Raw genomic sequence first — 230,686 nt, forward strand, 5'->3', positions numbered from 1 at the left:
TTGTAGTTGGATCCGGTAAAGATAGCATGAGGGAGACACCTGTACCCATACCGAACACAGAAGTTAAGCCTCAGAGCGCCGATGGTACTCGGTTGGAGACGACCCGGGAGAGTAGGTAAGGCCGGATAAAGGTTTATGAGAGTATAGAAATATCACTTGTGAACTTTTAGGAATAATATTATAAAGGAGGACCTGATGGTCCTCTTTTTTTTATTATTTCATATTAGTGCTACAAAAAATTTCTAAGAGTGTAAAAAATTATCATAATTTATCAGCTAAGGCAGATTTAAATTTATTTTCCTTTTAATGTACCTTTACTTATATTTATAATTTCTGATATAAATTTGTTTAAAGGTAAAAGTCTATTGGTAAGGTTAATAAAGCCACAAGAACTAGATGAAAAAGTAAACATTCTGACAATAAAAAATACAAAAGAGAAAAGCAGGTTAAATTTACTTAACCTGCTTTTTTGGTGTGTATGAGATTTTAAATTAAAAAACTTACCTGCACAAAGCTTCGGCAAGATTTTTGCACAAGGATAATACATTTTCGTCCGGATAATCATAGGCAATAACGGGCTCATAAATAAGTAGCGCTTGATCTTTATTTACTCTTTCTTCCCAGTCACGCATCCACTGACCATCATTCCAGGAGTAAGAACCGAATAAGGCAATTTCCTTACCCTTTAATTTTTCTTCGCAACTTTCAAACATAGGCTCAAAACTTATTTCTTCAAGCTGCTCATCTCCCATTGCCGGGCATCCGAAAGCAATTCTGTCAAAATCATCAATCATTTCTTTTTTAAAATTATCTGAGAATATAAGTTGAGGATCAGATTTATCTTTACAGGCTTCAAATATTTCCTTAGCCATAGCTTCAGTGTTGCCTGTTCCCGACCAATAGACAATTGCAATTTTTTTCATAACAATCTCCTTTTATAAGTAAAACTATTCTTTCAAGACTTATGCCCCCATCAACTAAAGATTTAAGAGTAGATCTACACGATTCGTATTGATTAAATTTTTCCTGAGCATCCTTTAGGTTACCATAAACCTTCCAGTTGCCACAGGCCATGTAGTTTTTACCTTTTTGAGAAATAAATTCCTTCACATCTTCTATAGGATATCCTAATAAAACGCCTATTTCATGTGGGAAATCAGAATTTTTAAGTTTATATGTAAGGGTATTAAATACGCAATTTAAATTTTTACAGCTGTAGCCGTTTTCAAGTAAAAAACACTTACTTTCTTCTGATTCAATGACCTTGTGAAGGAACTCCACCCTATAAACAAAAATTAAAATTAGGTCCTCGGTTTTTTTGATAACTCTTAAATCCATTTGGGGGTTAAGTATTTTTTTCCAATAATTTACTAAGGGTGTTAGCTTAGAGTCTTTAATATTTCTCAAGGTAAAAATATTACCGGGTTTAGCACCTAATAGAGTAGGGGAGCAGTTAAATATTAAATTTTTAGCAATTATATCTTGATAATAAATATTTCTCCCCTCCTTTAATGATAATCACTATCAAATAGATAATACTAATTATTATCCTTAAAGTCAATAAAAAGTTTATAAAATTTATAAAAAATTAAAAATGATTATAAAAATAAATGATTTAGGGGTTAAATAGTTTTAATTTAAAATTTAAAAGCTTAGCCTAGGTAAAATAAAAAAAGTATAATTAATGATTTTAATAAAGATTTAATTAGGAATTTTAAAAATTAATTAAATGGCTGAGTATAAAAATGATTTAGTTTAAAATAAATTGATGCTAGGCGTGGTTAAGTAAGAAAATTTAAAATAAATAATAAGATTATAATAAAATTTTAAATTTGAAGGTTTATTTATTTAATAAAAGTAAGTAAAAATAAAACCGGCGCTTTTAGGCACCGATTAATAAGGGTTTTTTATGGGCTTTGTTAAATAATAACTTAGGCTAAGGGTTACAATTTATAGTAGCCTAGTTTATAGGATAGTTTTTCTGCAGCTTCCATAACTGAATTAATAAGTTCTTTTTCTTTGCCCTTTAATCTGTATAAAGGGACTACGATTCCTAAGGAAGCGACAAATTCATTTTTGTAGTTGAATACAGCAGATCCAATACCTGATGTGTTTAATATATATTCTGAATAAGATATTGCATATTTTTGTTCTTTAATTTCTTCAAGCTCTCTTCTTAACTGATCCTTATCTAAAGAATTTTTATTTAGGTAAGGCTCCAAGTCAAGCTTCATATACTCTTCTATAAAGGAATCACTTTGGTTGGCAAGAATTACTTTTCTTATTGCTCCCATGTGTAGGGGGATTTCCCTACCGAAATTTTCCACAACCTTAATTGAATGTTCTCCCAATGCCTTTCCTACTACCAAACCGTTATTGCCGGATCTAATAATTATAAAGGAGTCTTCTTTAGTAATTTTTGATAAATCGTTAAGTATAGGTAAAGAATCTGATTGTAAGCTTATATTTGCACTTGCCGCGACTCCTAATGAGATAAGTCCGGGACCAAGTTTATATAAGTGAGACTTATTATCCTTAGATACAAAATCACAGTTTATAAGGGTGTTTAATATTCTATGTGTAGTACTACTTGGTATGTCAAGAGCATCTGAGATTTCCGAGATGCTGTATTCTCTATTTTCAATTTTCATAAATTCTAGTATGGAAGAGGCTTTTTTTAAACTTTGTATCATGTAATCCTCCTTAACTAAAAGCATTATACCATAAAGTGGAATGAAATCCAAATAGTGAACTTAAAATTTTGCCAAAAAATTAAAAATTTTAAATAAGGGTCTAGTATAGCAGTGTAAATTGATTTGAGGCTTTCCAATAAATGGCAATTACTATAAAAATATAAGGTCTTGTGGTAAAATAACAGTATTGAGGTGAGAATTATTAATAAATCCAATAATATTTTTATATTAATAATAAAATCGGTATTAATATCTATAGGAGGAGTTGTTTTTCCTGTTTTATATTTATTTTTGCCATCTTTATTTATAGTTGAATCCTTAGGCTCGGGAATGCCTATGATTATAGGACTTTTCGGTTTGTGCTGCGGAATACTTGCCCTTGTAGTTGGACCTATGGTGGGAGCATTGATCTTTGGAATATTTGGACCTATGATATTGATTTTCCACTATATGATTTCAAAAAAGCAGGCAGTTAATACTACAATTGTAGTTTGCGCAGGTGTATTTTTCGCATCTTTATTAATAGGCCTTTATTCAGCCGGAATCACTCCTGGAGTTTTACAAAAGCCTGACCTTATAAATACATTTATAGATACACAAATGGATATTTTAAAAGCAGGAGGATTTAAAATAGATAGAGCAAGCTTAATTGTTTTATATAAGAGGATGCTCCAGATTATGCCTGCAGCTTTGATAATAGTATCTTTATTTATATCTTATGTAACCTATGTACTTACAGGAAGGGCTCTTTTAAAAAGAGGAAATTATATTTTGCAACCTTCCTCATTTATATTTTTTAGAATCCCTGGAGGCTTAGGTCAAGCTGCACTTTTAAGTGGAGTGCTTATATTTGCCCTTGATAGCGCTGAAATTTTGAATTTAGGCATAGTTATGGATAATCTATATCTTGTGTTTTCTGCTCTTTTCTTTTTTGTAGGATTGGCAGTTTCTCTGTTTTATATAGGTCGCTTTATAAAGAACCCTATACTAGGTACATTAATGATATTTTTACTGTTTGTTATACCGGGCTTAGGTAATATACTTGTGCTTATAGGTATTTTGGATTCTTTATTTAATTTTAGGAGACTACCCTAGAGGTGTTTTATGAAGGAAAAATATACATTAAAATCATTTAGACCCTACCTTATAATTTCTTTAATACTTATATTAATTCTTATGTACTTGAAGCTGTTTGTCGGAATTGGAGCTCTTTTTGCTTATATTTATATAGCCTACTATACAGTTAAAAGCATAGATAAGAAAAATAAGGAAGTAAGGGATTACTTTGAAGACTTAAGTGATACCTTTGACACAGTAACTAAGCAGGCTATATTCAGTATGCCTTTTCCTATACTTCTTTTAAATAAAGATAAGGGTATAATTTGGTACAATCCAAATTTTATAGATATGGTTGGGGAAGATGTAAGTACTGATATGCACCTTAGCGATATTTTTGAAGATCTTAATGTAGATGAGTTTTACGAAAATAAGGTGGATATTTTAGAGTATAGTTATAAGGAAAAGACTTATAAGATTTTCAAAAAGCTTGTGAGTGCTAATAAATCCTCAGAGGATGTACTTATGCTCTATTTTATAGATTCTACGGATTTTAAAAATCTTGAAGAAAACTATATAGATGAAAAGACAATTATAGCGAAGATAGAGGTTGATAATTACGATGAGGCTATGGATTCAACGCCTACAGCCAACAGACCTCTTTTAATAGCTGATATAGATTCTACTATAAGCAATTACTTTAAATATTTTGATGCCCTGGTTAGAAAGTACGATACAGATACTTATCTTGTTGTTATGAGCAACAGGTCTTTAAATATGATTAAGGAAAAAAAGTTTGATATTTTAGATGATCTTAGGGAACTTGATAAGGGAAATACAATACCTATAACCTTGTCTATCGGAGTTTCTTCCTGTGGACCCGGACTCATTGAAAGTTATCAGGAGGCTGATACCTGCCTTGATTTAGCTCTTGGACGTGGCGGAGATCAGGTTGCCGTAAGAATTGAGGATAATTATGAATTTTTTGGTGGAAAATCCAAGGCTATAGAGAAAAGAAACAAGGTTAAGGCAAGAGTTTTAGGTGTGGCTTTAAAACAGCTTATAGATGCTTCAGATAATGTCTTCATTATGGGTCATAAAAATGCTGACATGGATGCTATAGGTTCGGCTATAGGAATTTTAAGAGCGGTTCTTAATAGATCCAAGGAAGGTTATATAGTTCTTAACAGCTCCAACCCATCTATAGATAATCTACTTAACAGGATGAAAAATGAAGAGGAAACTTATGCAAGAATAGTTAAAGAGGAATTTGCCAAAAATACAATGAAGCAAAGCTCTCTCTTAATACTTGTAGATAATCACAAGCCCTCATTTACAGAGGCGCCGGATATTATAGATCTTACTCCACAGATAGTTATAATAGATCACCACAGAAGAGGAAAGGAATTTGTAAAAAATCCGGTTTTAACCTATATAGAACCATATGCTTCGTCAACCTGTGAATTAGTTACAGAAATGCTGACTTACATGAACGAAGATCTTAATCTGACGCATTTTGAAGCAGATGCTCTAATGAGTGGGATTGTAGTTGACACAAAGAACTTCAGTTATCAAACGGGAGTTAGAACCTTTGAAGCGGCATCAACCCTAAGGCGTGCAGGAGCTGATATGGGGCTTGTTAAAGAGCTTTTCCAAGATGATCTTGATACCTTACAAAATAAGGCTATTGTGATTCACAATGCTAATATAATTCACGACGAATTTGCCATATCAAAATTTGAAAAACAAACGGACAATGCAATTCTTATAGCCGCTCAGTCAGCTGATGAACTACTTGGTATAAACAATATAAATGCTTCTTTCGTAATGGCTCTTACAAATGACGGTATTCATATATCAGGCAGGAGTAGGGGAAATATATCTGTTCAACTTATATTGGAAAAGTTAGGTGGCGGAGGACATTTAAACATGGCAGGCGCAAGACTTGACATTAAAGATTTTAATGAAGCGGAAGAAATGCTTGTAAAAGCTATTGACGAATATGTTGAAGAGGAGAAGGTGAATAAATAATGAAGATAATACTTTTAAAGGATGCAAAAAACATAGGGAAAAAGGGAGAGCTTGTTGATGCAAAGGACGGTTATGCAAGAAATTTTTTAATCCCTAGGAAAATAGCCATAGAAGCAACGGAAGAAAACTTGAAAAAATGGGAAAAAGATCAAGAGAAAATGGCTGAAGAAGAAAGAGAAAATATAAAGAAATTTACTGAGCTTAAAAAAGAAATTGAAAAAAAGACCTTCGTTATAACTGCCAAAAATGGAAACAGAGGTAGGCTTTTCGGAGCAATAACTTCAAATGATATAAAGAATATTATTGAAAAAGAGCTTGGAGTTGAAATAGACAAGAAAAAAATCGAACTTCCTGAAAATATAAAAACTACAGGATCTAGAAAAGTGTCTATTAAGCTTTATAAAGAGATAAGCGCTGATGCAAAATTGGAAGTAAAGACTGAAGACTAATGGAAGAATTAAATTATAAAATTCCTCCTCATAATATGGAGGCTGAGCAATCTGTACTAGGAAGTATGATGTTATCTAAGGATGCTATTACAACAGCAGTTGAAATTTTGCATCAGGATGATTTTTATTCTGAAATAAATGGACAAATTTACCAGGCAATTGTTTCTATTTACAATAGAAATGAAGAAGCTGATATTTTAACAACAGGTGAAGAACTTAAAAAATATAATATCTTTGAAGAAATAGGAGGAACCAGTTATTTAGCCAATCTTACTGGTTCTGTAGTTGCCATTTCAAATGTTAAGTATTACTGCAAAATAATAAAGGAAAAATCTTCTCTTAGAAAGCTTATTTCAGCATCTGATAAGATAATTTCCAATTGCTACTCTCAAGAGGGAGAAGTTGCGGCTATTATAGAAAGTGCCGAAAAGTCAATATTTGACATTACACAGGATTCTCATAGAACTGGACTTACTCCTGTAAAAGATGTTTTGCTTGAATCCTTTGCCCAAATAGAAGCAAGGGCACAAAACCCAAACAGGTTAACCGGACTTACTACAGGCTTTATAGATTTAGATAAAAAACTTTCGGGTTTACAAAAGTCAGATTTAATATTGTTGGCGGCAAGGCCCTCTATGGGTAAAACCGCCCTTATGGTTAATATAGCTACAAATGCCGCTATAAAAGGTAAGGCTTCAGTTGCGGTATTTTCTTTGGAAATGAGCAAAAATCAATTGGTTCAAAGAATTATATCTTCAATGTCCCATGTAGATTTGCAAAAGGTAATAAGCGGAAATCTTAACGAAGAGGAATGGCTTAGAATTATAAACACTATGCCTATTTTGTCGGAAATGGATATAGAAATCGATGATACTGCAGGTATATCCCCCTTAGAGCTAAAGGCAAAGTGCAGAAGCCTTATTAATAGAAAAAAGAAGCTGGATCTTGTAGTAATAGATTATTTACAACTTATGCAAATGGGGGCTAGAATCGAGTCCAGACAACAAGAAATTTCCGCCATATCAAGAAATCTAAAGGCAATTGCCAAGGAATTGGAAGTGCCGGTTATAGCTTTATCACAGCTTTCGCGTTCACCTGAAGCAAGATCTGATCACAGGCCTATACTTTCAGACCTTAGAGAATCAGGAGCCATAGAGCAGGATGCGGATATAGTAATGTTTCTTTATAGAGATGAATATTACAACAAAGAAGAAAGTGAAAATCCCAATGTGGGAGAACTTATTATAGCCAAGCACAGAAATGGACCTACAGGAACAGTTGAGCTTGTGTTTAAAAAGGAATTTACTAAGTTTTTAAGTATGGAAAAAAGACCTTAAGTCCAGGGAGGTAAAATGGATTTTATTAAAGTAATAATAATAGGGATAGTTGAAGGAATTACGGAATTTTTACCTATATCTTCAACAGGACATTTGATTTTATTGGGAGAGTTTTTGCCCCTAAGACCACAATCCTTTGAGAATGCTTTTTTGGTAATTATTCAGTTAGGAGCTATACTTTCGGTTTTAGTCCTTTATTTTAAGGAATTAAACCCACTTTCAAAGAATAAGCCTAGGCTTAAAGAGTTTAGTAAAGATAAAGATTTAACCTTGAAAGATAAGTGGAGATATAGAGATTTAAAAACTATGCGACTAATAGCAAAAATTCTTGTAGGATTTTTGCCGGCTGCTGTTTTAGGTTTTCTTTTTGACGATTTCATAGATAAACACCTTTTTAATAAGATTACAGTTGCCCTTGCCCTTATATTCTACGGCTTTGTAATAATTATAATTGAAAGAAAAAAAATAAGAGAGGTAAAATTTACAAGTATAGATGAAATAGATATGGGAACTATTTTAAAAATAGGACTGTTTCAATGTCTTGCAATGGTTCCGGGAACATCCAGATCAGCAGCTACAATTATAGGAGCTATGCTTTTAGGCTGCGAGAGGAAAACAGCTGCGGAATTTTCATTTTTCTTAGCTATACCTACTATGCTTGGAGCAACGGGACTTAAAATAATAAAGCTTGGTTTTGGATTTACTGCAGTTCAATGGATGCAGATTTTACTTGGACTTATTGTATCTTTTCTTGTAGCTTACGGGGTAATAGTAAAATTCTTGGATTACATTAAAAAACACGACTTTCAAGTTTTCGGAATTTATAGAATAGTTCTTGGAGCCTTTGTCTTAGTTACCGCACTAATAAGAAAATAAACTTATAAAGCTTGCAAGAGGATAATTATTTAAAAGCTAGAAATTTATAAAGTTTAATTCTAAGATTTCAGAATAAGCAGTTTATATTGTAAGCATGTCAACTGTATTGGGAAAGTTCCGAGAAATCGGAACTATATTTTTAGAGAGGTGAAAAATGAAACTTAATAAAACTTTAACAATTGAAGAAGCTATGGCAGTAGTAAGGTTTAATGAAGAACTTGAATTTTCATCTGAAGCAATAGAGAGAGTAAAAAGGTGTACAGGCCTAATAGAGGATTCCATTAAAAAAAATATACCTATGTATGGAGTTACTACAGGCCTTGGTGCCAACAGCACAAAAAATATTTCACAGGAAGATACAAAAATTTATCAGGAGAAGATTCTCCAAAGCCATGCGGTATCTGTGGGAGAGCCCATTAAGAAGAAAGAGTTAAGAGCAATTCTTCTTATGATTATATTAAACGGTATTAAGGGTTATAGTGGAGTAAGAATTGAAACTCTTGAATTAATAAGAAATATTTTAAATAAGGATCTTTACATATTTGTTCCGGGCTCAGGCTCTGTAGGCTATCTTTCTTTAGAGGCTCACATAGGACTTGCACTTATAGGACAGGGTAAAATCTACAAGGACGGAAAATTTGAAAGCTCTAAAGAAGTTTTAGAAGAAAACGGTTTAAAACCTTTAGACTTATCTTATAAGGAAGCCTTGTTTTTAATATCAGGAACTACATGTGTAACGGGATATGGACTTATAGCTGTTTATGATGCAAAGAATTTGCTTAAAAACTTTGAAATTTTGTCAGCTATGGAGATTGAGGTTCAGGAAGCTACAACAAGACTTTTAGATAAAAGGCTTATGGAGGTAAGAAGTCAAGTTGAGCAAAGAGAAGTAGCTGATAGTATTTCAGATATGCTCAAGGATTCAGAAATTTGCAAAAAATATTATTATGAAAAACTACAGGATGCTCTTTCCATAAGATGTATACCTCAACTTATAGGCCCTGTTAAAAAGAAAATAAATGAAGCTGAGTTAACAGTGCTTAGAGAAATGGATTCCTGTACCGATAACCCTATTATCTATGAAGAAAATGGAGAGGTGGATGTTATTTCAGGCTGCAATCCCGACTCTTCTTATATAGGTCTTGAAATGGATTGCCTTTCAATTGCCTTAACCATGCTTGGAAAAATGAGTGACAGAAGAACCTTTAGGCTTCTTGATGAAAAGCTTTCAAATAAGCCTGCCTTTCTTGTAGAAAATTCAGGTGCCAACTCAGGTCTTATGATTACTCAATACACTCAAGCGGGACTTTTAAATGAAATGAAGATAAATGCAACTTCTGGAGTTATAGATTCCATACCCACTTGTGCAAATCAAGAGGACTATGTATCTATGGGATTTAATTCTTCAAAGAAGGTCTTAAAGCAAATTGAGAATTTAAATTATATATTGGCTATAGAGCTTTTATGTATCTATGAAGCTAATTTCTTCGTTGATCCGACTTTAAAAAGAGCGAGTCTAAGTCAAAGAGTTTATGATAAATTAAATTTTGTTCCAAGACTTAGGGAAGACTTCAAGCTGCACCCATACATTGAAAAAATAAGTGAAATTCTAAAGGATGGAGAGTTAATAAATTTAATATAGGCTGAAGGTCATTAGGGTAAAACCTTTTGACCTTTCTTTTATTTAAAATTGAGGCATAAGTTCAGATTAAAAATTTTATCGGGGGTATTATAAATAAAAAGAAACATTGCAAGGAGGAAATATGAGAAAGTTTAAACTTGGAATAGTACAAATTTGTGCAAAGGATAATAAAGACAGAAACATTAAAAGGTGCGAAGAGTTGGTAAGACTTGCCGTAGATCAAGGAAGCGACGTCGTTCTTTTACCTGAAATGTGGAACTGCCCCTACCAAAATGAATACTTTCCTAAGTTTGCCGAAGAAAAGCATGGAAAAACTTATAAGTTTATGAAAGACCTTGCAGCGGAATTAAAAATAATTCTTGTTGGAGGATCTATACCTATAATAGAAGACGGAAAAATTTATAATGAAAGTTTTGTATTTAATAAAAAGGGAGAGGAGATTTCAAGCTATAAGAAGATTTACATGTTTGATATTTTATTTGAAGATGGAAAGGAATTTAGAGAGTCGGATACTATAGAGCCGGGAAAGACTGTAACTTGTTTTGACACGGAGTATGGTAGATTCGGAATAGCTATTTGCTATGATTTAAGATTTCCGGAACTTTTTAATCTTATGCACAAAATGGGAGCTGAAGGTTTCTTTCTTCCTGCAACCTTTACTAAAAGAACGGGAGAAAAACATTGGGAGCTTTTGCTTAGAGCAAGGGCTGTTGATTTTCAAAGCTATGTTTTTGGAGCCAGCATGGCAAGAGATAATGAACTCTCATCTAATGTATTCGGTCATTCAAGGATAATAGGACCCGGCGGAGAAATACTTGCTTCAATTGATGAGAAGGAAGGAGTCATTACAGGAGACATAGATATGGATAAGGTTAAAGAGAATAAAAAACTATTTCCCATAGAAAGATCAAGGATAAGTAAATATTACAGGGATTAATCAGTTTAGAAAAACAAATAACATATAAGGTGGACATTTAAAAGTATTTTTGTTGCTTTGAAATTTTTATAGTCGGCTATTTTTCATTGATTTTAAAAAAAGCTTATGTTAAAATCGATATGTTATAGATATGGATTTAGGGAGGTTAGTTTATTTGAAAACTATATTATCAGTAATAATTGCTTTATCTGCTATAGTGATGATTGTAACAGTTGCTTTAACGGAAAGTAAACAAGCGGGACTTGGTACGCTTAGCGGTGAAGAGTCATCATTATGGGGAGAACATAGAGGCACAAGTAAAAAAGAAATGCAAGATAGAATAGTTATGGTTTCATCAATAGTTTTTGTAGTAGCTGTACTTATGCTTGCGATTTTTTAGTTAGGAGGAGAAATGGATAGTATTTTATTAATAGCAGCAGCAGTAGGGGTCGTAGCTCTTCTTTTCGCAGGATACAAGGCGAGTTTCGTAACAAAGCAAGACCCCGGTAATGAAAGAATGAAGGAAATAGCATCACATATTGAAGTAGGTGCTATGGCATTTTTATCAAGGGAATATAAGGCCCTTGTAGTATTTGTAATTGTACTTGCAATTATACTTGCAGTTGGTCTAGGAAGTGTGGCAACTGCTATTTGTTTTATAGCCGGAGCGATTTGTTCAGTACTTGCAGGATATATAGGCATGAAGGTTGCTACAAAAGCCAATGTAAGAACAGCTAACGCAGCTTTAGAATCAGGACTTGGCAAAGCTCTTGACATAGCTTTTTCAGGTGGGGTTGTAATGGGAATGTGCGTAGTTGGACTTGGAATAGCAGGTATTGCACTTTCTTATGGAATAACAGGAGATCCTACAATAGTTACAGGATTTTCTCTTGGAGCTTCATCAATTGCTTTGTTTGCAAGAGTTGGTGGCGGTATCTATACTAAAGCCGCAGACGTAGGAGCTGACCTTGTAGGTAAAGTTGAAGCGGGAATACCTGAAGATGACCCGAGAAACCCTGCAGTTATAGCAGATAACGTTGGAGATAACGTAGGTGACGTTGCAGGTATGGGAGCTGACCTTTTTGAATCCTATGTAGGAGCACTTCTTTCAGTAATAACTCTTGGAGTTGTTGCTTATGGACAAGACGGAATTAATTATGGACTTTTAATTGCGGCAACAGGCATTATAGCTTCAATAGTTGCAGCCTTTTTCGTAAAGGGAGACAAGAACCCTCAAAAGGCTTTAAATAATGGAGAATATGTATCAGCAGCAGTTACAGTTGCAGTTGCAGCAGTTCTTTCAAATAATATATTTCAAAGTTTCACACCTTTTATACCGGTAATTACAGGTATAGTTGTAGGACTTATTGTTTCTAAATTTACAGAATTTTATACTTCAGACGAACATAATCCGGTGCAAAGAATAGCATCAGAATCTGAAACCGGAGCTTCAACAAATATTATTGCGGGACTTTCAGTTGGTATGATGTCAACTGTAGGACCTATTATAGTAATAGCTATTGGAATTATGGTTGCTTTTGTAGGAGCAGGTGGACTTACAGAGTCAATTCAAGGACTTTTCGGTATATCTCTTGCAGCAGTAGGTATGCTTTCAACTGCAGGGATGACTATTGCCGTTGATGCTTACGGTCCTATTGCAGATAATGCCGGTGGTATTGCTGAAATGTGTGAGCTTCCTGAAGAAGTTAGAGATATTACAGACTCTCTTGACTCAGTAGGTAACACTACAGCAGCTATAGGTAAAGGATTTGCTATTGGATCAGCAGCTCTAACAGCTCTTGCACTTTTTGTATCCTACATTAATGCTACAGGACTTGAAGGAATTGATATTTCAAAACCTGAAGTAATAGCAGGGGCATTTATTGGAGGTATGCTACCCTTCGCTTTCTCAGCTTTAACTATGTCTGCAGTTGGTAATGCAGCTTCAGCAATGATTGATGAGGTGCGTCGTCAATTTAGAGAAATTCCAGGAATTATGGAAGGAAAAGCTACACCTGAGTATGCAAAGTGTGTCGATATATCTACAGGAGCAGCTCTTAAACAAATGGTTGTTCCCGGTATGATAGCTGTTATAGTTCCTATACTTGTAGGATTTTTACTTGGATCAGAGGCCCTTGGAGGACTTCAAGCAGGAGCTTTAATTACAGGTGTATTAATGGCGATTTTCATGTCAAACGCAGGTGGAGCATGGGATAATGCTAAAAAATATATAGAAGGCGGCAAGCACGGAGGAAAAGGCTCAGAAGCTCATAAGGCTGCTGTGACAGGAGACACTGTAGGAGATCCTTTTAAAGATACATCAGGACCTTCACTTAACATTTTAATTAAGCTTATAACAGTTGTATCCCTAGTATTTGCACCTTTGTTTGTAGCTTTCGGTGGATTCTTGTTATAATAGAAAAATAAAGCTTATAAAAGCTGGCAGTTAAGATTCTTAACTGTCAGTTTTTTATTTATAATTGTGAAAATAAAATATAAACTAAGTCAGATATCGCTTATTAAAAAAATCTAGCCTTTAATTTCAAAATCCTTATTAAAAATATTAATTTTGCTTAATTAGTCTTTAAAATTAGAGATTAAACCTACACAAAGTTATTATAATTTTGTGTAGATTTTTTGTTTATTTGATTTATTTAAAGTTATTTTATATAAGATAGGGGACTTTGTTACATGAAAAGAAAAAATATAAATTAGGGTGTTGTTAATAGCTAAATATTCATGATATATTCATATAGTAGATATTTTATTTAGGGGGCGATAATTTTGAACAATAAGATCATATCAACAGTACTTTTAATTCTATGTGCAATTATTTGGGGCTTTGCTTTTGTCGCCCAGACATCAGGTATGGATCACATGGGGCCCTTCGGTTTTTCGGCTATAAGGTCAATAATAGGAGGTTTAAGTATGCTTGCTATACATCCTCTGCTAAATAAAATAAATAAAGATTCAGATTTTTCAATTGACAAGGCACAAACAAGAAGAGCATCTTTAATATGCGGACCGATTTTGTTTTTTGCCATGAACCTGCAACAATACAGTTTGCTTTATACAAGTACAGGTAAGGCCGGATTTATAACAACTCTATACATAATTATCATACCTGTTATGAGGGGTTTTATGGGAGTAAAAATATCCAAAAAAATGATTTTTTGTATTATAGGCTCCACCATAGGCCTTTACTTAATAACAGTAAAAGAAAATTTAAGTATAAATATAGGCGATGTAATGGTTTTTGTATCTGCAGTTTTTTATTCTGTTCACACCCTGCTTTTGGCAGACTTTTCACCTAGGGTTGATGCTATTATATTAAACGCCTATCAGTTTTTAATTTGCGGTTTTATGTCTGCCATACCTATGGTAATTTTTGAAGGGATAAATTCAAATGCTGTTGCCCAATCTATAGGATCAATTCTCTATGTAGGGATTCTTTCATCAGCCTTTGCCTATCTTTTCCAGATAATAGGGCTTAGAAATGTTGACCCTACAATCGCTTCTTTGATTTTGTCATTAGAGTCGATTTTTGCCATAATAGGAGGCTTCTTTATACTTAATCAAACTTTGACTTTAAGAGAAACTTTAGGTTGTTTAATAATGCTTATATCAACTATAGCAGTGCAGATTCCTTTGGACTTTTTTAAGAAAAAAGTATTAAAAAAATCTTAAATTTTAAATTTACACCGAATTTTTATATAATTTACACCTTTGTATCCTATAATAGAAACGAGGAAGTGAAAAGATGGGAAAAAATATATTATCTATACTTTTTGAAAAGAAAAGCGATATTAATATAATATTTACAATAGACGGAGAGCATGGAAGCGGAGCAAGTAAAATAGCTGAAATAATCGGAAAAAAACTTGGTATAAAAGTCTATGATGAAGATATTATAGAACTTAAAACCCTTGAGGCTAAAATTGATCCCGACAAGGTGACTAAGGATGATTCTTTTTTAAAGGGAACGGTTTACGATCTTTATAGGGAAAACTACTCCTATTCTCAAGAGGATATTTTGGAAAATGATGCCAGCTTTTTGGCACATTCTAAAACTATAAGGAAATTAGCTTCAGATGGACCTTGTGTCATAGTAGGCAAATGCGGAAATTATGTTTTAAAGGACCAGTTTAAAACTCTCGATGCTTTTATTACTGCTAAGGCGGACTACAGAATAAAGGAAATTATGAAAAGAGATGAAGTAGACGAAGAAAAGGCTTTGTCTCAGATACAAAAAATAGATACAAGAAGATCCAACCATTACAAAAGATATGCAAATGGTCATTGGGCCGAGTCTTCAGAGTATGACATTACTATTAACTCGGCTAAGTTCACCTATGAGGAAATAGCTGACCTTTTAATAGATGCGGCAAGGTTGATAAGATAAGGGAGGAGTTAAATGAGCTTTTTAGCGGGAGGAATAATATCCCTTTTAATAATAACTTTAATATTTAAATCTATAGGAGCAGTTATAGGTTTAATATTTAATATAATAGGAGGAGGAGTTTTACTCTATCTCTTTAATTTAATAGGGTCAAAATTCGGGCTTGTTATTTCAATTACGCCTGTTACAGCTTTTTTAGCAGGATTTTTCGGAGTTCCTGCAGTGGCAGTAATGATACTGATTAAGCTGTTTTTGTAGGAGTGATAAGTTATGAAATATATACTAAGGATACTGGCAGTTCTTGCTATAGTTATACTTGCAATCTTTGTTGCCTTTGCTTATAGAATAAGACCCCGCTATGACAATAAGGGAATTAACAAACTGGATAAGGGAAGCTCAAAGGATAAAATTGAAGAGGTTGATGCCTATAAGGTCTTTGATGGGGATAAACCTTTAAGGATTTTACTTTTAGGAATTGATAAAAGTGAAACAAGAGATAGAGGAGACTCTAAAAGCAACACCAGAACCGACACAATTATGCTTTTTAGTATTTTTCCAAAGGAGAAAAAAGTTCAAATAGTATCAGTTCCAAGGGACAGTTATGTTACAATTCATGGTTGGGGCAAGCATAAAGTCAACTCAGCCTTTAATCCAAAGGTATATCCTGACGGAGGCTTAGACCTGACTGTAAAAACTGTTGAAGACTACCTTGAAGTTCCAATAGACCACTATGCTCTTGTGGATTATGATGCAGTTACAAAAATAGTTGATGCTGTTGGAGGAGTGGATGTAGTTTGGGATCATGATGACTACACTTATATAGATGATTGGGTAGTACCCCCTCTTGAAATTTCTCTTAAAAGGGGAATAAATCACTTAGATGGAGAAGGAGCGGTAAGATATTTAAGAACCAGAAAGGCTTACCAAAATCAAGATTTAGGTAGAATTGAAAGTCAACAGAACTTTTTACTTTTGCTTTTTGACAAAATGAAATCTCCGGCAATAATTTTAAAGGTTCCAGAAATTATAGACATAGTTGACCAATATGTTGAAACCGATTTTAATTATGCTCAGCTTGCATCCTTGGCAAAGTTCGGTTTAGGACTTGAAAGAGATGACATACATACTGCCACCCTTGAAGGCAGAAATAAAAGCGGAGTGAATTTAGGCGGTTATGTAGTTGATGTATATGAACTTAATCATGAAAAAGCACTGGATCTTGTAAAAAACTTCCCCGCTAATATAGAGGAGAAGAGTCCGGCAGAAGGTCAGCTTGATAATTCTAAAGTTCAAGAAGAAAACAAATAATTAAAGGCATGAGATTATGCAAAGGTATTTTCTCATGCTTTTTAAATGCAAACCTACAAAACATATCTGTTTAAAACTTATTTTGATTTACAGGTAAATAAAAGTGGTATAAAGACTAAAACAGGTTTTTAAAAATAAGATAATTATTAACTTGTCTATTTTTTATAATCTGTGAATTTATCATACTAGAGGAGTATAATTATAAATATAAAAAGCGATATATATTGTACTTATTAGTTTGATATTTAGGAGGTGGTGTTTTGAAAGATACAATTGAAAAGATAAAAATCCAAGAAAATTTGGCGAAAGAGAATACAAACAAGGCCAAGGAAGAAGCTGAGGCTATATCTGAAAATGCTAAAAAAGAAGCCTTGGATCTTAAGAACCGTATTGTTAATGAGGCTAGGCAAAAAGCTAAAGACATTTTAAAGGATGCAGAGGAAAAAGCCCAGTCCAAAACTGAACCTATATTAAAAGAAGCGGAAGAAAAATCAAAGTTTATCTTAAACGTTAAAGATGAAGAATTAAAAAAATATTCAGATACTGTTTTTGAGAGGATTGTGATGAGATGGCAATAGTTAAAATGAGTAAGTTTAACTTATTTTCATTTAACAAGGACAGGGAGGAGCTCCTTGACGAATTACAATTATTTAAGCATATTCACTTTAATGATTTAAAAGTTGAAGGAGATGACTTGGAAGAAGTAAGGTTGCCTAAGCCTATTGCCGATTTGGACGAAACTATTTCAAAAGCCAGATGGTCAATTGATCTTCTTGAGGGCTATGAAGGAAAAAAATCATCTCTTGATGAACTAAAGGAAGGAAAAGAATCTTTAAAGCTTTCAGAGCTTATAGCCCGAGCCGAAGGATTCGACTTTAAGGGTAACTATGAGAGGCTTAAGGACTTGTCCGATAAAAAGGATAAGCTAAAACAAGATTATGAAAACAATCTTTCTCTTATAGATGAGCTTAAGCCCTGGGTTAATTTAAGTGTTAATGAATCGGATATTCAAAGCTTAACCTCAACTAAGGTAGTTACAGGAAGCATTTCTGTTAAAAATTACGATTCTTTTTTAGAGGCTATTGGAAAGGTGGATCTTGCCTATGTGGAAGAGGCTTCAAGGTCTGCGGATCTTGTTTATCTTGCTGTGGCCTATGACAAAAAGGTTGAAGAAAAGGTTTTGGAAGTACTAAGGAACCATATTTTTATAAATATCAGCCTAAAAACAGAAGGGCCCGTAAAAGAAAAAATAAGCTCCCTGGAAGAGGAAAATAGGATAATAGAGAAATCTATTGATGACTTAGAAGATCTAATAAAATCCGAGGTTCACCTTTTAGAAGATTTAAGGGTTTACTATTCCTACTTAACCAATAAAAAGCTTAAGCTTCTGGCAGAGGAGAATTTTATAAAGACTAATCAGGTAAATATTATGGAGGGCTATTTTCCTTCAGACTTAAAAGAAAAATTTATATCTCTTTTAGATAAAAAGCTTGGAACCGACTACTATATTGATATAGAAGAAGCCGACTTAAATGACCCTAATGTTCCTATTAAGCTTTCAAATAATAAGTTTGTAGAGCCCTTTGAGTCCTTAACTGAGATGTACTCTATGCCTAAGTATAATGAGATAGACCCCACACCTCTTTTTGCACCTTTTTATTTTATATTTGCAGGAATTATGGTAGGGGACTTGGGATATGGAATACTTATAACTGTTTTGTCCTTTTTAGCACCTAAGATTTTTAATCTGGATGAAAGCAAGAAAAAATTTATAAAATTTTTTATGTATCTTGGAATTTCAACTTGCTTCTGGGGATTTATTTTCGGATCCGTTTTCGGAGATGCAATTCCAATGAAGGCTTATATAGATCCGTCAAAGGACTATATAGCTATGATAATGCTTTCAATGATTTTAGGAGGCATACATATATTCTTCGCCCTTGCCATAAAGGCCTATATGGATATTAGGGATCACAAACCCCTTGATGCCCTTTATGATGTAGGGTCATGGTATATGATTATAGTTGGTGCTGTTATAGCTATAGCTTCAAAGGCCCTTACAGGAATACCCGAAATTATTTTTAAGGTGTCTTTATTTCTTATGGCTATAGGGGCTGTAATAGTTCTTTTAACCGGAGGAAGGCAGGAAGAAAGCCTAGCAGGTAAAATAGGTTGGGGAGTTTACTCTCTTTACGGAGTCACCTCTTATTTCGGAGACTTTGTTTCCTATATCAGGCTTATGGCCCTTGCTCTGTCAGGATCTTTTATAGCAATAGCTGTAAATATTATAGTGAGGATGCTTCTTAGCTCAGGAGTTTTAGGAATAATCGCGGGAGTTATAATATTTATAGTATTTCAACTGTTTAATGTGTTTTTATCATTTTTATCAGCTTATGTGCACTCTGCAAGGCTTACCTATGTGGAGATGTTTAATAAATTTTATGAAGGTGGAGGAATACCTTTTAGAGAAATGGTAGAGGAATCCAATTACTTCAATATTAAGGAGGAATAATTTAATGTATCAAGGATTTTTTGGAGAAAACGGAGGAATTATGCTGGGAGCACTTGGAGTAGCTATAGCTGCCTTGGCTTCAGGATCAGGATCCGCTAAGGGAGTAGGAATTGCAGGGGAAGCTGCGGCAGGTGTTATTATAGAAGAACCTGAAAAATTCGGAAAGGCATTGATACTGCAATTATTGCCCGGTACACAAGGGCTTTACGGATTTGTAATAGGAATGCTTATTTTACTTAGACTTAAGGTTGGAATGGACCTATATCAAGGATTTATGCTTTTGTGTGCAGGCCTTCCTGTAGGTTTAACAGGATATTTTTCAGCTATAGCACAAGGTAAGGTATCTGTTGCAGGTATTAACATTTTGGCTAAAAATGAACCTCAACAAGCTAAAGGTATTATTTTAGCTGTAATGGTTGAAATGTACGCAATACTTGGTTTTGCTATTTCATTCTTAATTATGAATAGTGTTAAATAGGGTGATAAATGTGTCAAATATAGACAATATTATAGATAAAATAAAATCGGACTCTGATATTGCTGCACAAGATATTATAGAAAATGCAAGGGAAGAGGCGAAAAAATTACTGGAAGATACGGAAAAAAATGCCAAACTTGAAGCGGAAAATATAATAAAAAACGCAGAAGAGGAAGCTAAAAACCTGGAGAGTAAAATTATAGAAAATGCAAAGCTAAAAGCAAGAGATAATGTTTTATTTAACAGAAACAAAATGGTAGATAGAATTTTTGACCTTGCCAGAGAAAAATTTCATAATTTAACTGAGGATGAGTATATAAAGTACTTAGAAATCGCCTTTAAGAAGGTGGGAGATGAAAATGCTTTAGTCACTGTAGCTGACAGGTATAAGGATGCTGTTTCAAAAAAAACGGACCTTAACTTATCAGATAAAAGTTTAGATGAAGGGTTTTTAATAGAAACAGGTGATATTACTTATAACGGCAACTTTAATGAATTGGTGGATATGGAATATTATCGTTTTGACAAACATTATTTTAAGGAGCTGTTTAATGATTAGAGGAGGTAGAAATGGATAGGGAAAAATTTATCCAAGCATCTGCTCTTATAAGAGTTAAGGAGAAAAAGTTTCTACCCGGGGCAAGCCTTGAAAGACTTGTAGAGGCAAAGGATCTTTCTGAAGCTTTGAAGTTTTTAAACGATTCTATTTACCAGGAGCATATAAGCAAACTTGACAAGGCCCAAGACTATGAAAAGGCTTTGGAAGCTCAGCAAAAAGTAACCTTTAAAGAGGTTTATGATCTTTGCCCTGACAGGCGAGTTGTGGATCTTATAGCTAACAACTATTATTACCATAATGTTAAGATTTTAGTAAAGGACAGGGCGCTGGAAAGTGACCTAAGTCATCTTTATATTGATATAGGGGATTTTGACCGAATCGGAGTTAACAAGGCTATAGATGAGGACCAAAAAAGCGACAATGAGTTTTTACAAGGGGCAAAGCTTGCTATAAGTGAGTATGATGAAAGTAAGAGTCCTCAAAATATAGACCTGGTAATAGACAACTTGTACTTTAAGAGTTTAAAAAAATTGGCAGATGAAATGAATGTAGACTTGTTTAAGGAATATGTAAGAGATTTAATAGATTTTACAAATATAAGTATTTTACTTAGAATGCAAAATCAAAACAGGGACATAAGTTTTTTGGATAAGGTATTAATACCTGGTGGCAGGATTAGAATAGAAGACCTGGACAAGTATTTTTACAATAAGCTTGAAGCTGAGAGCCCCTTGTTTAAAAGCTTGGAAATAGGAAAATATTTGAAAGAGGGCATTGAAGATTTTAATAAAACAGGATCTCTAAGTATGCTTGAAGAGTATAGAGATAACTATTTTATGGAAAAAATAAAAAAGGCAAAAAGCATTACCTATGGACCGGAAGTCATCTTTGCTTATTTATATGCTAAGGAGATGGAAGTTAAAAATTTGAAAATAATACTTATATGTAAACTTAACGGGATTGAGCCTTCCATAATTAGAGAAAGGTTGCGTGATAGTTATGTATAGGATAGCGGTTGTAGGAGATAAGGATTCCATACTTGCCTTTAAAGCTTTAGGGATAGATGTTTATATAGCTTATGAAGGACATGAGGCGAGGAAAATAGTAGATGAACTTGCTGGGAAAAATTACGGAGTAATATTTATTACAGAAGAGCTTGCAAGTAAAATACCTGAAACAGTTGAAAGATACGATAGTAGAGTTTTACCTGCAATTATACTGATACCTTCTAATAAGGGCAGCATGAACATAGGAATGGAAAATATCTCCTCCTATGTGGAGAAGGCAATCGGATCCGATATATTATAAAGGAGGAAATTTTTTGAAATCAGGAAGAATAATAAAAGTTTCCGGACCACTTGTAGTTGCAGAAGGCATGGAAGATGCCAATGTATATGACGTGGTTGAAGTTTCTGACAAAAAGCTTATTGGGGAAATTATAGAAATGAGAGGCGATGAGGCCTCTATACAAGTATATGAGGAAACTACAGGTATAGGCCCCGGAGATGTTGTAACCTCTACAGGATTCCCCCTGTCAGTTGAACTTGGTCCCGGACTTATTGAGCAGATGTTTGACGGGATTCAAAGACCCCTTGAAATTTTAAGACAAGAGGGTGGCGACTTTCTCCAAAGAGGAGCTGAAGTTAAACACCTTAACAGACAGAAGAAATGGGATTTTAAGCCTGTAGCCAAAGTTGGGGACGAGGTCTCTGAAGGAGATGTTCTTGGAACAGTTCAGGAAACTCCCGTTGTAGTTCATAAAATAATGGTTCCAATAGGACTAAAGGGTAAACTTATAGATATAAAAGAAGGACAATTTACTGTAGAGGATACAGTTGCAATTATTGAAAATGAAAAAGGCAAAAGAGAATTAAATATGATTCAAAGATGGCCTGTAAGACAAGGGAGAAGATATAAAAAGAAAATCGATCCTAAAACACCTCTTGTAACAGGTCAAAGGGTAATTGACACCTTCTTCCCAATTACCAAGGGAGGAACAGCTGCAATCCCCGGACCCTTCGGCAGCGGTAAAACAGTTGTACAACACCAGCTTGCAAAATGGGCCGATGCACAAATAGTAGTTTATGTAGGTTGCGGAGAAAGAGGCAACGAAATGACAGACGTACTTATGGAATTTCCTGAACTTATAGATGCACATACAGGAGAATCCATAATGAAAAGAACGGTTTTAATAGCAAACACGTCCAATATGCCTGTAGCAGCCCGTGAAGCTTCAATTTATACGGGAATAACAATTTCCGAATACTACAGAGATATGGGCTATTCAGTAGCTATGATGGCGGACTCCACATCCCGTTGGGCTGAAGCTCTTAGAGAAATGAGCGGAAGACTTGAGGAAATGCCCGGAGATGAAGGTTATCCGGCTTACTTGGCTTCAAGAGTTGCGGATTTTTATGAAAGAGCGGGTCGTGTAATTTGCCTTGGTAGTGATGAAAGAGAAGGAGCACTTTCAGTAATAGGTGCCGTATCACCTCCAGGAGGAGATATTTCAGAGCCTGTTACTCAGTCTACACTAAGAATAGTAAAAATCTTTTGGAAGTTGGATTATGACCTGTCTTACAGAAGACACTTCCCTGCTATTAACTGGATGGACTCCTATTCTCTATACCAGGATAAAATGGACAAATACTTTGATGAAAATGTAAACGAGGACTTCTCAAAAAACAGAAAAAGAGCCATGGGACTTCTTCAAGAAGAAACATCTCTTCAAGAAATAGTAAGGCTTGTAGGTAGAGATTCCCTGTCAGATCAGGACCAATTAAAGCTTGAAGTAACCAAGTCCATAAGAGAAGACTTTTTACAACAAAATGCTTTTCACGATATAGATACTTATTGTTCAACACAAAAGCAGTTTAAAATGCTTGAAACAATTCTTGAATTTTATGATGAAGCCTTAGCGGCTCTTGATAAAGGAGCTTATATATCAGAAATTGAAGATTTGCCTGTAAGGGAAAAAATTTCAAGAATGAAGGTTATAACTGAAGATAATCTTGATGAATTTGAAAATCTTAAAGAAGAAGTAAGAAATGATTTAAGAAAACTTGTAGAAGGAGGAGGTACTATAAATGCTTAAGGAATACAGATCAGTAACCGAAGTTGTAGGACCTCTAATGGTTGTAGAAGGCGTTGAAGGAGCAACCTATGATGAGCTTGTATATATAAAGCTTCAGGACGGGACTCTTAGAAGAGGAAGAGTTATTGAAATAGACAGGGATAAGGCCATGGTACAAATATTTGAAGGCTCAAGTGGAATAAATCTTAAGGGAACTAGTGTAAGATTTATAGGTAGACCCCTTAGCCTTGGAGTAAGTCCGGACCTTATAGGCAGAGTTTTTGACGGACTTGGTGAGCCAATAGATGACGGCCCGAGAGTTATGCACGAAAAGAAAATCGACATTAATGGAAGCGCTATAAACCCGGTAAGTAGAGATTATCCTTCAGAATTTATCCAAACAGGTATATCAACTATTGACGGACTTAACACTTTGGTAAGAGGACAAAAGCTTCCGATTTTCTCAGGAGCGGGTCTTCCTCATAACAACGTAGCTGCACAAATAGCAAGACAGGCAAAGGTTAGAGGAATAGATGAAAAGTTTGCAGTAGTTTTTGCCGCCATGGGAATCACCTTTGAAGAGGCTCAGTACTTTATAGATGACTTTAAGAAAACAGGAGCCATTGACAGATCAGTTTTATTCATGAACCTAGCTGATGACCCGGCAATTGAAAGACTTGCCACTCCTAAAATGGCACTAACCTGTGCTGAATATCTGGCATTTGAACTGGATATGCACGTTTTGGTAATTCTTACAGATATGACTAACTATGCCGAGGCTCTTCGTGAAATATCAGCAGCTCGTAAGGAAGTCCCGGGCAGACGTGGTTACCCCGGTTACTTATATACCGACCTTGCAGGTATTTATGAAAGGGCTGGCCGTATAAAAAACAGGAAGGGCTCTATAACTCAAATACCTATTTTAACCATGCCTGAAGATGATATTACCCATCCTATTCCGGACCTTACAGGCTACATTACAGAAGGACAGATTATACTTTCAAGGGAGCTTTACAAGCAGGGAATTGAGCCTCCTATTGATGCAATACCGTCCCTTTCAAGACTTAAGGATAAGGGTATAGGAGAGGGCAAAACCCGTGAGGACCATGCAGATACTATGAACCAAATTTATGCAGGTTATACATCAGGTAAAGAAGCGAAGGAGCTTTCAGTAATTCTTGGAGAAAACGCCCTTTCAAAATCAGACAAGGCCTTTGCAAAATTTGCCGGAGAATTTGAAAAGAGATATGTAAACCAAGGTTACTATAATAACAGAAACATAGAGGAAACCTTGGATCTTGGTTGGGATTTGCTGTCTATAATACCTAAGGCGGAGCTTAAGAGAATAGATGATAGGTTAATAGAAAAGTATCTCGGCACAAGTGAAGACCAAGAAGAATCAGAGAATTTAAATGGGGAAGATCAAATAGACGATCAAGAGAAAGAGTGATTTAAATGGCAAGATTAAATATTAATCCCACCAGAATGAATCTTAATACTCTTAAAAAAAGACTGGTAAAGTCTACAAGAGGCCATAAACTTTTAAAGGACAAGCAAGATGAACTTATGAGGAGATTTATCGAAAATGTCAGATTAAATAAAAGCCTAAGACTTGAAGTGGAAGAAGAGTTGTCGGAGTTTTATAAGGATTTTCTTTTGGCGTCTGCATTTACAAATTCACAAATGCTTGAAGGAGCGGTATCTTTTCCTACTCAAACAACGGAAATAGACATAGAAAAGGACAACGTAATGTCTGTAATAATCCCCAGAATGAAGTTTCACATTACTCCTCTTACAGAAGATGCTTCAATTTATCCTTATGGTTATGCTCAAACAAGCTCCGATCTTGATGAGTCAATAGATAAACTTAACAAGCTGACAGATAAACTTTTAAAGCTGGCGGAGGTGGAAAAGTGCAGTCAGCTTATGGCACAGGAAATAGAAAGCACTAGAAGAAGAGTAAATGCACTGGAGTATAAAACAATACCGGATTTAAAGGATACTATTAAGTTTATAATGAGTAAGTTAGATGAAAATGAAAGAGCAAATATAACAAGGCTTATGAAGGTAAAGGATATTATATCTAAGGACGAAGCTATTTTAAAAGAGGAAGAGTTTTTAGACGCATATAAGTCTTAGAAAAGGTCAAGTGAATTTTTGTATAATACTTTCAAGAAGGCAAGCTAAAGAGTTTGTCTTTTTGAAAGTATTTTTATTTTAAAAGAAAGAATAAAGGTCCGGATAGGATAAATGTTTAAAGCTTTATTAAAGCCAAATGAAAATATTTTGGAAAAATAAAAAAGCCCATCTTTAAGATGGGCAAGCTATTGTAATTAATTTTAATTAGACTCCTCTTCCTTGTTAAGAGCATCTACAAGTAAATTTACATCAAGACCGTGAACCATACTTGCTTCTTCAAGAGATTCAGCTTGAGATGCAGGGCACATTACACAGCCCATTCCAAAACTCATTAGGGTGCCTATACTTTCAGGTTTATTTGAAAGGATTTCGCCTATAATAGTGTCTTTTGTAACTTTCATATTTATACCTCCTAGCTATTGATATTATAACATAGTTAATAACTAATTTCAATTATACTTAAGCCTCTAAAGTTTTTCGCCACACTTTCTCCTTCATAAAAGCCTAAGATAAGAGAAAAATCTTTAGATGCATCTACATATTTACCCAATTCTTGCAAAGTTATTCTGTCGGCTTCAGGATTTATTATAGTTTCCTTATCACCTTGTTTAACTTTAACTAAGGGGTCAAGAACCATTTCAGCATCGAATTTGAATTCAGGCAGCAAATATATTTTGTGCTCCTTATCATCATAGTAGGATGACACAACTGAAAGCTGCTTTTGATTATTTGTTAGAAATACCGCTGAATCAATAATGTCGGTAAAATCCTCAATTTTTATTTCTTTAAGGGAGCCGTCATTTTTAATTTCCTTTTTATTTCTCTTGGTGTCGGAAGCAAGGCTTATAAGATTTACCTTTTCTCTGTTGATCAAATCTATAGGTTCAAGCTTTTGTGTTTTTATTATTACTGAATTTGTATCCTCATTGTAATCAACATAAAATCCTATAGTTTTTCCCAGGTCCCTTAACTTAAAAAAGTTGTTGTCATTAATTAGGTAGCCTGAATATAAAACTCTTCTTTTATCAATAGTAACCTTTTGAGAAGAAGGTTCTATAGTTTTAATTTCCTTATTATCCAGATTAAGATCTCCAGGCAATTTGGTGTAAGGGGTTTCCCTTTGAATCTCTATAGTGCCTGTAGATTCGTTAAAGCCTACATTAAAATTAATATCTGTTCCTGTAAGAATGGCAGCCAAATCTCTAAGTCTGTAATAGTTATTTGAGTCAATGTTGTATCCTTGAATATTTACTTCTTTTCCATTTAATAGTACCTTTTGTTCAGAGGGAAGGGCTTTTGTTTCTGCAAAGACGGCCCCAGAGAAGACAAAGGTAAATACTAAAGATAGGGTTAATAATTTTTTCATGTTTCCTCCTAGTTATTTTATTAAAAACTCTTTTCATATAATTATATAACAAAGAAATGCAAATTAGACAATAAAATAAGCGAATACAAAATAATCAACAAGGAAGTAATATTTAGACAGATTATTTTAAGGTATTTTTAAAAAATTTTGAAATAAAAATTTGCTACTTTTGGGAAAACATTTTTAACTTTAATCTATACCTTACTTCTCAAAAAGCTTTAGTCGATATATTGACTTAGATATGTTATTTACTTAAATAGTCCATATAAATAGATAAGTTGTATTGAAATAAAAAGATGGATTTGTTATAATAATTGCGATAATGAAATAGATTTCATAGTATGGAATTAAAGGGGAGGTGTTATTTTATGTGGCAAGGCGAAACGATGACTGTGTTTGAAGCTTTTCAAATTTCCATGGTAGGTTTTTCAATCGTATTTTTAACGCTGATAGCATTATCAATATTCGTTAAAATTATTTCTTCTGCCGTTGCATCTGTAGCCGGTAAGCAAAAAGAATCTAAACCTGCAAAGGCTCAACCTGCACCACAAGTAGCAAAGAAGGTTGAAGGCAAAGCAGATGGAGCAATTATAGCTGCAATTATAGCTGCAGTAAGCACTGAAATGAAGCAAGGAGTAGACAAGTTTAAAATAACTTCAATTAATGAAAAAAAATAATAAGGAAGGATGTAGAAAATGAAATATCAAGTAAAAGTAGATGGAAAAGTTTATGAAGTGGAAGTTGAAAAAGTAGGTGGAGCACCAAAATCATTAAGTATGGCTGACTTCGCAGCGCCTGCCGCACCAACAGCACCTGCACCTCAAGCAGCACCAGCAGCACCTAAGGCTGAACCTGCACCTCAAGCAGCACCTGCACCGGCAGCATCAACAGGTGGAGAACAAGTTATAGCACCTATGCCCGGAAATATTCTTAAGGTTCTAGTAAACGACGGAGATCAAGTAGCTGCAGGAGATATTGTAGTAATTCTTGAAGCTATGAAGATGGAAAACGAAATAGTAGCACCTACTGCAGGAACTGTAACTATGAAAGTTAAAGCAGGAGAAACTGTAGATACTGATCAATTAATAGCAGAAATTAATTAATATACTTAGGAGGAATAATAGTGATATTTTTTGAAACATTATCAGGAATTTTGGGCGAGTCCGGATTTGCCGGCTTGACTTGGCAAAATTGTGTAATGTTCTTAGTTTCCTTTGTATTGTTGTATTTGGCGATTAAAAAAGAATTTGAGCCTCTATTACTGTTACCTATAGCTTTCGGTATGATGCTTTCAAATTTACCTGCAGCAAATCTTATGCTTGAAACTGAACCCTGGTATAGTCAAGGGGTACTAAGAATAATATATGGTGGAGTTAAGTCAAACCTCTTCCCATGTCTAATATTTATGGGAGTAGGTTCAATGACTGACTTTGGACCTCTTATAGCTAATCCTATATCATTACTTTTAGGATCAGCCGCACAATTTGGTATATATATAGCTTTTATGGTTGCCATTGCACTTGGATTTACGCCTCAAGAAGCGGCAGCTATAGGAATTATAGGTGGAGCTGACGGTCCTACAGCGATTTATGTAACAAACTCTTTAGCACCTCAACTACTTGCACCTATAGCGGTAGCTGCATATTCATATATGGCACTTATTCCGCTAATTCAACCGCCTATTATGAAGGCTCTTACTACAGAAAAAGAACGTGAAACTAAAATGGTTGCATTAAGACCTGTATCTAAAGCTGAAAAAGTAGTATTTCCTGTAGTTGTAGTTTTATTTACAGCTTTACTTCTACCTTCAGTTGCACCTCTTTTAGGTCTTTTGATGCTTGGAAACTTATTTAAAGAATCAGGAGTAACAGCAAGACTTTCAGATACTGCGCAAAACGCTTTAATGAATATAGTAACTATTATGCTTGGTACAACTGTAGGAGCAACTGCAAATGGAGAAATTTTCTTATCTTTATCAACTATTAAGATAATCCTTTTAGGACTTATGGCTTTCTCATTTGCAACAGTTGGAGGAGTTGTATTCGGTAAGATTTTATACTATGTAACCGGAGGAAAAATCAACCCTCTTATCGGTTCCGCAGGAGTATCTGCAGTACCTATGGCAGCAAGAGTGTCACAAGTTGAAGGTAGAAAATATAATCCTACCAACTTCTTACTAATGCATGCCATGGGACCAAACGTAGCAGGAGTTATCGGTTCTGCAGTTGCAGCCGGTGTATTTCTGATTATGTTCGGAGGCTGATTAAGATTATGACAATTGGAAATCCTTTGGGTTTCCAATTGTTTATGTATATAATATAAATACAAGGTAAATAAATTTATGAGATATAAGGAGGCATTATCTTGAGTAAAATTTATAGTTTAAAAGATGCTATAAGTAAATTCGTTGAGGACGGAGATGTAATGTCATTTGGCGGCTTTACAACTAACAGAAAACCATATGCTGCAGTATATGAAATTCTACGTCAAGGCAAAAAAGACTTTATAGCTGAAGCAGGTCCTGCAGGTGGAGATTGGGACATGTTAATAGGTGAAGACAGAGTTCTTGCCTACATAAACTGCTACACTGCAAACTCAGGCTATACAAACGTATCAAGAAGATTTAGAAAACACATTGAAGAAGGAAAGATACTTTTTGAAGACTATTCACAAGACGTTGAAATGCTTAGACTTCATGCAGCATCTTTAGGACTTCCTTATCTTCCGGTAAAACTTATGATGGGAACAGGTCTTACTGAAGAATGGGGTATTTCAAGAGAAGAAAGAGAAAAAATCGACAAACTTCCTAACGAAAAATTTGTAGAAGTTGAAAACCCCTTTAAAAAGGGAGACAAGGTTATAGCTTGTCCGGTTCCTGTAATTGATACAGCAATAATTCACGTTCAAGTTGCTTCACCGGATGGAACTTGCAGAATTATCGGCGATGAATTCCACGATGTTGATATAGCTGTTGCAGCAAGAAAGACAATTGTTACTTGCGAAGAGCTTGTAAGCAACGAAGAAATAAGACGTGAGCCTACTAAGAACTCAATTCCTGCATTTTGCGTAGATGCAGTTGTTCATGCTCCATACGGTGCTCACCCTTCACAATGCTATGACTACTACGATTATGATGCTGACTTCTTTAAAATGTACAACGTTGTAAGTAAAGGCGACGAAGACTTTAAAAAATTTGTTAAAGAGTGGGTTTATGATGTAGAAGACCACGAAGCATACCTAAACAAACTTGGAGCAACAAGACTTATTGACCTTAAGCCCGTACCGGGATTCGGATATGCTACAAATGTCCTAAAGGAGGGTAAATAATAATGGCTAATTACAAAAACTATACCAACAAGGAAATGCAAGCTGTTACTATTGCTAGACAAATTGAAAACGATCAAGTTGTAATAGTAGGAACGGGACTTCCTTTAATCGGAGCATCAGTTGCAAAAAGAGCTTATGCACCTGATTGCTTTATAATAGTGGAAAGCGGTCTTATGGACTGTAATCCTATAGAAGTACCAAGATCAGTTGGAGACAACAGATTTATGGCTCATTGTGCAGTTCAATGGCCAAACATCAGATTTATAGGCTTTGAAGCTTGTGAATATCAACATGACAAAAAGAGAATGATCGCTTTTATCGGCGGAGCACAAATTGACCCCTATGGAAATGTAAACTCAACAATTATAGGAGATTATCACCATCCTACTACAAGATTTACAGGTTCAGGCGGAGCAAACGGTATTGCAACTTATGTAAATACTATAATTATGATGCAACACGAAAAAAGAAGATTTATAGAAAAAGTTGACTACATTACTTCTCCAGGTTGGATGGACGGCCCCGGAGGAAGAGAAAGAGCAGGACTTCCAGGAAATGTTGGACCTCAAATGGTAGTAACTGACAAGGGAATTTTAAAGTTTGATGAAGAAACTAAGAAAATGTATCTTGCAGGATATTATCCAACTTCAAGCCCTGAAGACGTACTTGAAAATACAGGATTTGATCTAGATGTTTCAAAAGCTGTATTACTTGAAGAACCGGAAGAAGAAGTAATTAAACTTATAAGAGAAGAAATCGACCCGGGACAAGCTTTTATTAAAATCCCTAAGGAATAATAAAGGAGATAATATGAGCAACTATTCAATGAATTCATATTTTAAAAATATGCCGGTTATTGGTCAACCGTTAAAACAATCAGACCAACTAAATTCATTTTATGCTGAAAACATTGAGCAAATAACAAAAATAGAAAGAGAAATTCAAGAGCTTATAGCACAGGCACAAGCAGCAGGAAAGCCTGATGAAAAGGTTAATGAAAGAGGAGAATGGACAGCACTTCAACGTCTATATGAACTTGTTGATGAAGGAACATGGTGCCCTTTAAACTCCCTATTTAACCCAAGAGAAAACGAGAATGGTTCAACAGGTATTGTTAAGGGACTTGGAAGAATTAACGGCAAGTGGGCAATGATTATTGCATCAGATAACAAAAAACTTGCAGGAGCATGGGTTCCGGGACAAGCTGAAAGCTTACTTCGTGCATCAGATGTGGCAAAAAGACTTAGAATACCTCTAGTATATGTTTTAAACTGCTCAGGTGTTAAGCTTGACGTTCAAGAAGAGGTTTATCCAAATAGAAGAGGAGGAGGAACTCCTTTCTATAGGAACTCTGAGCTTAACCAATTGGGAATTCCTGTAATAGTAGGAATTTACGGTACAAACCCTGCAGGTGGCGGATACCACTCAATTTCACCTACTATCCTTATAGCACATAAGGATGCCAATATGGCAGTAGGAGGAGCAGGAATACTTGGCGGTATGAATCCTAAGGGATATATAGATGAAGAAGGAGCTAACCAAATAGCAGATCAAACAATGAATGCTAAAAAGGTAGCACCTCCGGGATCAGTTGGTGTTCACTTTGCACAAACAGGATTCTTTAGAGAAGTTTATGTAGATGAAGATGGAATGATTGAAGGTATTAAAAAATATGTTGATATGCTTCCTTCATATAACCCTGAATTTTTCAGAGTAGATGATCCTAAGGCACCTATTTATGATGCAAATGACATGTATTCAATTATCCCTGCAAATCCTAAAAAAACCTATGATATATATGATGTAATATCAAGACTTTTTGACGGTTCTGAATTTATGGAATACAAAAAAGGATATGGACCTGAAATGGTAACAGGACTTGCAAAGGTAAATGGACTACTTGTAGGTGTAGTTGCAAACGTTCAAGGATTCTTAATGAAATATCCTGAATATAAGGAAAATGCAATAGGTATTGGCGGAAAGCTTTACAGACAAGGCTTGTTAAAAATGAACGAGTTTGTAACCTACTGTAGCAGAGACAGATTACCTATAGTTTGGTTACAGGATACTACAGGAATTGATGTAGGAGATGACGCTGAAAGAGCTGAACTTTTAGGACTTGGACAATCTCTAATTTATTCAATTCAAAATTCTGACATACCTCAACTTGAAATTACCATGAGAAAAGGTACTGCAGCAGCTCACTATGTACTTGGAGGACCTCAAGGCAATGACACCAACGTCTTCAGTTTAGGACTTGCTACAACTGAAATTAACGTAATGAATGCTGAAACTGCAGCGGTTGCAATGTATTCAAGAAGACTTGCAAAAGATAAAAAGGCAGGAAAAGATCTACAACCTACTATAGATAAAATGAATGAGCTTATTCAAAAATACATTGAAAAATCAAGTCCGAAATACTGTGCACAAGCAGGTATGGTAGACGAAATTGTAAACATGAATATGATGAGAAATTATATAATGGCATTTACAGAAAGCTGCTACCAAAATCCTGAGTCAATTTGTCCGGTACATCAAATGATTTTACCTAGAGTAATTCGTGACTTTGACAATGTTTTTAAGAAATAAAAAACAATTAAAGACAACAGTAAGGCAGGGTAACCCTGCCTTCTTGTTTATATAAAGAATATTTAGCTTAAATCCCATTATTTTGACTTTTAAAGCAATTAATAGTACAATTAATGTGTAGGTTTATTTATAAAAATATTAATATAAAGAGGTTTTTTAATGGCAGAAACTATATACACTATGGGGGTGGACGTAGGATCCACTGCGTCTAAAGGCGTAATACTAAAGGACGGTAGAGAAATTGTAGCCAATTCCGTAATTGATGTCGGTGCAGGTACATCCGGCCCGTCAAGAGCCATAAGCGAAGTACTGGAAAAAGCAGGATTAAAAATTGAGGATATCGATTTTATAACTGCAACAGGTTACGGAAGAAATTCCCTTGAAGAAGCGGACTTTCAAATGTCTGAGCTTTCATGTCATGCAAAGGGTGCGTATTTCTTGTTTCCAAGAGTGCATACTATAATAGATATAGGCGGACAAGATGCCAAAGCTTTAAAAATCGGGGAAGGCGGAGTTCTTGAAAACTTTGTTATGAATGACAAGTGTGCGGCGGGAACCGGAAGGTTCTTAGATGTAATAGCAAGAGTACTTGAAGTAGATGTATCAGATCTTGAAAAGCTTGACAGTAAATCTGATAAAGATGTTACCATATCATCAACTTGTACAGTATTTGCAGAGTCTGAAGTAATATCACAACTTGCACAGGGTACTAAAATTGAAGATATAGTAAGAGGAATACACTCAGCTATAGCAAGTAGAGTAGGTTCCCTTGCAAAAAGAGTGGGAATAAAAGATGATGTAATTATGACAGGAGGAGTTGCTCTTAACGGAGGTATGGTTAGAGCACTTGAAAAAAACATAGGACATAAGATTTACACATCACCCTACTGTCAGTTAAATGGTGCTTTGGGGGCTGCGATATTTGCTTATCAGAAGATTCAAAACAATATGAGAAGAGCGGCAGCTAAATAGTAAGTAATTGTTTGTTATATAAATATTTAGGAGGAAAAAATGGCTGAAAAAATATTACAGAAGATACCTGGGAAAAAACCCAGACCAATAGAAGGACATAAGCCTGCGGCACAAGTTCTTCGTAGTGTAGTAGATGCAGTATATGGAGATGCTTGGGATGCTAAGCAAAGAGGAGAATTAGTAGGATGGTCATCATCAAAATTCCCTATTGAACTTGCAAAAGCATTTGATCTTCAAGTAGTATATCCTGAAAATCATGCTGCAACAACAGCGGCTAAAAAAGACGGTTTAAGACTATGTCAAGCTGCAGAAGATATGGGTTATGACAATGATATTTGTGGCTATGCAAGAATATCACTTGCCTTTGCAATGGGAGAACCGACAGACTCAAGAAAAATGCCTCAACCTGACTTTGTACTTTGCTGTAACAACATTTGCAACATGATGACTAAATGGTATGAAAACATAGCAAGAATGCACAACATTCCTATGATTATGATTGATATACCTTTCCAAAACACAATTCATGTACCTGAAGAAAAAGTTGACTATTTGGTAGGCCAATTTGAATATGCAATTAAGCAATTGGAAGAACTTACAGGCAAAAAATTTGATGAAAAGAAATTCCAAGATGCTTGTGATATAGCAAACAGAACAGCAGCAGCATGGCTTAAAGCTTGCTCATATATGAAGTATAAACCATCTCCTCTATCAGGATTTGACCTATTTAACCACATGGCTGATATAGTAGCTGCAAGATGTGATGTTAGAGCTGCAGAAGGATTCGAACTTCTATCAGAAGAATTTGAACAATCAGTAAGAGAGGGAACATCAACTTGGGAATATCCGGAAGAACACAGAATATTGTTTGAAGGAATACCTTGCTGGCCTGCACTTAGACCATTATTTGAACCATTAAAGAACAATGGAGTTAACGTAACCGCAGTTGTTTATGCTCCTGCTTTCGGATTTAGATATAACGGAGTAAGAGAAATGGCTGCAGCTTACTGTAAAGCACCATGTTCAGTATGTATAGAAGACGGTGTAGAATGGAGAGAAACCATGGCTAAGGAAAACGGAATAAGCGGTGCCTTAGTTAACTACAATAGATCATGTAAACCTTGGTCAGGAGCAATGCCTGAAATAGAAAGAAGATGGAAAGAAGACTTAGATATTCCGGTAGTTCACTTTGACGGGGACCAAGCGGACGAAAGAAACTTCTCCGCAGAACAATACAACACGAGAGTTCAAGGTTTAGTAGAAATTATGAATGAAAGAAAAGCTGAAAGAGAAGCAAAAAGCGAAGAAATCTATACTAACTTTGAAAACACAAAAGAAACAGATTGGTCAAAGCAAACAATATAAGTGAGGGATAAAATGAGCGAAATTAGAGAATTGGTAGATCAGCTAAATCATATTGCTGAAAATCAAAGAGAACAAATAGATAAATATCTTGCAGCAGGCAAGAAATGTGTTGGAGTATTTCCTTATTATGCACCTGAAGAAATTATATATGCAGGTGGAATGGTACCAATCGGAGTATGGGGCGGACAAGGACCTATAGACCTTGCAAAGAACTATTTCCCTACATTCTATTACTCACTGGCATTAAGATGTTTGGAAATGGCACTGGACGGATCCTTAGACGGACTATCAGCATCAATGCTTACAACTCTTGATGATACATTAAGACCTCTTTCACAAAACTATAAGGTATCAGCAGGAAGAAAAATCCCTATGGTATTCCTTAACCATGCACAACACAGAAAAGAAGAATTTGGTAGAGTTTACAATGCTAAAATATTTAATGAAGCAAAAGAAAGACTTGAAGAAGTTTGCGATGTAAAAATTACAGATGAAGATTTAAAAGAAGCTTTTGAAGTTTATAATGAAAACAGAGCTTTAAAAAGAGAGTTCATTAAGCTTGCAGCAAGTCATCCACAAACAATAAAGGCATCAGACAGATGTAGAGTTTTAAAAGCAGGCTATCATATGCTTAAAGACGAGCATTCAGAATACCTTAAGAAAATCAACGCTATCCTAAAAGAAATGCCTGAAGAAGATTGGGACGGAGTAAAAGTAATAACATCAGGTATTATTACAGATAACCCGGGACTACTTGAAATCTTTGACCAATACAAGGTAGCTATAGTAGGAGATGACGTTTCATCAGAATCAAGAGGATTGAAGATAGATGTAGATACATCAATTGAAGATCCTATGATGGCACTTGCAGATCAATTTGCAAGAATGGACGAAGACCCGATGCTATATGACCCTGATATTTGGAAGAGACCTGCTTATGTAGTTAATCTTGCAAAAGAAAGCGGAGCAGACGGATGTCTATTATTCATGATGAACTTTAATGATACAGAAGAAATGGAATATCCTTCACTAAAGAGAGCCTTTGAAGAAGCCGGAATCCCACTAATAAAAATGGGATATGACCAACAGATGGTTGACTTCGGACAAGTTAAGACTCAACTTGAAACATTTAACGAAATCGTTCAATTAAATAGAATGTAAAAAGCATAAAAAAGGTAGGTACAGTTTGTATCTACCTTTTTTATGTCTAATCACTGAAATTATTCTTAAAAATATTTATTAAAGCTATAAACTAAATATAAGTTTGAATAAAAAAAGGACTATAGCTGCTATAGTCCTTTTTAATATTTACTTCTTTATAACTTTTGTATTTTCCTCAAAGGCATAATTATGAAGTATTTCAATTGAAGATGGAACCTCAACTTCATGAATGTTGTTTTTGCGGAAAGCAAACATATTTATCTTCTTAATAGAACTTGGAATCTTAACTTCTTCAAGGTTGTTTTTATAGAATGATGATGTGTCAAGAACTTCAACTGTATCAGGAATATCAACTTCTTCAAGGTTGTTTAGTGCAAAGGCTGAAGGTCCGATAAATTTAAGATTTTTAGGGAAATGAACTTTTTCTAATTTGTTTCTATAAAAAGCAAATCCGTAAATTTCTTTTACAGCATCGGGAATATGTACTTCAACAAGTGAACAAACTCCGAAAGCATCATAACCTATTGACTCAACGGTTTCTGGAATTACAACTGAAGTAAGTTTTCTTCTATAAAAAGCATTTTCACCGATTTTTCTTATAGGAGTTCCATCAGGTGCAGTTTCAGGAATAATCATATCTGTTAAACCTTCGTTTTTAACTCTGTCTTTTCCCTTTCTTGTCATGCCTTTTAAAACATCGCCATCAAAAATAAAATCATCATTCTCCCACACGCTACTCATTTTATTCCTCCTCTTTGTAAACAATAATCTTGAATTGATTATACCATATAAAATGGCTTTTATAAAGGATTTAGACCATATGGATAAAGTTATTAATTTCTTGTAGCCTTTATTAATCACTGATATAATAGTAGAGTATGAAAGGTCTGATAATATGAGGACAAAAATTATAGATGTAAAAGATAATAAACTTGATACAGGGCAGCTTGATCTTATAGCAGATGCCTTTAAAGAGGGAAAGCTTGTAGTATTTCCCACAGAAACCGTTTATGGACTTGGCGCTGATGGTTTTAATTCAGATGCTTGCAAAAAAATTTTTGAAGCTAAAGGAAGACCCGGTGATAATCCTTTAATACTTCATATAGCTTACATATCACAAATGGATGATCTCGTTTTGGATTTTCCTGACTTGGCAAAGACCTTGGCCGATGAATTTTGGCCGGGACCTCTGACTATGATTTTAAAAAGGTCAAAAAGGGTTCCTGATGCAGTTACTGCAGGTCTTGATACTGTCGCCATAAGAATGCCCTCTCATCCTATAGCTAGGGAAATTTTAAAGTATAGCGGACTTCCTATAGCGGCACCTTCGGCAAATCTTTCAGGTAAACCATCACCAACAGCTTTTAAAAGAGTATTTGAAGATTTAAATGGTAAAGTTGATATAATAGTTGATGGAGGTCAGGCGGATTATGGTATAGAATCAACTGTAGTTGACTTGACTGTAAAGCCTCCTATGATTCTTAGACCGGGGGGAGTAACTCCTGAAGAGCTTAGAAAAATAATTCCGCAAATTGAAATTGACAATGCTGTAATAGATGCTTCCGATAAAAGGGTGCCTAAGTCTCCGGGGCAAAAATATAAACACTATGCTCCTGAGGCGGAATGTTATACTTTTGCCGGGAGGCTTCCAAGTGTTGTGGCGGAAATTAACAGGAAAATTCAACAGGAGAAGGGCAAAAAAATTGCAGTTCTTGCTACTGATGAAACAGTAGAAGATTATAAGGGAGCCTACATAGTTATTAATTTAGGCAGCAGAGAAAATTTAATAGAGGTAGCACATAATTTATTTGAAGCACTTAGGAAGTGCGATGATGAAAAGGTAGATTTAATATATGCCGAAGGTTTTGAGCTTAGAGGTTTGGGCGTAGGTATTATGAACAGACTTTTAAAGGCATCCGGCGGTAGGGTTAAATTCGGTTTATAGGAGGAAATATGGGAAAAGTAGTAGTTATTGATCATCCTTTAATACAGCACAAACTTACAATTTTAAGAAGTATTCACACAAGCTCAATGGATTTTAGAAATTTGGTAACTGAAATTTCAACTCTTATGTGTTATGAAGTAACAAGGGATTTGGAGCTTAGAGACATAGAGGTTGAAACTCCATTAGGCAAGTGTATGGGTAAGGAAATTTCAGGAAAGAAAATAGGATTTGTACCTATATTAAGAGCAGGTCTTGGTATGGTTGATGGAGTTCTTAATGTGGTGCCCGGAGCAAGAGTGGGACATATTGGAATGTATAGAGATCCGGAAACTTTTAAACCTGTAACTTATTATTGCAAGTTGCCTAAGGATGTAAATGAAAGGACTATGATTTTACTCGATCCAATGTTGGCAACAGGCGGTTCTTTAATTGCTGCAATTGACGAACTTAAAAAGAGAAATGTTTCAACTATTAAAGCTCTAAATATAATTGGAGCTCCTGAGGGAATAGAAGCGGTTAAGAAGGCTCATCCTGATGTAGATGTATTTCTTGCCGGCATAGATGAAAGATTAAATGAACATAAGTATATAATACCCGGACTTGGAGATGCAGGAGATAGATTGTTCGGAACTAAATAGGAGGGGAACTTATGAAGTTTTTCCATTATTCTATTTTTGTAGCGGCGATTTTGTCTTTGGTTTTTACTCCTCTTGCGAGGATTTTGGCAATTAAAACCGGTTTTGTGGATATACCTAAAGATAAGAGAAGAATGCACAAAAAGCCCATTCCTCTTTTGGGAGGCTTGGCTATTTATTTAGGAATTCTTATTCCTATATTTATCTTTATGGATTTATCCAAAGAGTTATGGGGTCTTATAATAGGATCTACATTAATATTTATCTCAGGTCTTATAGATGATAAAAGAGATTTAAGTCCCAAGGCTAAAATGGCATTTCAATTTGCAGGGGCAATTATATTGGTAGCCTCCGGATCAAGGGTTGAATTTTTCACCAACCCCTTTAAATTTGGAGAGTCTGTAATATTTTTAAAGATATTTTCAATACCGGCCACTATTTTTTGGGTGGTGGGAATTACAAATACTGTAAACTTAATTGACGGTCTTGACGGTTTGGCAGCAGGAGTCTCTGCAATTAGTGCACTTTCCTTAATGATTATTGCAAAAGAATTGGGTTATAATGACATATCCCTTTTAGCAGGACTTGTTGCAGGAGCTTGCTTAGGATTTTTACCCTATAACTTTAATCCTGCAAAAATATTTATGGGAGATGCGGGAGCCTTGTTTTTAGGATTTGTACTTTCATATATATCCATAGAAGGAGTTATGAAATCAGCTGCAGCTCTTACTATTTTTGTTCCGGTTTTAATACTGGGAGTACCTGTATTTGACACTACCTTTGCCATGATTAGAAGAAAAATTAACGGCAAAAGCATGGTATCTGCTGATAAGGGTCATTTACACCATAGACTATTAAGACTTGGACTTAGTCAAAGACAAACTGTGATGATACTATATCTAATATCGATAATTTTTGGTATTTTAGCCAATCTAGTGTCAACTGTAAATGCAAAAATAGGACTTTTTATATCAGTTTTAGTAGTAATTGCCACAATAGTTTTGGCATTTATTTTCGGCATGTTTAAATCTAAGGAGGAATAAGATTGAAGGTAATGTGCGTCTTCGGTACAAGACCCGAGGCTATAAAAATGGCTCCTGTGGTATTGGAACTAAAGAGCCGTAAAAATATAGATACAATTGTAACTGTTACAGCACAACACAGAGAAATGCTGGATCAGGTTCTAAGAATTTTTGATATAGCACCTGATTATGATTTGAATATATTTAAAAAAGGACAAAGCCTAAGCGAAATAACTATAAATTCTCTAAAAGGTCTTGAGGATGTTATTGAAAAGGAAAAGCCGGATGTTCTTTTAGTACAGGGGGATACAACAACTGTATTTTCAGGAGCCTTGGCAGCTTTTTACAAAAAAGTAAAAATAGGTCATATAGAAGCCGGCCTAAGATCAGATAATCTTTACTCACCGTATCCGGAAGAGGCAAATAGAAGACTTACAAGTGTACTTTCAAACTTTCACTTTGCTCCTACAAAATCAAATAAAGAAAATCTTTTAAAAGAAGGCTATGACGAGAAAAATATTTACATAACCGGAAACACTGTAATAGATGCTTTAAAGTACGCAACGTCTAAGGATTATGAATTTGACGAAAAAATTCTAAATGATTTGGACTATGAAAAAAACAGGGTAATACTTTTAACCTCTCATAGAAGAGAAAATTTAGGAGAACCCATGGAAAATATTTTTAGAGCTGTAAATGATGTAGTTAATGAATATGAAGATGTAGAAGTGGTATTTCCCGTTCACCTTAATCCTAAGGTAAGGGAAGTTGCAAAAAAAGTATTTGATAAAAATGAAAAGGTTCATTTAATAGAACCTCTAGACTATCTTCCCTTTTCAAATCTTATGAAAAAGGTTTATCTGGTAGTTACCGATTCAGGTGGAATCCAAGAGGAGGCACCTGCCCTAGGAAAGCCTGTAATAGTTGTAAGGGAAGAAACTGAAAGGATGGAAGGCGTAGAGGCAAATACTGCTGTTCTTGTAGGATCTGATTATAATAAGATTTACAAAAATTTAAAGGATCTTTTAGACAATAAGGACAAGTATCATGAAATGGCTCATGCAGTTAACCCTTATGGGGATGGAAAAGCAGCTAAAAAAATTATTGATATTCTTGAAAAAGAATTAGGATAAATTTTATTAAAAAATATATGTTGTAAAAATTCTCGGATATACCGAGAATTTTTTTTGAACAAATTTTCGTCTATTTAATATCTAATTTAAAATAAAAATTAAAAATTTACTAAAGGTCAAATAAAAAATAAAAAAATCATGTAATAAGGGTAAAGCTTAGTTAAAAATAGCAGGTTTTTTAGAATTTTAAATTAAAATAATATATTTTTATGATATAGTTAGGTAAGAAAACCTAATAATAGTTGATTATATATTGATTTCTTTATATAATATTCATAGGTGGAAAAGGTTTCATAGAATGGAATTAAAGCTAAAATCTTTAATCTGCCAAATATTTTTAGTATGAATTAAAAATTTAGCATCAAAATAGAGTCTTATTTGCGACTTTATAGCTGCTTAATTTTAAATTAAAAAAGTTTTAAACAATTCAAGGAGGTTTATATGGAAAACATAGTTATAGCTAGTGCTGCAAGAACTGCGGTAGGATCTTTCGGTGGTGTCTTTAAAAGCGTAAGTGCTTTGGAACTTGGCGTTGTCGCAGCTAAAGAAGCAATTAATAGAGCGGGAATCGATTCTTCAGAAATCGACGAGGTAATTATAGGCAACGTATTACAAGCTGGTCTTGGACAAAATATTGCAAGACAGGTTTCAATTCATTCAGGAATACCACAAGAAGTACCGGCAATGACTATTAACAAGGTTTGCGGATCAGGACTTAGAGCTGTATCTCTTGGAGCTCAAATTATTAAAGCTGGAGATGCGGAAGTTGTACTTTGCGGTGGAACAGAATCAATGTCTCAAGCACCTTTCTTACTTGATAAATCAAGATGGGGCTATAGAATGGGAGACGGCAAGATTATAGACGAAATGATTAAAGACGGTCTATGGGACGCTTTCTATAATTATCATATGGGTATTACGGCTGAAAATATATCTGAAAAATTCGGCATAACAAGAGAAGAACAAGATCATCTTGCTACAACATCACAAAACAGAGCATCAAAGGCAAGAGCTGAAGGTGTATTTGATGAAGAAATTGTACCGGTTGAAGTTAAAGACAGAAAGGGCAATGTTACAGTAGTAGATAAGGATGAATTTATCAGAGATGGAGTAACTGAAGAAAACCTTGCAAAACTTAGACCGGCCTTTAAGAGAGACGGCGGTACAGTAACAGCAGGAAACGCATCAGGTATTAATGATGGAGCTGCTATGCTTGTTATTATGACTGAATCAAAGGCAAAAGAACTTGGAATTAAGCCTCTTGCTACAATAGTTTCCTACGCATCAGCAGGTGTTGACCCACAAATCATGGGAACAGGACCTATACCTTCATCAAGGAAGGCTGCAAAAAAAGCCGGAATTGAAATTAAAGATATAGATTTAATTGAAGCTAACGAAGCTTTTGCAGCACAAGCTTGTGAAGTTGCGAAAGAACTTGAACTTGATATGAATAAGGTAAATGTTAACGGTGGAGCAATTGCAATAGGTCACCCTATAGGAGCAAGTGGAGCTAGAATTCTTACAACACTACTATATGAAATGAAGAGAAGGGACTCTAAAACAGGTCTTGCAACTTTATGTATAGGTGGAGGACAAGGAACAGCTTTAATAGTAAAAAGGGACTAAGAGATAGATATGGATTATAGATATTTACAAGTTGAGGCAAAAGACCATATAGCTATAGTCACAATAAATAAAGAAAAAAGCTTAAACGCTTTAAACACCGAGCTTATTAAAGAGCTTAGAGATTGTTTTTTAAGCCTTGAAAAAGATGAAGATACCTTTTCTATAATAATTACGGGAAAAAGCAAGGCTTTTGTAGCCGGAGCCGACATATCTGAAATGGTTAATTTAACTTCGGAGGAAGCCTTTGAGTTTTCAAAATTCGGAAATGAAACTTTTCTTATAATAGAATCTATAAATAAACCTGTAATAGCTGCAGTAAACGGTTTCGCTTTAGGTGGAGGCTGTGAGCTTGCTCTTGCGTGTGATATAAGGATTGCATCTTACAAGGCTAAATTCGGTCAACCGGAAGTAGGTCTTGGAATAACTCCGGGTTTTGGAGGAACTCAAAGACTTGCCAGAGAAATAGGACAGGCCCGCGCCAAGGAGCTTATTTATACAGGTAAGGTTATATCAGCAGAAGAAGCGTATAAAATAGGTCTTGTTAATAAACTTGTTGACCCTGACGAATTAATGAATGAAGCCATAGAAATGGCAGAAGCTATAAATAAAAATTCCAAGGTAGCTGTTGCATATTCCAAAAGAGCAATAAGAGAGGGACTACAGACAAGTATAGAAGAAGGCGTAAAAATAGAAGAGGAAAGCTTCAAGGAATGTTTTAATGCACAGGACCAAAAAATAGGCATGGAAGCGTTTTTAGAAAGAAGAAAACCAAACTTTAAATAGTAGAGGAGGATATATAATGAAAATAGGAGTAATAGGATCCGGAACCATGGGTTCAGGAGTTGTACAGGTTGTGGCTCAATACCACGATGTAATACTAAAAAGTAGAAATCTTACAGATGAAAAAATAGCATCTATAAAGGGAAAGATTTCAAAAGGATATGCAAGAAACGTATCTAAGGGTAGAATGGAACAAGCGGCTATGGACGAAGCCATGGCACGTATCAGCATAACTGAAGAATTTAAAGATATGGCTGATTGCGACATTATTATTGAAGCTGCAACAGAAGATCCTAAGGTAAAAAAAGAATATCTTGCAGAACTTGATGAACTTTGCAAAAAAGAAACCATTCTTGCAACAAACACATCATCATTAAGTATTACAGATATAGCTACAGCAACTAAACGTCCTGATAAGGTTATAGGAATGCACTTCTTCAATCCGGTTCCGGCTATGAAACTTATAGAAATTATAGATGGAATTAATACCAGTGAAGAGACAGTAAAGGCTATCCTTGATCTTACAGAAGAAATCGGAAAAACTCCTGTAAAAGTTGCAGAAGCTCCGGGATTTGTAGTAAACCGTATTCTTATTCCTATGGTAAACGAAGCAATAGGAATATACTCAGAAGGCCTTGCATCAGCTGAAGATATAGACACAGCTATGAAACTAGGCGCAAATCACCCTATAGGACCTTTGGCTTTAGGAGATTTAATAGGACTTGATGTATGTCTTGCAATTATGGATGTACTATATAGTGAATTTGGAGACAGTAAGTATCGCGCACATCCACTTCTACGTAAAATGGTTCGTGGGGGACTTCTTGGAAGAAAAACAGGTAAGGGCTTCTACGATTACTCCAAATAATTTAAAGGACGAAAATTTTTTGTAAAATCCTTTTCACAAAGATTTTGTCTAATAGAAGAGGAAATATAGAAGCACAATACTAGTCTAAAAATCGTCAAATATATTAAAGGAAAATGTACCTTGAAAAATAAAACTTGACTGACAGGTGATAGTTTTATCAAGGTGCATTTTTTATTTATTGTAGAAATTTGTAATTTACAGGGTATATAAGTAATGAGGTCATTAATTTAATTTTTAAAATTGAGGAATATCTTTTATTATAGGCAAAAAAAGCAAGGAAATGTTTTTGTTAAAAAACTTTAACTTGCTAACTTATTAGATGTTTTTAAGACTAGAAATCGATATCATCAAGACACCGATGAAAAAGATTTCATTAAAAATTTTTAAAAATGTAAGGGGGAAACAAATGGATTTCGGATTTAACGAAGAATATAAAATGATACAAAAGATCTACAGAGACTTTGCAGAAAAAGAAATAAAACCACTAGCAGAAGAAATAGACGAAGAAGAAAGATTTCCAAGAGAAAGCGTAGAAAAGATGGCAGAACAAGGAATGCTTGGAATACCATGGCCAGAAGAATACGAAGGAGAAGAAGGAGACTACCTAACCTACGTAATAGCAGTAGNGAAACAAATGGATTTCGGATTTAACGAAGAATATAAAATGATACAAAAGATCTACAGAGACTTTGCAGAAAAAGAAATAAAACCACTAGCAGAAGAAATAGACGAAGAAGAAAGATTTCCAAGAGAAAGCGTAGAAAAGATGGCAGAACAAGGAATGCTTGGAATACCATGGCCAGAAGAATACGAAGGAGAAGAAGGAGACTACCTAACCTACGTAATAGCAGTAGAAGAACTATCAAAAGTATGCGCATCAACAGGAGTAACCCTATCAGCCCACACATCACTAGGCTCAGCACCAATCTATGACTGGGGAACAGAAGAACAAAAACAAAAATACCTAACAAAACTAGCAAGCGGAGAATGCCTAGGAGCCTTTGGCCTAACAGAACCAAACGCAGGAACAGACGCATCAAGACAAAGAACAACAGCAGTAAAAGACGGAGACCATTACATTCTAAACGGCACAAAGAACTTCATAACCAACGCAGGCGAAGCAGGAATCTACGTAGTAATGGCAATGACAGACAAAGAAAAAGGCAACCACGGCATATCATCCTTCATAGTAGAAAAAGACTTCGAAGGCTTTAAGATAGGAAAACACGAAAAGAAGATGGGCATAAGAGGCTCAGCAACAGCAGAACTAATCTTCGACAACTGTAAAGTACCAGCAGAAAACCTACTAGGCAAAGAAGGCGAAGGCTTTAAGATAGCGCTACACACCCTAGACGGAGGAAGAATAGGAATAGCAGCCCAAGCAATAGGCATAGCCCAAGGAGCCCTAGCAGTAGCAGTAGACTACGTAAAACAAAGAGAACAATTCGGCAAGACCCTATCAAGCTTCCAAAACACCCAATTCGTAATAGCAGACCTAGCAAACAAAATAGAAGCAGCAAGACTATTAGTATACAAAGCAGCATGGTTAAAAGACAACAAACAACCCTACTCAGTAGCATCAGCCCATGCAAAACTAAACGCAGCAGAAACAGCAATGTATGTAACAACAAAATGCGTACAACTACTAGGAGGATACGGCTACACAAGAGAATATCCACTAGAAAGAATGATGAGAGACGCAAAGATAACAGAAATATACGAAGGAACATCAGAAGTACAAAGAATGGTTATCTCAAGATCAATTCTTAGATAAAATATTTTAATCTAAAGAAGGTGAAGCGTTATCACCATAAATTTGAATTTATTTTAATAAATAAATTATATAAATTAAAAAAGGAGGATTAAAATGAACGAAGAAATTAATGCTAAGGTAAAGGAAGAAGAGCTTACTGAAGCCGAAAGAGTTGAGAGAGATCTTAGTGAAAAAGTAGGTATTCAAGTTGACTACAGTACACTAACAACAGCTAACTTTTTAAAGGCACTTATATTTTCAGGCATAGGGGTTTTCATGTTCTTTATACCATGTCTTACAGGCTCCAAGGGGGAATCTATAGTACCTATGGTTTACCTTGTAAATGGCGCTAAGACAGCTGCTGCAGGAATACTTAACCACTTGGTAATGATTGTATGTATAGGACTTTCTATTACTTATACTTATGGTAAAATTAACAAAAACTCTTATTTTGGAAAATTCCACGAAAAAGACGGAGTTTTTACTGGTATTTTATACTATTTGGCAGCAATATTCTCTACAATGCTTGTATTCCAAGTAGGACCCGAACAAATTGTAAATCCTGATGTAGGAGGACTTGCAATCAGTCTTGCAGGATCAACACTATTTACAGTAACAATAGCAGGCTGGTTAGTAACATTTTTAATTGAATTCGGTATTCTTGAATTTATAGGAACACTTATTGAGCCTATTATGCGTAGAGTATTCTTACTGCCCGGACAATCAGCAGTAGATGCGCTTTCATCATTCGTAGCTGCTCCAGCTGTAGGTGTATTTATTACAAACAAACTTTACAATGAATGCGTTTATACTGAAAAAGAAGCTTGCTGTATAATGACAAACTTCAGTGTTGTATCCCTTGGATTCTTTGCACTTTTAGTATCAATTACAGATACTCAAGAAATGTATGGAGCTGCAGTACTTACATCACTTCTTACAGTATTTATTCTGGCGATTATAGTTATTAGAATTCCACCCCTATCAAAGAAAAAAGAACAATATAAAAATGGGGTTATGCAAACAGCAGCAATGAAAAAGCCAGGCAAATATGATTCAAAAATATTTAAGAGAGCTGTAGCAGCCGCAACAACAAAAGCTTCAGGAACTCAATATAGTGTATTCCTAACAGCTTTTGAAGATGTATTTTCATTTGCTCTTAAAGTAGTTGCTTTCGTACAAGCACTTACAGTTCTTTCAATGTTAATCAGTACTTACACTCCTGTATTTGAATGGATAGGTAAGCCAATGGTTCCATATCTAAACTTAATGGGACTTGAAAATGTTAATGATATAGCACCTGCAACTCTAGTAGGTATATCTGAAATTGCCCTACCGGTAATGACTATAGCAGGAAAGGCAATAGCACCTGCAAGTATATTCTTTGTAATAGTTCTTTCAACTGTACAAATTATATTCTTCACAGAAAGTGCCAACGCTATGTTACAATCTGATGCGGGACTAAAAGTCGGCGAATTAGTTTTAATATTTTTAATTAGAACAATTATCGCGGTTCCAATCGTAGCATTCTTTGCAAAGATGTTATATTGACGCTAGATTAGTAAAATAAAAATGTAAAAAAAGTCATAGAATAACATGGTAATCGCCATGTTATTTTATGACTCATAAAACAATAGTAAGATAAGGAGGAAAAAGATATGAACAAAGCTTTGGAAGGCGTTAAGGTTTTAGACTTTACCAATGTTTTGGCAGGACCTTTTTGCACAATGAATCTTGCCGATTTCGGAGCCGAAGTTATAAAAATAGAAAGACCCGGAACCGGAGACGGCAGCAGAATTTTCGGACCTTTTGTAGAAAAACAAAGCGGTTATTACATATTTGCCAACAGAGGTAAAAGAGGTATAACCCTTGACCTTAAGAATCAAAAGGCTAAAGAAATAATATATGAACTTGTTAAAAAAGTTGATGTTGTAGTTGAAAACTTTAAACCAGGTGTTATGGAAAAATTAGGTTTTTCCTATGAAGACTTTAAAAAGTTAAATCCGGGACTTGTTTACTGTTCAATATCAGGATTTGGACAAGTCAGCCCTCACAGAGATTTACCTTCATATGATATAGTAGCACAAGGTAGAGCCGGAATGATGAGCATTACAGGTTACCCCGATAATCCGCCTGCAAGAGTTGGAAGTTCTTTAGGTGATGTAAGTGCAGGACTATATGGTGCTTTCGGTATTATGCTTGCCCTATATCATAAGGAAAAAACAGGAGAAGGACAACTTGTAGACGTGGCTCTAATGGATTCAGTATTTGCTTTTATTGAAACCAACATAGTAAGACACACAATAGGAAAGATTTTGCCTAAGAGAGTTGGAGCAAGACACCCTCTAAGTGCACCTTTCGATATTTATAAATGTAAAGACGGTCAATATGTAATAATAGCAGTTGCAAGTAATCCTCATTTTAATGCTCTTTGCGATTTAATTGGAAGACCTGATCTACCTAAGAATCCTAAATTTGATGAAGATTGGCACCGTTCAGACAATGATGTTGAACTTAAGGCTATTATTGAAGACTTCTTAAAGGATTATACTTTAGATGAAGCTGTAAAACTTTTTGAAGAACATTCAATTCCATGCGGACCTATATTTACTGTAGAACAAGCTTGTAAAGATGAAAGTATTTTAGCAAGAAAGATGCTAGTTGATATAGATCAACCTGAAGCAGGAAAACTTACAATTACAGGTAACCCTGTAAAGCTATCACAAACACCACCGGATCCTGAACATCCGGCACCTTTACTAGGTCAAGACACAAGAGAAGTTTTAAAGGAATACCTAGGTTACTCAGACGAGGAGCTTGACAAATTAAAGGAAGAAAAAGTTTACTAAAATTTATGAAAATTTGATTTTCCAGGAACATGTTATTATAATGGAAAAGTCTAATATAAATATTTAGCATATAGAATTGAAAAATAAAAGGAGGATATAATGAATTTTAAGTACACTGATGACCAAATTGAAATAAGACGTATGGTTAGAGATTGGGCACAAGGATATTTAGCACCTAAGGCTGCTGAAATTGACGAAACTAATGAATTCCCAATGGACAACGTAAAGGCACTAATGGAACAAGACCTTATGGGTATTGCATATCCTGAAGAGCTAGGCGGCGGCGGAGCTGACGCTATATCTGAAGCAATTGCTATGGAAGAAGTAACAGCAGCTTGTGCAGCAACAGGTTCAATTATGACTGGACACTATCTAGGATTTGACTCTCTTTACCTACAAGGTACTGACGAACAAAAGGAAAGATGGTTAAGACCTGCTCTTGAAGGAGAAAAACTAGCAGCTTTCTGTTTAACTGAACCTGCAGGAGGATCAGACCCCACAGCTACAAGAACTACAGCTACAGAAGATGGAGATTGCTACGTACTAAACGGTGTTAAGCACTTTATTACAAGTGGTGCATATGCAGACTTCCTATCAGTATTTGCTATGACTGACCGTTCAAAGGGCAGAGACGGATTAACTTGCTTTATAGTAGAAAAAGGAACTCCAGGTATGAAGATAGGTGCTGGAGACGACAAGATGGGTATTAGAGGAGCAAGAACTCACGAAATTATTTTTGAAGACTGTAGAGTTCCAAAGGAAAACATTGTTGGTGAAATCGGAAAAGGATATCGTCTAGCACTTGACGTAATAGACAGAGGTCGTATCGGTATAGCTGCAATGTGTGTAGGTTTATCACAAGCAGCATTTGATGCAGCAGTAAAATATTCTAAGGAAAGAGAAGTATTCGGACGTCCTATTTCTAAATTCCAAGGTATTAGCTGGATGATCGCAGACATGGGAACTCAACTTGAAGCTATGAGAATGCTTACTTACTATGCAGCAGACCTTAAGGAACAAGGAGTTAACTTCTCTAAGGTTGCTTCAATGGCTAAGCTTTTCGGCGCAGAAGCATCTCACAAGATTGTAACTACTGCACTTCAAATTCATGGCGGATATGGATACATGAAAGAATATCCAATTGAAAGAATGTACAGAGACCAAAGAATCCTTGAACTATTCGAAGGTACTTCACAAATTCAAAGAATAGTAATTGCCGGACAAATTTTAAGAGAAGCTAAGTAAGAAAATAAAATAATATAATATAAGATTTTTGTTTTAAAGCAAGACAAAGTGAAAAAACCAAGTCTTGCTTTAAAATTGCAAAATCAAATAAAATATAAAATAAGGAGAGATCAAGTATGAATATAATGGTTTGTATAAAACAAGTACTTGATAATGCAATTGTACCTACAGTAGATCAAGAAAAGAAATGCGTTATCAAAGACGGAGTAGAAACCATGGTAAGCCCATTTGATCAACATGCTATAGAAGCTGCTCTTCAACTAGTTGAAAAGCATGGCGGCGAAGTTAGCGTAATCACAGTGGGAGATGAATCATGTAAGTCAGCACTAAAAATCGGTTTAGCAATGGGTGCTGAACACGCTTATTTAATTCATGATGAAAAAATAGGCGAACCTGATGCTCATGCAACAGCATATATATTAGCTAAGGCTATTAAGCACATTGGAGAATTTGACCTAGTTCTTTGCGGAAAACAAGCAATAGATGCAGATGATGCTCAAGTAGGAGCTCAACTTGCAGAACAACTTGACATTCCACAAATTACATTTATAGAAGAAATAGTAGAAGTTGGAGAAGATAAAATCACTTGTAAGAGAGTAAGCTCAGTAGCAGAAGAAGTTGTAGAATCAACAATGCCTGCTGTATTAACTTGCGAAAAATCTCTTAACGAACCAAGATACCCGACCTTGAAGCGTACAAGAAAAGCTAACAAAATGGAAATTCCTGTATATGACTTAGCTACAATTGGTGCAGAAGATGTAGTACAGCCTACTTCAATAATTAAAATGTATCCACCTGCACCAAGAGAAGGCGGAGAAATTATAACAGGGGACGCTGAAGAAATTGCTGTAATAGCAGTTAAAAAGCTTGTTGAAGCTAAGATTATTTAATAAAGGAGGAAAACCCATGGCAGAAACAAAAGTATTAGTTTGTCTTGAACAAAATAGCGGTGCTATAAGCGGAGTCTCCTTTGAAATACTAAGCGAAGGCAGAAGACTTGCAGACAAACTTTCATTAGATTTAGGCGCTATCCTTATTGGTAGCGGAGTAGAAGAAGTTGCAAAAGAAGCTTTCAAATACGGAGCAGACAAGGTATTTGTATGTGACGATGAAAAATTAAAGGATTACAGAAGCGAAAGCTATGTTAAAGCATTAGATAAAGTTGTATCAGAGCAACAACCTGAAATTCTTCTTTTCCCTGCAACAAACAACGGAAAAGATTTAGCAGCAAGATTTGCAGCTAAAACAGGTACAGGATTAGCATCAGATTGCGTTGAAATTAAAATTGACGAATCCAACAACAATATGCTATGTACAAGACCTATGTATGGTGGAAACGTAATGGTTGAAATTGAATGTCCTGAAAAAAGACCTCAAATGGCAACTATTAGACCTAACTCTATGGAAAGAACAGAATGCCAAAAAGAAGGCGAAGTAGTTAAGGTTGAAGTTGACTTTGCAGAAGAAGACATTCGTACAAAGGTTAAAGAAGTAATTGAAAAAGCAACAGGAGAAATTAGTCTTGCAGATGCAACTATTATAGTTTCAGGCGGTAGAGGACTTGGAGATGCAAGCGGATTCGATTTAATAAGAGAATTTGCCGACACTTTAGGAGCAGCAGTAGGAGCATCAAGAGCAGCTGTAGATAACGGATGGATAGAGTATGAACACCAAGTAGGACAAACAGGTAAAACTGTAAGCCCTAAGGTATACTTTGCTTGCGGTATCTCAGGAGCTTTACAACACCTTGCAGGTATGAAAACTTCAGATGTTATTGTTGCAATAAACAAGGACGAAGAAGCTCCTATGATTTCAGTAGCAAACTACGGAATCGTTGGAGACCTTTATAAGGTTATTCCTGTAATGATTGAAGAATTTAAGAAGGTATTTGAAGAAAGAAAATAAGCTTTTAAATTTAAGACAAGAAGTAGGCGAGAAATCGCCTGCTTTTTTATTTATATAAGACTTAAAAATTTTTTTAAATTTCTTTTAGCTTTTCTTATAATCCCTATAAAGGCGTAATTAACAAGGGGAAGGTTAATACAAAAAAGCATATAAAATCTATAAAAGAGCTTAAAAGATTAGGTCATATAGTAACAAATAAACTTTTCCGTCAAAAGTTGAAGGAATTATTAAAGGAATAGAGGCTTTTATCAAATTCAAGACTTTAAAGATAATTGTCGATTTTTAGATGGACAATAAATATAATCTCACTTAACAAAATACCAAAATTTGAAAGGGGAAAACAAATGGATTTCGGATTTAACGAAGAATATAAAATGATACAAAAGATCTACAGAGACTTTGCAGAAAAAGAAATAAAACCACTAGCAGAAGAAATAGACGAAGAAGAAAGATTTCCAAGAGAAAGCGTAGAAAAGATGGCAGAACAAGGAATGCTTGGAATACCATGGCCAGAAGAATACGAAGGAGAAGAAGGAGACTACCTAACCTACGTAATAGCAGTAGAAGAACTATCAAAAGTATGCGCATCAACAGGAGTAACCCTATCAGCCCACACATCACTAGGTTCAGCACCAATCTATGACTGGGGAACAGAAGAACAAAAACAAAAATACCTAACAAAACTAGCAAGCGGAGAATGCCTAGGAGCCTTTGGCCTAACAGAACCAAACGCAGGAACAGACGCATCAAGACAAAGAACAACAGCAGTAAAAGACGGAGACCATTACATTCTAAACGGCACAAAGAACTTCATAACCAACGCAGGCGAAGCAGGAATCTACGTAGTAATGGCAATGACAGACAAAGAAAAAGGCAACCACGGCATATCATCCTTCATAGTAGAAAAAGACTTCGAAGGCTTTAAGATAGGAAAACACGAAAAGAAGATGGGCATAAGAGGCTCAGCAACAGCAGAACTAATCTTCGACAACTGTAAAGTACCAGCAGAAAACCTACTAGGCAAAGAAGGCGAAGGCTTTAAGATAGCGCTACACACCCTAGACGGAGGAAGAATAGGAATAGCAGCCCAAGCAATAGGCATAGCCCAAGGAGCCCTAGCAGTAGCAGTAGACTACGTAAAACAAAGAGAACAATTCGGCAAGACCCTATCAAGCTTCCAAAACACCCAATTCGTAATAGCAGACCTAGCAAACAAAATAGAAGCAGCAAGACTATTAGTATACAAAGCAGCATGGTTAAAAGACAACAAACAACCCTACTCAGTAGCATCAGCCCATGCAAAACTAAACGCAGCAGAAACAGCAATGTATGTAACAACAAAATGCGTACAACTACTAGGAGGATACGGCTACACAAGAGAATATCCACTAGAAAGAATGATGAGAGACGCAAAGATAACAGAAATATACGAAGGAACATCAGAAGTACAAAGAATGGTTATTTCAAGATCAATTCTTAGATAAAAAGCAAATTTAATAAACGGTTTGCAGACTTATTTGCAAACCGTTTATTATTGTTAAATAAAAAAACTAACTATAATAATTATTTGTTTTAGAAATTTAAAAGAGGAAAATTTATTAAAAATATAATTAGACAAGATAAGGTCTAAGAATTTTTTATTTAATATACTTTATCCAATTAACAGACTCCATGAAAACTAAAAGATAATTTTAATTATATGGCTGGAAAAGGGGGAAGATAATGTCAGATAATGATTATTCTGTTGAGAGTAAATATTTAAAAAAAGAAGTGGAAGATAATAACTTAATAGAGGAAGAATTAAGTGAAGAGGAGCGAATTGAAAAAGCCCTTTCAGAAAAAGTAGGAATTAAAGCTGATTATGACAGTATTAATAGCAAAAATATTCTGAAGTTTTTATTTTTTTCAGGAATAGGAGTATTTTTATTCTTTATACCTTGTCTTAAGTATGGTGATGAAACCGTTGTACCTATGGTATTTCTGGTAAACTTTGCCACAGATGCTGTAGCCGGAATAAAAAACTATTTAACTATGATAGTGTGCATAACCCTTTCTATAACCTATAATATTTCAAAATTTTATAAAAAGGGTGAAATTTATAAGTTTCACCAAAAAGACGGTCCTATTACTGCAAGTCTATACTATTTGGCTGCCATATTTTCTTTTATGATTGTTTTTCAAGTGGGACCTAAACAAATACTTGATCCTGAAGTAGGAACAACTGCAATAAGCCTTGCAGGTAACACCATGTTTACAGTAACTATAGCAGGCTGGTTGGTAACATTTTTAACTGAGTTCGGCATTCTTGAATTTATAGGAACACTTATAGAACCTGTAATGCGTAGAGTCTTTAAACTGCCAGGGCAATCAGCTGTAAATGCTCTTTCCGCCTTTGTAGCAGCACCGGCAGTTGGAGTTTTTATGACAAACAAGCTTTACCATGAAAATGTTTATACTGAAAAGGAAGCTGCAAGTATTATGACAAGTTTTTCTTTAGTATCTCTAGGATTTTTCGCCCTACTTGTATCAATTACAAATACGCCCTATATGTATGGTAATGTAGCTCTTACATCTTTAGCTACAGCTTTTATTATTGCCGTTATTATGATAAGGATACCACCACTTTCAAGGAAGAAGGACGTTTATATGGACGGATTTGTTCAAACAGCCGCTATGAGAAAGGGTGGAAAATACACTAAAGATATTTTTAAAAAAGCTCTTGCAACAGCTACAACTAAGGCAAGAGATGCAGAGTATTCAGTACTTTTAACATCAATTAAAGAAGCCCTATCCTTTGCCTTAAAGATAGTGGCATTTGTACAAGTATTAACGGTTCTTTCAATGGTACTTAGTATATACACTCCGGTATTTGACATAATTGGCAAGCCGATGGTACCTTATTTAAAGCTTGTAGGCATAGCAGATGCTGAGATCGTTGCACCTGCAACCTTAGTTGGTATAGCTGAAATTGCCTTGCCGGTAATGACTATAGCAGGAAAGGCAATAGCACCTGCAAGTATATTCTTTGTAGTTGTCCTTTCAACTGTACAAATTATATTTTTCTCAGAAAGTGCCAATGCTATGTTGCAATCAGATGTAGGCCTTAGTTTTGGAGAGCTTGTAGTAATATTTTTAATTAGAACATTTATAGCTATTCCTATAGTTGCTTTAGTTGCAAACTTTTTATATTAAATAATCAGCTTATTAAGGAGCCTTAACAGTAAGGCTCTTTTTATTTTGCCTTTAATTCTATGAACGATTAAAAAAACAGGGCTTATAAATCCCTGTTAGTTTAAGTTAAATCTATATAATTTTCTGTAAAGAGTTGAAAGGTTAATTCCTAACTTTTCAGATATAATTTTTTTGGACTTTGTAGTCTCTCCATAGGTAGTTAAAAGATTTGAAATAATATTTTTTTCAAACTCATCAGTCATATCCTGCAAGGTCATACCCTGTTTAAAATTTAAAGAAGAAGCTTTAGTGTAGGAAGGGTCCCTGTAGCTGTTAAAGGATGGCGGCAGATCCTTAGGACTTATGACTTTGTCTGTAGAAACATTAACCAAATATTCAATTACATTTTCAAGCTCCCTTACATTTCCCTTCCAGTAGGCGTTTTTAAAAATTTCCATTAGCTCATTTGAGAAAACCTTCTTATCCTTGCCAAGCATAATACAATAATCTGAAAGCTTTGATTCTGCAATAAGTTTGATGTCTTCCTTTCTGTCCCTTAAAGGAGGAAGTTCAAGAGGAATTACATTAAGTCTGTAGTAAAGGTCCTCTCTAAATTCACCCGCAGCTACCATTTCTTCCAAATTTCTGTTTGTTGCACTAATAAGTCTGAAATCTACATTAATTACCCTTTTGCCTCCAAGTCTTACAAAGTTTCCGTCTTGAAGAACTCTTAAAAGTTTAGGCTGAAGGCTTAGGGGCAAATCTCCTATTTCGTCTAGAAAGAGAGTACCTCCATTAGCAAGCTCAAGCCTACCGACCTTACCTGAAACCCTTGCTCCTGTAAAGGCACCTTCTTCATAGCCGAAAAGTTCACTTTCAAGAAGATTATCAGGGATAGAGGCGCAATTTATTGAAATGTAGGAGTTGTACTTACGAGGAGAGTTTTTGTGAATGGATTTGGCGAAAAGCTCCTTACCCGTTCCACTTTCCCCTCTTATCATTACTGAAGAATCACCTTCTGCAACTTGTTTAGCAAGGTTAATTGTATTTCTAATTGCAGCCGAGTTTCCTAAAATATATTCAAAATTAACATTGTTTTGATCTTCTATAATGTTATAGGCATTGATAAGCTCCTTAGAGTAACTGGAAACTTGAAAAATATAGGTTTGAACTTTTCCGTTGACGGAATTTTCTATAGTTCTTACTATAAATTCATTTTTTTGGCTTATAGGTCTTCCTTTAATGTAGTAGATACTTTTTTTGTTTTTAGGGTTAAAGTTCTTAAAGATGTCAAAAATTGTAACCTCTTTAAGAACTCCGTCGCCTATGCCTAAAAGCTTTTGAATTTTGTTGTTGTAATTTATTATTTTAAAATCCGAATCAGCCAAAATTATTCCATAGTCCAAAGCATTTACTATATTTGAAAACTCTTCATTTCTAAGAGACAGATTATTAATAGTTGCCTCATAATTCAAGTTGCCTGCAAGGAGAAGACTAAGCTTTTTTAAAAACAAATCTATTTCCTTTTGATGAGAGTAAATATATTCTTTTTGCTCCTGATTAAAGGCTATTAAGCCTATAACACCTAAAGTTTCATTGTTCTTGGATAAAATAGGATATCCTATAGTAGCCACCTCTTGGCATTGGTTGGAAGATTGACAGTTGTGACATCTTTGACTTATGCCCTTTTCAATTATAAGCTCCGGTTTTTTGTTTGTGAGTATATAACTGTAAGAACAATCCTTAGGCAGTTGCTCGCCGATTCGGTCCTTATAAAGACCTGTAGCAGCTATTCTGATTAAGTCAGTATTAATTATAGTTACATCAACAGATAGTATAGAGCTTATAGCATCTGCCACTTCTCTAACAGAATTTTTTATATTAATAAGTTCTTTCATAGAATCACCTAGATAAATTTTACATAAAAGTTTGCATAAATGCAAATTTAATTATCATATTTGCAAATTTAATAAAAACAAAAATTTGCAAATCCGAAAACTCTCTTTAAATAATTGGCACAATAATTGCTTATATATAAAGTGTAAGTAAATTTAGGTAAAAATAATTTTAATATTTATAGAAGGAGTGGAGTATGGATTACAAAGAATTCTTAAGAGCGGAGTTAATACCTGCCTTCGGATGTACTGAGCCTATAGCTCTTGCTTATGCGGCAGCTAAGGCGAAGGAAGTTCTTGGAGAAGAACCGGATGGAATTGTTGCAAATTTGTCAGGTAATATGATAAAAAATGCCAACTCAGTTAAGGTTCCGGGAACTGAAGGAAGAAAAGGAATAGAAATTTCGCTTGTAGCAGGTGCTTTTCTGGGAGATGCTGATAAAAAACTTGAAGTTTTAGCTAATATTGACAAGTCAAGACTTGAAGAATGTGACAAATTAATTGAGAAGGGGATCTGCAAGGTAAACCATGTGCCGGGTATTGAATCTCTATATATAGATGTAAATCTTACTAAAGGAGATCAAAGCTCAAGAGTTGTTATAGAACATGATCATACAAATATAATTCTTATTGAAAAGAATAAGGAAGTTATTTTTGAAAAGGATTCAAGTAAAGTTGAGGAATCTGAAGTTGAACTAAGCTTTGACAAAATTTACGATTTTGCCAAAGAGGTTGACTACTCCGACATTAAAGAAATATTTGACCTTCAAATGGAATATAACTACGCTATTGCCAAGGAAGGTATAAAAAATGATTGGGGAGCAAATATAGGCAGCATAATTTTGGAAAATGCAAAAGATAATGAAAGAGAAGAAATTGCAGCCTATGCCAGTGCAGGTTCAGATGCCAGAATGAGCGGTTGTGAAATGCCTGTAGTAATTAATTCAGGTTCAGGCAACCAAGGTATTACAGTTGCAGTACCTATAATAGTTTACGCAAAGAATCACAAAATAGAAGGGGACATCCTTTACAGATCCTTAATATTTGCAAATCTTATAGGCCTATATATCAAGCAAGGAATAGGAAAGCTTTCAGCTTACTGCGGAGTTGTAGCTGCAGCATCTGCATCAATGTGTGGAATAGCTATGCTTCAGGGAGAGGACAGACAAATTATTAAGGAAACACTTTCCAATGCTCTTGCAACTAATTCAGGTATGATTTGTGACGGAGCTAAACCTTCTTGTGCCATGAAAATAGCATCAAGCATAAGAAGTGCCTTTTTAGCATTGGATCAAGCTAAAAGTGGCAACTCTTTTAAAGCCGGAGACGGAATAGTAAAAGATGACATTGATAAAACAGTTAAAACTGTAGGAAATATTGCAAGATTTGGAATGCAGAAAACAGATGAGGTTATTTTAGAGGAGATGCTTAATAACTAAGTCTATAAGCCTGTCTTATAGGCAGGTCTACATAAAAAATAAGACAATATGAAAAAGTAACAAGGCCTTTTATTTAATAAAGTATAAAAGATTTATCAAAAAAGCATACAAAATTTTTAATTTATCCATAGTTATAATTCTAATTTATGATATAATTTTACTTGTATTTGTAAAATGGTCTTTATATAACTTTTTAGGTTTAGTAATTAAAGACTAAAATAATGAATAAATTTTAAGGGGGACAATTATGTTTAAGAAGAACGGAATCATAGTTTCAATCCTTGCGCTTATTTTGGTTATGAGTGTTGCCGCTTGCGGTAAAAAGGAAAACGCTACTAACAATTCAAAAGAGGCAAATACTGAAACTACAGAAACAACTACAAATGAAACTACCGAAACTACCGGTACAAGTAGTTTAAGACCTGAAGGTCTACCTGAAGATTATCCTAATAAAGATATTACTTATCTATATGGATTCTCAGCAGGATCAATTCAAGATGCTTATATCAGAATTCTATTTGACAAGATTAAAGAAATGGAAGGCTGGAAACATGGTATGGTAGTTAACTACCAAGAAGGTGCCAGCGGAAGAATTGAATGGAACCAACTTGCAACAGCAAAACCTGACGGATATACTATAGGATTTACACCAAGTGCAATAGCAATTCCTTCAGTATCTGAAAAGGGCAAAAACAGTTTTGATTTTGACTCATTTGATTATACTTTCAATATGATGAGTGACCCGGGTGCAATCGGTGTTGCTGCGAACTCACCTTACAATTCTCTAAAAGAATTGGTAGCTGCAGCTAAGGAAAAACCGGGAACAATTTCCATCGGTGTTACTTCAGCAATAGGATCAGAAGGTCTAACGGTTAAACAAATTCAAAAGCTTGAAGGAGCTAAATTTAATATTACAGCCTTTGATGGTGGTGCGGACGTTGTAGCTAACGTAATAGGCGGACACATTGATGCATTCTGTCTAAACGTAGGAGATACTACCAGCTTCCTTGAAAATGGACAAATTAAAGTTCTTGCAACAGGTGCAAGTGAAAGATCTCCGTATTTACCTGACGTACCTACTTACCAAGAAGAAGGTTATGATGTAACTCAAGCAAGTATGAGAACAATATCTTTCCCTAAGGGAGTAGATCCTGCAATTAGAAAATACATTGAAAATTGTCTAATGGCTGCGGCTAATGATCCTGAAGTAAAGGCAAAGGCTGAAGAAATGAAGATTCCGGTAGACAGCAAGGGATCAGAAGAAATTACAGCTGAATTTACTAAACAATATGAAGCATTATTAAAGCTTTGGGAATCTGATCCATGGCAATAGTTTAAAGACTGATATTAAAGGGGAGGAAATTTTCCTCCCTTTTTAAAAAGGTAAGGAGTGTATAAATGGAATCAAAGGAAATAAAAAATGAAAACCGCGAAGTAAAATCAGAAGAAAAAAGAACCGGTTTCAATTACAACTTCATATCTGTAGCCATTCTTTATATATGGGCCCTGGCCTTTATATTTGAAACGGGAAAAATTGAAGAGCCTGACTCAAGGATTTTCCCCTATGCAGTTTCAGCTTTTGCAATATTTCTTGCAACGATACTTCTTCTAAGTTCAATTTTTGGGAAAAGAAGATACGAGGAATTTGATTTTAGCGGAACAGGAAAGGCTGTTAAATATGGAATTATTTTAGTAGGTTATGTAATTTTAGTTGCATTATTCGGATTTTATATAGCTACACCTATTTATATGATGGTAGGTATGTATTCTTTAGGACAGAGAAAAATTCCTCTTATGGTTGCAGTTTCAGTAATAACTCCTGTAATTGTATATGTTTTTTTCCAAGTGCTATTGAAGCTTCAAATTCCTAAAGGAATGTTTTTCTAAGGAGGCACAGATGGATTTTTTAAGCTACGCTTTAACTTTATTTACATTTGACAATATGTTATGGCTTACCATAGGTTCAGTAGTGGGATCTATTCTTGGAGCTCTTCCCGGAATGTCAGCTACAACCGGTATAGCTATATTTTTGCCTGTTACTTTCGGTTTGCCACCGGTTACAGGACTTATAACTTTAGCGGCAATTTATGTTAATGCATCTTACGGAGGTAATATTACAGCAGTTTTAATAAATACTCCGGGAACTGATGACTCATTATTTATGACAATTGACGGATATCCCATGACAGTTAGAGGAGAAGGTCTTAAGGCCATAGGAGTTACCACCTTTAGTGCTTTTGTTGGAGGCATGGTAGGTAGTATTGCTCTTTTATTTATAGCACCACCTCTAGCACAAATTGCAGTAAAATTTGGACCTGTTGAGTTGTTTTTAACTACTATGATGGGTATTGTAATAATAGTAGGTTTATCTAAGGAAAACATGCTAAAAGGCCTTGCCAGTGCGTCATTGGGGCTACTTTGTTCAGTAGTTGGAGTAGATGGCGTAACAGGTATGAGCAGGTTGAACTTCGGGATTCATCCGATTTTTGACTCTCTACCTTTACTTCCTGTAGTTCTTGGACTTTTTGCAGTATCACAAGTGCTTATAATGGTTGCTGAAGATCAGGATACTATAGCTATTGACGGTTCAAGTATGAAAGGCAGTCCGTTTTTGTCAATGAAGGATCACCTACATATATTAGGAACAAATATAAGATCTGCAATTATAGGAACTATAGTAGGTATTATACCTGCAGCAGGTACAACAGTTGCAGCAGGTATCAGCTACAATATAGCGAAAAAAACAGATAAAAGGCCTGAAACCTTCGGAAAGGGAAATGAAAGAGGACTTGCAGCGGTATCTGCAGCAAACAATGCTGTAGTAGGCGGATCAATGGTACCTTTACTTACTTTAGGTATTCCAGGAAACGGTACATCAGCACTATTTCTTGGAGGACTTTTAATCCATGGTCTTGCTCCAGGGGTTCAACTTTTTGAAAGAAGTGCAGATGTTGCCTACGGTTTAATTTTCGGTTTTATGTTTGCCAATTTGTTTATCCTTTTAATAGGACTTTTCGGAGCACCTTTATATGCAAGAGTTACAATTATACCTAAGAGCATACTTATTCCTGTAGTAGGATGTTTCTGCGTACTTGGAGCATTTACTTTCAGATCATTGGTATTTGATATATTTCTAATATTATTCTTCGGATTTATAGGATACTATATGATAAGAGCAAATTTCTCTATGGCACCTTTTGTACTTGCCTTTGTACTTGGCAAGACTACTGAAATAAGTCTTAGAAGGGCCATGTCTCTTTATGGAGGAGCAGGAATGGTGCAAGCTTTCACAAAGCCGATTCCGCTACTTTTAATTGCTGTAAACTTAATATTTTTACTGTCACCTTTTATAGATGACTTTAAAAAGTTAATTTTTAAAAAGAAGGCTTAGAACTGGTTATTTATAAGGAGAACTGAACTATATGAAGAAAATGACTAAAAAAGAAAGAATATTGGCTGCAATTGAAAAAAAGGAAGTAGACAGAATACCTTTTAGTATTTGGTACCACCTTCCTGAAATTGATCAAGATGCGGTACACCTTGCAGAAGTTCAAATTGAGCTTGCTCACTTATATGACATGGATTTTATTAAACTTATGCCCTATGGAAACTATGGAGCTCATGATTTCGGACTAAGCTGTAATTTTTATTGCACACCGACTCAACCTGTTTTTGAAAGAAAATTTGCAATTGACAGTGTAGAAGAATGGAAGGATGTAAAAGCCCTTCCCGGATGTTTTGGAGAACATGGTAAGCAAGTACAACTTGCAAGAGAAGTAAAAAAACAACTTAAAGGTGAAGAGATACCTTTTGTACAAACAGTATTCAGTCCTTTAACAACAGCTAAAAAGCTTGCAGGGAAAAGAATATTTGAAGATATGAGATCTCACCCTGACTACATTCACCATGCACTTGAAGAAATTACAAAAACTACAATAGAATTTGTAAAACTTAATATTGAAGCAGGTGTAGCAGGATTTTTCTTTGCATCTCAATGTTCAACAACAGACTATATGACAGAAGAAGAATACAAGAAATTTGGAGTTAAGTATGACCTTGAAGTTCTAAAGGCTTGCAATGAAGGAACCTACTTCAATATACTTCATATTCACGGAGACCACACTATGTTTGAGCTTCTTGATGATTACCCTGTTCAATGTATTAACTGGCATGATAGATGGACTAAGCCAAGTATGAAGGAAGCAAGAAAACTTTCAGACAAGTGTTTCCTTGGAGGAATTAACGAAAAATGGCTTGTTGAAGCAAAGCCAGGTGAAATAAAAGATCATATAAGGGAAGTTGTAATGGAAGCAGGGCCTAAGGGTATGATGATTACACCTGGATGTGTAGCAAAACTTGATACACCTGAGGTTAACTACTATGCAGCAAGGACAGCTGTTGAGGGTCTTTACGAAGAAGCGATGAATAAATAAGTATAGAAAAATAAAAGGACTCCCTTAAATTCCTATATAGAATAAGGGAGTTCTTAATATTCAAGGAGTGGTGATTATATGGACGGTGACGGGTGGTTACAAATATTAACATTATTTTTACTTTTGCTTGGAGCATCATATTGTGCTTCAGCAGAGATAGCCTATGCGTCAATAAATAAAATTAAATTAACAAAACGTGTGGAAGAAAAGGATCCTAGAGCAATAAGAGCAGAATATATTACAGAGAACTTCGACAAGGCTCTTACAACCCTTTTAATAGGCAACAATATAACTCATATAGGATTTGCGTCTCTTGTAACGGCAATGACTACGTCTCAATTCGGAATAAAATATGTCAAATATGCGACGATTATTTCAACCTTGGTAGTTTTTTTATTTAGTGAAATGATACCGAAAAGCTTCGGTAAGTCAAATCTTAAATATGCCCTTTCAATTTCAGGATCTTTAGAATTTATGATGAAGGTTTTTAAACCTCTTAACTATTTTTTTATGTTAATATCTAATTTTTTATCAAAGCTTTTTCCTGAAAGTGATGAACCTGAAATAAACAAGGAAGAGTTTTATGAAATAATGAAAACTGTAGGAGAGGAAGGGATTTTAAGCAGCGACAAACACGATCTTGTTTTGTCAGCCTTAAATTTTGACGAAAAATCTGTTAAAAAGGCCTATCAGCCTATAGAGAAAGTAATTGCACTGGATATTAACTCAAATAAGGAAGAGATAATCTCAACAGTTAAGCATTCTCGCTATTCAAGATTTCCCGTATATAACAAGGACATTGATAATATAGTGGGTATTTTGCAGAAAAAAGAATTTTACAGAGAATATGTTAAATCTGGAGATTTTGAAATTACAGACCTTTTAATAGATCCATATTTTGTTGATTTAAATACAAAAATAGATGATCTTCTTGAAAATTTAAGTAAAAAGAAAAATCATCTCGCCATAGTAAGAGATAAGGGAAAAGTTATCGGGATAGTTACAGCTGAGGACATTCTTGAAGAACTTGTCGGCGAGATATGGGACGAAGAAGACATAGTAAATGACGAGGTAGGTGTTAAAGCATGAAAGCACTACCTTATATAGGAATAATAATATGTATCCTTCTGTCAGCCTTTTTTTCAGGCTCAGAAATCGCGTTTGCTTCTGCAAATAAGCTAAGACTTAAGACAAAAGCTGATGCAGGCCATATGAATTCAAAAATTGCCCTTAATATTATGGAAAATTTTAACGACACTCTTTCTACAATATTAATAGGCAACAACCTTGTAAATATAGTTGCAACATCTATTTCTACTATAATTATTATGGATCTTGTTGGAAATGGAGGAACTTTAATTGCAACAATTGTAATGACTGTAATAATTTTAATATTCGGTGAAATAACTCCTAAGGTTATAGCTAAAAGAGAAGCTGATAAATACGTACTTGTAGCAGCACTGCCTTTAAAAATATTAAAGATTCTACTTTTACCAGTTGTAAAATTGGTGGGTCTTATAGTAGGCGGTCTTTCTAAACTTTGGGAAGAGGACAGCGAAAAGATAACTGAGGAAGACTTAGTTACAATAATAGAAAATGTTGAAGATGAAGGAGTAATAGACAAGGAAAAGTCCGATCTTTTGCAATCCGCTCTGGAGTTTTCAGATACTATAGTATCAACTATAATAACCCCGAGAACTGACCTTCTTGCCATAGACCTGGAGGACAGCGAAGGGGAAATTATGGACACTATTTTAAACTCCTCCTATTCAAGGATACCTGTTTATGAAGAAAACATAGACAATATAATAGGCATACTTCATATAAACAGATTTCTTGAGGCTATAACAGATATAGAAGATAAGAAAAATCCTAACTTACACAAGCTTTTAAGGTCAACCTTAATTGACACCTGTTTTATTCATGAAACTATGAAATTGCATAAGGTATTTAAGCTCTTAAATAGGGGAGAAGTCCAAATGGCAATTGTAACAGATGAATACGGAGGTACCATGGGTTGTGTAACTATGGAAGACCTTATAGAAGAGCTGGTGGGAGAAATTTATGACGAATACGATGAAAACGAGCTTCTTATACGTAAAATAAAGGATAATACCTATGAAGTAAGCGGAGAAATTTATACAAAAGACTTGTGTCAGGAATTAGACCTTGACGAGGATATTTTTGAGAGCAATTTTAATACCCTCGGAGGATTTGTAATAGATAAGTGTCAGGAATTGCCAAAAGAAGGAAGGGAGATTAAGGTTGAAAATATAGACCTTAAGGTTTTAAAAGTTTGCGTAAATAGAGTTGAGAAGGTACTTATGACGATTAATCCGACAGAAGAGGATTGACTGTAAAGGGAGGATAAATATGGAAAACAAGACGACGAAGAATGCTAATATAGGAGTGCTTTATGTTTTACTTTCGGCACTTTTTTTCGCTGCAAGCTCCTCCTTCGGGAAAATAATTACAAGAAACTCAGAGCTTTCAGGTGCAATGAGTTCCTTCAGTAGGTTTACTGTGGGAACTATGATAATGTTTGTCTATATGGTGGCGACTAAAAAATCTTTTAAAGCTAATAAGATGAAACATATAGTTTTTAGAGCTGTCAGTAACAGTATAAGTATTCTTCTGTTTTCAATAGGATTTCAATTTACTACAATTACTAATGTAAACATGCTTCAAATGACCTATCCCGTATTTGTAATGATACTCGCACCTTTGCTTTATAAGGAAAAAATTGCAAAAAAGAGTTATTTTTACCTTGTTTTGGTAATGCTTGGTTGCTACCTTGTTGCCTATCCGAAATTTGATAACTTAAATATAGGCGATGTCCTGGGATTTTTGTCAGCAATTGCAGGAGCCTTCAGTGTTCTTTCACTAAAGAATGCTCGTAAATATGATGATACATACATAATAATATTCTATGTATTTTTAATTGCCATGGCAATTAACTTTCCCTTTGCTTTAAGGGACTTTCCTAAACTGACGGCAGATCCTTTTATTATATTTAATATATTAATGTCAGGATTAGCAGGATTTTTAGGACAAATCTTTATTACTGAAGGTTACAAATATGTAGACAATGCTACAGGAGCTATGGTATCAACAAGTAGAATAGTTATAGCTGCTGTAATGGGCTACTTTATCTTTAATGACCCTATAAACTTAAGGATAGTTATAGGTGGAATTATAGTTATATTTGCCCTTATAGGTGCTAGCGGATACTTTGGTAGAAAAAGAGCCGCTAAAAATAAATAAAATATAAATTTGCCAAGTTTTATTTCTTGACTAGTCTTAAGAGTAAAGGCGAAAACTTTTATAAAAATCATATTTTATAAGGTTTTCGCCTTTATATTTTTGTAATCAAACTTGAATAAAAACAAGAAAAATCTATTAGATTAAAGGTTTGTTAAAAATGCTTTACTATTTTTACTTTTATCATTTAAAAAATTTACCTTTTCGGTTATTATATTTATGTATCAAGGAGGTAGATATGTCTATTAATTATTTGTTGGGTTTATTGGGAGGCTTAGTTCTTTTTCTTTACGGCATGGAACTTATGAGCTCTTCTCTTGAGCTTGTTGCCGGTAGAAAAATGCACAATATTATTGAAAAAATAACATCAAACCCCCTTAAGGGAGTGCTGGTAGGCGCCATAGTTACTGCAATTATACAATCATCATCTGCAACTACCGTAATGACAGTAGGTTTTGTTAATGCAAGGCTTATGACCATACCCCAAGCAGTAGGTATAATAATGGGTGCCAACATAGGTACCACAATTACAGGACAACTTGTTGCTTTAAATATTACAAAAGTAGCACCGGCTATGGCTTTTTTAGGCTTTGTAGTTTATAAGGCATCAAAAAAAGAAAGAATTAAATACTTAGGTAGAGTAGTTTTAGGTTTGGGAATGCTTTTTATAGGAATGCAGATGATGTCAGATTCAATGTCTCCTTTAAAAGATGAACCGGTTTTTGTAGATCTTATGACAAGATTTGAAAATCCTTTTTTGGGGGTAGCTGTAGGAGCGATCTTTACTGCTATTATACAATCTTCCTCTTCATCACTTGGTATTCTGCAAGCCATATCCAATCAAGGGCTTATAGGTTTAAGTTCCAGTATGTATATAATTTTTGGATTTAACATAGGCACCTGTATTACATCTGTACTTTCAGCTGTAGGTGCCAGTAAAAATGCACAAAGAACATCTGCAGTTCACGTGCTTTTTAACCTTATAGGAACCATTATATTTATAATAATTGCTAAAGTAGTACCTGTGTCGGATTTTGTAGTAGGTTTTTCCAAAAACACCGGAGCTGCACAAGTTGCAAATATGCATACCTTATTTAATATAGTTACAACTATTTTGCTCTTCCCCTTCTCTAAAAAGCTTGCCCTTCTTGCAAGTAAAATAATACCTGGAGAAGACGAAGAAGCTGATTCACTATCACTTCAATATATAACCGACAGAAATATGATTGATCCTAATATTGCCATTACCAATGTTAGAGCTGAAACCAACAGGATGCTTAAGCTTGCAAGGGAGAATTATGAATTATCCATGAATATATTCAGAAACTTTGAAGAGGATCAATATGAAAAGGTCTTTAGAAATGAAGAAACTATTAACTTTTTAAATTCCAACATTACCAGATATATTATAGATGTTTTAGGGGACAGGATGAATGACGCCTTGGCACAGACCTTTACTGACTATATGAGAATAGTAAGGGATATAGAAAGAATAGGGGACCATATTAAATCCATAGCTGAATTTGCCAAGTCCAATGTTGAAAGAGAGCTTGCCTATACCCAAATGTCGGCTGCTGAACTTAAAAATATAGAAATTCAAATAGAAACTATGTTTGAGCTGGTTGAAGCTAAGAAGGAAGGAAAATCTAAGAAGGAAGAATTAAGAGAACTTAACAAAAAAATAGAAATTGAAACTATACAGTACAGACAATTTCATGTAGAGCGTATGAAAACTGGAGTTTGTGACCCTGAAAGCGGACTTATCTACGAGAAAATTTTAACCGCTCTTGAAAGAGTTAGCTCTTATCTGTCAAATGCAGGCAAGCTAATGTTATAAAAGAAAAATCAAAAAAGACATAAGAAGCTTAAAGCTTCCTATGTCTTTTCTTTATTCACTAACAGTTTTTAGAAAGCTCTTACTTGTTAAAATAAGGCTTAGGGTAAGTAAAATGTGTCCCAGTCCACTTATAGAAATAAGACCAACCTTAGTAAAGGTGGCATAAGTGTAAGGGTCGGTTAAACCATGTAGGAAAAGACCGGACAAAGAAAAGTAAATGCCGAAATTATAAAGCCTCATTAATTTTTCAGGTTTATCTTTTGATAAATTTGAATCCTTAGCAAGAAGGTAGAATATAGAGGGTAAAACAAAGCCTAAAATTATTAAGTGAGTATGAACCAAGGCCATGGGTTTAGCCAAGGGATAAATTTTTCCAAGCTCTCTATAAACCGCACCTGCAAGTATACCTGTAAAAAGATAAGCTATGGCAAATTCAAGTATGCTTCTTTTTTCAAAGTCACCCTTTATATTTGAATAAAGCTTTACTACTATCATTACATACATTACAGTTTTAGGCACCATTAACATTCCAACAGTGGGGTAAGCTTCCTTTAATAAAACTACAGAAAGATAGAAGAAGAAACTGAAGAAAACATAGATGTAAAGATTTTTAAAATCTTTTCTGTCTCTGTATTTGTAAAGAAGGATAATATCTAAAAGACCCATTAGTACAAAGGGAGTGTTGGCAATAATATTAACACTATTTGACTTGTTAAAAGATACAAAGACACCTACAAGCCTTGCTATAAAAAGTCCTCCCATTAAAAGGTCCAGGGATTTATTCTTATTATCAATTTCTTTTGATATATAAATGTAAAAAAGCAGATAAAAAACTGACATAGTTATTGCGGATATTCTAGTTCCGAAAAATAAAGCATTTGCATTTAGAATAAATCCATTTTCCATGGAGTGTGAAATCATTCTGGGGATCAAGTGAAATGCATCACCAAGGCCCAAAAGCAGGGTCATGGATCCTAAAATCAAATTGTTTTTATTTCTGAGAAGAAGCATCCTTATACCTATAAATATTACAAAAGCCAAATATAAACCGTCAAAATAAATTTCAAAAGCTTTCATTTTTAATTCCTCCCATTAACCAATTTATATATTTATCTGAAAATTTTAAAAACTCATCTTTTCCATATTCTTCTAAAATACTTTCCTTCATTAATTGATGAAATACAGCCATAATATATAAAATATAGTCCATTTCATCCTTAGATAAGTGCTTGTTTAAAAAATCTTTTCCATGAGAAAGGTAAGAATTTTCAAAAATAAAAAAATTAGGCCTATATAAATTTTTCAAATTTTTATTGTAAAATTCATCAGTTAGAAATTCTTTGTAAGAATAAAGAGTCTTTTCGATATCGTGATTATTCTTTTCCCATAAATCAAAAAATTTATGGTGAATTAGTCCTGTTTCCTTTTTTAAAATAGTAAAGTAACAGTCATCAAGGTTTTCAAAGTATTGATAAAATGACCCTCTTGCAATGTCAAGTTTTTTAACTATATTGGAGACATTTATATTATAAGGATCCTCTTCTTCAAAAAACTCCTTAAGTTTTTGATAAATTATACTTCTTTTTTCTTCATCCAGATTATAAAAAGTAGCTTTTGCCATAAGTCCTCCCTAAGTGACACGGTGTCACTTTATTAGAGTTTAATTCCTATTTTTACTTTTGTCAAAGGATTTTTAATAAAAAAAGCAAGATTTTTATCTTGCTTACTTATAAATAGTCTAAATAACTTAATAATTTTTAAATTTTATCAATAAATTTTCAAAGTTTTTCTTAAGCTTTAAAAATTTCAGAGTGTACCTTTAAGCAAAGCTCATTCCAGATACAGTCCCAACAAATTTCTTCTCTCCTACCGAGGATAATAATATTTTCCAGGGCAATTTTTTTTAATTCTAGCCAAGGTTTTATTTCTCCGGGCTCTAATCCGGTAAGCTCTAAAACTTTCTTATCATAGGAGGAAACTTTTTCAAGGCTTTGACAAATACCGTTTTTGTTTTCGGGGCAGGCCCTACAAATATTATCCAGGCTATTTATTATTTCAACTTGAGGATTCTCCTCCAGCTTTTTTAAAATTGATGCCATATTTTTTGAGAATTCATTGTTATAGCCTTCTCCTACAAAATAGCTTGTACATAAAAGATGGTGAGCTCTAATTTTTATCATAAGTACCTCCTTAGATTTCCACCTAATCATATATTTTTATAACTTTCCTGTCAATTAAGATGAAGGTTAAAAAACCTTAAGTATTTTTTTGATTACTAGGAAGAAAAATTTCCTTAACTTATGGTATAATCTTAACTCGAGGAGATGGGAAAATGCCAAAGAGAGAAGATATTAGGAACATAGCTATTATCGCCCACGTTGATCACGGCAAGACAACCTTAGTTGATTCCTTGCTTAAACAATCGGGAATATTCAGACAAAATCAACAGGTAAACGATAGAGTTATGGATTCTGGAGATATAGAAAGGGAAAGAGGTATTACTATTCTTTCTAAGAATACCTCAGTAAGATATAAAGATACAAAGATAAATATAATAGATACACCGGGACACGCGGACTTCGGGGGTGAAGTGGAACGTGTACTTAAAATGGTAAACGGCGTAGTTCTTTTAGTAGATGCTTTTGAAGGACCTATGCCTCAAACTAAGTTTGTTTTAAAAAAGTCCTTTGAACTGGATCTTGATGTTGTAGTGTGTATTAATAAAATAGACAGACCTGAAGCAAGACCTAATGAAGTTGTAGATGAGATATTGGAACTTTTTATAGAACTTGGAGCCAATGAAAGAATCTTAGAAAGTCCCTTTGTCTTTACATCAGCTAAGGCGGGGATTGCAAAGCTTAATCTTGATGATAAGGCTCAAGATATGTCAGCACTTTTTGATACTATTTTAAAATATATACCAGCACCGGAAGCTGACGAAAATGCTCCCTTTGCTCTTTTAGTGTCAACTATAGACTATAATGACTATGTTGGTAGAATAGGAGTAGGCAGAGTTGAAAGCGGAGTCTACAGAGAGGGAGACAACGTAGTTTTAGGCAACTATCAAAGGGGAGAGGACTTTAGAAAAATTAAAATTTCAAATATTTATGAATTTGAAGGTTTAAAAAGGGTGCCTGTAAGTGAAGCAAGAGCAGGTTCAATAGTAGCTGTTTCAGGTATAGAGGGTATTAATATAGGGGATACTCTTTCCTCTGCTGAAAATCCCAGGAACCTTGAATTTGTAAAAATTTCCGAACCTACAATTGCCATGAACTTTTCAGTTAATGACTCTCCCTTTGCCGGTAGAGATGGAAAATTCTTAACTTCAAGGCAAATCAGGTCCAGACTTTTTAGAGAATTGCAAACTGATGTAAGCTTAAGAGTTGAAGATACAGACACTACGGATAGCTTTAAGGTGTCAGGTAGAGGGGAACTTCATCTTTCAGTTTTAATAGAAAACATGAGAAGAGAGGGCTATGAGTTTCAAATTTCAAAGCCTCAAGTTCTTTTTAAGGAAGAAAACGGAAAAATACTTGAACCTATGGAAATTGTAACTATAGATGTTTCTAACGACTATGTAGGCAGTGTAATAGAAAAACTCGGCAGGAGAAAGGGGGAACTTGTGTCCCTTCAAGAACCCAACGGAGGCTACTCAAGACTTATATTTAAAATGCCTGCAAGAGGGCTTATAGGCTATAGGGCCGAATTTTTAACCGACACTAAGGGGGAAGGTATACTTAATACGATTTTTGACTCCTATGAGGCCTACAAGGGAGATATACCTAAAAGAGTTGACGCATCAATTATATCCTTTGATACCGGAACGGCATCAGCCTATGGACTTAACAACGCTCAGGATAGAGGGGAACTTTTTATTGAACCCGGAGAAGAAGTATATGAAGGTCAAGTTGTAGGATCATCTCCTAAGGGAGTAGAAATTGAAGTTTCAGTTACAAAAACCAAGAAGCAATCCAATGTCAGAGCATCAGGTTCAGATGAAGCTCTAAGACTTTCACCGATAAAACAAATGAGCTTGGAAGATGCTCTTGAGTTTATTGAAGATGATGAACTTATAGAGGTTACTCCTAAACTTTTCAGAATAAGAAAGAAGATTTTAAGTAGTCAAACCAGATATAAATCAAAAAAATATGATAGGTGAGTGAGTTTATGCTAGGTATTTATTTGGCAATAAGTAAATTTATAGAAACCTATTTAATTATCTTTATAATTAATATTGTTTTCAGTATGATTATAATTTTTGCCGAAAGACGAAATCCAGTATCCACCCTTATGTGGGTTATGGCAATTAACTTTTTGCCTATTATAGGATTTATAACCTATCTTTTAATAGGTCAGGATCTTTCCAAGAAAAAAATGTTTAAGGAGTCTAAAGATCTTAATCAGGAAATCAGAAATATAGCAGATAGGCAACTGGAAGATATAAAAAGCGGCAAGCTTGTTCTAAGTAAAAGAACAGAAGAATACAAGGAGATAGTAGAACTTTTTAACAGAGGTGAAGGTGAGGTCCTTTATACAAAAAACTCCATTAAAAAGTTCAATAATGGAGAAGATCTTTTTGGGCAAATGCTAAAGGATATGAAAGAGGCAAAAAATTGCATATACCTTGAGTCCTATATTTTTAAGTCCGATAAATTAGGCAAAAAGTTTATGGAGCTTCTTAAGAAAAAGGCCGGTGAAGGTCTAAAAGTAATACTTCTTGTAGACGGAATGGGAGGCAGAAATTTTAAAAACTCGGACAGAAAAGATCTTGAGAAAAACGGAGTGGAAGTTGTTATATTTTTCCCTGGACTTTTTAGAACTATAAATACCCGTATAAACTTCAGAAATCACAGAAAAATAGCTGTAATAGACCATGAAATAGGATATGTAGGAGGCTTTAATATAGGGGATGAATATCTATCTGAAAGTAAAAAATTTGGATTTTGGAATGACACTCACCTTAGAATAATTGGAGACGCTGTATCAGGGCTTGAGTATAGGTTCTTTTTAGACTACAGCTTCGCCTCAAATAAAAAATCGGGGGAGTTTATATCCCTTGTACCGGAGCTTCTTCCCTATAAGGAAGACATGGATAAGGAAGTATGTATAGTATCAAGTGGACCGGACACAAAGGTAAACTCCATAAGAAGCGGTTATGGAAAGCTTATTACCAGATCCAGAAAGTCGGTTTATATAAGAACTCCTTACTTTATTCCCGACAGTGGTCTTATGAATGCTTTAAAAACGGCAGCACTGTCAGGCTCAGATGTAAATATTATAATACCTAAAAAAAAGGATCATCCCTTTGTTCACTGGGCATCTCTTTCCTATATAGGAGACCTTCTTTCCTGGGGTGTTAAGGCCTATATGTATGACGGAGGCTTTTTGCACTCAAAGGTTCTTATTTGTGATGACTATATTTCCAGTGTAGGAACGGCAAATTTTGACATAAGATCATTTGAACTTAACTTTGAAGTTAATGCCTTTGTCTTTGATGAAGTTCTTAATGCTTCACTTAAGGAAGATTTTATTAAGGATACCAAAGAGTCAATAGAGATTACGGAAGAATATTACAAAAACAGATCTGTAGTAGTGAAATTTCTTGAAGGAATCAGCAGATTGCTTTCTCCTTTACTATAGGTGGTAGTATGAAATTTTTAAAGAAAAGTCTTATAAAGGTTGTTTTGCTTTTATTTCTTGCGCTGATTCTTATAAGGTTTTTAGACTTAAGGGATTACGTTGCCTATGAAAAAATGGACGGCAAGGTTAAAATTGAAGAAATAAAGGAAAAAAATAAAAATATTATTGAAGTCCTTTTAAATAAGCTGCCTATATGAAATTTGAAAAATAAAATCTAAAGTTAAAAAATCTCTTCTGAAAGGGAGATTTTTTTATTATGTCATTAAGCTTTAGTACAAGTTTTTTAAAATTTATTATATAATTAGTAATTAAGAAATTTTATAAATTAAAGGAGAAGAAATGTTAAAAGATTTTAAAATAGATGAATTTAAAAATATATATGAAAATGAAAAAAGAAGCGATTTAGGTAAGGAGCTCGCCTACTATCAAAGAATATGTATGGAGGAAAATATTCCTGTTATTATTATGATAGAAGGTTGGGAGTCTTCAGGTAAGGGCTATGTTTTAAATGATCTTGTAAGAGAGCTTGATACAAAAAACTATAAGGTAAGTATTTTTAAGGACCTAAAAGATAATGACGATTACTTTTATACCCATCAGTTTTGGGAGCATATGCCTGCCAAGGGACATTTCGCTATATTTGATTGCAGTATGTACTATCATATGTTTAATGACCTTAATAGTAATGAAGATATTGAAAAAATTCGTATAAAACAAATTATGAACCTTGAAAAAATCCTTTATGATGATCACACCATACTTATAAAGTTTTTCCTTCATCAAAGTAAAAAGAGACAAAAAAAAGCTATAGAAGAATATATCAAAAGCGACAGCCGTAAGTTTTTAGTAAGTGAAGAGGATATAGATCAAAATCAAAGGTATGAAGATTACCTTAATCACTTTGACTTGCTTCTTAGTCAAACGGATTTTGATATAGCTCCCTGGAACATAGTTTCATCAGAAAATAGGAAATCGGCATCAAAGTATATTTTGGGAAAAACTCTTGAAATCGTAAAAAGTCAAATTGATTACATAAGACAAAGAAGAAAGGCAGAGGAAAGCTGGAAGCATTCAGATAAAAATATCCCGGATATTATAGGAAGCCTGGACCTTGATAAAGGTTTAGATGAAAAAGAATATAAGAATCAAATAAAGGATCTTCAAAAAAAGGCGGGAGACCTGGCCTATAGCCTACATACCAAGGGAATACCAGCGGTTCTTGTATTTGAAGGACAGGATGCATCAGGTAAGGGAGGAGCCATTCAAAGACTTTTAAGAAGAATAGATGCAAGGTCTTATTCCATTAACCCTACATCAGCACCATCTGACCTGGAGAAAGACCACCACTACTTATGGAGATTTTACAACAACCTTCCTAAGGATGGATACATTGCAGTTTTTGATAGGAGCTGGTACGGCAGAGTTATGGTGGAAAGAGTAGAGGGATTTGCCAACGAATTTGAATGGTCAAGGGCCTATAGGGAAATTAACGATATGGAAAAAGAGCTGACAGATTACGGAGCCTTGGTGATTAAATATCTTATAGTTATTTCAAAGGAAGAACAGGAAGAAAGATTTAAAAAAAGACAGAAAGAAAAGCCCTATAAAATAACTGAAGAAGATTGGAGAAACAGAGAAAAGTGGGATGACTATGTCCTTGCTATAAATGAAATGCTTTACAATACAAATACAAGTCATGCTCCCTGGAAGGTAATAGAGGGAAATGATAAAAAATATGCCAGAGTGGAAGTTTTAAAAGAGTTTATAAAAAGAGCTGAAGAAATCTTAAAAGAAAATTAAATATTATATTTAATAAAAACCTTTTTGTTGAGTAAAAATCTTGGCAAAAAGGTTCTTTTGTAGGTAAAAGCTTTTATAAAAGTATTAAAATTTCTTAAACTTTACACAATATAAGAGAATTTCCGCTGATTTTATGTATAATTATAAAGAGGTGTTATATGAATATAAAAATAGTTGTCAACATGAATTTCGGTCTTGAGTCCGTTGTTAAAAGAGAGCTTGTTGACTTGGGTTATAATAATCTTGAAGTAAATGACGGTTCTATAAAGCTTGACGGGACCTTAAGGGACATAGCAATTCTTAATTTAAGGCTAAGAAGTGCTGAAAGAGTTTTTATAGAACTGGCAAGCTTTAAAGCTGAAAGCTTTGAAGAATTATTTGACAATGTATATGAGCTTCCCTGGGCTGATATTATCTCTAAAAATGGAAATTTTATTGTCCAAGGCAGAAGTGCAAAATCTAAACTCTTTTCAGTTTCGGACTGTCAAAGAATTACTGAAAAGGCAATAATAAAAAAGCTTCAAAAAACCTATGACATAGATTTTTTCGAGAAAAGTGCAGAGAGATACAAGATAGAGGTTATCCTTTTTAAGGATGTAGCAAGAATAGTCCTAGATACATCAGGAGAAGGGCTTCATAAAAGAGGATACAGAGAAGCATCCTATAAGGCTCCTTTAAGTGAAACTATAGCTGCAGGATTGGTTCAGCTATCCTATTGGAGAAAAAATAGAATTTTTTGGGACCCCTTTTGCGGATCAGGCACTATAGCAATAGAGGCGGCTATGATAGGAAAAAATATAGCACCTGGACTTATGAGAAAGTTTGACTTTGAAAAGTTTTTCTTTATAGATGAAAACTATTTTAAGGAAGAAAAGGCTAAGGCCTATGGCGATATAGACTATGAAAGCAAGCTTGAAATTTACGGGACTGACATTTCCTATAAGGCTATAGACATAGCTAAACACAACTTGGAAATTTTAGGTTTGGAAGACGATGTGAAGTTTTTTGTAAAGGATATAGCAGATCTTGATATAGCAGGGGAATACGGAGTAATAATTACAAATCCTCCCTATGGTATAAGAATAGGACAAGCTGAAAAAGATCAGCTTGAGAAAGAGCTTGGAGATCTTTACAAGAGCCTAAGCACCTGGTCCCTTTATGCCATATCTGCAGATGAGGACTTTCAAAAGAACTTCGGGAAAAGGGCAAATAGAAACAGAAAGCTTTACAACGGCAGGATAAAAACCTACTACTATCAGTACCATGGTCCTGCACCTAAGTAAGTATAAAATTTAAAAACTATGTGGTATAATCTTCCGGAGGTGCGAAATGAAATCTGTTTATAAAGATATTATATTTAATAAATCTAAACTTAATTACCAAATGCTTGATGCCATAGCGGATCTTGTTAGAGTAATAGATGCAAATGACAGGGTTATCTTTGTAAACAGCGCCATGGAAAAGCAACTGGGTTATGACAAAATGACTCTTGTATGCAGAATTGACGAATTTGAAATTCCAACAACTATAGCTAAGAGAACTATTGATACGGGAGAAATTATTCAAAGGGAAGAAATCATAAATGGCATATATTATTCAGTTAAATGCTCACCTATTAGAAATACCGGGGGACAAATACTTGGAGCTATTGAAGTTTTTAGAAATATTTCAACAGAAAGAAAACTTATAACTGAAATTATAGATAAAAACAAAAACCTTTCTGTAGAAATGGCACAGGCTGAAAAAATTCAAACCCTGCTTTTACCTGAAGAAGGCTTTAACGAAAACATCAAGCTTAATTACATATATAAGCCATCAAGTATTTTAAGCGGCGATATGTTTGATTTATTTAAAATTGACGAAGACAACTTCGGCATTTATATCGCCGACACTGTAGGTCATGGTTTTGCGGCTTCAATGCTGACTATGTTTATAAGATTTATTATAAGAAGTATTAGGCCCTACACTTTACTTTCTCCGGCGAAAGCTTTAAAAGCTTTACAGACCAGGTTTTCAGAATTAAATTTAGGCATAGAAAATTATTTTACATTTTTTTATGGAGTCTATAACAAAAAAACATCTGCCTTTCTATATTCCAATGCCGGTCATTATCCCTCTCCAATACTTATATCTAAAGGTGAGGCTCAGGTTCTTGAAAGCAGGGGCTATCCTATAACCAAGTTTTTAAAAGATGCCGACTATACAGAAAAAAAGACGGATCTTAATACAGGAGATAAGCTTTTTCTAATGACTGACGGTATAATGGACAGCAAAAACTCTAAAAATGAAATTTACGGCACAAACAGAGTGGTAAAAATCCTTGAAGATCATGAAAATGGAGAACTTGATCTTTTAGCAAATGATCTTTACAAATTTACTCTAGGAGAACAAAAAGATGATATTACTGCCGTTTTATTAAAGGTATGGTAATGATTAAATACATAAACAAAGAATTATCGGAAAAGGTCTTTTCAGAAAATAAAGAAAGCTTAACTAAAGCTGAGACCTTTTTAAAAGAAGAATACAAAGATAAATTAATTTGGACAGATATAGAAAAAAACATAAAAATTGCAGAATCCATAAAAAACCTCGCCGATAAAATAAAATCCGCCTACGACTTAGTAATAGTTTGTGGAGTTGGAGGATCCTATCTTGGATCAAGAGCAGTTATAGAGGCGATAAATGGATTTCAGGGGACAGGTCTTAACAAGCCATCAGTTATTTATATGGGCAACAACTTGTCTGTTTCCTATATATCAAATGTAATGGATATAGTAAAGGCATCTAACCCCTGCCTTATTGTGATATCAAAGTCCGGCAACACCATGGAAACCCTAATAGGCTTTAAAATAATTAAGGACTATATGGAGGAAACCTATAAGGACTATAAAAATAGGATTTACATAATTACTGCAGACAATGAAGGCAGCCTTAACAGATACAGAAGGGAAAATGACATTGAATTTATTTCCCTTGATGATGACTTAGTGGGCAGGTACAGTCTTTTAAGTCCTGTTGGACTTTTGCCTATGGCAATTTGCGGCATAGATATAGATGCTCTTTTACAAGGAGCTCTGGACTACAAAAATCATCTTGAAAGAGGATCTATAGATGAGAAGGAGGCTTTAAAGTATGCTCTTTCAAGAAAATTATTTTTCCAAAAAGGCAAAAACATAGAAATACTTACAGTTTCAAATCCTAACTTTGAATTTTTGCTTAAATGGTATGTGCAACTTTTTTCAGAATCAGAAGGCAAAAGCAAGGAAGTTATTTTACCCATTTATCTTATTTATTCTCAGGATCTTCATTCTATGGGCCAATTTCTTCAAGAAGGACCAAACAATATATTTGAAAGTCACATAGACTTTCAACAACCTAAGAAAGACTACAATATAAATTTAGAAGCAATAGATTCAAAAAGATTTCCGGGCTTAAATAAATTTTCTCTTGAAAGTTTAAATAAAAAGATAATGAAGGCGGCAAGAAAGGCTCATAAGCAAAACGGCATAGACAGTTCAGAAATAATTTTAAAAACTCCTGACGAATATCATCTTGGTCAGCTCCTTTATTTCTTTATGTACTCCGCTTCAATATCTTCAGTACTTTTCGGAGTCAATCCCTACAATCAACCGGGAGTGGAAAAATACAAATCAATATTTAGAGAAATTATAAAATAATCCGGGAGACCGGATTTTTTATTTTAATTATAAGCTAAAGAAAATTAGTGCATATTTTTAAAGGGTTCAAGGGAAAAAAGGATTTCATGGGAAAAAAGAGCTTTAATTTCAAGGACTAGCTAAAAAGAATAAAGTACTTTAAATAAGCTATATTCCATAAAATAAAAACTTTTAAAATAGTTAAAAAATTTCATAAAAACGATTGCAAAATTCATTTCCTTATGCTACTATGTACTTGTGAATATTTCCACTATGTTGTTAATATTATTCAATTATCTTTTTTCTTCCCAGCTATACAAAAAGGACACCTGAAGGTGTCTTTTTTGCTTGGTAAATTTTATAAGTAACTTGTTTTTTCGACTGATGTCGAATTTTTTTATGAATAAAAATCTCCCTTAACTGAAATTTCTCCGCTGGAAAGATTTTTTTCAGAACCGTCTTTAAATTTAACTATAAGGTTTCCCTTTTCGTCAAAGTCTTTGGCTAGGGCGGTGTATTTTTGTCCGTTTAATTCAAATTCAACTTCCTTTCCCAGAACTAAAGAATAGGACCTGTAAAGGTCTAAAATTTCTTCGTCGGTTTTTTCATAATAGGCACTATAAAATTCATTTAGGACCTGAGCGAGAAATTGATTTCTAAGAAGGGACTTTTCATTAATGGACCCTGCAGTGGTGCTTAGTTCTTTGCCAAAGGTTGACTCCTTAGTAGTAAAGTTAACACCTATGCCTACAATTATGGAGTTAATATGTTTAGTTTCAAAGTCGGCATCAGCTTCTGATAAAATTCCGCAAACCTTTCGACCATTAATAAATATATCATTAACCCATTTTATTTTAGGGTTTTTGCCTGTGCTTTTATCTATGGCAAGAGCCACTGCAACAGCTGCTTTAACTGTAATTAAATCAAAGGAATCCATTTTAAAGTCCTCCTTCGGGAAAAGACAAAGGGAAAAATATATACCGGTTTCCTTAGGAGATAAAAAATCCTTGCCTCTTCTTCCTCTTCCGGCAGTTTGTTCGTTTGAAACTATCAGGCTGAAATTTTTAAGAGTGCCTGAATATAAAAGCCTTTTCATCTGTGTGTTAGTTGAGTCAATAGAGTCATAGACCATAATATCCATGTCCCTTAGCTCTTTTCTAAGGTCCTTTAAAATTCCGTACTTGTTTAATTTGTCACAGGACTCGTCTAAGCGGTAGCCCTTGTTGGGAGAACTGTTTATTAAAAATCCCTCTTCTCTTAAACTGTTGACCCCTTTCCAAATGGCACTACGAGATATGTTAAGGGACCTTCCCAAATCCTCGCCGGATATAAAAGTATCCCTGCTTTCTTCCAGAAGCTTTAAAATTTTTTCTTTAGTATTCACCTTGTCACATCCTTGCTTAGATTCTACTACATATAAAAGTAAAAGCACAGTTTAATTAAAAAGTAAAAAAACAAAAAAATTAAATATTTAAGGATTAGGAATTTGCGGACTTTTAAAGCGTTGAGGAAAGTGATAAGATAAATCTTAGCTGATACCCAGTTAAATTAAAATAGGAGGATTTTATGAAAGTAAAAAATTTAAAGCTTGCCTTTGTATTTTTTCTTATACTTGCAGCAGGTCTTGTGCTTCCAAAAGAAATAGAAGCTACAACCTATACACCTGCAAGTATGGATGAAGTAAAAAGCCAAATTGAAAGCGCAGCTGACGGAGATGTTATAGACCTTGTAAAATTTTATAACAAAAATGAATTTAAGTCGGGAGGCAATGACTTTTCTTCCCTTGGACTAATTAATGTAAATGGTAATATTACCATTATGTCATCGGACCCTAAAAAAGCTGCCTATGGATGGGCTACAACAGAAGGAGCAAGAGCCGTTTATATTTCTAATATAAGCTTTGATATAGCTTACGGAAAAACCCTTACTATGAAGGGACACCTTTATTTAAAGGGACCTGAAAATAGGGCATTAATTTCAGGTGAAGGTAATCTTTATTTAACTGAGAGAATGAATCTTTCGGGACAAAATGGCAACCCTGCCATTTATCTACCTAAAAGTTCAGTAAAAATAGAAAACCTTATGTCCTATACCGGAGATGAAAAAACAGGAAAAACTAATGAATATGGAAATCCTATAAGAGTTTCCTTAAAATATTACAGCAGAATTATAGGTGGAGATTCTTCAACAGTCAGGGGAGCAGATGCTATTGTTGCTAAAGATATTGAAGTTGATCAAACTAATTTAGACTTTAAACCTTACCCTTATACCGTTGATCAAGGCCTTTTTATAAGGGGAGGTAATGGTCTGGGAGATAATATCCAAGGCGGCTATGGTATAAGAGGAGAAAATATAAGTGTAGATCTGTCAGGAGAAAAAAATGAAACTTATTCTAACTCAATTATTATTTCAGGAGGAGCAGGTGGTTACGGTCAAGGAGCAATAATAGGAAAAAATATTAATATCAAGTGCGCCGGATACAATAAAATAGTTTCAGGTAATGGAGTTGATCTATCCGTAGATGAAGGCAAAAGAGAAGAATTTTACTATGGTACTATTGAAGTGGAAGACGGAGGCCATTTAGACTTTGCAACAAAAGAATTCTCGGACCAAAAAATGAATAGCATAACTGGTGGCAATGGTAGATACATAGACTCCAACGGAAATCCTGCTTCAGAAAAATTTTTTAATGGAAAAAGATTTACCAACTTCTATGGACCTATTATCCTTGCCAATGGTAATGCAAGTGTAAATGTCTATAGAGGAGACTTTATAGATAAGGGTGGCAATGACATGATGCCTTCCGGTTCACCTGATCCAGACTTTATGGATAAGCTTCCCCATTCGCCTGTTATAGAAATGGACATGGGAACCTTGAATTTAGGGAGGCCGGGTCAAACCGATCCTTTATCAATAGGTTGCGGTTCTCACTTCTTTAACACATCAGAAGCCATTATAGACTCAAAGGCTGATGTAAATGTTTATGGAGTAAACACCTTTATTCAAGGTCCGACACCTGGAACAAGAACACCTAATACAGGTTACAGTGACAACCCCATAGCTCCTAAGGTTGGGGCTGCAGGTATTAGAACTATCGGTAGGGTTTTAGTTGACGGGGCTAATATTTGCGGTGGAGGAATATATAACATATTAAGTGATAATGGTTCAAAAAAAGACCAATACAGATTCGGTTCAGGTATAAAAGATGCAAGTGAGGTTAAACTTGTAAATGGAGCAGTGGTTCAAGGCTATGGTCCTATAAAATATTTGAAAGATAAAAGTATATACAAATACAGCAATAGAATTGTTGTACCAAATGTATCTGCAGGTTACGGACTTGAAAATGTAGGCAGTGTATATATTGAAAACTCAGAGGTCCATGGTGGAGACATTTCAACAACAGGATCAAACTGCCCAGGCTCAACTCCTGGAAACTGTGAAGGCAAGGGTAGTGCCGGAGCCGGGATAAAGGGCGCAAAAGACATTCAAATTATAGGTGACTCTTTAATAACAGGAGGTTCATCTATTAATCAAATCGGAAATCTTTTTGCAGACAGACTTAGTGCAGGAAGTGCCATTGACGGAGCAGAAAATCTATCTGTAAGGGGTGGAGCACAAATTTACGGCGGTGGAAGCTCTACAAAGTCAGGTCACGGCATTGCAAATGTAGATAATGTAGTTGTTGAAGGTGATGAAGCAAGAGGAACGGAACCTATAATTTTTGGCGGGGGCTGCAGACCTGTAGGTACTGGAACTGACAAGCAAGCAGGCTCAGGTCTTTATATGGTAGGAAATGCAACTATAAAGGCAGGTAAAATTGAAGCTGGTAATAAGCTTTATCAAACCTATGTAGAAGCCTATAAGACTAAGATGCACGAAAGCACTACAGGGGATGGATTTTCAGGTTTATCAGCTGAAGCCTATGCCATATCAGCAAGTGGCAAGGTTATAATTGATGGTGAAGGTCAATTTACACCGCAAGTTATGTCTTATACACCTTTTGACGGTTCAGTTAAAGGAGATCCTATAAGTTCAATCTTCCTAAAGGATAATGGAGCCTTATACGTAGGAAAGGCCAAGGTGTTTTCCGGCGGAGATGAAGCCTACAGAGATAAAAATATTTTAGTTACCGGCGGTAAATACCATGTGGACATATTTAAAGAAAACACCATAAACTCCTATGAAGAAGTTAAAGATGAAAATGGAAATCCTCAAGGTATAAAGTATAGATCCAATAATTCCCTTGCCCTTTATAGAATACTTAATAAGGGTAAAGGCGGAGCTTACTCAGATTTTATAAAGGAAGAATTAATATCAAGTCCTGCCTATGATGGCGTATTTTTAAATGATTTAGGATTAAATCTTTATAAGGAAAATGAAAATCTGTCAACTAAAGTTTTGCAAAAGGAAATATTGAGAAAGAATTTACCTCAGGGACTTGAAACCACTAACTTTAAAGAAGAAAAAAGCCTTACAGATATGGCAAAAGACAATATAATTTTAGGAGAGGAAGTAGTTGAAGATCATTATTCTGTAAAGTATGATTCCAACAAGGACTCCTATCCGGGAATTCTAATAGAGGGAAATGCACCTGTAGACAGTAAAATCTATAAATCAGGTGAAAGTGCCACAGTTTTAGGGTTAGGCACAATGACTGCTCATGGATACAGGTTTGCAGGTTGGAACACAAGTAAAGACGGAAGCGGACAAATCTATTTAGAGGGAGATAAAATTCAATTAGATAAAGAATTAGTTCTTTTTGCCAAGTGGGAAAAAATAGAAGATAAACCGGGAAAAAACGAAGTAGAGCATGATCATGAAATCACTGTTGGAACCTATATTCTTCCAGCTAGTAAAACAGAAATCCACGACAGATATATTTACGGTTATCCTGACGGAAATCTTCTACCTGAAGGCAAAATAACAAGGGCTGAAGCTGCAACAATTGCTATAAGGCTAAAAGGAATTTCAGCAAATAATACCACAAAACCCGACTATGCTGATTTGGAAGAGGGAGCATGGTATCTACCTTATATAAATGAAGCTTTAAAGCTAAATCTTTTAGAGGCTGATAACAATAAGCTTAGACCTAACGATCCTATAACAAGGGGAGAAATGGCAAGACTTCTTTCTCCTATTGACAAGACCAACACCGACAAGGCGGATTTTAAGGATATAGTGGGACACAAGTACGAAAGCCAAATTAATCAAGCCTATGGCAACGGAAGGACTATAGGTTATCCTGACGGAAGCTTTAAGCCGGACAATGAAATAACAAGGGCTGAAGCAGTTAAAATGTTTAACAGTATCTTTAATAGGGTTCCTGATTTTGATTTTGTTAACAAGGAAGAAGCCTTTTTAATAAAATTCAAGGACCTTAATAAAAATCACTGGGCTTACTATGAGCTTGTAGAAGCTGCAAACAGTCACGAATTTAAAAGAAAGGCAAATGGAATAGACGAAACCTGGATTGAGCTTATAAAATCCGGCAGTCTAACTAAATAAAATAAAAAACTAAGAAGCCTCGGAAGCTATAAACCATAGCAAGCCGAGGCTTCTTATATGTTAGCTTATGTAGAAAGGCCTCTAGATAAATTTATAATTTAGTCTATAGGTTAGATTCAAAAATTTACATAAAATTCACCAACCTTGACAAAAAACCTTAAAGAGGTTAAAATGTTCTCCTAAGACTGTTAAGGTCTTATAATCAGAAATTTGGAGAGATGTCCGAGTTGGCTGAAGGGGCCCGCCTGGAAAGCGAGTATACGGATTACCGTATCGAGGGTTCGAATCCCTCTCTCTCCGCCATAGCCATGATAGACGGGGAATTAGCGATGCCTTGTAGCCTGCGATTCGCTATAGCAGGGTCGAATTCCCATAGGAGGGCGTAAACTGTGTAGCCTGCCCCAAGTGTGTGGCGTTGATGATAGGGTCCTGCGCAAAGTGGCCCTGCGAACCGTGTCAGGTCTTGACGGAAGCAGCACTAAGTAGGTGTCCGCTTGTGCCGCAGGAGTGCCTTATCTGAGTTAACTGCTTGGGTACCGTATGTTGTTTAAGTTCGAATATGGGTTCATGGTACATATTTAAGCACCGAAAGGTGCTTTTTTCATTTACTTACACCGGGATTAATTTATCCCGGCTTTTTTATTGAGTGCATTTCAAATTTTAATAAAATCACTTTTAAAATTAAAAGAATTGATTATTTTAAAAATAAAATATTTTAAAGATAGAAATAAAAAAACGGTTTTGTTTATCAAATAAAAAAATATTTAATAGGAAATTATAAAATTAAGCTACAAATTAAAAAAAGATTGATAAATTTTATCAATTACTCTTTAAATTTTAAAAAGATGTGGTATAATCATTATTAAATGAAAAGGGTTATCAATAAATGACAACTAAACCTTATACATAAAGACAAATAAAAATAGACTATGGAAGCCGGACAGGAAATTATTCTAAAAAGTAAGCAGAAAATAGGAATAGGCAGATAAAACAATAATATTATAAGTAGATATTTAAAAATATTTACTTAAAAGCTAAGTGCATATAAAAAACATTTAAAAGAAGCCTTATTCCAAAATCCAAGCTAAGCTATTTCAGAAAACAGAAGCTTGGAAACCCCCTAATAAAAAGTATGATTAACATATAAAAAACATTTTTTGATAACCCGCTCTTTTAGAATATAAGTTGATATGTGAGGATCTTTAAAATTATAGGAAGCTTATCTATAAATTAAGAGAGAAATACCTCACTTATAAAAATTCAACTTAAAAATATAATTATGAGTCCATAAATAACTCATATAGGTAGCTGATGATCCGGGTCTTATACCTGTAATTCAATCAAACTTCACTACAGCATCAATTTTGTCCTTTATGTTCTTTAATCAACTTACCATACCTTGCTTTGCAGCAACGGGTGCAATAAAAGAAGAAATGAATGACAAGAAGTGGTTTACCTTTGCCATAGTTTATCAAATAGTTTTCTCCTATACTATAGCCTTTATGATTTACCAGTTTGGCAGAGTTCTATTTGAAGGCGGAGCAGTAAACGGATGCACCTTTGGTGCTGTTGCAGTTCTTTTAGCTTACATTTATCTATTATTTAGACCAGAAATCAAGGGAAATGTAGAACAGCTAAGATCTGTAGAGGTGAGACAATGAACATTCAAACATTTATAGTATTGGCAGTAGTTGCTACAGTAGTTTTTTTCGCTGCAAGATACAGCCTAAAGAAAAAAACCTGCGGTTGTAATTGCAGAGGATGCAGTCAATCAAAATCCTGCCAAGTTAAAAAAGCTTAATAGATAATTTAAACATAAATTGGCACTTTTCGGTGCAAAACCCCATAAAAAAACCTTTTAAAAGAAGTCTAATCATAGGATTAGGCTTCTTTTAATTTATAAAGATTTAAGAAACCTTCAGTAGATATAATATTTATAAAAAAATTTATTATAGTAAAGATTTGTAGCCTTCTATTTTGTCTTATTTAACTTATATGAGTCTTATGAGGCTTGAAAGAAGGGGCTATAAAGTATAAAATTATTTTAGTAGATAAAGAGGTGTAGTATGATTATAGTTATAAGGATTTTGTTTGCCCTTGGTCTTGTAATTTTTTTAATTGATCTATTGGGACTTATAATGTATATTTTCGGATTTAAAAACACCTTAACAAGGCTTGCTTTTAGAGGACTGTCTCAAGATAAAATAAGAGCCTATAAGCCTTTACTTATTATAAAAATTATGGTTATGGCAATATTTCTTTCAGTAAGCCTTTACGCTTATATAAAGAAGATAAATATGCTTTGCCTTATTTTGCTGATAATGGATAATGTTTTTATAAGTTTTTATGAAAGAATAGTGAAGGAATTATAAGGAGGAAGTATGGAAGAAGTTAGAGTTAGATTTGCGCCTAGTCCTACGGGATTTTTGCATATAGGAGGACTTAGAACAGCACTTTATAATTATTTGTTTGCCAAGAAAAACGGTGGCAAGTTTATTTTAAGAATAGAGGACACTGACAGAACAAGATACGTTGAGGGGGCTATAGAAAATCTTATAAGATCCCTTGAATGGGCGGGGATTGATCATGATGAAGGCGTTTTTATAGAAAATGGTAAAATTGTTGAAAAAGGAGATGCAGGTCCCTACATTCAATCTAAAAGACTGGATATTTATAAAAAGTATGTAGACTATTTAATTGAAAACGGTAAGGCCTATTATTGCTTTTGCTCCAAGGAAAGACTTGACAGTTTAAGAGAGGAGCAAAGAATTAAGGGACAGGTACCTAAATACGACGGTTTTTGCCGAGGACTTTCTTTGGAAGAAGCAAAAAAGAGAATCGCCGATGGTGAAGACTATGTAGTAAGACTAAAGTTGCCTAGAAATGAAGATATAGAGTTTAACGATGCCGTAAGGGGAAGAGTTGTAATAAACAGTGACGAAATGGATGATCAGGTTTTAATGAAGTCTGACGGATTTCCTACATACCATTTGGCTGTAGTTGTTGATGATCACCTTATGGGAATCACCTATGTAGTAAGGGGAGAGGAATGGTTGCCTTCAACTCCAAAGCATGTTTACCTCTATCAAGCCTTCGGTTGGCAAGCTCCCACCTTTGTTCATCTGCCTACAGTTTTAAATAAAGACAGAAAAAAGCTTTCCAAGAGAAATGATGACGTGGCAGTTGAGGACTTTAGAGATAAGGGATATTTACCAGAGGGTTTAGTTAATTATCTTGCTCTTGTAGGCTGGTCACCAGAAGACGGGAAGGAAATTTTAAGCCTTGATGAAATGGTTGACAAGTTCTCCTTTGACAGAGTTGGAAAAAGCGGAGGAATTTTTGACAAAGAAAAGCTTGACTGGGTTAATTCTCATTATATTAAAAATTATCCCCTTGAAAAGATTGCCGAGCTCTCTATAAAGCCTATGGTTGAATCAGGCCTTATGACTGAAGAGGAAATAAGAGGAGATTGGGAAGGTTACCTTTATCTTGTAGGAACTGTAGTGGATAGCCTTAACAATGTTGGCGAAATAGCCGACAAGGTTTCCTTCTTATTTGGAGATTTAAAAATAGAGGAAGAAGATGCTCTTGCTGAAGTGAGATCTGAAAACATGCCTATATTAATAGATGCCTTTGAAAATGAACTAAATCAAATAGATGAAGTTGACGAAGACTTTGCTAAAAAAGTTATGAAAAAAATTCAAAAGGCTACGGGAATAAAGGGCAAGGGTCTTTATATGCCTGTAAGAGCTGCTATAAGCGGAAATGTTCATGGACCGGAGCTTAGCAACATTATTATGATTCTTGGCAAGGACAGACTTTTAGAAAGACTTAATGCCGCAAGGAGCTACAGATAAAATTTTTAAAGGAGAAGATTATGGACATAGATAAAAGGTTGGACGACTTTACTGAAGATCACTATTATAAACTTAAAGATCTTATGTATAGTGAAAAAATGGAGGTTAATCCTAAAAACACAGTTTTAGTTATTATAGATGCACAGAAGATCCACTATAGAGAGTTTATAGAAAAGTCCTATAGGGATATGGGCTATAACCTTGAGGAAATAAAAGATATAGTTGACAGACAGGTGGAACACGAAGGTGAAACCCTAAAGAAGATAGAAAAGATTTTAAATAAGTGCAGACAGGTGGGAATAAAACCAATTCACGTAAAAATAGAGTCTCTTTTACCGGGAGCTGAAGATACAGGCAGGCTACATGCATCAGCCGGAATGTACTATCCGCCGGGAAGTCTTGCAACTGAATTCTGTAAAGAGGCTGAGCCACTTAAGGGAGAAATAGTTTTAACTAAAACCTGTTCCGGTATTATGGTAGGCACCCCTATAGACAGAATTCTTAGGAATTTGTCTATAGAAAATGTTATAGTAACGGGATTTTATACAGATCAATGTGTTTCAACATCTGTAAGGGACTTAGCTGATGCTGGATATAATGTAACAGTGGTAGAGGATGGAGTAAATGCCATGTCCAAGAGAAGACATATTCATGCAATGGAACCTTTAAGGTACTTGTATGCCAATTGTGAAGATACAAAAAGTCTTTTAGAAAGACTTGATGCTATAAATAAATAAGTTCTGCAAAAAATAAGCGGTTTGCCTAGTGAAAGAATCAGAAGCAAATCGCTGTTTTTTATTGATGCTTATAAAGCTTTATTAAAGGCAACTAGGACCTAAAGATTATTTTACCTTCATCTATAGTGTCTACAATGGCAAGGGACAAAAGATCATAGCCTTTTTCTCTTAAACTGTCGCCGCCTTTTTGAAAGCCCTTTTCTACTGCTACTGATAAACCCTTAATTTCGGCACAGGCTTGATTAGATATATCAATAAGCCCTTCCATAGCAAGTCCTGTTGCTAAAAAGTCATCTATAATAAGGAGCCTATCCCCTTGTGAAAGATATTTTTTTGAAACAGTTACTGAATAGGTTTTATCATATGTATAGGATTTGACCTGTGATGAGAAAACATCCCCTTCAATATTTTTGGACTTGGATTTTTTGGCGAAGACCACAGGGATATTGTCCATATGATAAGCTGTTAAAATAGCCAGGGCTATACCTGAAGCTTCAATAGTCAAGATTTTATTAATCCCTCTGCCTGAAAAATACCTTGAAATTTCTTCGGCGAGTTTGTTTAAAAAGTCCGTTTCTAAACGATGATTTAAAAAGGAATCTACCTTAATTATATTATCTTCTAAAATTTTTCCGTCATTTAAAATTTTTTCTTCTAAGAGTTTCATTGCACACCTCATGACAATTATATCAAATAGGGTAGTATAATATATAGTAATAAGAAAATTATAAAGTAATAAGGAGGAAAAAATGTTTTACGAATTAGCTAAAAGGAGAAGATCCTACAGGAAGTTTTCCAATGAAGAGATAGATGAAGACAAGCTTAAGAAAATTTTGGCCTCAGGGCTTTTAGCACCTACAGGCGCCAACTCAAAGAAAATTGAATTTGTGGTTTTAAAAAATCAAAAGGATATAGAAGTAGCATCTGAACTAAAACCTATGGGATCCGCTTTTTTAAAGGAAGCCAAGGTTGCTATTATAGTTTGTTGCGACAAGTCCGCTCCTACTTACAGACAAGATGCTTCCATAGCGGCAGCTTATCTTCAACTTGCAGTAGAGGATGAAGGCTTGGGATCCTGCTGGGCAAATGTTATAGGGGCAAGATACAATGACACAAAGACTTCTGAGGACTACCTAAAGGATAAATTTTTCATACCTGAAAGCTTTCATATAGAGTGTGTTATAGGACTGGGAGGAAAGATTAAAGAGGCTGATGAAAAAGCTCCGGACTTTTCAAAAATTCACTATAACAGGTTCTAAAATTTCGCCTTTAAGCCCTGTGCTTAAGGGTGATTTTTATTGACAAAGGCAGGGACTATGGTATATTTATTATAGTATTTTGAAGAATTATTTTTTTCTAATTGGTGGGACAAAAGTTATATGAATGGGATGGATAGAAAATGAGGGATAGATATGAATGCTGAACTTATTAGCACTTTTGTACCTGAATTTAGGGACATTTTCATTAGAAGATATGAAATATTGGAGTTTTTAAATAGAGAGGGGATTGTTGGCAGAAGAACTCTTTCAAGTAAACTTAATATTCCTGAAAGAATTATTAGAGAAGAGATTGCAAAGCTGACAGAAATGGATTGTGTGTCAGTGGATTCATCAGGGATAACTATAAAAAAAGAAGGTAGGATAAATTTAAAAAGATTCTATGAAGTATATAGGGACCTAAACAATCTTACTGAACTGGGAAATAGAATAGCATCTATTTTGGGAATAGCTGAAACTATAGTTGTAAAGGGGGATTCATCAAGTGATGATTATGCCTTTATAAATTTAGGATCAGCCACAGCAAGACTTATTAATTTAAGCATTTGCGATGGAGATTATATGGGAATTACCGGAGGCAAAACTCTAAGAGCTATAGCCGATAGGTTAAGTGAAAATAAAAGGGATCTTGATCTTACTATTATTCCTGCCAGGGGATCTTTAGGTAAAGTTGCAGATTATCAATCCAACTCCATAGCTGCCACTATGGCAACAAAGCTTCATTGCAACTATAAGGTCTTGCCTGTTCCTGATGCTGTTTCTAAAGAAGCTTTAAATATGCTTCTTGAAAATGAAGAGGTTAGCGAAACCTACAATATGCTTAAGAATCTTGACCTTTTTATTTTCGGCATAGGTAGGGCTGATGAAATGCTTCAACGTAAGGGAATAGATGAAGCTACAAAAAAAGAAATTTTAGATAAGGGTGCCGTATCTGAAGTAATAGGCCACTATTTCGACATTAAGGGCAAAGAGATTTACGAGGCTAAAAGCATAGGTATATCCCTGAAGGATTTTTTGAAAATTCCCAGAGTTTTCGCTGTAGCCGGAGGGGCTGAAAAGGCTGAGGCTATAATATCCATTTCTAATTTGAGAAGTGACATGGTTTTAGTAATAGATGAAAGTGCGGCAAAGGAAATTATTAAATTAGGAGGTAAAAGATGACAGTTAAGGTAGCAATTAACGGTTTTGGAAGAATAGGAAGAGATGTTTTAAGAATATGGGCTCTAAGTGAGAACCCGGGTTTTGAAATAACTCATGTAACGGCAAGAAGATTAAGTGACACTATGAAGGATAGAATAAATCTTTTTAAGTATGACACTATATACAGAAAATTCCCGGGAGAAATTGAAGTTCTTGATGACGGTTTTAAAGTAAATGGTAAAAAGGTTACCTTTTTAGAAAGTAAAAAACCTGAGGAAATGAACTGGAAAGAATTAGGAGTAGATGTAGTAATAGAATCTTCAGGTGCTTTCAGATCCAAGGAACAATGTCAAGGACACCTTGATGCAGGGGCTAAGAAGGTTATTATTACAGCGCCCGGCAAAGGGGTCGACCACACTTTTGTAATTGGTGTTAATGATAAGGAATATGATCCTAAGAACCACAACATTATATCTTCAGCTTCCTGTACAACAAACTGTCTTGCGCCTTTAACTAAGGTAATTTTAGACAACTTCGGCATTAAAAGAGGGCTAATGACTACTATCCATGCCTATACCAACGACCAAAACATCCACGACTCAGTTCACAAGGATCCCAGACGTGCCAGAGCAGCAGCTGAAAATATAGTTCCTACAACTACCGGAGCAGCTAAGGCTGTATCTTTGGTAATCCCTGAAGTTGAAGGAATATTAACAGGTATGGCTGTAAGAGTTCCCGTAGCTACAGGATCTCTTGTAGATGTTACCTATGAAGTTGAAAAGGAAGTTACAGTTGAAGAAATTAATGCAGCTTTAAAGAAAGCCGCTGACAATGAATTAAAGGGAGTTCTTGAATATACTGAAGATCCTATTGTGTCTTCGGATATTATTCAAAACGAACATTCTTGTATTTTTGATGCTTCTTTAACTCTTATAAAAGATAAAATGGTTAAGTGTATAGCTTGGTATGATAATGAATGGGGTTATTCAGAAAGGGTTATAGACCTTACAAGCCTTGTAGCACAAAAACTTTAAAAATTGGCGAGAACCTTAGGGTTTTCGCTTATTTATTGCAAATTTAAAATAGTTTAGGATTATGGAGGAAGTATGAAAAAAACTTTAAAGGATTTTGATTTTAAAGATAAAAAAGTTTTGCTAAGATCAGACTTAAATGTTCCTATAAAGGACGGAAAGATAACTGATGACACCCGTATAGTAAAGAGCCTGCCTACTATGAATTATATTTTAGATCAAGGGGGATCTCTTATTGTTATAAGTCACTTAGGAAGACCAAAGGGCAGCTACAAAAAAGATCTTAGCCTTAAGCCTGTTGCCCATAGAATGTCAGAGCTTTTAAATAGAGAGGTTAAGTTCATAGAAGATAAGGATGTAATTAATGAAAGGGTAAAGGGTGAGCTTAAAAATTTAAGGCCCGGAGAAATAGCCCTACTTGAAAATACCAGATTTAGACCTGAAGAAACTGAAAATGAAAAATCCTTTGCTAAGGACCTAAGTGAAGAGGCGGATATTTATATAAATGATGCCTTCGGCACCAGCCACAGAGCCCATGCTTCAAATGTGGGAGTATCGGAATTTTTACCTTCAGCCATGGGGCTTTTAGTTGAAAAGGAAGTAAAGTATCTTTCAGACAGTATTGAAAATCCAAAAAGACCCTTTGTAGTAATCCTTGGAGGAGCAAAGGTTTCAGACAAAATAGGAGTAATTGAAAATCTTATTAACAAGGTAGATAAAATACTTATAGTAGGAGCCATGGCTTTTACCTTTATTAAGGCAGAGGGTTATGAAGTGGGAAAATCTCTTGTTGAGGAAGATAAACTTGATGTAGCCCTTAATCTTTTAAAAAAGGCTAAAGAAAAGGGAGTAAAATTGGTACTGCCTGTAGACGTTCTTGCTGTTTCTGAAATTAAAGAGGGACAAAAGGGACAGATGGAAGACATAAAACATATAGGTTCAGACTTAATAGGAGTGGATATAGGAGAAAAATCCATTGAAAATATTAAAAAAGAACTTGAGGGAGCAAAAATGGTAATTTGGAACGGACCTGCAGGAGTTTTTGAAATAGATGAGTTTGCAAGGGGAACCTTTGAAATAGCAAAGACCTTGGCAAGCTTAGACGGAGCTTTAACTATAATAGGTGGAGGAGATTCCGCTTCTGCAGCTGAAAAATCCGGATATGGAGACAAGATTTCCCATATATCAACAGGTGGAGGAGCCAGCCTTGAAATGATAGAGGGCAAGGAGCTTCCGGGAATAAAATGCATTGAGGAGAGAAAATGAGAAAAAAGATTATAGCGGGAAATTGGAAAATGAATATAAATCATCTTGAGGCTGAAAAGCTTTTAGAGGATTTAGTTAAATGTGATATTAAAGATAATCATGAGGTTATTGTATTTCCACCATTTACTTCTATTCCTGCAGCTCTTAAAGTCGCATTAAATAGTGAAATAAGAGTAGGGGCACAAAATATATCCCAATATGAAAATGGAGCCTATACAGGAGAAATATCCTCAGATATGCTTTTGACTTTAGGTGTAAAGGATGTAATAGTAGGCCACTCTGAAAGAAGAGAAATCTTTAAGGAAGATAATGAAATTGTAAGAGATAAGGCGAAGAAGGCTTTAGAGGATGGATTCCATGTAATTTTATGTCTTGGGGAAAATCAAGAAATAAGAGATAGAAGTAAAGAAGAGGATTTTGTTAAGAATCAGCTTATAAATTCCTTAAAAAATATAGACATTAGGGGCAAAAATATTATCCTTGCCTATGAACCTATTTGGGCTATAGGAACAGGCAAAACCTGTAGTGGGGAAGATGCTGAAAAAATGTGCTTCTTTATTAGAAAAACTATTAAAGAGCTTTACGGTGAAGATGAAGCATCCTTAATTAGAATTCTTTATGGAGGATCCGTTAAAGCTGAAAATATTTCAGACCTTATGGCAAGAGATAACATAGATGGAGTTTTAGTAGGAGGAGCTTCTCTTAAAAGCGAAAGCTTCAAAAAACTTATAAATTACGAGGTATAATATGAAACCGGTAATGTTAATAATATTAGACGGATTCGGCTTAGGCAAAGACTATGAAGGCAATGCCGTTAAGCTGGCAAAAAAAGAAACTATAGATAGACTTTACAAAACCTGTCCCTATTCACAACTTTTAACATCTGGAGAGGCTGTGGGGCTTCCTGAGGGACAAATGGGAAATTCCGAGGTAGGTCACTTAAATATAGGTTCAGGTAGAGTTGTTTACCAAGATTTAAGTAGAATATCAAACTCTATAAAAAATGGAAGTTTTTTTGAAAATAAAGTTTTAAAGGACACTATGAAAAACGCCCTGGATAAAAAGTCAGCTCTACATCTAATGGGCCTTCTATCAAAGGGCGGAGTTCACTCTCACATGGATCATCTTGTAGCCTTAGTTAAAATGGCAAAAAAGGAAGGACTTAAGGATGTATATATCCATGGAATTCTTGACGGAAGGGACGTGGCCCCTGACAGCGGTCTTAATGATATAAAGGAGTTTGAAGAAAAATTAGCTGACATAGGCATTGGAAAAATTGTTACTCTTTCAGGAAGATATTATGCCATGGACAGGGACAAACGCTGGGATAGGACAAAACTCTATTATGACGATGTTACTGAATCAAAAGGAGAGTCCTATGAAAGTGCCGAGGATCTTATTATAGCAAACTATGAAAGAAAAATTTTTGATGAGTTTGTAGTTCCCGGATATATAAAAGAAGATGGTAAGGAACCTGTAAGAATTAAGGAAGATGACAGTCTTATTTTCTTTAACTTCAGACCCGACAGAGCAAGACAAATAGTAAGGGCCTTTCAGGATGAAAACTTTGAAGGCTTTAAAAGAGATAGGATTAGGGTCTATATGACTACCCTAACAGAATATGATACTACCATTCCCCATACTCACATAGCATTTGAAGAGATAAGACCTGAGAAAACTCTTGGAGAAATTCTTGCAAGGGAGGGCAAAAGACAACTTAGAATAGCGGAAACAGAGAAATATGCCCATGTAACCTTTTTCTTTAACGGAGGCAGGGAAACTCCTTATAAGGGAGAGGATAGAGTTCTTGTTCCATCACCTAAGGTTGCAACTTATGATCTTAAACCTGAAATGAGCGCCTATGAGGTAACTGATGAGCTTATAAAAAAACTTGATGAAAGGGTTTACGATTGTATAATCCTAAACTTTGCCAATACTGATATGGTGGGACACACAGGTTCTCTTGAGGCGGCTGTAAAGGCAGTCGAAGCTGTAGATAAATGCCTTAATAGAATTTTAAATAAGCTTGATCAAGTAGGTGGGGGAGCTATAATTACGGCAGACCATGGTAATTGCGAAGAGATGATAGCAGAAGACGGAAGTCCTGTAACAAGTCATACCACCAACCCTGTTCCGGTATTTTTATACGGAGGGAAAGGTTATAAAATTTCCCAAGGTGCCCTATGTGATATAGCACCTACTATTTTAGAATTGTTGGCTATAGAAAAGCCTGTAGAAATGACGGGCAAATCATTGTTAATAAAGGAGTAGAAAATGAGTTATATAGTTGATGTTTATGGTAGAGAAGTTTTAGACTCAAGGGGCAACCCTACAGTTGAAGTTGAGGTTACAACTGAGCTTGGAGGCTTCGGCAGAGCAATTGTACCAAGTGGAGCATCTACAGGAGCCTATGAAGCTGTTGAATTAAGAGACGGTGAAGACAGATACCTTGGTAAGGGAGTTAAAAAGGCAGTAGATAATGTAAATGAAGTTGCAGAGGAGCTTGAGTATTCTTTTGATGCTTTAGATCAAGTAGGTATAGACAAGTTTTTAATTAATCTTGACGGAAGTGAAAACAAATCAAAGCTTGGAGCAAATGCAATTTTGGGAATATCTCTTGCAGTTGCAAAGGCTGCCGCTGATGAACTTGGTCTTCCTCTTTACCAATATATAGGTGGAGTTAATGCCAAGACCCTGCCAGTACCTATGATGAATATTTTAAATGGTGGAGAGCATGCCGATAATAATGTGGATATTCAGGAATTTATGATTCTACCCCTTGGAGCAAAAACCTTTGCTCAAGCTATGGAAATGGGGGCAAGGGTCTACCATAACCTAAAAAAGGTTCTAAATGAAATGGGCCTTGCTACAGGAGTGGGAGATGAGGGAGGCTTTGCTCCAAATCTTAAAAGTAACAGTCAAGCCCTTGATGTAATAGTAAAAGCTATAGAAAAATCAGACCTTGTTCCTGGTAAAGATATAGGTCTTGCTTTAGATGTGGCAGCTTCAGAATTCTATGAAGACGGTATTTACTTTATGAAGGGTGAAAACAGAAAATTCAACTCCAAGGAGCTTACAGAATACTATAAAGAGCTTTGCGAAAAGTATCCAATTTGCTCTATAGAAGACGGACTTAATGAAGACGATTGGGAAGGTTGGAAACATTTAAATGAAGAGCTTGGAGATAAGGTACAACTTGTAGGAGATGACCTTTTTGTAACTAATACTAAAAGATTAGAAAGAGGTATAGAGGAAAAAAGCGCCAACTCCATTCTTATTAAACTTAATCAAATAGGAACTCTTACAGAAACCTTAGATGCTATAAATATGGCAAGGTCCAACAACATGACCGCTCTTATTTCTCACAGGTCAGGGGAAACGGAAGATGCAACTATTGCAGATCTTGCAGTGGCAACTAACGCAGGCTTTATAAAAACAGGAGCACCGGCAAGATCTGAACGTGTAGCAAAGTATAACCAACTTTTGAGAATAGAAGATGAGCTTGGAGCTGCTTCAAACTATCTAGGCTGGAAAAGCTTTTATAATTTGAAAAAATGATTTATTTAATTAGACATGGCAAGGCTCAGTCCTATGCCGATTCTGATTTTAACAGAAGACTTACTCCTGAAGGCAAGGCTGAGCTGGAGGAAAATTTTAAAAACTTTAAAGAAAGCTTTAAGTCTGAAAATTTTAAAGTATACTCTTCACCTTATTTAAGGGCTGTGGAAACTGCAGAAATATTTGCAAGGATATTTAACTGCGACTTTGACATTTTAAATGACCTTGCTATGAATAAGGACTATGATAAGGTAGTTAATGCTTTAGATGATAAAGAGGACTATATTCTTATAGGACATGAGCCTTATATTTCAGATGCAATTTATAAGCTTACAGGCAGTATGCTTAAGGTTAAAAAGGGATCCATTCACAGAGTAAGATAGAAAATTTAAGGAATAAAGGATTTAGATAATGTTAAGGTCATGGTATTTAATCTTTTCTTAAAGTCTTATAAAAATATAATTGAGGTAAACAATGGATAAGTACGATAAATATATAAAAGCAAGAAATGAACAAAACCTTTATGCAATTCATTTAGGTATAATAACCACTAAAATGGAAGAAGGCTATGCTAAGGGAGAGATAAGTCTTAAAAAAGAATACTTTAATCCTATGGGTAGCGTTCACGGTGGTTTAATATTTTCTTTAGCCGATACAATAGCAGGCTCAGCCTCAGTATCCTATGGAAGTAAAACCGCCACCTTATCAAGTAACATGAATTTTGTTTCAGCAGCCTTTAACACTGAAAAAATAGTTGCCGATGCAAAAGTGGTAAAAAGAGGCAAAAAGGTAATAGTAGTAGAAGTAACTGTAAGTGACGATAAAAACAAAGCTGTAGCCCTAGGTACCTTTACCTTTTTTAATCTTGAAAAACCTTTCCTTGAAGAATAAGAAATAAAGTATTGAGGTAGACAATGGGTAAGTATGATAAATATATAAGGGCACAAAATGAAGACAGTCGCTATGCAATTCACCTTGGAATAAAGACTACGGAAATAAGAGAAGGCTATGGGAAGGTAGAAGTGGATTTAGTTGAAGATCACTTTAATCCTGTAGGCAGCGTTCACGGAGGTTTAATATTTTCTCTGGCGGATATTGCTGCAGGTTCAGCTTCAGTATCCTATGGTACAGGTACTGCAACTGTGGCAAGTAACTTGAATTTTGTTTCAGCAGCGGTTAATAGTCATAGGATTATTGCAGAGGCAAAGGTTATAAAAAGAGGAAAGAAAATATTAGTAATAGATGTGAAGGTTTATGATGATAAGGAAAAGCTTTTAGCAACGGGAACCTTTACCTACTATAACTTAGGTGAACCCTTCGGCAAGGAATAAATTTTAAAATTAGTTACAAGAGAAAAGAGTTTAATAAATCGGAAGGCCCGGTCTATTAAACTCTTTTTTTTTATTTCAGCTCATGTATAAACAAACCTGATCTGGGCTTAGGCTCAAACCAAGTTGACTTGGGAGGCATTACAAAATTAAGATCTGCAATTCCCATTACTTCTTCAAGAGAGGTGGGGTAAAGTGAAAAGGCAACCTTCATGTCTGATTTAACTCTCTTTTCCAATTCCTCCATTCCTCTTATTCCACCGATAAAGTCTATTCTGTTGTCGGTTCTGGGATCTCTTATACCAAGATAAGGAGAAAGAATCTTATTCTGTAAAATTGAAACATCAAGCTTTGCAATTGGGTCCTTTATTTCCTCACCCCTGTAGGTAAGCTTGTACCAATCTCCATTAAGATACATCCCGAACTGTCCCTTTGACTGAGGTTTATAAGCTTTATTGACCTTTAAGATGTCAAAATCCTTTGATAGCTTCTTAAGAAGCTCTTTAGGACTGTTATTGTTTAAATCTTTAACTACTCTGTTATAGTCGTAGATTTTAACGCTGTCTGAGTCAAAAAGAATTGACATAAAGTAGTTAAATTCTTCATTGCCCCCGTAATTTGGAAACTCTTTTCTTCTAGCTTGTGCAACCTTTACGGCAGAGGCACTTCTATGATGGCCATCTGCAATATAAAGATTTTCCACTTTTTTAAAAGCTTCTATGAGCTTCTCTATTGTGCTTTTATCCTTTATTAGCCAAAGGCTGTGTCTTACTCCGTCAGGACTTATAAAATCCACATAGGGGTCACTTTTCTTTACATTTTCAATAATGTTTTTTATATCGGCTTTTGTTCTATAGGTTAGGAAAATCAGACCGGTATTGGCGTCAAGCTTATCTATATGGTCCGTTCTGTCCTCTTCCTTATCGGATCTTGTATACTCGTGTTTTTTAATAGTATCATTTAAGTACTCATCTACTGAGGTCGTACAAACAAGTCCTGTCTGACTATGGTCTGAGCTTTCAAGTCTGTATAGATAGAAGCAGTCCTCTTTATCTTTTACAAAGTAACCTTGATTAACCATTTCTTTAAAATTATTAAGAGCTTTAAGGTTAATATCTTTTTTATTAATTTGACTGTTTTCTTCAAGGCTTGCCAAAGGAAGATCAACCTTAAGAAAGCTTAAATTTTCTCTTTTTATTTCTTCTTTTGCTTCTTCAACTGAATATACATCATAGGGTAGGGCTGCAATGCGGCTTGCTGAACTATTAACGGGCCTTATAGCCTTAAAGGGTTTTATTGTTGCCATAACTCCTCCTATTTAATTAATCTTACTCTTACTACTCCTTCTATATTCCACAACTGATCTCTTAGGGCTTCATCCACCTCTGAATCAATGTCTATCATAGTATAGGCCCACTTATCCCTGTGCCTGTTTAGAAGATTGGCTATATTAATATTTCGGTTTGCTAAAACTGCAGTAATTTGACCGATCATGTTAGGTATATTTCTATGGTTTACTGTAATTCTATGGACGCTTGAGCAAACTCCCATATCACAATCGGGAAAGTTCACTGAGTTTTTAATATTGCCGTTGTTCATATAGTCGACCATTTGATTTACTATCATTTTTGCGGAGTTTTCTTCACTTTCAGGTGTTGATGCTCCTAGGTGGGGGATATTAATCGTATTTTTAAGCTTTAAAGTTTCAGCATTGGGAAAGTCCACTACATACTTTGATACAAGACCTGTATCCAGAGCTTTCTTTAGGGCTTCAATATCCACTAATCCGCCTCTTGCTATATTAATAAGTCTTAGTCCTTTTTTAGCATTTTCAAGAAGCTCTGCACTTACATATCCCCTTGTAGCATCTGAAAGAGGTATATGAATGGAGATGTAATCGCATATTTTAAAAAGCTCTTTGGGATCCTCCAGGTATTTTACCTTTGAGTCCAGAGTCAGTGCATTTTGAATTGATATAAAGGGATCAACTCCGTAAACCTTCATTCCCATGGCAAGTCCCATGGAAGCGACGAGTTTTCCTGTGGCACCTAGGCCTATTACTCCAAGGTTCTTTCCGTAGATTTCAGGACCTGCAAAGTTTTTCTTATAGGCTTCAACTTCTTTCTCGGCGTCAGAATCGTCTTTTAAGGTCTTAGCCCACTCAATGCCTCCGATAATATCCCTTGAAGACATAAGCAGGGCTGAAGCCACCAGCTCCTTAACTGCATTTGCATTGGCTCCCGGAGCCTTTGCAACTACTATGCCCAGTTCTGAGCAGCGCTCCACAGGTATATTATTTACTCCGGCACCTGCTCTACCTATATAACGAATGTTTTTTGAAAAATTGTAGTGGTGCATATCGGCACTTCTTACTAAAATTGCATCTTCCTCATCTATATCGGGACCGAATGTGAAGTTATCCGGGATAAGGGCCAAGCCTTTAGCTGATATATTGTTAATAGTTTTTATTTTATAATTTTTAATGGCTTTATTCATATTTTCTCCTTAAATGTTATTTATTTCAAAATCCTTCATGTAATCTATAAGGGCATTTACTCCTTCTAAAGGCATGGCATTATAAACACTTGCCCTCATACCTCCTACAGATCGATGACCTTTAAGGTTAATAAGACCCTTTTCTTTTGCTCCCTTAACAAAGGATTCGTCTAAATTTTTATCCCCTGTTACAAATACTACATTCATAAGGGATCTGTCCTCTTCTTTAATTTCATTTTTAAAGAGCCTGCTGTTATCTATAAAGTCATAGAGAAGCTTGGATTTTTCTCTGTTAATTTTTTCGATTTCCTTAACTCCTCCAAGGTTTTTAAGCCACTTGGCAACAAGACCGCAGATATAAATGCTGTAGCAGGGAGGAGTGTTATAAAGAGAATCCTTTTCTATGTGAGTTCTGTAGTCAAACATAGTCGGCAGACTTCCCTTTTCCTTATTAAATATATCTTTTCTAACAACAACAAGGGTAAGACCGCTGGGGCCGAGATTTTTTTGTGCCCCTGCAAAGGCAAGGTCAAACCTATTCATGTCATAGTCCTCTGACAGGATATTTGATGACATATCTCCTACAAGTAGAGCTGGTATTTTAATGGAATTAATAAGGCTAGGAGAAATTCTTGTTCCATAAATAGTGTTGTTGGTACATAGGTAAAGATACTTTGTCTTGGGATCTATTTCATCCACTTTAATGTCGGGAATATAGTTAAAGCTTTTATCCTCTGAGCTAGCAAGGATGCTTATATCTCCAAAAAGTAAAGCCTCTTTATAAGCTTTTTTTGCCCAGGAACCTGTTATTACATAGGCCGCTTTATCCTTAGGGTCAAGTAGGTTCATAGGAACCATGGAGAATTGCGATGAAGCGCCACCTTGTAAAAATAATATTTCGTGATTTTCATCCACTTTTAAAAGTTCTTTTAATAAAGTTTTTGTTTCCTGATGGATTTCACTATACTCAGGGCTTCTATGGCTCATTTCCATAACCGACATACCGCAGCCCTTGTAGCTTAACATATCTTTTTTAGCTTCCTCTAAGACTTCTATGGGTAACATTGCCGGACCTGCTGAGAAATTATAAATTCGTTTCATCGTTTCCTCCTTATTTTTATTATTATCATTAGGCACTGTGATGAAGTGATAAATGATAATTGGACTTATTATACTCTCAATGATTTTTTATTGCAAGAATTTTATTTAAAAGGATTTGTAAATCTTCCAAGAAAAAAATCCTATAGAGTCGGACTTAAAATTTGTCTTTAAAAATTAAAAAACCAAGACTTCGTAAGAAATTTTTAATATTTGAAAAGACTTAAAATTATATTTTTATAAGGGGAATATGATACAATTAGTTGGAAAAGAGGTAATTATGAAAACATCATATATATTAATGCTTGTAACAATAATTTCAAAAATTTTCGGTTTGGCAAGGGAAAAGGCTCTTGCACATTTTTTCGGTGCCGGTATGGTAGCAGATGTATTTTTAGTAGCTTTTCAAATTCCTATGACCTTTACCAATGTTATAACAGGTGCAACGGCAAATGGATATATTCCCATTTACAATGAAATTGCAGAGAAGGAATCCTACAAAAAAGCCGACGACTTTACTGCAAATCTATCAAATATAGTATTCATATTTACTTTTATTATTTCAATAGTAGGTATAATTTTCGCCAAGGATTTAGTTAACCTTATGGCTATAGGATTTAAGGGAGAAAAGCTTGAGCTTGCCACCTTTATGACTAAGGTATCCCTTTTAAGCCTGTGTGCGACCTCTGTTTTTTCTATATTTAAGGCCTATCTTCAAATAAAAAAGAACTTTATAGTTTCCGTCTGTCATGCAATAATTATGAACCTTATAATAATTGCTTCCATGGCCTTTGCCTATAAGGTCGGGGCTGAGTATCTTGCCTGGGGAATTTTGGCAGGCTTTGTTTGTCAGTATCTTATATTTTTACCTTATATTAAGAAAAACGGATACAGACACAGCTTTAAAATCAACTTAAGGGAAGACAACTTTTTAAATCTTATGAAGATAATTCTGCCTGTTTTAATATCGACTTCTGTTATTGAGCTTAATTTTATAATATCCAAGTCTTTGGCATCAGATCTTTTTTCAGGAGCCATATCTTCTTTAAACTATGCCTATAAGCTTCAAAGCTTTGTTACAGGGATTGTTGTTACCTCTATAGTAACTGCGGTTTATCCACAAATGGCAAAATACGGAGTTAAAAAAGATTTTAAGGGACTTAAAGAAGAAACGGGAGACGCCCTTTTAACCATGGCAATTTTAGTTATACCGGCATCCTTGGGCCTTTTTATATTCTCAGGTCCCATAGTGAGGCTCTTATTTTTAGGAGGAGCTTTCTTGGAAAAAGACGTTACATTAACAGCAACAGTTTTGTCCTTTTATGCCTTTGGAATTATAGCCATAGGCTTTAGGGAAATAATATCGAGGGTGTTTTACACCTTTATGGATGCAAAAACTCCTGTTATAAACTCTGTTATTATGGTGGCAATAAATATAGCTTTAAGTCTTGTTTTAGTAAAGCTTATGGGAATAGAGGGCCTTGCCTTGGCAACTACTATATCCTTTATAATAGGGGCGCTTTTAATCACCCTAAGTGCCGGATTAAAAATAGGAAATCTTTTTACTAAAAGGACCTCCAAGGAGCTTTTAAAAATAATTATCGCTTCAGGTCTTATGGGTCTTTTGTCAAAAATAGCCTTCGAATTTTTAGGAGGATTTTTAGGACAAGCAATATCCCTTTTATTATCCATAGCTTTGGCAGGCTTTGTTTATCTTTTGGCACTTATAGTATTAAAGTCAGAAGAGGTCTACTCAATTATTAATAAGCTTAAAAATAGAAGGTAAAAATATTTTTAAACACTTATAAAAATATAAGATTAAGATTTAACTGAAGACAAATAAAAAAGGCGGGTCCATAAAAGCTACCTGCCTTTTCATGTATTATTTAATTTTATAGAAGCTGAGTTATAAAAATTACAACTATAGCTATTGGAGAAATATACTTAATACTTAAAACCATCCACTTTCTAATAAGTGGATTTTTTATATTGGCAGCATTCATAGTGTTTTCAATTCCCCAAACGTAGCCGCAAAAAATTGCAATTAACAAGCATCCTATAACAAGGACGAAGTTGCTTTCAATTTTGTCCAAAAGTTTAAAGAGAGCATTATTTCTTATGGAGAAAAATGCTATAAAAAGTATAAAGGCTACAGCTATTAAAACTGCCTTAATTCTTGATATTTTATACTCTTCACTCAGTAGACCCACTATAGCTTCAAGGACTCCTACTGAAGATGTAAAGGCTGCAATATAAAAGCCCAGATAAAATAAAGGAGATAAAATCCTGCCTGCCGGTATAATGTTAAAGGCATTGGGCAAGGTTAAAAAGCTTAGGGCAACTCCCTCTGCAGCTTCAAGCTTAGTGGCAAATACTATAGGCATAATCATAAGCCCTGCAGCTATACCTGCAAATATAAGGGCTATACACACTACACTTGCACTTTTAAAAATGTCTTCATCCTTATTCTTTATGTAAGATCCGAAAACCATAGAGCCTAACATTGCAAGGCCTAAGGCGAAAAAGGCCTGACCTAAACAGGTAAGCAGTGAATCCATAGTAAACTTTGAAGGATCAGGTAAGAATAAAAACCTTACTCCTTCCATAGCTCCTTGAAGTTTTAAAGATGAAACTATAATTATAGCCATAATAGCAAAAAGCACAGGTAGAAGTATTTTTGAAATTCTTTCTATACCCTTTTGCACACCGAAAACTATAACAACTACATTAAGGAGAATATTAATTACAAAATAAATAAAGACTGCATTTTTGTCAGCATTAAAGCTTTCAAAGAAGTTTACAATTTCATCTGTTGAAAGATTCATTAAGCTGCCCCCAAAACTTGCTACTACATACTTAAATATCCAAGCATAAATAGGTGCTGTATATCCTAAAATAAGTATTGCGGCAAGTAGATGCAGATAACCTGCATAGTACCATTTCTTTCCGGGAGCTAAAGACTCATAGGCCTTAATGGCGGTTTTTTGTGATGCAAACCCTATAGTTATCTCACAAGTCATTAGAGGTATGCCTATTATTAAAATAATTGCAACGTACATAATTATAAAAATTGCTCCGCCGTTTTCTCCAACTACATAGGGGAACCTCCAAAGACTTCCTATACCTAAAGCAAGACCTATTGCCACAAGTATAAAGCCCATTATGGAGCTAAATCCTTCTTTCTTTTCCATTGACATCATCCTTCCTCATCAAATAGTATAATATATAAAGTTCTTAATTAGTATCATTCATTTTTAAATATTAGAATAAATTTATCTATAAGGGGAAATTATAAAATATCTTCTTATTTTTAAATAATATTTAAGCAAATGCTTATAGAAACACAATTAAGGGTATAATATAATACCACAATAAAGCAATAATTTTATAAGGAGGAAGAAAAATGAAAATATTGGTGCCTATTGACGGATCAAAAATATCACAAAATGCAGTTAAGGCTGCAAAGGAAATAGGAGAAAAGTTCAAGGCTAAATTAATTGTACTTACAGTTATTCCCGAAACTACAATTTTTGAACAATTTCCTACCAATTTTCCCTATGCCCTTGAGGTAAGCAAGGCAAATACCGAACATGCTGAATATGTATTATCAGATATAGAAAAGGAAGTTTCAGACTATCCTTATGAAGTTGAAACCTTTTATAAAAGCGGAAATCCTGCAAGTAAAATCGTAAAGTTTGCAGAGGAAGAAGGTGTAGATCTTATAGTAATGGGAAACAGAGGTCTGGGAGCTTTTTCAAGAACTTTATTGGGATCAGTATCATCAAAGGTAATTAATCAGTCTAAAATATCTGTATTAGTTGTTAAAAGCGATATTGAAAAGAAGGGCGAATGATTTGTCATAAATCCATTTATTTGCTGGACGAAGAGGTTTCTTTATTGTGAAAAGACTGTCTTAAATTTTTCTACTTAGCACTAAGTTCTATTACTTATAGACAGGTCTTGTAAATTAAAGGTTGGAGTTGTTTTTCATTAGGATGATAATTTAGGGAGGAAGAGAAAATGAAAATTTTAGTACCTATTGACGGATCAAAAATGATGAAGAAAACAATCGATGCTGCAAAAGAAATCGGAGAAAAGTTTCAAGCTGAGCTTACTTTACTGATGATTATACCTAGCGGTTCAACTTTTGACCAAATATCCTTTGAAGGAACAAATTATCCTTATACCAAGGAGCTGAAAAATGCAAATGAGGAGAACGCCAAACGTGTACTTTCTGAAGCTGAAAAGCAAATGTCAGGCTACTCTCATGAATTTAAAACAGTATATTTAATGGGCAAAGCTTGGGAAAAAATAATCAACTATGCCGAAGAAGAAGGCATGGATATGATAGTAATGGGTAATAGAGGTTTGGGAGCCTTTTCAAGAACTCTTTTAGGATCAGTATCATCTAAAGTAATTAACCATTCTCCTATAACTGTAGTTGTAGTAAAGGGAGAGCTTGAAAAATAAGAGTTAGACAATAAAGAGAAAATAAAGCAGGAGACCGGGAGGTCTCTTGTTTTTGTTTATAAAGCACTTGCACTTATTCTATTTTAAAACAATCTGAGAATTTAAAAGTTTACAATAAATTATATAAGAAAACCTATAAGAGAATTTTTAATTATCCACCCTTGAATTTACAGAATTATATAAGTGCCTGTTGGGGCCTAATATTGAATATATAGAGGATTTAGAATATAATACATAGTTAATGACGTTAATTTTAGATATTTGGAGGGAATGAAATAATGAAAAAATATTATTTGACTACTCCTATTTATTATCCCAGTGATAATTTACACATAGGACATACTTACTGCACCGTTGCTGCGGACAGTATTAAAAAATACAAGGAACTTCAAGGATATGATGTATTTTTTACTACAGGTGCTGATGAGCATGGTCAAAAGATAGAGGAAAAAGCAAAAGAAGCGGGAGTAAGTCCTAAGGAATATGTAGACCATATAGTTAAAGGCATAGAAGAACTTTGGAAAAAAATGGACATAAGATATGATGCCTTTGAAAGATCCACCGACCCCAAACATGAAAAGGCCGTTCAAGAGATTTTTCAAAAACTTTATAATAAGGGCGAAATCTATAAATCTCAATATGAAGGCTACTATTGTACACCTTGCGAGTCCTTTTGGACAGAAGCACAATTAAAAGAGGGCCACAAGTGCCCGGACTGCGGCAGAGAAACTCATCTTAGCAAGGAAGAAAGTTATTTTTTCAGACTTTCCAAGTATAGGGACAAGCTACTTGACCTTTATGAAAAAAACCCCGGCTTTTTGGAACCCCTTTCAAGAAAAAATGAAATGATTAACAACTTCCTCAAGGAAGGGCTTGAAGATCTTTCCGTTACAAGATCCACCTTTGATTGGGGAGTTAAGGTACCCTTTGATCCTAAGCATGTAATTTATGTTTGGGTAGATGCTCTAAGCTGCTACCTTACAGCTATAGGCTACGGAAGTGATGAGGAAAAATTTAACAGCTACTGGCCGGCAAATGTTCACCTGGTAGGCAAGGAAATAGTAAGATTTCATGCTATTATCTGGCCGGCTCTTTTAATGGCTCTTGATATAAAGCTTCCTGAAAAGATTTTCGGTCATGGTTGGATTCTTTTTGACAACGATAAAATGAGTAAGTCCAAGGGAAATGTAGTTTATCCAGAACCTATTATTAAACTTTATGGTGTAGATGCTTTAAAATACTATCTTTTAAGAGAATTTAGCTTCGGCTCCGACGGATCCTTCACTAAGGAAAACCTAATGCAAAGACTTAACTCCGACCTTGCCAACGATTTGGGAAATCTGCTTTCAAGAACAGTATCCATGATAGAAAAGTACAGGGACGGACAACTTCCTCAAGCGGGAGAAAAGGAAGATGTAGATACAAATCTGATAGATCTTGCAACAACTACATCACAAAAAGTGGATGAAGCAATGGATAACTTCGAGTTTTCAGTAGCCCTTGAAGAAATATGGAAGCTTATTAGGAAATGTAACAAGTATATAGATGAAACAAGTCCATGGATTTTGGCAAAGGATGAAAGTAAAAAGGAAAGACTTGATACGGTTCTTTATAATTTAAGCGAGTCTTTAAGAATAGTATCTATACTTTGTTATCCATTTATAACTGAAACTTCTAAAAAAATCAGAGAGTCCTTAAGCATAGAAGAAGAACCATTATGGGAAAATGCAAGTTCCTGGGGTCTTATTAAAGCGGGAGAAAAGGTTAAAAATTTAGGACCTATCTTCCCAAGACTTGATATAAAGGCTGAAATAGAAAATCTTAACAATGAAAATCAGGCATTTGCAGATTATAGAGCAGCGGAAAAAGCAAAATGGCAAAAAAATGACAAAAGTGAAGAAAAAGAAGACGAGTCAAATCTTTGCACCATAGAAGATTTTAAAAAGCTTGAAATAAAAACAGCCTTAATAGAGTCAGCGGAAGATCATCCCAATGCAGATAAGCTTTATGTCCTTAAAGTAAAGGTTGGAGATGAAGAAAGGACAGTTTGTGCAGGTATTAAGAAGGAGTATAAAAAGGAAGATTTAATAGGCAAAAAGGTGCTTATCCTTGCCAATTTAAAACCTGCAAAGCTTAGAGGGATTGAGTCCCAAGGCATGATTCTTGCCGCAGAAGATAAGGAAGGAAAAATCTCTATAACCACAACTCTTGAAGATATAGCTGACGGAGCGACAATAAGGTAGGTGATTTTTTGATAGATTCACACGTACACTTAGATGATCCTAAATTCGATTACGATAGGGAAGACATTATTAATTCCTTAAAGGATAGGGGAATAGACAGAGTTTATAATATAGGTGCCGACCTTGAAAGCTCAATAGCAAGTGTAAGCCTTGCAAAAAAATACGATAATATAAAAGCTGTAATAGGAATCCATCCCCATGATGCAATAAATTACAATGACAAGGTTGAAGAAAAGCTTATTGACCTTGCCAAGGATGAAAATGTAAGGGCAATAGGAGAAATAGGACTGGACTACTATTATGACAACTCCCCGAGAGATATACAGGTTGAAGTATTTAAAAGGCAAATTGAGTTGGCGGACAAGTTAAATCTTCCCATAGTCGTTCACTCAAGAGATGCTTCAGAGGAAACCTTTAATATAATTAAAGAATCGAAGGAAAAATATCCTAACTTAACCTTTTTGATTCATTGTTTTTCTCAGTCTGTGGAAATGATGAAAAGGTATATAGACCAAGGCTGCTATATTGCCCTTGGAGGAGTTGTTACCTTTAAAAATGCCAAAGTACCTAAAGAGGTTGCAAAAGAAGTACCTTTAAATAGACTTTTACTTGAAACCGACTGCCCCTATCTTGCTCCTACACCTATGAGAGGCAAGAGAAACGAGCCCTATTATGTAAAATATGTGGCAGAAGAAATAGCTTCCATAAGAAATATGGAGGTTAAGGATCTTGTAGAAATAACAGATGCCAATACAAGGAGATTCTACAATGATTAAAGAAGTAATAGTAGTAGAAGGAAAAGATGATATTGCTGCCGTAAAAGCAGCAGTAGATGCTGAAGTTATTGCTACATCGGGCTTCGGTTACGGTAGAAAGCTTATAAAGCTTTTAAGAAACCTTAACGATAGATGCGGCATAATAATCTTTACCGATCCGGACTATATGGGCAACAAAATAAGAAGAGATTTAGATAAAAATATAAGGGGAGCAAAACATGCTTTTTTGCCTCAGGACAAGGCGAAAAGAAAAGATAATATAGGAGTTGAAAATGCCTCTAAAGAGGATATTTTAAAGGCCCTTCAAGGAGCAAGACCTATATATAAAGAAGAAAGCTTTGAATTTACCAATATAGACCTTTTAAAAACAGGCCTTAGCGGTAAAGCCGACTCTAAAGAAAAGAGAAAGAAGGTAGGAGATTTTTTAAAAATAGGTTATGGAAACTCCAAACAATTTTTAAACAAGTTAAACTCCTTTAATATAAGCAGGGAAGAATTTCAAAAAGCGGTGAAAGCGGTGGAAAATGGAAAGACTTTATAAACCGGCTAGAGTAGTGGAATTACAAAATAAATACGGATTCAGATTTACCAAATCCTTGGGTCAGAATTTTTTAATAGACGGCAATATTGTAAGAAATATTGCAGACCTTGCACAAATAAATAAGGAGGACTATGTTCTTGAAATAGGACCCGGTATAGGCACCCTAAGTGAAGAAATTGCCCTTAGGTGTAAAAAACTTGTTTCCATAGAAATAGATGAATCCTTAAAAGAACTTTTAAAAGAATCCCTACCCTATGACAATGTAAAAGTTATTTTTAAAGATATAATGAAGCTTGACTTAAAACAACTTGTAGAAGAGGAATTTCAAAACAAGGCCATTAAGATTGTGGCAAATCTTCCCTACTATATAACCACACCTATAGTGTCAAAGCTTATAGAATCAGGTATAGAAATAGAATCTATGACCTTTATGATTCAAAAAGAAGTGGCAAAAAGATTTTCCGCCAAGCCATCAACTAAAGATTATGGTTCCCTTAGTGTCTTTATACAATTTTACTCAAATGTCAGCTATGAGTTTAGCGTTTCAAAAAACTCTTTCATTCCCAAGCCAAATGTTGACTCAGCTGTGGTAAAATTAGAAATGAAGGAAGAAATTCCCGAAATTGACACTGAAAAGTTTTTTAAAATTGTAAAAGCCGCCTTTTCAAAAAGGAGAAAGACTATATTAAATGCCTTGTCAACTTACGGTTTTAACCTTGAAAAAACAAGTATTTTGAAAGCCTTAAACCTTTCAAATATAGATCCAAGAAGAAGAGGAGAAACCTTAACTATTGATGAGTTTGCAGTACTTACTATAAACTTTCCGAGCTTAGGGGGAGATAAAGATTAAAGAAAATGAAAAAAAGGAAGAAATACTTAGCGATATATCAGATTTTCTGTCCCGGGGGAAAAGCTTGGACTATATGTCCTTAATATTTAAGCTTCTAAGCGATCCCACAAGACTTAAAATTATATATATCCTATCTAAGACACCTATGTGCGTAAGTGATATAGTGGAAGCCCTTGATATGAGTCAATCTTTAATATCTCACCAGCTTGCCCTACTTAGAGAGGCTAAGCTTATAAAAGTAAAAAGAATTTCAAGAAATGCTATTTATTCACTTGATGATGCTCACGTCCTGTCAATATTCAATCAGGCCCTGGAGCATGCAGAGCACGAAAAATGATTATATGCCCTATAATAGGGTATATAAATTACCACGAAGGAGGAATTTTATGAGTAAAGTTGTAGTATACACTTCAAGTACCTGTCCTTATTGCACTATGGCAAAGGATTATTTAACAGAAAAAAACGTTGAATTTGAAGAAAAAAACGTTCAAACAGATAAAGCGGCAAGAGATGAGCTTCTTGCTAAAGGATATACCGGAGTTCCGGTAATCTATGTAGATAATGAAGAGATAGTTGGCTTCGATAAGGCAAAGCTTGACAGTCTACTTGACAAATAATAGAATTTTAAGCCCCTAAGGGGGCTTATTTTTGTTTAAATCAGCTATGAAATCAGGTAATAGGTAACTGATTTATCAATATAAATCAACAAGATTATATGCTATATAAAAAAAGAATTAGCATATAAAAATGAATATTTAAAAAAATATTTGACAAATAAATATTAAAGGAGTAGACTATTAAACAATAAATAGTCTACTATTTAAGTATAGCATAATTATTTATTAAATTAAATTATTGACGTGTTTTAACTAAACTTTGACAGCTTTGGCATTATTTATAATTTTTAGGAGCTTAAAATGGAAAGGACATATTTAGAGGAGTTAACAAAGAGCAATTTAATAAATGGCTTATATATATATATATATGACATTTACGCCCTTAAACACGTTTAAAAGAGATTTAAAAGTAGCATTTTGATTAGATTTAATCAATGTGCTACTTTTTGTGTTTTATATGGAGAAAATATCATGATTAACAGGGGTGAAGTTATGGGGAAATTAAAAAAAATAGGCTCCTTTATTATGGCAATAATTTTTATCCTACAAGTTTTTCTGGAACCTGTGGAAGCTTTTGCCATAGATAGGGAAGAAAAAAAGGAAAGCTACATAGAAAGGGACTTTCAAAATCTTTTGTCCATAGAGAGTAAAAGAGTTCTTGATTCAAGAATAGGAGTATATAAACTGGATCTTAAAAAGGTAGACTTTGAAGCAGGGTATAACTATGCCCTTTTAATGTCATGGAGACTGGATAAAAACACCTTGCCCGGAACAGTTTCTTCAATAACCCTTCCTGAAGGAGTTAAGTTAAATACTTCAGGATTAATCCAAGATGAGAGTGGTGTTTTTTTAGGACAAATAGTTCAAAACCAACTTGCACTTATTAATCTTTATTACAAGGACGGAAAGATTAATTTCATATTAACAGAAGAAGGTTCTGCCCTTACTGCTACAAAAGAACTTTTCGCTACAAATATTCTTCTTAATATTAATTCAACAAGTCAAATAGATAAAAATGAACTTAGATACTTAGTTCAAAACAATCAAGGTGAAAGTTATGAGCTAAGAGATCTTGTTGACGAGATAAACTATGAAAAACTTTTCCAAACAGAGAATCAAGTGATTATAGAAGAGCCTCAGGGAACAGAAATACCTGAAGATCAAAATCCTACAGTAGAGTTTCAAATAAAAGAAAAGGATGAGAAGGAGGAGGAAGAAAAATCCAAGTTTAATCTTTTTGGAATAAACAAGGAGGAAAACAAGGAAAAACAAAATAAAGAAAAGTCCGACAATACTTCCAAATCTTTAAACAAAACATCAGAAAGCGTAAAGACCGGATCTTTATTTGAAAACAAAAATGAAAAGAAAACAGGATCGCTAATAGAAAAACAGGAAGAAAAAACTTCCTCCCTTATAGATAATAGAAAAGATAAAGAGGCAGGTTCTTTAATAACAGTAGAAGAAAGTCAAAAGACCGGTTCACTTTTAGATAGTGAAAAAGAAGAGAAGACTGGATCACTAGTTGAAACACCTGTAGAAAAAAGAACAGACTCCCTTTTAAATGCTGAAGACCCTATATATAGAGAACCTGAAGATGACAACAAGGTAAAAAATATTGAATACGCTAACTCTTCCAATGAAATTGAAATAGAATCCAAATCTGAGGCTACAAATGAAAAGGCCAATTCAAAAACCGACAACGAAGAAAATTATGAAATCTTTGACCTTGAAGAGAAATCTATAAAATCTGAAGAAAATAGGAGAGACCTTAATATAAGGGAATTACCCGAAATAGGAGCAGCAAAGACTTATGGTCCTGGTAGTCAACTATCAGGAGAAAACACTCAAACTGATTTAAAGGAAGAAATACAAAATCCTTTAGGAGAAACTTCAGATCCTATGGAAGAAGCTCCTATAGAAGAAAGACCTCAAGTGGAAAATTCTCCTGAACTCGTAGATTCACCCAGAAAAGACATACTTCTTTTAACCAGATCTCAAGGTGAAAATCTTCTTAAAAATTCTGAAATTATAAAGACTACAGATACCTATACTCTTAAAAAGACAGTAGAAATCCTTGATGTTAATGGCATGACCCATGAAGAGGAAAGAATAGTAGGAAACTATGCTACAGATTCTCAAGGGAGATTAGTTTTCCCCGACCTTTCAGACGGTAGATATACCTTTATAAAAGAAGGAGAAGGACCGTTTGGCAGAAGCTTTACTATAAACCAAGGTATGATAGTTTATGATACAAATGTTCTTTCTGAAAATATAATTGATATTTCGGAAAAACCTCAAGAAATTCAAAAAGCAGAAGAAACAAAGAAAGACTTCACAAAAGAAAAAGGACTTATAAAAATTGAAATAACCCTTACAGATAAAGAAGGCAAGCCTATTGATCCACAAGGAGCAGTTTATTCAGTTTATAGAATAAATGGAGGCATTGAAGAAAAAATTGATACCCTTACCTGGACCAAAGGAATTGAAAACATTGATCCTAAGGATCTTTTAAAAGAGGTAAAAAGTCCCCTTCAAATAATGGAAGAAGTAGGAAATAAAGAGGATTCTTTAACTAATAAGGAACTTGAAAGCACTGACAAGTTAAATTCAGAAGAAGATAAGGAAAAATCTTTAGTCCCACAAAAACTTGAAAATATAAAATTAGAAGAAGCAAAAAAAGATGAAGTAAAAGAATCCACCATAACAATAGAAGAAAATAAAAAAGCCGGAGAAGCTTACAAGGTTATGGAGGATGTTGAAAACAAAACCTATCCAAAAGCAAGTCTGGAACTTCCTCAAGGTAGATACATTCTAAAGGAAGAAAATCCACCGCTAGGCTTTGAAAAAACAAGAGGAGAAATCGAACTTACAGTAAATAACGAAGTCCTTGTAAACCAAGGTTTGGAATTATCCGAAAATATAAATCCTAACAGTCTTAAAAATGCTGATTCTCATATAGGAAAGGCCTTAGACAAGGCTGAAGAAAATCAGGGAATTTCTCTTGAAGGAGAATCTTTTAATACAAAAGATACAGAAAAAAGACTTGACCTGGAAAAAGCCGGCAAAGATGTAGGGAAAAATTCGACTGCAATAGAAAATTTATCTGAAGAGAAAATAAACTTAGAAGAAAAGTCTTTAGCTCTAGGTTCAGATAAAAATTTGAATGATTCCCTTTCAGAAGAAAAACCGCTTGAAGAAAAATCATCTTCATTAAATACAAACTTGGCTATAAAAGAAAATGATAAGTTAAAAGACAAGGTTAAAGAAGAAAAAGCGGGAGAAGCTGAAAAACTTGGAGACCCTAAAGCGGGATTCTTACCTGAAAAACCTGGGGAAGAGACAAATACTCAAACAGAAAACAAACAAGCCGAGGAAGAAAAACTTACCTTAACTGCAAAATCTCTTGACAGTATGGGAAAACTGGAAAGTCAACTTGTAAAAGAAGAAGATGCAAATACACCGGCACAAGTAACCATATCCTATATGGCAATGAGAGCCGAAGGACAAAAGGCTACACTTAAAATTGACACAATAAACAAGGCAGGTTCAAAACTTTTCTACGGAGGAACATCAAGTGCCGAAATAGGAAACCTTCGTGACGCAGCGCTAAACCACGATGCAACCTATGGAGTTTATAAGAAAAACGACCAAACAGGAAACTATGAACCATTAAATATTTACAATAAAATGGTTTATGACCCTAACCTTAAAAAAGAAGTACCTGCAATGGAAAACGGTCAACCTGTAATGGTTAACTATAAAAATGGTAAATTCGGTACAGTAACCCTTGACAACCTTCCGCCGGGAGACTATGTAGTAAAGGAAATTAAATCAGTTTTCCAATATGCCTTTAAAAACTTAGCCATGAAGTTTACAGTTGGGGCAGATGGCAAAATTATAAACTTTAAGGATGTAAGGGTTGATCTTGCTGACTATGAAAAAGATCAAACTATTCCAAGTACAAATGAAGTTAGCAGAGTTAAATTAACTTACAACCAAAAAATGGACTTGGATAGCAAAAGAATTATTCTTGCCGGGGAAGTACATGAAGCGGAAAACAACAATATAAATGAAGTAAGTGAAAATCAAACTACAAAAACTGTAGCTGCCACTTATCACAAGGGCAATCTTAGAGTTAAAAAAGTTGATAAAAACGGCAACCCAATTGAAGGAGTAACCCTTGAACTTCACGGACACGATGCCAACAGAATTTTGAGAATCTACCGTGTTACAACAGATGCTAACGGTATAGCTGAATTTAGAGACCTTAACGTGCCGTCCTACCACTTACTTAAAGAAGTTGAGGCACCGGATGGATATGCACTACCTAACCATCAATGGATGATTTACTTCGGCGAAGGCACTTGGGTAGAATTTGACGATAATCATAAGCCTAAGACAGAGCATATACCTCTTCAAATTTCCGATAACCAAGTCTACGCGACAAAGGTTCAGTTAAAACCTATTATAAAACTTAATCCTCAAGAAACGCGACAAGTTGTGGAAAATGATAAGTACAGGCCTTTAATTGATGGAGTAACAGGAGCTTCAATTGCACCTAAAAACTGGTTCCAATTCTTAGGTATCAACAATCCTACAGGAGCACCGACAGAGGACACACCTGCTGCAGAGACTTATTGGTCTGCAAATTGGAATAATCCTAATTACTTTACCGACGGCAACTATGAAAAGAGTTTTAATGCTTCCAAGGACCAATTATTCTATAACACGAGAGAAGCTTTGACAAAATCAACAGACGATGTAAATGTTTATAACTTTACAATTACCAATAATCCGAGAGCCAAAGTTACAGTTAATAAAAAAGATGAAAAGGGAGACATTTTACCGGGTGCAACCTTTGCAATTTATAAGGTAAATGAAGACGGAAGTCAAACACCTATGAAGAAGGGACTTAACGACTGGACTGAAGTATCAGGACTTGACGGCAAGGCGATTTTTGACAACATTCCTGAGGGCAACTATGTAATAAAAGAAACGAAATCCCCGGGAGGTTATAGCGGAGACGGCAGAGAATACAAAATCACTGTAGATGAAAACGCAAATATTAAATTTGAGGACAATACGGAAAAAGTAGAGACACTGTACGAAAAAGTAGTAGGAACCTATACTTATAGAAACACAAACTGGATTGGTCAAATAGAAGCTGAAGATATATTTTCTATTAAGTCTAAAATTACATCGATAGACACAAAAAACAAGACTTTTGAAGGAATCTTTTATTTAACTTGCTATGATAATATTGATAGAAAATATATTAACCTTTATTTGGATGATCCGGGATATGGGGCAGAATTTCAAGTTTTACCCTACGTGGAATATTTCGGAAATCAATTCCCGACTGAGTATAGAGGTAGAAGCAATTCGGCTACAACAAGCATTAATACTTTCGAGACTTTCTTGATAAAAACCGGATCGACGAATTATATGCCTGATGACATGAACCCCGATTTATCTAGCACAAACATATATACTTCTCTTGGAGAGCAAGCATATAATCCAAACGATAAACTCGGATTTCAAGGTATTGACAGTCCAAGTGGTGTGATCATAAAAATAAAAGGATCATACGATGGAGATAAGCCTATATTTACTCAAGGGGTTTTAACTCATACTGATAGGCCTAATGACAATCCGGGATATTCTACATCAGGAGTTAAGGTGACGGGAGAAGACATAACTACAGAAAATCAATCACAACTTGATTTTAATGTAACAAACACAAGGGATAAGGTTACACCATTAGATAATAAGGGTGTAATTAAACTTAGTAAAATTGAAGCCGGAACAAGCAACCTTGTTGGAGGAGCAGAATTCGGTTTATATGTAGGCAAGTGGGATCAAATTGGAGAAAGAGATAAGCCTTTTGCAAAAGCCACAACAACAGCTAATCAAATAGGTACTGAAACACTCCATGACGGAAAACTTGTTAACTTGAAGTTTCAAGATGTACCGCCGGGAACCTATACCTTAAAGGAATTAAGTGCACCTTACGGTTATGAAAAGACCCTGCATACATGGACTGTGAGAGTATTCTCTTCAGGTCTTACATTAATAAGCTTAAATCCGACCTTTGAGGAAGACCCGACTCTTGAAGAACCGGTTAATGTAAATGACAAGATTACAGTATCAGACTTTAACATTAAGGTTGACAGTACAAGACCACGTACAACTATTTATCCAAATATTAACGAGTTCTTTGAAATGACCTTTAAAACAAAAATGGCTAATGGAATTAGAAGAGGAAACTATTTTACCATTGACTTAGATGAAAAGCTTTCTCTTGAAGGAACCTTGGCACAAGTTGATCTTCCTGATATGACCCTAAACGGATATGTACTTGCAACAGGAGAAAAGCTTCCTGGAACCAACACAGTTAAATATACCTTTACCGAGGCTGTAGAAAATATAGGAGATTTAAAATCAGACTTTACCATTGCTTTATCGCCTAACAGAAAGGTGGTTCTAAACGATACCAGGACAAAATTTACTGTAAATGTTGCAGGAAAGCCATTTACAACTTCCGACACCTTCGGTATCGACTATTCGGGAGGTTATCCTCAATCCTTTGGAAGTTATTTTTGGTTACCTGACACCTATAGTAAGACATCACTAAACTCAGCTTTCATTAATAAGATTGATAACGAAAATGCAGAAATTCAAAATATTTTCTATGCCAGACCTAAACCGGGAGGATCTCTTGTTGATTCGAGATATTTATACTTTGCTATAGGAGATGGGATTTTAGGACCTAACAGTAAAACTAAATATGAGCTTTATGAAGTGAAAAACCCCAATTTTGTAAGCAATCCTGAAATTACAAATGGTGGTACAGACAATAGCGATATGTCAAATCTTATGCCAAGATCTTTTGCAGTAAACTTAGAGGATACAGTTAACTATACTTTAATTGATTCAGGTACTATGCCTAATAATGGTTACATACCTGTTCCTAATCAATATAAAAACTCTTACTTAATTTTAAAAACCGTATCTCCTTACGACATTAAGAAAGAAAAAGCTTTTATATATGTTACAAATATAGGATGGATCGGTAGAAATCAGTATACTCAACAAATTACCACCAATATAGTAACAAAACCAAGTAAGATTTTTACTCAAACAGACTTAACTGAAGGTGAGGTACTGGCATTTAACAAGAAAAAGGATCCAATGTACTTTAACCTGTGGAAAAAGGATGCCCAAAAGGAAATTATTAATAAGGGAGAAGTAAAATTCAAAATGGAGGTAGCCGATGACTATCCGGACTCAACTCCTGTACCTGATGATTTAAAGGAAATCACCTTTGATTTATCTAAACAAACCTTAGACCCTCTAAATCCTTTAAAGATTAAAATTCCTGCAGGTATGACAGGAGAATACAGTCTTACAGAAACGACTGCTCCTAAAGGCTATATAATTAACGGACTAACCTACAGAATAAAAGTTGATTCAAACAAAAGAACTGTAGAGCTTATAAGCGTAAAAGATTCTCAGGGAAAACCCGTGGAATATAAATTTAAGCTGCCGGGAGCTGCAACAGAATCATCACTTACAGCTACAAACCCCGCACCACTATATAGAGAGCAGGTAGATGCAAGTGGAAAGATTACAGTAGATACTCAAATCGTTTCAATAGACGTCTTTGACCCTCAAGGTGAATTTCCAAGATCCGGAGGATTGGGAACCACGCTCTTCCATGCCGGGGGTATAGGACTTATGACTCTTGCCATGATATTTATAGATAAAAGAAAGAAGTTAAATGAATACATGGGAAAGGGGGGATACTGATGGTTTACAAATCCCTCCTTTACAAGGGAGTAATGTATGTGAAGATTGAATAGCTACATATAGGTCAAGAAAAATTGACAAGAAAGTTAAAATCTTCGCAAAAGTTAAGTTAAATAGCCTGGCGGAAGAGAGCCAAGCATTTATAAAATTTTGAATTTTAGAATGGAGGAAAATAATGAAAAATACTAAGAAATTATTATCACTAGTTTTAGCCTTAGTAATGTTACTTGGAGTAGTAGCACCTCTAAGCGTATTTGCTGAAGCCCCTGTAGGGGATATTAAAGAAACTGACATTCAAGATACTAAACCGAATCCCACACCAGTAATAGTACACAAATTGCAAGCAGACAGTTATACAGGTGTTCCTGACAAGGGATATCCTCACAATGGTGGAAAACTTGATCAAACACAACTTGATAAATTAGGTACTAATGTAAAAGAACTTGACGGAGTTACCTTTACTTACTATAAGTTAACAGATTACACACAATTTAAAAAATTCCTTGATGCACCTGGTTCTTATAACACCACTAAGTTAGTTGAAGCACAAGGTCTTACAAAAGCAGGTACAATAACTACTGCAGGTGGACAAGGTGCTACGGCATCACTTACTGAAGATGGATATTACTGGTTTGTAGAATCAAAAAAGCCTGATACAGTATCATCATCTATAGCAGTACCTTTTGGAATTTCTATTCCTGTAATGAACCAAATTAAAGTCGGAGACCATGAACCCGGCACAGTTTATTTAAAGACAGTACACGTTTATCCTAAGAACGTAACAGGTACTGAACCTACACCTAAGAAGACTGTAGGAAATGAAGTTAACATGAATGAATCTCACAATGTAGGAGACCCTCAAAAATGGTATCTACAAGCAACAATTCCCGCAAATATAGCAGACTATGAGAAATTTATATTAAACGATGTTTTCTTTAAGGGTTTAACCTACAAGGGAAATGTTAAAGTTTATTTAGGTTATGACGGAATTACATCAGGAGAAGTTAGTTTAACAGGAGGAACAGACTATACCATTGTTCAACCGGCAGTAGATAAACATTTTACTAAAGAAATAGACTCAACAACTGAAGTTCCTGCAGATGAAAAATTCAGTATTACTTTAACTGAAGCAGGAATTAAAAAACTTGCAGCTAATTATCAAACAGTTAAAGATGCAGCAAAAGGCAAGGAAGTTAAATTATATGCAACAGTTGATACAGTTATTAACGAAGATGCAAAAATGGGTACAAATATCCCCAACACCTTTGATTTAACATTTAAGACCAAGAGTGGAGAAGATAAGAATAAGAAACCTGATACTCCTCCAACAGTAAACACCGGCGGTAAGAAGTTTGTTAAGGTTTCTGAGTCAGAAGTTACTAAGACTTTAGCCGGAGCAGTATTTGAACTTTACGACGGAAAAACTCAAATTAAATGGACTCAAGCTTTAATAGATGCTAACCAAGCAGCAATAACTGCAGGTAAATTTGCTTCTGATGCCAACGGAACAACTTTAACTGCCGCTACAGTGGGACAACCTATCTATCTAATGTCTGATGCTAACGGTTTATTTGAAATCAAAGGTCTTGAATATTCAAGTTGGAAAAAAACAAAACTTGATGGTTCAGAAGAAACAATAACTCACGACTACAAGATTAAGGAAGTAAAATTCCCTAAAGGCTATGCAGGAAATAAAGGTGAAACTATTTATAATTTCACTGTAGATGCAAATTCTTATAATGGTGGTCCTAAAGAAACTCATGATGCACAAGGCAATATGCTTGTTAAGAATAAGGACTTAACTATACCTCCTACAGGCGGTATCGGTACAGCTATTTTCGGAGTAGCAGGTATTGCTTTAATGGGCGGTGCTTTTGCAGCTATTAAGAAAAGATCAGCTGAAGAAGAATAAGAAAGAGGGTGGACCATGCTAAAGTTCAAAAATAAAATATTTAAAATGCTATTTGTCTTTGTATTTTTTAGCATGGTTATTTTCTCAAACACTATTTATGCAAAGATTATGACCCTGGACTTTAATGGTATAGGCACAGACAAAGTCGACAGGGCAAATAGAGATTTAAGTATTTGGAAGGTAAGCGACAGAATTTATAGTGAAGAGGAAAGGCAAAAGCTGGTTAAGGACCTTGAGGGCAAAAGCCTCGAGGACCTTAAGGGCTATCCTCTAAATAGATATAAAACCGACAGTGAAGGAAAACTTGTTTTAGATTTGGGATCCGGAACTTATTATGTAAGAGTGGATTCTAAAAAGGGATCGGGAGATATTTATCCCTTTGCCTTTGTAGTTGATGACAAAAGGGATGAAGATGTAATTTATCCTAAGGGTCATGGAGATACTCCTCCGGGAAGTGTTGAACTTTTAAAACTGTCTAAGGATAGACTTCCTCTTCCAGGGGCAGTATTTAAACTTTATAAGTTAATTGACGGCAAGGAAGTACCTATAAGGTCATCTTCAGACTCCTATAATTTTGTAACTGATGCCAAGGGAAAGATTTATGTATCAAATCTTGAGCCGGGGGACTATGTATTTGAGGAAGTACAGGCTCCATCAGGCTATAAGATTAGAGATCCTAAAACTTATTTTTCTATATCTTCTTCAGGAACTACTTACCTTGAGATATATAACTACAAGGAGGAAGAGGGTGGAAAGAAATTTAAAAAGATTTCCTCCAAAACTGAAGAGGGTCTTGCCGGTGCGGAATTTATTGTAACTAAAAAAGTCGATAAATCTTATGAAAGAGTTAAGGTCAACGGCAAGGATTTAGTTGTAGTTTCAGATAAGGACGGATTTTTTAGAGTTGATAATTTGGAATATGGGGAGTATTATCTTTGGGAGACTAAACCTCCTGTAGGATATGAAGGTTTGTCTACGGGGATAAGGTTTGTTGTTGATGACGATTCTTTCAGCAAGGATCTGTATATTAAAAACAAGCCGACTTATGAGGAGCCTAAGCCTAATCCGAATCCCGACAATCCTAAACACGAAGATACGCCGGGACCCAAGCCTCCTATAAAGATTCCTAAAACCGGAGACATTAATCTTATAGTGATGATTTGTGCAGGGTTTATTAGTTTTATTCTGGGAATTAAGATGGTTAAGGAAAATAAATAGTTTGAGATTTTAATCAAGAACCTTTTTGATCTCCTATGATTACTTTGTAATGGTAGGAGATTTTTACATAAGAGGAGAGTAGTTTTGAAAAAGAAGAAAAGAACATGGCCTTTTAAAATAATTTTTGTTTTGGGATTTTTAATTTTAATTTACCCACAAGTATCAAGAATTTATTATAGAGTTGAGTCTACGCAAGAGGTCTCCACCTTCGATACTGCAAAGGAAAAGCTGACTGATGAAGAAGTAAAGGAAAGAATGGAACTTGCCAAGGACTTTAATGATTCTTTGGTAAATAAGGTTACTGAGGATCCTTATGCCAAAAACAGACACGACAAGGGTAGAGCGGAGTATGCTCGTATGTTGGAGCTTCACGAAAAGATAGGTCATATTCAAATTCCTTCTATTGATGTGGATATTCCAATTAGGGCAGGGACATCTGAAGAAGTGCTTCAAACTTCTGCAGGTCACCTTGAAGGCACCAGCCTTCCTATAGGAGGCAACTCAACTCATACTGTTATAACTGCTCATTCAGGTCTGCCTACCGCCAAGCTTTTTTCTGATCTTAAAAAAGTTAAACTTGGGGATAGGTTCTATATTCACAATTTATCTGAGACTATAGCCTATGAAGTGGATCAGATTTTAACAGTTGTGCCTGAAGATTTTTCGAATCTTTTAATTGTGCCGGGTCACGATTATGCGACCCTTTTAACCTGTACACCTATTATGGTAAACTCCCACAGGCTTTTGGTTCGTGGTCATAGAGTGCCTTATAGCGAGTCTATTGACGACAACTTTATTTTATCCAGCCAAAGGGAATTTATGTATAAGTATATTTTTATTGGAACTGTAGCTTTTATAATTCTTATGCTTATTTTAATCAGGTATTACAGAAAGAAGTCCGAGCTTTTGCTTGTGGATTTAAGGGAAATTAACAAGAAGCAAGATGAGGTGGATCATGGAGAAGAATAGTATGAGGAAAAAAAGAATCTGGCCCTTTGTTCTCTTGTTTATCTTGGGATTTTTAATTATGATGTATCCCTTAGTCAGTCAATATTACTATAGAATTGAAGCAAATAATCAGGTTATGGACTTTCAAAGTCAGGCAAAGGAGCTTGATGAAAATGAAATTTTAAGAAGGATGAACCTTGCAGAGGGTTACAACTCATCCCTTGACCCTTCTAAACTTGCCGACCCCTACAGCGAAAAGGAGAAGGCGGGAATAGCTGAGTATGCCAGAATGATTGAAGTGGCTGAGAAAATCGGTTTTGTCGAAATTCCAAAAATCGACGAAGTCCTGCCTATATATGCAGGTACCGGTGAAAGGGTTTTGCAAAAGGGAGTCGGTCACCTTGAAGGTACCAGTCTTCCTATTGGAGGACCAAGCACTCATACGGTTTTAACTGCCCACAGAGGTCTACCTACAGCTAAACTTTTTAGAGATCTTGACAAGCTGAAGGTGGGAGACATCTTTTATATTCACAATATAGACACAGTTTTAGCCTATGAGGTTGATCAAATTTTAACTGTGGAGCCTTGGGATTTTGAATCTATTTTAGTTGAAGAGGGCAAGGACTATGCAACGCTTTTAACCTGCACGCCCTATATGATTAACTCCCACAGACTTTTGGTTCGTGGACACAGAATTGATTACGTGCCTCCTATAAAAGAGGAGTCAAGACCTCTTAACTTTGTAAACTTAAATTACAAGGATGCACTTACCTTTGCACTTCCTTTAGCTGTTTTGGTATTTGTCTTTATGATTTATTTTAGACACGACTACAAAAAGAAAAAGAAAGAATTAAAAAGACTAAATGAAATAAGGTATTTTAAGGATAGGAATCATGAGGAATAGAAAAGTTATTTTCGGCTACATTTTAATTTTAGTAGGCATACTTCTGCCTCTATATGCCTTTTTGGGATTGAGTCGAGGGATAGTTTTAGATAAAAGTAAATACGATAGGTTTATGAAAAGTGACGTAAATCAAAACTTGGAAGAGGAAGTAGCGGCCTACAATGAATCTTTAGGAGATAAAAGTGTAATTGTTGATCCCTTTGTAACTGAAGATTATGTTTCAGACTATTCATTTATGGAAGACCCTGATGCAGTTTTTTGCTATTTGAAGATTCCCAAGCTTGACCTAACTCAACCGGTTTATTTAGATGCTTCTAACAAACACATGGCAATGGGAGTAGGACACATTGAAGGGACAGATTTACCCAGTAGAAAAAAGGGAATAAGAACTGCCATTGCAGGACATAGAGGCTACTATGATGCCATAATGTTTCTTCACTTAGACGAACTGGTTGAAGGAGATAGGGTGTTTTTAGAGTGGCAGGACAAAAGTTTGGAGTATAAGGTGTACGGTAAAGAGATAATAGATCCTTGGGACTGGCAAAAGTTAAATCCTGTTGAGGACAAAAATATTTTGACCTTATTAACCTGTGATCCTCTTCTTCCACCAAGACCAAAAAGGCTTTTAGTAAATGCTGAGCTTGTAGAAGAAGATAAGGAAGCATTAGTTGTAGACAGTGAACCGGAGGAAAAAGTATCAGTTAAGGTAAAGCGTGTCAACAATATTATACTTGCGACAACAGGAGTCCTTGCACTTGCCTTTTGTATAAGTTTATTTAAGTTTATAATTTATTTGAAAAAGGGAAAGTCTCTAAAATGATTTTAATTTTATCGACATGAAAGGTGAAAACTTTTTGTGTCGATATTTTTTGTTTTATGGTGAAGATATGTAATTTGTATTGGGAGTTGTTAGTCATTTCGACTGAACTTCATTTTTAGTCATTTCGACCGAGCGAATGCGAACCCCTTCCCCAGTCATTTCGACTGGAGTGAATGCAATGAGCGAAACGGAGAAATCTCTCTTCTGTATTGAGATCTCTCCATGCGTTCACTTCGTTCACTTAGTCGAGATGACAGGTTTTGTAATAGTCCCTTAGTCTAGATGACTACAACTCTAGACAGCAATATTTATACAGCTACAATTTTTTATCTTTGTTGAAAATAAGTGATTAAGATTAATAAGATATACATTTTACAAAGGAAAAGACTTTTTTATGGTATCATATTAGATAAAGTGATTTATAATTTTTAATTTATAAGAAGGTGTGAGAAAGTGAAGAAAAACTTTGAAAGATTAACTTCAATAGTTTTAGCATTTCTTATGGTAATTTCTATGACGGATTTTGTTTTTGCCACAGGTAGGAATCCCATAAAAGATGTTGATTACTATGTAGATGATTTTGGTAAGGGTCCTGAAGCTCCCGATATGATAAGAGTAGATTCTGAAATCTATGAGGAAGCTATGCAATCTGAAGATTCAAAGAATCCTTGGATAAGACCGGAAGTAGGATATAGCTTACAGCAGCCTATGAGAGGTCCTGCTGTTAGAGAGAGAATAGAAATAAATTCCAAGGAAGATTTTTTAAAGCTTTGGAATACGACGGAATATTATAGCGGTTTTGGCGGTTCAGCCTATCAACCGGGTCCTGGTTATGATAAGGGAGATGCTTGGCATCACGGAGTTAAGAACAAGGATATTGTTTTAAATACAAACATTACTGTATCTTCCGATGAAATCAATGGACCGATTCCGGAGAATGAACACGACCCCATTAACAATATAGGCTTAGGTATGGACTCTTGTAATTTTTACGGAAACAATCATACTATTACCGTAACCAAGGGTATGAGAGATATCTATCCCCTATTTGGAGATATCAACAACAGAGAAGATCATGAAAATTCCAGAGAAATAAAGGACTTAAATATTGTCTATGAAGGTGATGTTGTCGGCTCCGCTTTTGCAAGAAATTTATACAGCTATATTTACAAATTTGGCGATGATGATATTACTGATTACAAAATTTCAAATATTAATGTCGATGTAAAGGGAAGCATTCTTCCATATGTTACCTTGGATTATGCCAGTGACTATTCTTCCAGAGAAGATATTGACAAAAGCATCTATACAAGCTGGGACTCCCGTGTGGATACGGAAAACTTTGCAGTAGGTATGGCCTATTACCTTAGCAATGTGGAAATTGACGGATACAATTTGAATGTTAAAGGAAATATAGGCTCCAAAGAATTACAAAAACATCCACTTGCCAAAACGGAGCTTGTCCATTCGATAGCGGCGGGATTATTTTATAATAAAAGTATGTCTACTTATTATATCTTCCCGGAAAGTAGAAATATCAATATCAATGTAGGTGGAGGAATTTATTCTCACTCCAACAACTATAGAGCGGAATCATATGGCATCGCTATGGATGCACAAAACAAACGCTTTTACAACGTAAGCTTAAGAGTTGGACAAGATATTGAGGCAGTGGCTGAAGGTGTAATGAGGTCAACAGCGAAATACGGCGGCTACTATGATCCGTCCGCTGCTATAGGGTTTGCAAAGACCTTTCACCATTTAGAGAATGCAAACATAAATATCGGTGGTTCGATTAAATCCTTAAACGATACAGATGTAGATATGAAGACATGTGCGGCAGGGCTTGGTATATGGGATTATATAAATGCTTATAAGAAGCCGGGAGAGAAGGGAATAACCGACAAAAACAGTCTGGAAAAACATCCCCTCACTGTTAAAAATGTAGAGTTAAATGTAGGCGGAGATGTCTATGCGGAATCGACCAAAAACCCAAGGCATAAAGAAAATGTCATAGGCACTGAAGCTGTAGGCGGAATGCTTAATACTGTAAACTCCGGCTTTATCAGTTTCGAAGATTTTTCAGATAATAAAATAAAAATAAATGGAGATATTATCGCTAAGTCAAACTATGGTAAAGGTATAAAAAATGCTTTTTCTCGTGCGGCTCTTTGGGGCTACTTTGTAGGAAATAACAATGAGTTTTCCGCAAAGTCAATCCAATCAGTCGCAAAAGATAATTTTGCCTATGCTGCACCTTATATCCACTATTTGAAGGGAGAAGGAAACAAGGTAAATGTACCCGGGGGCATCACCATTGATTCCCTAGAAGACTATGCCGGCGGTGTAGCCTTTAATGTGACGGAATACGATGGAAATAAGAACATGACAAATGTAGGTCCAATTAAGACGACACACCCTGCAGAAGTGGGAGGCTTTGCAGCTGAGATCTGCGCCCATAAAAACCATAAAGATCCGAAGAATACCGGCGGGATATACGCTTATGTTGCCCCGGTGGTTAAGAATGTTCACATTGTACCTGACATTATTGTAAACTCCGACGGAGAAAATTATAAAGGCAAGGTTTGGTTTGGCGGGTTTGTCGGATATAATACCGGCACTATTGAAAACTGCAGTGTCAAACTTAAAGATCCCATCGTTTTTAAGGTATCGCAAGATGCTAAGGTGGGTGGCTTTGCCGGACAAAGTAATGGAGAGATTTTAAATTCTTCCGCTTGTATCAAGTCCATCGAAGTCGACGGCGGAGGAAACAACCTAAATGTTGCAGGATTTACAGCCTATGCCAATGGTGATATCATTAAAAACTCATCTACTTTCGTCAACGATTCCATTAAAGTGACCAACGGAAATTACGTCAACGTCGGTGGCTTTAGAGGAATTGCCTTTGATTGTATCGATGATAACAATTCAGCACAAGTGGGGGAAGACATAACTGCAGGTCAAAATACAGGTCCTGTAACTGTTGCAGGATATGCCGGAAAGATTCAAGCACATTCCGGAAAATTAAATTCTGAGGTGAAAAACTCAACAGCCTTAGTTTTTGGAGATGTAAAAGGACAAACAACAGCACCTTCTTTTAATGCTCAAGGAGCTCCTTTATTAAGAAACACAAGTGCAGGTTTTATCGGAGTCGTTCAAGGAAAAGTGTTCCAAGACCCAAGTGGACAAATAGGCGTACGTCCGGTGGATATTTTCGACTCTGTGGCTTATGTGGGCGGAAAGATGTTTTCCGACTATCCCGATAAAAACAGAATAAACGGATCCGTGGGAATACTTTTCGGAGGAAGATTGAGAGGCTTTACAGTTATTGCAAATTACACTGACGACAGTATTCAAAATGTTATTACCGCCAACAATTACCTGGAGAGTATAGGTTTTTCAGAATTTGATGACAATGCCAATTACTATGTAGAAGTAAAAGACGGCAAACGTACAGCTTGGCCAATTTATGTGTCCGATCAACCTGACGGATCACAAAGCTTCGACAAGACTAACCCTGATAAACCTGTCGGAGAAATCACTATTGCACCGAGAATTTTCCAAAAAGATTATTGGGAACAAAATGCAAGTGAAGACAAAGTAAAACTTCCTTACGAAAAATTTGATTACGTTACGAATGACGGTGGATTGACCTTGGAAGGATTCTCGAAAGATAAAGATTCCATCGCAAAAGGCGGCGATTTTTCAAAGGCGACTCTAGAAAAATACTGTGTGCGCCATATGGCAATTAGAAATAACAAAATTACCTATGATATATTTGGAATAAGGGGACCTATAAATAGTGCTACAGTTATATTCGATCTTAACTACCTAAAGGATGATGGAAGCCCTGCAGGAACTTTAGATTCTATAGATACTCCAAAAGGTTTAGCTTTAGGAGCTAGCTTCCCTTCAATGCCTATGCGTCAAGGATATAGATTCCTAGGCTGGAATACAGAAGCTGACGGAAAGGGAACTATGTTTACCGATGCAACAGTCGTAGATAAAGATTTAACAGTTTATGCACAATGGAAAAAGGATGAAGCAGAAACTGTAATTGTTGAGTTTGATAAAAACGATCCATCTCCTAATATAATTAACAGGATAAAAGTAGAACCGGGACAAAGCTTAGGCGAAAAATTCCCAATGGCACCTGAAAGAGACGGATACAGATTTATAGAATGGAACACAAGCCATGACGGACGCGGCAAAACCTTTACTTGGGATACTATAGTAAATGAAAACATCAAAGTTTATGCAATTTGGAATCAAAAATCCTCAGGCGGTTTTAGAGATCACTATGTACCTTTAGAAAAGACAGAGGAAAAAACTGAAAGCCACAAGGCATATATAGAGGGCTATCCTGACACTACTATAAGACCCGAAGGCAACATGACAAGAGCAGAAGCAATTACAATTGTGGTAAGATTACAGGGATATATTTTGACAGACGGTACAAACACAGTCTTTTCAGATACAGAAAAAGATTCATGGTACAATAAATATATTAATGCAGCTTACAGCGCAGGTATCCTGGAAGAAAAAGCAGGAGACAAAATAAGACCTGATGACAATATTACAAGAGCCGAGCTGGCAAAGCTTATCTCCTATATAGACAAGAAAAATGACAAAAACATAGAAGCACCTTTTGGAGATATTAAGGGCCATAAATATGAAAGTGAAATTAATCAGGCCTATAATAACGGTAGAATAAAGGGATATCCTGATGGAAGTTTCCGCCCTGATGGAGATATAACGAGGTCTGAAGTAGCTGCAATAATAAATCGTCTTTACTACAGAAGCCCTGACAAGAAGTATATAGACGACAATCAAGCTTTTATAAAACAATTTAAGGACTTAGAAAAAAGTCACTGGGCATATTATGAACTTGTTGAAGCATATGAGGGTCATGAATATGTAAGAGTTTATAATATTATGGAAAATTGGAAGAGTTTAATTAAGAATCAGGTAAAGTAGAAAAGCAATTAGGTTTATATTAGAAATTTAGCTTATATCGACATGAAAGGTTAAAACTTTTTGTGTCGATATTTTTGTGTTATGGTAGAAAGGATAATTAAATTTTATATATTAAGGAATTTCGACTAAACGTTCTTTTTACCCAGTTATCTTGAGGGGCCCTCCACTCCCAGTCATTTCGACCGAGCAAAGCGAGTGGAGAAATCTCACTTTTAAACCCGAGATCTCTCCATGCAGTCGCTGCGCTCCTTTAGTCGAGATGACTGACTTCTAAAAAATCAATTAGTCGGTCCGGTTATTTACACGTTTATTTTTATTTTGTGTTATACTTTCTCCGGGAGGAGTCTTTATGAGTAAAAAGGTTCAAATGTCTGAAACAATTTCAATAGGTACTCTACTTGCTCTATCAGGTGGGCTTATGGATGCCTACTCTTATATTTTTAGAGATCATGTTTTTGCCAATGCTCAAACGGGAAATATAATTTTATTTGGTGTCAATTTGTCTCAAGGTGATTTTCAAAGCGCTTTTAAGTATTTTTGCCCCATAGTTGCTTTTGCTTTTGGAATTATTTTGTCTGAGGTTTTAAGAAGTTTCGGCAACAAATACGGACTTCATTGGAGGCAGATCGGGGTGCTTTTTGAAATTTTAATTTTATCTGCTGTGGCTTTTATCTCAACTGACTATAATTTGTTGGCAAATAGTTTAACTTCCCTTGCCTGTGGTATTCAGGTTCAGGCTTTTAAAAAGATCTATTCAAATTCTATAGCTACTACTATGTGTATAGGCAATTTAAGAAGTGGAACGGAAAATTTTTACAGATTTGTAGTTAATGGCAATAGGGTCCATTTAAAGAAGGCTTTTCTATATTATGGTATAATCCTTTGCTTTGTAACAGGGGCTATTATGGGAAATGTTTTTATTAAACTTTTTGAAGCTAAGGCTATTCTTTCAAGCTCTTTTATTCTGTTTATTGCTTTTCTTTTAATGTTTTTAGAGGATGTGGATCCCATTGTTCCTTATAAATAGAAAAGGCTTAACCAACAATAGGTTAAAGCCTTTATTTTATTTGTCTTTTAACATGTTTTTTATTCTATTAATCTGATAATCTCTGTCTTCTAAATCTTTAATAAGGTTAGGGAAGGCTTTAAGTATTCTCTTTTCTCCAAATTTATCAAATCTTTTTTTAAACTCCTTGCTTCTTTCGTCAAATTCTTTTACCCTTTGCATATTTTTAATTTCGTCTTTTTTATTCTCCAAGCTTATGGTTCTGTCATAGACTCTTTCACCTATATCGTCTGAAACTTTTCTAATGTCGCTGCCTATTTTGGCTGAAAGCTTAAGTTTTTTGTTAAGGCCTATTAAGGTGTTTATGGTACTGATAAAGTCCGCTATAAATAAAATGATAAGAAAGCCTTCAAGGTAGGTTAAAAGTTTAAGGGGTATAAGGGCTACCATATCTTTTATAACAGGGTGAACGGCTTCGTGAATAAGAAAGCAAAACATACCCCAGATAATGGAAAACTCCAAACATATATAACCGCCAAGGTTAAGTCTTCTGTCAGAGTAGTCCCACCATCTTTTGTGAAAAATCTTTTCCAGGATAAAGCCTGCGATAAATTCAATTGTCGATGCTATAAGTATGGAGCCAAGAAAAAGAATCAACTTATTTTTCTCTGCTATGTCGCTTAAAAGATAAATAACGGAGCAGGCACCAAAGCCGTAAATGGGGCAGTAGGGTCCGTTTAAAAATCCTCTGTTTATAAATCTGCCTCGATGAATTGCCTGAAAGCTTACTTCTACTACCCAACCCATAAAGGCATAGATAAAAAAGTAACTGAGATAATATTTTTCCATAATGACCTACTTTCTATTTAAGTTTAAATTTGATTTAAAAGGCCAGATCTTTATAGTCCTGTCTTTTAACTGCAAGGTAATGGTTTGAATTTTCCGTAAAGACTACTGCCGGTCGTCTTAGGGAATTGTAGTTTGAAGACATGGAAAATCCATAGGCTCCTGTGGACTTTATAAGTATAAGATCTTCTGATTCAATTTGCGGAAGCTTAATATCTTTTATAAGTATATCTCCGGACTCGCAGCACTTACCGCAAAGTGTAACTGTTTCTATAGAATCTTCATCAGTCTTATTGGCTACCAGGGCGGTGTACTTGGCGCCATAAAGAGCGGGCCTTATGTTATCCGTCATGCCACCGTCAAGGGCAACGTATTTTCTTATGCCCTTAATATCTTTAATATTACCTACTGTGTAAAGGGTTGATCCGGCTTCACCAACTATACTTCTTCCCGGCTCTATTGTAACTGATGGAGTATTGTCGGCGAAATGGCCTTTAAGCTTCTCCATAACAGGGTCAAGGAAGTAGGAGTAGGGCTTTCTCTTCTCATCAGTATAGTTAATGCCAAAGCCGCCTCCTATATTTAGTTCTTTTATATAGCTTCCTGTAAGGTCTTTTGTCTTTTCAATAAGGTCTATAGCAATATCAGTGGCTTTTAAATAAACAGTGTTGTCGAAAAGCTGAGAGCCTAGGTGGTAGTGGTAGCCGATAAAGTTAATAAAGGGATCATTTTTTAGCTTTTTAACCTCTTCTAAAACATCTATAAGGTTAAAGCCGAATTTTGAATCAACCATAGCAGTTTGAATGTACTTGTGAGTTTTTGTATCCACTCCCGGTGTTATTCTAAAAAGTACATTTGTCTTAGTAGAATATTTTTTGCAGGCTCTTTCTATCATTTCAACTTCACCTGAGCCGTCGACTATAATTTTCCCCACGCCATTTTTTACAGCCATATCTATTTCTTCATAGAGTTTATTATTTCCGTTAAATTCTATTTTTTTGGGATCAAAGCCAGATGCCAAGGCTATGTAAAGCTCTCCCGAGCTTACTACATCAAGATTTAGACCTTCCTTTGCAATAATATCAAGAAGGCTTTTGCAGATAAAGGCCTTAGCAGCATAGGATACTGTGGTATTTTCGTATTTATTTAAAAAATCTTTTTTTAATTCGCTTATTCTATCCTTTATATCATTTACTGAATAGATATAAAGGGGAGTGCCATATTCTTTTTTTAATTCTGTAACACTTACTCCGTCAATATGTAAAATATTATCCTTTTTAGTAAACATAATCATCCTCCTTACATTTTTTCATTATACCAAATAAAAATTTGTAATATAAAAAAACTCCGTAAAAAACGGAGTTAATTTTGTCTTTATTTAAGTATGCAGAATTTATAATCCTTATCTTTAAAATAGTCAATTATAGATTGAAGAGCATCAACTGTATGATCTTTGTTTTTGGCGTCGTGCATAAGGACAACGGCAACTTCGTTATGGACATTTTTGTTAAGGGTCCTATCTACATAGGTAACAAATTCTTCAGGGCTTGAAGGTCTTCTGCTCTCAGGTTCGGCATCACCTGTCATGCAATTCCAGTCAATCCACTCAATTCCATTTTGCTTTAAAATTTCATCAGATTTAACGGTGTTGTCCCAAGACATATGACCTCCCGGGTATCTCCATACATTAGATGAAAAATCCTCTCCAAAAATATTCTTAAGTCTGCCTTGTGAAAGCTTCGCTTCTTCAATAATCTTGTCGGGGTCAGCCTTTTTTTCAGGATAAAGATCTTCATATACATGTGAAAAAGAATGAAGGGCAATAGAGTTTCCCTTAAGAACTGTCTTCTTCAAAATATCCTCGTGGTGTTCATTAACATCCTTTCCTACTACAAAGAAGGTTGCATGAACATTGTTTTTCTCTAAAATACTAAGAATTTTCGGAGTTACATAATTGTTGGGACCGTCATCAAAGGTTAGAAAAACAAGTTTATCCTTGCCTTCGTATTCAGCCTCGCCTCTTATATAAGATCTTATAGTTTTAGTATCGTAGGCATAATCATCAGCCATGGTTATATGATTTGATCCGGGGACCAAGGTTTTAACAATTGTAGTGGCCTTGTCATAGACCTCAAGACTTTGATCCTTTGGATTTAAATACTCTTTAGGTGGCTTGTAATTTATACCATTAAGATTATCGTAAGCAAGGCCGAAGTACCAAGCAGGTAGAGAGCCTTCAATAGATATGGTTTTAGGTTTATTTATAAAACCCTTTATGGCTTTTGATATGCCAAATACTATTAAAAGCAAAAGTAGACCTGCAAGGATTCTTCTCCTTCTCATGCGTCTTCTTCTTTTTTGCATTCTCTTCTTTCTTTGAAGCCTGGTTGATTCAGGAGCTTTTTTAGTTTGTTTATTAAAATTATTATCAGAGTTCATTATCTTCCTCCGGGGATATCTATATAAAAACATTAAATTCATATTGTAAGTAATAGTGTACCATGAAAATTAAATTATTAAAATATAGTAGATAAAAATTGCTTTCTATAAATGATTAAATTTATCAGCTTTATAGTAGGATTTAAAAATAAAGATGACTTTTATGATAAAATTATCTTTAAGAGGGGAGAAATCTATCTTATTAAATCCGAGATCTCTGCTTGCGGTCGCTGCGCACCTTTAGTCGAGATGACTTGACTTTGTAATATTCACTTAAGCGAGATGATTATAATTTATTTAAGTCTTGTATCAAAATAGTCTAAAAGCGTTTTAAGGGGTAAGAAGGGGGAGCGCGAGGGGGACGATAGGGAGAATCGCAACTCCCTTAGTCCCCCTCGTATGAAGAAGTATAGAATATAAAAAGAGATCTCTGCTTGCAGTCGCTGCGCACCTTTAGTCGAGATGACAAACTTAGAAATAACCACCTAGTCGAGATGACTAATATCACCAGTCATTTCGACTGATAGAAAGCACCAGCACCCCAGTCATTTCGACCGAACATAGCATTCGACCCTCAGTCATTTCGACTGGAGCGAATGAAATGAGCGAAACGGAGAAATCTCTCTTTTCACCCGAAATTTCGCCATGCCTTCACTTTGTTCACTTAGTTGAGATGACAGACTTAGAAATTTCTTATTAATTATATTAGAGGAGGCTTTATGGAAAAGCTTTTAGTAAGTGCCTGTCTTTTAGGCTGCAAATGCAGATATGACGGCAGAGATAACAAAATAGATTTAAAGTATCTTAAAGAAAAATATGAGTTTGTTTCCTGCTGTCCTGAAGTTTTATCAGGTATGACTATTCCAAGAGAGCCTGCTGAAATTTTAAAAGACAGGGTTATTAATAAACAGGGAGAAGATGTAACGAAATATTTTTTAAAGGGAGCGGATAAGGCTCTTATAATTTGTGAGAAAAATAATATAAAAAAGGCCTTAATGAAGGAAAAATCTCCAAGTTGCGGCAGCTCCTTTGTTTATGACGGAAGCCATAGTAGGGTTTTAATAGAGGGTCAAGGCTTTACTGTAAGGGCTTTAAGGGAAAAGGGCATAGAAGTTTACTCTGAAAGGGAAATAGACAAGCTCCTTTAATAGAATCGATAGTATATAGGGTCATAGGCTAATGTGTTATAATTAGCGTGGAGGTAGTTATGTTTAGCGATTTAATAAAAAAGAGAAGAAGTATAAGAAAATTTAAAGATCAACCTCTTAAAAAAGAAGAAATAAAAACTATACTTGAGGCGGGTTTAAGATCTCCCACTGCTAAGAATTTAAAGTCGGTACACTTTGTTGTAGTTGAGGATAAGGACACCTTGGAAAAGCTTTCACATTTTAAGACAAAAAATGCAGGTTTTTTAAAGGATGCCGCTCTTGCTATAGCAGTTTTGTCTGACAAAAGACTGGCAGTTACAACCTACAGTCAGGATGCTACTATTGCCGCTACAATTTTGCAGCTTCAAGCTGAAGATTTAGATATAGGTTCTTGTTGGGCTAATATTAATATTGCGGTAAATGACAAGGGGATACCTGCAGGGGATGCTGTTAGAGAAATACTTGACATACCTGAATACATGAATGTGGAATGTGTTTTGGCTTTTGGATATAAGAACGAAAAAAAGAGTGAGAAAGCTTTAAGAAGCTTTGAGGATTTTGTTCATTATGGAAAATTCTAAAACTTTTTATTTAAAGAACCTGGAGGAAACAGAAGCTTTCGGTTTAAAATTAGGCAAGCTTTTAAAGGCGAAGGATGTAGTTTGCTTAAATGGAGATTTAGGTGACGGAAAGACAACCTTAACCAAAAGCATAGGTAGGGGAATGGGAATAAAAGATTATATAACCTCCCCCACCTTTAATATTATTAATGAATACTATAGTGACCTTAACCTTTATCACTTTGACACCTATAGACTCGAGAATGTGGAAGAAGTGGAATATCTTGGCTTTGATGAATATTTTTACGGTGATGGAGTTTGTGTTGTTGAGTGGGCGGATAGAATAAAAGATTTTTTGCCTGAACAATATTTGGAGATAAACTTGGAAAAGGTTGATGACAATAAAAGAAAAGTTGAAGTAAGGGCAATAGGGGAAAGGCCCTGCTTTATATTGGAGGAATTATGATAACACTTGGTCTTGATACGTCAACTATGAGGACATCTGTGGGACTTGCTTATGACAATGAAGAAATAGCTTCTTTTGAAATAACCTCATCTGTAAATAACTCTGAAGACTTAGTTGATATGGTGGATGACATTTTTAATAAACTTAAAATTACTATATCTGATGTAGATCTTATAGGGGTAGGTATAGGACCGGGCTCCTATACGGGGACAAGAATAGCCGTTACTGTGGCAAGAACCTTGGCACAGGCTTTAAATAAAGAGATAAAAGCTGTATCCTCTTTAAAGTCCTTGGCTTTAAATTATCAGGGAGACAGGAGGGTTTTATCCCTTGTTGATGCTAGAAGAAATAGAGCCTACTATGGGCTATATAAAAATTCAGAAGGGATACCTGTTGATCTTTCTTGTGACGGAGTTGAGGAAGTTGAATCTTTAAGAAATCGACTAAAGGGGGAAAGACTTCTTTTATTGGGAACGGGAGCAGACAAGTTTAAGGACTTTTTTGCGGAAGAAGCTGATGTTGCAACTATTCCCGACAGATATATTAAAGGGTCCAATATAGCAAGACTTGCCTACTTGGAATACAAGAGAACAGGTGGAGATAACCTTTTGGAGGTTTTACCCAACTATGTAACTAAATCTCAAGCTGAAAGGGAGCTTGAAAAGAAAGAAGCGGGACTTAATGAAGTTGATTAGGGCATGCCAAGAGGACATAAAGGAAATTGCCCTTATGGAAGAAAAAATATTTTCTAATCCTTGGAGCGAAAAGATTTTAAAGGACTATATTTTATCTTCAAATTCTATAATTTATATATTAAGAGATAAAGATCCTATAGGATATTTATGCGGATCTGAAATTTTAGGAGAGGTGTCTCTTGATAGAATAGGAATTGATAAAGAAAAAAGAGGCAAGGGCTATTCAAAAATTTTAATGGACAGGTTTATAGAAGACAAAAAGGAAAAAAATTTTACCTTAGAGGTAAGATCTGATAATGAAGCTGCCCTTTCTTTATATAAAAATTACGGTTTTAAAGAAGAAGGCTTAAGAAAAGACTATTACGGTTTAGGAAAAGATGCAATAATAATGTGGAGGCGAAAATGAAGGTACTGGCTATAGAAACATCGTGTGATGAAACTGCCGCTGCGGTAGTGGAGGATGGCAGAGAGGTGCTGTCTAATATAATATCCTCCCAAATAGCCACTCACAAAAAATTTGGAGGAGTGGTGCCTGAGATAGCATCAAGGCAGCATGTTGAGGCTATCAATACAGTTCTTGATCAGGCTATAAAAGAATCGGGAATTAAGCTTTGTGATATAGATTTAGTTGCAGCTACAAGAGGCCCGGGACTGGTAGGGGCACTTTTAGTAGGCCTTAGCAGTGCCAAGGCTCTTGCTTATGCAATAGGCAAGCCCTTTATAGGAGTAAATCATATTTACGGACATGTTTGTGCCAACTACATAAGCCACAAGGACCTGGAACCGCCCTTTATAGGTCTTATAGTTTCAGGAGGACACACCTACCTTGTAAAAGTAAGGGACTATGTGGATTTTGAACTTATAGGAAGGACAAGAGACGATGCTTGCGGAGAAGCTTATGATAAGGTCGCTAGGGCCATGGGTATAGGTTATCCTGGAGGACCTGTAATAGATAGACTTGCTAAAAAAGGAAAAGCCGACATTGATTTTCCAAGAGTAATGCTTGAAGAGGACTCCTATGATTTTTCCTTCAGCGGATTAAAAACTGCGGTGATAAATTATCTTCATCACATGGAGCAAAAAAAAGAAAAATATAGAGTGGAGGATGTGGCGGCATCCTTTCAAAATGCTGTGATTGATGTTCTGGTAGATAAATCTATAAGACTTGCCAAGAGGGAGAGGTTAAATAAGATAGTTATTGCCGGAGGGGTTTCGGCAAATTCAGCCTTAAGGGAAAGATTAAAAGAATCAGCAGCTAAGGAAGGCATAGGTGTCTATTATCCGGATCTTGGCTTGTGTACAGATAATGCAGCTATGATAGGATCTTTAGGTTATTATGTATACAAGTCCGGGAAAATAGATGGAGATTTTTATGCCAGACCTAATTTATCTTTGTAAGATAGGAGGATAAAAATGAAAGATTTTATATTTGATGTAGGAACTAAGATTTTATTCGGTAAGGATCAATTAAAAAATTTACCTAAGGAAATTAAAAAATATGGAGACAGAGTTCTTCTTGTTTATGGAGGAGGCTCTATAAAAAAAATAGGTCTTTATAATAAGGTAGTGGAGCTTTTAAATGAAAATGATATTTTCTTTAAGGAGCTTGCCGGAGTTGAACCTAATCCGAGAGTGGAATCTGCAGCAGAAGGAGTAAAAATAGCTCGTGAAAACAATTTGAACTTCGTCCTTGCAGTAGGAGGAGGCTCAACTATAGATTGCTCCAAGCTAATATCAGCAGCCTTTTATGAAGACTGTTATCCTTGGGACATTGTAACGAGAAAGGTAAAACCTAAAAAGGGACTACCTATAGGAACTATACTTACTTTGGCGGCAACAGGTTCTGAAATGGACAGAGGGTCTGTCATTACCAATCAAAAGACTAAACAAAAACTCGGTTGGGCAGCAAACTTTACCCTACCTAAGTTCTCTATATTAAATCCGGAATTTACCTATTCAGTACCTAAAAAACATACTGCTGCAGGTACTGCAGACATTATGAGCCATACTATGGAAAACTATTTTACCTTAAATGACGGAGCTTATTTAGTAGACAGATTTTCCGAAGGACTTCTTAAAACCTGTATTAAGTACGGCAAAATCGCTTACGAAAAGCCTGATGATTATGAAGCAAGGGCCAACTTAATGTGGGCAAACACTTGGGCTATTAACGGTTTACTTGATTCAGGCAAGGACACTGAATGGTCAGTTCATGCTATGGAACATGAGCTTTCAGCCCACAATGATTTAACTCACGGTTGGGGGCTTGCTATACTTACACCTTCATGGTTAAGATACTGCCTAAGCAATGATACTGTAGATAAAATTTGCGAATTTGGACAAAATGTCTTTGGTCTTGAAATTGGAGAGGACAAGTTTAAAACAGCTGAAGAGGCAATTAAACTACTTTCAGAATTTTTCAAGTCCTTGGATATACCTCAAAGTCTAAAGGAAGTAGGCTTTAAGGAGGAGGATCTTCCTGTAATGGCAGAGGCCTGCATTAAAAATCACAAAGGAAATATAAAGGGCTTTGTAGAACTTGATGAAGCTGCAGTTTTAGAAATTTATAAAATGAGTTATAAATAATGAAAGCACAAAAAGTATTTAGACTGTGGGTAGCTGCAATTATTCTTTTGTTGCTACCTACAAGAGTCTATGCGGACATGGGGCCCAAACCCAGTCTAAATATAAAAATTAAAAACTTTGAAGAAGGTTATAAGCTTTACCCTTCAAGTAAGGAGTATAAGGATTATACCTTAATTAATAGAAATGAAGATTTAAGTCAGGAATTTGTAGACCGGTACAAGATTTTAAATGGTATTGATAAAGGCATACCTATTCAAAGCTACTATAAAGAAGAGGGAGGATATCTTCTTCATACATACAGTTACAGAGTCCCTCCTACTATAAGATATATTTGTCTTGAAGCTGACGGATCTGTAAGGGAGTCAAACTATTTTCAAATAAAGGTCTTTAATGAAAATCTTGCCTTGGATTTGGAGACTATGACTCTTAAAAGGTCAGTGCCCTTGGCTGTTGACTACTTACTTCAATTTTTAAAAACTTTTTTACCCACACTAGCCTTGGAATTTGCCCTGCTTTATTTTTTCGGCTATAGAGGTAGACACAACTTTAAAGTTTTTTTACTGATAAACCTTATAACTCAAGGGATTCTTCATATAACTTGCAGCTATGTTTGCTTTAAATATGGATTTTTGTCGGCAGGTCTTACTATGGTGCCTATAGAAATATTTATAATTATAGTTGAGGGAGTTTATTTAGGTAAAAATCTTCAAGGGAAAACAACCCTTAGAAATGTTGTCTATGCCATATCTGCCAATATTTTAAGCTTTCTTTTAGGTATTAGTTTATACACAATTTAATTTTCGGAGATGATAACTTGTTTAATGTAGTTTTATATGAACCTGAAATACCTCACAATACCGGTGCTATTGCAAGAACCTGTGTCCTTACAAGAAGCAGACTTCATCTTATAAAACCCCTGGGATTTTCCATAAGCGATAAGGCTTTAAAAAGAGCAGGTCTTGATTACTGGAAGTATTTGGATCTTACAGTCTATGATGACTATGAAGATTTTTTAAGAAAAAACACCGATATTTGTATTTACTACTCCACTACTAAGACCAGGAACAACTATTCCCAAGTTAAATATAAGGATGGGGACTTTATAATGTTTGGCCCTGAAACTAGGGGGATACCTGAGGATATACTTAAAAGATATCCCGGTAGGTGCATAAGGATACCTATGATAGGGGAGTTGAAAAGGTCGCTTAATCTTGCCAACTCCGCAAATATAGTTTTATATGAAGCCTTAAGACAAAATGATTTTCCAAATTTGGTGTAGGAAAGTCTAAAGAATAATTTAATAGACTAAGGATGAATATTTATCTTTTCACATTTTGACAGTAAATAAGTAATGCTTTCTTATTTATAAGAAGATTTATTTATATTTTTAAGCCTTGTCAATTTGCTGAAGCTCATTTGTTCATCCTTTTTTATTTGGACTTATAGTCAATTTATAATTTTTTATAAAATACAGAGGGTGTAAATAAAAAATTTTGAAAAGTATAAAGAAATTTGCAAAATTTCCTTTACAAATGTCAAAGTCTTTTATATAATATTAAAGCGTTTGAAATAGATTAGTTGCGATGATTCCATAAGTTGCTTGAATTTTGCGGAAAAAAGGAATTCAAGGTAATTATGGATGAGAAGTTCGGGCAAGACTCGGGCGTAGGTTATTTTTTCTTTTTTAATGCACACCATGAAACACCGGGGTGCGTTTATCAATAACCTTACTCGCAAATGTTTTTAGCGAATAGGAGGGAAAGTATGTCAAATAATGGCAAACAAAAAATAAGAATCAAACTTAAAGCTTATGATTATGAACTGTTGGATAATTCAGCTACAAGGATAGTTGAAGCGGCAAAACAAACCGGTGCTGTTGTATCAGGGCCTATACCGCTACCTACTGAAAAGGAAATTATCACTATACTAAGAGCTGTTCATAAGTATAAGGATTCAAGAGAACAATTCGAACAAAGAACACATAAACGTCTTATTGATATTGTAAATCCGAATCAAAAGACTGTAGACTCACTTATGAAACTCAACTTGCCGGCAGGCGTTGATATAGAAATTAAGCTATAATAATTGTTCTTTATAAGATTGTATGACAATCCGCTGTAAATTTTAGGAGGTAAATATTGAAACTATTAATTGGTAAAAAGATTGGTATGACCCAAATCTTTGATGAACAAGGCGTTGTTACTCCTGTAACAGTTATTGAAGCTGAGCCTAATGTAGTAATTCAAAAGAAAACAACTGATGTTGATGGATATAATTCAATCCAAGTAGCTACCGGTTATGTTAAAGAAAGAAGAGTTAACAAACCGCTTAAGGGACACTTTGATAAAGCAGGCGTAGAGTACAAAAAACATATTAAAGAATTCAGAACTGAAAATCCTGATGACTTTAATATAGGAGATGAAATCAAGGTTGACTTGTTTAACCAGGGAGAATTTGTAGATGTTACAGGTACTTCCAAGGGTAAAGGAACTCAAGGTGTTGTAAAAAGACACGGTTTCGGTCGTGGTAGAGAATCTCACGGCTCAAAGTTCCACAGAATGCCCGGCGGTATGGGAGCTGCAACTTATCCGGGAAAGGTTTTTAAGAACCACAGAATGGCAGGTAAGATGGGCAACGAAAAAGTTACCGTACAAAACCTTGAAATCATAAAAATAGATTTAGATAAAAACCTTATTCTTGTTAAGGGAGCAATTCCCGGACCTAAGAAGGGTACAGTAATAGTAAAAGAAACTGTTAAGACCAGTAAGTAGTGAAAGGAGGGTGTTATAAATGCCTAAGATTTCTGTTTTAAATATGGATGGACAAGCCATAGAAGAAATTGAATTAAATGAAGAATTATTTGATGTTGAAATAAATGAGCATGCTGTATATCTTGTAGTAAAAAATATTTTAGCAAACAGAAGACAAGGTACACATAGTGCAAAGACACGTGCAGAAGTACGTGGAGGCGGAAGGAAACCTTGGAGACAAAAGGGTACAGGCCGTGCAAGACAAGGAAGTATCAGATCACCTCAATGGAGAGGCGGCGGAATTGTTTTTGCAAAGAAGCCTAGAGATTACTCTTACACCACTCCAAAGAAGGTTAGAAGACTTGCTCTTAAAAGCGTTCTTACTTCAAAGGTTAAGGAAAACGAGCTTATTATAGTTGATGATTTTAAACTTGATGAAGCAAAAACAAAGAACTTTGTAAAGGTTCTTGACAATATTAAGGCAAAGAAAAAGGCTTTAGTAGTTTTACCGGGAAATGATGAGTCTTTAAGAAGAGCATCAAACAATATAGCAAATGTAAAAACAACTATGGCTGAAAACATAAATGTATACGATATATTAAAATATGACTCTTTAGTAATTACTAAAGACGCTTTAAGAGTTATTGAGGAGGTGTTCAATTAATGAGTAATTTTGATCTTATAAGAAAGCCCATTATTACAGAAAAAAGTATGGAGCTTATAGAAGAAAGAAAATACACTTTCCAAGTTGAAAAGACAGCTACAAAACCTGAAATCAAAAAAGCCATTGAAGAAATTTTCGGTGTAGAGGTTGAATCAGTGAACACCATGAATATGTATGGAAAACTGAAAAGACAAGGAGCACATCAAGGAAGACGTGCTTCATGGAAAAAAGCTATTGTTAAATTAAAAGAAAGTTCAAAACCTATTGAATTTTTCGAAGGAATGGAATAATAAGGAGGTAAAAGGATGGCAATTAGAGGATTTAAACCAACTTCTCCTGCATTAAGACAGATGACTGTCTCAACATTTGAAGAGATAACAAAAAAGACTCCTGAAAAGAGTCTTACAATAAATCTTAATAGAAGCTCCGGAAGAAACTCTTACGGTAGAATAACCTCAAGACACAGAGGTGGCGGAGCTAAGAGAAGATACAGAATTATAGATTTTAAAAGAGATAAGGACAATATACCTGCAAGAGTTGCATCAATTGAATATGATCCTTATAGAACAAGCTATATTGCACTTCTAAACTATGTAGATGGAGAAAAAAGATACATTATAGCACCTAACGGATTAAAAGTTGGGGATGTAGTTGAATCAGGTCAAGAAGCGGATATTAAGACAGGTAACGCTTTAAGACTTAGAGACATACCTATAGGTACAGTAGTACACAACATAGAAATGCTTCCCGGAAAGGGCGGTCAAATAGCAAGATCCGCAGGAGCATCAGCACAGCTTATGGCTAAAGAAAACAAGTATGCTCAACTTCGTTTACCTTCAGGAGAATTTAGACTTGTACTACTTGATTGTAAAGCTACAATCGGACAAGTAGGAAACCTTACACATGAGCTTATAGTTTTAGGTAAAGCCGGCAAATCAAGATATAAGGGAAAAAGACCTCATGTAAGAGGATCAGCAATGAACCCTGTAGACCACCCACACGGCGGTGGAGAAGGAAGAGCACCTATTGGTAGACCTTCACCAGTAACTCCTTGGGGTAAACCGGCTCTTGGACTTAAGACAAGAAAGAAAAACAAAAAGAGCAACATGTATATAGTTAGAAGAAGAACAAAGTAAGGGGAGGTAAAAAATGAGTAGATCAGTTAAAAAAGGTCCTTTCGCAGACGAACATCTGCTAAAGAAAATAGACGCTTTAAACGAAAAAAACGAAAAGAAAGTTATTAAAACATGGTCTCGCCGCTCCACTATATTTCCGGAAATGATATCACATACAATAGCGGTACATGACGGTAGAAAGCATGTTCCCGTATATATAACAGAAGATATGGTAGGACATAAGCTTGGAGAGTTTGTACCGACAAGAACCTTCAGAAGCCACACCGGCAAAAGTGAAAAGACCACAGACGTGAAGTAGAAAGAAAGGGGAAAAATATGCAAGCAAGAGCAATTGCAAAATATGTTAGAATTTCACCTCTAAAAGTGAATTATATATGCGCTGAAATTCGCGGAAAGCAAGTAGATGAAGCCCTTTCTATCCTAAAGTTCACTCCTAAAAGAGGAGCAAAAGAACTTTACAAGGTGCTTAATTCTGCAGTAGCGAACGCTGAAAACAACTTAAATTTAAATAGAGACAATCTTTATGTAGTAAAAGCATACGCAAACGACGGTCCTACAATGAAAAGATTTCGTCCAAAGGCAAAAGGTATGGCATATCCAATTCTAAAAAGATCAAGTCATATCGGTGTAGTAGTTGCAGAAGCAGAATAAGGAGGGTGAATAATGGGCCAAAAAGTTAATCCTCACGGACTACGTGTTGGAATAATAAAAGACTGGGATTCAAAATGGTATGCAAATAAAAAAGAATTCGCAGATTTGTTATTAGAAGATAATAAAATTCGTAAATATGTAAAAGAAAAATTATATACAGCGGGAATTTCAAGAATAAATATTGAAAGAGCATCAAAGAAAATTAAACTTTCAATTTCAACTGCAAAACCAGGAATGGTAATTGGAAGAGGCGGTACAGGAGTTGAAGAACTTAGAAAAGATCTTGAAAAACTTACAGGCAAAAGCATTGTAATAAATGTTGAAGAAATCAAAGTTCAAGACCTTGATGCTCAATTAGTTGCAGAATCCATAGCAGAATCACTTGAAAGAAGAGTATCTTTCAGACGTGCTATGAAGCAAGCAATTCAAAGAACAATGAGAGCCGGAGCAAAGGGAATTAAAACTTCAGTTTCAGGTCGTGTAGGCGGAGCAGACATGGCAAGAACAGAAGGATATTCAGAAGGAACAATTCCTCTTCAAACACTAAGAGCTGATATTGACTACGGATTTGCCGAAGCTGATACAACTTATGGAAAGCTTGGAATAAAAGTATGGCTATACAAGGGAGAAGTTCTTCCCCAAGTAAAACAAAAAGATAAGAGAAGAGATTTTAAGAGAAGAAAACCTCAAAATAGAGATAATAGAAACAACAGAAACAGAGATAATAGAAACAGAGGTCCAAGAAACAACCAAAGGACCAAAAGCGAAAATTAATCCTGTAGATGAGAGGAGGAAACAAATATGTTAATGCCTAAAAGAGTAAAGTATCGTAGAGTTCACAGAGGCAGAATGAAGGGTAAAGCACTTCGTGGAAACAGTCTTACTTATGGAGAATACGGTCTACAAGCTCTTGAGCCGGCTTGGATTACTTCGAATCAAATAGAAGCAGCTCGTCGTGCTATGACTAGATATATAAAAAGAGGTGGAAATATCTGGATAAAGATATTCCCGGACAAACCTGTTACTGAAAAGCCTGCGGAAACTCGTATGGGTTCAGGTAAGGGAGCTCCTGAATACTGGGTATCAGTAGTAAAGCCCGGACGTATAATGTTTGAAATGAGCGGAGTTTCCGATGAAATCGCAAAAGAAGCTATTAGACTTGCAGCGATGAAGCTTCCTATAAAGACAAAAATTGTTATGAGAGAAAAGGATGGTGAATCAAATGAAGACTAAAGAAATTCGTCAAATGTCAAGTGAAGAACTTACAAAGAAAGTTAACGAACTTAAAAACGAATTATTTAACTTGAGATTCAGACACGCAACTGGTCAACTTGATAATCCATCAAGCATAAAGCTGGTAAAAAAAGATATAGCAAGAGTAAAAACTATAATAAAAGAACGTGAATTAGAAGTGGGAAAGGAGGCTTAATATAATGGAAGAAAGCAAAAGAAAAACTATTATAGGAACAGTAGTAAGCGATAAAATGGATAAAACAATAGTTGTAGCTACTGAAACTTTCGTAACTCATCCCATTTATAAAAAAAGATTTAAGAAAACTACTAAATTTAAGGCTCATGATGAAAATAATGAATGTAGAATAAATGATAAAGTAAAAATCATGGAAACCAGACCACTAAGCAAGGACAAGAGATGGAGATTAGTAGATATTATTGAAAAAGCGAAATAATTTCTAGAAGGAGGAAAGCTCATGATTCAACAAGAAAGTAGACTAAATGTTGCTGATAATTCCGGAGCTAGAGAACTACTTGTTATAAAAGTACTTGGTGGTACTAACAGAAGAAATGCAAATATAGGAGATATTGTTGTTTGTTCTGTTAAAAATGCAATTCCGGGAGGAGTTGTAAAAAAAGGTTCTGTAGTTAAAGCGGTAATTGTTAGAACAAGTAAGGGAATCAGACGTAAAGACGGTTCATATATAAAGTTTGACGACAATGCAGCAGTAATAGTAAAGGATGACAGAAGTCCGGTAGGAACTCGTATCTTTGGGCCCGTTACCAGAGAATTAAGAAGCGGAAATTTCATGAGGATAATTTCCCTTGCACCGGAAGTACTTTAATGGGAGGTAATTATGCGTATTAAAACAGGCGATACTGTAAAAGTAATTGCCGGAAAAGACAAGGGAGCTACCGGTAAAATACTAAAAACCTTTCCTAAACAAAATAAAGTAATAGTAGAAAAGGTAAATATGGTAACAAAACATATGAAACCGAGAGGTCCCCAAGAACCCGGCGGAATAAACAAAAAGGAAGCACCGATTCATGTGTCTAATGTAATGTACTACGATACAAAGACAGGAAAGGCTACAAGACTCGGTTACAGAATAGAAGACGGAAAAAAGATCAGATTTAAAAAATCCGATAATGAAGCAATAAAGTAAGGAGGTAGACTATGACTTCAAGATTAAAAGAAAAATATAACAATGAAGTAGTAAACTATCTACTTGAAAAATTTGAATATAAAAACATAATGGAAGTTCCTAAACTTGAAAAAGTTGTAATTAATATCGGATTAGGTGAAGCAAAAGACAATCCTAAAGCTCTTGAATCAGCTATAAATGATCTTACTATAATTGCTGGACAAAAACCGGTAGTAACGAAGGCTAAAAAGTCAATAGCAAACTTTAAGCTACGTGAAGGTAACAAGGTTGGAGTTAAGGTAACTCTTCGTGGAGACAGAATGTATGACTTTTTGGACAAGCTAATGAATGTTGCATTACCAAGAGTTAGAGACTTTAGAGGAGTTAAATCAACGGCATTTGACGGAAGAGGAAACTATGCGCTTGGATTAAAGGAACAACTTATATTCCCTGAAATAGAATATGACAAAGTTGATTCTATAAGAGGTATGGATATAATAATTGTCACTACAGCACAAACCGATGAAGAAGCGAAAGCTTTCCTTGACAAAATGGGAATGCCATTTGCTAAGTAAATAGGAGGAAACATTTGTGGCAAAAAAATCAATGATAGCTAAGCAAAAGAGAAAAGCTAAGTATAGTTCAAGAGAATATACAAGATGTAATATATGTGGTAGACCACATTCCGTTTTACAAAAATATGGAATTTGCAGAATTTGCTTTAGAGAATTGGCATATAAGGGACAAATTCCTGGAGTTAAAAAAGCAAGTTGGTAAAGAAACCATTAGCAGGAAGGGAGGCAAATTAATATGATGACAGACCCAATTGCAGATATGCTTACTAGGATTAGAAATGCAAATAATGCAAAACATAAATCTGTTGATATTCCGGCTTCAAATATTAAAAAAGAAATATCCGAGATACTGTTAAGAGAAGGATATATTAAAAATTATGAAGTTATAGATGACGATAAACAAGGTGTAATTAGAATAGATTTTAAATACGGAGAAAATGACGAAAAAGTCATAAGCGGAATAAAGAGAATTTCAAAGCCTGGCCTTAGAGTTTATGCTCAATGCAGCGACATTCCTAAAGTTCTTGGAGGATTAGGTATTGCAATAATATCAACTTCAAAGGGAATACTTACTGATAAAGAAGCTAGAAACTCTAATGTAGGTGGAGAAGTTATCTGCTACGTTTGGTAATTTAGGAGGAAATATGTCTAGAATAGGTAAAAAACCAATTGAAATCCCAAACGGTGTAGATATTAAAATAGAAGATAACACAGTAACCGTAAAGGGACCTAAGGGAGAATTAAAACAAACTTTTGATCCTAACATGAAAATAGTAATGGAAGGTCAAGAAATTATTGTAACAAGACCTGATGAGAGCAAGAAAAGCAAATCAATGCACGGTCTTGTAAGAACACTTATTGCAAATATGGTAATAGGTGTAACAGAAGGCTACAAGAAAGAGCTTGAAATAGTGGGTACTGGATACAGAGCAGCTAAAAACGGCAAGAAACTCGCTTTAACACTTGGCTTCTCACATCCTTTAGAACTTGAAGATCCTGAGGGAATAGAAGTAGAAGTTCCTGCACCTACAAGTATTATAATTTCAGGCATAGACAAGCAAAAAGTAGGAGCTTATGCCGCTAAAATCAGAAGTTACAGAGAACCTGAACCTTACAAGGGCAAGGGTATTAAGTATGTTGGTGAATATATAAGACGTAAAGTAGGTAAGACAGGTAAGTAAGGAAAGGAGTAAAAAAAGTGTTAAAGAAAATTGATAAAAACGCAACGAGAATAAAAAGACACAAGAGAATCAGAAATAAAATCTCCGGAACAAAAGCTTGCCCAAGACTTTCAGTATTTAGATCAAGTGCACACATCTATGCACAAATTATAGACGATGAAAATGGAAATACATTAGTACAAGCTTCAACTCTTGACAAATCATTAAATCTTGAAAGCACAAAAAATATTGAAGCTGCTAAAGAAATTGGAAAGTTAGTTGCACAAAGAGCTCTTGATGCAGGAATAGAAAATGTAGTTTTTGACAGATCAGGATATATATATCACGGTCGTATAAAAGCATTAGCTGACGCAGCAAGAGAAGCCGGATTAAAATTCTAAAAAGGAGGGGAAAATGGAACGTTCATTAATCAATGCACAAGAATTAGACCTTGAAGAAAAAGTAGTTGCTATAAATAGAGTAGCTAAGGTTGTTAAGGGCGGTAGAAATTTTAGATTTTCAGCGCTTGTAGTAGTTGGAGATCATAACGGACATGTTGGAGTAGGAACTGGAAAAGCACTTGAAGTGCCCGAGTCAATTAGAAAAGCAACCCAAGATGCAAAAAAACACCTGGTAAAAGTCAACCTATTGGATACTTCTATCCCTCATGAGGTAACCGGAGTAGTTGGTGCAGGGAAAGTATTTCTAAAACCAGCACCGGCAGGTACTGGAGTTATTGCCGGTGGAGCAGTGCGTGCAGTTTGCGAACTTGCAGGAATTTCAGATATTCGCACTAAAAACATAGGATCAAATAATCCTAGAAACATTGTCAATGCTACAATTAAAGCCTTAACAGAACTAAAAACAGTAGAATCTGTAGCAAGACTTAGGAATAAGTCAGCTGACGAAATTTTAGGATAAGGGGGTAAGCACTATGAAAATCAAATTAGTAAAAAGCCCTATAGGAAAGATAAAAACACATAAGAAGACAATAAAAGCACTTGGATTTACAAAACTAGGACAAGTAATTGAACATGAAGACAATCCTCAAATTAGGGGAATGATTAAGCAAGTTGCTTATATGCTTGAAATAGAAGAATAAGGAGGTGTGAAAGGTGAAATTACACGATTTAAAACCTGCTGAAGGCGGCGGAGTAAAGTCCAAAAAAAGACTTGGTAGAGGTATAGGTTCAGGACTTGGAAAGACTTCAGGAAGAGGACATAAAGGACAAAACGCAAGAAGCGGCGGCGGAGTAAGACCTGGATTTGAAGGGGGCCAAATGCCTTTATTCAGAAGACTACCTAAGAGAGGTTTTACAAACATATTTAAAAAAGAGTATGATGTAATAAATGTTTCGTCTTTAAATGTATTTGAAGATGGGGCAGAAGTAACACCTGAAATATTAAAAGAAATGGGTATTGTAAAAAACAATAAAGACGGTATAAAAATTCTTGGAAATGGAAATCTTGAATCCAAGATTACAGTTAAAGCCCACAGTTTTTCTAAATCAGCTGTAGAAAAAATTGAATCAGCCGGCGGAAGGGCAGAGGTGATTTAATGATTTCCACATTTAAGAATGCTTGGAAAATACCATCACTTCGCAAAAAAATGCTATTTACACTTTTTATGTTGTTGATCTACAGACTTGGATCACACATAACTGTACCCTATATGAATGCGCAAATAGTACAGAAATTATATAGCAGTACAGGTCAAACAGTATTCTCTTTACTTGATTTGATGGCAGGAGGAAACTTCAGTAAATTTACGATATTTGCTGCAAACATATATCCATATATTACTTCATCAATTGTAATTCAGCTTTTGACAATAGCCATTCCTTCATTGGAAGCATTGTCAAAGGAAGGAGAAACCGGAAGAAAGAAAATAGCAATGTATACAAGATACCTTGCAATAGTTATAGCTTTTGTACAAGCAATAGGATTTTCTTTTGGATTTTTCGCTGAAGCTGTAGTAGCAACTACATTACTTGAAAAATCAGTAGTAGTTTTATCAATAGTAGCAGGTTCAGCATTTCTAATATGGATTGGAGAGCAAATAACTGAACATGGAATAGGAAACGGAATATCACTTCTTATATTTGCAGGTATAATCGCAAGATTTCCTACAGATATAATGAGATCAGTAACTCTTGTTAAGGCAGGAAAGGCAAGTCCTATATTTTTAGTAATATTTCTATTAATAGCTATCTTGATAGTAGTATTTGTAGTTGCCTTAAATGAAGGGGAAAGAAGAATTCCCGTTCAATACGCTAAAAGAGTTGTAGGAAGAAAAATGTATGGCGGACAATCAACTCATATACCTGTAAAGGTTCTTATGAGTGGAGTTATGCCTATGATCTTTGCAAGTTCCATTGTTTCTATACCGACAACTATTGCTTGGTTTACTAAAAATGAATCAACAAGAAGAACAATTGCCAAGTTTTTTACAGTAGAGGGAGTGCCGGGAACAATATTTTATGTAGTATTTACTGTATTACTAATAATATTCTTTACTTATTTTTATACTGCTATTCAATTTAATACAGTTGAGTACTCAAAGAACTTACAACAAAACGGAGGATTTGTCCCGGGAATACGTGCCGGAAAGTCCACTTCAGATTATTTACAAAGAACAGTAAACAGATTATGTTTACCTGGAGCAATAGCACTTTCAATACTTGCTATATTGCCGATATTTTTAACAAGAATATCACATCTTCCATTTAATTATGGTGGTACGTCTATAATAATAGTAGTCGGAGTAGTTCTTGAAACTACAAGGGTATTGGAACAACAAATGCTTATGAGACACTACAAAGGATTTCTTAATAAATAGGAGGAAAGATAATGAAGTTAGTTATTTTAGGACCTCCAGGGGCAGGTAAGGGAACTCAAGCAGAATTTATTATAAACAAATATAATATACCTCATATTTCAACTGGAGATATTTTTAGAGAAAACATCAAAAACCAAACTGAACTTGGCAAAAAAGCTAAGTCCTATATGGATAAGGGATTACTTGTTCCGGACGAGTTGGTAATAAAAATAGTTCAGGAAAGAATTTCAAGAGATGACTGTAAAGACGGTTTTCTACTTGATGGCTTTCCAAGGACAGTAGCACAGGCTGTAAGCCTTGATGCTCAGCTGGATAAGCTTGAAACTAAACTTGATAAAGTAATAAACATTGATGTAGACAGCGAAATTTTAGTGGATAGAGCAGTTGGAAGAAGAATATGTAAGACATGTGGTGCTACTTACCACATTAAATATAATCCACCTAAGGTTGAAGGGGTTTGCGATAAAGATAATACAGCTTTGATTCAAAGAGACGATGACGTTAAGGAAACTGTTGAAAAAAGAATAAGTGTATATTTGAATCAAACAGTTCCTCTTTTAGATTACTATACAGCGCAAGGACTTTTGATAAATATCGACGGTTCAAGAGATATTAAAAAAGTATCTGAAGACATAGTAAAAGGCTTAGAAAAATAATTTATGGACAAAACTTTTTTTATAAAGGTTGGTCAAGTTGTTAAATCAAAAGCCGGTAGAGATGCAGGTACAGTATTTTTAGTAAAAGAAATCCTTGACAAAAGCTATGTAGCTATAGTCGATGGTAAGGTTAGAAAACTATCTAAACCTAAAAAGAAGAAACTGAAACATCTGATAATATATAAAGATTTAATAGATATAGACAAAAGTGATTTAAATGATTCATATATTAGAAAAAGTTTAAAGGACTATAGTTAAAGAGGAGGAACATTAATGCCTAAAGAAGACGTAATTGAAGTAGAAGGCGTAGTAGTGGATGCACTTCCAAATACGAATTTTAAAGTTAAACTTGAAAATGGACATATAATACTTGCCCATATTTCCGGAAAGTTAAGAATGAATTATATAAGAATACTGCCTGGGGATAAGGTAACTGTAGAACTATCTCCTTATGATTTAACCAGAGGCAGAATAACCTGGAGAAAGAAATAAACCCTAAATTAGGAGGGATAAAATGAAAGTTAGACCATCTGTTAAAAAGATGTGCGAAAAATGTAAGATAATAAAAAGAAATGGTCATGTAATGGTCATTTGCGAAAATCCGAAGCATAAACAAAGACAAGGATAAGGAGGCTATTAATGGCAAGAATTGCTGGTATTGACTTACCCAGAGAAAAACGCGTTGAAATTGGTCTTACTTATATCTATGGAATAGGCAGAAGCAGATCTCAAGAGATTCTTAAGAATGCCGATGTTGATTTTGATACAAGGGTAAAAGACTTAACAGAATCTGAGCTTGCAAGAATAAGAGAAGAAATTGACAAGTATCACGTAGAAGGAGATCTTCGTCGTGATGTGGCAATGAATATAAAGAGGCTTAGAGAAATAAACTGTTATAGGGGCCTTAGACATAGAAAAGGACTTCCTGTAAGAGGACAAAGAACAAAGACCAATGCAAGAACCAGAAAAGGTCCAAAGAAATTAGCTGCTAAGAAAAAATAAGGAGGGAGGTAGATTATGGCTAAGAAACAAAAAACTACACGTACTAGAAGAAGAGAACGTAAAAACATAGAAAAAGGACAAGCTCACATAGCATCAACATTTAACAATACTATGGTTACACTAACTGACATGAGCGGTAATGTAATATCTTGGGCAAGTGCCGGTCAACTTGGATTTAGAGGTTCAAGAAAATCTACACCCTTTGCTGCTCAAGAAGCTGCAGAAGAAGCTGCAAATAAAGCAAAAGAACATGGATTAAAAACTGTGGAAGTATATGTAAAAGGACCGGGTTCAGGAAGAGAAGCTGCAATAAGATCACTTCAAGCTTCAGGACTTGAGGTAACTATGATTAAGGATATTACACCGATTCCACACAATGGTTGCAGACCGCCTAAACGCAGGAGAGTTTAATTATTTACGCTCCTAATAACCCATAAAGGAGGGTAAGTCAATGATAGAAATTGAAAAACCTAGTATAGAAGTAATTGAATTAGATGAGTCCGGAGTCTATGGAAAGTTTGTAGTAGAACCATTAGAAAGCGGATTTGGAATTACCATAGGAAATTCTCTTAGAAGAGTGCTTTTATCATCACTTCCTGGTGCTGCAGTGTCTATGCTTAAAATAAGGGGAGTGGAACATGAATTTTCCACAATTCCCGGAGTGCTTGAAGACGTACCTCAAATAATACTAAACATCAAGGGCATAGTTGTTAAATATAATGGAGATGAGCCGGTAAAGGTTACAATTGAAAAATCAGGTGAAGGAGATATCCTTGCATCAGATATAATAGCAGGACCTGAAATTGAAATTGTAAATCCAGATCATCATATAGCTACACTTAATAAAGATGCCGATGTTTATATGGAGCTTACCATTGAAAGAGGTAGAGGTTATGAGCCGTCTGAAGAAAAGAAAGATGAAATTTCTGAAATTAGTATAATACCAATAGATTCAAACTATACTCCAATTAAGAAAGTTAATTGGAAGGTTGAAGGTACAAGAGTTGGACAAAGAACTGACTATGATAAGTTGATTCTTGAAGTAACAACAGACGGATCTATGGCTGCAGACGAGGCAGTATCACTTGCCGCAAAAATTTTAACTGAACATCTTGATCTCTTTATTAAACTTACAGAGCATGTAAACGATGTAAGCATAATGGTGGAAAAGGAAGAAGACAAGAAGGAAAAGGTTCTTGAAATGACAGTAGAAGAACTTGATCTTTCAGTAAGATCCTTTAACTGCTTAAAGAGAGCTAATATAAACACAGTTGACGAATTAATGCAAAAGACTCAAGAGGAAATGATGAAAGTCAGAAATCTAGGTAAAAAATCCTTAGAAGAAGTAGAAAATAAACTCGCTGAATTAGGCTTAAGTCTAAGAAAAGAAGACGAATAAAGGAGGGGCTATTAATGGCAAAACTAAGAAAGCTTGGTCGCCCGACTGCTCATAGAAAAGCCATGATTAGAAATCTTGTAACATCTCTTCTGGACAAGGGAAGGATTACAACAACAGTAACAAGAGCAAAAGAAACAAAAAGAATGGCTGAAAAAATGATAACACTAGGCAAACGTGGAGATCTTCACGCAAGAAGACAGGCCCTAGCTTACCTATATAGTGAAGATGTAGTTACAAAATTATTTACTGAAATTGCACCTAAATATGAATCAAGAAATGGTGGCTACACAAGAATATTAAAGCTTGGCAATCGTCGTGGAGACGGAGCTGAAAAAGCTATAATAGAATTAGTATAAGAGAAGTCCTAAAAGGATTTCTCTTTTTTTATATTAAGGTCTGGTTTATAAGTATAATTTTATGTAATAGAATTATAATCTTCTTTTTAGTACATATAAAGTTTTAAGTAATCACTAATAGAAGAATAATATTTGATTTTATCAGTAAGCCATATATAGGAGAAAGATTATATACATAAGTATTAAAAAAGGACTCATTTATTCCATAGATAAGTGAGTCCTTTCTTATTTGATTTAAAAGTTATTTTAATTTCATATCTCCGTCTTTAATTAGTCCCTTGCTTCTCATATAGACATAGATAAAATAGGATATTAACCCCGGTAGAACAAAGTGCAAAATCAAAATAAGAAGAAAAATTCTGGACTTAGGCAAGCCTTGGCCCATAGCATTAATGGTACCTATTTGTCCTACTAGACCGCTGGTACCCATACCTGAGCCTAAGGGAGTGTTTTCCATTTTAAATACGCTTGTTGCCAAGGGACCTAGAATTGCCGATGTCAGTGTGGGAGGTATCCATATTTTGTGATTTTTAATTATGTTAGGCATTTGAAGCATACTTGTACCGAGGCCTTGTGCTACAAGTCCGTCAAGTCCATTATCCTTAAAGGATATAACGGCAAAGCCTACCATTTGTGAACAGCATCCAACAGTTGCGGCTCCTCCTGCAAGTCCGCTTAGGGAAAGCATAATGCAAAGGGCTGCTGAAGATATGGGAAGGGTAAGGGCAAGACCAACTAAAACCGATACAAGTATACCCATAATAAAAGGCTGCTGGTCCGTAGCAATCATTATGAGGTTTCCAAATCTCATCATTAGAGATTCTATATAGGGGCCTATAAAGTTAGCTACAAGGATACCGCAAAGGACTGTAACAGTAGGTGTTATAACTATGTCGATTTTAGTTTCTCCGGAAACAATTTTTCCAAACTCAACTCCAAAGATAGTTGCAACAAATACTCCTATAGGACCTCCAAGTTCATAACCTGCTACACCTATAAGGGTACTTGAAAATAAAACCATATCAGGTGCTTTAAGGGCATAGGCTATTGAAACTGCTATAGCCGGACCTGTTGCAGCCTGTGCTATAGGCCAAAGGGTCTTGGTTAGAAAGTCAATATTAAATTCTTCTCCTATGGTATTAAGTATAGTGCCTACAAGGAGTGAGGCAAATAGTCCATAGGCCATGGCTCCCAAGGCTGTAATAAAATATGTCCTCCAGGATACAATTATATTTTTTCTTTTTAAAAATTCTCGCATAATTCCTCCAATATTTTTCAATATTATAGCATAGTAAAAATTAAAGATACAGTGTTCACCAAACTTTCATAAATTGTAAATTATTTTACACTTAATTTACAATTCCAGGGTTTCGACTTTACAATTCATACATATAATAAGCATGAAAAATTTAGTAAGAATAAAAATAATTGAAAGGGTGGAAAAATGAAATTAATTAATTTAGGTAAAAAAATCGCTGTAGGTGCTTTGGTAGGAACTATGTTATTTTCTCTAACTGCTTGTGGAGGTAACAAGACTACTGAAACTACTAATGAAGGAAAAACAAATACCGCAACAACTGAAGAAACAAAAAATACTGCTGAAGAACCGGCTAAGGAAGCTACAACAGGTGCAATTGATGTAATTTCCAGAGAACAAGGCTCAGGCACAAGAGGAGCTTTTACTGAAATTGTAGGACTTGTTGAAAAGAATGCATCAGGAGAAGAAGAAGATAAGACTTCACCGGAAGCAACTGTTCAAAACTCAACTAACGCTGTTATGACTGCAGTAGCTAACGATACAGCATCAGTAGGTTACATTTCTTTAGGTTCACTAAATGATACTGTTAAGGCTGTAAAGGTTGAAGGTGTAGAAGCAAGTGCCGACAATATTAAATCAGGAGAATACAAAATCGCAAGACCTTTTAACATTGTTTATAAATCAGATCTTCCTAAGGAAGCACAAGACTTTTTAGACTTTATTATGTCTGATGAAGGTCAAGAAATTGCAACTGCTGAAGGCTATGTAGGAGATCCTCAAGGTAAAACTTATGAACCATCAGGTAATTCAGCTCACATTACAATTTCAGGTTCAACTTCAGTTACTCCATTAATGGAAAAGCTTGTAGCTGCTTATCAAGTACACAATCCTGACTTTCAAGCTGACATTCAAGCAACAGGTTCATCAGCAGGTATTAAGGATGCTCAATCAGGAGCAGCAGTATTAGGTATGGCTTCAAGAGAATTAAAGGATACTGAAACAGGTATTGAAAAGACAGTTATAGCAATGGACGGCATAGCAGTTATAGTTAGCAAGGACTCTACAGTTGAAGATCTTACAATAGAACAAATTAAAAATATTTTCAACGGAACAACTACTGATTGGTCAGAAGTTCAATAAGAGAGATAATAATGGAAAACAAAAACTATCCTAACAAAGAGGATAGGGGAAAGATTGCAGAATTTAAGGAAAAGGTATATAAGTACTTTTTCCTTATCTGTGCTTTACTGTCAATCCTCTTTATTATATTAATTTCGGTGTTTATATTTAAAGGCGGATTTAATGTTTTTAAAACTGTAGGGATAAAGGATTTTATTTTTAACACTAAATGGGCACCTATGGATACCCCTGCATCCTATGGTATTTTGTCAATGATATGGGGCTCAATAGCTGTTACTATTTTAGCATCTTTAATGGCGGTACCTGTTGCCATATTTACCTCCTTGTATTTGGCCCTTGACTGTCCGCCTAACTTATACAAGGTTTTAAAACCTGCACTTAATTTAATGGCAGGTATTCCATCTATTGTTTACGGTTTCTTTGCCTTAACGGCAATTGTACCTATTATGAAAAAACTTTTCGGTGGAAATGGTATGAGTATTTTAACTGCGGGCCTTCTTCTTTTTGTAATGATACTTCCCACTATAGTAAGTATATCGGAAACTGCCATAAGGGCAGTTCCGAAATCTTACTATCAAGGCTCAGTTGCCTTAGGGGCAACTCACGAAAGGACAGCTCTTAAAGTTATTCTTCCTGCTGCCAGATCTGGTATATTTGCAGGGATTATATTAGGCATAGGACGTGCTATAGGCGAAACAATGGCTGTAATACTTGTTGCGGGAAATCAAACCAGAATGACCTTTAATATATTTAAGGGAATAAGAACAATGACTACAAATATAGTTCTTGAAATGGCCTATGCTACAGGACTTCATGAAGAGTCTCTAATTGCAACGGCCTGTGTGCTTTTTATCTTTATACTTATAATAAATCTTTCCTTCTTTATTTTTAAGAAAAGGAGTGAATACCTATAATGTCAATATTAATAGCACTGATTAAGGTCATACTTGTATTTGGACTTTTAGTTTTAGCTTGCGCTATATATTTAAAGACTAAGGGCATGTTAAACGGCTATAGACTTGCGTCAATGATTTCTCTTGTTTTAACCTTTGGTACTCTTATTTGGATTATAGTTTACATTCTCTCCATGGGAGTGCCTCACATGAAAGCAAGTCTATTTGAATGGACCTACACAACGGAAAATGTATCTATGATGCCTTCTATAATAACTACTTTAATTGTGGTTTTTCTAGGAATAGTAATAGCAACTCCCATAGGTGTATTTACTGCGATTTATCTTGTTGAATATGCTAAACCGGGATCAAAGGTTGTTGAAGTAATAAGACTTGCCGCTGAAACCTTGCAAGGTATACCTTCAATAGTCTACGGACTTTTTGGTATGCTATTTTTCGGTCAAGCTTTAGGTTTAGGCTATTCTATAACATCAGGGGTTTTAACAGTATCAATTATGATTCTTCCCCTTATAATAAGATCAACTGAAGAAGCCTTAAAATCAGTAAATGATTCTTTAAGACATGCAAGCTTTGCCCTAGGTGCAGGAAAGTTCAGAACTATATTTAAGGTGGTGCTTCCCATTGCTATGCCGGGAGTCCTTGCAGGTGTAGTACTTGCTACAGGACGTATAGTAGGAGAAACGGCCTGCTTGATTTATACTCTTGGAACTGCAACGGCAATGCCTACAGGGATAAGTTCATCATCAAGAACCTTGGCTCTTCACATGTATATGCTTTCATCTGAAGGACTGTATGTAGGTCAAGCCTATGCAACTGCCATGATACTTCTTGTAGTTGTACTTATAATAAACTTCATTTCAACAAAGATAGGAAATAAATTAGCGGAGGTTACAAGTTGAATCCAAAAATAAAAATAGAGGATGTAAAGTTATACTATGGTGACTTTCTAGCTCTGAAATCCATAAGCATGGATATACCTGAAAATAAAATAACAGCCTTTATAGGACCTTCAGGTTGCGGTAAGTCCACCATGTTAAAATGTATAAACAGAATGAACGATTTAGTTGAAGGTTGTAGAATTGAGGGTCTTATAACACTTGACTCTGAAGATATCTACAGTAAAGAATACAATGTAAACAGACTTAGAAAGAGGGTGGGAATGGTATTTCAATCCCCTAATCCCTTTCCAAAATCAATTTACGATAATATAACCTACGGCCCAAGAACTCATGGGATCAATGATAAGGCAACTCTTGATGAAATAGTGGAAAGATCTCTTAAACAAGCAGCTATATGGGAGGAAGTAAAGGGAGATCTTAACAAAAACGCTATGGCTCTTTCAGGAGGTCAACAACAGAGACTTTGTATAGCAAGAGCTCTTTCAGTAGAACCTGAGGTAATACTTATGGACGAACCAACTTCCGCCCTTGATCCTATATCAACAGGCAAAATTGAAGACCTGGTAACAGAATTAAAAAAAGAGTATACTATAGTCATGGTAACCCACAACATGCAACAAGCTTCCAGAGTGTCAGATAAAACAGCCTTTTTCTTAACAGGAGAGGTAGTGGAATTTGCGGATACCTATGATGTATTCTCTAAGCCTCAAGATAAGAGGACAGAGGATTATATTAGCGGAAGGTTTGGGTGATAATATGAGAGATAAATTTAATGAAGAACTTAAAACACTTAATGAAGAGCTTTTAAAAATGGCATCTCTAGGTGAAATTGCCATAGAGAAAGCGGTAGGATTAATGTCTGACTTTAACGAAAATACTGTAAAAGAAGTGGCAAACCTTGAAGAGGACATGGATAGAATGGAGGATAAGATTCAATCTCTCTGTCTAAGACTAATAATTGAACAACAGCCTGTAGCAACGGATCTAAGAACAGTTTCATCAGCTCTTAAAATGATAACGGACTTAGAAAGAATAGGAGATCAGGCTAAAGATATAGCTGAAATTTGTAAAAATCTAAGAGGAAATCAAGAAAGCTTTGAAAGTATAGACTTAATTAGAGAAATGGCAAAGGAAACTAATAAAATAATTAGAAAAACAATAGATGCCTTTGTTAATAAGGACCTAGAGGCCGCCTATAAAATAGAAAAAGACGATGATATAATTGACGAATACTTTGTAAAGGTAAGAGATGCTTTAATAAAAAGAGTCGAAGAAAAGCATCCAAACCCTGCAAACATTATAGATTTTATGATGATTGCCAAGTACCTGGAAAGAATTGCAGATCATTCAGTCAATATATCAAAATGGGTAATATTTTCAATTGAGGGGTAAGAATGTTAATTTATATTGTAGAAGATGACAGCTCAATTCAAAAATTAATTGAATATGCATTAAAATCAAAAAATTATAAGTGCAAGGGTTTTGAAAGAGGAAAAGATTTTTTTAAAGAACTAAATAAACAAATTCCCGATCTTATTCTTTTAGACATTATGCTACCGGATATGGACGGTACTGAGATTCTTAAAAATCTGAAGCAAAACCCCCACACATCTTCAATACCTATTATGATGATTACAGCAAAAAGCTCAGAATATGATATAGTAAGCTCCCTTGATATAGGAGCCGATGACTACATGACAAAGCCTTTTTCAGTTTTAGAGCTTTTATCAAGAGTCAACGCACTTCTAAGAAGAAATAATAAACAAGTTGAAGAAAATATGGAATTTCAGGGAATAGAAATAGACTTGTTAAGACGTAAGGTAACTGTAGATGATGAACCTGTAATTTTAACCTATAAGGAATTTGAACTTTTAAAATATATGATGAGTAATATTGATATAGTTTTGTCCAGGGAAGTTCTCCTTAACTCCGTTTGGGGATATGATTATGAAGGAGAAACAAGAACTGTAGATATGCATATTAAGTTACTTAGAGAAAAGCTCGGTTCAAAGAGAAACCTTATACATACAGTAAGGGGAGTAGGTTATAAAATTTCTCAGGGAGAAAATTATGAATAAGAGAATATTTAGAAGCCTGGCTTTAATTTCATTGATAACACTTGTGTTAAGCACGGTGTTATCAATATTTTTAAATTATAGATTCTATGAAAACAATACACAGGAAGATATGAAAAATCTTCTTAAGGTAGTTGAGTATAACCTTAGCCAGTCTCAGGATAGAGTAGCCTACCTGAAAGATTTATCTAAAATAAACGACAACATTAGGATAACTTACTTCGATAAAGATGCAAACCCTATTTTTGATTCCTTCGTTGATGCAAAGGAACTGAAGAATCATGGGGATAGAAAAGAGATAAAAGGAGCTAAGGAGCAGGGCAACTACAAATCTATCAGATATTCAACCACCCTTTCTACCAATACACTTTACATGGCATCAAGGCTTGACGATGGAAGCTACATAAGGCTTTCAAGTAGAATGAGTACAATTACCGGAGTATTTTTAAAAATATTACCATATAATATTTTTATTGCTGCAATAATATTTGTACTTTCACTTTTTATGTCAAAATATTCAACGAAAAGAATTCTTGAACCACTTAACGATTACTCCTTAAATCCGGAAACTGTAAATCTTGACAAAATACCGGAAATTACACCCTTTATAAAAGAAATAACTGCACAGAAAAACACAATAGCTGACCACTTGGTGGAAATAAAAAGGGAAAGAGATACCATTAGAGTAATACTTGAGAACATGAAGGAAGGTCTTTTAATTTTAGACTCTGACAGAACAGTTCTTGTAATAAACAAAAAGGCTATGAAGCTCTTTGAGTGTAGAGATCCTCTTAATAAAAATATACTTTATGTAACTAGGACTCAGCAGCTTTTAGAGGCGCTGGAGTCCTGTTATAAAGGGGAATCTTCAAGTGGATTTTTTGAAGTGGAAGACAATATTATAAAATATTATGCCAACCCCGTTTACTTTGACGGAGAGATAACAGGATCTCTAATACTTTTAATAGATGAAACAAAAGCAATTCGAGCTGAAAGAATTAGAGAAGAATTTTCCGCAAATGTATCCCACGAACTAAAAACACCACTTACATCTATTTGCGGCTTTGCAGAGCTTCTTAAAAACAATATGGTAAATACAAAAAAGGATAAGAAGGAGATAATAGAGAGAATTTACGAAGAGTCCAACAGACTTTTAGAGCTAATAGATGAAATAATTAAAATTTCAAGACTAGAAGCGGGAGTTGCCTTTGCAAAAGAAGAAGTAGATTTGCAGGAAATTTCTGAAAAAGTTATGGAACACTTTACCCCTAAGGCAAAGGAAAAGAAAATTAAACTCTCATCTCAAGGAGAAGCAAAGATAGAAGCAAATCCTACAATGATTTGGGAGTTGGTATCCAACCTTACAGACAATGCAATAAAATACAATAGGGAAAACGGATCCGTTGATATAGAAATTAACCAAGTCAAGGGCGGAGTTACAATAAGTGTAAAAGATACAGGAATCGGAATAGCAGAAGAGGACATAGACAGAATTTTTGAAAGATTTTACAGAGTAGATAAGTCCAGATTTAAAAAACTTGGAGGTACCGGGCTTGGACTAAGTATAGTTAAACATATAGTTAAAAGCCATGGTGGAAAACTGGATATAGAATCAAAGATAAATGAAGGAACAAAAATCACAGTTTTTTTGCCAGAAAAATAAAATTTATAAAAAATAGACCCATGTCGGATAGAGATTTTTATCTGACATGGGTCTTCTTTTTTCCAAATTATATTTAAAATCAAAAAGTGAAAACTACTTCAAAAGCATTGGAAGGATATATATTAAAATGGCAGCTATAGATAATATTGCAACTATATTTTTCCAAATTTTATATTCCTTATCCATTTTAATAACTTCTTCAGGGCTTGGTTCTTCAACAGATACATTTATATAGTCAGGGTGATGAATTTCACTTTTATATTTTTTCTTACAATAATAATAAATAAGAAGTCCTAATAAAGACCACACAATTCCTGTAATAACAGCACTACTGTCAAGATAGAAAATCATCAAACAATATATAGCCATGCTTACAGGTACACCAATCTTAACTCCTGGAGCCTTATAGTGTCTTTTTAACTCAGGATAATTTTTTCTAAGACCAAAAGCTGCAGCTATACCTATTACATAATAGAAAAGATCGGCAAATAAACTCAATGAAGCAATATAAATTAATGAGTTGCTGGCAACTAAAAATATTGAAAGAAATCCTAAAGAAATAATTGAAATATATGGAGTTTGATATTTAGGATGAATCTTTGAAAATACTTTAGGCATGGATCCATCTCTTGCCATGGTGAATAAATATCTTGGAGGTACAGCGATACTAGCATTAAGGGTCGAAAAATCTCCGCCAAAGGCTATACCCATAGCTAAAAGAATTAAAGGTAAACCGAGAATGCCGGCTGAAGTCATAGCTTCTGCATATGGAGCACTTGCTTCAGCTATAGCAGACATTTTTTCAAGAGGAACTATAGCAACTAAGAACCATTGGAAAAATGCGTTTACAATAAAGACAATAAAGGGTGCCAGAAATAGAGCTCTCGGTATATTTATATGAGGATACTTTATCTCCTCGCCCAGAGCACAACAGGTTTCAAATCCTGCAAAGCACCACCATATCATAGCAACTGAAGATATAAAGCTGGACAGGTTTACATCTTTTAAAAACTCAGGCATAATTAAAAAGTTAGGCATATTAGCATTTGGAATCATAAGAAGAAACCAAATCAAGGCAACTCCCCAGAAGAAAAACATAAATCCATTTTGTAATCTTCCTGTCATTTCTACACCCATGGTATTAGTTATTATAAATATAAATATTACTAAACAGGCCAAAGCCACATCGCTTATGGGAAGCTCATAACCTAAGGCTCTAAAAATAGTTTTAAAATAAAAGCTGAAAGCCAGAGATTCACCACTTGTAACAGCAATAAGTGAAATTATAAAATTCCAACCTGCTAGAACTCCGAAAGGCTTTCCAAGTCCAAGAGAGGCGTATTGATAAGTACCTCCGGCATAGGGTAAGGCTGAACCCATTTCGGCATATAGCAGTGCTGGATATATACTTATAAGCATTGCTATAAAGGTAGCTAAAATTACTGATGAGCCTAAAATTCCTACTACATTACCTCCTGTTGTAAATAGCCCTACACCTATAACGGTGCCTACAGTTATGGTAATTGCTTCTCTCATACCAAAGGTTCTTTTTAAGTTTAAACTTTTGTTATCCATGACTACCTCCTTATTTTGTAAACTATAATCTTTTCTTAGCTGCCAAAGAATGTGCTGATAGCCCCTCATCTTCTGCTAGTCGGCTAACAAGAGGAGAGATTTTTTTAGATGCAGCCTTTGTCATTTTTTGATGAGTGCAAATTTTCAAGAACTTTCCTACCCAAAGACCTCCTGTATATCTTGCGGCCTTAAGAGTCGGGAGGGTGTGATTAGTTCCTGAAGCATAATCTCCAAAAACTTCGGCTGTATTTTCGCCTATGAATAAGGACCCGTAGTTAACAAGATCTTTGATTATAGTGTCAGGATCTTCTATGTTAACTTCAAGGTGTTCAGGCGCATAGTCGTTTGCATAATCAACAGCCTCCTTTAGATCCTCAACTAAAATAATTTCTCCGTTGTTTTCCCATGATACACTTGCAATATCTTTAGTCTTAAGATTTTTAAGTTCTTCTTTAAGACAGTCTAAGGTTCTTTCAGCAAGTTGGGAAGAGTTTGTAATTAAAATTGATTTTGCATTAACATCATGTTCAGCCTGGGCAAGAAGATCTGCCGCTATAATATCAGGGTTGGCATACTTGTCAGCTATAATTAAAACTTCGCTTGGACCTGCCAAAAAGTCAATTCCAATTTGTCCGTAACATTGTCTTTTGGCTTCCGTTACATATTTGTTTCCAGGACCTACAATTAAGTTTACGGGCTTAATAGTTTCTGTTCCATAAGTAAGAGCGGCTATGGCTTGTACTCCACCAAATGCATAGATCTCATCGGCTCCTGCAATATCCATGGCAACAAGAGTTTTATAGTCTATTTTGTCGCTTCCTTTTCTTACAGGAGAACAGGCTACCACTCTTTCAACACCTGCAATTTTTGCCGGGGTAATTAGCATTAAAGCTGTGGAGAAAAGAGGATAATTGCCTCCCGGGACATAGCAAGCACAGGATTTAATAGGTATAATTCTGTGTCCCAAAAAAATTCCTTCTTGAGGAGAAAAATTTTCTACTTCTTTAATGCTTTTTCTTTGCTCCTTTGCAAAAGCTTCAATGTTCTTATAAGCGGCCTTTAAGTCTTTAATTTCATTGTCACTTAGTTTAGAATAAGCTTCCTCAATTTCATCTTTAGATACTCTAAAGCAAGTTCTTTTACTGTCATCAAACTTTATTGAGTAGTCCATTAAAGCCTTATCTTTGTTTTCTCTAATGTCTTTGATAATACCCTTAACAATTTGACTGATATCTTCATTGTCTGTAAAATTTACGGTTTTTCCTTGTTTTATATATTTCATAAGAACCTCCTTTAATATATTCTTAAGTTGATTATACAATTTAGTGTATGGTGGAGGTCAACATGATTTATCGTGATTAATTGATAAATTGTAGAGTGGGCTCTACATTAAAGAAAATAAGATATAATAGATTAAAAAGGAGAGAATAAAATGAGAATAGGTGATGTGTGTAAGAAATACAAGATTTCAAAATATACTCTTTATTATTATATAGACTATGGACTTATAGTGCCCCCTAAAGATGGAACAAGATATTATTTTGACAAAAGAACCTTAGAAGATTTAGATATAATTGTGGAATTAAAGAACCTTAGATTCAGTTTGGAAGAAATTCATAAAATAATATCTTTAAGAAGGATATCTGGCCTACTGTCTATAGATGATCTTGAAGATATAATTAACATATATACAAGTAAAAAATCACAATGTTTAGAAGAAATAGAAGACTTGAAACAAACTGTAGAAAATTTGGATCAAGAAATAAAAAAATATTCAAGTAAAAAGTCAGGTATAAACAGGACAGGAGTACCTCTAAGTATGCTTGATCTTTTATCTTGCCCTGAATGCGGCCAAAGAATGCAAATAAAAGAAGCTGAAATGGATTTTAAATATATTTATGAAGCTAAAATAAATTGTATTTGTGGAGCTAAATTTATTGTAAAAGATGGAATATTACTAACAGGTAATAGAAATAAAAGTAAATATGATAAGCCGGATTTAAAAAGGGAACTATATAAGGATCTGCCCTTTAAAATAATAAGCCATTTTCAGCATTATTATAATTTTATGCTGGACAGAATAAAGGAAATAGATTTTAATAATAAGGTGGTTTTGGAAACATATATTAATGCCTGGTTTTTTATTCATAATCACATTTCAGAGCTTGATGAATCGGCAAAGTATATAGTAGTTGATAAGTACCCCGAAACAATCCTTATGTATAAAGAAATAATTGAAAAGCAAGGTAAAAATTTGGATATATTATATATAGCGGACAGCACAACTAATTTACCTTTAGTTAAAAATTGTATAGATGTAAATATAGACTTTTTTGCTATTAACGAACATAATTTTTATAAGGATTCATTTTTAATTAAAGATTTGCTTCCTTACCTAAAGGAAAAATCTGATTTAATAGGAATTTACTATTACTACAAGGATAGAAAGAGCAAATCTGTTTCAAATTTATTAAAATATTATCCTGAAAGCAGTAAAAAAACCTTCAGCCTTGATTTTTTTCTTAAATCAATGAAAGATTGTGGTTATAGTAGAAAACTTTTTGAAGCTCTTGATACAATTGAGGATACCGGGAAAAATTTAGGATTCGGCTTTCATGAAAAAGGAGATAAGCTTGATTCTGTTTGCTACTTTTATAGAAATTATTAATATTTTAAAGAGGTGATATATGAAAAGATTATATGGAGATGAAAATTTAACTTACTACTTGTTGGATAAGAGTCATATTGATGACATAATAAGTCTTACTGATGAGATCCACAGCCTTATGGATGATAAAAGTATGTTCGTAAGAGATGACAGGGAGGAGCTTGAAGCTATTTTTGACAGTGGCGGAGAGATTATAGGTGTATATGATAAGGATAGACTTATTGCCTTTAGGTGCACTAATATTCAGAGTAAGGACAAGTCTTTTATTAATGATATGGATTATGTTAAGGGGAATGATAAAACTGTAGTTTATCATGGAAGCTGTATGGTTCATATGGACTACAGGGGCAGAAATCTTCAAAATATTACCAGGTCTTTAATAGAAGAATACTTGGAGGAACATGATTTTGAACATTTTTATTCAACAGTATCTCCGTCTAATCCCTATTCCTTTAAAAATGTTTTTAAAAACGGTTATAAGATTGTGGCTTTAAAAAATGTTTACCAGGACGAGGATAAACCTGAAGGCTATTTAAGGTTTATCTTTTACAAAAACAGAAAGGCACCCTTTGATTTAATTAATGATGAGGAAATTCTTATTGAACATGGAAAAACTGAAGAAATGAAAAGGCTCCTTGTAGATAATTACCTTGGAGTATCTTATAATGATAAAGGCATTGTATTTAAAAAGCTTGCCGGTAAATAGATTCAAATAAAATTTTGTAAATATTCAGTATAAGATTAATGTTGAGATAATTTATTTTCAAGGATATAATATATTGAGAAAAATAAAGAGGAGCGGAGTAAATGAGAGTTTCGGTAATACTTGCAGCTGGTGAGGGTAGCAGAATGAAATCCAATAAACCCAAGGTTCTTCACGAAATTCTCGGTATGCCTATGATTGATTATGTAATTGAGGCTACTAAGAATTCTAATGTTGAAAAGACAGATGTGGTCGTGGGTCATGGAGAGGATAAAATAAGGGAGTATTTTGGAGATAGGGACATTACTTTTAAGAGTCAGCCTATAGGAGAAGGTTGCCCTTATGGCACAGGTTTTGCCGTTATGCAAACTCTGGACAGTTTCCATGATAATGACACTGTTCTTATATTAAATGGTGATACGCCTCTTATTAGGTCCGACACTATAGATGAACTTATTAAGTTTCATGAGGTTAATAATTTTTCCGCTACGATTCTTACGGCGGTTCTTGACTGTCCTTATGGTTACGGCAGAATAATAAGAGATGATAAGGCAAGAATAAAAAAAATAGTTGAGGAAAAGGACGCCTGCCAAAAGGAAAAATTAGTAAGGGAAATTAATTCAGGAATTTTTGTTTTCAAGGGCAAGGATTTAAAGGAGTCTTTAAAAACTTTAAATACTGATAATACTCAAGGAGAGTTGTATTTAACCGATGCTATAGAATCTCTTTCTAGGGAAGGAAAGGAAATCGGCGGCTTTAAGCTAAAGGATAACAGAGAAATTGTAGGAGTTAATTCAAGGGATAATCTTGCTCTATGTACTCAAATAATGAGGGAAAGAATTAATAATGATTACCTGATTAATGGAGTTACTATGATAGACTCTAAATCAGTTATTATAGAGCCTAGGGTTAAAATAGGCAGAGACACTGTAATTTATCCCGGAGCTGTAATTCAGGGAACAAGTGTAATTGGAGAAGGATGCACTCTTTATGGAACAACAAGAATAGTGGATTCTATTATTGGAGATAATGTATCAATAGATAACTCTTTAATTGAAAATTCACAAGTGGGATCAGGTTCAAAGCTTGGACCTTATGCTCATATAAGACCTAATTCAAAAATAGGCAAGAATACTAAAATCGGAAACTTTGTAGAAATTAAAAATTCAAATTTCGGAGATGGCTCTAAGGCTGCTCATCTGGCTTACGTTGGAGATGCCGATATAGGTAAGAATGTAAACATAGGTTGTGGAGTGGTTTTTGTAAATTATGATGGAAAATCAAAACACAGAAGTACAGTAGGAGACCATGCCTTTGTAGGGTCCAATGCAAATATTGTAGCACCTGTTAAAATTGAAGACTATGGATATATAGCCGCAGGCTCCACTATTACCAAAGATGTAGGAGAGGGTCAATTATCCCTGGAAAGGGCAAAGCAAGTAAATATAGACGGATGGGTTGAAAGAAAAGGGTTAAAAAAGTAGGAGGCTTTAGTTATGAGTCAAAGTGTCGGAGAAATAATGATCTTTACCGGAAATTCAAATCATAGTTTGGTGGATAAAATCTGCAAAGATTTAAAGGTTAAGCAGCCTAATTGCAAGGTAAGTACCTTTTCAGACGGAGAAATAGCAATTGATATTTCCGAAACTGTAAGGGGTAAGGATGTTTATGTAGTACAGTCAACATCAAATCCTGTTAACAAAAACTTAATGGAATGTCTAATACTTTTAGATGCCTTAAAAAGAGCATCAGCTTGTAGAATAAATGTTGTAATACCCTATTACGGTTATGCCAGACAGGACAGAAAGACCAAGGCTAGGGAACCTATTACTGCAAAGCTTGTAGCGGATCTTTTAACTGTTGCAGGGGCACAAAGAGTTATAGCTATGGATTTACACGCAGGCCAAATTCAAGGATACTTTAATATTCCCGTGGATCACCTTACAGCAGTAAGATATTTGGCAAACTATTTTAAGGATATAGTAAATCCTGATGAATTTATAATAGTATCTCCGGATCTTGGCGGAGTAACCAGGGCAAGAAAATTTGCCAACGAACTCAACCTTCCTATTGCCATAATAGAAAAGAGAAGACCTAAACCTAACGTATCCGAGGTAATGAATATAATAGGAGACATTAAGGGGAAAAATGCTATTTTAGTAGATGACATCATAGATACTGCCGGCACCTTGTGTAATGCAGCTGAAGCTTTAAAGAAGAACGGAGCAAAGAAAATCTATGGATGTGCCACTCACGGAGTTCTTTCAGGACCGGCAATTGAAAGAATAGAAAATTCTCTTATGGAAAAATTTATAATAACCGACACTATAGAATTTAATCAAAAAGATAAAAGCACGAAGATAGATGTAGTGACTGTAGCTCCTTTATTTGCCGATGCAATTAGAAGAATTAACTCCAATACATCTGTAAGTGCAATGTTTGATTAAGGTGATAACTTGTATATTATAGCAGGTCTTGGAAATCCAGGAGATGATTACAAGTACACAAGACATAATATGGGCTTTTTGACAATAGATAAAATCGCCGAAAGGTTAAATATTAGGGTAAATAAAATTAAGTTTAAGGGTCTTGTAGGAGATGGAAGCTATGCAGGAGAAAAAATTCTCTTAATTAAACCTCAAACCTATATGAATAAAAGCGGAGAATCTATAAGAGATGTAGTTAACTTTTATAAAATCGACCCTCAAAACCTTATTGTCTTGGTAGATGATATAGACATAGACTTTGCTCAGGTTAAGATAAAGCGAAAGGGGTCCGCCGGGACTCACAATGGACTTAAATCAGTTATTTATCAACTGATAAGTGATGATTTTCCGAGAGTTAAAATAGGAGTAGGAAAAAAACATCAGGGTCAGGACTTGGCAAACTTTGTTTTAAGCGGATTTTCCAAAAGTGAAAAAGTAGAAATTGAAGAAGCTATAGAAAAGGCGGCAGACGCAACTCTTGAAATTATTGAAAGAGGAGTCGAATCCGCCATGAATAAATATAACGGAAAATAAAGAATCGGGGGAGAGGACTTTCCCGATTTCTTGTCGTGTAAGAAGGTGACAGTTTGAATTTTATAAGTGATCCCATTAAGGACCTTAAGGCTTATAAAGAGATAGTTAGCTTAATAAATATCGGTAAAAGCCCTTTAGGAGTTTACGGAGGGGTATCAGGACAAAAAAGTCATATGATTTATAGCCTTTTGTCAGATAAAATAAAACCGATTATTTTTATTGCCGGAGATAATTTAAAGGCAAGACGAACCTACGAGGACCTAAGAGCCTTGGGAGTTAAGAATACAGGTTTATATCTTAACAGAGATCTGTTTTTGTACGACAGATATTCTAAGGGACTGGATAATATAAAAAAAAGGGTTTCAACTCTTGAAGGTATAGTAAATAAATCCTTTTCTGTAATAATAACCACTCCGGAAGCTCTAGGGGACAAAATTATCTCTAAAGAAATTTTTAAGGATAATGTCTTAAAAATAAAAGTTGGAGATGAAATAGACCTTAAAAATTTATCGCAGAAATTGGTAGATATGGGTTATGAAAGGCTTGATCAGGTTGAAGGATTCGGTCAATTTTCTCAAAGGGGCTCTATAATTGATATATATACTTCATCAGGGCCTGTAAGAATTGAACTTTTTGATGTGGAAGTAGACTCTCTAAGATCCTTTGATATAGCTGGGCAAAGATCAATAGAAAATTTAAAGGATATAAAGGTATCCCCGGCGACAGATATTTTAATTCCAAGAAGTCAAACAGAGGCTATAGCCGACAAATTAGAAAAAGCATTAAAAAAATCAGAAATTAAAAATAATAAAGACAGGCTCAGGGAAAAGTTTAGAAGGTACATTGATGATTTAAAATCTCAGGGATCAGTTAAAAACACTGATTTAATAATTCCTTTTATAGAAGATAAGTATCTTGAATCTATACTGGACTATTTTAACAAAGACGCTCTTATAATATTTGATGAGCCCAATGGAGCCATGGATAAATTAAAAAGCTTGGATGAGGAATATAAATCAGGGCTTGCAGACTTAATGGATGCAGGAGAAGCACTTAAAGAGCATGAAAAAGTAAGGCTTTCTCCTGAAGTTGTAGCGGAAAAAATAAAGAAACACAGGACTATTTTACTTAGTGCCTTAACGGCTTCTTTTAAAAATTTTAGTCCCCAGGGACTTGTATCCTTAAAAATGAGATCATCAACTAACTATAAGGGTAAAATGAAGCTTTTTATAGAAGATCTTAACAGATATATCTATAGGGGCTATAAAATCGTAATTATGGCAGGAGACGATCAAAGGGCAAAAAGGCTAAAGGATACCTTGTTTGATGAAGGAATTACAGCAAGGTTTGAAAAAAACTATAAAGGCCAAATTAAAAGCGGAGAAATTATAGTAACAGTGGGAGCTTTAAATGAAGGCTTTGAAATAGTGGACCTTAAATATCTTCTAGTTAACTATAGGGAAATCTATGGTGGAGATACAAGGGTTAAAAAGAAAAAAAATAAAAAATCTCTTAATTTTGATGATCTTAATATTGGAGATTATGTAGTACATGAGGCTCACGGAGTTGGTAAATATGTAGGGACTCAAAGACTTACCCTAAAAGGTGTTACCAAGGACTATGCCCTTATTCAATATAAGGGTACCGACAAACTCTTTTTGCCTATAGAAAATTTAGACTCTATCTATAAGTACACATCATCAGAGGGGAAGGCTCCTAAAATCAGTAAACTCAATTCTTTAGAGTGGAATAGGGCCAAGTCAAAGGCTAAAAAAAGTGTTGAGGATATGGCGGAAGACTTAATAAAGCTTTATGCTACAAGAATGGAGTCCCAAGGTTTCGCTTTTAGCAAGGACAGTTTATGGCAAAGGGAATTTGAAGACTCTTTTGAATTTGAAGATACACCAGGACAAGTCAGATCATCTGAGGAAATAAAAGAGGACATGGAGTCTAACAGGCCTATGGACAGGCTTTTATGTGCAGATGTAGGCTATGGTAAAACCGAGGTTGCAATAAGAGCAGCCTTTAAGGCTATAATGGACGGCAAACAGGTCGCTTTTCTTGTGCCTACAACTATTCTTGCCAGACAGCATTACAATACTATTGTAGACAGATTTAAAGGCTATCCCATAAGCACCGTTCTACTTTCAAGATTCAGAAGTAAAAAAGAACAGGAAAAAGACCTTAAAGATTTAAAAGCCGGTATTGCCGATATGGTTGTGGGAACCCACAGAATACTTTCAAAGGATGTAGAATTTAAAGATTTAGGGCTTCTAATAGTTGATGAAGAGCAAAGATTCGGAGTAAGGGATAAGGAAAGACTTAAAATGATGAGGGAAAATGTGGACACACTAACTCTAACTGCCACACCTATTCCTAGAACCTTGCAAATGTCAATGATAGGCATAAGAGACATGTCAGTTATAGAGGAGCCTCCGGAAGAAAGATTTCCCGTGCAAACCTATGTTGTTGAATACAACAATATGATGATAAGAGATGCAATAATAAGAGAAATGGAAAGAGGGGGACAAATTTACTTTGTCTATAACAGGGTAGCAAATATGGAAAATAAACTTTCCGAATTAAAAGCTCTGGTCCCTGAAGCAAGATTTGCTATGGCACATGGGCAAATGCCGTCAAAAATTCTTGAAGACACAATGCTTTCCTTTATTGACGGAGATTTTGATGTTCTTTTATGTTCAACCATTATTGAAACAGGTATGGACATGAAAAATGTAAACACCATGATAGTAGCCGATTCAAACAGACTAGGCCTTTCTCAACTCTATCAACTTAGAGGAAGAATAGGAAGATCAGACAAAATTGCCTATGCCTACTTTACCTATGAGCCTAATCTATCTTTAACGGAGATTGCACAAAAAAGGCTAAAGTCCATAAAAGAGTTTACAGAATTCGGATCAGGCTATAAAATCGCTTTAAAAGATTTGGAAATAAGAGGCTCAGGCAGCATTTTAGGTTCAAGGCAAAGTGGACATATTAACTCGGTGGGTTACGATCTCTATATAAAATATTTAAAAGAAGCTTTAATGAAGCTTAAGGGTCAAGAGGTAAAAGAAAGACCAGACACATCAATAGATCTCAACATAGACTCCTATATTCCAAGAGAATATATAAAAAATGACAGCTCAAGAATAGAAATATATAAAAAAATCGCATCAATAAGTTCAAAGGGGGACTATAGTGACTTGGTAGATGAGCTTATTGACAGATTCGGCGAACCGCCTAAAGAAGTTATAAACCTTATGGACATAGCTCTTTTAAGATATCAGTCCAAGGAAGCCGGCATCTTGTCTATAAATCAAAAAGATTTTACTTACGAAATTAAACTTTTAGAATTTATAGACCTTGAAACTGTTAAGGCTCTTGGGAAGGGCTTTAAACAAATGGAGTTAAATCCGGGCAGTGAACCCTCCTTTAAGCTGAGAAATTTAAAAAATCCCATAGAAGATCTTAATAAAGTAGCTGAAATTTTAAAAGTTACACAAAAAAATCACAAGAAAAGATAATAAATAGTGTATAATTAATAAATATGAAATATGAAGTAGAAAGGATGATATCTTGAATATCAATATTAATAAAAGATTAAAATCTTTTACAAAAAAATTAACTTTAACCCTGGGACTTGGAGCCCTAGTTTTAACATCAGCTTGCGGTAAAGGTCCTGCAGGAGTAGTTGCTACAGTAAATGGTGTAGACCTTACAGAAGAGGATTTTTTAGTAGAGTATACGGCACAAAGAAACAATGCCATTATAAGCTCAAACTATAATGAAAGTGTTTTAAGTCAACCATCCTATGGAGATCCAAGCCTTACAGTAGATCAGGAGCTTAGAAGACAAACCTTAGAAAACATGATTCAAATGGAAGTAATAAAGCAAGACGCTGAAGCAAAGGGAGTCAAAATTGACCAAAAGGCAATAGATGAAAAAATAGCTAAGGCTAAAGAACAATCCGGCGGAGATGAAGGATATACTGCAGCTCTAAAAGAAATCGGTGTTACTCCTAAGTTTTATGAAAACTTTATATACACAGGAGAGCTTGCTACAAAGTATAGTGAACTTCTTGAAAAAGAAGTAAAGATAGAAGACAAGGATTTAGAAAACTATTACGAAAAGAATAAGGATAACTACTTTACAGCAAAGGCTTCACATATTCTTGTAGACAATGTGGAACTTGCCAACAAATTAAAAAAAGAACTTGATAAGGGAGCAGATTTTGCAGAGCTTGCCAAGGAAAATTCAATTGACCCGTCAAATGCAAAAAACGGCGGAGAGCTTGGAGAGTTTAAAAACGGAACTATGGTTTCAGAATTTGAAGAAGCTATAAAGCTGCTTAAAAACGGAGAAATTTCAGACCCGGTAAAAACACAATTCGGCTATCACCTAATTAAGCTTGAGGATAAAAAGATAACTCCTTATGAAGAAGTTAAGGATGAGATAAGAAAAGTTTATACTAGACAAAAGAATCAGGAATATTTAGACAACTTAGTTAAAAAGGCTAAGATAAAGAAGTATCTTGATCCTAAAAATGAAATTGAAATTCCTGAAGAGTACAGTGTAGTAATGCCTGCAGCTGCAGAACAAAATCCACCGGCACAAGGAAATGAACAAAAAGCTCAAGAAACAAATCAAGCAGAGCAAAAAGCAAATAACGCAAAAACAAATAACGCAAAAACAAATAACAAAGCAAATAATACTAAAAATGATAAGAAAAACTAAATAAAAAAGGGGCAGGTCTTAAAGGACTTGCCCTTTTATATTTCTTATTTATTCTTGTAGGATCCAAAATTAATATCTTCCATGTCCTTGGCAAACCTTACAGCACTTGCAACATCCCTTGCAAGCTTGTGATGCTTAAGAGTATGGACTCTTACAGCCTCAACGCCCTTTAAGGTTGCTATAGAGGTTAAAACTGATGAAGCTTCATCTCTATTTTCAAAACCTTCAGTACTTTCGGGGTTAGTTTCAAATCCTGAAGTCTCAATAATATTTTGAACGAATCTTTTTCTTGATACTCCTAAAAAAGTAAAAAATCCCATTTCTCTAATTACATCAATTTCATTTATCAGTATAAGATTTTCCTTTTTAGTAAGACCAAAACCTATACCCGGATCCAACATAATTCTTTCCTTAGGAATGTTGTATTTTTTTGCCAGGTCAAGAGATTTTTTAAAATATTCTTTCATGAGCTTAACAATTTCCATGTTCCTAAAGTCCTTTAACTCATCTTGACTAAAGACACCTTGGGCGCCAAAAGAAGGAAATATTTTTGAACTTGGATGATTAGGTCTTGCAATAACAGGATTAAACATTACAATGGCAGCTGTTGAACTTAACCCTATAGTTTCAGCCATATTCTTATCGCCAAGAAAACCTGTAATATCATTTATTATATCGGCGCCTTCTTCAATAGCCGCCTTGGCAACAGCTGCCTTCCAAGTATCTACTGAAAGAGGCAAATCAGTTATATTTCTAAGCTCTCTTACAACAGGAGCAACTCTATCAATTTCTTCATCAATATTAACATAGGTGCTTCCGGGCCTTGTGGACTCCCCACCTATATCCAACATATCAGCACCGTCTTTAATTAATTCCTCAGCTCTTTTTAAAGCCTTATCTCTCCCAAAGTATTTTCCCCCGTCTGAAAAAGAATCCGGAGTAACATTAATAATGCCGCAAATCATAGTTTTAACAGGTCCAGTTAAGGTCTTGTCCCTGTAGCTGAACTTCAAATTTTCCATAACAATCTCCTACTTTCCATAACAATCCCTAAAATAAAAAAGGCACACAAGAGTGCACCGCAAATAACAGCGGAAGCGACAAAAAACCGTGTGTAATCACTTCGTCTTGTAACTACATCCCATTTACAAGCACTTTACGAATTTTGCCTACTCTGTTTTAAAGGTCTATATAATTTCCAACGATTTAAATACTATAGTAAGGTTTTACTTTTGTCAATTTATTTTCCTCAAAGACTACCCGGTTTTAAAGCTCTTTACAAGTAAAAAGTTAAATATTAGAATTAACAGGAGGTGTTTTACATGATAAATATAGTAGGGCTTGGATCTTCAGATAAAGACGGACTTACACTTGAAGCCTATAGGATAATGAAAAATAAAAATAAAAATTTTATAAGAACAAAAAGACATGAAGCTGTTAAAATCCTGGAAGAAGAAGGAATAGATTATGAAAGCTTTGACTATCTATATGAAAGCGAAGACTCTTTTGATAAGGTTTATGAAAAGATAGTAGATAGACTTATAGAAGAAAATAAGAAAGGGGATATTAACTACTTTGTGCCGGGAAGCCCCTTTATAGCTGAGAGTACAGTAGTAAGACTTATAAAAGCAACAGATGACTATAGCTTAACTGCAGGAGTAAGCTTTATAGATCATTTACTTAATGCTGTTAAGACGGACCCTTCAAAGCATATGATTCTACTTGATGGGGATGATTTTAATATTCACAATGTTAATCCTCGTGGAGATATAATAATAACTCAAATCTATAATAAAAGAATAGCCGTAGATTTAAAGCTAAGTCTTAGTGAAGTATATGGAGATGAGTATGAAATCTATCTTGTAACAGATGCAGGCCTTAAATCTGAAAAAGTTTATAAGTTGCCTATTTACAAACTGGACCGTATGGAAAACATAAACCACCAAAGCGCTCTTTTTATACCTAAGTGTAATAGACCTGTTTTAGGAGATATTCTTGACTCTTTAGAGGATGAGCCTATTCAAAATAATATAGATATAGATGAACTTATTGACTCCACCTTGGAAAACTTAAAGGCCATAGCTTCTTTAAATAGAGAAGGTCTATATAATTATAGGGAAATTTTCGACTTAATATATAAAAAATCCTCTAAAAATAGGCTTTTTAAGTAAAATACTATGGAAAAAGTAAAATTCTTAATGTATAATTACTTATAGCCTTAATCATGAATGACAGATTAGTAAGTTAATTAAAGATTTAGTTGTTTTTAGTGTTAAATATAAAATTAATACTAATAATTGGCGAAATTGCTTTTATTTAAGCTGTATTTTTTGTATAATATCCATGAACTTATTAATCAAACAACGAGAGTGAAAATAAAAGGACTTATTATAAGGAGGATTTTAATGAACAAATCAGAATTAGTAGCAAGTATTGCAGAAAAAAGCAATCTAACAAAAAAAGATGCTGAAATGGCACTTAACGGTTTTTTATCTTCAGTTGAAGAAGCACTTGCAAAGGGAGAAAAAGTTCAACTTGTAGGATTCGGAACTTTTGAAGTTAGAGAAAGAAAAGCTAGAGAAGGAAGAAATCCTAGAAACCCAGAAGAAGTGATTCAAATTCCGGCTTCACTTGCACCTGTATTCAGATCAGGAAAAGCTCTTAAAGAAGCAGTTAATAAAAAATAATTAGAAAAAATTTAAGGGGGAGCGTAAGGCTTCCCTTTTTTTATAAGGAGATTTAATGAGAATAGATAAATTTTTAAAGGTTTCAAGAATTATAGTAAGAAGAACTGTAGCAAAAAATGCTTGTGAAGCTGGCAGAGTGAAGATTAATTCTAAACCTGCCAAGCCAGGAGATGAAGTAAAAATTGGAGATATTATAGAGATTGCTTTTGGAAACGCAAATGTATCTTATGAGGTAATGGGTATTAAAGATCACGTTTTAAAAGATGAGGCTGACAGTCTTTACAAAATAGTAAATTAATTCGGGTTAAGGATAATTTAAGCTTGAAAAATGCTGCCTTTAATGTGATAATTACCTTGGAGGTTGTTATTATGAGAAGAACTAAAACCTTTCCCTTATTCTTTGCAATTATTATTTTAATTTCAGTTACCTATGGAGCTTTTACTATAAGCTCAGCTATATCTGAAAGAAACAGAAAACTTTTGGAAGTTTCAGCCAAGGAACAAAAAGTGATTGAACTTAAAAAAAGTATAGCAGAGTTGGAAAATGAAATATCGGAATCAGACTCTATGAAATATGTAGAAAAGGTTGCAAGAGAAGATTTGGGCATGGTTAAACCCAGGGAAGTGGTTTATGTGGACAAGGATAAAGAGGACAACAACCTTTAAGAATATTTTACGGGAGGATTATTAATGGCATTATCTGTTGGCCAAATAGTTGATGGTGTAGTTTCCAATGTTTTGAAATTCGGGGCTTTTGTAGACTTAGGGGATAACAAAAGCGGGTTGGTACATATTTCAGAAATTTCACAGGACTATATTGAAAATGTATCTGATATTTTAAAAAAGGGACAAAAAGTTAAAGTTAAGATTATATCCCTTGACGATCATGGCAAGATAGCTTTATCTATGAAACAGGCCGAGGAAAAAAAGAAAAAACCTGTAGAAGTTGATTTTTCAAATAAGGATAAGGATATGTCCTTTGAAGATAAGCTTTCAAAGTTTTTAAAAGACTCTAATGAAAAACTAGAGAAAGCTAGATCAAGAGAGAATTTCAAGATGTCAAACAGGTCAAGAAATAGATAATATGGTCATCTAAGATGACCTTATTTTTAGTTATAAACAATGAATGAAAAGTTTTTAGAAAATATAAAAAAATTTAATATGATAGAAGAAGAAGATAGGATAATTGCAGCGGTTTCAGGTGGAGCCGATTCAATTTTTATGCTGTATAATCTGTATCTTTATTCAAAAGAAAAAAATTTTGAACTTATAGTGGCTCATGTAAACCACGGAGTAAGAAAAACTGCAAAAAGAGATGAGGTCTTTGTAAAAAATCTTGCGGAAAAATTCAACCTAACCTATAAGTCAGTACATGTAAATATGGAAGTCTATGGAAGAGAGCACAAAATGACTGATGAAGAGGCTGGAAGATTTTTAAGGTATCAATTTTTTAGAAAGCTTAAGGGAGATTCGGGAAAAATATTTCTCGCTCACAATGCCGATGATCAAGTTGAAACGGTTATTCAAAGAATTATAAGAGGCAGCGGTATAGAAGGGCTTTTGGCCATGTCCTATGTGTCAGGGGATTTATATAGACCCATGCTTAATATAAAAAGAAAAGAGATAGAGGAATATCTCAGGGAAAATGACATTTCCTATGTAGAGGATGAAACTAATTATCTTGACATATATGGAAGAAACAAGGTAAGACTTAATTTAATTCCCTATATTGAAGAAAACTTTAATCCGGCTTTTAAGGATGCGATTTTAAGACTTTCAGATCTTGCAGAAAAAAACATGAATTTTATAAACTCTTTAGTAAATGAGTATCTAAAGGAAAACAGAAGCGGAGATGCCCTTAATATTAAAAAGCTTAAAACCATGGATAATTATTTTATAAGTGAAGTAGTAAGAAAGTTTTTAAAAGAGGAGCTTTCCACTATAGATGGAATGTCCATGGTAAATATAGATCAAATAGTTAAGGCTATTAAAGGCTCAGAATCTACAAGAATAAGTCTTCCTAAAAACCTAAGTCTCGGTATCTCTTACAATAGTCTTTATATTGAGAAAAAAGAAACCTTCGACTTTGAAGAGATTATCCTTACTGAAGGTATAAATTATACGCCCTTAGGCAAGTTTACCTTAGACTTTAATGGAACCTATAGGGTTGAGAAAAATCTTATTTCCATAGACAAGGATAAGGTTAAAGGTAGATTACGTCTTAGGAGAAGAAAAGAAGCAGACAGGTTTATCCCTTTGGGTATGAAGGGATATAAAAAGGTTAAGGATTTTTTTATAGATGAAAAAATTGAGAGAAGATTCAGGGACATAACACCTATAATATGCGATGATGAAGAAATAATCTGGATTGCCCCTTATAGGATGAGTGGACTCTATTCTATAGATAAAAAAACTGAAAATATAATAAATATTAGCATGGAGGATCTAAATGAGTAAATTAAACATGGAAGACCATATTAAAGAAGTACTTTTTACAGAAGAGGAAATTCAAAAAAAGTGTGAGGAAATAGGAGCGAAAATTACCGAGGACTATAATGGAGAGCTTGTAGTAGTAGGTATTTTAAAAGGCGCTATACCCTTTATGATGGATCTTGTTAAGAGAATTGACAGACCTGTAGTAATGGATTTTATGGATGTGAAAAGCTATGAAGGTACTACCACTACAGGAGAAGTTAGAATTTTAAAAGATTTGAGCATTAAAGTTGAGGGCAAGGATGTTTTAATAGTGGAAGACATAATAGATACCGGCCTTACCCTTTCCTATCTTCTTGAGGTACTTAGAAGCAGAGGAGCAAAGAGTTTAAATGTTTGTACTCTTTTAACCAAACCTGCAAGACGTAAAAAGGATATAAAAACTAAGTATATAGGCTTTGAAATTGAAGATAATTTTGTAGTAGGATATGGCATGGACTACAATGAAGGCTACAGAAATCTGCCTTATATAGGAATTTTAGATGAATCCGTTTACATATAGTTATATATATAAGTTTACACTTCTATGCTATAATTTAAAGGAAGGAGTGATAAAAAGGTGAACAGAAAAATAAGCGGAGTATCACTCTACCTTATGCTTATAGTGCTGGTGCTTATAGGAATAAGATTTCTAAGCCCTCCGGCTGAAACTATACCTGAGGTAGACATAACAAAATTTATAGAATACGTTAAAGAAAAAAAGGTTACAGAAATAACTTATGACGACAGGGAAGTTATTTTTGAAACCGATAAAAAAGAAACCTTTCATACAATAATTCCCCAGGAAGCGAGAGTTTATATATATGATAACTATATTTCCAAGGCTATAGATGAATCAGGAGTTAAAGTTACATCTCTAAGAGATAAGCAAACTCCGGTTTATATGGAATGGATCCCTACTATACTTATGATAGTGGTCTTTATAGGATTTTGGTATTACATTATGAACCAGTCTCAAGGTGGAGGATCTAAAATGAGTTCCTTCGGCAAAAGCAAGGCTAGGGTGGTAAAACATGATGACAAAAATCATATTACCTTTAACGATGTAGCCGGGCTTGTTGAAGAAAAGGAAGAGCTTTCTGAAATAGTTGACTTTTTAAAAGATCCTAAGAAATTTGTCGAAATGGGAGCTAGAATACCTAAAGGAGTTCTTTTGGTAGGACCTCCGGGAACAGGTAAAACTTACCTTTCAAAGGCCGTAGCGGGAGAAGCTAAGGTACCTTTCTTTATAATGTCAGGTTCAGACTTTGTAGAAATGTTTGTAGGAGTCGGAGCATCTAGAGTAAGAGATCTTTTTGAAACTGCCAAGAAAAATTCTCCTTGTATAATTTTTATAGACGAAATTGACGCAGTAGGTAGAAGGCGTGGAGCCGGACTTGGCGGAGGACACGATGAAAGAGAACAAACTCTTAACCAACTTTTAGTTGAGATGGACGGCTTCGGGAAAAATGAAGGAGTAATAGTAATGGCTGCTACCAACAGAGCCGACATACTGGATCCTGCACTTTTAAGACCGGGACGTTTTGACAGAACCGTTTTTGTAGGAAAGCCTGATGTAAAGGGCAGAGAAGAAATTTTAAAAATTCATTCTAAAAATAAAAAAATCGGTGATGATATAGATTTTAAAACAATAGCAAAAAGGACTCCTGGATTTACTCCGGCAGATCTTGAAAACCTAATGAATGAATCTGCACTCCTTGCTGCAAGAAGAAACAGCAATAAAATAGAAATGGAAGATATAGAAGAGGCTTCAATTAAGGTACAGGCGGGACCTGCTAAAAAATCCAAGGTAGTTACGGAAAAAGAAAGAAAACTTACTGCGGTACATGAAGCAGGACATGCTGTAGTATCAAAGAGCTTGCCAGGAACGGATCCGGTTCACTTAATAACTATTATTCCAAGAGGTATGGCAGGAGGTTTCACCGCCTATATTCCTGAAGACGATGTTAACTTTATGACTAAGGGCCAAATGAAAAACGAACTGGTATCTCTTCTTGGAGGTAGGGTTGCGGAAGCTTTAGTTTTAGACGATATATCAACAGGTGCCCACAATGATATAGAAAGAGCTACATCAATTGCAAGAGCCATGGTTACCGAGTATGGTATGAGTGAAAAACTTGGAACAATTAATTACGGTGAAAGCGGGAACGAGATATTTATAGGCAGGGACCTGGGCAGAAGTAAAAACTATTCAGAAGAAACTGCAGCAGAAATAGATAAAGAGATTTCAAAACTTCTTAATGATGCCTACCTTAAAGCAAAAGAAATCTTAAGTGAAAACATGGAAAAACTTATTAGAGTGTCTGATGTTTTACTTGAAAAAGAAACTATAAGAAGAGAAGAATTTGAGAGAATCTATGACGGAGAAGAGGAACCTGAGCTTAACAAGGAAGAAGCAAAAATTGAAGAGGAAGATCTTTCCGATGAAGCTAAAAAATTAATTCATTCTCAAGATAATAAGGAGAAAGAAGATAAATAAAATCAAAGGTCCCTATAAAAAGGGATCTTTTTTATTAGCAAAAATAAATTTTTCTATTATATTTAAACTATCAGGTTTAAAACATGGGGGTATCATTTTAACGTAGACCGGTTTTAAATCAGACATTTTATTAAAGCAGAATCTTAATTAAGCTAGTATTTAATAGTTGTAAGGAGGTGCAATATGGCTTTAGCTTTTAATTTTACTTGGCTTTTTATGCTTATACCCCTTGCTATAAAAATTGCCATAGCAATTTGGATTTATAAAGATGCTAAGTCAAGAGGTAAGGATAGTATCCTTTGGATTCTTTTAGTAATGTTTACATCCAGCATACTGGTACTTTTACTCTACTTAATAATTGAGGGAGAAGACACAATAACGTGTCCCTACTGTGGTCACGTTCAAAGTAGGAACCTGTCTTACTGTGGCTCCTGCGGTAAGAAAATAGATATTGAAGATAGTGATGTCAAAAGTCGAAGCTCGGATAGGAAATCCGTCTATCTTGTAATTTTTCTTATTTGTCTGGCAGGCTTGCTTTCATTTCTAATAATGAACATTGTGATTTTAAAAGGATAATAAAAAATTTTAATTTCAAAAAAAGGCGAGGACTCAATCTTCGTTTTTTTGTGTTTATTAATTAGTATTAAAAAATAAAAAACGATTGCAAAAAAATATCTACCTATAGTAAAATTACACTGTCTCAAATAATTAATTAACTAAAGGAGGAAGAGTATGAAAGGTTTTGCAATGTTAGGAATTGGAAAGATAGGTTGGATTGAAAAAGAGGAGCCTGAACTTGGACCACTTGACGCTTTGGTAAAGCCTATTGCCCTGGCACCATGTACATCAGATATTCACACTGTTTGGGAAGGCGCTATAGGAGATAGACACAACATGATCCTGGGTCATGAGGCTGCAGGAGAAGTATATAAGGTTGGAGAGTTGGTAAAAGATTTTAAGGTTGGAGATAGAGTTTTAGTTCCTGCTATAACTCCCGACTGGTCATCTTTAGCATCTCAAGCCGGATTTCCAATGCACTCAGGTGAAATGCTTGGCGGCTGGAAGTTCTCAAACTTTAAAGACGGGGTGTTTTCAGAATATTTCCACGTAAATGATGCAGACGGCAATCTTGCCCTTATACCTGAAGGTGTTGACCCTGTACTTGCACCTATGTTGTCAGACATGGTTACAACAGGTTTCCACGGAGTTGAACTTGCAGATGTTCAATTTGGTGATGAAGTTCTAGTTATAGGTATAGGACCTGTTGGTTTAATGGCTGTAGCAGGATGTAATCTTAGAGGAGCATCAAAAATTTATGCTGTAGGTACAAGACCTAAATGCATTGAAGCTGCAAAATTTTATGGTGCAACAGATATAATCAACTATAAAAACGGTTCTATATCTGAACAAGTTCTTGAACTTACAAATGGTAAGGGTGTAGATAGAGTAGTTATAGCCGGAGGCACTGTAGATACCTTTGAAGAAGCTGTTAAAGCTCTTAGACCCGGCGGAAAAATAGGAAATGTAAACTATCTTGGCGGCGGAGATTACATTAAGATTCCTCGTGTTGAATGGGGTGTAGGTATGGGCCACAAAATTATTGCAGGAGGTTTGACTCCAGGCGGCAGACTTAGAATGGAAAAATTAGCTAAGCTTGTATCTTGTGGTAAGCTTGACATTTCAAAGCTTGTTACTCATAAATTTAACGGTTTTGACAAGGTTGAAGATGCCCTACTGTTAATGAAGGAAAAACCAAAGGATTTAATTAAACCGGTAGTAATAGTTGCTGAAGATTTAATGGAAAAATAATGAAGGTAATAGTAGTATCAGGTTTTTTAGGAAGCGGAAAGACAAGTTTTATACAAAGCTTTGCCAAAAATTTAGATGATATAGCCATATTGGAAAACGACTATGCCGGAGCAAATGTAGATGAGGATCTTTTAAGAGAAACCGGAAGGGAAATTTTATCCCTGGAAGAAGGCTGTATTTGTTGCAGCAAGAAAGGTGATTTTGCTACAAGTGTTTTAACTGTTGCAAATACTATAAATCCTTCTTACTTAATAATAGAGCCTACAGGCTTGGGATTTTTGTCAAAGATTATAGAGAATATAAAAACTATAGAATATGAAAATATAGAACTTCTTTCTCCTATAACTATTGTTGATTACTATCAAATAGATGATTATTTAAAGAACTACAGGGAAATATTTATAGACCAAATAGAAAATTCATCTTATATATTACTTTCAAAGACTGAAAATATTAGTGAAGAAAGTATAAATAAGGCCATAGAAATTTTAAAGCCCTATACAGGGGCAAAGATTTACAAGAAACATTATAAAGATTTTTCAAAGGATGAATACAAGGAGCTTATAGATAAGTATGACTATTCTAAAATAGACCTGTCAAACTTTGAGCATTTTCATATGGAGTCCTTGTGCTACGAAAATGTTTCTTATAAGGATTTTCAACAAATGGGCACTATTTTTAATGCAATTTGCCAAGTTAGGTTTGGCAAAGTTTTAAGAGCCAAGGGCTTCGTAAAGGTTGATGATAAAACTGTTAAGATAGATATAGTTAACTCTAAATTCAGCTTGGAAAAATATTCTGGCGAAGCGGGTAAAAATTTGATTTTTATTGGAGAAAACCTTGATAAAAGAGCCTTTGATATAATGTTTAAAAACAAATAGGCTTTGCGGGAAAATTAAAAATTTATTCTGATAAGACATAAACCGCATTAGACCCTTATAGAATTTAAGGGCCTTTTGTGGTTTATTTTTGTTTAGATAGAGAAATTATAAGAAAAGATATAAAAAGCAAAAATTTTTAGCTCTTGGATGGTTTAAAAACTTTTTAAAACCTCAATAAACCTATCCACTTCACTAAAGGTGTTAAAGGTGGATAGGGAGGCTCTTACCATACCTCTTTTTTCCGTTCCCATAGCTCGGTGAAAAAGCGGGGCACAGTGGAGCTTTGCCCTTGTGGCAATTTTTCCCTTTTCCCAAAGAAGATCTGAAACCTTTTCTGAGGAGTAGTCCTTGTAGTTAAAGGAAACAATAGGACCATGGGGATAAACGTGGTCAGTGTAAAGCTTTACTCCATCAAGCTTTTCCAGAGACTTGTAAAGATAGGAGGATAGGTCGTAAAGATTCTTGGAGATTTTTTTAATTCCAAGGCCTTTTATGTATTTAATACCTTCTAAGAGTCCAAGGTTAGATGGAAGATTTAAAGTCCCATATTCGAAAATATCCGGCATAAAGTTGTTTTGGTGGGGGTTCACAGAGTTACCTCCTCCACCGGAAAACACTTCTTTAAATTTTATATCGCCCTTTACAGCAATGCCCCCTGTACCTTGAGGGCCATAGAGTCCCTTGTGTCCTGTAAAGCAAAGTACAGCTCTGTCAAAGCCTTTAAGGCTTAGGTCCATGGTGCCACCGCCTTGAGCTGCATCTATTAAGAGAATAAGTCCGTGTCTTTTGCAAAAGTCTCGAGCCAAAGATAAGTCGGTAATTTCTCCCGAAACATTGGACATGGCAGTTAGGCAAAGAAGCTTTGTATTTTTTTGTAGAAGGTCTTCAAGGGGATTTAGGTTTATTTTGCCCTTTTCAGTTAAGGGAAGATAGGACACCTCAATAGCTAAGATATCCTTTAAATGATTTAGAGGTCTAAGGACTGAGTTATGCTCTGCAAGTGATGTAATAACATGATCACCCTTTTCTAGAATGGAGTTTAACACAAGATTTAAACCTGTAGTTACATTTGCACATAAGGCAACATTTAAAGGGTCTAGGGAAAAAAGCTCTCCAATTTCCTGCCTAAGAGAAAAAAGGCTACTAAGGGAATTTAAAGACATATCATAGGATCCTCTACTTGCATTTCCAAAGTTTTTTGAGTTTACGGCCTCCATTAAAGCCACACCTACTTGAGGCGGTTTTACAAGAGTTGTTGAAGCATTGTCAAAATAAATCATTTAAGGGGATAAACTCCTTCCACATTTTCCCTACCTAGGACATCTAAAACCTTATTTAAGTTTTCTCCGACCTTTAAGCCGAAGCCGCAATCGGAGCTTATCCAAGAGGGTAAGGTAATCAGTCTTGTACCTAAGTCTTGAGTCTTTTTTTCAGCAGCCATGGCGTAATTGGAAGACTTAAAGGTAATCAGGTGATAGGTCAGCATGGTTTTACGACCTTGTATTTTATTTGCAGGTCTACAATATTATCCATGTTTGTTATTTGTCCAACCTTTAGGGAATCCTTTAAACCGTAATTGTTTAAGCACAGTCCACAGGATAAAACTGTAGTGCCTTTTTCTTCCAGTTTCTTTAAATCTGAAACGGTATTTTCATTTAGAGTGGAAAGTCTTACTCCATAGTTATAAAGGACTACATAGGTGGGAAGGCTTTCTTTTTCTGGTAGGGAGTAAAGAAATCCCTCCAACAGTTTTTTAGAAAAGTCTTCATCTCCAAGACCCAGTCTGTCAGATGAAAAGACAACAATAAATTCATCTTCTTGAGGCTTATCTTCTGCCTCTATATCTTTAACCTTTTCAAAGGCAACCCTATAGGTTTTATCTTCCTTGCTTGTTTTGGTTTTATAACCAAGGTGATCAGCCATTTTAGCTAAATTTTCAGTTGCAATTTCATTATCTACAAGTACACAAAAGTCCTTGGGGCTTTCTTCTTTTATAAGTTTTTTTGCCAGTATTACCGGTCTTGGACAAAGAAGCCCCATAGCATTAATTTCTTTCATAATCTACCTCACTATAATTTTTTTATCTTTTTTTTCAATGACCTCAGCGATAATTGAAGCTGGGATATTATTTTTTCTAAGTTTTTCTACAAGCTCATTAGATCTGTCGGATATGGAGACAAGAAGCCCACCTGATGTTTGAGGGTCAAATAGCACTTCCTCAAGAGCAAAGTCGTTTATTTGAAAATCAACAAGATTACTATAGGATTTTCTATTTCTTTGACCTCCGGCAGTAAATAAAAATTCTTCGGCGGATTCTTTAGCACCGGAAAGGATAGGTAAGTTTTCCGTGTTTATTAAAGCTGTATCATTTATCATTTCACTAAGATGTCCTATAAGTCCGAAGCCCGTTACATCAGTCATGGAGGTTACAGGAAAGTCCTTTAATATATCATAGGCATATTTGTTAAGAGTTTTCATGGATTTTACCGCATTTTCAAAGTCATCGTCCTTACACTGACCCACAGTTTTTGCAGAAGTTAAAAGTCCAACTCCTAAAGGCTTTGTAAGGATAATCTTATCGCCAACTTTTGCAGAGTTGTTTTTGTAAATTTTTTCAGGATTTAAGACTCCTAAAACACAAAGACCGTATTTAATTCTCGGGTCGTGAATAGAATGACCTCCTGCAAGGGAACATTGGGCTTCCTCAAGCTTTTTGGCACCGCCTTTTAAAATCTCTTCTAAAAGACTTCTGTCCTCCTCTTCAGGAAAGCAAACTAAGTTAAGGGCACAAATTGGCTCTCCTCCCATTGCATATATATCTGAAAGAGCATTAGCTGCGGCAATCTCTCCAAAAACAAAGGGATCTTCTACCATAGGAGGGAAAAAATCACAGGTAAGGGCAAGAGCTGTCGAATCATTAATTTTTATAACAGCTGCATCGTCATTGTTGGAAAAGCCTTCAAGGATTTCCTTTCTCTTAAATACAGTTAAAAGGTCTAAGGTTGCCTTTAAATCGGAAGCCGAAATTTTAGCATTGCAACCTCCGCAAACTTCAAGTTTCATCGTCTCACCTCACTACAATTACTATAGCACTTTAAAAAATTTTTTAAAACATTTATAATTAGACTATGTTTAAAGCAAATGATTATGAAGAAATTTTAAAATTTAATAAACCTCTTTTTATAGATTTAAGAAGTGAAGGTGAATTTAAGGCAGGGACAATTCCCGGAGCTATATCTATGCCGGTTTTGTCCAACGAAGAAAGAAAAGTTGTAGGCACCCTGTATGATAGCGGTAAAATAACTGAGGCTAAGCTTAAAGGAGTAGAATTTTTTACTCCAAAGCTTGTGGACTACTATAAATTTATAGCAGAGGCCTGTAGGGACTATGAGCCTATTTTATTTTGCTCAAGAGGTGGTTTCAGATCTACAGTATTATTTGATCTTTTAAAAAGCTTAGGTCAAAAAGTTTACAAGCTTAATTTAGGCTACAAGGGTTATAGGGCCTATGTACTGAAATGTTTGGAAAACCTTGGGGATTATGAATATATAGTTTTAAAGGGGTTTACAGGTTGTGGCAAAACGGAAATTTTAAAGGAGCTTTCAAAAAGAGGTAAAAATGTATTAGATCTTGAAGGCTTAGCAAATCATAGAGGATCTCTTTTTGGAGGAGTAGGTCTAGGCAATCAACCATCACAAAAGACTTTTGAATCGGAGATTCTTGAGTCCTACAGGAGGTTTAAAAAAGGACCTGTATTTGTGGAAGCCGAGTCATCAAGAATAGGAGATTTGATTTTACCTCTTAAGCTTAAAACTGCTATTGCCACTTCTCCAAAGAAGGTTCTTATAAATGACACAGTGGAGGGTAGACTTGCAAGGATTAAGGGAGATTATCTAAGGGACTATAGTGAAGATACAAAAAAAGAGCTTATGGAAGCTCTTGAAAACCTTAAAAAATACATAAGCCATAAAAGGTATGTGGATTATTTAAATTTAATTAAAGAGGAAAAATTTGATTTTATTATTAAAGATCTTATGGAAAAATATTATGATGCCAACTATGCTATAAAGAAAGATGATTTTATTTTGTCTATTAACAATGAAGATCCGGAAAAATCCTGTGACTATTTGTTGGAAAAGCTGGGTTTATAAAATTAATGTAAGGATTTTCATTTGAAGAGATAATATAAAAAGGACTATGTTTAATTTACACAGTCCTTTTTTAATTTATAAAAGTATTTAATTGTTTTCGTTGGAAGATTTTTTCTTCTTTTTAGTCTTAGGAGCATTATTGTTATTGTCAGTTGATTTAGACTTTTTCTTTGAAGATGATTTTTTGCTATTGTTATTGTTTTTGTTATTGTTATCTTCGTCATCGTCTTTACTTTCAACAAATGAGTATTTGTTCAGGTAGTGAGGTTTAGTTCCTTCAACAAAATATTCGTATCTTCCGCCTACATACTTTCTGTAAAGTCCAGTTTCAGGTTGAGGAAACTCTTTATCCTCCAAATCTTTATGAATAGGCTTCATAAATTCTTTCCATAAACTTGCCGCTACACTTGACATAAAAGGCATAGGCTCGTGAAGGTCATTACCTATAAAAACAGAGCATAAATAATAGGGAGTGTATCCTACAAACCAAGCTTCCTTCTTTTGATTTGTTGTACCGGTTTTGCCGGCTATACTCATTTTAGGGAAGTTGGCATTGGTACCCGTACCTTTTTTAACTACATCTTCCAATATATTGGTAAGGATAAAAGCGTTTTGAGGTGAAAGAATCTTTTTTCCCTTTCCGGATCTTTCATAAATCACTTCTCCTGAAGAGTTTGTAATTTTATCTATAAAGCTGGGCTTTTGGTAGACTCCTTCATTGGCAAGGGGAGTATAAGCTCCCGCCATTTCAAGAGGTGATATTCCTTTAGTCATGCCTCCAAGTGCCATAGATGAAGGGATTTGATCATTAGTAACAGGATTATCCTCTGGCCACACCAGGGAAGTAACACCTATATCCTCCAGGTTTTCCATAATCATTTTCATAGCCTTAGGCTCATCAACTGCCTTGGAATATGGGTAGTTTTTGTTTGAAGCCATATTATAGTCCACGCCTATATCCCTTGCTACCAAATAAGCGCCGACATTTGACGATCTTACAATAAGGTTTCTAATATTGGTCCAGCCTACATAAGAGCCAACATTGGTAGGTGTATATTTAAAAATACTCTTAGGTAGAGGCGCATCAAGATAAACATCCGCCGCAGTGGCACCATTTCTAAAAGCCGTCATATATACGGATATCGGCTTTATACTTGAACCGGGCGATCTTGGTGATGTAGCCCTGTTAAAGTTGGAATTCCCTGCAATGCCTCTTCCCCCAATAAGAGCCTTTACCTGCCCTGTATGAGGATCCATTAAAACTGCTCCTACTTGAGGTTGCTTGATTCCGTTTTCATCAGTTCTACTTCTTGGGAAAAGCTTGTCATTGTTTACGACTTCTTCCATGTGTTTTTGCAAGTCCAGGCTCATAGATGAATAGATTTGGAATCCGCCGGTGTAGAGCTTAGTATTTGCCTCTTCATTTGAGTAACCTAAGGATTCTAAAATACTTATGGCTTCTTCTTTAACCTCATCAACAAAAAAGGATGATAATCCCTTTTCCTCCCTAGGACTTAAAACAATATTTATAGGTTCAATTAAAGCAGCCTCGTATTCTTCGTTGCTGATGTAATTTTGTTCCTTCATTTTTTTTAAAATAAGCTTTTGTCTTTCCTTGGATTTTTCATTAAAAACCGCCTTCATAGGCACCAAGGTTCCGGATTCTACAAGTTTAAGATCAAAACTGTCGATTCTACCAAGCTCTTTTAGCTTGGAAGATATAGCTAAAGTTTCTTCTGATGGACTTTCTCCACTGGTGGGTACAAGTTCAAACTGTATACTTTCAATATTATCTTCACCTGTTATAGCTTCTCTAATATAGGGAGAATATTTTTCGGGCCTATTGGTTATTCCGGCTACTAGGGCACATTCTGCCAAGCTTAGGTCAGAAACATTCTTGTTAAAAAAGGTCTTTGCTGCCGCCTGAACTCCTACAGTACCCTTTGAAAAGCCTGCGGAATTCATATAAGCTTCTAGAATTTGATCCTTTGAAAGCTTTGATTCCATTTCATAGGCATAGTAAATATCAGTAAGCTTTCTTTCTATACTTTGATTTGAAGAAGTATAAAGGTTTTTGGCAAGCTGCATTGATATAGTTGAGCCGCCTTGAACAATTCTGCCTGCCTTAAGGTTGCTGACAAGTGCGCCTAAAATTCTCTTAAAATCCACTGCATCATGTTGATAGAATCTTTCGTCCTCAATGGCAATTACTGCATTTTTTAAATTTTTAGGGATCTTGTCTAAAGTAACATATTGTGAAAACTCATTTAAAACCAGAGTTTGAATTAAATTTTCCTTATCATCATAGACACTTGATGTTTCGTGAATTAAAGCTCTGTAGTTTTCAGCGTCTATTCTCGGTGCTTTTTTAAGTATTGAAAGCATAGATGTACTTACAAAAGTTCCTAAAGTTATTAAGGCTGATAGGGCAAGTATTAATAATATTTTAAAGAAGCTTGATAGTCGCAGAAACTTGCGACGGCCTCTTTTTTTATTCCTATTCATCTGATGACCTCCTCAATAGTGTCATTATACTATATTTTGACGCCTTTTAAAACAAAATCAATTTAAAATGGGTATAATATACTAACAATAGAGATTAGTGATAAAATTTAAATACAGTTTTATTTGAAATTTATATATTTTAATTATAGGAATAATGAGAACTGAACTGTATACTTACCTCATAGGTAATAAATAAACAATGAGAGGTTAAAATGAAAGCTATAGATTATTTAGTAAATGAACATGAGGAAATAATATTATTTACCGATAGACTTGAAGAAGAGTGTCTTAAAATTATGGAAGATAAGCTTATAGATGAAAAATTTTTCAGGGCAGCTATAAGGTATATAAGGGAATTTGCAGATGGAGTCCATCATAAAAAGGAAGAAGATATACTTTTTAAATACATGGTGGAAAGCTTGGGACCTGCTGCCGAAAAACTCGTTAAAAACGGAATGCTTGTTGAACACCAAATGGCTAGGGCTTATTGTATGGAGTTGGAAAAAAGTCTGGAATCCTATTTAAAATCAAAGGATAATAGAGACCTTCTTCAAGTAATAACCAATACCATGAGCTATGTAAATCTTTTAAGGCAACACGCCGATAAGGAGAATAAGGTTGTCTATCCCTTTGCACAAAAGCATTTATCCAATGAGATAAAAGATAAGATTGAAATTGAATCCTTTGATCTTGTGGAGATAGAGAAGCGCCTTATGCCAATGAAGGAAGAACTGAAAAAAATAATTTTTTCATAACTAGTAAAAAAGAACCTCTTTAAATTCTATGATTAAGAAATAAAGAGGTTCTTCTTTTAAGTAAAAGTATTTGAAACAAGTTATTATAAGTCCTTAATCCATTAGGGCTTTTTTTATTTTCGGAGCGGCAATAGATGCAACTATCATTTTTAAAAGGTCACCAGGAATGAAAGGAATCATACCTATGGAAAGAACACCATAGAGTGAGTCCGGTGCCTTACCTAAAGATTTTAAAATAAAGTACATGTAAGTAAGACCTATAAGGTAAATAAAAGCATTACCTATAAAAATTGCAAGAAAATTTTTGTAGATACTTTCTTCTTTAAATTTTCTTACAAGTAAAGCTATAGAGTAGGCACCAAGAGAAAATCCTAAAATAAAGCCGAAGCTCGGTGAAAACACTGATTGTACTCCACCGGTAAAGCCTGCAAAAACGGGAATACCTACAAGGCCTATAATGGTGTAAACTGCAACTGATAAAAATGCTTCAGCAGGTGTAAGTAAAAGGCCTGCCATAAAAACAAAAAAAGTTTGTAGAGTTACAGGTACCGGATACATAGGAACCGGAACGAAAGACCCTACTGCTATAAGTGCAGAAAATAATGCCGTTTTAGTTAATGATTTAGTTTTAATATTCATATCTTTATCCTCCTATTGTTCACTGAAATCATAATACAAGTTGACAATTCTGTCAATATTAATTTCATTGCAATTTATGTTATTTTAAAATTCGTATCTACTGTAAAATTATTTGCCCTTACTTGATTTTTATAGGTTCAAAGGATATACTTAAAAAAAATTATCTATGGGGGAAACTATGTTATTAGTAATAGATGTTGGCAATACTACTATAGTTTTCGGTGTCTATCATAATGATGAACTTATTAGCGATTTCAGAATAGCCACTGTTAAAACAAGAACATCAGATGAGTATGGAATGCTTTTTTATAATAGTCTGTCTCACGCAAATATAGATGTAAATGAGATAGATGATGTTATTATATCTTCAGTAGTTCCTAATCTTATGCACACCTTGCCGAGTATGGTAATTAAATATTTTAATAAAAGGCCTATAGTTGTTAATAGAAATTTGAATTTGGGTTTAAAAATCAAGTATGTAAATCCGGATGAAGTGGGAGCTGACAGGTTAGTTAATGCGGTTGCAGCTATAAAAAATTACGGAGGCCCCTGTATTATAATAGATATAGGTACAGCCATGACTTTTTGCGTAATAGATAAGGACAACAATTACTTGGGTGGACTTATTATGCCCGGTATAGGAATATCCGCCGAAGCACTTTTTATGATGACTTCAAAACTTCCTAAAATAGAAATAGTGAAGTCTGAGAAGGTAATTGAAACAAGCACAGTTGCGGCTATGCAGGCGGGACTTTATTATGGTTTCACCTCCATGATAGACGGAATTCTTGAGAAAATAGCAAGGGAGCTTAATATGGATCTTAAGGATTTAAATATAATTTCAACTGGGGGCTTCTCTTCTCTTTTAACATCAGATTCAAAATACAATATTGTTATAGATAGGTTTTTAACTTTAAAAGGTTTAAAGCTTATTTATGATTTAAATAGGAAGGATAAGTTTGAAGGATAAAATACAAGGAGCCATACTTTCGCCTTTAGCAGGATACACAGACAAGGCTTTTAGAGAAATATGTTCTGATATGGGTGCCTACATGACGGTTACTGAAATGGTAAGTGCAAAGGCTCTTTATTATGATGATAAAAAATCCAGAGATCTTTTAGCTATATCTCCCAAAGAAAAAAATGTAGCTGTGCAAATATTTGGAGATGATCCGGATATTATGGGATATGTAGTTAGAGAAAAACTTAAAGGTTTAGGATTTAATTCAATAGATATAAATATGGGCTGCCCGGCGCCAAAAATTGTAAAAAACAATTGCGGGTCAGCTCTTTTAAAAGACCCTGATCTTGCCTATAGTATTATGAAATCTGTAGTTGAAAATTCAACAGTTCCGGTATCCATAAAAATTAGAAAGGGAATAGATGGAGTAGATTCCCTTGCTGTAGTAAAGGCTGCTGAAAAAGCAGGTATTTCCTATATAACCCTTCACGGAAGAACTAGGGAAGAATATTACAAGGGTAAGGCTGATTGGGATTATATAAAGAAAATTGCTCAAGAAGTTAAAATACCCCTCATAGGGAACGGGGACGTTACCTCCTATGAAGATGCTATTGAGAAAATCAACTACTCAAAGGTTGCAGGAGTAAGTATAGGTAGAGGAGCAATAGGAAATCCTTTTATATTTAAGGAGATTTATAATAGATTTAGAGGCTTGGAATATAAGAAGCCTGATTATAAAGACAGGATAGAAATGGCACTTTATCACCTTGACTTAAATGTTAAATACAAGGGATATAGACAGGGAATTCTTGAAATGAGAAAACAGTTTATGGGATATTTTAAGTCAATGCCCGCCTCAAAAGACCTAAGGGATAAAATAAACAGGACTATGGATTATGAGGAAGTTAAAAAACTAATAGCAGATTATGAACTAAACATAGATAAAGCTTGACATTATGGGATATATAAACTATAATGATGTGGATTTTAAGGGGAGATTAGGCGTAGGACGCCTAATTTTTGTTTGAATTATATTATTTGAAATAAGATATTTCTCAAAAGCCTATATTAAGGCGTGGAAATATTTACTTTAAGGAGCGATATTGTGGTAGAAAGAGATATTTTCTTTACAGCTGAAGGTTTAGAAAAAATAGAATCAGAAATTGAATATTTAAAGACTGTAAGAAGAAAAGAAGTAGCTGAGAGAATAAAAGTTGCTTTAGGATACGGAGACCTTTCAGAAAACTCCGAATATGATGAAGCTAAAAACGAACAGGCACAAGTTGAAGAAAGAATTGCCAAGCTTGAAATGATGCTTAGAAATGCAAAGCTTATAGATGAAAATAAACTTAACAAGGAAATTGTGAATATAGGTTCAATTGTTAAAATAAAGGATTTAACAGACGGAGACGAAGAGGAATATTCAATTGTAGGTTCTGCAGAAGCCGATCCACTTAATGGTAAAATTTCAAATGAAAGTCCTGTAGGCGCAAAGCTTATAGGTTTAAAAATAGGAGACGTCGTTGAAATAGAAATACCTGACGGTTTAGTTAAGTATGAAGTAACTGATATTTCTTTTTAGGAGGTAATAATGCAAAATTCTGAAGAAAAAAATCTTAATGAAATGCTTCTTTTAAGGAGGCAAAGGCTAAAGGAATTAAGAGAAGAAGGAAAAGACCCTTTTAAAATATCAAAGTATAATGTCAGCGACTATTCACAGGACATTAAAGACAAATTTGAAGAATATAATGGCAAAAAAGTTTCAGTTGCTGGTCGTATAATGAGCAAGAGAAGACATGGTAAAATTGCTTTTTTAGACCTGCAGGATAAGCTTGGAAGAATTCAAATTTTTGCCAGAAAAGACGTTCTTCTTGAAGGCTATGAAGACGTAAAAAGTTACGATATAGGCGATATAATAGGAGTAGAAGGTGAGGTTTTTAAAACCGAGGCCGGAGAAATAACAGTAAGAGCAGAATCAACTCTTTTGCTTTCAAAATCTTTGCAAATTCTCCCGGAAAAATTCCATGGCTTAAAGGATCCTGACCTTAGATACAGACAGAGATATGTTGACCTTATAGTAAATCCTGAAATTAAAGAAATCTTTTTAAAAAGAAGCAGAATAGTTAAATCAATTAGAGAATACCTTGACGGTAGAGGATTTTTAGAGGTTGAGACACCTATTTTAAGCACCATAGCAGGGGGAGCTAATGCAAGACCCTTTATAACTCATCACAATACCCTTAACATGGACATGCAACTTAGAATAGCCAATGAGCTTTTCCTGAAAAGATTAGTTGTAGGCGGCTTCGACAAGGTATATGAAATGGGTAAAATGTTTAGAAATGAAGGAATGGATACAAGACATAACCCTGAATTTACCAATATGGAAGTTTATGAAGCCTATGCAGACTATGAAGACATGATGAGAATTACTGAAGAAATTTTTGAAAAAGCTGCCATGGACCTATATGGAACTACAAAAATCACCTATCAAGGAACAGAAATAGACCTTAAAGCCCCATGGAAAAGGCTGACTATGATAGATGCCATAAAAGAAATTACCGGAGTGGACTTTAATGAAATAGATGAAGATGATAAGGCGAGAGAAATTGCAAAAGCAAAGGGACTTGATGTTGATCCTAATTGGACAAGAGGTCATGTAATATCTGAAATGTTTGAAGAATTTTGCGAAAGCTCACTTGTCCAACCTGTATTTATTCTAAAACATCCTGTGGAAGTATCCCCACTATCTAAAAGATCAGTGGAGGATCCAAGACTTACAGACAGATTTGAAGCCTTTATAAACACTTGGGAATTTGCTAATGCTTTCTCTGAATTAAATGACCCTATTGACCAAAAGGAAAGATTCGAGCAACAAGTTAGAGAAAAGGAAATGGGAGATGAAGAGGCTCATCCCATGGACTATGATTATATAAACGCTTTAGAGGTAGGTCTACCTCCAACAGGAGGGTTAGGTATAGGAGTAGACAGAATGATTATGCTTCTTACAGACCAACCCAGTATAAGAGATATACTTTTATTCCCAACAATGAAGCCAATAGGCTTAGAAAAGGCAGAAAATGGGGGCTTGTCAAAAGAAACTTACGAAACTTACGACAAACTTACGACAGAAGAAATTGACCTTTCAAAAGTGAAAGTTGAACCATTATTTGAAGATATGGTAGACTTTGAAACTTTCTCAAAATCTGATTTTAGAGTTGTAAAGGTTAAATACTGCGAAGAAGTTCCTAAGTCAAAAAAACTTTTGAAATTTACATTAGATGATGGTTCTGAAAAAGAAAGAGTTATTTTATCTGGTATTAAGGAATATTACAGCGCAGAGAGCTTAATTGGAAAGACACTACTTGCAATTTGTAATCTTCCTCCTCGTAAGATGATGGGAATCGACTCAGAAGGTATGATTATATCTGCAATTTGTGAGTATGACGGTGAAGAAAAACTTAACTTAATAATGCTGGATGATAATATTCCAGCAGGATCAAAATTATATTAAAGGACACGCTAATTATGAAACTGGGGTTTGTTATGAATCCCAGTTTAATTTTTAGGAGTATGTATGAGATGGATAATTAGAATAATTTTATTACCGATAAGATTAGTGTTTAGTTTGCTCATAGCTTTTTTAACCTTCATATTAAGTTTGAGTACTGCGTTGTTAAGCGTAGTTTCTACTTTGATTTTTATAATTGGAATAGCTAGCATTTTTCAAGGAGACAAGCAAATTGTAATTGAAGCACTAATATTAGCATTTTTATTTAGTCCATTTGGATTACCTAAATTAGGTATATATGTTATTGGATTATTAGAATTATTAAACTATACAATAAAATCAATTTGAAGAAAAATAAATATAAGACAACCGTAGACGATAGAAAGCAATAATTCTGTCGTCTTTTTTATTTTAAAGAGAGGAGGTAGGAATGAATTTTGATTATTTTTATAATAGGCAATCTGAAATGTATAACTTCATTAGGTTACCTATGGTATTAATGGAAGATGAGATTTTTGGGAGCATTTCTATTGAAGCTAAAGTTTTGTATTCATATATGCTTAATCGAATGGGTCTTTCATATAAAAATGGCTGGATAGATGAAGATGGAAAAGTCTTTATTTATTACACAATTGAAAGCATAAAAGATCAATTTAATTGTGCGAGTGAAAAAGCAAATAAATTAATAGCTGAACTTGATATTAAATCAGGAATAGGACTGATTGAAAAGAAAAGACAAGGACTGGGAAAGCCTAACAGAATTTATGTTAAAGACTTTATGAGCATATTTAATAATATGGAATTAAAAAATCAAGAAGTTCGAAAAACAAAATTCCAGAAGTTCGATAATCGAAATTCAAGAGATTTGAATATCGAAAGTCAAGATTTTCGAAAATCGGAAGGTAACTATAACAATATTAATAATAATGAGTTAAGAAAGAATGATTTTAGTAAAGGTCAAAAGCCTTATGGAATATATAAAAATATATTTTTGACTGATGAAGAATACAAGGACTTAACAAATGAGTTAGGAAGTAGAATTAATGAATACATTGATAGGCTCTCGTCATATATGAAAGCAAATAACAGAGAGTATCAAGACCACAAGGCAACGATAATCAATTGGTATCTTAATGATCAGTCGAAAAACATTAATGATAATACAACAAGGAAAATGAATTACGATATAGGAGAGAGTTTATGACAAGTTTAAAAGATTTTGTATTAAGAGAAAATGATATTGAAAGAAATGGGCATATCTATTGCAAGGTATGCGGTAAAAGAGTCGATGGAGAATTACTTGACCTTGGATTTACAAAGTTTATTCCCAGAATTAAATGCGAATGTGAAATAAAAAGAGATAAGGAAAATGAAGAAAGAGAAAGACTGATGAAAATATCATCATTGAAAAGAGATTGCTTCTCATCGCCGCTCCAACACCAATATACTTTTGAGAAATACTTAAATGAAAAAGGTCAAGCTTACAAGGTTGCTTACAATTATGCTAAAAGTTTTGAACAAATGAAGGAAGACAATGTTGGACTTTTATTTTATGGAGATGTTGGCAGTGGAAAAACTTACCTTGCTTGTGCAATAGCAAATGAATTAATTGAAAGAGAACAAGTTAAAGTTAAGATTATGAATTTATCTCAGGTTATAAATCAAATACAAAAATCAGCATTTAAGCTAGATTCAAATGAAATTATAGATAACCTATCAAATATTCCGTTGTTAATATTAGATGATCTTGGAATTGAAAGGGATACATCTTATGCAAGAGAGCAAGTATATAACATTATAAACTCAAGATACTTAAAGAGTAGGCCGACGATTTTCACTACAAACTTATCATTGGAAATTATTCAAAATCCAAACATTGACCTTGAGTATCAGAGAATATATTCAAGAATACTTGAAATGACAATACCAGTTAAAGTTACAGGAGAAGATTTTAGAAGAAAAATTCAACAAGAGAAGTTAAGAAAATACAAAGAGTTACTTTTATATGGAGGTGGAATAGATGATTAATGAAGAAGTATCAAGGTCAAGTCTTAATCTTGAAGTAAGACTTGCAAAAGCAACAAGTAAAGCAATTCTTGATGCCTTAAAGAAAGTACACAAGCAAATAGAGGAACAAGGAGGCTTGAAAAATGTAATAAAAAATAACGGAGAAGAAGTAAAGCTAAAAGATATGGTTAAAAAGGGACAGTTAGAAGAAATTAATCTAAAAGATCCTGAGTTAAAAGAACTAAAGAAAATTTTAAATAAACACGGAGTGAAGTTTTCTGTTATGAAAGATAAGGAAACTGGTAACCACTCTGTGTTTTTTCAATCTAAGGATATAAAGGTAATGGAACACGCCTTTAAAAAAGCAGTTAAGGCTTCTGAAAGAAAGGCCGATAGAAAAGATTCAATAACGAAGACTATAAATAAGTTTAAAGATATGGCTAAGGACACCATTAGTAAAGATAAAGTTAAAAATAAACATAAGGAGCAAAGCTTATGATAAGTAATTTAAAAACATTTGAAAATAAGAATTTTGGGAAACTCACTGTTATAGAAAAAGACGGTGAGTTTTTCTTTATAGCAAATGAAGTAGCAACCATGTTAGGATATGTCAATCCAAGAAAAGCTATTTATGACCATGTAGATGAGGAAGATAAGGGTGTAACGAAATGGAACACCCCTGGAGGAATACAGAATATTTCAATAATTAACGAATCAGGATTGTATTCACTTATCCTCTCATCAAAACTACCACAAGCAAAAATATTCAAAACTTGGGTAACTAGAGAAGTCTTACCAAGTATTAGAAAAAACGGAGGATATATAGCAGGGCAAGAAAAGAAAACTAACGAAGAGTTACTTGCAGATGCAATTCTTTTAGCCAATAGAATTATCGCTGAAAGAGAAGAAGAAATTGAAGAATTAAGACCAAAGGCAGATTATTATGACAAATTAGTAGATTATAACCTACTAACAAACTTTAGAAATACTGCCAAGGAGTTAGGAATACCACAAAATCAATTTATAAGTTTTCTAATGGATAAGGGATTAATTTACAGAGATAAGAAAAAGAAACTCTTACCTTATGCAGATAAGAACAAGGGATATTTTGAAGTCAAGGAATGGGTTGATCCACTAGGTACACTTGTAGGAATACAAACATTTATAACACCAAAGGGAAGACACTACCTACTAATTTTATTAGATAGTGAAGGTTTCTACGATGAATAAGGTATTAGAATCTATTCTTTCTGATATTAAAAACTTAATTAAAATAGACAACTCAAAGAAATTTATATTATCAAACATTCCTTATTTATCCTTTTTCTATATTGGAAATATCTTTTCTAAGCACATAAACTCTTATGTAGGAGGAGATATTATTGATAGAATAATGGTGGGAATTTCTGATATAGGAACTTTATCTTATATACCAAGTCTTAATCCAAGGGACTTATTAGTAGGTTTTTCAGTTGCTGGTCTTGTTAAGCTAGTTGTTTATAGCAAAGGAAAAAATAAAAAGAAATATAGGCAAGGCAAAGAGTATGGATCTGCAAGATGGGTTGCATAATATTAACTGAACAGGAGTGATATATAGACACGAGAAAAGGAGGATAATGCCATGATAGAATATCACAATAAAATTACAGCACTATACTCCCGCCTTTCAGTTGGTGATGAAGATAGAGACGGTGGCGAGAGTAATAGTATTGTAAATCAAAAAGCCTTTTTAGAAAGGTATGCAAGAGAAAAAAAGCTGATAAACATTCGCCACTATATCGACGATGACGAAAGCGGTAGGTTCTTTGACCGTTCAGCCTATACACAGATGATAAGCGATGTAGAGCAAGGCAAAATAGGAATTGTCATCATGAAAGATATGACAAGATGGGGAAGAGATTATCTCCAAGTAGGAAATGCGATGGAGATATTTAGAAGAAACAATGTACGCTTTATCGCTATCAATAACGGAATAGACAGCATTGACCAAAACACATTGGAATTTGCCCCATTTATCAACATCATGTCAGAGTGGTATGCAAGAGACATCAGCAAGAAAGTAAAGACAGGAATTAAAACCAAAGGAGCAGACGGAAAGCCTGTCGCAACAGAAGCCCCATACGGCTATATAAAAGACCCTGAGAACAAAGATTATTGGATCGTTGATAAAGAAGCTGCCGAAGTTGTAAAACTCATTTTCAGGCTATTTATGGAGGGGAAAAACAGAAATCAGATAGCTGTTTACCTGAAAGAAAAAGAAATACTAACCCCAACCTTTTATATGAAACAACAAGGCAGAGGAACAGCAAAAAACAAACCACTAAATGAAGAAAACAGATATAACTGGAACAAAGCAACTCTAACACGCATACTGAAAAGACAAGAGTATTGTGGTGATGTAGTCAACTTCAAGACCGAAAAGCATTACAGAGATAAGAGAAACCATTATGTAGATAAAAGCAAATGGCAAATAACAGAAAATGTGCATGAGCCGATAATAGATAGAACTACCTTTGAAAATGTAGAGCGTATGTTAAAAAATGCACCTGTAAAAAGACCAAACGGAGATGGAGAAATTCACGCACTTTCAGGCTTGATGTACTGTAAAGATTGCGGAACAAAAATGCACATTCGCACCATACACAAAAATGGAAGAGTACAGCATGTAACCTATTGCAGTGAATATGCCAAAGGGAAAGCAAAGCACCCCAAATGCAACTCCCCACACCGAATTGATGTTGATGAGGTTATGGAAAATATCGCAGAAGTCTTGCGAAAGATAGCACAGTATTCTTTGGAAAACAAAGCAGAATTTGAGAAACTTGTAAAAGAGAGTCTGTATAAAGAACAGACCGAAGAAGTCAAGAAAAATCAAAAGCGTATGCCACAAATCACAGATCGAATGGAACAGATAGAAAGAGTGATGAATAAACTCTATGAAGATAATGCACTTGGAAATCTGGATACAGAACGCTATGAGCAGTTATCAAGAAAGTATGCAGAAGAATACTACACCTTAAAAGCAGAAAAAGAAGAAATCAAAGAACGCTTATCCGAATGTGAAAATGCAAACCAAAGAGCAAAGAAATTTATCAGACTTGCAGAAAGCTATTCCAACTTTGAAGAACTTACCCCTACCATTATCAATGAGTTTATCAGTAAAATCGCAGTGCATGAAAGAGATGTAAAAAGAGCAAAATATGTAGTTCAACGAATAGAGGTTTATTTTAACTATATCGGAAAATTTGAAAATGAACTTACAAAACAGATAGAGCCGACAGAACAAGAAATGATACAGATGAGGGAAGAAATAGAAGAAGCAAGGAGAGAAAAATCACGAGCTTATCATAGGGCATATTCTAAAGCATACAGAGCCAAAAATCTTGAAAAGTGCCGAGAGTATGAAAAATTAAAAGCAAGAGAATACAGAGCAAAAAAGAAACTACAAGCAACAACCTAAAACCAAATATCAATTAATCGCAAAAGAGGTTTCCTAATCACAGGAAATCTTTTTTTTGTGCAAGTCGAAAGGAGGAACTAAATGGCAGAAAATGAGAAAACAGATATTAAAGAAATACAGACAGAACAACATCAAAAGCCCGATGGCATTCTTACAAAGAAGATAAATGGAAAGACCTTTGTAACAGAGATATATTTTGATAAAAAGAGTAAAGAGACATTTCAAGATAAGCTGTTCAAAGTAATACATTCAAAGGACAAATAGTAGTGAGTAGAGAAATATGACAGTAGAAAAATATCGAAAAAAATGCTATAATATTAGTCAATATAGATAAACAAATTAGAATTTGTAGAGGTAATTAAATGTTAATAAAGATAGCAATACTTAGGGGAATTATTCCTTTAATCATAATGACAATAATATCAATAATAATGAAATATCAAGGGATAGATCCTTTCCAGGTTAGAGGGACATTCATAGTTGGTATCATTATAGCTTCGGTAGCTGCAGCTTCTGTAATATATGAAATCGAAAATTGGTCATTGTTTAAGCAATCAGTCATACACTTCTTAATTATGCTGGTAACAGTGTTGCCTTTATTATATATAAGTGGTTGGTATAAATTGAATAGTGTTTTAGACTATGTAAAAGTATTTGGAATATTTTTATTTGTAGGTATAGTTTTATGGACTATTTCATATTTTATTTTTGGGAAAACTTTAACTAAATAAATCCCAGTTTGTAGAACTAACAATTTAATAAAAATTACCACAGGAACAGTAAATCAAAAAAGGTTTACTGTTTTTCTTTGCTCAAAATTAGAAAGAGAGGAAACGAGAAAATGAAAAACATAGAAGAAAAAATCTTAATGGCAGATGAAGAAATCAGGCAGTTACAAAACAAAAGGAAAAAGCTCATCAGTCAGCAGAAACAGGAAGAAAGAAAAAAGAGAGATAAAAGGATATATGAAAAAGGAGCAGTCTTTGAAAGCATATTTACAGAAAGTAAGAATTTAACCAAAGATGAATTTTATCAGCTAATCACATCTCTAATTCGTAAAGAAGAAGCTAATATCAAAATTAAAAAAATCATTGAAAGCAGAGAAGAAACGGAAAATCAAAACACCGAAACCCAAGAGGAAGAAACGGACATAGAGGAATAGTCCCTTGTTTACAAGGGCGCACATATACACCTTAACAGGTGCGTGCGTTCTCCGAAGGCTCTTAGCAGAGGGCATATCAGCTAACGCTGATACAGGGGGAGCTACACTCCCCTACGGAAATAAATTTCCTACCCCTTGTGTACTTCCCAAAAGAAATCGGATAAAAAGCTATCCGATTTTTTTAGGAAGTTCTATCTATCTCCACCATAACCATATCAGAAAATGGAAAGGAGGTTTTTTACTATGGCGATATATCATCTTTGCATAAAGATTATTTCAAGAGGTAAAGGCAAAAGTGCAGTAGCAGCTTCCGCCTATCGAAGTGGCGAGAAGATAAAAAACGAATATGACGGTATAGTCCATGACTTTACAAGAAAAGGTGGAATAGCCCATACAGAAATTCTTTTACCACAAAATGCACCACAGGAATTTTCAGATAGAGGGACATTATGGAATAGTGTTGAAAAAATAGAAAAGAGTAAAAACTCACAACTTGCAAGAGAAATTGAAGTAGCCTTACCCAAAGAATTAGACCGAGAGAAACAAATAAATCTTGTACGAGAATATGTAAAAGAAAATTTTGTAAAAGTAGGTATGTGTGCCGATATTGCAATACATGATAAAAATGATGGAAACCCACATTGTCATATATTACTTACCATGCGACCACTAAACGAGGATACAACATGGGGAGCAAAATCAAAAAAGGAATATATCCTTGATGAAAACGGAGAAAAAGTAAAACTCAAAAATGGAAATTACAAAACACGAAAAATCAATACAACAGATTGGAATGAGCAAGACAAAGCAGAAGAGTGGCGAAAAGCATGGGCAGATATCACAAACAAATATCTTGAAGAAAACAGCATACAGGAGAAAGTGGATCATCGCTCTTATCTAAGGCAAGGAATAGAACAAATACCGACCATTCATTTAGGAGTATCAGCAACACAAATGGAAAAGAAAGGCATATCCACAGACAGAGGATACATCAACAGAGAAATCATACATCAAAACAAGATATTAAAAGAAATCTCAAGAAGAATAAAGGCATTGCTAAATTGGATAAGGGGAATTGGAAAAGAAGAAAATACAGAAAATGAAAATACAAAGTTCACCCTCCCACTCAAAGAAAATTTGCAGTCAATCTTTGAAAATCTTATCCGTGAAAATGCAGATAAGAATAATGCTGATTTAGAAAAATATATTGAGAGTTATCAGCTACTCAAAGATAAAAATATCACTTCATTATCCCAGCTAAAAGAAAGTATAGTTACCTTACGAGATAAGAATTACAAGACCACAAGAGCCTTAAAAGATACCGAAAAGAAAGTTGATGATAAAACAAAACTCATAGACCAGTCAGAAAAATATTTGAAGCATAAGGACACCTACAAAGCCTATACCAAGACAAAGAAAAGCAAACAGGGGAATTTTTATAACGAGCATACGGCAGAAATTATTTTATTTGAAAGTGCTAAGAAATATTTGAAAGACCATTTAGGAGAAAGTAAAACCTTAGCCATCAGTAAATGGAAATCAGAACTTGCCACTTTGAAGAAAGAGAAAAAGAACCTATACAGTCAAATATTGGAGATACGAGAAGAAGTTGAACAGGCTGAAAAAGTTAAAACCTGTATAGAGCAAATAGAGGGACACGAAAAGCGACTATCACAGGTAAAGAGGAATGAGTTAGACCTATAAAACTAAGTGAAAAAATGGTATAATATTAAAAAAGATAGAAAGGGGGCTTTGACACTGAGTAAAAATAAAACAGCTACATTTTTTGCAATATTAGCAGCAGCATTATATGCAATCAATGTACCAATATCGAAAATATTATTAGCAAATGTGTCTCCGACAATGCTTGCCGGTTTTTTGTATTTAGGAGCAGGTGTTGGTATTGGGATATTACTTGGAATAAAGAAAACTCAAAACAAATTGACTGACGAAAAATGGCTTAATATAAATGATTTACCTTATACAATTGCAATGGTTGTTCTTGATATAGCAGCACCGATATTTCTGATGTTTGGCATTGCCAATACAAATTCTGCTAATGTCTCGTTAATTAATAACTTTGAAATTGTTGCAACATCGGTCATTGCCCTTTTGATTTTTAAGGAAAAAATTTCTAAAAGATTATGGATTGCTATTGTCCTTGTACTTTTATCAAGCGTCATTCTTAGCTTTGAGGGGATGGAAGCATTAGCACTGAATAAAGGTTCAATGTTTGTTTTATGTGCTTGTATTTGTTGGGGGATTGAGAATAATTGTACAAGAAGTATAAGTGATAAAAGTTCTGAGGAAATTGTGTTAATAAAAGGAATTTTCTCGGGTATTGGCAGTATTGTTATTGCTTTTATCATTGGAGAACATCTACCTGAAATACTATATATACTTGCGGTTATGTTACTTGGTTTTGTGGCATATGGTTTAAGTATAAATTTTTATATTATGGCACAAAAGAACTTGGGTGCAGCAAAAACAAGTGCATTTTATTCTATAGCACCATTTTTAGGAGTGGGATTTAGTTTTATCATTTTGGGTGAAAGACCAACAGTAAAATTTTATATCGCCCTCGGCATTATGATAATCAGCACATTGATTATGATAAAAGATACGCTTGGTAACGAAAAAATATATAATGGATATGTCCATACCCACCAGCATAAGCACGGAAAAGTAGTACATTCGCATGAGCATAGACATTTTATATTTAACCCTATGCATATACACAGTCATTCTCATGCAAACACATAAATGATTGGAAAATGGCTTAACTTATATAACCGTTAAGAAATAAGCATAATACAACAAAGAGAAACAGTGAATCAAAAAAGGTTTACTGTTTTTCTTTGCTTAAAAGTTAATACGGCTTACAGAAAGAGCGTCCATAAATATAAAAAGGTACTTGACAAAACGCTTCCTGGGGAGAAAGCAAGGATATTGCTCCATATATTGACCCTAAGTTTGAAAACAATGTACTAATAACTAATACCGAAAGACTAACAATGAACTCAAGACCTAAAAACCCTAAATATGCTAGAAATAAAAATGTATTAGTAATAGGTGGTTCTGGATCAGGTAAGACTAGATTTTATGTAAAGCCAAATCTAATGCAAATGCATTCTTCTTATGTAGTAACAGACCCTAAAGGCACACTTGTGTTAGAGTGTGGAAAAATGCTTTATGAAAATGGATATGACATAAAGATTTTAAATACAATAAACTTTAAAAAATCTATGAAATACAATCCATTTGCTTATCTTCGATCAGAAAAAGATATTTTAAAGCTTGTCCAAACTATAATTGCCAACACCAAGGGAGATGGAGAAAAGGCAGGAGAAGATTTCTGGGTAAAGGCTGAGAAGTTATATTACACCGCCCTTATCGGTTATATCTATTATGAAGCACCAGAAGAAGAAAAGAACTTTAAGACGCTTTTAGATATGATTGACGCAAGTGAAGTCAGAGAAGATGACGAAACCTATATGAACCCAATTGATAGGCTATTTGAAGCTCTTGAAAAGAAAGACCCAAGCCATTTTGCAGTTAAGCAATATAAGAAATATAAGCTTGCAGCAGGAGTAATAGAATTAAGGAGAACACTTAATCACTGTTTTAGTGAAACATGTACTTCTTAATTCTTTTTTATTTAAGAAATTAAGAGAAAGGAGGAAAAAGTGAGAAGTTTTGAAAAGATAACAGCACTCTATGAGAGATTAAGTCGAGATGATGAACTTGAAGGAGAAAGTAACTCAATCGTTAATCAAAAGAAAATCCTTGAAGAATATGCAAGTAAGAATAATTTAACCAACATCATCCATTTTACAGATGACGGAATAAGCGGGACACAGTTTGATAGACCAGCCTTTATGGAAATGATGAATGGAGTAAATACTGGAAATATCGGTTGTATCATCGTAAAGGATATGAGTAGACTCGGCAGAGATTATCTCAAAGTCGGTCAATGTATGGAGATATTAAGACAAAAGGGCGTAAGACTGATTGCTATCAATGACAATGTAGACAGCTTTTACAGAGAAGATGATTTTACCCCTTTTAGAAATATTATGAATGAATGGTATGCAAGAGATACTTCAAGAAAAATACAATCTACATTTAGATCAAAAGGAGAAAGCGGAAAGCATACGGCAAGCACTCCACCTTATGGCTACATCAAAGATGAAAAAGACAAAGATAAGTGGATTGTAGATGAAAAGGCAGCCGAGATAGTAAGACGAATATTTAATCTTACAATGGACGGAGCAGGACCATACAAAATAGCAAAGATACTGGAAGCAGATAAGATAGATATACCCGCTTATCATCAGCAAAAAATGGGATATGGATTACATCAAAGCAAAAACTTTGAATATCCTTATCGTTGGTGTAGTTCCACAATTGCCAGTATCTTAAAGAAAAAAGAATACTTAGGGCATACAGTTAACTTTAAAACAAGAAAACATTTCAAGGATAAGAAAAGTAAATATGTATCCGAAGATAAATGGCTCATCTTTGAAAATACTCACGAAGCAATCATAGACCAAGAAACCTTTGATAATGTGCAAAGGATAAGAGGAAATGTAAAAAGGTATCCTGATGGTTGGGGCGAATATCACCCACTAACAGGACTGATGTATTGTGCAGATTGTGGAAGCAAGATGTATGTTCATAGGACAAATAACTATAAGAATATTCCTTATTATGTTTGCAGTAATTATAAGAAAGTGCCTTGCGGAACGCTATGTCCATCAGCTCACAGGATAAAAGCAGAAGTAGTCTTAAACCTTATCCAAGAAACATTAAAAGATATAAAAAATTATCTTGATGAAGATAATGAAGCCTTTCTCCATTCCATTCAAAACGAAATGGAAGAAACCGAGAAAATGGAAATGGAAAAGAAAAAGACAAGGCTCACAGATAGTAAAAACAGACTTCAGGAACTGGAACGCTTAATGTGTCGAATATACGAAGATATGATATTGGAGAAGATACCGAACACCCGATATGAAATCTTAAACAATCAGTATGAAACAGAGCAAAGGGGACTTAGCAAAGAAATCGATGGGTTGGAAAAAGCCATCAAGCGATACGAAAAAGAAACCGATAGAGCCAAGAAGTTTATCCGGTTGATTGAACGCTATGATAACTTTGACGAACTGACACCGACCATCATTAACGAGTTTGTAGAAAAAATCTTAGTCCACGAACGAGATCGAAAGGGCAGTCAAACCGCCAATCAGAAAGTCGAAATCTACTTCAACTTTATCGGGAATTATGAACCGCCGAAAGAAGAATTATCCGAAGAAGAAATGCAGAAATTAACAGAGGAGGAAGAAAAAGAACGAGCAAGAAAAGACCGACTTCATCAAAACTACCTCAAGCGTAAAGCAAACGGCAAGCAAAAAGAATATGAGGAAAGATATAAGGCAAGGAGAGAGGAGAAAAAAACAGGAGAAGCTAAAGGTTTTGAAAAGACTATGAAAAAGCATAAAATAACAAGATTAAAATCAATTGACAATTTGTCAGTTTAGATGTATTATATAAATAATAGGAGGTATAAAATGAGAGATGTAAAAGAACCTGAAATACGACGTGCAGAGATTATGGATGCTGCAATGATACTCTTTATGGAGAAAGGATATACTAATACAACAACTCAGGATATAGTTGATAAAGTAAATATATCAAGAGGGTTGTTATATTATCACTTTAAGAATAAAGAGGATATCTTATATTGTCTTGTAGAACAATATTCAGATAGACTACTGAAAGATATTTATATTATTGCTTATGATGAAGATAAAACTGCCATAGAAAAAATCAGATCTTTTATAGATGTCACAATTATATCTTCAGAAAATATTTCAGCAGAGGGTACAGTGCTACAAAAAACAATTGACCTTAAAGAAAATCAATATATGATAGATAAGTTATCCCATAAGCTTGTTGAAAAACTGACAATATATTTTGAAAAGATTATAAATCAAGGAATAATGGAAAGAGTTTTTTCTGTAAAATATCCATTAGAAACAGCAGAGTTGCTTATGACAGCTTATGTTTTTGTTTCAAATAACATAAGTATAAGATATTTAAAGGAAGAACCTGTTGATAACTACTTAAATGCATTTAAGATAATGCTTGAACAAAGCTTAAATACGAAAAAGCTCTTTAGTAATTAAAAAAGAATAGAATGTTTGCAAGGAGAATAATTTGCCGATAGCTACTGATACACAAGTTATCGGTTTTATTTCAAGGAATAACTGACAAATTGTCAATGGAGGTGGAAATTATGTTAGAGATAAAGAATTTTAGTAAATTCTATGGGAACAAAAAGGCTGTTGAAAACTTATCCATTTCAGTACAGCCTGGAGATATTTATGGATTCATTGGTGCAAATGGAGCCGGAAAAACTACAACGATAAAAGCGGTAGTTGGAATTCATGATTTTGAGAATGGAAGTATAACGATTGACGGGCATTCTATTAAAGAAGAGCCTGTTATTTGTAAGAAAATAATGGCATACATTCCGGATAATCCGGATTTATATGAACATCTGACAGGATTTCAGTACATCAATTTTATTGCTGATTTATTTGAAGTTTCTACTGAAATACGCAGAGAAAGAATTCAGAGATACGGCGATTTATTTGAAATGACGAAACATCTTTCGGGAATGATATCTTCGTATTCACATGGCATGAAGCAAAGAACGGCGATTATTTCTGCACTGGTGCATTCTCCAAAGTTACTAATTTTAGATGAACCTTTTGTTGGACTTGATCCGAAAGCAACTTTTCTACTAAAGAAAATAATGCACGAATGCGTATCAGATGGAGGAGCTATTTTCTTTTCAACACATGTATTGGATGTTGCAGAAAAATTATGTAATAAAATTGCAATTATAAAAAATGGAAAGTTAATTGCGAGCGGAAATACAGAAGAAGTCAAAGGCAATAAATCTTTGGAAACTTTTTTCATGGAGGTGCAGGATAATGAGCAAAATTTGGATACTAATTAGAGCACAATTGATAAATTTCTTTCCGATCAACGAAATGAAAGAGCCGGGAAATAAAAAACAAAGTTCAATTGTTATTGCAAGTTTTGGAATAATAACTCTTGCTATATTTTTCTTTGTTTATAATATCATAACAGCCAAAACATTGGTACAACTGGGACAGCAGGAGTTGATACCGGCATATATGGTATCGGTATCAAGCTTTGCAATATTATTTTTGACAATATTTTATTCGAATGGGATTTTATTTGGCAGTCGTGATATGGAAAATCTTTTGTCATTGCCTGTAAAAAGTTCGGATATTATAAGCAGCAAGTTTATGTTTATGTATTTATTGAATTTTTTAATAGGATTGATGTTTATGCTTCCGGGGGGAATTGTTTGGGTGTTAAACGGAAGTTTAAATGCATTACATATTATATTGTATTTTACTTCCATAATTTTTGTTCCGTTGATACCTATGTGTATAGCAGCATGTATGGGAATCATTATTGTTGTTGCTTCATCTTTCTTTAAGAGAAAAAATGTTATTGCTTTAATTTTTTCATTTGCAATGATAGGGATAATTGGATATATTGCAGTGTCAGCTATGAAATCAGGTAATGAAAATAGTATTGGGATTATGCTTTCTAAGCAAATTACCGGATTGTACCCGTTATCTAAGCTATTTATGGAATACTATAATTTTCCAATTTACATTGGAGTAGGATTATTTATTGTTCTTTCAATAGTATTTTTTTATATATTTGCCAAAGTGGTTTCATTGAAGTATGGGTTGCTTAATACTCTTGCTAAAACAACAACAAGATATTCTGACAACAAAAATTCGAATAATAGAAAATCAGTATTTTTTGCCCTATATAAAAAAGAAATGGGACTGTTTCTAAATTCATATATGGCAGTATTGAATGCAGGTCTTGGTGTAATACTTTTATGTGTTTTCAGCATATTTCTTCTTTTTAATTCTTTACAACAAATAGGGGAATATTCGGGAATCGAAAATGTTAATGAATATCTTTCAAATTTTGCTCCGATGTGTATTGCTTCAATGTTTTTACTTAGTTGTCCGGCAGCATTTTCCATATCTTTAGAAGGTAAAAATGTTTGGATTTTGCAAAGTTCTCCTATTAGGGTAAAAACGATTTTAAATTCTAAGATTGCAGTAAATCTTACGCTTCATTTAATTGGATATATTGTTTCTGTGTTTATATTTTTGCTAAAGCTTGATATGGAAATTATTCAAACCATCAGCTTAATAATTGTTCCTATTTGTTATTCCGTTTTTATAACAGTGATTGGAATTTCTTTGAATAAAAAATTTCCCAACTTTGAATGGGAAAGTGAGATGATGATAGTAAAACAGAGTATGCCTGTTATTGTATCTGCAATTATTGGAATGGCTGCATTAGTTATACCAATTCTTTTCCATTGGTTTTTGCATTTTTCTATAGTACCTACATTATTGGGAGTAGCACTTATTTTGCTCGTTATTGCGGGTGGCGTTTATATAAAAACTTGTAGATTAAATTTTTAGTTTAAGGAGGAGATGTTCTATGAAAAAAATTATTAAAAGATATAATGGTGTTTATTTCAATATTAAGTTTATTTGCAATATTTCATGAGTAAAAGATGATAGATTTAGTTAGTATATTTGATTCCCTATCAAATCCCATTAGAATGGATATTTTATTAATTATTTCTAATAAAAATTTAACTGCTGGAGAAATAGCAAGTCATTTTAAATTAGAAAAAGCAACTATATCTTATCATCTATCTTTATTAAAAAAGAGTAAATTAATTACCGACAGTAGATATAAAAATTATATCTATTATTCAATTAATAGGGATACATTTGTAGAAGTTATAAGGTGGTTAGATAAATTTTAGGAAAATAGAAAGCTATTGACAAATAGAAAGGAGATTTGCCATGAAAAAAAGATTTTTGAAAGATGTATTAGTGCTGATAGGAATGATGTTTGTAATATTTATTATTTGCATATTTCTTCCAGAGAAAATTCCTGTTCATTTCAATGCAAAAGGAACCCCTGATATGTTTGCTAATAAATATTATCTTCTATTCGCTACAGTTATTCCATACTCTGCATATTGGAAATTTGTACGAGGAAGGAAAAATAAAAACGAATGAAAATATATCCATATTTACAAATTGCATCAGTGTTAAGAGCGACTATTTTAAGAGGAGATTATGCTCCGGGACAACAGATGCCACCTATAAGGGCTTTAGTACAGAGGGAGGGATGTAATCCTGCAACAGTTCAAAAAGCTTTAAAAGTTCTTGAGAAACAGGGACTAATTGTTAGTCGTGGAAGTAAAGGATATTTTGTTATTGAAAGTGATCAGAAAATAATTGAGTTAAGAAATCAGTATTCGAATACACTAACAAAAATGCTGTTGGAAAAACTATATGAGTTAGGATTTTCGGATACTGAGATAATCAAGATGTTTGAAGAATATGTTGCAACTAAAAATAAATGATTAGCATGGAAAAACTAATCTAAGAAGGGAGAAAGATTTGATTTATATAAGTTTTATGGAAGGATAAATAATGGGAACATCAAATTCTGTTATTAGCATAAGATATATTTATCCTTTTTTATGTTTGTAATTGCTTACACATAGCAATATCATTTTATCAAAACCAACAAAGTAGAAAATCATATAAAGTATTAGTTTTTAACCTAAGAGGACATTTTACGCCAAAGTGTAGAAGTCCTCCTTTTTTATTCTCAAAAAGCAAAAACAGAGAGCAGAAAAAGGAGGATAGCACAATGGGTAAAAAAGAATATCACATCTATGTTAGAGGGAAAGCTGTACCTGTAAGTGAAGAAGTATATAAAGCCTATTGGAAGATAACCGAGCATGAAAAATATCTTCAGAGAAAGGATTGGAAGTATGACGTGATTCCATTTTCAGCAATGGATTATGACGGACACTTTGTAGATAACATCATAGATGAAAGAATAGACTTAGAAAAAATTGTAGAGGTCAAAATGCAGATCGAAGAATTAAACAAGGCATTAGCTACACTCACAAAAAAAGAAAGAGAGCTGATAGAAGCCATTTTCTACAAAGAAGAAAGTCTCAGGTCGATTGGCAAAAAAGAAAAAGTAAGCTATCAAGCAATTGGGAAAAGGAGGGATAGGATTTTAGAAAAACTAAGAAAACTTTTAGAAGATAAATTCTAAAGAGATGGGAAAGGTTAAGTATCAAAGAAAGGTGCTTAGCCTTTCTTTGTTTGGAACACAACAATATTGAAATGGAGGAATGAAAAATGAAAGAGTTAGAAAATGTAATGAGCCAGTTGGAAAAAGAAACTAAGAAAAAAGAACAGGCGGAAAACAAAATCAAGCAACTAAGACAAAAGAAATCACAGCTAAAAAGAAAGGCGGACACGAAACGAAAAGTAGAAAAAGGAGGCGTGTTTGAGAAATTTGAAAAACAGATAACCGGAGCAGAAGAAAGTACCGACAATGATTTAATCTATGCCTTTTTAGATTATGTACTTTCCGATAATCGAAATAGAGAAAAGCTAAAAGAACTTACAGAAATTCATTTAAAAGAAAAAGAAATCTCTTTAGAAGAAAATCCAAATCTTAAAGAGGAAAATACAAATGATGATTTTGAAGAACTGGCAGAGGAAGAACAAGAAAAACAGAAAATGTATTAGAAACTAAGATGGAGCAAAGTGAGAAACATTTTAACACTTTGCTTTTTTGTGGATTTGAAAAATCTACAAAAAACAAAGTTCACAGGGGTCTAAGGGGGAGTAGCCCCCTTGAACAAATAAAAATGCTTTAGCGTTTTTGTTTCCTTAGCGGAGCTATAAGCTTTCCGCAGGAACGCAAAGCACCGTAGTCAAACGGTGTATCTTTGCGCCCTTTGAAAAAGGGAGTGAAGATACGACCTGAACATTAGGATAGTAAAATCCCAAAATTGAAAACAGATAAAGGAGGAAAAGACAATGGAAATCAAAAGTTTGCATACCCATGTAGATATTGTGGCAAGGTCAAAAGGGCATAGCGTGATTGCAAAAGCTGCATACAATGCAAGAGATAAATTACAAGATGAATACTATGGAAAAACACATGACTATTCTAAAAAAGAAGACCTTGTATTCTCAAAAATATTTCTGCCGGAACATATCCCGAAAGAGTTTTCAAACAGAGAATACCTATGGAATAGTGTTGAAAAAATAGAGAAAAGTAAAAATTCACAACTTGCAAGAAATCTGCTCTTTACACTTCCAAGAGAATTAAATGAACAGGACAGAATAAAATTAATCAGCGAATTTATAGAAGAAAACTTTACTTCTAAAGGTATGATAGCAGACTGTAATATTCATAATCCTATGGCAAGCGATCATGAAGAACAACCACACGCCCATATCCTACTTACCCTTAGAGAAATAGACGAAAAAGGGAATTGGAAACCGAAATGCAGAAAAGAATATATCCTTGATGAAAACGGAGAAAAGATAAAACTGAAAAGCGGAAACTATAAATCAAGAAAAGTAAATTTGAACGATTGGAACGAACCTGACAAAGCAAAAGAGTGGAGAGAAAACTTTTCAAAGAAAGCAAACGAATACTTGGCAAGAAACAACATAAATAAAAGGATAGATCCACGCACCTTTAAAGAACAAGGCAGAGAAGAACTCCCGCAAATTCATTTAGGCACAAGCAGTTATCAGATGGAGAAAAAAGGCATACAGACAGAGAGAGGAAACCAAAACAGAAAAATCATCGCCTTGAATTTAGAATTTAGAAAATTAAAAGAGGAGCTATCCAAACTTACATCTTGGATAGGCTCGTTACTTGGAAGTCTGCAAGTAAAATATGATGAATACAAACAGGAGAAAAAAGAAGAATATGAGAACAAGGCGGAACTCTTTAATCTCTATGAGTACATCAGTATTTATTATGACTTACAGGGAGAAAAAGCAAGAAAGTTAAATCCCTATGCAAGCAACAAAAAGATAGGTGCAGACCTAAGACGATTTTCCAAAGCAAGAATATATCTGAAAGATAACAATCTTAAAACCATAGCCGACCTACAAGAAAAGATAAGCACATTACAATCCCAAAATAAGAAGGTTAGTCAAGACATTAAGGCGAAAACCACAAGAATAGAAAACTTAAATAAATGCTTTGCCTATGCGGACATCATCAAGGATAACAAAAAAGTCTTTGAGGAATGGAACAGTAAATCCCTATTCAAAGACAGCTTTTACAATTCCCATAAAGATGAGATAGATAAATATAAAAGAGCAAGGGCAATTCTTGAAAAGATAACAGGCTCATCGGCTATTAAGATAAAGGACTGGAAAAAAGAAATCCAAAGCCTCGAAGATGAAATATCGAAACTCAACAGACAATCTCAATCAATCAAAGAGGAATACGAAAGTATTAACCATATCAAGTATGCCGTCAAGACAGTCAATGAGGATTATGGAATAGATTTATCCATTGAGATTGACAAGGCAATCAAGAGAGGAGAAAAACAAAGTGTCATTGCACAGATTAAGAAATATCAGGAGCAACAAGAAGCCTACGAAAAACGAAAGGAAAAGACAAAGAACTATTACAGGAATGAGGAAAGATGAAGTCCCAAAATGGGATAACATCGTAAATAAGATAAGCAGACGCACTGTTTCGGTACATAAGAGGAACGAAAGGAGAGAAAAATGGCAGATAACAGAAGATACTATTGGTTAAAGCTGAAAGAAGATTTTTTTACAGACAAGAGAATAAAAAGACTAAGAAGAATATCAGGAGGAGATACCTATACAATCATTTACCTCAAATTGCTTTTGCTTAGCCTAAAAGATAGTGGAAAACTGTATTATGACGGAGTAGAAACAGACTTTATCAAAGAGCTTGCCTTAACGATTGATGAAACAGAAGATGATGTAATGGTTACAGTGAACTATCTTATGGCACAAGGATTGATGGAGATAATCACAGAAAATGACGAGTATTTTTTAACAGAAATCCCAAGTCTTATAGGTTCAGGAACAGCGTCTACAAGGCGTTCGAGAAAATCGAGAGGACAAAAAGCGTTGCAATGCAACACTAATGCAACACATTGCAACCTTTTGCAACAAAATTGCAACGGAGATATAGAGAAAGAAATAGATATAGAGTTAGAAAAAGAGGGGGAGATAGAAAAAATATCCCCCGTTTTTTACGGAGAATATAAAAATGTTTCCTTAACAGATGAAGAATATGGAAAGTTAAAGGATAAAATGCAAGGTCATAGGGAGAAAATGATAGAAAAGCTTTCGACTTATATGCAAAGCACAGGAAGAAACTACAAAGACCATTATGCGACCTTAATTCATTGGTATGAACAAGATAAAGGGAAATTAAAGGAGTGCAGTAAATCAACAGTATATACCCTTGAAGATTATGACAAGGGAGAACATTTATAATCTCATATAAGACGGTGGAGAGGCTTTTTTAGAGCGTTAATGGTAAAAGAGGTATCAGAATATAGCTAAGTGTGAAAACATCATGTGAGGGCTTAAAATTGCAGTATGGAAAAATCATCGTATTTATGATAAAATGACAGTGATATGATAATAAACTCAGTTATAAAGAGAGGATATATAAATGCGAATTCAATTTACAGTAAACGATGAAGAACTGAAAATTTTAACTAAAAAAGTTATAGAGGGTAATTACCCAAGTATTAGTGAATATTGTAAGTGTAGCAGTTTACAAGAAAATACAAGTTATGTTGACTTATATAATACCTTACTAAATAAAATAAGCTTTTTGCCGAAAGACAAAGAATTTGTTTTACGAGAGTTAATAGCAACACCGCCGGCTTTGATTGGCAGATGGTTTTATGAAAATGTAAATAAGGGACTTGTGAAAAATGTAGAACACATCGGAAAAGCTGAAGGTGGAGTAGAAAAATATAAAAAGATATGAGACTTATTTCAAAAAGCTACGCAGTGCGTGGCGGATTGGAAAAGATATTTAGATAATTTTGGAGGTGCATTTCATGGCAGATGAAAATAAAGAGATAGTTATTGTAGATGATAAAACTATACAAGAAAAAATATATTTCATTCGTGGACAAAAAGTAATGCTTGATGCAGATTTAGCTGAAATATATGGTTATGAAACTAAAAACTTTAATAGACAGGTAAAAAATAATATTGAAAAGTTTGAAGGCGAAGATTTTATGTTTCAATTGACCGAGAATGAGTTTGAAAACTTGAGGTGCAAAAATTTCACCTCAAGTTGGGGCGGCTCAAGGTACCTACCAAATGCCTTTACGGAACAAGGTATTTATATGCTTATGACTGTATTAAGGGGAGAACTTGCGATTAGGCAAAGCAGAGCCTTAATTAGAACATTTAAGCAGATGAAAGACTTCATTATTGAAAATCAAGATTTTATCGGTTCAAAAGAATTAGTCCAAATAGCTATTCAAACCAACCAAAACACAAATGATATTGCAGAAATAAAATCTCAAATGGCTACTAAAGAAGATTTGAAAAAAGTAATGGATAATTTTATCGATCCGGACACTTACAAGCATTTCCTTTTGATGAATGGAGATAAGATTGAAGCGGATGTTGCCTATACAAAAATATATAAGTCAGCAAAGAAAAGCATTTATGTAATAGATAACTATATAGGCTTGAAAACCTTAGAATTATTAAGAGCTGCAAAAGACAATGTTGAAATTATAGTCTTTAGCGACAATGTGAAAAATAAAGATATGCTTACAAAAAACATCCTAAATGATTTTAGAAGAGATTATCCAAATATCAACTTAAAAATGAAGGTTGCAGGCAAAAAATATCACGATAGATATATTGCAATAGACTATGGAACAGAAAATGAAGCCTTTTATCTTTGCGGAGCTTCATCAAAGGACGCAGGAAATAAAATATCAAGTATTACCAAGATAGAAGAATCCTCTAAGGATATGTATCATACAATGTTTGGTGGAATGTTAAACAATAAGAATTTGAAAATTTAATATGCAGATAACAGAATAGACAGTTATATGAGCTTTAAGCAAGGCGGTAGAAGTAAAAATCTAATCGCCTTTTTTATTGAAACAAACAGGAGAAAAAATATATGCACGAAAATAAAAATGAACAGAATATAGGAACAAAAACTATCAAGAAAATTGGTAAAGCAACCTATGAGGTTGTTGTTCACTTTAATGAAAATGCAACAGAAACAATGCAAGACAAATTAAAACGCATAATTCTTAGAGAAATGGAGAGAGAAAAACATCAAAAAGTCGATAAAAATGATTAGAAAGTCCTTGACAAGTTGTTACAGGAAAAACTGCAAAGTCAATTCTAATATCTTGTGGAGCAAGACTTGCACCTTTTGACATAAGAGAGCTTAGAGAACTAATGAGCGAAGATGAATTAGAACTCGATAAAATTGGAGATAGAAAAACTGCTTTATTCGTAATAATATCAGATACTGACGATACTTTTAACTTTGTAGTCTCAATAATGTATTCCCAATTATTTAATCTACTATGTGATAAGGCAGATGATGTGTATGGTGGAAGACTTCCAGTTCATGTTAGGTGTCTACTTGATGAGTTTGCAAATATAGGTTTGATTCCTAAATTTGAAAAACTGATTGCAACCATTCGTTCAAGAGAAATATCAGCAAGTATAATTCTGCAAGCACAATCTCAATTAAAAGCAATTTATAAAGACCATGCAGATACGATAGTTGGTAACTGTGACTCAACACTCTTTTTAGGAGGAAAAGAAAAAACAACAGTAAAAGAATTATCTGAAACCTTAGGAAAAGAAACCATAGACCTATATAACACATCAGAAACAAGATCAAATCAAAAATCTTTTGGTCTAAATTACCAAAAAACTGGTAAGGAACTTATGAGCCAAGATGAAATAACTGTAATGGATGGCGGAAAGTGTATATACCAACTAAGAGGAGTAAGACCTTTCTTGTCTGATAAATTTGATATTACAAAGCATAAGAATTACAAGTTATTGGAAGATTATGATAAGAGAAACTTGTTTGATGTTGAAGAGTATCTAACAAATAGAGATAAGGTAAAGTTAAAATCTAGTCATAAGATAAATAGGTTAAACATTTGATTTTATGGAGAAAGCAAAATGTGTGAAAATAGAAAATCATCTTTAATTATATTAAATATAAACGGTGAGCAGTTTATTTTGGAAAGTGATACAGAACTCACAATGGATAAGAAAAATTATATTGAAGCAATATGTGAGACAATGTACAATAAAAGCAATGAATGGTATGAAGATATATATGATATGTCCCCATATGATATAGCTGAGCTATTTGAGAAAACAGTAAAGGACGAAGTAGGGATAAATGTTACATTTAAAGCGATAGACCTTGAAGTATCGATTTTAGAAGACTAGAAATAAAGTGTTGATAGGCGATAGAAATTAAAAATTCTATCGTCTTTTTTTATACTCAAAATTAGGAGGTTAAAATGGTAAGGATAAGAAGTCCCACTTAAAACAAATTAATATGAGACATTTAGCGATTGAAATATAAGTTCAGTCGCTTTTTTAATTGAAATTTATAGATTAAGGAGAAGAAATTAATGGATAGAGAAATGATAAATATTAATGCAAATTTAGTTAAGGAAGCTGAATTTTCAGAATTTGAAAAAGATGGAGAAAATGTTCAAGTAGCAAATTTTGCTCTTGTTAAAAAATATGGAAAGGGCAAAGAATATACAAATTGCTCAGTATATGGAGAAAAGGTAGAAATTGTAAAAGAATTTGAAAAAGGAGATCTAATTCATGTCTTTGGATATTTCAAAGAAAATAAAAAAGGAGATAAGGTCTACAAGAATTTTATAGTTAAATCACTAAACAAAATAGAAAATAAGAAAGAAAACGAGGAGGAATAATATGGAATTTTTTACAGCTGGAGTTGGAGTTTTAAAGACACTTGTAACTGCAATTGGTGCAGGTTTAGGAGCATGGGGAGTTATTAACTTAATGGAAGGTTATGGTAATGATAACCCTGGTGCTAAATCTCAAGGTATTAAGCAATTGATGGCGAAATAAAGACGGAATGACACAACAAAATCTCTAAAACAAAACAGATACTCAAATATAAATTGAATATAACCAATATTTATGGTATAATCCTTATAAATATAGTATTAAAAGAAAAGAGGATTAGTATGGCATTAAATTATAAACCGTTATGGATACAGTTAGCCAAAAAAGGCTTGAAGAAAACTGATGTAATAGCTATGGCAAATCTTACCACCAACGTTATGGCACAGATGGGAAAGAATAAGCCTATAACACTAAAAAACTTAGAAAAAATATGCAAGGCTTTAGATTGCACACCAAATGATGTATTTTCATTTGATGATGATTATATTGGATAAGTATATGGAGTTATGAGATATGAAAGAGATAATAATTATAGATGATGATATTGCGTTATGTAATTTAATTAAAAAATGTTTAAGCACAGACGGATATTCAGTAGATATTGCCAATAACGGATTGGATGGATATAAGAAAATCCGAAGTGCAAATAATCTGTGCTTGATTTTATTAGATATTATGCTTCCTGATTTTGATGGATTTCAAGTTTTGGATATGATAAGAGAAGAATACACTGTTCCAGTTTTAATGTTGACCGCAAAGTCCGATGATGATTCGAAAATTTATGGGCTTAAACAAGGTGCGGATGATTATCTAACGAAGCCGTTTAATATTAATGAACTTAAAGCAAGAGTTGAAGCTATGGTCAGAAGATTCACAGACTTTAATCAGAAAAGTACAGATCAGCTTAATGAAATCATAATAGAAGATATGAGAATAGATAAAGAGAATAGAACTGTAAAAATAAGTAATAACAGTATCGAATTAACAAGTAAAGAATTTGACTTGTTATATTTTCTCGCATCTAACAAAGGGAGAATTTTTACAAAAAAACAAATATATACGAATGTTTGGGAAGAAGATTATCTTTTTGATGATAGTAATATCATGTCCTTTATAAGTAAACTCCGAAAAAAAATAGAACCTAACCCTGAAGAACCGACCTATATTTTGACAGTAAGAGGCGTGGGTTACCGTTTTAGTAAGGGGGAATGATGTATGGATATAAAAAATATCATAATCTTGATACTTTTATGTGTGATCCTATATTTAGTAAAAAAGATCACGCATATAAAAAAGGAAATAGATAGGATTAGGGAGGTACTTGTTGATATCAAACATGGTGATTACAATCGCAGAATTTTAATTAAGAAAAATGAAACTACAGAAAAGATCTGTCATGATATAAATGAGATAACTCTACAAAGTCAGAACAAGCTAATAGAACAAAAGCAGTCAGAACAGGCGTATAAATCGCTTATGACAAGTTTGTCTCATGATGTGAAAACTCCTTTAGCATCTATGGTCGGGTATTTGGAAGCAGTGCAGGAGGGAATTGTTACGGGAGATGAGAAGGAAGATTATATAAAAATTTCTTTAAGTAAGGCACATTACTTGAAGGATTTTGTAGAAAAACTCTTTGATTGGGTAAAGTTGGATTCAGGAGAATGGAAGTTTTCTTTTGTAGATAAAGACCTGAATGAATTAACAAGAAATGTGATAAGCGACTGGATTCCTATTTTTGAAGAAAAACATATAAGTTATGAAATTGAAATTCCGGAACAGGAATTCTATATAAAGATAGATGAAAATGCCTATTTTAGGAGCTTAAACAATATTATAAACAATATTATTATTCACAGTAATTGTGATAGAGTACACTTGAAATTAGAAGAATCGGATACAAAAGCTACTTTGATGATTTTAGATAATGGAAATGGTATAAGTGAAAAGGACTTACCATATATATTTGATAGGATGTATCAGGCAGATAGTTCAAGATTAACAAAAGGATCGGGACTTGGCTTATCAATTGCTAAAGAATTGTTAAGAGTGAATAATGCCAAAATAAGGGTAAGTAGTATACCTAACATAAAAACTGTCTTTACTGTGGAGTTTGCAATGTAAGTAGCTGATTTAGAAAGCCCCTTTTGGGGCTTTTTTTATTGAAACAAGATAAAAACAAGGGTGTCGCAAGATTATGGCAAGGTTAATCATTTATAATATTTATTGTAAGGAGGTGCGATATGTTCTTGATAAAAGCTGAAATAAAAAAATGGAAGAGAAGTAAAATTTTGATAGGTATTATTATACTAACTGTTATCTTGAATTTGTTTGCAATTGAAAGAGCATTTTCAATTTCAAGAGAAAGTCCTATCATGGATAGTTTTGGAGACTTATATTGTTTAGCGTTTAAGAATATAACTTTTGTGTTCTTGCCAATCGTAATTGGAATGATTTCTACAATGTTATTTTTTGACGAAAGGAAGAATGACACTTTAAAGAATGTACTAATAACTTCGGTTAGTAGATTTGAAGTATTTTTTGCGAAATTTATTTTGATAGAATTACTGACTATATTTTTGATGGTATTAACATATATGTCATCAGTTTTGGGTGCAGTATTAAGTGCCGGATTCGTAGATTTTAATTTAATTACATTAAAAGAGGCAGCAATATTATATATGCTTGCAGCTTTATTAATTCCGATTGCAATGCTTCCGGTAATTTATATTGCTACTTTTTCTAAGAGTTATGTTTTACCTATTTCTATGTGCTTGCTTTATTTAGGAATTGGGATATTTGGAGCTTCGATATTAGTTCATATACATCCGCTGGCAAGTTTATTAGGGGTTTATCAAAATGTATCATCGGCTGCCAAAGAAATGGTAGAAAACAGTATAGGTGGATATTCGTTAAATGTATCGCAGTCTAGTTGTTTGTTACATATTTTAACAATTGGAACACTATTTTTTGTGTTCTCTATAAAATCTATGAAAAGACAAAATTATTAAGGAGAAAAAAGAAAATGAAAAACTATATTATTGAAACAAAGAATTTAACAAAAGTGTATGGAGAACAAAAGGCTGTAAATTCGGTAAATTTACACATTGAAAAAGGTTCTATATATGGGCTATTAGGACGAAATGGAGCAGGAAAGACCACTATTATGAAGATGATACTGGGACTTACTGATATTACGAATGGTGAAGTAAGTGTTTTTAACCAAAATATAAAAGGTAATGAGAAAAAGATTTATCCAAGAATTGGTGCGATTATTGAAACACCCGGATTTTATCCTAATCTTACAGGGACGGAGAATTTGGAAATATTTGCACTGCTTAGAGGAACGGCTTTCCCTGATGCGGTAAAAAATGCTTTAGAAGTAGTTGGCTTACCACATAAAGATAAGAAACTATTCGGAAATTACTCTTTAGGAATGAAGCAGAGACTTGGGATTGCTAATGCAATTTTACATGATCCAGAGGTTTTAATTTTAGATGAACCGACAAATGGCTTAGATCCCATTGGAATAGCGGAAGTTAGAAATTTTATAAAAGATTTAAGTGTAAAAAAAGGAAAGACAATTTTAATCTCCAGTCATATTTTATCTGAAATAACACTTCTCGCTGATACAGTTGGCATTATAGATAAAGGGGTTCTTTTAGAAGAAAGCAGCATGGAAGAATTAAATAAAAAAAATAGAAAGTATATTATGTTGGAAGTGTCTGATGTATCAAAGACGACTATTGTGTTGGAAAAAGAGTTCGGAATAACCAACTATTCTGTTGAAGATAATAATCATGTAAAGATATATAGTCACGGATTAGATATGGCAAAAATTAATAAGTCATTAGTTATGAATGGAATATCGGTGGCTTCATCACAAACCTGTAATGATTCTTTGGAAGATTACTTCAAGAAGATAACCGGAGGAGAGGGTATTGCTTAATTTAGTTAAAGTAGAGTTTCTTAAATTGAAAAGGAAAAAGATTGTTTGGATGATGTTTCTGGCAACACTCTTAATGCCATTGCTTGCCACTATATACTTTGGGAATATAGACCTTTCAGACAATGCAATGAAATATTTCAAATGGACAATCTTTAGTTATAATTTATGGCTGATTTTACCAATTATATTAGGAATATTTTCCACAATGATTGTGTCTATGGAGTATGAAAATGACACTTTTAAAGCATTATGGATTGTTCCGATACAAAAGACGAAGCTTTTAATTAGCAAATTTATAATTGTGTTTTTATATACTTTAGTCTTTATGGGTTTATCAATTCTCTTTACACTTCTTTTTGGAAGAATTATTCATCATATAGAGATGGATCACTTTTTGTTGATTTTTCTCATTAGAAAGTGTTTTGAGATTAGTGGACTTTTATCAGTTTCCATGCTGCCTATTTTATCTATCGCATTTTTAACAAAAAAATACATTTTACCGATTTGCATTACGATTGTTTATGCCTTTTCGGGATTTGTAATTTTAATGGTTAATATGTATATACACCCATTATCAAGCTCTACAGCAATTGTTTTGAGGGATGTCCCGGGAATAATATTAAATCAGGATATAAATATATTTTATTCTCTTCTTTGTATAGGGATATGGGTCGTCGGATTTACAATAGTTACAAAATTATTATTGAAAAGGAGAGGATGGTAAATGAAGACACTTTTATTAGCTGAATATAAAAAACTTCACAGATCAAAATTGATATTTTTGCTTGTATTTGCACTCATAATGACTTTGGGAGTTGTTTTTCTTCAAGGACAATTTACATTTAGTGGGGAAAAGTATATAGACACATTTGGATGGTATATTTTACAGGTGCATTCTTTGACCACATATTTTGTCTTGCCAAGTTTGATAGCATTGTTTGGAGGATATATTATTTGTCGTGAGGAACAAGAAGATGTACTGAAATCATTAAGGCTAATACCGATAGACGAGAGTAATATGATTACTGCAAAAATGATAATTACTCTATTAGGTAGTATTTTTGTTTATTTAATACTATTTACGGCATCCTTAATTATAGAAGCGGTATTGCATTTACACGCAGTAAATATGAGTGAAGTAGTTCACTATTTTGTTGTATATGTATTAACTGGAATAAGCGTTTTTATGGTAATATCTCCAATTATTGCACTTATTGGACTTGTTAAAAGGAGCTACTGGATAGCTCTGATTATCGCTGAGATATACTCTTTTGTGGGAATATTTTTTGCCTCAAAGGAAATTTTAAGAGCCATTTATCCAATATCATCTGTGTTTATTTTGTCAGGAGCGTATGAAACATCAGCGATAGAAATTATGATTAGTATAATTGTAAATACTTTTTGCTGTTTAATAGCGTATAAGATATTAAATAAAATAAGTATTAGTAAAAAGTAAATAAGAAAAACAGAAGAAATCAATCTGAATTATTTATAAGAGGACATTTTACGCCAAAGTGTAGAAGTCCTCCTTTTTTATTCTCAAAAAACCAAAACAGAGAAATAAAAAGGGAGGAACGCACAATGGACAAAAGAGAATACTATATTTATATCAGAGGGAAAGCCGTAGCCGTAAGTGAAGAAATCTACAAAGCTTATTGGAAGATAACAGAGCATGAAAAATATCTCCAAAGAAAAGATTGGAAGCATAATGTAATACCATTTTCAGCATTAGACCATGACGGACACTTTGTAGATAACATCATAGATGAAAAAATAGACTTAGAAAAAATCGTAGAAGTAAAAATGCAAATTGAAGAACTAAATAAAGCATTAGCTACACTGACAAAAGAAGAAAGAGAGTTAATGGAAGCCATCTTCTACAAAGAAGAAAGTTTAAGGTCAATTAGCAGAAGAGAGAAAGTTACACATCAAGCAATCAGTGGGAGGAGGGATAGAATTTTAGAAAAGTTGAGAAAATTTTTAGAAGATAAAATCTAAAAAATGATGAAAGGTTAAGTATCAAAGAAAGGTATTTAGCCTTTCTTTATGAGAACAGAAAAAGATTAGACGAAAGGAATGAAAAATGAAGAAAGAAAAAACATTACAGGAAGTACAAGAACAAATTTCTGAACTTCAGGAAGAAAAAGAAAAGTACGATGTAAAGCTGAAACAACTACAAAATCAAGGGAAGAAATTAGAAAAGTTGGCAAATGAAAAGGAACGAAAAAGAAGAAATCATAGGCTCATACAAAGGGGCTTGATAGTAGAAAGATTGGTTAAAAATCTTCTAATGTTTACTAACGATGAGGTAGAAGAATTACTTAAAGTTGCTACTCACACAGAAGAATACAGACAAGCCTATGAAGAAATGATAAATGGGAAAGATATAGAAGATGAAACAATCATCGAGTAGATAAAATAAAAAATCTTAGTTTTTTCAGAAGCTCCCTGCAAGGGCAAAAAGCACCGCAGGTCGCAAAGCACTCTTTAGGGTGTATAATTGCGCCCTTAGTAAACTAAGGGATTTTAGCAAGTCTTTGAAAATCCAAAACTTAATAAAAACATACGGATAAAGCAGATAGGAAAATATATAAAAAATAGCCTATCTGCTTTTTCATTTACATGAAAACAAACAAAAAATGAAAGGAGCTTATACCGATGGCAGAAACATTTCACTTTAGTATTTCCATGATAAGCAGAGGTAAGAGTAAATCGGCAGTTGCAAGTGCAGCATATATCTCTTGTGAAAAGATCAAAAATGAATGGGACGGAGAAGTCCACGACTACCATAATAAAAAGGGACTTTTACATTCGCAAATTTACTTGCCGGAGAACATACCAAAAGAATTACAAGACAGAAGTTTTTTATGGAACAGCGTGGAGCTAAATGAAAAGGCAAGCAATGCACAGCTTGCAAGAAACTTCATTATTGCTTTACCGAAAGAGTTATCCTTTGAGGAAAATAAGAAACTTATTACAGACTTCATACAAGAAAATTTTGTATCAAAAGGAATGATAGCAGACCTTGCAATACATGATAGAACAAGTGAAGATAACAACAATATCCATGCACATATTATGACTACCCTTAGACCAATCAATGAAAAAGGAGAGTGGCAAGCAAAATCAAAAAAAGAATATATCCTTGATGAAAACGGAGAAAAGGTAAAACTAAAAAGTGGGAACTACAAAACAAGAAAAGTAGAGCTGACAGACTGGAACGATAAAGGAAACGCAGAGAAATGGAGAGAGAATTTTGCAAGCCTTTGTAATCAGTATTTAGAAAAAAATCATCAGGAAAAAAGAGTAGATCATCGTTCCTACAAAAGACAAGGGATAGAAGAAATTCCAACCATTCATATGGGAGCAAGTGCCAGTGCATTAGAGAAAAAAGGAATAGAAACCGACAAAGGAAACATCAATAGAGAAATCAAAAAGCACAACTCCTTAGTAAAGGCTATTAAGAGCAAGATAAAAGAAATAACTTTTTGGATAGACTCTTTACTTGGAAATCTGCAAGCAAAATATGATGAGTATAAACAGGACAAGAAAGATGAACTGGAGAATAAAGCAGAACTCTTTAACCTCTATGAGTATATTTCTATCTACAACGAGATACAGGGAGAAAAAACAAAGAATTTATCATACTATGGACAGATAAAAAAGGGAAATGCAGACCTAAAGAGATTTGTAAAAGCAATCTACTATTTGAAAGATAATCATCTTCAAACCATAGCAGACCTACAAGGAAAAGTCTTTGAACTTGCAAAGCAAAGTAAAAAGATAAGCAGTGATATTCAAGAAAAAA

The 230,686-nt window shown here is 34.6% G+C and carries 231 protein-coding genes, 1 tRNA gene, 1 rRNA gene, 1 other RNA gene, 5 pseudogenes and 1 riboswitch (1 of these 240 cut by a window edge); of the genes and pseudogenes, 210 read left to right on the top strand and 29 right to left on the bottom strand.

Translation table 11 applies throughout. The features are described 5' to 3' along the window. The first annotated feature begins 11 nt into the window (after positions 1-11). Positions 12-127: ribosomal RNA gene (gene rrf / locus PEPCATONIAE_RS04700) — 5S ribosomal RNA — on the top strand. Between the two features lie 373 nt (positions 128-500). Here the strand turns inward: rrf and PEPCATONIAE_RS04705 are convergent. The 3 genes from PEPCATONIAE_RS04705 to PEPCATONIAE_RS04715 all read right to left on the bottom strand — a co-directional run bounded on the left by PEPCATONIAE_RS04705 (position 501) and on the right by PEPCATONIAE_RS04715 (position 2,693). Further along, a complete protein-coding gene (locus tag PEPCATONIAE_RS04705) occupies positions 501-923 on the bottom strand; it encodes a flavodoxin domain-containing protein (protein ID WP_138159804.1) in 423 nt (140 codons plus the stop codon). Continuing rightward, positions 877-1,494, bottom strand: coding sequence for a DUF3793 family protein (locus tag PEPCATONIAE_RS04710; RefSeq protein WP_138159805.1), 618 nt, complete (start codon positions 1,492-1,494; stop codon positions 877-879). The genes PEPCATONIAE_RS04705 and PEPCATONIAE_RS04710 overlap by 47 nt, the downstream gene beginning before the upstream one ends. A gap of 449 nt (positions 1,495-1,943) precedes the next feature. Then, positions 1,944-2,693 carry an IclR family transcriptional regulator gene (locus PEPCATONIAE_RS04715; RefSeq protein WP_138159806.1) on the bottom strand — a complete coding sequence of 250 codons (750 nt, stop codon included), beginning with the start codon at positions 2,691-2,693 and terminating at the stop codon, positions 1,944-1,946. Between the two features lie 192 nt (positions 2,694-2,885). Here PEPCATONIAE_RS04715 and PEPCATONIAE_RS04720 point away from each other — a divergent pair, with 192 nt between their 5' ends. The 22 genes from PEPCATONIAE_RS04720 to PEPCATONIAE_RS04825 all read left to right on the top strand — a co-directional run bounded on the left by PEPCATONIAE_RS04720 (position 2,886) and on the right by PEPCATONIAE_RS04825 (position 25,468). Next, positions 2,886-3,788, top strand: a complete 903-nt coding sequence (locus PEPCATONIAE_RS04720; RefSeq protein ID WP_180339351.1) for a DUF2232 domain-containing protein — start codon at positions 2,886-2,888, stop codon at positions 3,786-3,788. Positions 3,789-3,797: 9 nt separating this feature from the next. Next, entirely contained in the window at positions 3,798-5,780 is a 1,983-nt protein-coding gene (locus tag PEPCATONIAE_RS04725; protein ID WP_138159808.1) for a DHH family phosphoesterase, read from the top strand. Then, entirely contained in the window at positions 5,780-6,229 is a 450-nt protein-coding gene (gene rplI, locus PEPCATONIAE_RS04730) for a 50S ribosomal protein L9 (protein ID WP_138159809.1), read from the top strand. The genes PEPCATONIAE_RS04725 and rplI overlap by 1 nt, the downstream gene beginning before the upstream one ends. After that, complete coding sequence (gene dnaB / locus PEPCATONIAE_RS04735; protein ID WP_138159810.1) at positions 6,229-7,566, top strand: replicative DNA helicase; 1,338 nt, start codon at positions 6,229-6,231, stop codon at positions 7,564-7,566. The genes rplI and dnaB overlap by 1 nt, the downstream gene beginning before the upstream one ends. A 15-nt stretch (positions 7,567-7,581) precedes the next feature. Next, positions 7,582-8,442 (top strand): undecaprenyl-diphosphate phosphatase, encoded by an 861-nt coding sequence (locus PEPCATONIAE_RS04740; RefSeq protein ID WP_138159811.1) that lies wholly within the window; start codon positions 7,582-7,584, stop codon positions 8,440-8,442. Positions 8,443-8,596: 154 nt separating this feature from the next. Continuing rightward, positions 8,597-10,084 (top strand): HAL/PAL/TAL family ammonia-lyase, encoded by a 1,488-nt coding sequence (locus PEPCATONIAE_RS04745; protein ID WP_138159812.1) that lies wholly within the window; start codon positions 8,597-8,599, stop codon positions 10,082-10,084. A 121-nt stretch (positions 10,085-10,205) separates the two neighbouring features. Next, positions 10,206-11,021 carry a carbon-nitrogen hydrolase family protein gene (locus PEPCATONIAE_RS04750; RefSeq protein ID WP_138159813.1) on the top strand — a complete coding sequence of 272 codons (816 nt, stop codon included), beginning with the start codon at positions 10,206-10,208 and terminating at the stop codon, positions 11,019-11,021. Positions 11,022-11,175: 154 nt separating this feature from the next. Further along, the gene (gene secG, locus PEPCATONIAE_RS04755; protein WP_138159814.1) at positions 11,176-11,400 is read left to right on the top strand and encodes a preprotein translocase subunit SecG; all 225 of its coding nucleotides are present in this window, start codon (positions 11,176-11,178) and stop codon (positions 11,398-11,400) included. Positions 11,401-11,412: 12 nt separating this feature from the next. Then, the gene (locus PEPCATONIAE_RS04760) at positions 11,413-13,416 is read left to right on the top strand and encodes a sodium-translocating pyrophosphatase (protein WP_138159816.1); all 2,004 of its coding nucleotides are present in this window, start codon (positions 11,413-11,415) and stop codon (positions 13,414-13,416) included. 368 nt (positions 13,417-13,784) lie between these two features. Then, positions 13,785-14,687 carry a DMT family transporter gene (locus PEPCATONIAE_RS04765; RefSeq protein WP_138159818.1) on the top strand — a complete coding sequence of 301 codons (903 nt, stop codon included), beginning with the start codon at positions 13,785-13,787 and terminating at the stop codon, positions 14,685-14,687. A gap of 73 nt (positions 14,688-14,760) precedes the next feature. Then, positions 14,761-15,402, top strand: a complete 642-nt coding sequence (locus PEPCATONIAE_RS04770; RefSeq protein WP_138159820.1) for a cytidylate kinase-like family protein — start codon at positions 14,761-14,763, stop codon at positions 15,400-15,402. Positions 15,403-15,414: 12 nt separating this feature from the next. After that, on the top strand, positions 15,415-15,657 hold the full coding sequence (locus tag PEPCATONIAE_RS04775; RefSeq protein ID WP_138159822.1) for a pro-sigmaK processing inhibitor BofA family protein: 243 nt from the start codon (positions 15,415-15,417) through the stop codon (positions 15,655-15,657). 12 nt (positions 15,658-15,669) lie between these two features. After that, entirely contained in the window at positions 15,670-16,707 is a 1,038-nt protein-coding gene (locus tag PEPCATONIAE_RS04780) for an LCP family protein (RefSeq protein ID WP_138159823.1), read from the top strand. A 260-nt stretch (positions 16,708-16,967) separates the two neighbouring features. Continuing rightward, positions 16,968-17,285, top strand: a complete 318-nt coding sequence (locus PEPCATONIAE_RS04785) for an ATP synthase subunit B family protein (RefSeq protein WP_138159825.1) — start codon at positions 16,968-16,970, stop codon at positions 17,283-17,285. After that, positions 17,276-19,219 carry a V-type ATP synthase subunit I gene (locus PEPCATONIAE_RS04790; protein WP_138159827.1) on the top strand — a complete coding sequence of 648 codons (1,944 nt, stop codon included), beginning with the start codon at positions 17,276-17,278 and terminating at the stop codon, positions 19,217-19,219. The genes PEPCATONIAE_RS04785 and PEPCATONIAE_RS04790 overlap by 10 nt, the downstream gene beginning before the upstream one ends. A gap of 4 nt (positions 19,220-19,223) precedes the next feature. Next, entirely contained in the window at positions 19,224-19,697 is a 474-nt protein-coding gene (locus PEPCATONIAE_RS04795; protein ID WP_138159829.1) for a V-type ATP synthase subunit K, read from the top strand. Positions 19,698-19,707: 10 nt separating this feature from the next. Next, positions 19,708-20,256, top strand: coding sequence for a V-type ATP synthase subunit E (locus PEPCATONIAE_RS04800; RefSeq protein ID WP_180339352.1), 549 nt, complete (start codon positions 19,708-19,710; stop codon positions 20,254-20,256). 11 nt (positions 20,257-20,267) lie between these two features. After that, positions 20,268-21,263, top strand: a complete 996-nt coding sequence (locus PEPCATONIAE_RS04805) for a V-type ATP synthase subunit C (RefSeq protein WP_138159833.1) — start codon at positions 20,268-20,270, stop codon at positions 21,261-21,263. Then, on the top strand, positions 21,256-21,564 hold the full coding sequence (locus PEPCATONIAE_RS04810) for a V-type ATP synthase subunit F (protein ID WP_138159835.1): 309 nt from the start codon (positions 21,256-21,258) through the stop codon (positions 21,562-21,564). Before PEPCATONIAE_RS04805 ends, PEPCATONIAE_RS04810 begins: the two co-directional genes overlap by 8 nt. A 13-nt stretch (positions 21,565-21,577) precedes the next feature. Beyond that, the gene (locus PEPCATONIAE_RS04815) at positions 21,578-23,350 is read left to right on the top strand and encodes a V-type ATP synthase subunit A (protein ID WP_138159837.1); all 1,773 of its coding nucleotides are present in this window, start codon (positions 21,578-21,580) and stop codon (positions 23,348-23,350) included. Then, the gene (locus PEPCATONIAE_RS04820) at positions 23,343-24,779 is read left to right on the top strand and encodes a V-type ATP synthase subunit B (RefSeq protein ID WP_138159839.1); all 1,437 of its coding nucleotides are present in this window, start codon (positions 23,343-23,345) and stop codon (positions 24,777-24,779) included. The genes PEPCATONIAE_RS04815 and PEPCATONIAE_RS04820 overlap by 8 nt, the downstream gene beginning before the upstream one ends. Before the next feature lie 5 nt (positions 24,780-24,784). Beyond that, a complete protein-coding gene (locus tag PEPCATONIAE_RS04825; protein WP_138159841.1) occupies positions 24,785-25,468 on the top strand; it encodes a V-type ATP synthase subunit D in 684 nt (227 codons plus the stop codon). Positions 25,469-25,668: 200 nt separating this feature from the next. On the opposite strand, the gene PEPCATONIAE_RS04830 is transcribed toward PEPCATONIAE_RS04825, so the two are convergent. Beyond that, on the bottom strand, positions 25,669-25,869 hold the full coding sequence (locus PEPCATONIAE_RS04830; RefSeq protein WP_138159843.1) for a DUF1858 domain-containing protein: 201 nt from the start codon (positions 25,867-25,869) through the stop codon (positions 25,669-25,671). Positions 25,870-25,904: 35 nt separating this feature from the next. Continuing rightward, positions 25,905-26,834 (bottom strand): stalk domain-containing protein, encoded by a 930-nt coding sequence (locus tag PEPCATONIAE_RS04835; protein ID WP_138159845.1) that lies wholly within the window; start codon positions 26,832-26,834, stop codon positions 25,905-25,907. A 368-nt stretch (positions 26,835-27,202) separates the two neighbouring features. On the opposite strand from PEPCATONIAE_RS04835, the gene PEPCATONIAE_RS04840 reads away from it, so the two are divergent. The 9 genes from PEPCATONIAE_RS04840 (at position 27,203) to PEPCATONIAE_RS04880 (ending at position 36,248) form a co-directional block, all read left to right on the top strand. Beyond that, positions 27,203-27,511 carry an OadG family protein gene (locus PEPCATONIAE_RS04840; protein ID WP_138159848.1) on the top strand — a complete coding sequence of 103 codons (309 nt, stop codon included), beginning with the start codon at positions 27,203-27,205 and terminating at the stop codon, positions 27,509-27,511. Between the two features lie 18 nt (positions 27,512-27,529). Continuing rightward, the gene (locus PEPCATONIAE_RS04845) at positions 27,530-27,937 is read left to right on the top strand and encodes a biotin/lipoyl-containing protein (RefSeq protein WP_138159851.1); all 408 of its coding nucleotides are present in this window, start codon (positions 27,530-27,532) and stop codon (positions 27,935-27,937) included. 20 nt (positions 27,938-27,957) lie between these two features. After that, entirely contained in the window at positions 27,958-29,097 is a 1,140-nt protein-coding gene (locus PEPCATONIAE_RS04850) for a sodium ion-translocating decarboxylase subunit beta (protein ID WP_138159854.1), read from the top strand. A 101-nt stretch (positions 29,098-29,198) separates the two neighbouring features. Then, positions 29,199-30,161, top strand: coding sequence for a glutaconate CoA-transferase subunit A (gene gctA, locus PEPCATONIAE_RS04855; RefSeq protein ID WP_138159856.1), 963 nt, complete (start codon positions 29,199-29,201; stop codon positions 30,159-30,161). 2 nt (positions 30,162-30,163) lie between these two features. Next, on the top strand, positions 30,164-30,958 hold the full coding sequence (gctB, locus tag PEPCATONIAE_RS04860; RefSeq protein ID WP_138159858.1) for a glutaconate CoA-transferase subunit B: 795 nt from the start codon (positions 30,164-30,166) through the stop codon (positions 30,956-30,958). A gap of 13 nt (positions 30,959-30,971) precedes the next feature. Continuing rightward, positions 30,972-32,750, top strand: a complete 1,779-nt coding sequence (locus tag PEPCATONIAE_RS04865) for an acyl-CoA carboxylase subunit beta (RefSeq protein WP_138159860.1) — start codon at positions 30,972-30,974, stop codon at positions 32,748-32,750. 159 nt (positions 32,751-32,909) lie between these two features. Next, complete coding sequence (locus tag PEPCATONIAE_RS04870; protein WP_138159862.1) at positions 32,910-33,722, top strand: acyl-CoA dehydratase activase; 813 nt, start codon at positions 32,910-32,912, stop codon at positions 33,720-33,722. A gap of 39 nt (positions 33,723-33,761) precedes the next feature. Next, complete coding sequence (locus PEPCATONIAE_RS04875) at positions 33,762-35,087, top strand: 2-hydroxyacyl-CoA dehydratase subunit D (protein WP_138159864.1); 1,326 nt, start codon at positions 33,762-33,764, stop codon at positions 35,085-35,087. Positions 35,088-35,099: 12 nt separating this feature from the next. Further along, a complete protein-coding gene (locus PEPCATONIAE_RS04880; RefSeq protein ID WP_138159866.1) occupies positions 35,100-36,248 on the top strand; it encodes a 2-hydroxyacyl-CoA dehydratase subunit D in 1,149 nt (382 codons plus the stop codon). Positions 36,249-36,395: 147 nt separating this feature from the next. Here PEPCATONIAE_RS04880 and PEPCATONIAE_RS04885 read toward each other — a convergent pair whose 3' ends face one another. Next, complete coding sequence (locus PEPCATONIAE_RS04885; protein ID WP_138159868.1) at positions 36,396-36,989, bottom strand: leucine-rich repeat domain-containing protein; 594 nt, start codon at positions 36,987-36,989, stop codon at positions 36,396-36,398. A 154-nt stretch (positions 36,990-37,143) separates the two neighbouring features. Between PEPCATONIAE_RS04885 and PEPCATONIAE_RS04890 the strand changes: the two genes are divergently transcribed. The 16 genes and pseudogenes from PEPCATONIAE_RS04890 (at position 37,144) to PEPCATONIAE_RS04965 (ending at position 55,198) form a co-directional block, all read left to right on the top strand. Further along, on the top strand, positions 37,144-38,193 hold the full coding sequence (locus PEPCATONIAE_RS04890; protein ID WP_138159870.1) for an L-threonylcarbamoyladenylate synthase: 1,050 nt from the start codon (positions 37,144-37,146) through the stop codon (positions 38,191-38,193). A gap of 8 nt (positions 38,194-38,201) precedes the next feature. Beyond that, on the top strand, positions 38,202-38,831 hold the full coding sequence (gene upp, locus PEPCATONIAE_RS04895; RefSeq protein WP_138159872.1) for a uracil phosphoribosyltransferase: 630 nt from the start codon (positions 38,202-38,204) through the stop codon (positions 38,829-38,831). An 11-nt stretch (positions 38,832-38,842) separates the two neighbouring features. Next, entirely contained in the window at positions 38,843-39,871 is a 1,029-nt protein-coding gene (locus PEPCATONIAE_RS04900; protein WP_138159874.1) for an MraY family glycosyltransferase, read from the top strand. A 2-nt stretch (positions 39,872-39,873) separates the two neighbouring features. Beyond that, positions 39,874-40,983: a non-hydrolyzing UDP-N-acetylglucosamine 2-epimerase gene (wecB, locus tag PEPCATONIAE_RS04905; RefSeq protein WP_138159876.1), complete on the top strand. Its 1,110-nt coding sequence runs from the start codon at positions 39,874-39,876 to the stop codon at positions 40,981-40,983. Between the two features lie 441 nt (positions 40,984-41,424). Next, positions 41,425-42,609: an acetyl-CoA C-acetyltransferase gene (locus tag PEPCATONIAE_RS04910; RefSeq protein ID WP_138159878.1), complete on the top strand. Its 1,185-nt coding sequence runs from the start codon at positions 41,425-41,427 to the stop codon at positions 42,607-42,609. A 9-nt stretch (positions 42,610-42,618) separates the two neighbouring features. Continuing rightward, positions 42,619-43,392, top strand: a complete 774-nt coding sequence (locus PEPCATONIAE_RS04915; protein ID WP_138159879.1) for an enoyl-CoA hydratase-related protein — start codon at positions 42,619-42,621, stop codon at positions 43,390-43,392. 16 nt (positions 43,393-43,408) lie between these two features. Then, on the top strand, positions 43,409-44,257 hold the full coding sequence (locus PEPCATONIAE_RS04920) for a 3-hydroxybutyryl-CoA dehydrogenase (RefSeq protein WP_138159880.1): 849 nt from the start codon (positions 43,409-43,411) through the stop codon (positions 44,255-44,257). 406 nt (positions 44,258-44,663) lie between these two features. Beyond that, positions 44,664-44,873: pseudogene (locus tag PEPCATONIAE_RS08775) on the top strand (acyl-CoA dehydrogenase family protein); the annotation flags it as partial. An 18-nt stretch (positions 44,874-44,891) separates the two neighbouring features. Beyond that, on the top strand, positions 44,892-46,031 hold the full coding sequence (locus PEPCATONIAE_RS04930) for an acyl-CoA dehydrogenase (RefSeq protein ID WP_138159891.1): 1,140 nt from the start codon (positions 44,892-44,894) through the stop codon (positions 46,029-46,031). Positions 46,032-46,124: 93 nt separating this feature from the next. Beyond that, positions 46,125-47,558, top strand: coding sequence for a YjiH family protein (locus PEPCATONIAE_RS04935; RefSeq protein ID WP_138159882.1), 1,434 nt, complete (start codon positions 46,125-46,127; stop codon positions 47,556-47,558). Positions 47,559-47,665: 107 nt separating this feature from the next. Next, positions 47,666-48,856 (top strand): CaiB/BaiF CoA transferase family protein, encoded by a 1,191-nt coding sequence (locus PEPCATONIAE_RS04940; RefSeq protein WP_138159884.1) that lies wholly within the window; start codon positions 47,666-47,668, stop codon positions 48,854-48,856. A 99-nt stretch (positions 48,857-48,955) separates the two neighbouring features. Next, positions 48,956-50,101, top strand: coding sequence for an acyl-CoA dehydrogenase family protein (locus PEPCATONIAE_RS04945; RefSeq protein WP_138159886.1), 1,146 nt, complete (start codon positions 48,956-48,958; stop codon positions 50,099-50,101). A gap of 116 nt (positions 50,102-50,217) precedes the next feature. Then, on the top strand, positions 50,218-50,991 hold the full coding sequence (locus tag PEPCATONIAE_RS04950) for an electron transfer flavoprotein subunit beta/FixA family protein (protein ID WP_138159887.1): 774 nt from the start codon (positions 50,218-50,220) through the stop codon (positions 50,989-50,991). A gap of 16 nt (positions 50,992-51,007) precedes the next feature. After that, positions 51,008-52,006: an electron transfer flavoprotein subunit alpha/FixB family protein gene (locus tag PEPCATONIAE_RS04955; protein ID WP_138159889.1), complete on the top strand. Its 999-nt coding sequence runs from the start codon at positions 51,008-51,010 to the stop codon at positions 52,004-52,006. Between the two features lie 344 nt (positions 52,007-52,350). Then, positions 52,351-53,490, top strand: coding sequence for an acyl-CoA dehydrogenase (locus PEPCATONIAE_RS04960; RefSeq protein ID WP_138159891.1), 1,140 nt, complete (start codon positions 52,351-52,353; stop codon positions 53,488-53,490). 238 nt (positions 53,491-53,728) lie between these two features. After that, positions 53,729-55,198: a YjiH family protein gene (locus tag PEPCATONIAE_RS04965; protein ID WP_138159893.1), complete on the top strand. Its 1,470-nt coding sequence runs from the start codon at positions 53,729-53,731 to the stop codon at positions 55,196-55,198. A 95-nt stretch (positions 55,199-55,293) separates the two neighbouring features. Here the strand turns inward: PEPCATONIAE_RS04965 and PEPCATONIAE_RS04970 are convergent, their stop codons facing one another. Next, a complete protein-coding gene (locus PEPCATONIAE_RS04970; RefSeq protein ID WP_138159895.1) occupies positions 55,294-57,075 on the bottom strand; it encodes a sigma-54 interaction domain-containing protein in 1,782 nt (593 codons plus the stop codon). A 194-nt stretch (positions 57,076-57,269) separates the two neighbouring features. Here PEPCATONIAE_RS04970 and PEPCATONIAE_RS04975 point away from each other — a divergent pair, with 194 nt between their 5' ends. The 9 genes from PEPCATONIAE_RS04975 (at position 57,270) to PEPCATONIAE_RS05015 (ending at position 68,042) form a co-directional block, all read left to right on the top strand. Next, complete coding sequence (locus PEPCATONIAE_RS04975; RefSeq protein WP_138159897.1) at positions 57,270-58,511, top strand: L-cysteine desulfidase family protein; 1,242 nt, start codon at positions 57,270-57,272, stop codon at positions 58,509-58,511. A 247-nt stretch (positions 58,512-58,758) separates the two neighbouring features. Beyond that, the gene (locus PEPCATONIAE_RS04980; RefSeq protein ID WP_138159899.1) at positions 58,759-59,844 is read left to right on the top strand and encodes a Bug family tripartite tricarboxylate transporter substrate binding protein; all 1,086 of its coding nucleotides are present in this window, start codon (positions 58,759-58,761) and stop codon (positions 59,842-59,844) included. A 65-nt stretch (positions 59,845-59,909) separates the two neighbouring features. Continuing rightward, entirely contained in the window at positions 59,910-60,398 is a 489-nt protein-coding gene (locus PEPCATONIAE_RS04985) for a tripartite tricarboxylate transporter TctB family protein (protein ID WP_138159901.1), read from the top strand. 10 nt (positions 60,399-60,408) lie between these two features. Next, on the top strand, positions 60,409-61,902 hold the full coding sequence (locus tag PEPCATONIAE_RS04990) for a tripartite tricarboxylate transporter permease (protein ID WP_138159903.1): 1,494 nt from the start codon (positions 60,409-60,411) through the stop codon (positions 61,900-61,902). Positions 61,903-61,933: 31 nt separating this feature from the next. Next, a complete protein-coding gene (locus tag PEPCATONIAE_RS04995) occupies positions 61,934-62,944 on the top strand; it encodes a uroporphyrinogen decarboxylase family protein (protein ID WP_138159905.1) in 1,011 nt (336 codons plus the stop codon). Positions 62,945-63,022: 78 nt separating this feature from the next. After that, complete coding sequence (locus PEPCATONIAE_RS05000) at positions 63,023-64,033, top strand: hemolysin family protein (RefSeq protein ID WP_138159907.1); 1,011 nt, start codon at positions 63,023-63,025, stop codon at positions 64,031-64,033. Next, positions 64,030-65,298, top strand: a complete 1,269-nt coding sequence (locus PEPCATONIAE_RS05005) for a hemolysin family protein (RefSeq protein ID WP_138159909.1) — start codon at positions 64,030-64,032, stop codon at positions 65,296-65,298. The genes PEPCATONIAE_RS05000 and PEPCATONIAE_RS05005 overlap by 4 nt, the downstream gene beginning before the upstream one ends. A gap of 19 nt (positions 65,299-65,317) precedes the next feature. Beyond that, positions 65,318-66,208 (top strand): DMT family transporter, encoded by an 891-nt coding sequence (locus tag PEPCATONIAE_RS05010; RefSeq protein ID WP_138159911.1) that lies wholly within the window; start codon positions 65,318-65,320, stop codon positions 66,206-66,208. A gap of 235 nt (positions 66,209-66,443) precedes the next feature. Next, the gene (locus PEPCATONIAE_RS05015; RefSeq protein WP_138159913.1) at positions 66,444-68,042 is read left to right on the top strand and encodes a Na/Pi cotransporter family protein; all 1,599 of its coding nucleotides are present in this window, start codon (positions 66,444-66,446) and stop codon (positions 68,040-68,042) included. 51 nt (positions 68,043-68,093) lie between these two features. Here the strand turns inward: PEPCATONIAE_RS05015 and PEPCATONIAE_RS05020 are convergent, their stop codons facing one another. From PEPCATONIAE_RS05020 to PEPCATONIAE_RS05030, 3 genes are all read right to left on the bottom strand, one after another. Continuing rightward, on the bottom strand, positions 68,094-69,119 hold the full coding sequence (locus PEPCATONIAE_RS05020; protein WP_138159915.1) for a DUF2871 family protein: 1,026 nt from the start codon (positions 69,117-69,119) through the stop codon (positions 68,094-68,096). Then, the gene (locus tag PEPCATONIAE_RS05025) at positions 69,106-69,663 is read right to left on the bottom strand and encodes a TetR/AcrR family transcriptional regulator (RefSeq protein ID WP_138159917.1); all 558 of its coding nucleotides are present in this window, start codon (positions 69,661-69,663) and stop codon (positions 69,106-69,108) included. The genes PEPCATONIAE_RS05020 and PEPCATONIAE_RS05025 overlap by 14 nt, the downstream gene beginning before the upstream one ends. Before the next feature lie 169 nt (positions 69,664-69,832). After that, positions 69,833-70,222, bottom strand: a complete 390-nt coding sequence (locus PEPCATONIAE_RS05030) for a DUF1284 domain-containing protein (protein WP_138159919.1) — start codon at positions 70,220-70,222, stop codon at positions 69,833-69,835. 152 nt (positions 70,223-70,374) lie between these two features. Here PEPCATONIAE_RS05030 and typA point away from each other — a divergent pair, with 152 nt between their 5' ends. The 7 genes from typA (at position 70,375) to PEPCATONIAE_RS05065 (ending at position 79,159) form a co-directional block, all read left to right on the top strand. Continuing rightward, the gene (gene typA, locus PEPCATONIAE_RS05035) at positions 70,375-72,201 is read left to right on the top strand and encodes a translational GTPase TypA (RefSeq protein WP_138159920.1); all 1,827 of its coding nucleotides are present in this window, start codon (positions 70,375-70,377) and stop codon (positions 72,199-72,201) included. A gap of 8 nt (positions 72,202-72,209) precedes the next feature. Then, positions 72,210-73,682: a cardiolipin synthase gene (gene cls, locus PEPCATONIAE_RS05040; protein ID WP_138159922.1), complete on the top strand. Its 1,473-nt coding sequence runs from the start codon at positions 72,210-72,212 to the stop codon at positions 73,680-73,682. A gap of 8 nt (positions 73,683-73,690) precedes the next feature. Further along, the gene (locus tag PEPCATONIAE_RS05045) at positions 73,691-73,879 is read left to right on the top strand and encodes a hypothetical protein (RefSeq protein ID WP_138159924.1); all 189 of its coding nucleotides are present in this window, start codon (positions 73,691-73,693) and stop codon (positions 73,877-73,879) included. Between the two features lie 142 nt (positions 73,880-74,021). Further along, positions 74,022-75,482, top strand: a complete 1,461-nt coding sequence (locus PEPCATONIAE_RS05050) for a hypothetical protein (RefSeq protein ID WP_138159926.1) — start codon at positions 74,022-74,024, stop codon at positions 75,480-75,482. Positions 75,483-75,640: 158 nt separating this feature from the next. Next, positions 75,641-76,765: a THUMP domain-containing class I SAM-dependent RNA methyltransferase gene (locus PEPCATONIAE_RS05055; RefSeq protein ID WP_138159927.1), complete on the top strand. Its 1,125-nt coding sequence runs from the start codon at positions 75,641-75,643 to the stop codon at positions 76,763-76,765. A 46-nt stretch (positions 76,766-76,811) separates the two neighbouring features. Continuing rightward, positions 76,812-77,912: a SpoIIE family protein phosphatase gene (locus PEPCATONIAE_RS05060; RefSeq protein ID WP_138159928.1), complete on the top strand. Its 1,101-nt coding sequence runs from the start codon at positions 76,812-76,814 to the stop codon at positions 77,910-77,912. Further along, positions 77,912-79,159 (top strand): glucose-6-phosphate isomerase, encoded by a 1,248-nt coding sequence (locus tag PEPCATONIAE_RS05065; RefSeq protein WP_180339353.1) that lies wholly within the window; start codon positions 77,912-77,914, stop codon positions 79,157-79,159. The genes PEPCATONIAE_RS05060 and PEPCATONIAE_RS05065 overlap by 1 nt, the downstream gene beginning before the upstream one ends. A gap of 376 nt (positions 79,160-79,535) precedes the next feature. On the opposite strand, the gene PEPCATONIAE_RS05070 is transcribed toward PEPCATONIAE_RS05065, so the two are convergent. Continuing rightward, positions 79,536-80,522, bottom strand: coding sequence for a biotin--[acetyl-CoA-carboxylase] ligase (locus tag PEPCATONIAE_RS05070; RefSeq protein ID WP_138159932.1), 987 nt, complete (start codon positions 80,520-80,522; stop codon positions 79,536-79,538). 182 nt (positions 80,523-80,704) lie between these two features. Between PEPCATONIAE_RS05070 and PEPCATONIAE_RS05075 the strand changes: the two genes are divergently transcribed. The 8 genes from PEPCATONIAE_RS05075 (at position 80,705) to PEPCATONIAE_RS05110 (ending at position 89,237) form a co-directional block, all read left to right on the top strand. Further along, entirely contained in the window at positions 80,705-84,643 is a 3,939-nt protein-coding gene (locus PEPCATONIAE_RS05075) for an S-layer homology domain-containing protein (protein WP_138159934.1), read from the top strand. A gap of 212 nt (positions 84,644-84,855) precedes the next feature. Then, positions 84,856-84,946, top strand: a tRNA-Ser gene (locus PEPCATONIAE_RS05080). A 3-nt stretch (positions 84,947-84,949) separates the two neighbouring features. Then, positions 84,950-85,214: signal recognition particle sRNA large type (gene ffs, locus PEPCATONIAE_RS05085), an RNA gene on the top strand. An 802-nt stretch (positions 85,215-86,016) separates the two neighbouring features. Next, positions 86,017-86,304, top strand: a complete 288-nt coding sequence (locus PEPCATONIAE_RS05090) for a hypothetical protein (RefSeq protein WP_180339354.1) — start codon at positions 86,017-86,019, stop codon at positions 86,302-86,304. After that, entirely contained in the window at positions 86,301-86,444 is a 144-nt protein-coding gene (locus tag PEPCATONIAE_RS05095) for a FeoB-associated Cys-rich membrane protein (protein WP_138159936.1), read from the top strand. Before PEPCATONIAE_RS05090 ends, PEPCATONIAE_RS05095 begins: the two co-directional genes overlap by 4 nt. A 265-nt stretch (positions 86,445-86,709) precedes the next feature. After that, positions 86,710-87,015, top strand: a complete 306-nt coding sequence (locus PEPCATONIAE_RS05100; RefSeq protein WP_138159938.1) for a hypothetical protein — start codon at positions 86,710-86,712, stop codon at positions 87,013-87,015. Between the two features lie 9 nt (positions 87,016-87,024). Further along, complete coding sequence (gene gltX, locus PEPCATONIAE_RS05105) at positions 87,025-88,500, top strand: glutamate--tRNA ligase (protein ID WP_138159940.1); 1,476 nt, start codon at positions 87,025-87,027, stop codon at positions 88,498-88,500. A 20-nt stretch (positions 88,501-88,520) separates the two neighbouring features. Further along, complete coding sequence (locus PEPCATONIAE_RS05110) at positions 88,521-89,237, top strand: cysteine hydrolase family protein (RefSeq protein WP_138159942.1); 717 nt, start codon at positions 88,521-88,523, stop codon at positions 89,235-89,237. A 91-nt stretch (positions 89,238-89,328) separates the two neighbouring features. Here the strand turns inward: PEPCATONIAE_RS05110 and PEPCATONIAE_RS05115 are convergent, their stop codons facing one another. Further along, the gene (locus tag PEPCATONIAE_RS05115; RefSeq protein ID WP_138159943.1) at positions 89,329-89,904 is read right to left on the bottom strand and encodes a xanthine phosphoribosyltransferase; all 576 of its coding nucleotides are present in this window, start codon (positions 89,902-89,904) and stop codon (positions 89,329-89,331) included. Positions 89,905-89,986: 82 nt separating this feature from the next. Here PEPCATONIAE_RS05115 and PEPCATONIAE_RS05120 point away from each other — a divergent pair, with 82 nt between their 5' ends. From PEPCATONIAE_RS05120 to PEPCATONIAE_RS05165, 10 genes are all read left to right on the top strand, one after another. After that, positions 89,987-90,496, top strand: a complete 510-nt coding sequence (locus PEPCATONIAE_RS05120) for a nitroreductase family protein (protein WP_138159945.1) — start codon at positions 89,987-89,989, stop codon at positions 90,494-90,496. Between the two features lie 153 nt (positions 90,497-90,649). Further along, positions 90,650-91,675 carry a sugar-binding transcriptional regulator gene (locus tag PEPCATONIAE_RS05125; protein WP_138159947.1) on the top strand — a complete coding sequence of 342 codons (1,026 nt, stop codon included), beginning with the start codon at positions 90,650-90,652 and terminating at the stop codon, positions 91,673-91,675. After that, positions 91,672-92,688 (top strand): type I glyceraldehyde-3-phosphate dehydrogenase, encoded by a 1,017-nt coding sequence (gap, locus tag PEPCATONIAE_RS05130; protein ID WP_138159948.1) that lies wholly within the window; start codon positions 91,672-91,674, stop codon positions 92,686-92,688. The genes PEPCATONIAE_RS05125 and gap overlap by 4 nt, the downstream gene beginning before the upstream one ends. Before the next feature lie 72 nt (positions 92,689-92,760). Further along, positions 92,761-93,951, top strand: coding sequence for a phosphoglycerate kinase (locus PEPCATONIAE_RS05135; RefSeq protein WP_138159950.1), 1,191 nt, complete (start codon positions 92,761-92,763; stop codon positions 93,949-93,951). Then, on the top strand, positions 93,948-94,697 hold the full coding sequence (gene tpiA / locus PEPCATONIAE_RS05140) for a triose-phosphate isomerase (protein WP_138159952.1): 750 nt from the start codon (positions 93,948-93,950) through the stop codon (positions 94,695-94,697). Before PEPCATONIAE_RS05135 ends, tpiA begins: the two co-directional genes overlap by 4 nt. Before the next feature lies 1 nt (position 94,698). Continuing rightward, a complete protein-coding gene (gene gpmI, locus PEPCATONIAE_RS05145) occupies positions 94,699-96,222 on the top strand; it encodes a 2,3-bisphosphoglycerate-independent phosphoglycerate mutase (RefSeq protein WP_138159954.1) in 1,524 nt (507 codons plus the stop codon). A gap of 3 nt (positions 96,223-96,225) precedes the next feature. Continuing rightward, positions 96,226-97,509: a phosphopyruvate hydratase gene (eno, locus tag PEPCATONIAE_RS05150; protein WP_138159956.1), complete on the top strand. Its 1,284-nt coding sequence runs from the start codon at positions 96,226-96,228 to the stop codon at positions 97,507-97,509. Beyond that, a complete protein-coding gene (locus tag PEPCATONIAE_RS05155; protein WP_138159958.1) occupies positions 97,506-97,892 on the top strand; it encodes a SixA phosphatase family protein in 387 nt (128 codons plus the stop codon). The genes eno and PEPCATONIAE_RS05155 overlap by 4 nt, the downstream gene beginning before the upstream one ends. Positions 97,893-97,983: 91 nt before the next feature. Next, a complete protein-coding gene (locus PEPCATONIAE_RS05160; RefSeq protein ID WP_138159960.1) occupies positions 97,984-98,400 on the top strand; it encodes a PaaI family thioesterase in 417 nt (138 codons plus the stop codon). A 23-nt stretch (positions 98,401-98,423) separates the two neighbouring features. After that, positions 98,424-98,840 (top strand): PaaI family thioesterase, encoded by a 417-nt coding sequence (locus tag PEPCATONIAE_RS05165; protein WP_138159962.1) that lies wholly within the window; start codon positions 98,424-98,426, stop codon positions 98,838-98,840. A 70-nt stretch (positions 98,841-98,910) separates the two neighbouring features. Here the strand turns inward: PEPCATONIAE_RS05165 and PEPCATONIAE_RS05170 are convergent, their stop codons facing one another. From PEPCATONIAE_RS05170 to serC, 3 genes are read right to left on the bottom strand one after another with little or no spacing between them, the layout of a single operon-like run. After that, a complete protein-coding gene (locus PEPCATONIAE_RS05170; protein WP_138159964.1) occupies positions 98,911-100,143 on the bottom strand; it encodes a DUF1015 domain-containing protein in 1,233 nt (410 codons plus the stop codon). Between the two features lie 8 nt (positions 100,144-100,151). Next, complete coding sequence (locus PEPCATONIAE_RS05175) at positions 100,152-101,333, bottom strand: phosphoglycerate dehydrogenase (RefSeq protein ID WP_138159966.1); 1,182 nt, start codon at positions 101,331-101,333, stop codon at positions 100,152-100,154. Between the two features lie 9 nt (positions 101,334-101,342). Then, entirely contained in the window at positions 101,343-102,434 is a 1,092-nt protein-coding gene (gene serC / locus PEPCATONIAE_RS05180) for a 3-phosphoserine/phosphohydroxythreonine transaminase (protein ID WP_138159968.1), read from the bottom strand. A 247-nt stretch (positions 102,435-102,681) separates the two neighbouring features. On the opposite strand from serC, the gene murJ reads away from it, so the two are divergent. Next, a complete protein-coding gene (gene murJ, locus PEPCATONIAE_RS05185) occupies positions 102,682-104,217 on the top strand; it encodes a murein biosynthesis integral membrane protein MurJ (RefSeq protein ID WP_346265074.1) in 1,536 nt (511 codons plus the stop codon). A 106-nt stretch (positions 104,218-104,323) separates the two neighbouring features. Here murJ and PEPCATONIAE_RS05190 read toward each other — a convergent pair whose 3' ends face one another. Further along, positions 104,324-105,622, bottom strand: coding sequence for a sodium-dependent transporter (locus tag PEPCATONIAE_RS05190; protein WP_138159970.1), 1,299 nt, complete (start codon positions 105,620-105,622; stop codon positions 104,324-104,326). 212 nt (positions 105,623-105,834) lie between these two features. On the opposite strand from PEPCATONIAE_RS05190, the gene PEPCATONIAE_RS05195 reads away from it, so the two are divergent. From PEPCATONIAE_RS05195 to PEPCATONIAE_RS05270, 16 genes are all read left to right on the top strand, one after another. Next, positions 105,835-106,284 carry a universal stress protein gene (locus PEPCATONIAE_RS05195; RefSeq protein ID WP_138159972.1) on the top strand — a complete coding sequence of 150 codons (450 nt, stop codon included), beginning with the start codon at positions 105,835-105,837 and terminating at the stop codon, positions 106,282-106,284. 167 nt (positions 106,285-106,451) lie between these two features. Continuing rightward, positions 106,452-106,901 carry a universal stress protein gene (locus PEPCATONIAE_RS05200; RefSeq protein WP_138159974.1) on the top strand — a complete coding sequence of 150 codons (450 nt, stop codon included), beginning with the start codon at positions 106,452-106,454 and terminating at the stop codon, positions 106,899-106,901. 278 nt (positions 106,902-107,179) lie between these two features. Further along, positions 107,180-109,144 carry a methionine--tRNA ligase gene (gene metG, locus PEPCATONIAE_RS05205; protein ID WP_218975520.1) on the top strand — a complete coding sequence of 655 codons (1,965 nt, stop codon included), beginning with the start codon at positions 107,180-107,182 and terminating at the stop codon, positions 109,142-109,144. Positions 109,145-109,152: 8 nt separating this feature from the next. After that, a complete protein-coding gene (locus PEPCATONIAE_RS05210) occupies positions 109,153-109,920 on the top strand; it encodes a TatD family hydrolase (protein ID WP_138159977.1) in 768 nt (255 codons plus the stop codon). Next, complete coding sequence (gene rnmV, locus PEPCATONIAE_RS05215; protein WP_138159978.1) at positions 109,913-110,461, top strand: ribonuclease M5; 549 nt, start codon at positions 109,913-109,915, stop codon at positions 110,459-110,461. Before PEPCATONIAE_RS05210 ends, rnmV begins: the two co-directional genes overlap by 8 nt. Further along, on the top strand, positions 110,445-111,311 hold the full coding sequence (gene rsmA / locus PEPCATONIAE_RS05220; protein WP_138159980.1) for a 16S rRNA (adenine(1518)-N(6)/adenine(1519)-N(6))-dimethyltransferase RsmA: 867 nt from the start codon (positions 110,445-110,447) through the stop codon (positions 111,309-111,311). Before rnmV ends, rsmA begins: the two co-directional genes overlap by 17 nt. 73 nt (positions 111,312-111,384) lie before the next feature. After that, positions 111,385-111,648, top strand: a complete 264-nt coding sequence (locus PEPCATONIAE_RS05225; protein ID WP_138160251.1) for an ArsR/SmtB family transcription factor — start codon at positions 111,385-111,387, stop codon at positions 111,646-111,648. A gap of 49 nt (positions 111,649-111,697) precedes the next feature. After that, entirely contained in the window at positions 111,698-111,928 is a 231-nt protein-coding gene (locus PEPCATONIAE_RS05230) for a glutaredoxin family protein (protein ID WP_138159982.1), read from the top strand. A gap of 492 nt (positions 111,929-112,420) precedes the next feature. Continuing rightward, positions 112,421-119,737 (top strand): SpaA isopeptide-forming pilin-related protein, encoded by a 7,317-nt coding sequence (locus tag PEPCATONIAE_RS05235; RefSeq protein ID WP_138159983.1) that lies wholly within the window; start codon positions 112,421-112,423, stop codon positions 119,735-119,737. A 175-nt stretch (positions 119,738-119,912) separates the two neighbouring features. Next, positions 119,913-121,649, top strand: coding sequence for a SpaH/EbpB family LPXTG-anchored major pilin (locus PEPCATONIAE_RS05240; RefSeq protein WP_138159985.1), 1,737 nt, complete (start codon positions 119,913-119,915; stop codon positions 121,647-121,649). Positions 121,650-121,664: 15 nt separating this feature from the next. Continuing rightward, positions 121,665-122,867 (top strand): MSCRAMM family protein, encoded by a 1,203-nt coding sequence (locus PEPCATONIAE_RS05245; RefSeq protein WP_138159987.1) that lies wholly within the window; start codon positions 121,665-121,667, stop codon positions 122,865-122,867. Between the two features lie 84 nt (positions 122,868-122,951). After that, positions 122,952-123,836, top strand: coding sequence for a class C sortase (locus PEPCATONIAE_RS05250; protein ID WP_138159989.1), 885 nt, complete (start codon positions 122,952-122,954; stop codon positions 123,834-123,836). Position 123,837: 1 nt separating this feature from the next. Beyond that, complete coding sequence (locus tag PEPCATONIAE_RS05255) at positions 123,838-124,719, top strand: class C sortase (protein ID WP_428842299.1); 882 nt, start codon at positions 123,838-123,840, stop codon at positions 124,717-124,719. Next, on the top strand, positions 124,709-125,539 hold the full coding sequence (locus PEPCATONIAE_RS05260) for a sortase (RefSeq protein ID WP_180339355.1): 831 nt from the start codon (positions 124,709-124,711) through the stop codon (positions 125,537-125,539). Before PEPCATONIAE_RS05255 ends, PEPCATONIAE_RS05260 begins: the two co-directional genes overlap by 11 nt. A 453-nt stretch (positions 125,540-125,992) precedes the next feature. Beyond that, positions 125,993-130,516, top strand: a complete 4,524-nt coding sequence (locus tag PEPCATONIAE_RS05265; protein ID WP_138159992.1) for an S-layer homology domain-containing protein — start codon at positions 125,993-125,995, stop codon at positions 130,514-130,516. A 349-nt stretch (positions 130,517-130,865) separates the two neighbouring features. Continuing rightward, the gene (locus PEPCATONIAE_RS05270; RefSeq protein ID WP_138159994.1) at positions 130,866-131,543 is read left to right on the top strand and encodes a YoaK family protein; all 678 of its coding nucleotides are present in this window, start codon (positions 130,866-130,868) and stop codon (positions 131,541-131,543) included. A gap of 36 nt (positions 131,544-131,579) precedes the next feature. Here the strand turns inward: PEPCATONIAE_RS05270 and PEPCATONIAE_RS05275 are convergent, their stop codons facing one another. From PEPCATONIAE_RS05275 to PEPCATONIAE_RS05285, 3 genes are all read right to left on the bottom strand, one after another. Beyond that, a complete protein-coding gene (locus PEPCATONIAE_RS05275) occupies positions 131,580-132,371 on the bottom strand; it encodes a putative ABC transporter permease (RefSeq protein WP_138159995.1) in 792 nt (263 codons plus the stop codon). A gap of 34 nt (positions 132,372-132,405) precedes the next feature. Beyond that, complete coding sequence (lysA, locus tag PEPCATONIAE_RS05280; RefSeq protein ID WP_138159997.1) at positions 132,406-133,656, bottom strand: diaminopimelate decarboxylase; 1,251 nt, start codon at positions 133,654-133,656, stop codon at positions 132,406-132,408. A gap of 86 nt (positions 133,657-133,742) precedes the next feature. Then, the gene (locus PEPCATONIAE_RS05285; protein ID WP_180339356.1) at positions 133,743-134,807 is read right to left on the bottom strand and encodes a polysaccharide deacetylase family protein; all 1,065 of its coding nucleotides are present in this window, start codon (positions 134,805-134,807) and stop codon (positions 133,743-133,745) included. 719 nt (positions 134,808-135,526) lie between these two features. On the opposite strand from PEPCATONIAE_RS05285, the gene PEPCATONIAE_RS05290 reads away from it, so the two are divergent. The 39 genes from PEPCATONIAE_RS05290 to rplQ all read left to right on the top strand — a co-directional run bounded on the left by PEPCATONIAE_RS05290 (position 135,527) and on the right by rplQ (position 155,828). Next, complete coding sequence (locus tag PEPCATONIAE_RS05290; protein ID WP_138160001.1) at positions 135,527-135,955, top strand: 2-thiouracil desulfurase family protein; 429 nt, start codon at positions 135,527-135,529, stop codon at positions 135,953-135,955. Positions 135,956-136,014: 59 nt separating this feature from the next. Then, positions 136,015-136,536, top strand: coding sequence for a nitroreductase family protein (locus PEPCATONIAE_RS05295; protein WP_138160003.1), 522 nt, complete (start codon positions 136,015-136,017; stop codon positions 136,534-136,536). Next, on the top strand, positions 136,523-136,981 hold the full coding sequence (gene tsaE, locus PEPCATONIAE_RS05300) for a tRNA (adenosine(37)-N6)-threonylcarbamoyltransferase complex ATPase subunit type 1 TsaE (RefSeq protein ID WP_138160005.1): 459 nt from the start codon (positions 136,523-136,525) through the stop codon (positions 136,979-136,981). The genes PEPCATONIAE_RS05295 and tsaE overlap by 14 nt, the downstream gene beginning before the upstream one ends. Beyond that, positions 136,978-137,676 (top strand): tRNA (adenosine(37)-N6)-threonylcarbamoyltransferase complex dimerization subunit type 1 TsaB, encoded by a 699-nt coding sequence (gene tsaB, locus PEPCATONIAE_RS05305; protein WP_138160007.1) that lies wholly within the window; start codon positions 136,978-136,980, stop codon positions 137,674-137,676. The genes tsaE and tsaB overlap by 4 nt, the downstream gene beginning before the upstream one ends. Continuing rightward, a complete protein-coding gene (gene rimI / locus PEPCATONIAE_RS05310) occupies positions 137,663-138,082 on the top strand; it encodes a ribosomal protein S18-alanine N-acetyltransferase (protein WP_138160009.1) in 420 nt (139 codons plus the stop codon). Before tsaB ends, rimI begins: the two co-directional genes overlap by 14 nt. Beyond that, complete coding sequence (tsaD, locus tag PEPCATONIAE_RS05315) at positions 138,079-139,074, top strand: tRNA (adenosine(37)-N6)-threonylcarbamoyltransferase complex transferase subunit TsaD (RefSeq protein WP_138160011.1); 996 nt, start codon at positions 138,079-138,081, stop codon at positions 139,072-139,074. Before rimI ends, tsaD begins: the two co-directional genes overlap by 4 nt. A 15-nt stretch (positions 139,075-139,089) precedes the next feature. Continuing rightward, positions 139,090-140,262: an iron-containing alcohol dehydrogenase gene (locus PEPCATONIAE_RS05320; protein ID WP_138160013.1), complete on the top strand. Its 1,173-nt coding sequence runs from the start codon at positions 139,090-139,092 to the stop codon at positions 140,260-140,262. Further along, on the top strand, positions 140,262-141,059 hold the full coding sequence (locus PEPCATONIAE_RS05325) for a hypothetical protein (protein WP_138160015.1): 798 nt from the start codon (positions 140,262-140,264) through the stop codon (positions 141,057-141,059). The genes PEPCATONIAE_RS05320 and PEPCATONIAE_RS05325 overlap by 1 nt, the downstream gene beginning before the upstream one ends. A 17-nt stretch (positions 141,060-141,076) precedes the next feature. After that, positions 141,077-141,541, top strand: a complete 465-nt coding sequence (locus PEPCATONIAE_RS05330; RefSeq protein ID WP_138160017.1) for a tRNA (cytidine(34)-2'-O)-methyltransferase — start codon at positions 141,077-141,079, stop codon at positions 141,539-141,541. A gap of 485 nt (positions 141,542-142,026) precedes the next feature. Then, complete coding sequence (gene rpsJ, locus PEPCATONIAE_RS05335) at positions 142,027-142,344, top strand: 30S ribosomal protein S10 (RefSeq protein WP_138160019.1); 318 nt, start codon at positions 142,027-142,029, stop codon at positions 142,342-142,344. A gap of 56 nt (positions 142,345-142,400) precedes the next feature. After that, the gene (rplC, locus tag PEPCATONIAE_RS05340) at positions 142,401-143,033 is read left to right on the top strand and encodes a 50S ribosomal protein L3 (protein WP_138160021.1); all 633 of its coding nucleotides are present in this window, start codon (positions 142,401-142,403) and stop codon (positions 143,031-143,033) included. A 19-nt stretch (positions 143,034-143,052) separates the two neighbouring features. Next, positions 143,053-143,676 carry a 50S ribosomal protein L4 gene (gene rplD, locus PEPCATONIAE_RS05345; protein WP_138160023.1) on the top strand — a complete coding sequence of 208 codons (624 nt, stop codon included), beginning with the start codon at positions 143,053-143,055 and terminating at the stop codon, positions 143,674-143,676. Then, positions 143,676-143,966 carry a 50S ribosomal protein L23 gene (rplW, locus tag PEPCATONIAE_RS05350; protein WP_138160025.1) on the top strand — a complete coding sequence of 97 codons (291 nt, stop codon included), beginning with the start codon at positions 143,676-143,678 and terminating at the stop codon, positions 143,964-143,966. The genes rplD and rplW overlap by 1 nt, the downstream gene beginning before the upstream one ends. 15 nt (positions 143,967-143,981) lie before the next feature. Then, a complete protein-coding gene (gene rplB, locus PEPCATONIAE_RS05355) occupies positions 143,982-144,812 on the top strand; it encodes a 50S ribosomal protein L2 (RefSeq protein ID WP_138160027.1) in 831 nt (276 codons plus the stop codon). A gap of 13 nt (positions 144,813-144,825) precedes the next feature. Beyond that, complete coding sequence (gene rpsS / locus PEPCATONIAE_RS05360) at positions 144,826-145,110, top strand: 30S ribosomal protein S19 (protein ID WP_138160029.1); 285 nt, start codon at positions 144,826-144,828, stop codon at positions 145,108-145,110. 17 nt (positions 145,111-145,127) lie between these two features. Then, a complete protein-coding gene (rplV, locus tag PEPCATONIAE_RS05365; protein ID WP_138160031.1) occupies positions 145,128-145,463 on the top strand; it encodes a 50S ribosomal protein L22 in 336 nt (111 codons plus the stop codon). 12 nt (positions 145,464-145,475) lie between these two features. Continuing rightward, positions 145,476-146,237 carry a 30S ribosomal protein S3 gene (gene rpsC / locus PEPCATONIAE_RS05370; RefSeq protein ID WP_138160033.1) on the top strand — a complete coding sequence of 254 codons (762 nt, stop codon included), beginning with the start codon at positions 145,476-145,478 and terminating at the stop codon, positions 146,235-146,237. A gap of 27 nt (positions 146,238-146,264) precedes the next feature. Further along, positions 146,265-146,696 carry a 50S ribosomal protein L16 gene (gene rplP / locus PEPCATONIAE_RS05375; RefSeq protein WP_138160035.1) on the top strand — a complete coding sequence of 144 codons (432 nt, stop codon included), beginning with the start codon at positions 146,265-146,267 and terminating at the stop codon, positions 146,694-146,696. Further along, complete coding sequence (gene rpmC, locus PEPCATONIAE_RS05380) at positions 146,686-146,892, top strand: 50S ribosomal protein L29 (RefSeq protein WP_138160037.1); 207 nt, start codon at positions 146,686-146,688, stop codon at positions 146,890-146,892. The genes rplP and rpmC overlap by 11 nt, the downstream gene beginning before the upstream one ends. A 4-nt stretch (positions 146,893-146,896) precedes the next feature. Then, positions 146,897-147,151, top strand: coding sequence for a 30S ribosomal protein S17 (rpsQ, locus tag PEPCATONIAE_RS05385; protein ID WP_138160039.1), 255 nt, complete (start codon positions 146,897-146,899; stop codon positions 147,149-147,151). Positions 147,152-147,172: 21 nt separating this feature from the next. Beyond that, on the top strand, positions 147,173-147,541 hold the full coding sequence (rplN, locus tag PEPCATONIAE_RS05390; protein WP_138160041.1) for a 50S ribosomal protein L14: 369 nt from the start codon (positions 147,173-147,175) through the stop codon (positions 147,539-147,541). 12 nt (positions 147,542-147,553) lie between these two features. Beyond that, on the top strand, positions 147,554-147,862 hold the full coding sequence (rplX, locus tag PEPCATONIAE_RS05395) for a 50S ribosomal protein L24 (protein WP_138160043.1): 309 nt from the start codon (positions 147,554-147,556) through the stop codon (positions 147,860-147,862). 11 nt (positions 147,863-147,873) lie between these two features. Beyond that, positions 147,874-148,416 (top strand): 50S ribosomal protein L5, encoded by a 543-nt coding sequence (gene rplE, locus PEPCATONIAE_RS05400; RefSeq protein WP_138160045.1) that lies wholly within the window; start codon positions 147,874-147,876, stop codon positions 148,414-148,416. 16 nt (positions 148,417-148,432) lie between these two features. Continuing rightward, positions 148,433-148,618 carry a type Z 30S ribosomal protein S14 gene (locus PEPCATONIAE_RS05405; protein ID WP_138160047.1) on the top strand — a complete coding sequence of 62 codons (186 nt, stop codon included), beginning with the start codon at positions 148,433-148,435 and terminating at the stop codon, positions 148,616-148,618. 33 nt (positions 148,619-148,651) lie between these two features. Further along, positions 148,652-149,047, top strand: a complete 396-nt coding sequence (gene rpsH, locus PEPCATONIAE_RS05410) for a 30S ribosomal protein S8 (RefSeq protein WP_138160049.1) — start codon at positions 148,652-148,654, stop codon at positions 149,045-149,047. Positions 149,048-149,060: 13 nt separating this feature from the next. After that, a complete protein-coding gene (rplF, locus tag PEPCATONIAE_RS05415; protein WP_138160051.1) occupies positions 149,061-149,597 on the top strand; it encodes a 50S ribosomal protein L6 in 537 nt (178 codons plus the stop codon). Positions 149,598-149,614: 17 nt separating this feature from the next. Then, a complete protein-coding gene (gene rplR / locus PEPCATONIAE_RS05420) occupies positions 149,615-149,977 on the top strand; it encodes a 50S ribosomal protein L18 (protein ID WP_138160053.1) in 363 nt (120 codons plus the stop codon). A gap of 13 nt (positions 149,978-149,990) precedes the next feature. Further along, the gene (gene rpsE, locus PEPCATONIAE_RS05425) at positions 149,991-150,497 is read left to right on the top strand and encodes a 30S ribosomal protein S5 (protein WP_138160055.1); all 507 of its coding nucleotides are present in this window, start codon (positions 149,991-149,993) and stop codon (positions 150,495-150,497) included. Between the two features lie 13 nt (positions 150,498-150,510). Beyond that, positions 150,511-150,678 (top strand): 50S ribosomal protein L30, encoded by a 168-nt coding sequence (gene rpmD / locus PEPCATONIAE_RS05430; RefSeq protein ID WP_138160057.1) that lies wholly within the window; start codon positions 150,511-150,513, stop codon positions 150,676-150,678. Positions 150,679-150,691: 13 nt separating this feature from the next. Continuing rightward, on the top strand, positions 150,692-151,135 hold the full coding sequence (rplO, locus tag PEPCATONIAE_RS05435) for a 50S ribosomal protein L15 (RefSeq protein WP_138160059.1): 444 nt from the start codon (positions 150,692-150,694) through the stop codon (positions 151,133-151,135). Next, a complete protein-coding gene (gene secY / locus PEPCATONIAE_RS05440) occupies positions 151,135-152,415 on the top strand; it encodes a preprotein translocase subunit SecY (RefSeq protein WP_138160061.1) in 1,281 nt (426 codons plus the stop codon). Before rplO ends, secY begins: the two co-directional genes overlap by 1 nt. Positions 152,416-152,426: 11 nt before the next feature. Beyond that, a complete protein-coding gene (locus tag PEPCATONIAE_RS05445) occupies positions 152,427-153,071 on the top strand; it encodes an adenylate kinase (RefSeq protein ID WP_138160063.1) in 645 nt (214 codons plus the stop codon). A gap of 3 nt (positions 153,072-153,074) precedes the next feature. Continuing rightward, the gene (locus PEPCATONIAE_RS05450; RefSeq protein ID WP_138160065.1) at positions 153,075-153,329 is read left to right on the top strand and encodes a KOW domain-containing RNA-binding protein; all 255 of its coding nucleotides are present in this window, start codon (positions 153,075-153,077) and stop codon (positions 153,327-153,329) included. Between the two features lie 15 nt (positions 153,330-153,344). Then, a complete protein-coding gene (gene infA / locus PEPCATONIAE_RS05455; RefSeq protein ID WP_138160067.1) occupies positions 153,345-153,563 on the top strand; it encodes a translation initiation factor IF-1 in 219 nt (72 codons plus the stop codon). A gap of 22 nt (positions 153,564-153,585) precedes the next feature. Next, entirely contained in the window at positions 153,586-153,699 is a 114-nt protein-coding gene (gene rpmJ, locus PEPCATONIAE_RS05460; RefSeq protein WP_138160069.1) for a 50S ribosomal protein L36, read from the top strand. A gap of 11 nt (positions 153,700-153,710) precedes the next feature. After that, entirely contained in the window at positions 153,711-154,073 is a 363-nt protein-coding gene (gene rpsM / locus PEPCATONIAE_RS05465; RefSeq protein ID WP_138160071.1) for a 30S ribosomal protein S13, read from the top strand. 15 nt (positions 154,074-154,088) lie between these two features. Continuing rightward, positions 154,089-154,484 (top strand): 30S ribosomal protein S11, encoded by a 396-nt coding sequence (rpsK, locus tag PEPCATONIAE_RS05470; RefSeq protein ID WP_138160073.1) that lies wholly within the window; start codon positions 154,089-154,091, stop codon positions 154,482-154,484. 40 nt (positions 154,485-154,524) lie between these two features. Beyond that, positions 154,525-155,472 (top strand): DNA-directed RNA polymerase subunit alpha, encoded by a 948-nt coding sequence (locus tag PEPCATONIAE_RS05475; protein WP_138160075.1) that lies wholly within the window; start codon positions 154,525-154,527, stop codon positions 155,470-155,472. A 14-nt stretch (positions 155,473-155,486) separates the two neighbouring features. Beyond that, the gene (rplQ, locus tag PEPCATONIAE_RS05480) at positions 155,487-155,828 is read left to right on the top strand and encodes a 50S ribosomal protein L17 (RefSeq protein WP_138160077.1); all 342 of its coding nucleotides are present in this window, start codon (positions 155,487-155,489) and stop codon (positions 155,826-155,828) included. Positions 155,829-156,069: 241 nt separating this feature from the next. Here the strand turns inward: rplQ and PEPCATONIAE_RS05485 are convergent, their stop codons facing one another. After that, positions 156,070-157,086, bottom strand: coding sequence for a PTS sugar transporter subunit IIC (locus PEPCATONIAE_RS05485; RefSeq protein WP_138160079.1), 1,017 nt, complete (start codon positions 157,084-157,086; stop codon positions 156,070-156,072). Positions 157,087-157,272: 186 nt separating this feature from the next. Here PEPCATONIAE_RS05485 and PEPCATONIAE_RS05490 point away from each other — a divergent pair, with 186 nt between their 5' ends. Genes PEPCATONIAE_RS05490 through PEPCATONIAE_RS05520 form a run of 7 tightly spaced genes read left to right on the top strand, consistent with a single transcriptional unit; the run spans position 157,273 to position 163,777 of the window. Continuing rightward, positions 157,273-158,226, top strand: coding sequence for an extracellular solute-binding protein (locus PEPCATONIAE_RS05490; protein ID WP_180339357.1), 954 nt, complete (start codon positions 157,273-157,275; stop codon positions 158,224-158,226). A gap of 11 nt (positions 158,227-158,237) precedes the next feature. Next, complete coding sequence (gene pstC, locus PEPCATONIAE_RS05495; RefSeq protein ID WP_138160081.1) at positions 158,238-159,140, top strand: phosphate ABC transporter permease subunit PstC; 903 nt, start codon at positions 158,238-158,240, stop codon at positions 159,138-159,140. Then, on the top strand, positions 159,140-160,039 hold the full coding sequence (pstA, locus tag PEPCATONIAE_RS05500; protein WP_138160083.1) for a phosphate ABC transporter permease PstA: 900 nt from the start codon (positions 159,140-159,142) through the stop codon (positions 160,037-160,039). The genes pstC and pstA overlap by 1 nt, the downstream gene beginning before the upstream one ends. Next, entirely contained in the window at positions 160,036-160,791 is a 756-nt protein-coding gene (pstB, locus tag PEPCATONIAE_RS05505) for a phosphate ABC transporter ATP-binding protein PstB (RefSeq protein WP_138160085.1), read from the top strand. Before pstA ends, pstB begins: the two co-directional genes overlap by 4 nt. Positions 160,792-160,795: 4 nt before the next feature. Beyond that, positions 160,796-161,431, top strand: coding sequence for a phosphate signaling complex protein PhoU (gene phoU, locus PEPCATONIAE_RS05510; protein ID WP_138160087.1), 636 nt, complete (start codon positions 160,796-160,798; stop codon positions 161,429-161,431). A 2-nt stretch (positions 161,432-161,433) separates the two neighbouring features. Beyond that, positions 161,434-162,117 (top strand): response regulator transcription factor, encoded by a 684-nt coding sequence (locus PEPCATONIAE_RS05515; protein ID WP_138160089.1) that lies wholly within the window; start codon positions 161,434-161,436, stop codon positions 162,115-162,117. Next, positions 162,110-163,777 carry a sensor histidine kinase gene (locus PEPCATONIAE_RS05520; protein WP_138160091.1) on the top strand — a complete coding sequence of 556 codons (1,668 nt, stop codon included), beginning with the start codon at positions 162,110-162,112 and terminating at the stop codon, positions 163,775-163,777. The genes PEPCATONIAE_RS05515 and PEPCATONIAE_RS05520 overlap by 8 nt, the downstream gene beginning before the upstream one ends. A 93-nt stretch (positions 163,778-163,870) precedes the next feature. Here PEPCATONIAE_RS05520 and PEPCATONIAE_RS05525 read toward each other — a convergent pair whose 3' ends face one another. Both PEPCATONIAE_RS05525 and hisD read right to left on the bottom strand, forming a co-directional pair. Next, positions 163,871-165,352 carry an APC family permease gene (locus PEPCATONIAE_RS05525; RefSeq protein ID WP_218975522.1) on the bottom strand — a complete coding sequence of 494 codons (1,482 nt, stop codon included), beginning with the start codon at positions 165,350-165,352 and terminating at the stop codon, positions 163,871-163,873. A 22-nt stretch (positions 165,353-165,374) separates the two neighbouring features. Continuing rightward, on the bottom strand, positions 165,375-166,634 hold the full coding sequence (hisD, locus tag PEPCATONIAE_RS05530) for a histidinol dehydrogenase (protein WP_138160093.1): 1,260 nt from the start codon (positions 166,632-166,634) through the stop codon (positions 165,375-165,377). Between the two features lie 150 nt (positions 166,635-166,784). On the opposite strand from hisD, the gene PEPCATONIAE_RS05535 reads away from it, so the two are divergent. The 7 genes from PEPCATONIAE_RS05535 to PEPCATONIAE_RS05565 all read left to right on the top strand — a co-directional run bounded on the left by PEPCATONIAE_RS05535 (position 166,785) and on the right by PEPCATONIAE_RS05565 (position 176,480). Further along, positions 166,785-168,020 (top strand): MerR family transcriptional regulator, encoded by a 1,236-nt coding sequence (locus PEPCATONIAE_RS05535; RefSeq protein WP_138160095.1) that lies wholly within the window; start codon positions 166,785-166,787, stop codon positions 168,018-168,020. Between the two features lie 19 nt (positions 168,021-168,039). Then, the gene (locus PEPCATONIAE_RS05540; RefSeq protein WP_138160097.1) at positions 168,040-168,726 is read left to right on the top strand and encodes a GNAT family N-acetyltransferase; all 687 of its coding nucleotides are present in this window, start codon (positions 168,040-168,042) and stop codon (positions 168,724-168,726) included. A gap of 101 nt (positions 168,727-168,827) precedes the next feature. Beyond that, complete coding sequence (glmU, locus tag PEPCATONIAE_RS05545) at positions 168,828-170,207, top strand: bifunctional UDP-N-acetylglucosamine diphosphorylase/glucosamine-1-phosphate N-acetyltransferase GlmU (RefSeq protein ID WP_138160099.1); 1,380 nt, start codon at positions 168,828-168,830, stop codon at positions 170,205-170,207. A gap of 12 nt (positions 170,208-170,219) precedes the next feature. Further along, positions 170,220-171,170, top strand: a complete 951-nt coding sequence (locus PEPCATONIAE_RS05550; RefSeq protein WP_138160101.1) for a ribose-phosphate diphosphokinase — start codon at positions 170,220-170,222, stop codon at positions 171,168-171,170. A 9-nt stretch (positions 171,171-171,179) separates the two neighbouring features. Next, positions 171,180-171,743, top strand: coding sequence for an aminoacyl-tRNA hydrolase (pth, locus tag PEPCATONIAE_RS05555; RefSeq protein ID WP_138160103.1), 564 nt, complete (start codon positions 171,180-171,182; stop codon positions 171,741-171,743). Between the two features lie 53 nt (positions 171,744-171,796). Beyond that, positions 171,797-175,270: a transcription-repair coupling factor gene (gene mfd, locus PEPCATONIAE_RS05560; RefSeq protein ID WP_138160105.1), complete on the top strand. Its 3,474-nt coding sequence runs from the start codon at positions 171,797-171,799 to the stop codon at positions 175,268-175,270. Between the two features lie 52 nt (positions 175,271-175,322). Continuing rightward, a complete protein-coding gene (locus tag PEPCATONIAE_RS05565) occupies positions 175,323-176,480 on the top strand; it encodes a peptidylprolyl isomerase (RefSeq protein ID WP_138160107.1) in 1,158 nt (385 codons plus the stop codon). A gap of 44 nt (positions 176,481-176,524) precedes the next feature. On the opposite strand, the gene folP is transcribed toward PEPCATONIAE_RS05565, so the two are convergent. Next, entirely contained in the window at positions 176,525-177,502 is a 978-nt protein-coding gene (folP, locus tag PEPCATONIAE_RS05570; protein WP_138160109.1) for a dihydropteroate synthase, read from the bottom strand. Between the two features lie 65 nt (positions 177,503-177,567). Further along, positions 177,568-177,659: riboswitch (THF riboswitch) on the bottom strand. Positions 177,660-177,802: 143 nt separating this feature from the next. Between folP and PEPCATONIAE_RS05575 the strand changes: the two genes are divergently transcribed. The 11 genes from PEPCATONIAE_RS05575 to PEPCATONIAE_RS05625 all read left to right on the top strand — a co-directional run bounded on the left by PEPCATONIAE_RS05575 (position 177,803) and on the right by PEPCATONIAE_RS05625 (position 186,829). Continuing rightward, a complete protein-coding gene (locus PEPCATONIAE_RS05575) occupies positions 177,803-178,651 on the top strand; it encodes an SAM-dependent methyltransferase (RefSeq protein WP_138160111.1) in 849 nt (282 codons plus the stop codon). A 234-nt stretch (positions 178,652-178,885) separates the two neighbouring features. Continuing rightward, complete coding sequence (locus tag PEPCATONIAE_RS05580) at positions 178,886-179,167, top strand: HU family DNA-binding protein (protein ID WP_138160113.1); 282 nt, start codon at positions 178,886-178,888, stop codon at positions 179,165-179,167. A 55-nt stretch (positions 179,168-179,222) separates the two neighbouring features. Then, positions 179,223-179,465: an RNA-binding S4 domain-containing protein gene (locus tag PEPCATONIAE_RS05585; RefSeq protein ID WP_138160115.1), complete on the top strand. Its 243-nt coding sequence runs from the start codon at positions 179,223-179,225 to the stop codon at positions 179,463-179,465. A 71-nt stretch (positions 179,466-179,536) separates the two neighbouring features. Further along, a complete protein-coding gene (locus PEPCATONIAE_RS05590) occupies positions 179,537-179,833 on the top strand; it encodes an FtsB family cell division protein (protein WP_246060443.1) in 297 nt (98 codons plus the stop codon). A gap of 24 nt (positions 179,834-179,857) precedes the next feature. Next, positions 179,858-180,250 carry a S1 RNA-binding domain-containing protein gene (locus PEPCATONIAE_RS05595; RefSeq protein WP_138160117.1) on the top strand — a complete coding sequence of 131 codons (393 nt, stop codon included), beginning with the start codon at positions 179,858-179,860 and terminating at the stop codon, positions 180,248-180,250. 39 nt (positions 180,251-180,289) lie between these two features. Further along, positions 180,290-181,624 carry a tRNA lysidine(34) synthetase TilS gene (gene tilS / locus PEPCATONIAE_RS05600; RefSeq protein ID WP_138160119.1) on the top strand — a complete coding sequence of 445 codons (1,335 nt, stop codon included), beginning with the start codon at positions 180,290-180,292 and terminating at the stop codon, positions 181,622-181,624. Then, a complete protein-coding gene (hpt, locus tag PEPCATONIAE_RS05605) occupies positions 181,617-182,162 on the top strand; it encodes a hypoxanthine phosphoribosyltransferase (RefSeq protein ID WP_428842300.1) in 546 nt (181 codons plus the stop codon). The genes tilS and hpt overlap by 8 nt, the downstream gene beginning before the upstream one ends. Positions 182,163-182,219: 57 nt before the next feature. Then, positions 182,220-184,139, top strand: coding sequence for an ATP-dependent zinc metalloprotease FtsH (gene ftsH, locus PEPCATONIAE_RS05610; RefSeq protein ID WP_138160121.1), 1,920 nt, complete (start codon positions 182,220-182,222; stop codon positions 184,137-184,139). A gap of 183 nt (positions 184,140-184,322) precedes the next feature. After that, complete coding sequence (locus tag PEPCATONIAE_RS05615) at positions 184,323-184,715, top strand: hypothetical protein (RefSeq protein ID WP_138160123.1); 393 nt, start codon at positions 184,323-184,325, stop codon at positions 184,713-184,715. Positions 184,716-184,871: 156 nt separating this feature from the next. Further along, the gene (locus PEPCATONIAE_RS05620; protein WP_138160125.1) at positions 184,872-185,948 is read left to right on the top strand and encodes an NAD(P)-dependent alcohol dehydrogenase; all 1,077 of its coding nucleotides are present in this window, start codon (positions 184,872-184,874) and stop codon (positions 185,946-185,948) included. Then, the gene (locus PEPCATONIAE_RS05625) at positions 185,948-186,829 is read left to right on the top strand and encodes a GTP-binding protein (protein WP_138160127.1); all 882 of its coding nucleotides are present in this window, start codon (positions 185,948-185,950) and stop codon (positions 186,827-186,829) included. The genes PEPCATONIAE_RS05620 and PEPCATONIAE_RS05625 overlap by 1 nt, the downstream gene beginning before the upstream one ends. Before the next feature lie 152 nt (positions 186,830-186,981). On the opposite strand, the gene PEPCATONIAE_RS05630 is transcribed toward PEPCATONIAE_RS05625, so the two are convergent. From PEPCATONIAE_RS05630 to selD, 4 genes are read right to left on the bottom strand one after another with little or no spacing between them, the layout of a single operon-like run. Next, entirely contained in the window at positions 186,982-188,109 is a 1,128-nt protein-coding gene (locus PEPCATONIAE_RS05630) for an aminotransferase class V-fold PLP-dependent enzyme (RefSeq protein ID WP_138160129.1), read from the bottom strand. Next, a complete protein-coding gene (locus PEPCATONIAE_RS05635) occupies positions 188,106-188,315 on the bottom strand; it encodes a putative Se/S carrier protein (protein WP_246060444.1) in 210 nt (69 codons plus the stop codon). The genes PEPCATONIAE_RS05630 and PEPCATONIAE_RS05635 overlap by 4 nt, the downstream gene beginning before the upstream one ends. Continuing rightward, a complete protein-coding gene (yedF, locus tag PEPCATONIAE_RS05640) occupies positions 188,309-188,887 on the bottom strand; it encodes a sulfurtransferase-like selenium metabolism protein YedF (protein ID WP_138160131.1) in 579 nt (192 codons plus the stop codon). The genes PEPCATONIAE_RS05635 and yedF overlap by 7 nt, the downstream gene beginning before the upstream one ends. 3 nt (positions 188,888-188,890) lie before the next feature. Continuing rightward, a complete protein-coding gene (selD, locus tag PEPCATONIAE_RS05645; RefSeq protein ID WP_138160133.1) occupies positions 188,891-189,892 on the bottom strand; it encodes a selenide, water dikinase SelD in 1,002 nt (333 codons plus the stop codon). 65 nt (positions 189,893-189,957) lie between these two features. Here selD and mnmH point away from each other — a divergent pair, with 65 nt between their 5' ends. Beyond that, positions 189,958-190,980, top strand: coding sequence for a tRNA 2-selenouridine(34) synthase MnmH (gene mnmH / locus PEPCATONIAE_RS05650; protein ID WP_138160135.1), 1,023 nt, complete (start codon positions 189,958-189,960; stop codon positions 190,978-190,980). An 87-nt stretch (positions 190,981-191,067) separates the two neighbouring features. On the opposite strand, the gene PEPCATONIAE_RS05655 is transcribed toward mnmH, so the two are convergent. Continuing rightward, a complete protein-coding gene (locus tag PEPCATONIAE_RS05655; protein ID WP_138160137.1) occupies positions 191,068-193,485 on the bottom strand; it encodes a transglycosylase domain-containing protein in 2,418 nt (805 codons plus the stop codon). A gap of 212 nt (positions 193,486-193,697) precedes the next feature. Between PEPCATONIAE_RS05655 and PEPCATONIAE_RS05660 the strand changes: the two genes are divergently transcribed. Beyond that, positions 193,698-194,240 (top strand): hemerythrin domain-containing protein, encoded by a 543-nt coding sequence (locus PEPCATONIAE_RS05660; protein WP_138160139.1) that lies wholly within the window; start codon positions 193,698-193,700, stop codon positions 194,238-194,240. A gap of 93 nt (positions 194,241-194,333) precedes the next feature. On the opposite strand, the gene PEPCATONIAE_RS05665 is transcribed toward PEPCATONIAE_RS05660, so the two are convergent. Then, positions 194,334-194,879, bottom strand: a complete 546-nt coding sequence (locus tag PEPCATONIAE_RS05665; RefSeq protein WP_138160141.1) for a biotin transporter BioY — start codon at positions 194,877-194,879, stop codon at positions 194,334-194,336. Between the two features lie 178 nt (positions 194,880-195,057). Here PEPCATONIAE_RS05665 and PEPCATONIAE_RS05670 point away from each other — a divergent pair, with 178 nt between their 5' ends. The 45 genes and pseudogenes from PEPCATONIAE_RS05670 to mobQ (PEPCATONIAE_RS05890) all read left to right on the top strand — a co-directional run. Further along, on the top strand, positions 195,058-195,849 hold the full coding sequence (locus PEPCATONIAE_RS05670) for a type III pantothenate kinase (protein ID WP_138160143.1): 792 nt from the start codon (positions 195,058-195,060) through the stop codon (positions 195,847-195,849). Further along, positions 195,839-196,792 carry a tRNA dihydrouridine synthase DusB gene (gene dusB, locus PEPCATONIAE_RS05675; protein WP_138160145.1) on the top strand — a complete coding sequence of 318 codons (954 nt, stop codon included), beginning with the start codon at positions 195,839-195,841 and terminating at the stop codon, positions 196,790-196,792. Before PEPCATONIAE_RS05670 ends, dusB begins: the two co-directional genes overlap by 11 nt. A 153-nt stretch (positions 196,793-196,945) precedes the next feature. Continuing rightward, positions 196,946-197,422, top strand: a complete 477-nt coding sequence (gene greA, locus PEPCATONIAE_RS05680) for a transcription elongation factor GreA (RefSeq protein WP_138160147.1) — start codon at positions 196,946-196,948, stop codon at positions 197,420-197,422. Positions 197,423-197,431: 9 nt separating this feature from the next. Then, complete coding sequence (gene lysS, locus PEPCATONIAE_RS05685; RefSeq protein WP_138160149.1) at positions 197,432-199,354, top strand: lysine--tRNA ligase; 1,923 nt, start codon at positions 197,432-197,434, stop codon at positions 199,352-199,354. 63 nt (positions 199,355-199,417) lie between these two features. Continuing rightward, on the top strand, positions 199,418-199,699 hold the full coding sequence (locus tag PEPCATONIAE_RS05690; protein WP_019124101.1) for a CD1845 family protein: 282 nt from the start codon (positions 199,418-199,420) through the stop codon (positions 199,697-199,699). A gap of 82 nt (positions 199,700-199,781) precedes the next feature. Next, complete coding sequence (locus PEPCATONIAE_RS05695) at positions 199,782-200,555, top strand: replication initiator protein A (protein WP_138160151.1); 774 nt, start codon at positions 199,782-199,784, stop codon at positions 200,553-200,555. Continuing rightward, a complete protein-coding gene (locus PEPCATONIAE_RS05700) occupies positions 200,552-201,379 on the top strand; it encodes an ATP-binding protein (RefSeq protein WP_138160153.1) in 828 nt (275 codons plus the stop codon). The genes PEPCATONIAE_RS05695 and PEPCATONIAE_RS05700 overlap by 4 nt, the downstream gene beginning before the upstream one ends. After that, a complete protein-coding gene (locus tag PEPCATONIAE_RS05705; protein WP_000606600.1) occupies positions 201,372-201,857 on the top strand; it encodes a PcfB family protein in 486 nt (161 codons plus the stop codon). Before PEPCATONIAE_RS05700 ends, PEPCATONIAE_RS05705 begins: the two co-directional genes overlap by 8 nt. Next, positions 201,854-202,588, top strand: a complete 735-nt coding sequence (locus tag PEPCATONIAE_RS05710) for a phage antirepressor KilAC domain-containing protein (protein WP_138160155.1) — start codon at positions 201,854-201,856, stop codon at positions 202,586-202,588. The genes PEPCATONIAE_RS05705 and PEPCATONIAE_RS05710 overlap by 4 nt, the downstream gene beginning before the upstream one ends. After that, a pseudogene (locus tag PEPCATONIAE_RS05715) lies at positions 202,581-202,919 on the top strand (VirD4-like conjugal transfer protein, CD1115 family); the annotation flags it as partial. The gene PEPCATONIAE_RS05710 and the pseudogene PEPCATONIAE_RS05715, both read left to right, overlap by 8 nt. Positions 202,920-202,979: 60 nt before the next feature. Beyond that, positions 202,980-204,818, top strand: coding sequence for a recombinase family protein (locus tag PEPCATONIAE_RS05720; protein ID WP_019117186.1), 1,839 nt, complete (start codon positions 202,980-202,982; stop codon positions 204,816-204,818). 81 nt (positions 204,819-204,899) lie between these two features. Beyond that, positions 204,900-205,082: a transposase gene (locus tag PEPCATONIAE_RS05725; RefSeq protein WP_018659264.1), complete on the top strand. Its 183-nt coding sequence runs from the start codon at positions 204,900-204,902 to the stop codon at positions 205,080-205,082. Positions 205,083-205,180: 98 nt separating this feature from the next. Next, positions 205,181-205,549 (top strand): DUF3021 family protein, encoded by a 369-nt coding sequence (locus PEPCATONIAE_RS05730; RefSeq protein WP_018659265.1) that lies wholly within the window; start codon positions 205,181-205,183, stop codon positions 205,547-205,549. Positions 205,550-205,659: 110 nt separating this feature from the next. After that, positions 205,660-205,980: a DUF3847 domain-containing protein gene (locus PEPCATONIAE_RS05735; protein ID WP_019117185.1), complete on the top strand. Its 321-nt coding sequence runs from the start codon at positions 205,660-205,662 to the stop codon at positions 205,978-205,980. 243 nt (positions 205,981-206,223) lie between these two features. Beyond that, the gene (gene mobQ / locus PEPCATONIAE_RS05740) at positions 206,224-207,684 is read left to right on the top strand and encodes a MobQ family relaxase (protein ID WP_009428357.1); all 1,461 of its coding nucleotides are present in this window, start codon (positions 206,224-206,226) and stop codon (positions 207,682-207,684) included. Positions 207,685-207,690: 6 nt separating this feature from the next. Then, a complete protein-coding gene (locus tag PEPCATONIAE_RS05745) occupies positions 207,691-208,743 on the top strand; it encodes a DMT family transporter (protein ID WP_019117184.1) in 1,053 nt (350 codons plus the stop codon). Between the two features lie 158 nt (positions 208,744-208,901). After that, positions 208,902-209,570, top strand: a pseudogene (locus PEPCATONIAE_RS05750) (type IV secretory system conjugative DNA transfer family protein); the annotation flags it as partial. A 96-nt stretch (positions 209,571-209,666) separates the two neighbouring features. Then, a pseudogene (locus tag PEPCATONIAE_RS05755) lies at positions 209,667-211,470 on the top strand (DUF4368 domain-containing protein). An 80-nt stretch (positions 211,471-211,550) separates the two neighbouring features. Beyond that, positions 211,551-212,168: a TetR/AcrR family transcriptional regulator gene (locus PEPCATONIAE_RS05760; protein WP_002838505.1), complete on the top strand. Its 618-nt coding sequence runs from the start codon at positions 211,551-211,553 to the stop codon at positions 212,166-212,168. Positions 212,169-212,278: 110 nt separating this feature from the next. Continuing rightward, positions 212,279-213,007 carry an ABC transporter ATP-binding protein gene (locus PEPCATONIAE_RS05765; RefSeq protein ID WP_138160159.1) on the top strand — a complete coding sequence of 243 codons (729 nt, stop codon included), beginning with the start codon at positions 212,279-212,281 and terminating at the stop codon, positions 213,005-213,007. After that, a complete protein-coding gene (locus PEPCATONIAE_RS05770; protein ID WP_138160161.1) occupies positions 212,982-214,538 on the top strand; it encodes a hypothetical protein in 1,557 nt (518 codons plus the stop codon). The genes PEPCATONIAE_RS05765 and PEPCATONIAE_RS05770 overlap by 26 nt, the downstream gene beginning before the upstream one ends. A 95-nt stretch (positions 214,539-214,633) precedes the next feature. Next, entirely contained in the window at positions 214,634-214,891 is a 258-nt protein-coding gene (locus tag PEPCATONIAE_RS05775; protein WP_036764702.1) for a metalloregulator ArsR/SmtB family transcription factor, read from the top strand. 40 nt (positions 214,892-214,931) lie between these two features. Beyond that, on the top strand, positions 214,932-215,150 hold the full coding sequence (locus PEPCATONIAE_RS05780; RefSeq protein WP_002838519.1) for a DUF1648 domain-containing protein: 219 nt from the start codon (positions 214,932-214,934) through the stop codon (positions 215,148-215,150). Continuing rightward, the gene (locus PEPCATONIAE_RS05785) at positions 215,147-215,500 is read left to right on the top strand and encodes a GntR family transcriptional regulator (RefSeq protein ID WP_002838493.1); all 354 of its coding nucleotides are present in this window, start codon (positions 215,147-215,149) and stop codon (positions 215,498-215,500) included. The genes PEPCATONIAE_RS05780 and PEPCATONIAE_RS05785 overlap by 4 nt, the downstream gene beginning before the upstream one ends. Positions 215,501-215,793: 293 nt before the next feature. Then, positions 215,794-216,210: a sigma factor-like helix-turn-helix DNA-binding protein gene (locus PEPCATONIAE_RS05790; RefSeq protein WP_002838528.1), complete on the top strand. Its 417-nt coding sequence runs from the start codon at positions 215,794-215,796 to the stop codon at positions 216,208-216,210. A gap of 86 nt (positions 216,211-216,296) precedes the next feature. After that, positions 216,297-216,692: a hypothetical protein gene (locus PEPCATONIAE_RS05795; RefSeq protein WP_101560534.1), complete on the top strand. Its 396-nt coding sequence runs from the start codon at positions 216,297-216,299 to the stop codon at positions 216,690-216,692. Between the two features lie 294 nt (positions 216,693-216,986). Then, positions 216,987-218,627, top strand: coding sequence for a MobQ family relaxase (gene mobQ, locus PEPCATONIAE_RS05800; protein WP_138160163.1), 1,641 nt, complete (start codon positions 216,987-216,989; stop codon positions 218,625-218,627). 81 nt (positions 218,628-218,708) lie between these two features. Beyond that, positions 218,709-219,455: a phage replisome organizer N-terminal domain-containing protein gene (locus PEPCATONIAE_RS05805; RefSeq protein WP_138160165.1), complete on the top strand. Its 747-nt coding sequence runs from the start codon at positions 218,709-218,711 to the stop codon at positions 219,453-219,455. A 181-nt stretch (positions 219,456-219,636) separates the two neighbouring features. Beyond that, positions 219,637-219,960, top strand: coding sequence for a hypothetical protein (locus PEPCATONIAE_RS05810; protein ID WP_028078916.1), 324 nt, complete (start codon positions 219,637-219,639; stop codon positions 219,958-219,960). 73 nt (positions 219,961-220,033) lie between these two features. After that, the gene (locus tag PEPCATONIAE_RS05815; RefSeq protein ID WP_002838522.1) at positions 220,034-221,023 is read left to right on the top strand and encodes an ORF6N domain-containing protein; all 990 of its coding nucleotides are present in this window, start codon (positions 220,034-220,036) and stop codon (positions 221,021-221,023) included. Positions 221,024-221,124: 101 nt separating this feature from the next. Beyond that, positions 221,125-221,310: a transposon-encoded TnpW family protein gene (locus PEPCATONIAE_RS05820; protein ID WP_131749327.1), complete on the top strand. Its 186-nt coding sequence runs from the start codon at positions 221,125-221,127 to the stop codon at positions 221,308-221,310. Between the two features lie 11 nt (positions 221,311-221,321). Then, a pseudogene (locus PEPCATONIAE_RS05825) lies at positions 221,322-222,137 on the top strand (VirD4-like conjugal transfer protein, CD1115 family); the annotation flags it as partial. 18 nt (positions 222,138-222,155) lie between these two features. Further along, entirely contained in the window at positions 222,156-222,431 is a 276-nt protein-coding gene (locus tag PEPCATONIAE_RS05830; RefSeq protein WP_138160169.1) for a hypothetical protein, read from the top strand. 188 nt (positions 222,432-222,619) lie between these two features. Further along, the gene (locus PEPCATONIAE_RS05835; protein WP_002842311.1) at positions 222,620-222,931 is read left to right on the top strand and encodes a single-stranded DNA-binding protein; all 312 of its coding nucleotides are present in this window, start codon (positions 222,620-222,622) and stop codon (positions 222,929-222,931) included. 1 nt (position 222,932) lies between these two features. Continuing rightward, entirely contained in the window at positions 222,933-223,091 is a 159-nt protein-coding gene (locus PEPCATONIAE_RS05840; protein WP_002839972.1) for a Maff2 family mobile element protein, read from the top strand. A 119-nt stretch (positions 223,092-223,210) separates the two neighbouring features. Beyond that, entirely contained in the window at positions 223,211-223,423 is a 213-nt protein-coding gene (locus tag PEPCATONIAE_RS05845; protein ID WP_037612780.1) for a helix-turn-helix domain-containing protein, read from the top strand. Positions 223,424-223,442: 19 nt separating this feature from the next. Continuing rightward, positions 223,443-224,141, top strand: coding sequence for a response regulator transcription factor (locus PEPCATONIAE_RS05850; protein WP_025271829.1), 699 nt, complete (start codon positions 223,443-223,445; stop codon positions 224,139-224,141). Positions 224,142-224,144: 3 nt separating this feature from the next. Beyond that, positions 224,145-225,053 carry a sensor histidine kinase gene (locus tag PEPCATONIAE_RS05855; protein WP_138160171.1) on the top strand — a complete coding sequence of 303 codons (909 nt, stop codon included), beginning with the start codon at positions 224,145-224,147 and terminating at the stop codon, positions 225,051-225,053. Positions 225,054-225,172: 119 nt separating this feature from the next. Beyond that, positions 225,173-225,940: an ABC transporter permease gene (locus tag PEPCATONIAE_RS05860; RefSeq protein ID WP_138160173.1), complete on the top strand. Its 768-nt coding sequence runs from the start codon at positions 225,173-225,175 to the stop codon at positions 225,938-225,940. A 14-nt stretch (positions 225,941-225,954) separates the two neighbouring features. Next, positions 225,955-226,878, top strand: coding sequence for an ABC transporter ATP-binding protein (locus PEPCATONIAE_RS05865; RefSeq protein ID WP_138160175.1), 924 nt, complete (start codon positions 225,955-225,957; stop codon positions 226,876-226,878). After that, positions 226,871-227,602 carry an ABC transporter permease gene (locus PEPCATONIAE_RS05870; protein WP_004835604.1) on the top strand — a complete coding sequence of 244 codons (732 nt, stop codon included), beginning with the start codon at positions 226,871-226,873 and terminating at the stop codon, positions 227,600-227,602. Before PEPCATONIAE_RS05865 ends, PEPCATONIAE_RS05870 begins: the two co-directional genes overlap by 8 nt. Beyond that, positions 227,603-228,334, top strand: a complete 732-nt coding sequence (locus tag PEPCATONIAE_RS05875; protein ID WP_138160177.1) for an ABC transporter permease — start codon at positions 227,603-227,605, stop codon at positions 228,332-228,334. A 125-nt stretch (positions 228,335-228,459) separates the two neighbouring features. Beyond that, complete coding sequence (locus PEPCATONIAE_RS05880) at positions 228,460-228,876, top strand: sigma-70 RNA polymerase sigma factor region 4 domain-containing protein (protein ID WP_025271822.1); 417 nt, start codon at positions 228,460-228,462, stop codon at positions 228,874-228,876. An 85-nt stretch (positions 228,877-228,961) separates the two neighbouring features. After that, positions 228,962-229,291 carry a DUF3847 domain-containing protein gene (locus PEPCATONIAE_RS05885; RefSeq protein ID WP_138160179.1) on the top strand — a complete coding sequence of 110 codons (330 nt, stop codon included), beginning with the start codon at positions 228,962-228,964 and terminating at the stop codon, positions 229,289-229,291. A 245-nt stretch (positions 229,292-229,536) separates the two neighbouring features. Then, positions 229,537-230,686, top strand: partial view of a MobQ family relaxase gene (mobQ, locus tag PEPCATONIAE_RS05890; RefSeq protein WP_037612770.1) — the 5' portion only. It continues 485 nt past the right edge of the window; 1,150 of the gene's 1,635 nt are visible here — the first part of the coding sequence; the start codon lies at positions 229,537-229,539; its stop codon lies off the right edge, out of view.

It is taken from the genome of Peptoniphilus catoniae (genome assembly GCF_901447155.2).
Lineage (GTDB): Bacteria > Bacillota > Clostridia > Tissierellales > Peptoniphilaceae > Peptoniphilus_E > Peptoniphilus_E catoniae.

What these genes read in the sequence shown, in the direction of transcription:
- PEPCATONIAE_RS04705 (WP_138159804.1), bottom strand. Translation starts at nt 923, where the DNA reads ATGAAAAAAATTGCAATTGTCTATTGGTCGGGAACAGGCAACACTGAA.
- PEPCATONIAE_RS04715 (WP_138159806.1), bottom strand. Translation starts at nt 2,693, where the DNA reads ATGATACAAAGTTTAAAAAAAGCCTCTTCCATACTAGAATTTATGAAA.
- PEPCATONIAE_RS04725 (WP_138159808.1), top strand. Translation starts at nt 3,798, where the DNA reads ATGAAGGAAAAATATACATTAAAATCATTTAGACCCTACCTTATAATT.
- rplI (WP_138159809.1), top strand. Translation starts at nt 5,780, where the DNA reads ATGAAGATAATACTTTTAAAGGATGCAAAAAACATAGGGAAAAAGGGA.
- dnaB (WP_138159810.1), top strand. Translation starts at nt 6,229, where the DNA reads ATGGAAGAATTAAATTATAAAATTCCTCCTCATAATATGGAGGCTGAG.
- PEPCATONIAE_RS04740 (WP_138159811.1), top strand. Translation starts at nt 7,582, where the DNA reads ATGGATTTTATTAAAGTAATAATAATAGGGATAGTTGAAGGAATTACG.
- PEPCATONIAE_RS04745 (WP_138159812.1), top strand. Translation starts at nt 8,597, where the DNA reads ATGAAACTTAATAAAACTTTAACAATTGAAGAAGCTATGGCAGTAGTA.
- PEPCATONIAE_RS04750 (WP_138159813.1), top strand. Translation starts at nt 10,206, where the DNA reads ATGAGAAAGTTTAAACTTGGAATAGTACAAATTTGTGCAAAGGATAAT.
- PEPCATONIAE_RS04760 (WP_138159816.1), top strand. Translation starts at nt 11,413, where the DNA reads ATGGATAGTATTTTATTAATAGCAGCAGCAGTAGGGGTCGTAGCTCTT.
- PEPCATONIAE_RS04770 (WP_138159820.1), top strand. Translation starts at nt 14,761, where the DNA reads ATGGGAAAAAATATATTATCTATACTTTTTGAAAAGAAAAGCGATATT.
- PEPCATONIAE_RS04775 (WP_138159822.1), top strand. Translation starts at nt 15,415, where the DNA reads ATGAGCTTTTTAGCGGGAGGAATAATATCCCTTTTAATAATAACTTTA.
- PEPCATONIAE_RS04780 (WP_138159823.1), top strand. Translation starts at nt 15,670, where the DNA reads ATGAAATATATACTAAGGATACTGGCAGTTCTTGCTATAGTTATACTT.
- PEPCATONIAE_RS04790 (WP_138159827.1), top strand. Translation starts at nt 17,276, where the DNA reads ATGGCAATAGTTAAAATGAGTAAGTTTAACTTATTTTCATTTAACAAG.
- PEPCATONIAE_RS04795 (WP_138159829.1), top strand. Translation starts at nt 19,224, where the DNA reads ATGTATCAAGGATTTTTTGGAGAAAACGGAGGAATTATGCTGGGAGCA.
- PEPCATONIAE_RS04805 (WP_138159833.1), top strand. Translation starts at nt 20,268, where the DNA reads ATGGATAGGGAAAAATTTATCCAAGCATCTGCTCTTATAAGAGTTAAG.
- PEPCATONIAE_RS04810 (WP_138159835.1), top strand. Translation starts at nt 21,256, where the DNA reads ATGTATAGGATAGCGGTTGTAGGAGATAAGGATTCCATACTTGCCTTT.
- PEPCATONIAE_RS04820 (WP_138159839.1), top strand. Translation starts at nt 23,343, where the DNA reads ATGCTTAAGGAATACAGATCAGTAACCGAAGTTGTAGGACCTCTAATG.
- PEPCATONIAE_RS04825 (WP_138159841.1), top strand. Translation starts at nt 24,785, where the DNA reads ATGGCAAGATTAAATATTAATCCCACCAGAATGAATCTTAATACTCTT.
- PEPCATONIAE_RS04830 (WP_138159843.1), bottom strand. Translation starts at nt 25,869, where the DNA reads ATGAAAGTTACAAAAGACACTATTATAGGCGAAATCCTTTCAAATAAA.
- PEPCATONIAE_RS04835 (WP_138159845.1), bottom strand. Translation starts at nt 26,834, where the DNA reads ATGAAAAAATTATTAACCCTATCTTTAGTATTTACCTTTGTCTTCTCT.
- PEPCATONIAE_RS04840 (WP_138159848.1), top strand. Translation starts at nt 27,203, where the DNA reads ATGTGGCAAGGCGAAACGATGACTGTGTTTGAAGCTTTTCAAATTTCC.
- PEPCATONIAE_RS04845 (WP_138159851.1), top strand. Translation starts at nt 27,530, where the DNA reads ATGAAATATCAAGTAAAAGTAGATGGAAAAGTTTATGAAGTGGAAGTT.
- gctB (WP_138159858.1), top strand. Translation starts at nt 30,164, where the DNA reads ATGGCTAATTACAAAAACTATACCAACAAGGAAATGCAAGCTGTTACT.
- PEPCATONIAE_RS04865 (WP_138159860.1), top strand. Translation starts at nt 30,972, where the DNA reads ATGAGCAACTATTCAATGAATTCATATTTTAAAAATATGCCGGTTATT.
- PEPCATONIAE_RS04870 (WP_138159862.1), top strand. Translation starts at nt 32,910, where the DNA reads ATGGCAGAAACTATATACACTATGGGGGTGGACGTAGGATCCACTGCG.
- PEPCATONIAE_RS04875 (WP_138159864.1), top strand. Translation starts at nt 33,762, where the DNA reads ATGGCTGAAAAAATATTACAGAAGATACCTGGGAAAAAACCCAGACCA.
- PEPCATONIAE_RS04880 (WP_138159866.1), top strand. Translation starts at nt 35,100, where the DNA reads ATGAGCGAAATTAGAGAATTGGTAGATCAGCTAAATCATATTGCTGAA.
- PEPCATONIAE_RS04885 (WP_138159868.1), bottom strand. Translation starts at nt 36,989, where the DNA reads ATGAGTAGCGTGTGGGAGAATGATGATTTTATTTTTGATGGCGATGTT.
- PEPCATONIAE_RS04890 (WP_138159870.1), top strand. Translation starts at nt 37,144, where the DNA reads ATGAGGACAAAAATTATAGATGTAAAAGATAATAAACTTGATACAGGG.
- upp (WP_138159872.1), top strand. Translation starts at nt 38,202, where the DNA reads ATGGGAAAAGTAGTAGTTATTGATCATCCTTTAATACAGCACAAACTT.
- PEPCATONIAE_RS04900 (WP_138159874.1), top strand. Translation starts at nt 38,843, where the DNA reads ATGAAGTTTTTCCATTATTCTATTTTTGTAGCGGCGATTTTGTCTTTG.
- PEPCATONIAE_RS04910 (WP_138159878.1), top strand. Translation starts at nt 41,425, where the DNA reads ATGGAAAACATAGTTATAGCTAGTGCTGCAAGAACTGCGGTAGGATCT.
- PEPCATONIAE_RS04915 (WP_138159879.1), top strand. Translation starts at nt 42,619, where the DNA reads ATGGATTATAGATATTTACAAGTTGAGGCAAAAGACCATATAGCTATA.
- PEPCATONIAE_RS04920 (WP_138159880.1), top strand. Translation starts at nt 43,409, where the DNA reads ATGAAAATAGGAGTAATAGGATCCGGAACCATGGGTTCAGGAGTTGTA.
- PEPCATONIAE_RS04930 (WP_138159891.1), top strand. Translation starts at nt 44,892, where the DNA reads ATGGATTTCGGATTTAACGAAGAATATAAAATGATACAAAAGATCTAC.
- PEPCATONIAE_RS04935 (WP_138159882.1), top strand. Translation starts at nt 46,125, where the DNA reads ATGAACGAAGAAATTAATGCTAAGGTAAAGGAAGAAGAGCTTACTGAA.
- PEPCATONIAE_RS04940 (WP_138159884.1), top strand. Translation starts at nt 47,666, where the DNA reads ATGAACAAAGCTTTGGAAGGCGTTAAGGTTTTAGACTTTACCAATGTT.
- PEPCATONIAE_RS04945 (WP_138159886.1), top strand. Translation starts at nt 48,956, where the DNA reads ATGAATTTTAAGTACACTGATGACCAAATTGAAATAAGACGTATGGTT.
- PEPCATONIAE_RS04950 (WP_138159887.1), top strand. Translation starts at nt 50,218, where the DNA reads ATGAATATAATGGTTTGTATAAAACAAGTACTTGATAATGCAATTGTA.
- PEPCATONIAE_RS04955 (WP_138159889.1), top strand. Translation starts at nt 51,008, where the DNA reads ATGGCAGAAACAAAAGTATTAGTTTGTCTTGAACAAAATAGCGGTGCT.
- PEPCATONIAE_RS04960 (WP_138159891.1), top strand. Translation starts at nt 52,351, where the DNA reads ATGGATTTCGGATTTAACGAAGAATATAAAATGATACAAAAGATCTAC.
- PEPCATONIAE_RS04965 (WP_138159893.1), top strand. Translation starts at nt 53,729, where the DNA reads ATGTCAGATAATGATTATTCTGTTGAGAGTAAATATTTAAAAAAAGAA.
- PEPCATONIAE_RS04970 (WP_138159895.1), bottom strand. Translation starts at nt 57,075, where the DNA reads ATGAAAGAACTTATTAATATAAAAAATTCTGTTAGAGAAGTGGCAGAT.
- PEPCATONIAE_RS04975 (WP_138159897.1), top strand. Translation starts at nt 57,270, where the DNA reads ATGGATTACAAAGAATTCTTAAGAGCGGAGTTAATACCTGCCTTCGGA.
- PEPCATONIAE_RS04980 (WP_138159899.1), top strand. Translation starts at nt 58,759, where the DNA reads ATGTTTAAGAAGAACGGAATCATAGTTTCAATCCTTGCGCTTATTTTG.
- PEPCATONIAE_RS04985 (WP_138159901.1), top strand. Translation starts at nt 59,910, where the DNA reads ATGGAATCAAAGGAAATAAAAAATGAAAACCGCGAAGTAAAATCAGAA.
- PEPCATONIAE_RS04990 (WP_138159903.1), top strand. Translation starts at nt 60,409, where the DNA reads ATGGATTTTTTAAGCTACGCTTTAACTTTATTTACATTTGACAATATG.
- PEPCATONIAE_RS04995 (WP_138159905.1), top strand. Translation starts at nt 61,934, where the DNA reads ATGAAGAAAATGACTAAAAAAGAAAGAATATTGGCTGCAATTGAAAAA.
- PEPCATONIAE_RS05000 (WP_138159907.1), top strand. Translation starts at nt 63,023, where the DNA reads ATGGACGGTGACGGGTGGTTACAAATATTAACATTATTTTTACTTTTG.
- PEPCATONIAE_RS05005 (WP_138159909.1), top strand. Translation starts at nt 64,030, where the DNA reads ATGAAAGCACTACCTTATATAGGAATAATAATATGTATCCTTCTGTCA.
- PEPCATONIAE_RS05010 (WP_138159911.1), top strand. Translation starts at nt 65,318, where the DNA reads ATGGAAAACAAGACGACGAAGAATGCTAATATAGGAGTGCTTTATGTT.
- PEPCATONIAE_RS05015 (WP_138159913.1), top strand. Translation starts at nt 66,444, where the DNA reads ATGTCTATTAATTATTTGTTGGGTTTATTGGGAGGCTTAGTTCTTTTT.
- PEPCATONIAE_RS05020 (WP_138159915.1), bottom strand. Translation starts at nt 69,119, where the DNA reads ATGAAAGCTTTTGAAATTTATTTTGACGGTTTATATTTGGCTTTTGTA.
- PEPCATONIAE_RS05025 (WP_138159917.1), bottom strand. Translation starts at nt 69,663, where the DNA reads ATGGCAAAAGCTACTTTTTATAATCTGGATGAAGAAAAAAGAAGTATA.
- PEPCATONIAE_RS05030 (WP_138159919.1), bottom strand. Translation starts at nt 70,222, where the DNA reads ATGATAAAAATTAGAGCTCACCATCTTTTATGTACAAGCTATTTTGTA.
- typA (WP_138159920.1), top strand. Translation starts at nt 70,375, where the DNA reads ATGCCAAAGAGAGAAGATATTAGGAACATAGCTATTATCGCCCACGTT.
- cls (WP_138159922.1), top strand. Translation starts at nt 72,210, where the DNA reads ATGCTAGGTATTTATTTGGCAATAAGTAAATTTATAGAAACCTATTTA.
- PEPCATONIAE_RS05045 (WP_138159924.1), top strand. Translation starts at nt 73,691, where the DNA reads ATGAAATTTTTAAAGAAAAGTCTTATAAAGGTTGTTTTGCTTTTATTT.
- PEPCATONIAE_RS05050 (WP_138159926.1), top strand. Translation starts at nt 74,022, where the DNA reads ATGTTAAAAGATTTTAAAATAGATGAATTTAAAAATATATATGAAAAT.
- PEPCATONIAE_RS05055 (WP_138159927.1), top strand. Translation starts at nt 75,641, where the DNA reads ATGAATATAAAAATAGTTGTCAACATGAATTTCGGTCTTGAGTCCGTT.
- PEPCATONIAE_RS05060 (WP_138159928.1), top strand. Translation starts at nt 76,812, where the DNA reads ATGAAATCTGTTTATAAAGATATTATATTTAATAAATCTAAACTTAAT.
- PEPCATONIAE_RS05065 (WP_180339353.1), top strand. Translation starts at nt 77,912, where the DNA reads ATGATTAAATACATAAACAAAGAATTATCGGAAAAGGTCTTTTCAGAA.
- PEPCATONIAE_RS05075 (WP_138159934.1), top strand. Translation starts at nt 80,705, where the DNA reads ATGAAAGTAAAAAATTTAAAGCTTGCCTTTGTATTTTTTCTTATACTT.
- PEPCATONIAE_RS05090 (WP_180339354.1), top strand. Translation starts at nt 86,017, where the DNA reads ATGTTCTTTAATCAACTTACCATACCTTGCTTTGCAGCAACGGGTGCA.
- PEPCATONIAE_RS05095 (WP_138159936.1), top strand. Translation starts at nt 86,301, where the DNA reads ATGAACATTCAAACATTTATAGTATTGGCAGTAGTTGCTACAGTAGTT.
- PEPCATONIAE_RS05100 (WP_138159938.1), top strand. Translation starts at nt 86,710, where the DNA reads ATGATTATAGTTATAAGGATTTTGTTTGCCCTTGGTCTTGTAATTTTT.
- gltX (WP_138159940.1), top strand. Translation starts at nt 87,025, where the DNA reads ATGGAAGAAGTTAGAGTTAGATTTGCGCCTAGTCCTACGGGATTTTTG.
- PEPCATONIAE_RS05110 (WP_138159942.1), top strand. Translation starts at nt 88,521, where the DNA reads ATGGACATAGATAAAAGGTTGGACGACTTTACTGAAGATCACTATTAT.
- PEPCATONIAE_RS05115 (WP_138159943.1), bottom strand. Translation starts at nt 89,904, where the DNA reads ATGAAACTCTTAGAAGAAAAAATTTTAAATGACGGAAAAATTTTAGAA.
- PEPCATONIAE_RS05120 (WP_138159945.1), top strand. Translation starts at nt 89,987, where the DNA reads ATGTTTTACGAATTAGCTAAAAGGAGAAGATCCTACAGGAAGTTTTCC.
- PEPCATONIAE_RS05125 (WP_138159947.1), top strand. Translation starts at nt 90,650, where the DNA reads ATGAATGCTGAACTTATTAGCACTTTTGTACCTGAATTTAGGGACATT.
- gap (WP_138159948.1), top strand. Translation starts at nt 91,672, where the DNA reads ATGACAGTTAAGGTAGCAATTAACGGTTTTGGAAGAATAGGAAGAGAT.
- PEPCATONIAE_RS05135 (WP_138159950.1), top strand. Translation starts at nt 92,761, where the DNA reads ATGAAAAAAACTTTAAAGGATTTTGATTTTAAAGATAAAAAAGTTTTG.
- tpiA (WP_138159952.1), top strand. Translation starts at nt 93,948, where the DNA reads ATGAGAAAAAAGATTATAGCGGGAAATTGGAAAATGAATATAAATCAT.
- gpmI (WP_138159954.1), top strand. Translation starts at nt 94,699, where the DNA reads ATGAAACCGGTAATGTTAATAATATTAGACGGATTCGGCTTAGGCAAA.
- eno (WP_138159956.1), top strand. Translation starts at nt 96,226, where the DNA reads ATGAGTTATATAGTTGATGTTTATGGTAGAGAAGTTTTAGACTCAAGG.
- PEPCATONIAE_RS05155 (WP_138159958.1), top strand. Translation starts at nt 97,506, where the DNA reads ATGATTTATTTAATTAGACATGGCAAGGCTCAGTCCTATGCCGATTCT.
- PEPCATONIAE_RS05160 (WP_138159960.1), top strand. Translation starts at nt 97,984, where the DNA reads ATGGATAAGTACGATAAATATATAAAAGCAAGAAATGAACAAAACCTT.
- PEPCATONIAE_RS05165 (WP_138159962.1), top strand. Translation starts at nt 98,424, where the DNA reads ATGGGTAAGTATGATAAATATATAAGGGCACAAAATGAAGACAGTCGC.
- PEPCATONIAE_RS05170 (WP_138159964.1), bottom strand. Translation starts at nt 100,143, where the DNA reads ATGGCAACAATAAAACCCTTTAAGGCTATAAGGCCCGTTAATAGTTCA.
- PEPCATONIAE_RS05175 (WP_138159966.1), bottom strand. Translation starts at nt 101,333, where the DNA reads ATGAATAAAGCCATTAAAAATTATAAAATAAAAACTATTAACAATATA.
- serC (WP_138159968.1), bottom strand. Translation starts at nt 102,434, where the DNA reads ATGAAACGAATTTATAATTTCTCAGCAGGTCCGGCAATGTTACCCATA.
- murJ (WP_346265074.1), top strand. Translation starts at nt 102,682, where the DNA reads ATGATACAATTAGTTGGAAAAGAGGTAATTATGAAAACATCATATATA.
- PEPCATONIAE_RS05190 (WP_138159970.1), bottom strand. Translation starts at nt 105,622, where the DNA reads ATGGAAAAGAAAGAAGGATTTAGCTCCATAATGGGCTTTATACTTGTG.
- PEPCATONIAE_RS05195 (WP_138159972.1), top strand. Translation starts at nt 105,835, where the DNA reads ATGAAAATATTGGTGCCTATTGACGGATCAAAAATATCACAAAATGCA.
- PEPCATONIAE_RS05200 (WP_138159974.1), top strand. Translation starts at nt 106,452, where the DNA reads ATGAAAATTTTAGTACCTATTGACGGATCAAAAATGATGAAGAAAACA.
- metG (WP_218975520.1), top strand. Translation starts at nt 107,180, where the DNA reads ATGAAAAAATATTATTTGACTACTCCTATTTATTATCCCAGTGATAAT.
- rnmV (WP_138159978.1), top strand. Translation starts at nt 109,913, where the DNA reads ATGATTAAAGAAGTAATAGTAGTAGAAGGAAAAGATGATATTGCTGCC.
- rsmA (WP_138159980.1), top strand. Translation starts at nt 110,445, where the DNA reads ATGGAAAGACTTTATAAACCGGCTAGAGTAGTGGAATTACAAAATAAA.
- PEPCATONIAE_RS05225 (WP_138160251.1), top strand. Translation starts at nt 111,385, where the DNA reads ATGTCCTTAATATTTAAGCTTCTAAGCGATCCCACAAGACTTAAAATT.
- PEPCATONIAE_RS05230 (WP_138159982.1), top strand. Translation starts at nt 111,698, where the DNA reads ATGAGTAAAGTTGTAGTATACACTTCAAGTACCTGTCCTTATTGCACT.
- PEPCATONIAE_RS05235 (WP_138159983.1), top strand. Translation starts at nt 112,421, where the DNA reads ATGGGGAAATTAAAAAAAATAGGCTCCTTTATTATGGCAATAATTTTT.
- PEPCATONIAE_RS05240 (WP_138159985.1), top strand. Translation starts at nt 119,913, where the DNA reads ATGAAAAATACTAAGAAATTATTATCACTAGTTTTAGCCTTAGTAATG.
- PEPCATONIAE_RS05245 (WP_138159987.1), top strand. Translation starts at nt 121,665, where the DNA reads ATGCTAAAGTTCAAAAATAAAATATTTAAAATGCTATTTGTCTTTGTA.
- PEPCATONIAE_RS05255 (WP_428842299.1), top strand. Translation starts at nt 123,838, where the DNA reads ATGAGGAAAAAAAGAATCTGGCCCTTTGTTCTCTTGTTTATCTTGGGA.
- PEPCATONIAE_RS05260 (WP_180339355.1), top strand. Translation starts at nt 124,709, where the DNA reads ATGAGGAATAGAAAAGTTATTTTCGGCTACATTTTAATTTTAGTAGGC.
- PEPCATONIAE_RS05270 (WP_138159994.1), top strand. Translation starts at nt 130,866, where the DNA reads ATGAGTAAAAAGGTTCAAATGTCTGAAACAATTTCAATAGGTACTCTA.
- PEPCATONIAE_RS05275 (WP_138159995.1), bottom strand. Translation starts at nt 132,371, where the DNA reads ATGGAAAAATATTATCTCAGTTACTTTTTTATCTATGCCTTTATGGGT.
- lysA (WP_138159997.1), bottom strand. Translation starts at nt 133,656, where the DNA reads ATGTTTACTAAAAAGGATAATATTTTACATATTGACGGAGTAAGTGTT.
- PEPCATONIAE_RS05285 (WP_180339356.1), bottom strand. Translation starts at nt 134,807, where the DNA reads ATGAACTCTGATAATAATTTTAATAAACAAACTAAAAAAGCTCCTGAA.
- PEPCATONIAE_RS05290 (WP_138160001.1), top strand. Translation starts at nt 135,527, where the DNA reads ATGGAAAAGCTTTTAGTAAGTGCCTGTCTTTTAGGCTGCAAATGCAGA.
- PEPCATONIAE_RS05295 (WP_138160003.1), top strand. Translation starts at nt 136,015, where the DNA reads ATGTTTAGCGATTTAATAAAAAAGAGAAGAAGTATAAGAAAATTTAAA.
- tsaE (WP_138160005.1), top strand. Translation starts at nt 136,523, where the DNA reads ATGGAAAATTCTAAAACTTTTTATTTAAAGAACCTGGAGGAAACAGAA.
- tsaB (WP_138160007.1), top strand. Translation starts at nt 136,978, where the DNA reads ATGATAACACTTGGTCTTGATACGTCAACTATGAGGACATCTGTGGGA.
- rimI (WP_138160009.1), top strand. Translation starts at nt 137,663, where the DNA reads ATGAAGTTGATTAGGGCATGCCAAGAGGACATAAAGGAAATTGCCCTT.
- tsaD (WP_138160011.1), top strand. Translation starts at nt 138,079, where the DNA reads ATGAAGGTACTGGCTATAGAAACATCGTGTGATGAAACTGCCGCTGCG.
- PEPCATONIAE_RS05320 (WP_138160013.1), top strand. Translation starts at nt 139,090, where the DNA reads ATGAAAGATTTTATATTTGATGTAGGAACTAAGATTTTATTCGGTAAG.
- PEPCATONIAE_RS05325 (WP_138160015.1), top strand. Translation starts at nt 140,262, where the DNA reads ATGAAAGCACAAAAAGTATTTAGACTGTGGGTAGCTGCAATTATTCTT.
- rpsJ (WP_138160019.1), top strand. Translation starts at nt 142,027, where the DNA reads ATGTCAAATAATGGCAAACAAAAAATAAGAATCAAACTTAAAGCTTAT.
- rplD (WP_138160023.1), top strand. Translation starts at nt 143,053, where the DNA reads ATGCCTAAGATTTCTGTTTTAAATATGGATGGACAAGCCATAGAAGAA.
- rplW (WP_138160025.1), top strand. Translation starts at nt 143,676, where the DNA reads ATGAGTAATTTTGATCTTATAAGAAAGCCCATTATTACAGAAAAAAGT.
- rplB (WP_138160027.1), top strand. Translation starts at nt 143,982, where the DNA reads ATGGCAATTAGAGGATTTAAACCAACTTCTCCTGCATTAAGACAGATG.
- rpsS (WP_138160029.1), top strand. Translation starts at nt 144,826, where the DNA reads ATGAGTAGATCAGTTAAAAAAGGTCCTTTCGCAGACGAACATCTGCTA.
- rplV (WP_138160031.1), top strand. Translation starts at nt 145,128, where the DNA reads ATGCAAGCAAGAGCAATTGCAAAATATGTTAGAATTTCACCTCTAAAA.
- rpsC (WP_138160033.1), top strand. Translation starts at nt 145,476, where the DNA reads ATGGGCCAAAAAGTTAATCCTCACGGACTACGTGTTGGAATAATAAAA.
- rplP (WP_138160035.1), top strand. Translation starts at nt 146,265, where the DNA reads ATGTTAATGCCTAAAAGAGTAAAGTATCGTAGAGTTCACAGAGGCAGA.
- rpmC (WP_138160037.1), top strand. Translation starts at nt 146,686, where the DNA reads ATGAAGACTAAAGAAATTCGTCAAATGTCAAGTGAAGAACTTACAAAG.
- rpsQ (WP_138160039.1), top strand. Translation starts at nt 146,897, where the DNA reads ATGGAAGAAAGCAAAAGAAAAACTATTATAGGAACAGTAGTAAGCGAT.
- rplN (WP_138160041.1), top strand. Translation starts at nt 147,173, where the DNA reads ATGATTCAACAAGAAAGTAGACTAAATGTTGCTGATAATTCCGGAGCT.
- rplX (WP_138160043.1), top strand. Translation starts at nt 147,554, where the DNA reads ATGCGTATTAAAACAGGCGATACTGTAAAAGTAATTGCCGGAAAAGAC.
- rplE (WP_138160045.1), top strand. Translation starts at nt 147,874, where the DNA reads ATGACTTCAAGATTAAAAGAAAAATATAACAATGAAGTAGTAAACTAT.
- rpsH (WP_138160049.1), top strand. Translation starts at nt 148,652, where the DNA reads ATGATGACAGACCCAATTGCAGATATGCTTACTAGGATTAGAAATGCA.
- rplF (WP_138160051.1), top strand. Translation starts at nt 149,061, where the DNA reads ATGTCTAGAATAGGTAAAAAACCAATTGAAATCCCAAACGGTGTAGAT.
- rpsE (WP_138160055.1), top strand. Translation starts at nt 149,991, where the DNA reads ATGGAACGTTCATTAATCAATGCACAAGAATTAGACCTTGAAGAAAAA.
- rpmD (WP_138160057.1), top strand. Translation starts at nt 150,511, where the DNA reads ATGAAAATCAAATTAGTAAAAAGCCCTATAGGAAAGATAAAAACACAT.
- secY (WP_138160061.1), top strand. Translation starts at nt 151,135, where the DNA reads ATGATTTCCACATTTAAGAATGCTTGGAAAATACCATCACTTCGCAAA.
- PEPCATONIAE_RS05445 (WP_138160063.1), top strand. Translation starts at nt 152,427, where the DNA reads ATGAAGTTAGTTATTTTAGGACCTCCAGGGGCAGGTAAGGGAACTCAA.
- PEPCATONIAE_RS05450 (WP_138160065.1), top strand. Translation starts at nt 153,075, where the DNA reads ATGGACAAAACTTTTTTTATAAAGGTTGGTCAAGTTGTTAAATCAAAA.
- infA (WP_138160067.1), top strand. Translation starts at nt 153,345, where the DNA reads ATGCCTAAAGAAGACGTAATTGAAGTAGAAGGCGTAGTAGTGGATGCA.
- rpmJ (WP_138160069.1), top strand. Translation starts at nt 153,586, where the DNA reads ATGAAAGTTAGACCATCTGTTAAAAAGATGTGCGAAAAATGTAAGATA.
- rpsM (WP_138160071.1), top strand. Translation starts at nt 153,711, where the DNA reads ATGGCAAGAATTGCTGGTATTGACTTACCCAGAGAAAAACGCGTTGAA.
- rpsK (WP_138160073.1), top strand. Translation starts at nt 154,089, where the DNA reads ATGGCTAAGAAACAAAAAACTACACGTACTAGAAGAAGAGAACGTAAA.
- PEPCATONIAE_RS05475 (WP_138160075.1), top strand. Translation starts at nt 154,525, where the DNA reads ATGATAGAAATTGAAAAACCTAGTATAGAAGTAATTGAATTAGATGAG.
- rplQ (WP_138160077.1), top strand. Translation starts at nt 155,487, where the DNA reads ATGGCAAAACTAAGAAAGCTTGGTCGCCCGACTGCTCATAGAAAAGCC.
- PEPCATONIAE_RS05485 (WP_138160079.1), bottom strand. Translation starts at nt 157,086, where the DNA reads ATGCGAGAATTTTTAAAAAGAAAAAATATAATTGTATCCTGGAGGACA.
- PEPCATONIAE_RS05490 (WP_180339357.1), top strand. Translation starts at nt 157,273, where the DNA reads ATGAAATTAATTAATTTAGGTAAAAAAATCGCTGTAGGTGCTTTGGTA.
- pstC (WP_138160081.1), top strand. Translation starts at nt 158,238, where the DNA reads ATGGAAAACAAAAACTATCCTAACAAAGAGGATAGGGGAAAGATTGCA.
- pstA (WP_138160083.1), top strand. Translation starts at nt 159,140, where the DNA reads ATGTCAATATTAATAGCACTGATTAAGGTCATACTTGTATTTGGACTT.
- phoU (WP_138160087.1), top strand. Translation starts at nt 160,796, where the DNA reads ATGAGAGATAAATTTAATGAAGAACTTAAAACACTTAATGAAGAGCTT.
- PEPCATONIAE_RS05515 (WP_138160089.1), top strand. Translation starts at nt 161,434, where the DNA reads ATGTTAATTTATATTGTAGAAGATGACAGCTCAATTCAAAAATTAATT.
- PEPCATONIAE_RS05520 (WP_138160091.1), top strand. Translation starts at nt 162,110, where the DNA reads ATGAATAAGAGAATATTTAGAAGCCTGGCTTTAATTTCATTGATAACA.
- PEPCATONIAE_RS05525 (WP_218975522.1), bottom strand. Translation starts at nt 165,352, where the DNA reads ATGGATAACAAAAGTTTAAACTTAAAAAGAACCTTTGGTATGAGAGAA.
- hisD (WP_138160093.1), bottom strand. Translation starts at nt 166,634, where the DNA reads ATGAAATATATAAAACAAGGAAAAACCGTAAATTTTACAGACAATGAA.
- PEPCATONIAE_RS05535 (WP_138160095.1), top strand. Translation starts at nt 166,785, where the DNA reads ATGAGAATAGGTGATGTGTGTAAGAAATACAAGATTTCAAAATATACT.
- PEPCATONIAE_RS05540 (WP_138160097.1), top strand. Translation starts at nt 168,040, where the DNA reads ATGAAAAGATTATATGGAGATGAAAATTTAACTTACTACTTGTTGGAT.
- glmU (WP_138160099.1), top strand. Translation starts at nt 168,828, where the DNA reads ATGAGAGTTTCGGTAATACTTGCAGCTGGTGAGGGTAGCAGAATGAAA.
- PEPCATONIAE_RS05550 (WP_138160101.1), top strand. Translation starts at nt 170,220, where the DNA reads ATGAGTCAAAGTGTCGGAGAAATAATGATCTTTACCGGAAATTCAAAT.
- folP (WP_138160109.1), bottom strand. Translation starts at nt 177,502, where the DNA reads ATGGAAAATTTGAAGTTCAGCTACAGGGACAAGACCTTAACTGGACCT.
- PEPCATONIAE_RS05575 (WP_138160111.1), top strand. Translation starts at nt 177,803, where the DNA reads ATGATAAATATAGTAGGGCTTGGATCTTCAGATAAAGACGGACTTACA.
- PEPCATONIAE_RS05580 (WP_138160113.1), top strand. Translation starts at nt 178,886, where the DNA reads ATGAACAAATCAGAATTAGTAGCAAGTATTGCAGAAAAAAGCAATCTA.
- PEPCATONIAE_RS05585 (WP_138160115.1), top strand. Translation starts at nt 179,223, where the DNA reads ATGAGAATAGATAAATTTTTAAAGGTTTCAAGAATTATAGTAAGAAGA.
- PEPCATONIAE_RS05590 (WP_246060443.1), top strand. Translation starts at nt 179,537, where the DNA reads ATGAGAAGAACTAAAACCTTTCCCTTATTCTTTGCAATTATTATTTTA.
- PEPCATONIAE_RS05595 (WP_138160117.1), top strand. Translation starts at nt 179,858, where the DNA reads ATGGCATTATCTGTTGGCCAAATAGTTGATGGTGTAGTTTCCAATGTT.
- tilS (WP_138160119.1), top strand. Translation starts at nt 180,290, where the DNA reads ATGAATGAAAAGTTTTTAGAAAATATAAAAAAATTTAATATGATAGAA.
- hpt (WP_428842300.1), top strand. Translation starts at nt 181,617, where the DNA reads ATGAGTAAATTAAACATGGAAGACCATATTAAAGAAGTACTTTTTACA.
- PEPCATONIAE_RS05615 (WP_138160123.1), top strand. Translation starts at nt 184,323, where the DNA reads ATGGCTTTAGCTTTTAATTTTACTTGGCTTTTTATGCTTATACCCCTT.
- PEPCATONIAE_RS05620 (WP_138160125.1), top strand. Translation starts at nt 184,872, where the DNA reads ATGAAAGGTTTTGCAATGTTAGGAATTGGAAAGATAGGTTGGATTGAA.
- PEPCATONIAE_RS05625 (WP_138160127.1), top strand. Translation starts at nt 185,948, where the DNA reads ATGAAGGTAATAGTAGTATCAGGTTTTTTAGGAAGCGGAAAGACAAGT.
- PEPCATONIAE_RS05630 (WP_138160129.1), bottom strand. Translation starts at nt 188,109, where the DNA reads ATGATTTATTTTGACAATGCTTCAACAACTCTTGTAAAACCGCCTCAA.
- PEPCATONIAE_RS05635 (WP_246060444.1), bottom strand. Translation starts at nt 188,315, where the DNA reads ATGCTGACCTATCACCTGATTACCTTTAAGTCTTCCAATTACGCCATG.
- yedF (WP_138160131.1), bottom strand. Translation starts at nt 188,887, where the DNA reads ATGAAAGAAATTAATGCTATGGGGCTTCTTTGTCCAAGACCGGTAATA.
- selD (WP_138160133.1), bottom strand. Translation starts at nt 189,892, where the DNA reads ATGAAACTTGAAGTTTGCGGAGGTTGCAATGCTAAAATTTCGGCTTCC.
- mnmH (WP_138160135.1), top strand. Translation starts at nt 189,958, where the DNA reads ATGTTTAAAGCAAATGATTATGAAGAAATTTTAAAATTTAATAAACCT.
- PEPCATONIAE_RS05655 (WP_138160137.1), bottom strand. Translation starts at nt 193,485, where the DNA reads ATGAATAGGAATAAAAAAAGAGGCCGTCGCAAGTTTCTGCGACTATCA.
- PEPCATONIAE_RS05660 (WP_138160139.1), top strand. Translation starts at nt 193,698, where the DNA reads ATGAAAGCTATAGATTATTTAGTAAATGAACATGAGGAAATAATATTA.
- PEPCATONIAE_RS05665 (WP_138160141.1), bottom strand. Translation starts at nt 194,879, where the DNA reads ATGAATATTAAAACTAAATCATTAACTAAAACGGCATTATTTTCTGCA.
- PEPCATONIAE_RS05670 (WP_138160143.1), top strand. Translation starts at nt 195,058, where the DNA reads ATGTTATTAGTAATAGATGTTGGCAATACTACTATAGTTTTCGGTGTC.
- lysS (WP_138160149.1), top strand. Translation starts at nt 197,432, where the DNA reads ATGCAAAATTCTGAAGAAAAAAATCTTAATGAAATGCTTCTTTTAAGG.
- PEPCATONIAE_RS05690 (WP_019124101.1), top strand. Translation starts at nt 199,418, where the DNA reads ATGAGATGGATAATTAGAATAATTTTATTACCGATAAGATTAGTGTTT.
- PEPCATONIAE_RS05695 (WP_138160151.1), top strand. Translation starts at nt 199,782, where the DNA reads ATGAATTTTGATTATTTTTATAATAGGCAATCTGAAATGTATAACTTC.
- PEPCATONIAE_RS05700 (WP_138160153.1), top strand. Translation starts at nt 200,552, where the DNA reads ATGACAAGTTTAAAAGATTTTGTATTAAGAGAAAATGATATTGAAAGA.
- PEPCATONIAE_RS05705 (WP_000606600.1), top strand. Translation starts at nt 201,372, where the DNA reads ATGATTAATGAAGAAGTATCAAGGTCAAGTCTTAATCTTGAAGTAAGA.
- PEPCATONIAE_RS05710 (WP_138160155.1), top strand. Translation starts at nt 201,854, where the DNA reads ATGATAAGTAATTTAAAAACATTTGAAAATAAGAATTTTGGGAAACTC.
- PEPCATONIAE_RS05720 (WP_019117186.1), top strand. Translation starts at nt 202,980, where the DNA reads ATGATAGAATATCACAATAAAATTACAGCACTATACTCCCGCCTTTCA.
- PEPCATONIAE_RS05725 (WP_018659264.1), top strand. Translation starts at nt 204,900, where the DNA reads ATGGCAGAAAATGAGAAAACAGATATTAAAGAAATACAGACAGAACAA.
- PEPCATONIAE_RS05730 (WP_018659265.1), top strand. Translation starts at nt 205,181, where the DNA reads ATGTTAATAAAGATAGCAATACTTAGGGGAATTATTCCTTTAATCATA.
- PEPCATONIAE_RS05735 (WP_019117185.1), top strand. Translation starts at nt 205,660, where the DNA reads ATGAAAAACATAGAAGAAAAAATCTTAATGGCAGATGAAGAAATCAGG.
- mobQ (WP_009428357.1), top strand. Translation starts at nt 206,224, where the DNA reads ATGGCGATATATCATCTTTGCATAAAGATTATTTCAAGAGGTAAAGGC.
- PEPCATONIAE_RS05760 (WP_002838505.1), top strand. Translation starts at nt 211,551, where the DNA reads ATGAGAGATGTAAAAGAACCTGAAATACGACGTGCAGAGATTATGGAT.
- PEPCATONIAE_RS05765 (WP_138160159.1), top strand. Translation starts at nt 212,279, where the DNA reads ATGTTAGAGATAAAGAATTTTAGTAAATTCTATGGGAACAAAAAGGCT.
- PEPCATONIAE_RS05770 (WP_138160161.1), top strand. Translation starts at nt 212,982, where the DNA reads ATGAGCAAAATTTGGATACTAATTAGAGCACAATTGATAAATTTCTTT.
- PEPCATONIAE_RS05775 (WP_036764702.1), top strand. Translation starts at nt 214,634, where the DNA reads ATGATAGATTTAGTTAGTATATTTGATTCCCTATCAAATCCCATTAGA.
- PEPCATONIAE_RS05780 (WP_002838519.1), top strand. Translation starts at nt 214,932, where the DNA reads ATGAAAAAAAGATTTTTGAAAGATGTATTAGTGCTGATAGGAATGATG.
- PEPCATONIAE_RS05785 (WP_002838493.1), top strand. Translation starts at nt 215,147, where the DNA reads ATGAAAATATATCCATATTTACAAATTGCATCAGTGTTAAGAGCGACT.
- PEPCATONIAE_RS05790 (WP_002838528.1), top strand. Translation starts at nt 215,794, where the DNA reads ATGGGTAAAAAAGAATATCACATCTATGTTAGAGGGAAAGCTGTACCT.
- PEPCATONIAE_RS05795 (WP_101560534.1), top strand. Translation starts at nt 216,297, where the DNA reads ATGAAAGAGTTAGAAAATGTAATGAGCCAGTTGGAAAAAGAAACTAAG.
- mobQ (WP_138160163.1), top strand. Translation starts at nt 216,987, where the DNA reads ATGGAAATCAAAAGTTTGCATACCCATGTAGATATTGTGGCAAGGTCA.
- PEPCATONIAE_RS05805 (WP_138160165.1), top strand. Translation starts at nt 218,709, where the DNA reads ATGGCAGATAACAGAAGATACTATTGGTTAAAGCTGAAAGAAGATTTT.
- PEPCATONIAE_RS05810 (WP_028078916.1), top strand. Translation starts at nt 219,637, where the DNA reads ATGCGAATTCAATTTACAGTAAACGATGAAGAACTGAAAATTTTAACT.
- PEPCATONIAE_RS05815 (WP_002838522.1), top strand. Translation starts at nt 220,034, where the DNA reads ATGGCAGATGAAAATAAAGAGATAGTTATTGTAGATGATAAAACTATA.
- PEPCATONIAE_RS05820 (WP_131749327.1), top strand. Translation starts at nt 221,125, where the DNA reads ATGCACGAAAATAAAAATGAACAGAATATAGGAACAAAAACTATCAAG.
- PEPCATONIAE_RS05830 (WP_138160169.1), top strand. Translation starts at nt 222,156, where the DNA reads ATGTGTGAAAATAGAAAATCATCTTTAATTATATTAAATATAAACGGT.
- PEPCATONIAE_RS05835 (WP_002842311.1), top strand. Translation starts at nt 222,620, where the DNA reads ATGGATAGAGAAATGATAAATATTAATGCAAATTTAGTTAAGGAAGCT.
- PEPCATONIAE_RS05840 (WP_002839972.1), top strand. Translation starts at nt 222,933, where the DNA reads ATGGAATTTTTTACAGCTGGAGTTGGAGTTTTAAAGACACTTGTAACT.
- PEPCATONIAE_RS05845 (WP_037612780.1), top strand. Translation starts at nt 223,211, where the DNA reads ATGGCATTAAATTATAAACCGTTATGGATACAGTTAGCCAAAAAAGGC.
- PEPCATONIAE_RS05850 (WP_025271829.1), top strand. Translation starts at nt 223,443, where the DNA reads ATGAAAGAGATAATAATTATAGATGATGATATTGCGTTATGTAATTTA.
- PEPCATONIAE_RS05855 (WP_138160171.1), top strand. Translation starts at nt 224,145, where the DNA reads ATGGATATAAAAAATATCATAATCTTGATACTTTTATGTGTGATCCTA.
- PEPCATONIAE_RS05860 (WP_138160173.1), top strand. Translation starts at nt 225,173, where the DNA reads ATGTTCTTGATAAAAGCTGAAATAAAAAAATGGAAGAGAAGTAAAATT.
- PEPCATONIAE_RS05865 (WP_138160175.1), top strand. Translation starts at nt 225,955, where the DNA reads ATGAAAAACTATATTATTGAAACAAAGAATTTAACAAAAGTGTATGGA.
- PEPCATONIAE_RS05875 (WP_138160177.1), top strand. Translation starts at nt 227,603, where the DNA reads ATGAAGACACTTTTATTAGCTGAATATAAAAAACTTCACAGATCAAAA.
- PEPCATONIAE_RS05880 (WP_025271822.1), top strand. Translation starts at nt 228,460, where the DNA reads ATGGACAAAAGAGAATACTATATTTATATCAGAGGGAAAGCCGTAGCC.
- PEPCATONIAE_RS05885 (WP_138160179.1), top strand. Translation starts at nt 228,962, where the DNA reads ATGAAGAAAGAAAAAACATTACAGGAAGTACAAGAACAAATTTCTGAA.